Origin of the sequence: Streptomyces sp. C1-1 (assembly GCF_050214755.1) — a bacterium.
Lineage (GTDB): Bacteria > Actinomycetota > Actinomycetes > Streptomycetales > Streptomycetaceae > Streptomyces.
Genome location: NZ_CP189826.1, coordinates 4,143,422 through 4,368,836 on the forward strand (window position 1 = coordinate 4,143,422; position 225,415 = coordinate 4,368,836).

Here is a 225,415-nt window from a genome sequence, read left to right on the forward strand (position 1 = left end):
GGCCCGCCGGGGGTGCTCGGCGGGACCCGGCGCACCTCCACGTCCCGCGCCGTGAAGCACCCCGCGCCGCCGAGCCGCGGATCGTCCCCCACGACGGCCAGCAGGCCGGCGGCGACCGCGTTGAGGGCGTACGGCCGTCCGCTCGGATCCAGGGCGGCGACCCCGCGCTCCTTGCCGCCGGCCAGGTCCAGGGCGAGGGAGGCCAGCGCCCGCAGCTGCTCGCGTTCCCTCAGCGCCCGTTCGGCGGCACCGAGTTGCAGCTGTGCGAAGCCGAACAGATCGCGCTCGCGCTCGCTGAAGTCCGTCCCGGAGCGGGTGAGCGCGTACCCCTCGACGACGGACAGGTCCGAGCCGCCGGAGGCGACGAGGTGACGGATCATGCCGAAGGGCCGGAAGTCCAGGTTGTAGCAGTACGTGCGCCGCCACTGACGGTCCGCGGCGACATCGCTGACCCGCCAGGCCTCCGCGGTGGGTGTCTCCAGCATCAGGTCGGTGAGCGGATGGTCGAGGGGGTGGTCGTAGATGACCATCGGGTCCTCGTGGAAGGTCTCCCGGGGCAGGGAGAGGGCGGCGAGTTCCCCCGTGCCGTCCACGGACAGCCGGTAGGCCTGGGCGCCGTCGGCCGGTACGAGCTCCATCAGCCCGTACAGCGCCCGTTCCTGCAACTCCCCCACGGAGGAGGTGTCTTCGAGTTCCCCTACGAGCGTCAGTACGCGACGCGCGTCCGCACCGCTGATGTCCATCGCACTCTCCCGGCGCTGCTCTCGCCTGAGACGAAGGTACGGCCTGCGTCCCGTCGGGGAAGGCCGCTCGCGCGTCCCCGATGGCATGCTGGAGGCAAAGGGGGGCGCGAGAGGGAGCAGGTGGGAGTGATGGCGCACGTGACCTCGGCCGAAGGCACCGGGAGGCCATGGTGACGACGGCATCGGGACGCGCCCTGCGCGCCGACGCCCGCCGCAACCGCGAACGGCTGCTGACCGAGGCGCGCTCGGTCTTCGCCGAACACGGCGCCGACGCGTCCCTGGAGGACGTGGCCAGGCGCGCGGGTGTCGGCATCGGCACCCTCTACCGTCACTTCCCCAACCGTCACGCCCTGTTGAGCGCGGTCTTCGAGGACGCGGTGGGCGACCTGCTGTCCCGCTCCCGTGAACTGCTGGACGCCCCCGAGCCCTGCGCGGCCCTGGTGACCTGGCTGCGCGAGATCATCGCCCATGCCGGCGAGTACCGAGGGCTGGCCCGCGCCCTGATGTCCGTGACGTCCGACCACACCTCGGCCCTGGCCCGGTGCAGCGACCCGATCAGACAGGCGGGCGCCGCGCTGCTGGCCCGGGCCCAGCGGGCGGGCCGGGTCCGCGAGGACGTGGCGGTCAACGACCTGCTGCAGCTGACGAACGCGATCGCGCTGGCGGCGGAGGAGGCACCGGGCGACCCGGAACTGGCGGACCGCCTGCTCCAGTTGACGCTGAGAGGCCTGAAGCCGGGCTGACCGTACGAACCATTCGCACGCACCCACCGGCACAAGCCCCACGGCGCAAGGGCGTCTCTAACGCCGCCGCATGTCGGCGACCCGCGCCCGCTCGGTACCCGGCGCCGGCTCACCGAGGACCGCGGCGCTGCGCAGCCCCGCCCCCGCCCCGGGAACCGCCCCGCGCCGGGGCCCCGGAAGGGCGACGTCCCGGCGGGCCTGGCGCGGGGGGACGGAATCACCGCCCACGGAGTTCCCGGACGCCCCGGCGACGGCGATCTGCACACCCTGGTCGGCCAGCGCCTGCAACTCCGTGGCCGCCCGGTCGTCGTGCGCCGGCGGCTCGTCGGTCACCAGGCGGGTGATCACGTCCGTGGGCACGGTCTGGAACATGGTGTCCGTACCGAGCTTGGTGTGGTCGGCGAGCACGACGACCTCGGCGGCGGCCTGGACGAGCGCCCGGTCCACGGAGGCCGACAGCATGTTGGAGGTGGACAGCCCCCGCTCGGCCGTGAGGCCACTGCCGGACAGGAAGGCCCGCGAGACCCGCAGCCCCTGCAGGGACTGCTCCGCCCCACTGCCCACCAGCGCGTAGTTGGAGCCACGCAACGTACCGCCGGTCATCACGACCTCCACCCGGTTGGCATGGGCCAAGGCCTGGGCCACCAGCAGCGAGTTGGTGACGACGGTCAGACCGGGCACCCGGGCGAGCCGGCGGGCCAGCTCCTGGGTGGTCGTTCCGGCCCCCACCACGATGGCCTCGCCCTCTTCGACGAAGCCCGCGGCGAGGTCGGCGATGGCCGTCTTCTCGGCGGTCGCGAGATGTGACTTCTGCGGAAAGCCGGACTCCCGCGTGAATCCGCCCGGCAGTACCGCACCGCCGTGCCGGCGGTCGAGGAGTCCTTCTGCCTCCAGTGCGCGCACGTCCCGCCGTACGGTCACTTCGGAGGTCTGGACGACGCGGGCGAGCTCACGGAGCGACACGGCTCCGTTCGCTCGCACCATTTCGAGGATCAATTGGCGACGTTCTGCAGCGAACACGAAACTGACAGTAATGCCAACGACCGTCTGGTTTCAGCTGTTTGCGCCGAATAGCAGAAGTTGTTCGCACGCCAGGACGGAAAGTGGTATAGGACCTACCCGCAGCGCCTATGCCGTACGCACGTGCGACAACTCCCGGTGACCAGCGGGGAATCGCTTTCGGCCGTCAGACGTCCCCGCCCGTCTTACGAGTGTGCAGCTGACGCGCGACCTCCGCGATCGACCCCGAAAGACTCGGATAAACGGTGAACGCGTTCGCGATCTGTTCGACCGTCAGATTGTTGTCGACGGCGATCGAGATCGGATGGATCAGTTCCGAGGCGCGCGGGGCGACCACGACACCACCCACCACGATGCCCGTGCCCGGCCGGCAGAAGAGCTTCACGAAGCCGTCCCGGATGCCCTGCATCTTGGCGCGCGGATTGCGCAGCAGCGGCAGCTTCACCACACGGGCGTCGATCTTCCCGGCGTCCACGTCCGCCTGGGTGTACCCCACGGTGGCGATCTCGGGGTCGGTGAACACGTTCGACGACACGGTCTTCAGGTTCAGCGGAGCGACCGCGTCACCGAGGAAGTGGTACATGGCGATACGTCCCTGCATCGCCGCCACCGAGGCGAGCGCGAAGACGCCCGTGACGTCGCCGGCGGCGTACACACCGGGAGCCGTCGTCCTGGACACCTTGTCGGTCCAGATGTGCCCGGACTCCCGCACCCGGACCCCGGCCTCCTCCAGCCCCAGTCCGGCGCTGTTGGGAATGGCGCCGACCGCCATCAGACAGTGCGACCCGGTGATGACCCGCCCGTCGGCCAGCGTGACCTCCACCCGGTCGCCGACCCGCTTGGCGGCGGCGGCCCGCGAGCGCGCCATGACGTTCATGCCCCGGCGCCGGAAGACGTCCTCCAGTACAGCGGCCGCGTCCGGGTCCTCACCCGGCAGCACCCGATCGCGCGACGAGACGAGCGTGACCTTCGACCCCAGCGCCTGATAGGCGCCGGCGAACTCGGCACCCGTCACACCCGACCCGACCACGATGAGCTCTTCGGGCAGCTCGGTGAGGTCGTAGACCTGGGTCCAGTTCAGGATGCGCTCACCGTCGGGCTGGGCGTCCGGCACCTCGCGCGGATGCCCGCCGGTGGCGATGAGCACCGCGTCCGCGGTCAGCGTCTCCTCGGTCCCGTCGGCGGCCGAGACGACGACCTTCCGGGACCCGTCGAGGGCCTGCATGCCCTCCAGCCGCCCCCGCCCGCGCATGACGCGCGCGCCCGCACGCGTCACGGAGGCGGTGATGTCGTGCGACTGCGCAAGCGCGAGCCGCTTCACACGCCGGTTGACCTTCCCGAGATCGACACCCACCACCCGGGCGGCCTGCTCCAGCGGCGGGGTGTCGTCGGCGACGATGATCCCCAGCTCTTCGTACGACGAGTCGAAGGTGGTCATCACCTCGGCCGTGGCGATGAGAGTCTTCGACGGCACGCAGTCGGTCAGGACCGACGCTCCGCCCAGACCGTCGCAGTCGACGACGGTCACCTCCGCGCCGAGCTGAGCGGCCACCAGCGCCGCTTCGTATCCGCCGGGTCCGCCACCAATGATCACGATCCGAGTCACGTACCCCATTGTCCCGCACGGTTCAAGGTGCTAATGCCCGGGCTCGTGGCAATGGGTTGGGCAAGGGGCCCCTGATCCTTGTGAGTCCCCTGTTCTCCCTGCCGTACCCTCTCCCCATGTCGCTCTACGCCGCGTACGCCGGCAACCTCGACGCGCGGCTGATGACCCGCCGCGCCCCGCACTCGCCGATGCGCGCCACGGGCTGGCTGAACGGCTGGCGGCTGACCTTCGGGGGCGAGCACATGGGCTGGGAGGGAGCGCTGGCGACCCTCGCGGAGGACCCCACCTCCCAGGTGTTCGTCGCCCTCTACGACATCGCGCCGCCGGACGAGGAGTCCATGGACCGCTGGGAGGGAGTGGGTCTGGGCATCTACCGCCGCGCCCGGGTCCGGGTCCACACCCTGGAGGGCGAGGAGCAGGCCTGGCTCTACGTCCTCAACGGCTACGAGGGCGGCCTGCCCTCGGCGCGCTACCTGGGCGAGCTCGCGGACGCGGCGGAGTCGGCGGGCGCCCCGCACGACTACGTGATGGAACTCCGCAAACGCCCCTGCTGACCACAGCCACCCCACAGCAGCCCCACAGTCACCCCACACCCCACCACCCCCACCATTCGTTGGAAACGACAAGACAACGATCGCCAACCCGTCAGCTCTGTCATCTACGCGCGTAGGCCGGAACCGGCTACCCTCGACCGCGTGAACGCATCTCTCCTTCCGGACGACATCCAGGGCGACCCCCACGCCGCCGCCGACGCCGCCGCCGCGCGTCTGCGCGAACTGACCGGCGCCGAGACCCACGACGTCGCCCTCGTGATGGGCTCCGGCTGGGCACCGGCCGTGGACGCCCTCGGCGCCCCCGACGCCGAGTTCCAGGTCACCGAGCTGCCCGGCTTCCCGCCCCCGGCGGTCGAGGGCCACGGCGGCAAGATCCGCTCGTACAAGATGGGCGACAGGCGGGCCCTGGTCTTCCTCGGCCGCACGCACTACTACGAGGGCCGCGGCGTGGCCGCCGTCGCCCACGGCGTCCGCACCGCCGTGGCGGCCGGCAGCAAGACGATCATCCTCACGAACGGCTGCGGCGGCCTGCGCGAGGGCATGCGCCCCGGCCAGCCGGTCCTGATCAGCGACCACATCAACCTCACCGCCACCTCCCCCATCGTCGGCGCCAACTTCGTCGACCTCACCGACCTCTACTCCCCCCGCCTGCGGGCCCTGTGCAAGGAGATCGACCCCACTCTCGAAGAGGGCGTCTACGCGCAGTTCCCCGGCCCGCACTACGAGACGCCGGCCGAGATCCGCATGGCCCGCGTCATCGGCGCCGACCTGGTGGGCATGTCGACGGTCCTGGAGGCGATCGCCGCACGCGAGGCGGGCGCCGAGGTCCTCGGCATCTCCCTGGTCACCAACCTCGCCGCCGGCATGACGGGCGAGCCCCTCAACCACGAGGAGGTCCTCCAGGCGGGCCGGGACAGCGCCACGCGCATGGGTTCGCTGCTCGCCCAGGTCCTCGGACGACTCTGAGAGGCACGCGAACGGCGAGAAGGGGCCGGGACGGGGGGTGTCCGCCCGCAGCGACGGGCGTAAACAGAGGGCACGACAAAACCTCCGGCACCGCCCGTCCGAGGACGGACACCCCCCGTCCCGGCCCCGACCCACCACCGAACCGCAGGCGCGACAGGCACCCCCGCCCCCGCACCTGCGCCGCAGGCACCCGACCACAACGAGAGGCTGACCGACCGTGCACGACGACCTCATCGCCCGGGCCCAGACCTGGCTCGCCGAGGACCCGGACCCGGACACCCGCGACGAGCTCGCGAAGCTCATCGAGGCCGGCGACCTGACGGAACTCGCCGACCGCTTCAGCGGCACCCTCCAGTTCGGCACGGCGGGCCTGCGCGGTGAGCTCGGCGCCGGCCCCAACCGCATGAACCGCTCGGTCGTCATCCGCGCCGCCGCGGGCCTGGCCGCCTACCTCAAGGCGACCGGCCACACCGACGGCCTGGTGGTCATCGGCTACGACGCCCGCCACAAGTCGGCCGACTTCGCGCACGACACCGCGGCCGTCATGACCGGCGCGGGCCTCAGGGCGGCCGTCCTGCCCCGCCCCCTGCCCACCCCCGTCCTCGCGTTCGCCATACGGCATCTCGGCGCGGTCGCCGGCGTGGAGGTCACGGCCAGCCACAACCCGCCCCGCGACAACGGCTACAAGGTGTACCTCGGCGACGGCTCCCAGATCGTGCCCCCCGCGGACGCGGAGATCGCGGCGCAGATCCAGGCGATCACGTCCCTGCACGACGTCCCCCGTCCCACGACCGGCTGGCAGACCCTCGACGACTCGGTCCTGGACGCCTACCTCGCCCGCACGGACGCGGTCCTGGCGCCGACCTCCCCCCGCACCGCCCGCACGGTCTACACGGCCATGCACGGCGTGGGCAGGGACACCCTGCTGGCGGCCTTCGCCCGGGCGGGATTCCCGGAGCCGGCCCTGGTGGCCGAGCAGGCCGACCCCGACCCGGACTTCCCCACGGTCGCCTTCCCCAACCCGGAAGAGCCCGGCGCGATGGACCTGGCCTTCGCCAAGGCCCGGGAGACCTCCCCCGACCTGATCATCGCGAACGACCCCGACGCGGACCGCTGCGCGGTCGCCGTGCAGCAGGGCGCCGACTGGCGCATGCTCCGGGGCGACGAGGTCGGCGCGCTCCTGGCCGCCCACCTGGTGGCCCGCGGGGCGCAGGGCACGTTCGCGGAGTCGATCGTCTCGTCGTCCCTCCTGGGCCGCATCGCCGAGAAGGCGAACCTCCCGTACGAGGAGACCCTCACCGGGTTCAAGTGGATCGCCCGCGTCGACGGCCTGCGCTTCGGCTACGAGGAGGCCCTCGGCTACTGCGTGGACCCCGAGGGCGTCCGCGACAAGGACGGCATCACGGCGGCCCTCCTGATCACCGAGCTCGCCTCGACGCTCAAGGAGGACGACCGCACCCTCCTCGACCTCCTCGACGACCTCGCGGTGGAGCACGGCCTGCACGCCGCCGACCAGCTGTCGGTCCGCGTGCAGGACGTCACGATCATCGCCCGGGCGATGGAACGGCTCCGCGAGAACCCGCCGACCAGCCTGGCGGGCCTGCCGGTGACCAAGGCGGAGGACCTCACGCGGGGCACCGACAAGCTGCCTCCCACCGACGGCCTGCGCTACACGCTGGACGGCGCCCGCGTCGTCGTCCGCCCGAGCGGCACGGAGCCGAAGCTCAAGTGCTACCTGGAGGTGGTCGTCCCCGTGGAAACCCACAAGGACCTGCCCGCGGCGCACGCCAGGGCGAACGAAATCCTGACGTCCCTCAAGCAGGACCTGTCGACGGCAGCCGGCATCTAGAAGAACGGGCGCCCGAAAGGGCGCCCGTCCCCCACGCCGAACCCGCTCAACCCGTGGCGACCAGAATCACCAGCAGGATCGCCCCGGCCAGCGCGGGCCCGGCGACCTCGTACGCCCAGCGCACGGTCACCTCACCCTGCGCGGCCTGCTTCTCGCCGCGTTCCTCGAGCGTCTCGCGCAGGTCGTCCATGACCCGGTCGGCCTGGGCGCGCGTAGGCCCGCCCGGAACGGCACCCCCGAAGCCCCCGGCACCCAGCCCGCCCAGCCCGCCGCGGCGGCCGCCTCCACTCGCCCCGGCGGCCCGGTCGGCCGCGTTGCGGGCCTCCTGCCGGGCGGCCCTCTTGCGGGCGCGCAGCGAGACGGGGACGGCCCACAGCTGGTACTTGGCGCCGGCCTTGGAGACGACCTCGTTGGAGTAACCGGACCTGAGCGCGCCGACCTCACCCCAGGGCAGCACGATCAACCGGAACGGGTTGCGGATGCGCAGCCGTTGGTCGTTGACCTGGACGGCGGGGCGGATGGTGAAGGCGACGATCAGCGGGACGACGAGGATCATCGCGGCCAGCGCCAGCCAGGGCGTGCGGCCGTGGCCGGCGACGATCGCGTCGATGCCGAGCCAGGCGGTGATGGCGAGCAGGAGGACGCCTCCGGCGATGCCTGCGGAGGAGCGGTGGACGCGGTCCTTGGCCGTGGCCGGCGTCGGGGGCTCGGGGGTCGTCATGGTGGCGATTCTGCCTCACGACATGACGAAGCCCAGCCAGCCGCCCCCCACAAAGCGATCCCCCAGGAGGCACCGACACAACACAAAAAGCGATCCCCCAGGACGCACCGGCAGAAAGACAAAGCGACCCCCGGCACACACCCTCGCTCCACAGACCAACCTCTCGGGGTGTACAGCCGCTACGCGCGTAGATATGCTCGTCTGGTGACCATGCCCACCACTGCACCCAACGCAGCTCACGCACTCGCCGACGTCACCGCGTCCGACGGCACGCTGCGCCGCTTCCTCCACGGGCTGCCCGGCGTCGACGCGGTCGGTCTGGAGGCGCGCGCCGCCTCCCTCGGCACCCGTTCCATCAAGACGACCGCGAAGGCGTACGCCATCGACCTCGCCATCTCGATGGTCGATCTGACGACGCTGGAAGGCGCGGACACCCCGGGCAAGGTCCGGGCGCTCGGCGCCAAGGCGGTCCACCCCGACCCGACCGACCGGACGACCCCGTCGACCGCGGCCGTCTGCGTCTATCCCGACATGGTGGCCACGGCGAAGGCGGCCGTCGCCGGCTCCTCCGTGAAGGTCGCCTCGGTGGCCACCGCGTTCCCGGCGGGCCGCGCGCCGCTCACCGTGAAGCTGGCGGACGTGCGCGAGGCGATCGCCGCGGGTGCCGACGAGATCGACATGGTCATCGACCGCGGGGCGTTCCTCGCCGGACACTTCATGAAGGTCTACGACGAGATCGTCGCCGTACGGGAGACCTGCGGGACGGACGCCCGGCTCAAGGTCATCTTCGAGACGGGCGAGCTGTCGACGTACGACAACATCCGCCGCGCCAGCTGGCTCGGCATGCTGGCCGGCGCCGACTTCATCAAGACCTCCACCGGCAAGGTCGCCGTCAACGCCACCCCCGCCAACACGCTGCTGATGCTGGAGGCGGTGCGCGACTTCCGCGCGCAGACCGGCATCCAGGTCGGCGTGAAGCCGGCCGGCGGCATTCGCACCTCCAAGGACGCCATCAAGTTCCTCGTCCTGGTCAACGAGACCGCCGGCGAGGACTGGCTGGACAACCACTGGTTCCGCTTCGGCGCCTCCTCGCTCCTGAACGACCTGCTGATGCAGCGTCAGAAGCTGGCCACCGGCCGTTACTCCGGCCCCGACTACGTGACGGTGGACTGATCACCATGGCATCGGCATTCGAATACGCACCCGCACCCGAGTCCCGCTCGATCGTCGACGTCGCGCCCTCCTACGGGCTGTTCGTCGACGGCGAGTTCACCGAGGCGGCCGACGGCAAGGTCTTCAAGACCGTCAGCCCCGCCACCGAGGAGGTCCTCTCCGAGGTCGCCCAGGCGGGCGAGGCGGACGTCGACCGTGCCGTCGCGGCCGCCCGCAAGGCCTTCGAGAAGTGGTCGGCGCTGCCGGGCTCCGAGCGCGCCAAGTACCTGTTCCGCATCGCGCGGATCATCCAGGAGCGCTCGCGCGAGCTCGCGGTCCTGGAGACCCTGGACAACGGCAAGCCGATCAAGGAGACCCGCGACGCCGACCTCCCCCTGGTCGCGGCGCACTTCTTCTACTACGCGGGCTGGGCGGACAAGCTGGAGCACGCCGGGTTCGGCCCCGCGCCGAAGCCGCTGGGCGTCGCCGGCCAGGTCATCCCCTGGAACTTCCCCCTGCTGATGCTGGCGTGGAAGATCGCCCCCGCGCTCGCCACCGGCAACACCGTGGTCCTCAAGCCCGCCGAGACGACGCCCCTGTCCGCGCTGTTCTTCGCGGACATCTGCCGCCAGGCGGGCCTGCCCAAGGGCGTCGTCAACATCCTTCCGGGATACGGCGACACGGGCGCCGCGCTCGTCGCGCACCCGGACGTGAACAAGGTCGCCTTCACCGGCTCCACGGCCGTCGGCAAGGAGATCGCGCGGACGGTCGCGGGCACCCGCAAGAAGCTCACCCTCGAACTGGGCGGCAAGGGCGCCAACATCGTCTTCGACGACGCGCCGATCGACCAGGCCGTCGAGGGCATCGTCAACGGCATCTTCTTCAACCAGGGCCAGGTGTGCTGCGCGGGCAGCCGGCTCCTGGTCCAGGAGTCGATCCAGGACGAACTGCTCGACTCGCTCAAGCGGCGCCTGTCCACCCTGCGTCTCGGCGACCCGCTGGACAAGAACACGGACATCGGCGCGATCAACTCCGAGGAGCAGCTGGCCCGGATCACCCGGCTCGTCGAGCAGGGCGAGGCGGAGGGCGCCGAGCGCTGGTCGCCCGCCTGCGAGATCCCGTCCGCCGGCTACTGGTTCGCCCCGACGCTCTTCACGAACGTCACCCAGGCGCACACCGTGGCCCGCGACGAGATCTTCGGCCCGGTCCTGTCGGTCCTCACCTTCCGCACGCCGGACGAGGCCGTCGCCAAGGCGAACAACACGCCGTACGGCCTGTCGGCGGGCATCTGGACCGAGAAGGGCTCGCGGATCCTCGCCGTGGCGAACAAGCTGCGCGCGGGCGTCGTCTGGTCCAACACGTTCAACAAGTTCGACCCGACCTCGCCGTTCGGCGGTTACAAGGAGTCGGGCTTCGGCCGCGAGGGCGGCCGCCACGGCCTGGAGGCATACCTCGATGTCTGACCGTTTGAGTGTCCTCAAGACCTACAAGCTGTACGTCGGCGGGAAGTTCCCGCGTTCCGAGAGCGGCCGGGTGTACGAGGTGACGGACTCGAAGGGCAAGTGGCTGGCGAACGCGCCCCTTTCCTCCCGCAAGGACGCCCGTGACGCGGTGGTCGCGGCCCGCAAGGCCTTCGGCGCCTGGTCCGGCGCCACCGCCTACAACCGCGGGCAGGTCCTCTACCGCGTGGCCGAGATGCTGGAGGGCCGCCGGACGCAGTTCGTGCACGAGGTGGCCGACGCGGAGGGCCTGTCGAAGTCCAGGGCCGCCGAGCAGGTGGACGCGGCCGTCGACCGCTGGGTCTGGTACGCGGGCTGGACCGACAAGATCGCCCAGGTGGTCGGCGGCGGCAACCCGGTCGCGGGTCCGTTCTTCAACCTGTCCTCCCCCGAGCCGACGGGCGTGGTCGCGGTCCTGGCCCCGCAGGAGTCGTCGTTCCTGGGTCTGGTCTCGGTGCTCGCCCCGGTGATCGCGACGGGCAACACGGCGGTCGTGGTGGCGTCCGAGCGGTCTCCGCTGCCCGCCCTGTCCCTCGCCGAGGTCCTGGCCACCTCGGACGTCCCCGGCGGCGTGGTCAACGTCCTGTCGGGCCGTACGGCGGAGATCGCCACCCCCCTGGCATCCCACCAGGACGTCAACGCGATCGACCTCGCGGGCGCGGACGACGTACTGGCGAAGGAGCTGGAGATCGCGGCGGCGGACAACCTCAAGCGCGTCCTGCGTCCACAGCCTGTGGACAACTGGTCGGACACTCCGGGCCTCGACCGCATGACGGCGTTCCTGGAGACGAAGACGGTGTGGCACCCGACGGGTTCACTGGGCGCGTCGGGCTCGTCCTACTGACCACCCCCCGCAAGCCGGAGAGCCGCGTCTCCCCTCCGTCCGGGGGAGGCGCGGCTCTCCGCCGTACCGGGCCTCAGTGGCCCAGCAGGCCGACGGCCTGGCCGAGCACCGGAATGCTGCCGATCGACGAGGCCTGCGCGACCGGGCCGGTCAGCATCCGGGTGTCGAGGGCCTTGAAGTCGGCGACCTGGGTGCCGACGCCGTTGTCGAGGGGGTCGGTGCCGGTGCCGGCGAGCGGGTTGGGCTTGAGGCCGGCGACCGGGCCGGTGACATAGCCGACGTTGCCGGTGAGGGCCCGGCCCCCGGACTGCGGGTCGATCTTGCCGAGGCTGGTGGGCCGGGTGTGCAACACGTCCACGAGGGGCTCGGTGTCGGCGGCGGAGGCCGTCGCGGCACCCGCGCCGAGCGCCACGCCCGCCGTCGCGAGGGCGACCAGGGCGCGTTGGACGGTCGGGGCGGGGGACGACGTGTGTCGTGACATGTACTGGTGCCACCTTCTGGTGCGCGGGGTAATCGGGTCGACACGAAGGGTAGTTGAGGTGTGACGCGCGATCCAATGCCGACCCGCGGGGTCGGCAGGGCGTACGGAATGCGTCAAACTGGTGTCCCGTGAGCATCCATCTCCCCACCTCCGCCCGTGTCGTGCTGCTCTGCGGCCCCTCGGGCTCGGGCAAGTCCCTCGTCGCCGCCCGCTCGGGCCTGCCGGTGCTGCGCCTGGACGACTTCTACAAGGAGGGCGACGACCCGACACTGCCGCTGGTGGCGGGGAGCTCCGACATCGACTGGGACCATCCCGATTCGTGGGACAGGGAGGCGGCGGTGGCGGCGATAGCCGACCTGTGCCGCACGGGCCGTACGAAGATCCCGGTCTACGACCTCTCCCTCTCCGCGCGCACCGGCGAGAACGCCGTGGACATCGGACGCACCCCGCTGTTCGTGGCGGAGGGCGTCTTCGCCGCCGAGATCATCGACCGGTGCCGGCAGGAGGGGCTGCTCGCGGACGCGCTGTGCCTGAGCCGTGGCCCGGTGCGCACGTTCCGCCGCCGCTTCGTGCGGGATCTGAAGGAGGGCCGCAAGTCGGTCCCGTTCCTGCTGCGCCGCGGCTGGCGCCTGATGCGCCAGGAACGCACGATCGTCTCCCGGCAGACCACCCTGGGCGCGCACCCCTGCGACCGCGACGAGGCCCTGACCCGGCTGGCCACCGCCGCGGTGACCCGCCACCCGAGCTCGACGCCGACGGCCTGATCCCGCGCGGTCCGCCGGGCATCGACGCGAGCGGGCACACGCGAAAGCGGGACTGGACGGACCCCCCGGCCCTCCAGTCCCGCTCCCCCCGTTCCCCCGCGTCTCCCCCGTGGGTTCTCCCCCGTGACCCCGTCGGTCCCCCGTGACCCCCGTAGGTCCCCCCGGTGTTACCGCTCCCCCGTCACTTGCTCCCCCCAGCCCTCAGGCGACCAGCTCCCCGAAGGCGTCCTCCTCGTCACGGCCGAAGCTGAGGACCTCGTCCTCGCGCAGCCGGCGGAGCGACCGCCAGATGCTCGACTTCACCGTGCCGACACTGATGTCGAGGATCTCCGCGATCTCCGGGTCGGTGCGGCCCTCGTAGTAGCGCAGGACCAGCATCGTGCGCTGGAGTTCGGGCAGCCGGGCGAGCGCCTGCCACAGGACGGCGCGCAGTTCGGTGCCGCGCATCGCGTCCGTGTCGCCGGGCGTCTCCGGCAGCTCCTCGGTCGGGTACTCGTTCAGCTTGCGGCGGCGCCACGCGCTGATGTGCAGGTTCGTCATGGTGCGGCGGAGGTAGCCCCCGACCGCGGCCTTGTCGCTGATCCGGTCCCACGCCTTGTACGTCGAGAACAGTGCGCTCTGCAGCAGGTCCTCGGCCTCGAAGCGGTCACCGGTCAGGTGGTAGGCGGTGGCGTACAGGGAGGCGCGGCGCTCCTGGACGTAGGCGGTGAACTCCGCCTCCGACAGCGAACGACGCTCCCCCGAGTCCTCCCCGTACGCGCTTCCCCCGTGCGTTTCCCCCGTGAAACCGTCAACCACCGTCATGTAGGCGGTGTGCTGACGCCCGGCGCCGCGAGCGCACCCCCGCCCGCTCACGGCGCCGGACTTCTCGGAACCCCGGCCCCCGTTCACGTCGTGCAGGCGCGTGACCACTGCGCTGGTGCTCATGCCGTGCAGCGTGTTCATCTCGCGCCCCCCGTCGTGGACTTCCGGTGTTCTGCTTGCTCAGGCGGTCCTTCCTTGCCTGTGCCGAAAAGCTTGCCCCCGCACCTTCATGGCCGTGTCCGCCGACTGTCACAGACCTGTCACAGGGGTCGGTCGCAGGGAAGACACGGCAAGGTCACAGAGAGAAGCGGTAGGCGCCCGCATCCGTCCAGGTGTCGAACCGGACCCCCTCCATGGGCCAGAATGAGCCCCGTGCCTTCCCTGTTGCTGATCGAGGACGACGACGCCATCCGAACGGCCCTGGAGCTCTCACTGACGCGCCAGGGTCACCGGGTGGCCACCGCTGCCACCGGTGAGGACGGCCTGAAGCTGCTGCGCGAGCAGCGGCCGGACCTGATCGTGCTGGACGTGATGCTGCCCGGCATCGACGGTTTCGAGGTGTGCCGGCGCATCCGGCGCACCGACCAGCTGCCGATCATTCTGCTGACCGCGCGCAGCGATGACATCGATGTGGTGGTGGGCCTGGAGTCCGGCGCCGACGACTACGTCGTCAAACCGGTCCAGGGCCGGGTGCTGGACGCCCGGATCCGGGCCGTGCTGCGGCGCGGCGAGCGGGAGGCGAGCGACTCGGCGACGTTCGGCAGCCTCGTGATCGACCGTGCCGCGATGACGGTCACCAAGAACGGCGAGGACCTGCAGCTGACCCCGACGGAGCTCAGGCTGCTGCTGGAGCTGAGCCGGCGGCCGGGACAGGCGCTGTCCCGGCAGCAGTTGCTGCGGCTGGTCTGGGAGCACGACTACCTCGGCGACTCGCGGCTGGTCGACGCCTGTGTCCAGCGGCTGCGCGCCAAGGTCGAGGACGTGCCGTCGTCCCCGACGCTGATCCGTACCGTGCGCGGCGTGGGCTACCGGCTGGACACGCCTCAGTGACCGAAGCGCAAGGGGGGGTTCGCGGCTGGGCCGCGACTCGCAAGGGTCATCTGTCACGGCTGCGGTTCACCAGTCTGCGGCTGCGCCTGGTCGTCGTGTTCGGGCTGGTCGCGCTGACCGCGGCCGTCTCCGCGTCGGGAATCGCGTACTGGCTCAACCGCGAGGCCGTCCTCACCCGTACCCAGGACGCCGTGCTCGGCGACTTCAAGCAGGCGATGCAGAACCGGGCGGGCACCCTGCCCCCGCACCCCACGCAGGACGAACTGCAGCGCACGGCGGGCCAGATGGCCAACAGCAGCCAGCGCTTCAGCGTGCTGCTCGTCGCCCGGGACGCCGGCGGCAAGACGGTGTACGGCAGTTCGGGCGCCCTGGACGGCTTCTCGCTGCGGGACGTGCCCACGTCGCTGCGGGCGGCCGTGAACAAGCGGCAGGAGGTCGACTCCGGCAACAAGTACGCGTACCACCTGTACTGGCAGCGCGTCACCGACCACGGCACGCCGTATCTGGTGGCGGGCACGAAGGTGATCGACGGCGGGGTGACCGGCTACATGCTCAAGTCGCTGGAGCCGGAGGCCAAGGACCTCAACTCGCTGGCCTGGTCGCTGGGCATCGCCACCGGCCTGGCGCTGGTCGGCTCGGCGCTGCTCGCGCAGGCCGCCGCCTCCACGGTGCTGAAGCCCGTGCAACGGCTGGGCGTGGCCGCCCGGCGGCTCGGCGAGGGCAAGCTGGACACCCGGCTCAGGGTGTCGGGCACGGACGAACTCGCCGATCTGTCGCGGACGTTCAACGACGCGGCCGAGGCGCTGGAGAAACGGGTCGACGACATGGCCGCGCGGGACGAGGCGTCCCGGCGCTTCGTCGCGGACATGAGCCATGAGCTGCGTACGCCGCTCACCGCGATCACCGCCGTGACGGAGATCCTCGAGGAGGAGCTGGAGGCGGAGTCCGGGTCGATGGACCCGATGATCGAGCCCGCCGTGCGGCTCGTCGTCAGCGAGACCCGGCGGCTCAACGACCTCGTCGAGAACCTGATGGAGGTCACCCGCTTCGACGCGGGCACGGCGAAGCTGGTCCTGGACGACGTCGACGTCGCCGACCAGATCACCGCCTGCATCGACGCCCGCGCCTGGCTGGACGCGGTCGAGCTGGACGCCGAGCGCGCCATCCACGCCCGTCTGGACCCGCGTCGCCTGGACGTGATCCTCGCCAACCTCATCGGCAACGCGCTCAAGCACGGCGGCTCGCCGGTACGGGTCTCGGTGCGGGCGTCGGACGCGAAGGGCGGGCAGGGCGCCGAGGTCGTGATCGCCGTGCGCGACCACGGGCCCGGCATCCCGGACGACGTCCTGCCGCACGTCTTCGACCGTTTCTACAAGGCCAGCGCCTCCCGCCCGCGCTCCGAGGGAAGCGGACTCGGCCTCTCCATCGCCATGGAGAACGCGCACATCCACGGCGGCGAGATCACCGCCGCCAACTCGCCCGAGGGCGGAGCCGTGTTCACGCTGCGTCTGCCCCGGGACGTGTCGGCACTCACGGAGGGCGCCGACGGCGAGGCCGAGAAGAGGGACGCGTGATGGACGTACGGGGTCGCCGGTCGTGGGCGTGGCTCCCGCCGGCCGTGCGGGGTCGCCGGTCGAAGGCGTGGCTCCTGCCGGCGCTGCCCGTCCTCGCGGGGCTGCTCGCCGGCTGCGGCATCCGCTCCACCCAGGTCCCGACGGACTTCGGCGCGGCACCCTCGCAGGTCACCTGTTCCCTGGCCCAGCCGGACGTCTCGGCTCAGGCCTCGCGCGGCCTGCCCGTCCAGGTGTTCCTGCTGTGCGGCTCGTCGCTGGTGGCCGTCGACCGGACGGTGCGCGTGCCGGACGGCACGGCGGACTCGCAGCGACGCGTCCTGGTGGCGCAGGGGCTGCTCGACCAGCTGGCGGCGACGCCGTCGGCCGTCGAGAAGGAGGCCGGTTACACCACGGGCGTGCGCGGCGGCATGACGGTCGGCGGTCCGCGCGCCGGGGACCCCGACGACACGCTGCGTCTGAGCACCCCGCCGGGCGACCTGACCTCCTACGCCCTCGCCCAGGTCGTGTGCACGTTCTCCGACTCGGCGGCGGCCGAGGGCGACGGCTCGGTGATCCTCGGCGGGCCCGGGCGCGGGCCGCTGCGCCGCTACGAGTGCACGGACGACGTGCGCTCCCGGCCGGGCAGCGAACAGCCGCCGTCGAGTCGGGTCACGGGCGGCTGAACCGCCCCTGAACCCCGGGTGTGGCACAGGCCTCACAGCGGTACGTCGGCGCCACACGGAACCGATCCCGCCGGGGGGCGCGTCTTGGGCAGCGTGCAGCGTCAAGGCTCCATCGGCGGCAGCGCCGCGATCCGCATCCGTGTGACAGGGGGTGTCCTCCTCGTCGCACACCTCGCGTTCGTCGCCTGGTTCACACTGCGGCCGCTGGACGTGCCCTGGGTGACGCCGCCGAACGTGCGTCCGTTCGCCAGTATCAGGGCCGATCTGCTGCTGGGCTGGCAGGTGGCGGCCCGCCGGATCGCCGAGGGGCTCGCGCTGCTCGCCCCGCTGGGTGTGCTGCTTCCGACGGCGCACGGCAGGCTGGACTCCTCGCCGCTCGGCTCCCTGGTCCGCACGACCGCCGCCGGCGCGCTGGTCTCGCTCGGCATCCTGCTGTTGCAGACGGCCGTACCGGGCCGCGTGCCCGATGTGGACTCCCTGCTCCTCAACACGGTCGGGGTGGCCCTGGCGCACCTCGCCGTCGTCCCGGCCGCCCGCGTCCGGCTGCGTCGCAGGTCGGAGCGGGACGACCGGGCGGCCGTCCATCAGGAGGAGGCGGCTCAGGGTCGGACCCCGACGTTTCCCAGGGTCGGGATCGCACCGTAGAGCGATGCTTCGCCCCCTTCGTCCCCGTAGCGTGGAAGGCAGATGAGGAAGCCGCCAAGGGCCTCCTCCACCGACGCTCACGAAGGAGCCGCAGATGTCCGCCCTCGTCCGCCCCACCAACGGTCGCATGATCGGCGGAGTGTGCGCCGGTCTGGCTCGGCGCTTCGGCACCTCCGCGACCACGATGCGGGTGATCTTCCTGGTGTCGTGCCTGCTGCCGGGCCCTCAGTTCCTGCTCTACATAGCCCTGTGGATCCTGTTGCCCTCGGAGGACAAGGCGGCCCGCGCCGCCTGGTGACATTTTTCGCGCGTATGCCGATGGGGCGCACCCCGTGTCCAGAGGGTGCGCCCCATCGGCGCGTGTGGGGGTCAGCCCAGCGGGAGGCCGTTCACCGGCAGACCGTGCGTGGGCAGGCCCTGGGCCACCGGGAGGCCGCCGAGCAGACCGGCGACGGGCCCGGTCGGACCGTGGGCGAGCTTCTGCGCCGCGACCGGCTGCACGGCGGCCAGTCCGGCGCCGACCGCGTCCTTGCCGTGGGCCGCCGCGTCACCCGCACCCGGCACCGCGTGGGAGAGGTTCTCCGCCGGGAGCGTCTTGGTGACGCTGTCCAGCGCCCCGGTGGCGTTCGGGAGCCCCGGGGCCGCGGTCGCGGCACCGGCGCCCGCGGCGGCGAAGGCGGCACCCAGGGCGGCGACACCGAGGGCCTTGACAGCAGACTGCTTCATTGAATGCGTCCTCGAAATGGGGTTACGGGGATGTGAGCGGTCCCCGAACGTAAACACGCGGACGCTGCCGCCGCAAATATCGAAATGCGGACGGATTGTGAATACCCGTCCGCATTCCGCGCCGCCGATGTCGCCCGTTCAGCCCTCCGACTCCACAGAACCGCTGGTGGAGGCGGTCTGCTGGAACAGCCATTCGGACTTCAGCTCCGCGTATCCGGGCTTGACGACGTCATTGATCATCGCCAGTCGTTCATCGAAAGGAATGAACGCTGATTTCATCGCATTGACGGAGAACCACTGCATGTCGTCGAGCGTGTAGCCGAATGCGTCGACAAGGTGCTCGAATTCCCGGCTCATGCTCGTGCCGGACATCAGCCGGTTGTCGGTGTTCACCGTGGCGCGGAAGTGCAGCCGTCGCAGCAGCCCGATCGGGTGCTCGGCGTACGAGGAGGCGGCGCCGGTCTGCAGGTTGGAGCTGGGGCACAGCTCCAGCGGGATGCGCTTGTCCCGGACGTAGGAGGCGAGCCGCCCGAGCTTGACCGAGCCGTCGACCTGGACCTGGATGTCGTCGATGATGCGCACCCCGTGCCCGAGCCGGTCGGCGCCGCACCACTGCAGGGCCTGCCAGATGGAGGGCAGCCCGAAGGCCTCCCCGGCGTGGATGGTGAAGTGGTTGTTCTCCCGCTTGAGGTACTCGAAGGCGTCGAGGTGCCGGGTGGGCGGGTAGCCGGCCTCGGCGCCCGCGATGTCGAAGCCGACGACGCCCAGGTCGCGGTAACGGTTGGCGAGTTCGGCGATCTCCAGGGCGCGGGCCGCGTGCCGCATGGCGGTGAGCAGGGCGCCGACGCGGATGCGCTGGCCGTTCTGACGGGCGATCCGCTCGCCTTCCCGGAAGCCCTCGTTGACGGCCTCGACGACCTCTTCGAGGCTCAGTCCGCCCTCGAGGTGCTGTTCGGGCGCGTAGCGCACCTCCGCGTAGACGACCCCGTCCTCGGCGAGGTCCTCGGCGCACTCGCGCGCGACCCGGACGAGGGCGTCGCGGGTCTGCATGACGCCGACGGTGTGGGAGAAGGTCTCCAGGTACCGCTCCAGCGAACCGGAGTCGGCGGCCTCGCGGAACCAGACGCCGAGCTTGCCGGGGTCGGTCTCGGGGAGGCGTGTGTAGCCCGTGCTGTGGGCGAGTTCGACGATCGTCCCCGGACGGAGGCCGCCGTCGAGGTGGTCGTGCAGCAGAACCTTCGGCGCCCGGCGGATCTGATCCGGCGTCGGGGTGTTCGACATGGTCTGGCTCGTCATTTCCGCACTCTACCTCCTACGCGCGTAGACGGCGCGGTGTACATGTGCGTCGATACGTAACGGTGACCGCACCGACGGGTCATGTACACCCTCGCTTCTGACACTGTTCTGTCATGGCACACCAAGCGACGCCGGTACGACGGGCCCGGCTGGGGAGGGCGTTCGGTCCGGAGCCGACGGCGGTGAGCGCAGTGGTGCTGCTGCTCCCCGGCGGCGACGAGGAGTCCGACCGCAGACCGTCTCCCATGCTGGCGGCCGCGTCCGTACGGGCGTTGGGCCGCAGGCTGGCCCGGGCCGGCCGGGAGGACGGGCTGGCCACGCATGTCGTCCACTACCGCTACCGGGGCTGGAACGGCAGCGAGGCCCATCTGGCACGGGACGCCTCCTGGGCCGTGGACGAGGTCGTACGGCGGTACGGGGACGTCCCCGTGTGCCTCGTCGGCTTCGACATGGGCGGGCGGGCCGCGCTGCGCGCGGGCGGGCACGAGGCCGTCAACTCGGTGGTGGCGATCGCGCCCTGGCTGCCGGAGGAGGACGTGGCGGCGTCCCCTGAACCGGTGAAGCAGTTGGTGGGCCGACGAGTGCTGATGGTGCACGGCACGAACGACGAACGCACCGATCCGGAGCTGTCGTTCCGGCTCGCGGCCCGGGCGAAGAAGGCGAACCGGGAGGTGTGCCGGTTCGAGGTGCACGCCGACGGCCACGGGCTGCACCAGTACCGGCGTGAAGTGCACGCGCTGACCGAGGACTTCGTGATGGGTGCGCTGTTCGGGAAGGGGCTGTCACGGCCGGTCGAGGACGCGCTGGCGGCTCCGCCTCCTCTGGGGCTTCGGATGCCGCTGGCCGCGGGGTTCGGCAAGTCGCTGCGCCGTTGACCGCACGTTCAGGGCAGCAGACTTCCCCTTCGCGAGAGCAGGAACTTCTTGAAGGCGGCCACCGGGGGCGTGTCCGGATGGCCGTCCAGCCAGGCCACGCCGATCTCCCTGGCCGCCCTCGGGGCCGTGACCGTCAGCTCGACGACTCCCGGGCGGGGGAAGGCCGGTGGCGGGAGGAGGGCCACGCCCAGGCCCGCGGCCACCAGGCCCCGTAGCGTCTCCGCCTCCTCGCCCTCGAAGGCGACGCGCGGCTTGAAGCCCGCCTCCTGGCACAGGTCGTCCGTGATGCGGCGCAGGCCGTAGCCGGGTTCCAGGGTGACGAAGGCCTCCTCGGCGGCTTCCGCCAGGCGGACGCGCCGGCGCGTGGCGAGGGCATGGTCGACGGGGACGACCAGCCGGAGCTTCTGCTCGTCCAGGCGGCGGGCCACGAGGTCGGGGGCGTCGGGGACCGGAGAGGTGAGGCAGAGGTCCAGCTCGCCCGCGCGCAGCTTCTCCAGCATGGCCTCGCCGTAGTTCTGGACCAGGCTGAAGCGGATCCGGGGATGGTCGAGGCGGAAGGCCTGGATGAGCGCGGGGACGGTCTCCGCGCCCATCGTGTGCAGAAAGCCGAAGGCGACCTTGCCGGAGGCGGGGTCGGCGTCGGCGCGGACCTCGTCGGCGGCGCGCTCGATCTCGGTGAGGGCGCGCTCGACGTGGGTGAGGAAGGTGCGGCCGGCCGGGGTGAGGGAGACCGTGCGGCCGTGGCGGGCGAACAGGTCGACGCCCAGGTCCTGCTCCAGGCGCGCCATGGCGCGGGACAGGGTGGACTGCGGCACCTGGAGTTCCTGCGCGGCGCGGGTGACGTGCTCGGTGCGGGCCACGCCGGCGAAGTGGGCGAGGCGGGGCGCCAGCAACATCGTCATGTCTTCTGTGTCACTGGTCGGTGACAGGCGGGGCTGTGAGCTCGGGTCATGCACCATGGGAACGATTATGGCGATTCCATGCATTGGACGGATGAGCGGGGGCGTACGTAGCTTCGAGGCATGTCTCCCGCCAGTACCGGGGCGTCCAGCGTCATGGGCGCCGTCACGACCGCTTCCCCCGCCGCCTCCGACTCCCGTATGACCCCCGGCGGGCCGGGCTACCGCCGGATGAGCTTCGCGCTCTTCCTCGCCGGTGTCGCGACCTTCGCGCTGCTGTACTCCACGCAGGCCCTGCTGCCCCTGATCTCGGGCGAGTTCGGGGTGGCGGCGAGCGAGGCGAGCTGGACGGTCGCGGCGGCCACCGGCGGGCTGGCGCTGTTCGTCCTGCCGATGAGCGCGCTGTCGGAGCGGTTCGGCCGCCGGACGGTGATGACCGCCTCGCTGGCCGTCGCGGTGTCGGTGGGGCTCCTGGTGCCGTTCGCGCCCTCGCTGGGCGTGCTGGTGGTGCTGCGTGCCCTGCAGGGCGCCGCGCTGGCCGGTCTGCCGGCGTCGGCGACGGCGTATCTCGCCGAGGAGGTCAGGCCCAAGGCGCTGGTCACGGCGATCGGGCTGTTCGTGGCGGGCAACAGCGTCGGCGGGATGAGCGGCCGGGTCATCACCGGGTGGGTCGCGCAGCTGTGGGGCTGGCGGGTGGCCGTCGGTGTCATCGGGGTGATCGCGGTGGCCTGTGCGGTGGCGTTCCGGCTGCTGCTGCCCGCGCCGCGGCACTTCGTGGCCGGTTCGCTGCGGCCGCGGGTCCTGGCCCGGACGGTCCGGAACCACCTGGCCGACCCGCTGCTGCGCCGGCTGTACGCGATCGGCGCGCTGTTCATGACGGTGTTCGGCGGTGTGTACACGGTGATCGGCTACCGCCTGACCGAGGGGCCCTTCTCCCTCCCCCAGGGCATCGTCGGCTCGATCTTCCTCGTCTACCTGGTCGGCACGGTGTCCGCGTCCACGGCCGGACGGCTGGTGGGCCGCCTGGGCCGCCGCGGCGCGCTGTATCTCGCGGGCGGTACGACGGCGGGCGGGCTGCTGCTGACGCTGGCCGGCTCCCTGGTACCGGTCCTGCTGGGTCTGGTGCTGATCACGGCCGGGTTCTTCGCGGGCCACGCGGTCGCCTCGTCGGCGGTCAGCAAGACGGCCACGACCGGCCGGGCACAGGCCTCGGCCCTGTACCAGTCGGCGTACTACGTCGGCTCCAGCGCGGGCAGCACGGTCGGCGCGACGGCCTTCCACGCCGGTGGCTGGGCCGGGACGGTGGCCGTCGGGCTGCTGGCGGTACTGGGCGTGGTGACGATCACGGTGCTGGGGTCACGCGCGGCACGGGTCGCGGCGCGAAGCCGTCCCGTCACGGCGTGAACGAGCCGGTGCGGCCAGTGGCCGCACCGCGCCGACCTGCGCCTTCGGCTGCTCCAGGGGCCATTGTCAGTGCGCTGCGCTAGCTTCGGACGTGCTGGGCGCGAAGGCGCGCGACAGGAATGCCACAGGGGTGGGTGGACATGAGCGACGGTACGGCGACCACGACCGCGGATCTCGACGTCAGGCTGGAGAAGCACCGCGTCGAACTGACCGGGTACTGCTACCGCATGCTCGGCTCCTCCTTCGAGGCCGAGGACGCGGTGCAGGACACGATGGTCCGCGCCTGGCGCAGCTACGAGAAGTTCGAGGGCCGCTCCAGCCTGCGCTCGTGGCTGTACCGCATCGCGACGAACGTCTGCCTGGACATGCTGACCGCCGGCAACAAGCGCGCCCGGCCGATGGACCTCAGCGAGTCCACCCCGCTCGCCCAGGCCGCCCTCTCCCCGCGCCCCGACAACACCTGGCTCGAGCCGATGCCGGACAACCGCGTGCTGCCCACGACGGACGACCCGGCCGAGGCGGCCGTCGCCAAGGAGTCGGTGCGGCTCGCCTTCATGGCCGCCCTGCAGCAGCTGCCGGCCAAGCAGCGGGCGGTGCTCATCCTGCGCGAGGTGCTGGCCTGGAGGGCGAGCGAGGTCGCCGAGCTGCTGGACACGTCGGTGGCGTCGGTCAACAGCGCGCTGCAGCGGGCCCGGGCCACGCTGGCCGAGCGCGAGAAGGCCGACAAGGCGGCCGGGGCGGCCGTGTCCGACCCGCTGGACGAGGAGCAGCAGAAGCTGCTGGAGCGCTATGTCGCCGCCTTCGAGGGGTACGACATGACCGCGTTGACGGCCCTGCTGCACGAGGACGCCGTCATGACGATGCCGCCGTTCGACCTGTGGCTGACGGGCCACGACGACATCACCGGCTTCATGACGACCCTGGGCTCCGCCTGCGAGGGCTCCCGGCTGCTGCCGGTGCGGGTCAACGGCCTGCCGGGGTTCGCCCAGTACAAGCCGGACCCGGAGGCGGGCGGCTACGCGCCGTGGGCGGTGCAGGTGCTGGAGATCTCAGAGGGCCGGCTCACCGGGTTCCACTTCTTCCTCGACACCAAGCGGTGGTTCCCGCTGTTCGACCTGCCCCTCCATCTCGAAGCGGAGCCCGACCAGACCGAGCAGGGCGTGTAGGGAGGGCGCGGGGTCCCGCAGCCGGATGCGTCCCCCGGCCCGCCGGGCGGCGAGCTGCAGCCGCGCCAGCAGGTCGACGGCGCCGAGGCCCGGGGGCCCGATCCCGGCGACGTCGATCACGACGACGCCGGCGCCCGTGGACTCCAGCAGCGCCCGCACGTCGTCGCACAGCCCCGCCGCCTCGTCGCGGGTGACGGGGCCGGGCAGCACCAGCAGAGCAGGCTTCATGGCGTCCACGAGCGGTAGACCGGGCGAGCGGGCGGAACTCATCGCGGCGGGCCGCCTACGAGGCGTGTCCGCCGTTCGGGATCACATTGACCTGCCGCCCTGCTGCCCCAGAGGGTTGGATGCATGCCACACGGATCAGCACCGTCCCGGACACCCGACGGCCCGCTTCCCGCCGAGGACCTCGCGAAGGAGCCGCCGTGCAGGGCGTGTTGACGGGCTTCGCGGTCATCGCGGTCGTCATCGGCGTCGGTTACGTCATCGGACGCGGCGGTCACCTCGGGGAGCACGGCCGAGAGGTCCTGACCAAGCTGGCCTTCCACGTGGCGTCCCCGGCGCTGCTGTTCACCACCCTCGCCCGCGCCGACCTGTCGGTGATCTTCTCCAGCCGGCTGCTGGTGACGGCCATGAGCACGGCAGCGGCGGCGGGTGTGTTCGTCGCGGTGGGCGCCGTGCGGGACTGGGGCGTGGGCCGCACCACGATCGGCGCCCTGTGCTCCAGCTACGTCAACTCCGGCAACCTCGGCATCCCGATCGCGGTGTACGTCCTGGGTGACGCGTCGCTGGTCGCGCCCGTCCTGCTCTTCCAGCTCATCGGGGTCACCCCGGTCGCCCTGACGATCCTCGACCTGTCCGGCAAGGGCGAGAAGGGCCCGCTGTGGCTACGGCTGCTGACGCCCCTGCGCAATCCGATCGCCGTGGGCTCGCTGGCCGGGGTGGCGGTGTCGGCGCTCGGGGTGCGGGTCCCGGCCCCCGTCATGGACCCCCTGACCCTGATCGGCAACATGTCGGTCCCGGCGGTCCTGCTGGCCTTCGGGATCTCCCTGTGCGGCAGCACGATGCCGGGCCGGGGCGCCGACCGGGCTCCGGTGTTCCTGTCCGTGGCCCTCAAGTCGGTGGGCCAGCCGGCCGCTGCCTGGGCCCTGGCGGCGGGCGTCTTCGGCCTGAGCGGCCACCAACTCCTCGACGTGGTGGTGACGTCGGCGCTCCCGGCCGCCCAGAACCTGTACACGTACGCGAGCCGGTACCGGGTGGCGGAGGGGCTGGCCCGGGACTCGATCCTGCTGTCCACGGCGCTGTCGGTGCCGGTGCTGGTAGCGGTGGCGGCACTGTTGGGCTGAGGCTCTCACTTCAGCGGGAAGATGCCGGTGTCCAGGACCAGCTTGAACGGTGCGGGACCGTCAGCTCCTCGCCGTATTCCACCGAAGCGAGGACTCGGTAGGTGCCGCTCTGCGGTTCTCCGTAGAGCGTCGCCGTGGGACGCCCCGACTGCCAGGCGTCCAGGAGGAGATAGAGGGATACGCCCGCGACGGCGTAGCCATGCGCCTTCTTGATGCGGTCGTGGTTCGCGTTGCTCTTGGACGTGACCTCCACGACGAGTTCGGCCTCCCCCGCGTGCACGCGCGTGCCGCGGCGCAGAGCGGCCCTCGGCACCACGCACAGGTCCGGCATGAACAGGCCGCCCGTCTCGGGGCATGCGAGGCCGAGGGTCTGATAGATCCCCCGGTCGTTCGGAATGGCCGTGTACAAGTGACGCTGAACCAGCTCAGCGGTGTCGTTGTGCTCTTCGGAAGGCGGAGGCGACACGGTGACGATCCCTTCGATGATCTCCACCTTGCTGCCCTCGGGAGCGTCCGTCTCCTCCCAGACACGGACGAGCTCGTCCCAGTCCGTGCCCCCAGGGGAGCCGGACTCGGCGGCGAGTGCGCTCATGGCGGTCTCCAATCGGTCGTCACCGATCCCAGCATGCCGAACGGGACCGGTGGGGGTCCACCGATCCCGTTCGCTCGAAAGGGAAAATCCCCTGGTCAGGCGATACGTTCCAGCACGACCGGCGACGCCGTGAACTCCGTACCCGACGCCCCGATGTCGTAGGAACCCTCCACCGCCTGCAGGGCGTACTCGAAGCGTTCGGGGGTGTCGGTGTGGAGGGTCAGCAGGGGCTGGCCCTCCTTGACCGTGTCGCCCGGCTTGGCGTGCATCTCGACGCCCGCGCCCGCCTGCACCGGGTCCTCCTTGCGGGCCCGGCCCGCGCCCAGGCGCCAGGCGGCGACGCCGATGTCGTAGGCGTCGAGGCGGGTGAGGACACCGGTCGACGGGGCCTTGATCACGTGCTGCTCCTTCGACGTGGGCAGCGCCGCGTCCGGGTCGCCGCCCTGGGCCGCGATCATCCGGCGCCAGACGTCCATCGCGGAGCCGTCCGCCAGGGCCTTCGCCGGGTCGGCGTCGCGGACGCCGGCCGCGTCCAGCATCTCCCGGGCCAGGGCGATCGTCAGTTCCACGACGTCCGCCGGGCCCCCGCCCGCCAGGACCTCGACCGACTCGCGGACCTCCAGCGCGTTGCCCGCGGTGAGGCCGAGCGGGGTGGACATGTCGGTCAGCAGGGCGACCGTCCTCACACCGTGGTCGGTGCCGAGGCCCACCATGGTGGACGCCAGCTCCCGCGCGTCCTCGATGGTCTTCATGAACGCGCCGGTGCCGACCTTCACGTCCAGGACCAGGGAGCCGGTGCCTTCCGCGATCTTCTTCGACATGATCGAGGAGGCGATCAGCGGGATCGCCTCGACCGTGCCGGTCACGTCCCGCAGGGCGTAGAGCTTCTTGTCCGCGGGGGCCAGACCGTCGCCCGCCGCGCAGATCACGGCGCCGGTGGTGTCGAGGACGTGCAGCATCTCCTCGTTGGACAGCAGCGCGCGCCAGCCCGGGATCGACTCCAGCTTGTCCAGGGTGCCGCCGGTGTGGCCGAGGCCCCGGCCCGACAGCTGCGGGACGGCGGCACCGCACGCGGCGACCAGAGGGGCCAGCGGCAGCGTGATCTTGTCGCCGACGCCGCCCGTGGAGTGCTTGTCGGCCGTCGGGCGGGACAGGGACGAGAAGTCCATGCGCTCCCCGGAGGCGATCATCGCGGCGGTCCAGCGGGCGATCTCGCGGCGGTCCATGCCGTTGAGGAGGATGGCCATGGCGAGCGCGGACATCTGCTCGTCGGCGACCTCCCCGCGGGTGTACGCGTCGATCACCCAGTCGATCTGCTCGTCGCTGAGCTCGCCGCGGTCCCGCTTGGTGCGGATGACGGAGATGGCGTCCATGGCCATGGCGTGCGGTCCTTCCGTGGTTCAGGAAGTGTGCGGCCCCTTCGAGAGTCGACTCAAAGGGGCCGTACGGGAGTTACTTGTTGAGATGGTCCGGGCCGAAGGCCTGCGGCAGCATCTGCGACAGCGGGAGGATGCCCGCCGGGGTCTCCAGCAACAGGTCGGGGCCCCCGAACTCGTACAGCAGCTGACGGCAGCGGCCGCACGGGACCAGGATCTCGCCCTGGCCGTCGACGCACGTGAAGTGCGTCAGCCGGCCGCCGCCCGTGCGCTGCAGCTGCGAGACCAGCCCGCACTCGGCGCACAGTCCCAGGCCGTAGCTGGCGTTCTCGACGTTGCAGCCGGAGACGGTGCGGCCGTCGTCGACCAGGGCGGCGACGCCGACGGGGTAGCCCGAGTAGGGGGCGTACGCCTGGGTCATGGCCTCCCGGGCCAGCTCGCGCAGCGCCTCCCAGTCGACGTCGGCCGGCCGGGTCACTTGCCCTGCCCCTTGCGGTAGCGCATGCCGTCGGCCTTGGGCATCCTCAGGCGCTGCGCGGACAGCGACAGGACGAGGAGGGTGACGACGTACGGGGTGGCGCCCACGAAGTCGCTCGGGACCTCGTCGGTGACCAGGTACCACAGCAGGACGAGCGCGCCCACGAAGAGGCTGATGCCGCCCTGCCAGTGCGCCTTCTTGTACATCTTCCAGCCGGCCATCGCCACGAGCAGCACGACCAGCAGGAGCAGCAGCGCGTGGACGGTCTGGCCGCCGTTGCGCAGCTGGAGCGCGTCGGAGTAGCCGAACAGGCCGGCGCCCATGGCGAGGCCGCCGGGCCGCCAGTTGCCGAAGATCATGGCGGCGAGACCGATGTAGCCGCGTCCGCCGGTCTGGCCCTCCAGGTAGATGTGCGAGGTGACCAGGGCGAGGAAGGCGCCGCCGAGGCCGGCCAGACCGCCGGAGACGGCGACGGCCACGTACTTGTACTTGTAGACGTTGACGCCGAGGGACTCCGCCGCGATGGGGTTCTCGCCGCAGGAACGCAGGCGCAGACCGAACGGGGTGCGCCACAGCAGCCACCAGCTGGCGACGAACAGCACGAAGGCCAGGATCGTGATGACCGACAGGTTGGTGACCAGGCCGCCGAGGATGCCCGCGAGGTCGGAGATCAGGAACCAGTGGTGGTTCTCGAGCGAGTGCAGGGCGCCGGACAGACCCGGGATGTCGAAGTTGGGCAGCGAGTCCACCGGCGGGGACTGCTTGGGGTTGCCGCCCGCGTCGGCCGCCTTGCCGTCGGAGAAGAACAGCTTGGCGAGGTACTGGGTGGTGCCGAGCGCCAGGAGGTTGATGGCGACACCGGAGACGATGTGGTCGACGCCGAACGTGACGGTCGCGACCGCGTGGACCAGACCGCCCAGGACGCCGAAGCCGACGCCGCACAGCAGGCCGAGCCAGGGGTTGGACTGCCAGCCGATCCAGCCGGCGCCGAAGGTGCCGAGGATCATCATGCCCTCGAGGCCGATGTTGACCACGCCGGAGCGCTCGGACCACAGACCGGCGAGACCGGCGAGACCGATCGGCACGGCGAGGCTCAGCGCGGCGCTGACCTGGCCGTCGGAGGTGAGCTGGTTGGCTCCGGTGATGGCGCGGACCGCGGCCACGAGGAGCAGCGCGCCCGCGACGATCATGAGGATCTGGCCGAGCGGGCGGCCCGACCGGGTGCTCGCGGTGTCCGCCTTGGGGGCCGCGGGCGGTGGCGTGTCGGTCATCGTGGCAGTCATCACGCCACCTCCTGCTTCTCGGTCGGGGCGGCGGCCTGGGCGGCGAGCTCGGCGCCGACCCGCTGCTGCTGGCGCCTGAGGCCGTAGCGCCGTACGACCTCGTAGGCGATGACGACGCACAGGACGATGACGCCCTGGATGACGCCGAGGATTTCCTTGTCGTACCCCTGGAACTCCAGGTGGTTGGTGGTGCGCTCCAGGAAGCCCCACAGCAGGGCGCCGAGCGCGATGCCGACCGGGTTGTTGCGGCCGAGCAGGGCGATGGCGATGCCGGTGAAGCCGATGCCCGTCGGGAAGTCGTTGCTGAACTGGTGGCTGTCGTTGAGCAGGGTCGGCATGCCGATCAGGCCGGCGATCGCGCCGGAGATGAGCATGCTGGTCGCGACCATCTTCTTCACGGACACACCGCTCGCGGCGGCCGCGCTCTCGGACTGGCCGACGGTGCGCAGGTCGAAGCCGAACCGGGTGCGGCCGAGCACGAACCAGTACGCGACTCCGACGAGGACGGCGATGAAGATGAAGCCCCACAGCTCGCCGGCGGCACCGGTGTCGATCTGGAAGAAGTACTCGTCCTTCGCCAGCGGCTTGGTGGAGACGACCGTGCCGCCGCTCTGTAGTTCAGCGAGCTTTCCGGGCTGCAGCAGGTAGGCGATGATCGCGGTGGCGATCGCGTTGAGCATGATCGTCGAGATGACCTCGCTGACGCCGCGGGTCACCTTCAGCACACCGGCGATGCCCGCCCAGACGGCACCGGTCGCCATCGCGCACAGGATGATCAGCGGGATGGAGATCCAGCCGGGCGTGGTCAGGGCGCCGCCGAGGACGGCGGCGAAGAACGCGGCGATGCGGTACTGGCCGTCGACACCGATGTTGAACAGGTTCATCCGGAAGCCGATGGCCACCGAGACACCCGCCAGGTAGTACGTCGTCGCCTTGTTGAGGATGTAGACCTGGCTGTCGCTGGCGGTGCCGTAGGTCAGCATGTCGCTGAAGGCGGCGCCCGGGTTCTTGCCGGTGGCGAGGATCACCAGGGTGGTGACGACGATCGCGGCGACGATCGCCAGCAGCGGGGCCGCGATCGCGAGGATCAGCCGCTCCTTGTCGATGCGTTGGGTCAGCTTGTTCATCGGGCGTCGTCCTCTGTGTGCTCCAGGTGGCCGGTGGCCGCACCCGTCATGGCGGAGCCCAGCTCCTCGGGGGTGATGGTGGCGGGGTCGGCGTCGGCGACCAGCCGGCCGCGGTACATCACCCGCAGGGTGTCGGACAGGCCGATGAGCTCGTCCAGGTCGGCGGAGATCAGCAGCACGGCCAGGCCCTCGCGGCGGGCCTCGCGGATGTGGTCCCAGATCGCGGCCTGGGCGCCGACGTCCACGCCCCGGGTGGGGTGGGCGGCGATCAGCAGCTTGGGCGCGTGGCTCATCTCGCGGCCGACGATCAGCTTCTGCTGGTTGCCGCCGGAGAGGGAGGCGGCGGTGACGTCGATGCCGGGGGTGCGGACGTCGTACGCCTCGATGATGCGCGAGGTGTCGGTGCGGGCGCCCTTGATGTCGAGGAGCTGGCCGCGGGAGTTGGGCCGCTCGCTGACGTGGCCGAGGATGCGGTTCTCCCACAGCGGGGCCTCGAGGAGCAGGCCGTGGCGGTGGCGGTCCTCGGGGATGTAGCCGACGCCGGCCTCGCGGCGGTGGCGGGTGGGGGCGTGGGAGATGTCGGTGCCGTCGAGGGCGATCGTGCCGGCGTTCAGGGTACGGATGCCCATGACGGCCTCGACCAGCTCGGACTGGCCGTTGCCCTCGACGCCGGCGATGCCGAGGACCTCGCCCTTGTGGATGGTGAAGGAGATGTCGTCGAGGATGATGCGCTCGACGCCGTCGAGGTCGGTCTGAGCCAGGCGCAGGCCGTCGACCTTGAGCAGTTCGAGGTCGGTGACCGTCGACTCCTCGGTCTCCGGCGTGGGCAGTTCGCTGCCGACCATCAGCTCGGCGAGCTGCTTGGTCGTGGTGCCGGCCGGCTTGACCGTTCCGACTGTGGTGCCGCGGCGGATGACGGTGATCTCGTCGGCGACGGAGAGGACCTCGCCCAGCTTGTGGGAGATGAAGATGACCGTGAGGCCCTCGGCCTTGAGGTCGCGCAGGTTGTCGAAGAGGGCTTCGACCTCCTGCGGGACGAGGACGGCGGTGGGCTCGTCGAGGATGAGGGTCTTCGCGCCGCGGTAGAGGACCTTGAGGATCTCCACGCGCTGGCGGTCGGCGACGCCGAGCTCCTCCAGCAGGACGTCCGGGCGGACGTTCAGCCCGTACGCGTCGGAGAGTTCCCTGATCTTCGCGCGGGCCTTGGCGCCGATGCCGTACAGCTTCTCCGCGCCGAGGACGACGTTCTCCAGGACGGTGAGGTTGTCGGCGAGCATGAAGTGCTGGTGCACCATGCCGATGCCGCGGGCGATGGCGTCGGCGGGGTTGTGGAAGACGACCGTCTCGCCGTTCACGGTGATGGTGCCCTCGTCGGCCTGCTGCATGCCGTAGAGGATCTTCATCAGGGTGGACTTGCCAGCGCCGTTCTCACCGCACAGGGCGTGGACGGTTCCGGTGCGGACGGTGATGTCGATGTCCTTGTTGGCGACGACGCCTGGGAATCGCTTGGTGATGCCGCGCAGTTCGACGGCAGCGGGAGGGCTGGACGCGTTGATGGCGCACTCTCCTCGGGGAAAGGGGCTGCGTAGGAGGGGGCAGGCGTCGGCGACGCTAGCGCGGCAACTCCGCGCTACACGCGTAGAGTTGACACATTGTTATGGCTCGGCGAGGGGGTTGACAAGGGCCCCTTCGCCGAGCCGGGGGTCAGGCGGGAACCGTCAGGTCACGTAGTGGTCTTGACCTTGACGGTGCCGTCGACGATCTTCTTCTTGGCAGCGTCCAGCTGGGACTTGATGTCGTCGATGTAGCCACCGCTGGTGGCCAGGCCGACACCGCCCTTGGCGAGCGAGTAGATCTGGTTGCCCGTCAGCGGCTTGCCGTCGTGCACGGACTTGATGAAGTCGTACACGCCGACGTCGACGTTCTTGACCATGGAGGTCAGGATCGAGGTCTTGTACGCGGCCAGACCCGGGATGTTGTACTGGTCCGAGTCCACGCCGATGGCCCAGGCGCCCTTGACGCCGTGGACGGCCTCGATCGCGCCGTTGCCGGAGGAGCCGGCCGCGGTGTAGATCACGTCGGCGCCGTTGTCGAGCATGCCGGACGCGGCCTCCTTGCCCTTGTCGGGGCTGGAGAAGCCGGACAGGTCCGAACCGTGGGTCAGGTACTGGACGTCGACCTTCGCCTTGGCGTTGGTGTCCTTGACGCCCTGGACGTAGCCCGCCGCGAACTTCTTGATCAGCGGGGTGTCGACGCCGCCGATGAAGCCGACGTGGTTCTTCTTGGTCTTCAGCGCCGCGGCGACACCGGCGAGGTAGGAACCCTGCTCCTCGGTGAAGGTGATGCTGTCGACGTTCTTGGCGGTCGCGACCGAGTCGATGAGGCCGAAGCTGACCTTCGGGTACTTCGCGGCGACCTTGTCGACCGAGGTGGCGTAGGAGAAGCCGACGGCGACGATCGGGTTGTAACCCGCGTCCGCCAGGTCGGTCAGCCGCTGCTCACGGTCGGCCTCGGTGTCGGAGTTCTTCGCGGTCAGCTCCTTGATGGAACCGCCGAACTCCTTCTCGGCCTTGTCGGCACCGCGCGCGGCGGAGTCGTTGAAGGAGCGGTCACCACGACCGCCGACGTCATACGCGAGACCGATCTTGATGCCCTTGCCGCCGCCGCCCGAGGACGAGGACGAGCTGCTGTTGTCGGAAGACGTACTGCCACAGGCAGTGGCAGTCAGTGCGAGAGCTGCGGACACGACACACGCAGCGGAAAGCTTTGCTACCCGGCGCACGGGAAGGCTCCTTCACCTGACCTGAGCGCCTCGTCGGCGCTTCATGTGAGCACCTTGCCAGTGCTCGGGCCCGGACGCCCCTGCGGCGTCGGCTTCGCGGCATCGTAACGCGCGTAGATGTCAGAAAAACACCCCTTCCGAAGCCGTTATCGATTCGAGGCAAACAGCGCCTGAACTCGGGGTCTGGAGACTTCACACGCCCCGGTTTCGATGTGCGCACGATTGGCTTACAACCATGTTGCGCCGGAAGGCCGAACGGCCCCCCGAGGGGGGCCGTTCGGGGAAGGTCCGCCTACTGCGCCGCGTCCAGCAGGGCCGCCGCCGTGAACAGCTCCACGCCCACCGTGATCGCCGACTCGTCGACGTCGAAGTCACCCTGGTGCAGGTCACGCACCGTGCGCTCGCCGGGCGGGCGGACGCCGAGGCGGGCCATGGCGCCGGGGACTTGCTCCAGGTACCAGGAGAAGTCCTCGCCGCCCAGGCTCTGCTCGGTGCCCTCGACGGACAGGGCGCCGCGGCGGGCGGTCTGGGCGTCGCGCAGCAGCTCGGTGACGTCCGGGTCGTTGACGACGGGCGGCACGCCACGGACGTAGTTGATCTCCGACTTGGCGCCGTGCAGGTTGGCGACCTCGTCGATGGCGGCGACGACCAGGTCCGGGGCCTGCCGCCAGGTGTCCAGGTCGAGGCAGCGCACGGTGCCGGAGAGCTCGGCGTGCTGCGGGATGACGTTCGGGGCGTGCCCGGACTCGATACGGCCCCAGGTCACGGCCAGGCCGCTGCGGCTGTCCACGCGCCGGCCGACCAGCGCGGGCACGTCGGTGGCGACCCGGGCGGCGGCGGTGACCAGGTCGGTGGTCAGGTGCGGGCGGGCGGTGTGGCCGCCGGGGCCGTCGAGCGCGACCTCGAGGCGGTCGCAGGCGGAGGTGATGGCACCCTCCCGCAGACCGATCCGCCCGGCGTCGACCCGGGGGTCGCAGTGCACGGCGAGGATGCGGCCCACTCCGTCGAGGACGCCGCACTCGATGGCGTCGGCGGCACCGCCGGGCAGCACCTCCTCGGCCGGCTGGAACAGCAGCCGCACCGGCCGCGGCAGCTTCCCGTGCCGGTGCAGGTCCGCCATGACGAGGCCGGCGCCGAGTACCACGGTGGTGTGCACGTCGTGTCCGCAGGCGTGCGCCCGGTCGGGCACGGTGGAGCGGTAGGCGCACTCGCTCTTGGTGTCCGGGATGGGCAGCCCGTCGATGTCGGCGCGCAGGGCGAGCATGGGCCGGCCGCCGTCCCACTCACCGATGTCACAGATGAGCCCGGTCCCCCCGGCGAGCACCCGCGGCTTCAGGCCCGCCCGCTCCAGCCGCTCCTTGATCGCAGCGGTGGTGCGGAACTCCTGGTTGCCGAGCTCCGGGTGCATGTGCAGGTCGCGGCGGAAGGCGACGAGTTCGGCACGCAGCGCCTCGGGGAGCGTGCCGGGCAGGGCTTCGCCGGGCAGATCGTTTTCGGACTCCGGTGACATCAGTTGCTTCACCCTCTGCAGGGTAGGACGCCGAGGGGGCCGACCGCCCTCGATCAACAAAACTTCAGCCCGTCAGGGGAAGAAAAATCGGCCGCTCGACGCATGGGTGGGAGGTGAGATGGGTAGACCTGTCTTTTCTCTACGGATACCACGCCCCGCCCCGCGCCGGTGGATCTGTTTCATCTGTCGGACCGTACGACACGGCCGACGCCCCACCGGCAGCCTGCGCGGGGCCGCTGGTGGGGTGGTGGAGTTCGAGGAGATGTCGCGGGACCCTTCCGGCGGTTTCACCCGGCGGTCCCGAGAGCCCGAGTAGGGTCCGCCCCGTGACTTCCGAGATACCGGGTACCCCGGATTTCCTGCACGCCACGCAGACGTCGTACGACGCGATCGCCCGCCCCTACACCGAGCGGTTCGCCGACTGGCTGGGCGACAAACCACTGGACCGGGCGCTGGTGACCTCCTTCGCGGAGCTCGTGCGGGCCAACGGCGCGGAGCCCGTCGCCGACGTCGGCAGCGGTCCGGGGCATGTCACCGCGCGGCTGCACGCGCTCGGGGTCCCGGTGTTCGGGGTGGACCTGTCGCCCCGGATGGTGGCGCTGGCCCGGGAGGCGCATCCCGGGCTGCGGTTCCACGTCGGGTCGATGACGTCGCTGGACCTGCCGGACGAGACCCTGGGCGGGGTGCTCGCCCTCTACTCGGTCATCCACGTGCCGGACGAGCACCTGCCGACGGCCTTCGCCGAGTTCCATCGCGTCCTGGTGCCCGGCGGGCACGTCCTGCTCGGTTTCCAGAGCGGCCAGGAGGACGACCGGATGCGGCTGACGGAGCGGTTCGGGCAGGAGATCTTCCTCGACTACCACTTCCGGGCGCCGGAGGGTGTCGCGGAGCTGCTGGTCAAGACCGGGCTGCGGGTGGAGGCGCGCGTGGTGCGCGAGCCGCTGGAGGAGGAGAAGCGGCCGCGGGCGTACCTGCTGGCGCGGAAGGTCAGCTGAGCGCGGTCACGGCCTGCAGCCGGGTGACGTCCCGGGCGGTGCCGGTCACGCCCGACAGGAAGCCCTGGGCGCGCGGTGAGGCGTGCGCGGTCAGCCAGGCGGGGTCGATGTCGCAGACGGCGACCCGGACCTCGGTGCCGGCCAGGGCCAGGGGCAGGGTGTGGACGACGGTGGAGGGAAAACTGAGGATCGTACGGCCGACCGGGCCACGCCGGGCGATCAGCTCCAGCGGGAGGTCGGGCCGGACTATCTCCAGGCCCGTCTCGACCGCGAGCCGGTGCAGCTTGTCGGTGCTCTCGCGGCGGTGGGCGAAGTAGCGGGTGGCGCCGTGGGCCTTGGCCAGGGTGCGGACCGCGTCCAGGTAGCGCTCGCCGTCGACGACGCCGGTCTCCACCAGCGAGGTGCCCACCATGTCGGCGCCCTTGGTGATGCGGGGCGGGCCGAAGCGGAAGCGGGTCCAGGAGAAGTCGTTGGCGTGGACGGTGACGCCGGCCGGGGTCTCGTCCATCGGCATGGAGGAGAAGATCTCCACCTGTCGCCCGGTGCCCGGGGTGAGGCGGCGACGGGCCCGGGCGGAGATCGGAGCGAAGACCAGGTCCCGGGCGCCGGGGCGGCCGCCCTTGCGGTGCCAGCGCACGAGCCGCTCGCCGCGGGCCAGCTGGGCGACGAACTCCATGGTCGCCGTGCCGTCGTCGACGACGACCAGATGCCGGGCCCGGGTGATGGTCAGCAGGAGCTGTACGTAGCGGGAGAACGGGTCGCCCAGCACGACCCGTCCGGCGCGGCGCAGCAGGCCGGCCAGGCCGCCGACGGTCTGGAAGGGGGCCGCCGGGCCGCCCCGGGCCTCCTCCCAGCGGACGGTGTGGCCCTCCTCGCGGGCGAGCTCGGCCATGCGGCGCAGCTGGCCGCGGGTCATGGGGTCGGTCGGGGCGAGGACGACGAGGGTGAGCACCGCGCCGGGCGCGTGGGCGTGCGCCCATTCCAGCACGTTCAGGAGCTGTACCGGACTCTCGACGAACGCGAGGGTGTGGGGGCCGGTCTTCCCGGCGCGGGGGCTCATCGACGACGACCGTCCCGTCGTAGGGCGCTGATGAGGCGCTGGAAGTCAGAGGGCGCGGGCGCGGGGCGCGCGCGGAAGCTGCGAGTCCGAGCGCTCCCGCTCGGGGCGCCCGGACTCGGTGTGCTCGGAACTCAGACGGCGACCGGCTCGCCCGCCGCCGCGGCGATCTCCGCCTCGGCGACCGCGCCGGCGACGCGGCGCAGCTTCTTCATCGGGCCGAGCTCGGAGTCGTAGACCTTCTTGACGCCGTCGCCGAGGGAGGACTCGATGACGCGGATGTCACGCACCAGGCGCTCCAGGCCCTGCGGCTCGACGGAGGCGGCCTGGTCGGAGCCCCACATCGCGCGGTCGAGGGTGATGTGGCGCTCGACGAAGACGGCGCCGAGGGCGACGGCGGCCAGCGTGGTCTGCAGGCCGGTCTCGTGGCCGGAGTAGCCGATCGGGACGTTCGGGAACTCCTTCTCCAGCGTGTTGATGACGCGGAGGTTGAGCTCCTCGGCCTTCGCCGGGTAGGTCGAGGTGGCGTGGCACATCAGGATGTTGTCGCTGCCGAGGACCTCGACCGCGTGGCGGATCTGCTTCGGCGTCGACATGCCGGTGGAGAGGATGACCGAGCGGCCGGTGGAGCGCAGGGCGCGCAGCAGCTCGTCGTCGGTCAGGGAGGCGGAGGCCACCTTGTGGGCGGGGAGGTCGAACTTCTCCAGGAAGGCGACGGCCTCGGTGTCCCACGGGGAGGCGAACCAGTCGATCCCCTTCTCCTTGCAGTACTCGTCGATCTGGCGGTACTCGTCCTCACCGAACTCCACGCGGTGGCGGTAGTCGATGTAGGTCATCCGGCCCCAGGGGGTGTCGCGCTCGATGTCCCACTGGTCGCGCGGGGTGCAGATCTCGGGGGTGCGCTTCTGGAACTTCACGGCGTCGCAGCCGGCCGCGGCGGCCACGTCGATCAGCTTGAAGGCGTTCTCCAGCTCGCCGTTGTGGTTGATGCCGATCTCGCCACAGACGTAGACCGGGTGGCCGGGGCCGACCTCGCGCGAGCCGAACTGGCGCAGACGGGAGTTGGTGCTCATGGCTGTGAACTTTCCTTACTTGTCGAGGGAGTCGAGAGAGGGGCCGAGGATCCAGCTGGCGATCTCTCGGATCGCGCCGTCGCCACCGGGGACGGTGGTGACCGCACGGGCGGCGCCGCGTACCACGTCGTGGGCGCTCGCGACCGCCACGGGCCAGCCCACGAGGGCGAAGCACGGGAGGTCGTTGACGTCGTTGCCGACGTAGAGCACGCGCTCGGGCGCGATGCCCTGCTCCTCGCACCACTGCTTGAGTGCGAGGTCCTTCCGGTCGATGCCGTGCAGGACCGGGATCTTGAGCTTCCGGGCCCGGGCGGCGACGACCGGGTTCTGCTCCGTGGAGAGGATCAGCATGTCCAGGCCGCTCTTGCGCAGGGCGGCGATGCCGAGCCCGTCCCCGCGGTGCACGGAGACGAACTCCTTTCCATCGGCGTCGATCAGCACCCTGTCGTCGGTCTGGGTGCCGTCGAAGTCCAGTACGACCGCGTCGATGTCGTCGGCGGTCGGCAGCGAACCGGGGCGGTCCGCGTCGAAGAGGGGGGCCAGCGCGCGGGCGCGGGCGAGGTCGTGCGGGTCGTCGATCTCCAGCACCCGGGCGGGGTCGGTGCGGACCAGTTCGGTGCGGCCGAAGAAGCGGTGCTGGTGCTTGCGGAAGCCCGGCGCGTCCATGGCGTAGGCGGCGCCGGTCTCCAGCAGGTCCTGGGGGCGGTCCTGGCGGCGCGGGCGGTAGGACTTGTCGTGGTTGACGCCGAAGCCGCCGCCGGTGGCCGCGTCGGCCTCCGTGACGGTGCCGGGGGCGATCTCGTCCTCGGCGTCGCGCCAGATGAACCCGTGGAAGGGGGCGACGGTGACGGCGGTGTCCGCGCCGTTCTCCGCGACCGCGCCGGCCACTCCGTCGATGTCCTCGCGGACGATGAACGGGCTGGTGCACTGCACGAGCAGCACCACGTCGACGGCCGCCCCGTGCAGGGCCTCGTGGGCGTCCATGGCGTGCAGGACGGCGGCCTCGGAGGTGGCGGTGTCGCCGGCGATGGCCGCGGGGCGCAGCACGACCTCGGCGCCGGCCTCGCGGGCCGCGGCGGCGATGGCGTGGTCGTCGGTGGAGACCACGACGTCGGTCACCAGGCGGGTCGCCCGGCACTCGCGCACGGCCCGCGACACCAGCGGCACACCGCCGACGGGGGCGAGATTCTTCGCGGGCACACCCTTGGAGCCGCCGCGCGCGGGGATCACCGCGAGCACCCGGCGCACGGAAGCACCTTGGCCCGCTTGCGGGTTGGACATGGGTTGCACTCCTTGCGCAGGGTTCGCTGAGGTCTGATGGGCGGCGAAGCCGCCCTTTAGGGGCGCGGGGAACTGCGCGACAAGCCCCGACGGCGCCGCACCCGCCCGAGAATCCGATCCGGCACCCCCGATGGCGCTCACAGCTCCCCCATCCGCCGGATGACGGGCGCCACCCGCTGCACCCCGTGCCGGTAGGCACCCCGCGCCGCCCGGCGCACGATCTGCCGGACCGGCCCGGGCTCCTTGTCGTGGGCGGGGGCGCCGGGCAGCGGGGCGCCGTCGGGGCCGAGGTGGTGGCGGGCGAGGATGCCGGGCAGGTAGCCGGGCGCGGTCGCCGGCGTGTAGTACGGGGCCAGAGGCGCCAACCCGCCCGGCTGCGCGAGGAGCTTGGCGATGCGTTCGCGGGCCGCGTCGAAGGCGGTGGCGTACGTGCCGTCCACGGCGACGCCCTGGCGGGCCACCCACTCCTCGTCCGGCACCGGCCGGTGCCCGGCGTCGAGCCGGTCCCAGGAGGCGAGGCAGCCGGAGCCGACGAAGTGGTGGTTGCCCAGCACCTCGCGGATGCCGAGGTCGGTCAGAATCACCGTCGGGATGCGGCGGTGCAGGGACTCCAGGGCCGCCGTCGAGCTGATGGTGACCAGCAGGTCGGTGCGGTCCAGGACCTCGCCCATGTTGCCGTACACCAGGCGGAAGTTGGCCGGCGGATCGAGCCGCTGGACCAGCTTCTGGTACGGCAACTCCTCGATGTGCGTGGTGTGTTCACCCGGCCGGGAGCGCAGCTTGAGCAGCACCTCGCGCTCGGGGTGCAGCCGGGCGTGCCGGATCAGCCGGTCGAGCAGGTAGACGCGGTCCCTGCGGTTGTCCGGGACGGACGGCTGGACCGCGAACACCACGGTGTACGGGTCGTGTTCACCTTCGTAGGCCGCTCCGCCGAGGAACGGCAGCGCCACCTCGGTCACCGACGAGGCGTCGGCGCCCACCCCCTCGTACACGGCCCGGAAACGCTCCGCGTCCTGGCGGGAGTTGGCGAGGACGAGGTCCGCGCCGTGCCGCAGCAGCAGGCCGTCGGCGAGCTTCTCGTAGACGACGCCGACGTAGCCGGTGACGACCACGGGACGCGAACCGCGTTCGGCCCAGGCGCGCTTGAGCCCGTGCAGCATCGCCTGCACGCCGCCGCCAACGAGGGCGAGGACGAGGACGTCGTACTCCTCCTCCGCCATGGCGCGCAGGAACTCGACGGACGTGACCTCCCGGAGGGAGTCGGCGGTGACGCCCACCTCCGCCAGCTGGCGCGCGGTCGGGGTGGCCCGCCCGCGCAGCAGGAAGCCGCTCAGCTCGAAGCCGACTTGCGCGTCCTCGCGCTCGGCGGCTTCCATGGACGGGCCCGGAGCGATACGGGCCGCGGTCAACGCACCCCATTTCCAGCGGGTGTCGGAGTCCGCGAGCACGGCGATTCGCGTGGGCTTCGAGGTACTTGATGGCACGTCGAAGACGCTAGGAAGCAATTCCTAGGTATGCGCCAACCTCATCTGGCCAAAAAGTTAACAACACCCCGCCGAGAGCCGAACTGGCCCGCGGATTCGTGGGAAGTACAGGGGGTGCACCGATCCGACACATTGAGTTCACCCAGTGTAAAGACACCGGAAAGTTGACCTGTCGGGCCGACTCCTAGGCTTCCGTTCGTGCCCAAGCTTTCCGTGATCGTGCCGTTCTACAACGTGCAGCAATACGCCCCCGACACCCTGAGAAGCCTGCGTTTGAACGCACGGCCGGATTTCGAGTTCGTGCTGGTCGACGACCATTCGAAGGACGAAACTCCGGCCATTCTCGAACGGGCGGCCGAGGAGCTTTCCGAGGTCGCGCAGGTGCGTTATATCCGCCATGAGAAGAACGGTGGCCTTGCCACCGCCCGCAACACCGGACTGGACGCCGCACAGGGCGAGTACCTCACCTTCCTGGACGGCGACGACTGGCTGGCGCCCGGCTACTTCAGCCAACTCGTGGCCGCGATAGAGGGGTTGGGCTGCGACTTCGTACGCACCGACCATGTCCAGGCCACCGCCCGCGCGCGTTCGATCAGCCGGGTGCCGATCGGGCGCCGCTGGGAGGTGTTCGACCCGCGCCGGGCGATCCTGCCGGCCGACCGCTCGACGTCGGTGGACTACGCCTTCGCCTGGGCGGGCGCCTACCACCGCAGGCTCCTCGACAAGGGCCTGCTGCACTTCACGGACGGCCTGCGCACGGCCGAGGACCGGCCCTGGATCTGGAAACTGCACCGCGAGGCCGAGTCGTTCGCCGTCGTGAGCCTGCTCGGCGTGTTCTACCGGCGCGGGGTCGCCTCCTCGCTGACCCAGATCGGCGACGTCCGCCAACTGGACTTCATCCGCGCCTTCGACCAGGTCATCGAGGAGACCCGGCAGGACCCGGACGCCGACCGGCTGCTGCCGAAGGCCGTGCGTACGTACTGCGCGATCATCGCCCACCACGTCTCGGACGAGGAGAAGTGGGAGCCGTCGGTGTACCGGCAGTTGCGGGCGAGGAGCGCGGCCGCCATCCAGCGCCTGCCGCAGGACATGCTCGGTGACGTGCTCGAGACCATGGACCTGCACCGCTCCTCCAAGTTGCGGCGGCTGCGGCGCCGGATCACGACAGCGAAGGCGGCTGCCTGATGCCCCGTACCACGCGTATCTACTGCGTCTCGACGCTCTACGGCGCCGCCACCCTGGCCGCCGCGATCGACTCCGACTGCTTCGAGGACGAGGACCGCAGCCTGCTGCTGGTCTTCAACAACTCGGCGACCCCGGAGACGACACCGCCCGTCGACGAGATGCCGGGCTTCGAGCCGCTGCGCGCGCACTTCGACGAGGTGCTGTCCTGGAACGAGGCCATCAGCCCCTTCCACCCCGGCGCCTGGGTTCCCCGCGCGGACGACGTGCCGCTCTTCGAGCGCTATCTGCGCCTGCTGTGGGGCCTGGGCGACGACCGGGTGGAGCTGGTGGTGGAGTCCATCCAGGTCGCCCCGGCCCTGACGGTGGCCCAGCTGTTCACCGACGCCCCGGTGCACGTGTACGCCGACGGCCTGATGAGCTACGGCCCCACCCGCAACAAGATCGACCCACTGGTCGGTACGCGGGTGCGCCGACTGCTCCACCTGGACCTGGTGCCGGGCCTCACCCCGCGGCTGCTGACCGAGTTCGACGTGCCCGCGGAGGTGGTGCCGACCGGGGCGTTCCTGAAGGCGCTGGGCGAACTCACCGCGTCCGTCGCGGACCTGCCGGTGCTGCCGGACGACTCGGCGCTGCTGCTGGGCCAGTACCTGTCCGCGCTGGGCATCCTCTCCCCCGAGGAGGAGGAGGACCTGCACGTGCGGATGATGCGCGGGGCGGTCGAGCGCGGCCACCGGGCGATCGTCTTCAAGCCGCACCCCACCGCGCCGGCCCGCTACAGCCGCGCCCTGGAGGCCGAGGCCGGAAAGCTGGGCGTCGACCTCACCGTCCTCGACGTGCCGGTCCTCGCCGAGGTGCTGTTCGAGAAGTTCCCGCCCGCCCTGGTCGTCGGGTGCTTCTCCACCGCCCTGTTCACGGCGTCCGCGTTCTACGGCCTCACGGTCGCCCGCGTGGGCACCGAGATGCTCCTGGACCGCCTCACGCCGTTCCAGAACAGCAACCGCGTCCCGGTCGTCCTGGCCGACGCGCTGATCGCCGACCTGGCGGGCCGCAAGAGCGAGGCGCCGGTCGACTCCGGCAGCCTGGACGGCCTGCTGGACGCTCTCAGCTACACCATGCAGTCCCAGATCCACCCGAGCCTGCGTCCGCAGGCGGAACGGTACCTCTCCAAGCAGCTCACCCCGCGCACCAAGCGGTACTTCCGGCGCCGGCGGCTCACCTCGCTCGGTCTGCCGGGCGGCATTCCGGAGCGCCTCGCCTTCATCCCCCGCAACTCCACGGCACGGCGGGTGGTGCGGCGGGCACGGGCCTTGAAGAAGGCCGTGGGGCGCTGAGCGCTTCCCGCTGTGGGGGAACGTCACGACGGGTCGCTGCTCGGGTGGGGCGTCGTCGTGGTTGATCGCGCAGTTCCCCGCGCCCCTTCGGGGGCGCCGGGTGCTGTCAGCCGGAGGGTGTGGTGTGGCGTGCCTCGACTCCGGCGATGATCAGGGCCAGGCCCTCCTCGAAGTGGCGGTCGTAGTCCTCGAAGATCTCCGCGCCCGCCGCGGCCGACAGCGGGAAGTCGGCCAGCAGCCGGGCCCGTTCCGTCACGTCGTAGCCCTCGCGGCGCTCGCCGGGCAGCGGCCGCACGCCTTGTTCCTCGGTGACGAAGCCGATGGTGTACGCGTACGCGGTCGCGTTGGCCCGCACCGCCTCGGCGAGGCCGAACCCCGCGGCCGTGAACAGGCGCAGGTTCTCCTCCATCTCGCGCGCGTGGTCCGTGCCGGTGAAGCGTGAGCCGCTGTACACCTTCGCCCCGTCCCGGTAGCCGAGCAGCGCGGCGCGCAGGCCGCGGTTGGCCTTCAGCATCCGCTCCTGCCAGGTGTCGCCCGGGTCGAGGGCGGCACCGGCGACCATCCGGCGGTACATCAGCGTCGCCATCTCGTCCAGCAGCGCCTGCTTGTCCTTGAAGTGCCAGTACAGGGCGGGCGCCTTGACGTCGAGTTCCCTGGCGATGACGCGCAGGGACAGGCCTTCCAGGCCGACCTCGTTCAGCAGCCGCAGGGCGGTGTCGGCGACCCGCTCACGGTCGAGGGGCGCGCGTTTCTCCGTACTCACACTTGACACCTTAACAGCGTTAAGGGCACGCTCGTGCCCAACGGCACTTAACAGCGTTAAGGAGATGACTCATGCGGACGACGGACGTGGTGATCGTGGGCGCCGGCCCGACCGGGCTCGCCCTCGGCGTCGACCTCGCGCGGCGGGGCGTGGACGCCGTGGTCGTGGAGAAGGCGGACGGACTCTTCCCGGGCTCGCGCGGCAAGGGCCTCCAGCCGCGCACCATGGAGGTCCTGGAGGACCTCGGGGTGCTGGACGCGATCCTCGCGGCCGGCGGCCGCTACCCGGTCGGCATGATCTGGCGGGACGGTGAACGGGTCGGCGAGCACCGGATGTTCGACCCGGAGGAGGTGAAGGAGGCCACCGGGGACTCGGCGTTCACCGAGCCGTGGATGGTGCCGCAGTGGCGGACGCAGAAGATCCTGTTCGCGCGGCTGGAGGAGCTGGGCGGCCGGGTGGAGTTCGGCCGGGAGGCCGTCGGCCTCGACCAGGACGAGGACGGCGTGACCGTGCGCTTCGCCGCCGGCCCGGACCTGCGCGCCCGGTACGCGGTCGCCGCCGACGGCGGCCGCTCGGCCGTACGGCGCGCGCTCGGCGTCGGGATGACCGGTGAGACGGTCGACCCGAACCCGGTCCTCGTCGCGGACGTCACCGTCGGCGGCCTGGACCGCGACCACTGGCATCTCTTCCCGCCGGCCACGGAGGACGGCGGCGACGGCTTCCTGGCGATCTGCCCGCTCGCGGGCACCGAGGAGTTCCAGCTCGTCGCCCAGTTCCCGGAGGGCACCGCGGTCGACGTCTCCACGGAAGGCGTCCGCAAGGTCGCCGCCGCCCGCTCGCACCTCGCGCCCGAGGACATCACCGAGGTGCGCTGGGCCTCGGACTTCCGCCCCCGGATGGCCCTCGCCGACCGCTTCCGACAGGGCAGGGTCTTCCTCGCCGGAGACGCGGCCCACGTCCACACGCCCGCCGGCGGCCAGGGCCTGAACACCAGCGTCCAGGACGCCTACAACCTCGGCTGGAAGCTGGGCGCGGTGCTCACCGGGAACGCCCCGGCCGCCCTGCTCGACACCTACGAGGAGGAACGGTGCCCGATCGCGGCGGCCATGCTGGGGCTCACGGCCGGCGTCCACCGGGGCGAGGTGCGGCGCGGGGCGGCGACGGTGCAACTGAGCCTGGGCTACCGGGAGTCGAGCCTCGCGCAGGACACCCGGGCGGCGCGGGCCCCGCTGCGGGCCGGGGACCGCGCGCCGGACGGGACACTCGACGGCGTACGGCTCCACGACACCTTCCGCGGACCGCACTGGACGCTGGTCGCGGTGGGCGTGGCGGCGCCGAAGGTGCCGGACGCCGTCCGGATTGCCGTCGGCGAGGACCAGCCGGCGTACGGCAAGGGGCTGTTCCTGGTACGGCCGGACGGATACGTCGGCTGGGCGGGCGACACGGAGGCCGGACTGGCCGGCTACCTCGCGCGCGTCGGCCTGTGAGGCCTCACGCGCTCGCCAGCGACAGCTTCACCGCGAAGCCGAGGAACAGCATCCCCGCGGCCGAGGTGGCCGTCGCCGAGAGCCGCTTGCGCCGGCGGAAGGCGGCGGCGAGCTTCGTGCCGCCGAATATCAGCGCGGTGAGGTAAAGGAAGCTGGCGAGCTGCGCGAAGGCGCCGAGGACGACGAAGGACAGCGCCGGATAGGCGTACCCGGGGTCGACGAACTGTACGAAGAAGGCGACGAAGAACAGGATCGCCTTGGGGTTGAAGAGGCTGACGACGAGGGCGCGGCGGTAGGGCCGCTCGTCGGTGACGGCCGGTTCGTCCTCCCGCGGCACGGGTGACCGCCGCGTGCGCCACATCCCCCACGCGGCCCGCATCATCCCGACCGCGAGCCACGTCAGATAGCCGGCACCGGCGTACTTCACGATCCCGAACAGCAGGGCGTTGGCCTGCAGCAGCGAGGCGACCCCGGCGGCGGACAGGGTCATGAGCACGGTGTCCCCGCACCACACGCCGGCCGCGGCGGTGTACCCGGCCCGCACCCCGCGCCGGGCGGCGACGGACAGCACGTACAGCGAGTTGGGGCCGGGCAGCAGGACGATCAGGACGAGACCGGCCAGATAGGTGGGGAGATCGATGACGCCGAACATGAGAAGGAGTGTCGCACGCGGGTCCGACACTCAGAAGGCGTCGCTGGGGACGTACGTCCCCCACACCTCGCGCAGGGCGTTGCAGACCTCGCCGACCGTGGCGCGGGCCTTGAGGGCGTCCTTCATCGGGTACAGGACGTTGTCCTCGCCCTCGGCGGCCTTCTTCAGAGCCGCGAGGGCGGTGTCCACCGCCTGCTGGTCGCGCTCGGCACGCAGCTTCGCCAGGCGCTCGGCCTGCTGGGCCTCGATGGCCGGGTCGACGCGGAGGGGCTCGTACGGCTCCTCCTCGTCGAGCTGGAAGCGGTTGACTCCGACGACCACCCGCTCGCCGGAGTCGGTCTCCTGGGCGATGCGGTAGGCGCTGCGCTCGATCTCGGACTTCTGGAAGCCGTGCTCGATGGCGGAGACCGCGCCGCCGAGGTCCTCGACCTTCCGCATCAGCTCGACCGTCGCGGCCTCGACGTCGTCGGTCATCTTCTCGATGACGTAGGACCCGGCGAAGGGGTCGACCGTCGCGGTCACGTCCGTCTCGTACGCCAGCACCTGCTGGGTGCGCAGCGCCAGGCGCGCGGACTTGTCCGTCGGCAGGGCGATCGCCTCGTCGAAGGAGTTGGTGTGCAGGGACTGCGTACCGCCGAGCACGGCGGCCAGGCCCTGCACCGCGACGCGGACCAGGTTGACCTCCGGCTGCTGGGCCGTCAGCTGCACCCCGGCCGTCTGCGTGTGGAAGCGCAGCATCAGCGACTTGGGGTTCTTCGCACCGAACTCCTCGCGCATGACCCGTGCCCAGATCCGCCTGGCCGCACGGAACTTGGCGACCTCTTCGAGGATCGTCGTACGCGCGACGAAGAAGAAGGACAGACGCGGGGCGAAGTCGTCGACGTCCATGCCGGCCGCGACCGCCGTACGGACGTACTCGATGCCGTCCGCGAGCGTGAAGGCGATCTCCTGCGCGGGGGACGCGCCGGCCTCCGCCATGTGGTAGCCGGAGATCGAGATCGTGTTCCACTTCGGGATCTCGGCCTTGCAGTACTTGAAGATGTCGGCGATCAGGCGCAGCGAGGGCTTCGGCGGGAAGATGTACGTCCCGCGCGCGATGTACTCCTTCAGCACGTCGTTCTGGATCGTGCCGGTCAGCTTGTCGGCCCCGACGCCCTGCTCCTCCGCGACCAGTTGGTACAGGAGCAGCAGCAGCGACGCGGGCGCGTTGATCGTCATCGACGTCGAGACCTTGTCCAGCGGGATCCCGCCGAACAGCACCCGCATGTCGTCGATCGAGTCGATCGCCACGCCCACCTTGCCGACCTCGCCGTGCGCGATCGGCGCGTCGGAGTCGTGGCCCATCTGGGTCGGCAGGTCGAAGGCGACCGACAGACCCATCGTGCCGTTGGCGATCAGCTGCTTGTAGCGGGCGTTGGACTCCGTCGCCGTACCGAAGCCCGCGTACTGGCGCATCGTCCAGGGGCGGCCGGTGTACATCGACGGGTACACCCCGCGCGTGAACGGGTATCCGCCCGGCTCCCCCAGCTTCTCAGCCGGGTCCCAGCCGTTGAGGCTCTGAGGCCCGTAGACCGGCTCGATGGGCAGTCCGGACTCCGACTCGCGCGCCATGGTGTGATGCCTCCCGCTGTTACTCGCCAGTACCGGACCGACCCTCCTGCGGACTGTAGCGGGGCGCGTGCAGCCGGTGGAGGGGGGTTCCCTGGGACCTTACTCACAGCCTTCGTGCGGTCCCGGTCACAACAATGCCGCGCCGTTCGCGACCCGTCACCCGCGGGCAGCATGTCAGGTGACATAGGTGCTCGACGGTGAGACGGGCGGGGGTCGTGTTGCGTACTTGGGGCATGGGGAGATCGACGGCCGCCGCGGCGGCGCTCGCGGCCCTGGCGGCGGTCTGCGGCTGCACCGTGCAGGGCACGGACGGCAAGGTGCACTCGCCTGTGCACATCGAGCTGCCCGGCAGCGCCGCCCCCTCGACGAAGGCCGAGGACAAGCCCACCACGTCGGCTCCGTCCCGGACCGGGGCCGGCGTCCTGTGGTCCCGCGGCGACTCCGGGGACGACGTCCGCGAGCTGCAGGCCCGGCTGCGGCAGGTCGACTGGCTCTTCGACGGGCCGACCGGGCAGTACGACGACCTGACCGAGGAAGCGGTCAAGGGCTTCCAGGGCAAGCGCGGGCTGCCGAGGACCGGCCAGACGGACACCGTCACCTGGCAGCGGCTGCTGAGGATGACGCACGAGCCGGGCAAGTGGGAGCTGTACCTGATGGGCGGCCAGCCCGCCGGCCCGCCCGACCCACGGTGCCTGACCGGGCGGGTGCTGTGCATCGACAAGACGACCCGCACCCTGCGCTGGATGATCGACGGGCGCACGGTGTCGGAGATGTCGGTCCGCTTCGGCGCCGTCGGCACGCCCACCCGCGAGGGCGTCTTCCACGTGTACTGGAAGTCGCGCCACCACTTCTCGACGCTGTACGACTCCCCGATGCCCTACGCGATGTTCTTCAGCGGGGGCCAGGCGGTGCACTTCTCCTACGACTTCGCGGCCCGCGGTTACGCCGGCGGCTCGCACGGCTGTGTCAACGTCCGGGACGAGGCGGCGATCGCAAGCCTGTACGCGCAGGTGCGGGACGGCGACAAGGTCGTCGTGTACCGATGAGCGGGAGATGTGCGGGGCGCGGGCGGGACCGGGGGAACGTGTCCCGCCCGCGCCGAGTGCACGAGCCGTAGGTACGGGGGGAACCCCGGCTCTGTGCGACGGCCGATGACCAGTCGGCTCACTCAGTACTGCGGCGGAGGGGCCGAAAACGTTACTGGCCGGCCGAAGAAATATCTTCCGGGTGCGAACCAGCAGCTCAGGGCTGGTTCGGCAGGTTCAGGGCGGTGTAGCTCGGCTCCGGTGAGGGCGTCGGGGCCCGCGTCGTGAGCAGGTGCCCCGGCAGCGCGGGGGTCGCGGACGTGGCGGTGTCGTCGCCCTTGCGGCCGCCGCCGGGGCCGTTGCCGCCGGGGCCTATGTGGCCGTCGTCGTCACCGCCCTTGCCGCCGCCGTTCTGATTGCCCCGGCCGCCGTGCCCGTTGCCGTTGCCGTTGCCCGAGCCGCCCTTGCCCTTGCCCTTCCCGTTGCCTTTACCGCCGTTGCCGCCGTCGTCCTTGCCGCCGCCGTGGCCCTTGCCGTCCCCGAACGCGCCGGGGGTGCCGGCGAGGACGTTCCTGCAGTACTTCAGGACGCGGTCGGGCGAGTAGCCGCCGGCCGCGTTCTCCAGGGCCTGCCTGCGGTCGCCCGTCAGTTCCCTGCCCCGCAGCGCGTCGCGGCAGGCCGACGGGGCCTGCCGCCGCCACCAGCCGCCGTCCTCGGCGCCGGGCGTGGCCGACGGCCGGTGGCCGGGCGTGTTCCCCGGGGTGGCCGGGCCGCCGCCGGTGGAGCCGTCCGGCGAGGGCTTGCCCGCCAGACCGTGCGGTGACGACGAGACCAGGGGGCTGGGGGTCGCGGGGGCCGTGACCGAGGCGGCGGGGCCGGGGTCGCCGCCGAACGGCGTCGGCAGGACTCCGCTTGTCACCGCGTACGCGACTCCGCCGACCATGCCGGCCGCCAGTACGGCCGTCAGGACGAAGCGCGCGGAACGGCCCCGGCGGGCGCGCCGGCCGTCCGGGACGGGGCCGCCGATGCGGACGAGCCCGGCGTCGGAGGCGTGGGCGCCGGCGCGATGGCCGGCGTCGGACCGCTCGGCGGGCGCGTCCTCGCGCGCCGCGCGGAAAGCGGCCAGCGCGGCGGCCTCGCCGGGGAGTTCCGCGCCGGTCGGCGGGGGTTCGGCGGTGAGCGCCTCAAGGGTCTTCGCGAGCCGTTCGGCCTGGTCACGGGCGGCGGCGTCGACAGCTTCCAGTGACTCGCCGCGCAGCAGAGCCTCCGCTGTCGCACGGTCCAGCCACGTGTACTGCTCGTCGGCCATCACAAGTCCTTCTGCGTCCGCGCGCGCATATGCGTCACACTCGCGGACGTCACCGCGCGGCCGCGCGGTTCTCGCTGGGGCGGCATTCCGTCGAGGCCGCCGGCCGATTCCGGATCCTGGCCGAGCAGCTCGGCGAGTCGTTTCAGTCCGCGGTGCGCCGCGGTGCGCACGGCGCCCGGGCGCTTGCCGAGCGTCTCGGCCGCGGTCTTGGCGTCGAGGCCGACGACCACGCGCAGCACGACGGCCTCGGCCTGGTCCTGCGGCAGCCGCGCGATCAGGGAGAGGGTGTGGTCGGTGGCCAGGGCCTCCATGGCCTCGCCCGCGGTGTCGGACTCGGCGGGCTTGCCGGTCAGCTCGGTCTCGTCACCGCCGATGGCGGGACGGCGGCCGCGCATCCGTATGTGGTCCAGGGCGCGGTTGCGGGCGATGCGGGCCGCCCAGCCGCGGAAGCGGTCCGCGTCGCCGGTGAACCGGTCCAGGTCACGGGCTATCTGCAGCCAGGCCTCGGAGGCGACGTCCTCCGCGTCCGGGTCGCCGACGAGGGTGCGGACGTACCCGAGCAGGCGTGGGTGCACGGTTCGGTACACAGTCCGGAACGCGGTCTCGTCCCCGTCCTGCGCCGCAAGCACCGCGGCGGTCAGCTCCGCGTCGTCCCCCAGCACCCGTTTGTTCCTCAGTCGAAGGGTCGGCCGTTGGTCACGGCGTCGAGGCCGCCGTCGAGGGGCGATCATCCGACATCCGAGTCCGGCGCGAAAGGCACGTTACGACCTGAAACCGCTGCTCGTCCATGTCCGTACAAGGTGCAACCACCTTGTGATGCGGCGGAACGCATGCGGGGTGTGACAGAAACCGCACTCACGGCGCTGTAGGGAGTACGGGCCGCGCGGCCCGACCGCGCGACGGCCGGGGCCTCTCCTGTGGGGGGTGGCGGCCCCGGCCGTTGCTTCGGTGCCGAGGTCGGTGCCGGTGGGCGGGGCGGGCCCGGGCTCGCGGTCCGGTGGGGCTAGTTGTTCTTTGCGGCGTTGCCGTCGGCCGCCGTGTTCCCCGTGCTCCCGGAGTTGCCGGAACCGCCGGAGTTGCCGGAACCCCCGGAGTTGGCGGAGTTGCCGGTGCCGCCGGAGTTGGCGGAGTCGGTCGCGGCGGTGTTCTTCGGGGTCTTCGGCGTCTTCGTCTTCTCGGACTTGCCCGTGTCCGGTCCGAGCCGCTGGGCGCAGTACGCGGCGACGTTGCGCTCGCCGCCCGCGTCCGCGATCAGCCGCTGCCACGCGGTCGAGGACAGCGCCTTGCCGTTGCCGCCCACGCTCTCGTAGGCCCGGCAGTGGGCGTCGAGGTCCTTCGCCGTCTCCGGGTGGTGCGAGGCGCCGGCCGCGCCGGGCGCGGTGGAGCCGTCGGAGGGTGTGGCCGCGGGCGCGTTGGTGGTGGCGGACGGCAGGCCCTGCCGCCGGTCGTCGTGGTGGGCGTGGGAGGAACCGGCGGTGCCGATCGCCGCGTAGGCGGCGCCGCTGAGGGTGAGGCCGCCCAGGATCAGGGCGAGGGTGGCCCTCAGGGAACGGCGTGTGCGCCGCTGCCCACTGGGCCGCCAGTCGTCCCGGCGCCGGGTCCGCGCGCGGTGCGCGCCGGCGTCACGGGCCTCCCGGAACGCGGCCACGGCGCGCTGCTCGGCCTCGGTGTCGAGGGCGCCGGAGCGCATGGCGCCGACGAGCAGCGACTCCAGCCGTTGGCCGCCGGCCCACTCCTCGGAGCCCGGCACCGCGTCGCCCGGGTGCACGTGCCGACGGCCGTGCCCACTGCCGTCGCCCTGCCGTTCACCCATGTCCGTATCCATCCGTGTCCGACGACCCACCGCTGTCCGGCAGCCGGCGGTCGTCGTCGTCCGTCCCGCTGCCGTCGGCGGCTCTGCCGCCCTCCGTGTCCCGGCCCGCGCCGGCTCCCACGCCGTTGTTGACGTGTCCGCCTCGGTTGCCGTTCATTTCGACTCACCCAGCGTCCTGGGGTCCTCATTCGTCACACCCGTGCCGCCGAGCCGGGCGGCCAGACGCTTCAGACCCCGGTGCGCGGCGGTGCGCACGGCGCCCGGGCGCTTGCCGAGGACGCGGGCCGCGGCGGGCCCGTCGAGGCCGACGACGACCCGCAGCAGCACGGCCTCCGCCTGGTCCCGGGGCAGGCTGCGGACCAGCTCCAGCGCACGCTCGGTGGACAGCGCCTCCAGGGCCTGGTCATGGGTGGTGTACCGGCCGGGCAGCTCCAGTACGTCCTGTTCCAGCGCCGAGGACCGGGGCCGTACCTTCTGCCGTCGCAGATGGTCCAGGGCGCGGTGCCGGGCGATGGTCGCCGTCCAGCCGCGGAAGCCCTGGCCGTCGCCCTGGAACCTGCCGAGGTCCCGGGCGATCTCCAGCCAGGCGTCGGAGGCCACGTCCTCGGCGTCGTCGCCGACGATCCCGCGGAGGTAGCCGAGCAGTCCGGGCTGCACGATCCGGTACGCGACCGCGAACGCGGCCTCGTCGCCTTCCTGGGCCCGCGCGACGGCCGCGCCCAGCTCCGCGTCGTACGCCTGTACGCGGCGGGGTTCCCGTCCCTGGCCCAACAACTGTCCTCGTTCGTACGAGTGCGAAGCGGGCCCTCGCGGGCCCGGCCGTGCGCCACCTCCGTCCGTGCGCACGCCTTCACGGTCAACAGCGCCACGCGTCACAGAAGTGTCACAGCGCATCGGTCTTCCCGGGCGTGTCGGGCCCGGAGGAGGGCGTGCGGTCAGGCGGCGACCCGCCGTGCGCGTCCGTGCAGTTTCAGGTAGAAGAGCTGGAGCGATTCCTCGGGGGCGCCCGTGTCGAAGCGGTTGCGGACCTTGCCGAGGGGGTTCCAGACCCGTCCGTCCGGCATGCGGACGGCCACCGGCTGGCCGAAGTACGCCCGCTGGGACGCGTCGCAGTCCACCCAGACAGCGCCCGCGCGCCGGACGAGCACCTCGCCGACGTAGGCGCCGAGGGCGACCAGCGTGCCCCGGGCCCGTTCCGGATCAGCGCCGCCCTTGCGCAGACCGTCGACCATGAAGTCGACGACCCGCAGGCTGCGCTCGGAGTAGTCCAGCGGCAGCCGGTTGCGCGCGGTGACGTGGGCGACGAAGGCGGCCGCACGGGCCCGCATCTCCTCGGCGCGCGGTTCGCGTGCGCGGTCTTCTGCCATGAGCCGGTTCCCCCTCCAGATCGACGCTCCCGGCTCACCCAGCGGCCGGCGCCCCCGGAACATCACGGGGTTCGAGGGTGTCGATCGCCACAAAAGAAAATGGCGGGCGCGTACAACCTTTTCGCCCGGTGATGTTCGGCCAGAGCCCCGCGCTGGGTCAGTGTCCGCCTGCGGTGACAGGCGTGACGGCCATGAACCTTCTCTAGGGGTGGGGTAGTTGAGTCCTCGTAGTACGCGTGCCTACAGACCGCTGAGCCTGCGGCGACGGGCGTGGCTGACGCTCGGTGTGGTGGTCCTGGGCGGAGCGGGCGTGGTGTCGTACGCCGTCGCCAGTCCGTCCTCCGGTGACTCGGGCGGGCAGGCCGAGCGGCCGGTGCGGGTGTACGACCTCGCGCTGAGGAGCGGCGCGAACGGCGGGCGCGAGCTGCCGCGGACCGGGACGAAGCAGTTCTCGATGCTCGGCGTCTCCTGGCAGGGCGCGGGCGCGCGGCTGCACGCGACGGCCCAGGTGCGCACCCACAGCGTCGAGACCGGCGAGTGGACCGGCTGGCGGGACCTGGAGGCGAACGCCGACCCGCTGGAGGATCCGCGGGCCCGTGCCGCCGCGCGCGGCGCCTCCGAGCCGCTGTGGGTCGGCCCGTCCGACGGCGTGCAGGTCCAGGTGGTCCGCAAGGACGGCACCGCCGGTCCCGGCCTGCCCAAGGACCTGCGAGTCGTACTCCAGCGGTTCCAAGGGCGCGAGCCTGACCTGGACGTTCACCGGCCGCTCGGCGTCCTGGGTGGTCTCCCGGGCGTCCAGTTCCGGGCAGGCGTACGTGTACGTCGACGGCGTCAAGGTCACCACGGTCGACCTGAAGTCGTCGACGACCCTGTACCGCCAGGCGGTCTGGACGAAGACCTGGTCGTCCAGCGCCAAGCACACCGTGAAGATCGTGGTGGTCGGCACCAGCGGCCGCCCGACGGTCACGACGGACGGCCTGGTCTACGTCAAGTAGCCGTGTCCACCGGTTCGGGCGTCCGCTCCTGCGCACCCTGCAGGACGGGCGCCCGGTCCGCGTTCACGACGACTCCGGCGATCAGCGCGGCCAGCAGCAGCGCCCCCATGGCCCACCAGGTGGCGACGTTGAAGCCGTGCACGGTCGCCTCCGCCTGCAGCGCCCGCCGGTTCACCCCCGGCCCCGCGTGCGCCGTCAGATAGCGCGCGGTCACGCTCGCCGCGATCGTGTTCAGCAGCGCCGTACCGATCGAACCGCCCACCTGCTGGGCGGTGTTGAAGGTCGCCGAGGCGGCGCCGGAGTCGCGCGGCGCGACACTTCCGGTGGCCAGCGACACGGACGTCATCATCGCCGTGCCCATGCCGAGGCCGAGCATCAGCATGGCGGGCAGCACATGCGAGGCGTAGGCCGGCTCGGTGCCCACCTGCGCGATGATCGCCAGCGCGCCGGCGGCCAGCAGCAGACCGGGGACCATCAGCGTCCGCGGCGGAACCCGGTTCAGGAGCCGGGCCGCGACCTGGGTGGAGCCGGTGATCATGCCGACGGTGATGGGCAGGTAGGCGAGACCGGTCTTGACCGGCGAGTACCCGAGCACGCCCTGCATGTAGTACGTCAGGAAGAGGAAGACGCCGAACATGCCGATCGTGGTGAGCAGCACGGTCAGGAACGCGCCGATCCGCTGCCGGTCCCGCACCACCGACATCGGCAGCAGCGGCACCCGCGCCCGCGTCTGCCACCAGCCGAACACGGCGAGCAGGACGACGCCGGCCACGAGCAGCCCGACGACCAGGCCGTCCCTCCAGCCCCTCGACTCCGCCTCGGAGAAGCCGTAGACGAGCGAGAGCATCCCGGCCGAGCCGAGCAGCGCACCGGGCACGTCCAGGCGGGCGTCGGGGTGGCGTTCGCCCGGTGCGAGCAGGGCCAGCGCGCCGAAGAAGGCGACCAGGGCGATGGGGATGTTGACGTACAGGCACCAGCGCCAGTTCAGGTACTGGGTGAGGAAGCCGCCCGCGAGCAGCCCGACCGCGGCGCCGGCGCCGATGATCGCGCCGAAGATGCCGAAGGCCTTGCCCCGGTCCTTGGGGTCGGTGAAGGTCGTCGCGAGCAGCGACAGGGCGGACGGCGCGAGCAGCGCGGCGAACACGCCCTGCAGGGCGCGGGCCCCGAAGAGCATCCCCTGGCCGGCGGCGGCCCCGCCGAGCGCGGAGGCGGCGGCGAAGCCGAGCAGCCCGACCACGAAGGTGTTGCGGCGGCCGACCAGGTCGGCGACGCGGCCACCGAGCAGCAGCAGCCCGCCGAAGGCGAGGGTGTAGGCGGTGATCACCCACTGCCGGTTGCCGTCCGACATGCCCAGATCGGCCTGGGCGGACGGCAGTGCGATGTTCACGATGGTCATGTCGAGGACGACCATCAACTGGGCGAGCGCGATGACGACCAGCGCCCACCAACGGCGGTTGTCAGCCATGTCCCCATCGTGCTCCGCGCCCCGCCCTTTTGGGAACGGTCGCGTCTCTTATTGCGGTGTTTTTGCCGCCGTGGCCTCCCGGCACAACAGGCGCAGCGACCCGTCGCCGTGGAAGCAGCAGCGGGCCTCGTCGATCGGATCCCACAACCGGCCGTCCGGGGTCCTGATCCAGTGTTCGCCACCGCTCGCCCACCACTCGGCGCCGGTCTCCCTGACGACGACCTCGCCGGCGTAGGCCCCGAAGCCGCGCAGCGTCTTGTCCACGGCTGCGTACGGCACGTCCTCCCGGCGTATCTCCTCGATCATCCGGTCGACGCGCCACAGACTCTGTGCCGAGTAGTCGAGGCGCAGCCGCGCCCCCTCCCGCATCGCCGCCACCGTGTCCGCCGCCCACCGGACGGGCTTCGTCGCCGCGTTCGGCCTGGTCTCCTGGAAGGTAGTCACATACACAGGAGCGGGCCTGGCGTGTCCTGCGTCACGCCGAATCGGGGGATCCCGCGAGACCGGCGCAGGACCGCCCCACCTCCGCCGCACGACGGTCACAGACCTCCCTCACCTGGGAGGTTTGCCCCGGAGTGACGTCTGGGCACCCGTATGCGCTCCACTGACTGATGAGCATGTACTTCCATCTGCGCGCGGTGCCGCCCCCGGCGCTGCGCAACAGCGCGAACTGGATGCGACGGCTGTTCGAGGACGACTGGAACGCCGTACGCGAACGCATCGGCCGGCACCGCGAAGAGGTGCTGGACAAGAGCTATCTGGACCACGACCTCCTCTACGCCGGCGCTCCGGTGGTCCTGGGGGGCAGACCGGTGAACCATCCCCTTCCCGACAACCCGCCGTTCCTGATGCTGACGGCCGCCCAGGTGGGCCGGGTGGCCATGTTCCTGGCGTCGGCCGACTTCGAGGAGCTGTGGCAGCCTGCCCGCGAGGCACTCCTGCCGGAGCACATCGACAGCGATCTGGAGGACGAGCTGCACACGGTCTTCGCGGCGACGCACCGCGACCTGACGGCGTTCTACAGCCGGACCGCGGAGTACGGCGACGCGGTGGTGAAGTGCCTGCTGTGCTGAGGGACGCCCGCCGGGCCGCGGCCCTACCGCAGGCGGGCCCTCCGTGACACGACCGCCCGCAGCACCCGCCGCCCCTCGACCGACACCTCCAGCGCCCGCCGCAGCCCCGCCGCGCCGTGCCCCGCGAGGACCTCGAGCACGGTCACCTGCCGCCGCAGCTCCGCGGCGACCAGCGGTGACATGCCCTCGGTGCGCCCTTCCCGGCGGGCGTCGACGGAAGCCTGCTCGTCCTCCAGGGGATCGAGCAGCCGGTGTATCTGCAGCGCGGCGACGGAGCACGCGTCGGCCCAGATCCGCACCTCCGCCGCCGACGGGTCGACCGGCGCGGCCGCAAGCATCCGCCGGGCCAGCAGCGCCGCCTCGTCCTCCGTGGACCCCGCGTACTCCTCGGCCCCGGCGAGCTTCCCGCGCACCTGTTCCAGCAGTTCACCCCAGTCGGCGGCGTCACCGGCGTCGGAGAGGCTCGCCCACAGGGGGCGCAGCACCTCGTCGTCGCCGCCCAGGAGCGGCACGCACCGGTCCAAACAAGCCAACCCACTGGCGGCCAGTCCGCGCTCGTCGGCCTGAGCGATCAACTCCACCAGGCTCATCCACGCCTCCCTCTGCGGGCCCGCTGCAGGTCTCGCAAGGCTTCACGGGCACCTTCCTTAACGGAGCCCGCACTTCCCCTTACTGCGTGCGACGGCTCGGGAGTGTCACAGCGGCACCACGCCGAGGCGGTCGAGCAAGCGGAAGAAGAGGTTTTCGGCCAACGGATCGGGGTCGGCGGTCAGCACCTCGGCCAGAGCCTCGGCGTCGGCTTCGCGGCCCGCCTCCGCGGCCCAGGCGACGGCCCGCTCGGCGGCGTCCCGCGGGTCCAGGAAGTAGTCCTCCAGCGTGAGCCCCTCCGCCCCGCCGAGGTGTCCGGCCATCGCGGACCGGGCCAGACACGTGGTCCACGCCCCGCTCTCGGGCGCCGCCGCCTCGACGACCACGCAGTCGCTGTTCATCACGTATCCGAACAGCGCGGGCGCGCCGGTCTGCGCGGCGAGGACGTTCATGTTGCCCACCTCGCCGTCCCCGCTCGGCACCTCCCAGACCTGCCAGCCGCCGGCCGCCTCGGCCCGCGGCTCCATGGCCTCCTTGACGCCGGCCAGCGCGTCGAGCTCGGCGAGTGGCCGCTCGCCGCGCCCCACGACGAAGTACCCCCAGTAGCCCATGTCCCGTTCCCCCACGACATCTCGGCTTCGGCTCGCGCCGAATACACCACAGTCGTACGGCCGTTCGCAGCCGTATGGGACAAAAGACCGCCGATCAGCCCAGCCGGCCGGCGAGCGCCTTGAACTGCGCCCAGGACAGCGCGGGCCGCCCCGGGTCCCAGAGTTTCTGGACAGTGGCCCGCAACGGCATCCGGATCCCGGCCGCGACCTGCGCCTGTGTCTGGGAGCCCGACAGGTCGCACCACACGGCGAAGCTGCCGCCGAGGATCTGCGTGTCGTAGCGGGCGGGCACGGACACCGTGCCCCGGACGACCCGCGGCGTCCACTGCTCGTAGATCCGCTGCCCGGTCGGGTAGACGAAGTTGTTCGGCTGCCCGAGGACGTAGTAGAGGAACTCGTCGTTGTAGTTGACGAGCTTGCGCCCGGCGCTCAGATAGGCCACCGGCTGCCGCGCCCCGTACTCCTTGCCGGTCCAGTACCCGACCCGCAGGTCCTTGGCGGGCTGCACCGAGCTCGCGGCGAGGAACCCGTCGTTCCAGGCCCGCATGGTCCTGCCGTGGGCCCGCACGGTGGATGCCCGGTCGTTGAGCCATCCGGTCGTCAGGTCGGAGACCGTCCCGCCGGACCCGTACTTCTGCCGCGCCGCCGCCGCCAGCTGCGGATAGGAGGCCTGCGGGTTCGACACCATCAGCGCCTGGTACTCGTCGCCGCCCAGGTTCCACTGCCCGCCCGGGAAGAGCCCGGCGTACTCGTTCAGCAGGTCGTCGACGATCTTGGCCGCGGCCGGCTTGGAGATGTCGACGGCACCGCGCGCCGCCACCCCGCTCGCGTTGCGCAGCTGCAGATCGGGGTGGGCCGCGATGACGGCGCCCAGATGCCCGGGCGAGTCGATCTCGGGGACGACGGTGATGTGGCGGCTCTGGGCGAGCGCGACGATCCGCTTCACCTCGGCCTTGGTCAGGTGCTGCTGCGAGACGATCTCGGGGTGGGTGTCGGACTCGATACGGAAGCCCTGGTCGTCGGAGAAGTGCAGCCCGAGCTCGTTGAACTTCAGGTCCCCCAGTTCCCGGACCCGGTCCTCGATCCACTTGGCGGTGAAGTTCTTGCGCGCGATGTCGAGCATGAACCCGCGCACGGCCTTGGCCGGCTGGTCCTTGACGACCCCCTCGGGCGCCGTCCCCCCGCCGTGCACCTCCTGCTTCAGCGTCCGGGTGCCGTAGAAGACCCCGGCGTCCGTGGGCCCGCCGATGCTCACGGTCCCGCCGCGCACGGTCATGGTGTACGACTCCGGGTTCGCGCCCGCGCCGCCGTTCACCGCCAGCCGCAGATCCCCGGCCCGCACGTCCTTCTGCTCTCCGGCGTACGTCAGCCCCAGCTCGGAGGCGATCAGCCGGCCCTCGTCGGCGAGCTTCGCGTCGGCGATCACCACCCGCTCACCGCGCGCCGGACGCCAGCCCGGCCCATGGGCCGCGGTGTGGGAGCGGACGGCGGGAATGGTGCGGGGTGCCTGCGAGAGGGGGTACGACCGGGTCGGGCTCGGCGTCGGGCCGGCCCCGCGCCCCGCGCTCGCCGTTCCCCGCGACGTGCCACTGGACGAGCTCGCCTGCTCCTGTGCCGACCCGCCGCCGTCGCCCCCGGAGGCCCACAGCCCCAGGCCCACACCGGCGCCGACCGTCACGGCCACGGCCGCACCGACCACGATCCCCGTCTTCACATTCCTCGCCGGACGCCGGCGCCTGTGCTGACTCACATCGCCAACCTAAGACCCTCGAACGGCCGTATGCGTCCACAGCGCGTTCCGAACCTCTCCCCTGCGGGTGAAATTCGGGCATCCGTCGGACACATCACGAGCGTCCTCGATAACGTGACACAACATCCCTCACAGCTTCCTCTGTCGAAACACACGTGACGCCCACACACCTTCCAGGCCGACCGGCCATACCGACACTGCCCGCTGTTCTCGACGCCTTCAACTCGGCCCCCGTCGCGGAGGTCCGCAAACTCCTCCTGGACTGCATGCGCAGCCACCGCTGGGCGGACCGCGTCTCGGCCCACCGCCCCTACCCGGACGTCGCCTCCCTGCAGGCCGCGTCGGACGAGGCCGCGTACGACCTGACCCCGGGCGACCTGACGGAGGCGCTGGCGGCCGAGTCGCTGCCGACACTGCCCGACGGGGCGTATTCGGCCGCCCACATGGCGATGAGCGCCGCCCACGCCGCGTACGAGTCGAAATTCGGACACGCGTTCGTAATCTGCCTGGACGGTGTCCCCCCGACCGAGGCCCTGGACCACGTCCTGGAGGGCATCCGGTCACGTTTGACGAACGATCCGGAGGACGAGCGGGTGGTCGCGGCCGAGGAGCTGCGGCGCCTCGCGAGGGAACGGCTCGGTGGCCTCCTCAGGGGCGCGGGGCTGTGACCATGTACGGCTGCCGCCGCGCGGGCGCGATCGGCCACGACGGCGCCGCACCCGGCAGATAACAGGACACCCCGCCCCAGAAGCCCCGCCACTGAGCCATCCGCGTGCCACATTGATCACACCGGTAGGCCCGGCGTAAGCGCCGCAGGCAACCGTCGTTAGGATGCTGGGGGCCGGTGGACCGTACCCGGCCGGGCCCGACCGACAGCACAAGCCGGCGCGGCCCCAATCCCCGCTCCCGGAGGGACTTCCGTGCCGGCTGGAACGCTGTACCGCGGCCGGGAAGGAATGTGGTCCTGGGTGGCTCATCGAGTCACCGGCGTCCTCATCTTCTTCTTCCTGTTCGTTCACGTGCTGGACACCGCTCTCGTCCGTGTGTCTCCCGAGGCCTACGACAAGGTCGTGGCCACGTACAAGACGCCGATCGTCGGACTGCTGGAGTACGGCCTCGTCGCCGCCATCCTCTTCCACGCGCTCAACGGCCTGCGCGTCATCGCCGTCGACTTCTGGTCGAAGGGCCCGCGCTACCAGAAGCAGATGCTCTGGTCCGTCGTGGGCGTCTGGGTCGTGCTGATGATCGGGGCGATCTACCCCGTCCTCGGCCACGCCGCTCGTGAACTCTTCGGGAGCTGACACCCATGGCCACCACCGAATCCACCGCTTCCGGCGTCGGCCCCGTCGAGGGCGAGTCCCTCTACAACGTCGACAACCCGGCGCCCCTCATCGAGGCCCCGCGCAAGCGCACCAAGAAGTCCCCGAAGTCCACCCGGGGCAACTTCGAGATGTACGGCTGGCTGTTCATGCGGCTGTCCGGCATCGTGCTGGTCGTCCTGGTCCTGGGCCACCTGCTGATCCAGCTCGTCCTGGACGGCGGCGTGTCGAAGATCGGCTTCGCCTTCGTGGCCGGCCGCTGGGCCTCGCCGTTCTGGCAGGTCTGGGACCTGCTGATGCTCTGGCTCGCGATGCTGCACGGCGCCAACGGCCTGCGTACGGTCATCAACGACTACGCGGAGCGCGCGAACACCCGGCTCTGGCTGAAGGGCCTGCTCTACACCGCCACGGTGTTCACCATCCTGCTGGGCACGCTGGTGATCTTCACCTTCGACCCGAACATCCGCTAGGCACGGGGCTGCGAGAATCATGAAGATCCACAAGTACGACACCGTCATCGTCGGCGCCGGTGGCGCCGGTATGCGCGCCGCCATCGAGTCGACGAAGCGCAGCCGCACCGCCGTGCTGACCAAGCTCTACCCCACCCGCTCCCACACGGGCGCCGCGCAGGGCGGCATGGCCGCCGCGCTGGCCAACGTGGAGGAGGACAACTGGGAGTGGCACACCTTCGACACGGTCAAGGGCGGTGACTACCTGGTCGACCAGGACGCCGCCGAGATCCTGGCGAAGGAGGCCATCGACTCCGTCCTCGACCTGGAGAAGATGGGCCTGCCGTTCAACCGCACCCCGAACGGCACGATCGACCAGCGCCGCTTCGGCGGTCACAGCCGCAACCACGGCGAGGCCCCGGTCCGCCGGTCCTGCTACGCGGCCGACCGCACCGGCCACATGATCCTCCAGACGCTGTACCAGAACTGCGTGAAGGAGGGCGTGGAGTTCTTCAACGAGTTCTACGTCCTCGACCAGCTGATCACCGAGGTCGACGGCGTCAAGAAGTCGGCCGGTGTCGTGGCGTACGAGCTGGCGACCGGCGAGATCCACGTCTTCCAGGCGAAGGCCGTGATCTACGCGTCCGGCGGCTGCGGCAAGTTCTTCAAGGTGACGTCGAACGCGCACACCCTCACCGGTGACGGCCAGGCCGCCGTCTACCGTCGCGGGCTGCCGCTGGAGGACATGGAGTTCTTCCAGTTCCACCCGACCGGCATCTGGCGCATGGGCATCCTGCTGACGGAGGGCGCTCGCGGTGAGGGCGGCATCCTGCGCAACAAGGACGGCGAGCGCTTCATGGAGAAGTACGCGCCGGTCATGAAGGACCTCGCGTCCCGTGACGTCGTCTCGCGCTCCATCTACACGGAGATCCGTGAGGGCCGCGGCTGCGGTCCCGAGGGCGACCACGTCTACCTGGACCTCACGCACCTCCCGCCGGAGCAGCTGGACGCCAAGCTGCCCGACATCACCGAGTTCGCGCGCACCTACCTGGGCATCGAGCCGTACACGGACCCGATCCCGATCCAGCCCACCGCGCACTACGCGATGGGCGGCATCCCGACGAACGTCGAGGGTGAGGTCCTGTCGGACAACACCACGGTCGTCCCGGGCCTGTACGCGGCCGGCGAGGTCGCCTGCGTGTCCGTGCACGGCGCCAACCGCCTGGGCACGAACTCGCTGCTGGACATCAACGTCTTCGGCCGCCGGGCCGGCATCGCCGCGGCGGAGTACAGCCAGAAGGCCGACTTCGTCGAGCTGCCGGAGAACCCGGCGGAGCTGGTGGTCTCCCAGGTGGAGGCGCTCCGTTCCTCCACGGGCACCGAGCGCGTATCGGTCCTCCGTCGCGAGCTGCAGGAGACCATGGACGCGAACGTCATGGTGTTCCGCACCGAGCAGACGATCAAGACGGCCGTCGAGAAGATCGCCGAGCTGCGCGAGCGCTACAAGAACGTCTCGATCCAGGACAAGGGCAAGCGGTTCAACACCGACCTTCTTGAGGCCGTCGAGCTGGGCAACCTGCTGGACCTCGCCGAGGTCATGGCCGTCTCCGCGCTGGCCCGCAAGGAGTCCCGCGGCGGTCACTACCGCGAGGACTACCCCAACCGCGACGACGTCAACTTCATGCGCCACACCATGGCGTACCGCGAGGTGGGCGACGACGGCACCGAGTCCATCCGTCTCGACTACAAGCCGGTCGTCCAGACCCGCTACCAGCCGATGGAGCGTAAGTACTGATGGCAACCCCGACCCTGGAGAAGGCGGACGCGGCCGGAGCGCCCGAGCCCGGCTTCGCCGACTCCCCGTACATCACGGTCACCTTCCGCATCCGCCGCTTCAACTCCGAGGTCTCGGCGGAGGCGGTCTGGGAAGACTTCCAGCTGGAGATCGACCCCAAGGAGCGCGTCCTCGACGGCCTCCACAAGATCAAGTGGGACCTGGACGGCACGCTGACCTTCCGCCGCTCCTGCGCCCACGGCATCTGCGGTTCCGACGCCATGCGCATCAACGGCAAGAACCGTCTGGCCTGCAAGACGCTGATCAAGGACATCAACCCCGAGAAGCCGATCACGGTCGAGCCCATCAAGGGCCTCACGGTCCTGAAGGACCTCGTGGTCGACATGGAGCCGTTCTTCCAGGCGTACCGGGACGTCATGCCCTTCCTCATCACGAAGGACACGAACGAGCCCACGCGTGAGCGGCTGCAGACGGCCGAGGACCGCGAGCGCTTCGACGACACCACGAAGTGCATCCTCTGCGCGGCCTGCACGTCCTCCTGCCCGGTCTTCTGGAACGACGGCCAGTACTTCGGCCCGGCCGCCATCGTCAACGCGCACCGCTTCATCTTCGACTCGCGTGACGAGGCGGGCGAGCAGCGCCTGGAGATCCTCAACGACCGCGACGGCGTGTGGCGCTGCCGCACGACCTTCAACTGCACGGACGCCTGCCCGCGCGGCATCGAGGTCACGAAGGCGATCCAGGAGGTGAAGCGAGCGCTGATCACGCGCCGCTTCTGACCTCCCGCCCTCCCGCGGTGATGTGGGCCCCGCTCCGGTTTCGCGCCGGGGCGGGGCCTTCGTCGTACCGCCTCCTCGTACGGCCTTCGGCCGGCCGCTTCACAGCGCTTTACTGCTGCTCGCGGACGTGATCAGCTTTCCCCGACATGTACACAGCAGCCTCTGGGGAGCGGCTGCCGGGAGGGGGAGAGCGCGTCGATGCGTGCTGTCGAGGAACAGACGGTCCGGCCATGCCCGCAGTGCGGAACGGAGATCCGCGCGGACCGCCGGTTCACCGTCTGGTGCGCGGCTTGTGACTGGAACCTGGAGCCGGGCGGGCGGCCGGACGGCACGGCCGAGGACAAGGGCCGACTGCGGCGGCTGCGCAGGCGGCTGGCTCAGCAGTACGGGGAACAGCTCTTCGCCGACCTCGGAGCCGCCGAGGGACAGCAGCGTCCGGGACGTCGTACGAGGGCGGGTGTGCTCGCCTACGCGATCGCCCTCGTGGTGCACGCGGTGACCGCCGCCCTGGTCGTGAGCGGGCTCTGGTTGCTGGTCACGGGCTGGGGCGGCCTCGGCGTCGTGGCCGGCCTGTTCCTGCTGGCGCTGGCGTGGCCGCTGCGGCCGAGGCTGAACCGGCTGCACTCCGACGCGCGGGTCCTGTCGCGGAGTGACGCGCCCGAGCTGTACGCCCTGATCGACGAGGTCGCCGCCGCCGTGGGAACGCGGGGCGTGGACACGGTGGTCGTGGACACGCGGGCCAACGCGAGCGTGACCCAGCTCGGCCTGCGCCGACGGCTGCTGACGCTGGGGCTGCCGCTGTGGGAGGTGCTGACCTGGCAGCAGCGGATCGCCCTTCTGGGGCACGAACTCGGCCACTTCACCAACGGGGACACCCGCCACGGCACGGTGGTGGGGACCGCCTACCGGTCCCTGATGACGTGGTACTACTACCTCGCCCCGACCCGGCGGCCGACCTTCACGGAGGCGCTCGTCAACCTCGTGTATCTGGTGCCGCGCCAACTGGTCATGGGCCTGCGGGCGCTGCTGGACCTGCTGACCTCGCGCGACTCACAGCGCAGCGAGTACCTCGCCGACGCGGCGGCCGCCCGTGCGGCCTCCACCGAGGCCGCGGTCGGGCTGATGGACCGCCTCCTCGTCACCGACTCGATCGGCACGACCCTGTCCCGCGAGGTCAACGGCCGCCGGATGCGCAGGCCGGGGCGGATCACCGCGGAGGACGCTCAAGGGCTGTGGGAGGCCCTGGCCGACCACATGGATTCGATCCCGGAGTCCGAGTACGAGCGCCTCCGCCGGGTCGGCGAGCGGCACGGCCACTGCGTCGACGCCGAGCACCCGCCGACCCACCTGCGCCGCGGCCTCCTGCTCCGGGTCACCCCGGTGCCTCCTCTGGTGACGACCGACGCCGCCCGGTCCGAACGCATCACCGCCGAACTGGGCGACACACGGTCGGCGCTGGCCCTGAAGATCGTCAAGGACGCGTAGCCGAAACGGCTACAGCTGGCTGAGGATCGTCGGGTCTGTGATCTTCAGGTCGTCGGCCAGCATCAGGGCCTTGCTGAGGATCACGCCCAGCATGCGGTCGCCCTCGTAGGGCAGGTAGCCGGTCTGCCGGGTGGCCGGGGCGGACTTGGGGACGATGCACAGGTACTGGTCGTTCGGGCTCATCAGGATGTTGCCCGAGCCCAGGTGGATCTTGTACGTGTGGCGCTCGCCCTTCACGTGCAGGAAGCGGCCCTCGACGGTGCAGCGGTCGGCGACGGCGAGGCGGGGTATGAGGCGTTCGAGCAGGGTTCTGCGGGTCTCGGCGCTCTGGTTGAGCGCGCCGAAGCTGTAGCCCGACCAGTACTCGCGGAAGCGGCCGCCGGGGCCGCCGTCCTGCCAGGTCGGGTCGTTGCCGACGCTGGACACGCCGACGAACAGGTCGACGTCCCGCAGGACTTCGGACAGGACCAGGGGCGGGATGTCGGTGAGGGGGAGCGGGTCGACGGGGTCGGCGCCGTCGCGCAGCCACATGCGGTACTCGCCGCCGCAGCAGTGCGCCCAGTTCTGCGGGGCGTCGATCGGGTAGAAGCGCACCTGGTCGGTGCGCAGGCGCAGGAAGCTGCCGGATCCGGGGGTTATGTCGTCGCTGTTCTCTCCGTCGCCCTCGATCCAGTACTCGGCGCGCAGCCCCCACCGCGGCAGCTCGCGGATGGCCGGCGGTGCCTCGTCGTCCACCATCAGGCGCAGCCTGTTGCGCCAGCCGCGGATCGCTGCCAGGGAGTTGAACTGGTGCTGACGCAGGACGTGCGCGGCGAAGCGGTTGGAGTACGTGCCGGTCGCGCGTTCGGCGTCGGTGAGGAGGTAGACCTCGCGGTGGGCCTGCTTGAACGGCTGGGTGATGCCGTGCCGCTCCAGCCAGTCCCGCCAGGCGACGATCTCGGCGGGCTCGTGCCCGACGGGGTGCCAGAGGGCGACCTCCGTCCCCTCGCTCACGGGATCGTCGGTGAGGGTGCGCAGGGCGTCGTCCGCGTATCCGGCGGTTCTTCCGTCGACCGTCCACAGCAGGCGGCGGGCGAGGGTGCCGACGAGGGGGTGGTCCAGGTAGCGCTCGCGCCAGGTGGCGTAGGACCAGGTGCGGCGGGCGAGGAACTGGCGGTCCAGGCGCTCGCTCTGCGCCGAGAGCATCTTGTCGATGTCCTTGACGGCGGCCTTGAGCTCCTTGAGCTCCTCGGCGTGGTCGCGCCTGACGGCCGCGGGGACCGTCTTGACCGTCTTGCCGCCGGCGTTGCGCCAGGCCAGCAGGCACCTGGTGCCCTCGACCTCCAGGACGGCCGTGACCTCCCCGAACCGGCGCTCCGCGCGCCCGACTTCGCTCAACCCGTAGGCGGGGACGGCGAGTTCCTCGATCTCCTCGCGGCCGAGGCCGAGGGCGGCGGCCCGCTTCTCCAGCGCGGCGTCGACGAGCTTGGCCGTGGCCTTGTAGGTCACCCGGGTCGCCAGCCGGGCCAGTTCGGCGAGGGCGGCCTCGCCGTCCAGACGGGAGAGGGCGAGGACACCGGCGTTGGCGACCTTCGGGTTGCGCGGGCCGACGCCGGGGACCTTCCTGAGCGAGGTCTCGACGAGGGCGCCCAGCGCGCGGGAGGTGTCGGGGTGCGCCGGGAGAAGGGAGAGCAGCCAGGCCAGGCCCCGCAGGGCGTTGGCGTTGTAGGGGTCGTAGGTGTGGTTGACGGGGTCCGTCGGATAGCCCTCTTGCAGCGGGAAGGTCCTGGGGCGGCCGACGAGGGCGAGCCAGGGCAGGGCGGTGGCGCGGACGCGCTCGGCGCCGACGGCCTCGACGAGGGCGCGGGCCCGCTGGTCCCACTTGGGGCTGGGCTTGGCGGCGGTGGCCGTGGCCAGGTGGGCGAGCAGGGCCTGCCGGTCGGGCCCGGTGGCGTCGCTCATCGCCTGCTCCGCCCACTGCTCGCCGACGTTGAGGGCGGGCGTGGTGAGCTTCTTCGCCAGCACGGCCACCGGGTCGCTGCTGTCGATGTAGGAGTCCAGGGCGGCGCGGCGGTAGAAGGCGACGACGGCGGGCGCGAGGGGGCGGCCGCAGGCCAGTTCGGCCTCGGCGAGGACCGCGGAGTGCGAGCCGTACCAGTGGCCGTGCTGCCGGCCGAGCTCGTCGAGCGCCTTGAGCCGCTCGGTGGAGAGCCGGTCCTCGGGCAGGCCGCGGGCCAGGATGCCGACGAGGGTCAGGGCGTGCCCGCGGGCGTCCGAGCCCTCGCTCACCGAGTGGTACAGCGCGACGATTTCGTCGGCGAGCGGCCCCCGCGTCTCGTCCGGCAGTGCGCGCAGCCGGTCGAGGACCCCGGCCCACAGGCCGTTCCACGCGCCGTTGTTGGCGGCCGCGGCTCTGAGCAGGTCGACGGCCAGCTCCCCCAGCTCGCCGGCGGCGGCCCGCTGCCCGATCAGGTCCTTGTACTTCTGGATCTCCCCCACCGTCATCCCCCCACCAGGGGTACCAGCTTGAGGAACGTGACCTCGGTGCCGGGGGCGAGTTCGATCTCCTCGTCCGGCTCGGTGACCTGGCGGTCGCCGACCAGCACCAGGAAGCCGTTTCCGGCGAAGGCCCTCAGCGCCAGCTCGGTCTGCGCCTCGGGGTCTATTCGCCGCGGGGCACGCAGCTCGTACCCGTTCAGCACCCGCTCCGTGTCCTCGGGCTGCACCAGCCCCTGGAACACCCCCGGCGTACGCGTGTTGTACTCGGCGACCTCCTGGAAGACCCGGCGCCGGATCAGCTCACGCACGGTGAGCCGCTCCTCGGCGACCTCCAGCCCCCAGCCGGCTCCCCGCTCCCCCGCAGTCGTCTCGTCGACGAACGTCACCAATGCCATGCCGACGACGGTACGGGCCGCCACTGACAATCACGGGTTCCGGGCGAATTGACAACTATCGTGACGGTATGTCAGATGACGAGTCGTACGAACTGCTCGGGTTCGACAACGTCCTGCTGCCCGTCGGCGATCTCGGCGGGGCGGTCGACTTCTACGAGCGTGCCGGGTTCGCGGTGGGGTTCCGGTTCGACGAGGCCGGGATCGCGCTACTGAAGGTCGGGGGCGAGACGCCCGGCATCCTGCTGCGCCAGGAGGAGGGGCTGGGACACCGTCCGCCGCCTTGGCCGTCCCCGCGGCTGTGGATCGAGGTGCCCGACGCACGGGCGGCGGCGCGCGCCCTCGCCGGGGCGGGCATCGCACCCCTCGACGAGCCGTCCTCCGTGGCCACCGGCTGGACCGTGGAGATCGCCGACCCGTGGGGGAACGTCATCGGTTTCACGGACTACACCAAGCGGCCGGAGCTGGGCCGCAGACCGTGAGGCGAACTTCGCCCCGGCACCGTGTTGAACGCGTTCAAAAATGGGTCTACAGTTCACTCCCGTCAGCGTTTTGAACGCGTTCAAGAAGGGGTGGGGCATGGACCGCACGGTCATCGCCTACGTCATCTACCTGCTGGTGAGCGTCGCGCTCACCATCTGGGTGGCCCGCACGCTCAGCCGCAACGGGCGGATCTTCCTCGCCGACGTACTGCACGGCAACGAGCAGCTCGCCGACGCCGTGAACCACCTTCTGGTGGTCGGCTTCTACCTCGTCAACCTCGGCTTCGTCGCCCTGTACCTGAGCGGTGACCAGACCATCGAGGACACCCGGGGGATCTTCGAGGCCCTGTCGACCAAGCTGGGCGTGGTGCTGCTGGTGCTCGGCGTGATGCACCTGGCCAACGTCTACGTCCTCAACCGGATCCGGCGGCGCGGGGTGATGGAGCGCGAGCAGGTGCCGCCGGTCGGCCCGCAGGACTGGATCGCCCCTCAGGCCGGGGCATGAGTGGCACCCCGGCGGGCCGGGTCCCGGTCCGCCGGCTGACCGTCCTGTACGACGCCGACTGCTCGCTGTGCGCGTACCTGAGGGACTGGCTGAGCCGGCAGCCGCAGCTGGTGCCGCTGGAGCTCGTGCCCGCGAACTCGGACAGGGCCCGCCGGCGCTGTCCCGGCCTCGACCACCGGGCCACCCTCGACGACATCACCGTCGTGGGCGACGCGGGTCAGGTCTACCGGGGCGCCGCCGCCTGGATCGTCACCCTGTGGGCCCTGCGCGAGCACCGGCCGCTCGCGCACCGGCTCAGCACACCGGCGGGCGCGCCGTTCGCCAAGGGGGCGGCGCTGGCGGCGGCGAAGTGGCGGGGCTCGCAGTGGGGGCAGAGCCGCAAGCAGTGGGGCGGGCAGGCGTACGGGCGGACGGACGGCTGGTCCTACGACCCGGCGCTCGGCTGGACCCACACCGCCCCGGGCTGCGGCGACGGCACCTGCCCCACCCCGTAGGCTCTCGTTCGTGCCTGCGAAGAACGACAGCCCCGACGAGGGCACCGCGCCGACCACCAAGTCCGAGCAGACCCGCGCGCTGATCCTGGAGACGGCCATGCGGCTCTTCCAGGAGCGCGGCTACGACAAGACGACGATGCGGGCCATCGCCCAGGAGGCCGGCGTCTCCGTGGGCAACGCGTACTACTACTTCGCCGGCAAGGAACACCTGATCCAGGGCTTCTACGACCGTCTCGCCGCCGAGCACCGGCTGGCGATCCGGGAGGTCCTGGACCGGGAGACCGAGCTGGAGGCGCGGCTCGCGGGCGTGCTGAAGCTGTGGCTGGACATCGCGACGCCGTATCACGAGTTCGCCGTCCAGTTCTTCAAGAACGCCGCCGACCCGGACAGCCCGCTCAGCCCCTTCTCCCCGGAGTCGGAGCACGCGCGCGAGGAGGCGATCTCCGTCCACCGGGAGGTGCTCGCTGGGGCGACGAAGACCAAGGTGCCGGAGGAACTGCGGGACGTGCTGCCCGAGTTGATGTGGCTCTCCCAGATGGGACTCGTCCTGTACTGGATCTTCGACCGGACGGAGGGCCGGCAGCGCAGCTACCGGCTGGCCGAACGGGGGGCGCGGCTGACGGCCCGGGGCGTGTCGCTGGCCCGCTTCCGGGTGCTGCGGCCGCTGGTGCGGGAGGTGCACGAGCTGTTCACGGACTTCCTGCCGGGGATGACCAAGGTGCTGCCCACCCCCGGCAAGTCCTAGCGCGGTCAGTTGACCGCGTCCACCTCGCCCTCGGCGAGCTCCACGTCGTACACCACGGGGCCGCCCTCGACGACGACCTGCTGCGCCCGCGTCCCGTACGACGGAGCCGTGACCGACAGCAGGTAGGTTCCCGGGCCCGGTACGGACAGGATGTAGGAGCCGTCCGCCAGTGACCGCACGCGGTCCAGCTGACGTCCGCCCTTCGAAAGCAGCGTCACCGAGGCGCCGTCCACCGGCTCGCCGTCGGTGGTCCGGACGAAGCCGTGGACCGCCGAGGCCGGCCCGTCCTGAGCCACCGTCTCCGCGTCGTCCTTCGGCTCCACCGCCAGGTGCGGCAGCCGCTTGTCCAGCCAGGCCGGCAGCCACCAGTTGGAGTTGCCCAGCAGATGCATGGCGGCCGGCACCAGCGCCGTACGCAGGATGAACGCGTCGAGGGCGACCGCCGCCGCGAGGCCCACGCCCGCCATCGCCGCGCCCGAGTCACCGCTCAGGACGAAGGCGAGGAACACGCAGACCATGATCAGGGCGGCGGAGTTGATGACGCGGCTGGTCTCCGCCAGGCCCACCCGCACCGCGCGCGCGTTGTCCCTGGTGTGCACCCACTCCTCGTGCATCCGGCTCACCAGGAACACCTGGTAGTCCATGGAGAGGCCGAAGAGCAGGGACAGCATGATGACCGGCAGGAAGGCGTTGATCGGGCCCTCCTTGCCGAGGTTCAGCAGGTTCAGGCCCCAGCCCCACTGGAAGATCGCGACCAGGACGCCGAAGGAGGACGCCGCGGCGATCAGGTTCATCAGAGCCGCCGTCAGCGGCACGACCAGGGAGCGGAATGCGACCAGCAGGAGCAGGAAGCCCAGGCCGATGATGGTCGCGATGAACAGCGGCAGGCGGTCGCCCGTGACGGACGCGAAGTCCTTCGAGACGGCCGTCACGCCGCCCACGTGGGCCTGGGCCCCGGCCCGCGGGATCACCTGGTCGCGCAGGGTGTCGATCAAGTCGTCCGTCTGCTTGGACTGCGGGGACGTCGTCGGCACGACCTGGATGACGGTCACGCCCCCCGCGGGCGGCAGCGCGGCCACCTGCGCCACGCCGGGGGTCGCCCGGATGTCCTTGACCAGCGTGGTCGTGTCGCCGCCGGCGCTGACCACCTGCAGCGGCCCGTTGAAGCCGGGGCCGAAGCCCTCGGCCAGCAGGTCGTACGCCTTCCTGGTGGTCGTCGACGCCTGGTCGTTGCCCTGGTCGGTGGCGCCCAGGCGGAGCGAGAGGACGGGGACGGCGAGGACGGCCATGACGATCAGGGCGAGCGCGGCGATCCTGCGGGGCCGCTTCTCGACGTTCACCGACCAGCGGGCGGCGAGCCCACTGGCGTGCTCCTTCTCGGGGCCGTTCGCGGCGAGGCGGCGGCGCTGACGGCGGCTGAGGACGCGCGGGCCCAGGAAGCCGAGCAGGGCCGGCAGGAGGGTCGTGGCGGCCAGCACGCTCAGGACGACCGTCAGCGAGGTGCCGATGACCACGCCGTCCAGGAAGCGCAGCCGGGTGACGAGCATGCCGGCGAGCGCGATGCAGACGGTGCCGCCCGCGAACAGCACCGCGCGCCCGGAGGTGTTGAGGGCGGTGACGGCCGACTCCTCGGGGTCCATGCCGCGCAGGATGCCGCGCCGGTGCCGGGTGACGATGAAGAGCGCGTAGTCGATGCCGACGCCGAGGCCGATCAGGGAGGCGAGCAGCGGGGCGATGTCGGGGATGTCCGTGCTGTGGCTGAGCAGCTGGGTGGAGAACAGACCCATGCCCACGCCGAATACGGCGATGGCGATCGGCAGCAGCATCGCGAAGAGCGAGCCGAAGGCCAGGAACAGCACGACGGCCGCCGCGATGATGCCGACCATCTCCGACAGGCCCTGCGGCGGCTCCTGGACGCGCTGGATGGCCTGGCCGCCCAGCTCCACCCGCAGACCGCTCTTCCCGGCAGCCTGCGCGGTGTCGAGGACGTTCTGGACGAGGTCCTTGGGCACCTCGTTGGCGCGCTTGGCGAAGGTCAGCTGGGCGTAGGCGATGGTGCCGTCGCGGCTGATCTGGGCCGCGCCCCGGGGGCCGGCGTAGGGGCTGGTGACCGCGCCGACGCCGGTCATCCCCGCGATCTTGTCGAGGGCCGGCCGGATGCGGTCCTGGACCGCCTTGTCCCGCACCGAGCCCTGGTCGACCTTCCACACCACGGTGTCGATGTCGCCCGAGGTGTCGGGGAAGGCCTTCTGCATCAGGTCGTACGCGCTCTTGGAGTCCGTGTCCGGGAGGGAGAAGACGTTCGCGTAGTTCGTTCCCGCCGTCGAGGCCGAGAAGCCCAGGCCGAACAGCGCCCCCACCCACAGCAACAGGACCACCAGCCGGTGCCGGTAGCACCACCGTGCCAATGCCGCCACGATCAAAGCCCTTTCGTCGTCATCCGGTCGTCGGTCGGTCCCCCAGGTCCTGGGCAACAGGATCGGGACCCTCACGCGCGCGTGGAGGATTTCGGCCATGACTCTCAAGGAATTCCAAAGACCGTTCGGTCCTCGGCTGTCAGTGGGCCGCCCGATACTGGGGGCATGACGACGACGGCTCCAGGCACCGTGCTGGTGGTGGAGGACGAACCGAGCATCGCGGACGTCCTCGCCATCGCCCTGCGCTACCACCGCTTCGAGGTGATGGTCGCGGGCACCGTCCGCGAGGCCCTCGCGCTCTCCGAGCGCACCCGGCCGGACGCGGCGCTGCTCGACGTCATGCTCCCGGACGGGGACGGGCGCGCGCTGGGCCGCGAACTGCGCGACCGGCAGCCCGACCTGGCCCTGGTCTTCCTCACCGCGCGCGACTCGCCCGCCGAGATCGTCGGCGCCCTCGGCTTCGGCGACGACTACATCACCAAGCCGTTCAACATCGACGAGGTCGTCGCCCGGATCACGGCGGTGCTGCGGCGCACCCGGCGGGCCGACGTCCTGCCGCAGCGGCCGCCGCTGCGCTACGGCGACCTGGAGCTGGACGAGACGACATACAGCGTCCACCGCGCGGGCCGCAGCGTCGAGCTCACCCCCACCGAGTACGCGCTGCTGCGCTTCCTGGTGCGCAACGGCGGCCGGATCGTGCCCAAGGAGCAACTGCTGCGGCACGTCTGGCAGTACGAGCACACCCCGCCCGAGTCGACCGTGGTGGAGACCTACATCAGCTATCTGCGCCGCAAACTGGACGCCCTGGGGCCGCCGGTGATCACCACGCGGCGTGGCGTGGGATACGGGCTGGCATGAAGGCCCGCTGGCTGAACTGCGAGCGCGGCATCCACTCGCTGCGCGCCAAGCTCACGCTGACCAATGTCGCGCTGCTCGCGCTCGGCATCGTCGCGGCGACCGCCGTCAGTCTGATGGGCATGCGGTACTACCTGCTGGACCAGGTGGACACCGAGCTGACCAAGACCCGTGACTCGCTGGGCGGTTCGCAGCTGACCCTGCGGCAGATCGACTCGCTCAGCGTGCTGGGCTTCGTCCACGACCGGCTCGCCCCCCAGCAGACCGACGAGCGCGCGGCCCCGGACACGATCTACGCCGCGGTCGACGCCAAGGGCAGGGTCGCCAGCCTCCTCGGCTTCAAGCCCACCGAGGCGCAGCGCAGTCTGAGCCGGGCGGTCGGCGACCCGCACACCCTGATGAGGCACACCCGGCCGCAGGACGTCAGGGTGCACGGCGCGCCGTACCGCGTCACGGCCACCCGGCTGCCCGACGGCACCTACATCCTGCTGGCCAGCTCCACCGACGCCCTGCACCGGGGCATGCTGAAGGCCCTCAAACTCGACCTGACCATCGGCACCCTGCTGCTCGCCCTGCTGGCCTGTCTGACGCTGTTCAGCGTGCGGCGGCGGATGCGGCCGCTGGAGGACATGGTGGAGACGTCGTCGGCCATCGCCGAGGGCGACCTGACCCGGCGTGTGCCCTCCAGCCACCATGCCACCCAGGAGGTCGAGCAGCTGCGCCTGGCCCTCAACTCCATGCTGCACCAGGTGGAGTCGGCGTACCGCACCCGTGAGGACAGCGCGGCCCAGCTGCGCCGTTTCGTCGCCGACGCCTCGCACGAGCTGCGCACCCCGCTGTCGGCGATACGCGGCTATCTGCAGCTGTACGACAAGGGGATGCTCAGCGATCCGGACGAGCGCAAGCGGGCCTGGGAGCGGGTGCTGGCCGAGACGGACCGCATGGGGCGCCTGGTGGACGAGCTGCTCACGCTGGCCCGTCTGGACCAGCAGCCCGAACTGCGCTTCCGCAACGTCGACGTCAGCCGTCTGGTGCGGGACGCCGCCCAGGACCTGCGGGCGCAGCAGCCGGACCGGCCCGTCGAGGTGGCCGCCGACGGCTCCCTGCTGGTGCGCGCCGACGAGTCCGGGCTCAGGCAGGTGCTGGGCAACCTGGTGGGCAACGTCCGCACGCACACACCGGCCGAGGTGCCGGTGCGGCTGGGGGTGGAGCGGGAGGACGGCGTCGTACGGCTGTGTGTGGCGGACGACGGTCCGGGGCTGTGCGCCGAGGACGCAGCGCGGGTCTTCGACCGGTTCTTCCGGGCCGGCGGGGGCGCGGGCAGCGGTCTCGGGCTGGCCATCGTGCAGGGGGTCGTGCACGCGCACGGCGGTGAGGTGGCGGTGCGTACGGCGCCCGGGGAGGGCCTCGCGGTCACGGTCACGCTGCCGGCGCGGACGGCCGCCGCGACGCCGTAGTCCCCCTACGGCCTCAGATCCAGTTCAGGCTCCACAGCCGGTAGACGCCGGTGCCGTCGTCCAGGTACTGGCTGCCGCCGACGTCCTCACTGCTGAGGACGTACTCCTTGCCCTGCCACAGCGGGATCACCGGCACGTCGTGGGCGATGTCCTGCTGCAGCGTGCGCAGGTCGGAGGTGGCGTCGCCGCGGTCGGCGTACTGCCGGCTGGTCTGGATGAGGTGGTCGACGGCGTTGTTGCTGTAGCCGGTGTTCATGGTGGCGCCGGTGCCGACGAGCGTGGCTCCGAAGGTGTCCGGGTCGGGGTAGTCGGCGACCCAGCCGACGGCGTAGGCGTCGAGCTTGCCGGTCGCCCACCGCTTCTGGAAGGCGGTCCACTCGTAGCCCTTGAGGGTCACCTTGAACAGACCGCTCGCCTCCAGCTGCCGCTTGAGGTCCGCCGCCTCCGCCGCCGCTGAGCCGCTGTTCTTGCCGTAGCCGTAGGTGAAGCGCACCGGCAGCGTCACGCCGGCCTCGGTGAGCAGGGTCCTGGCCTTCTTGGCGTTCTGCGTGGGGTAGGCGTCGAAGAACGACGTGGTGTGGCCGGTCAGGCCCGTGGGGATCAGCGAGTACAGCGGGTCGACGGTCCCCTTGTAGACGGTGGCGGCCAGTTGCTCGCGGTTGATCAGCCAGGCCACCGCCTGACGGACCCGCACGTCGTGCAGGGGCGAGCTGCTGCGTGTGTTGAGGTAGAGGTTGCGGGTCTCGGAGCTGTCGGACTCGGAGAGGCGCTGGTTGGGATCGCTGGCCGACAGTTCGGACAGCACCTGGGGCGGCAGCTGACGGCTGGCCACGTCGACCTGCTTCGCCTTCCACGCGGTGTTCAGGGCGTCCGCGTCGGTGTAGTAGCGCAGTTCGACGGGGCGGCCGGTGCCGTCGATGGCGCCCTTGTAGTCGCTGTTGGGGGTGAGGACCGCCTTCTTGCCCTTCGTATACGCCGTCAGCTTGTACGGGCCGGTGCCGTCGACGCCGCCACCGGTGCGCAGGGCCTTGGCCGGGTACTTCTCCCGGTCGACGATGGCTCCCGCGCCGGTGGCCACCTTGAACGGCCATGTGGCGTCGGGCGAGGACAGGTGGAAGGTCACGGTCTCGCCGCTCGCGTCGACCGACCCGAGCGTGCTCAGGAGGGACGACGGGCCGACGTCCGACTTGATCGCCTTGACGCGGTCGAAGGAGTACTTGACGTCCTCGGCGGTCATCGCGCGGCCGCTGGGGAACGTGAGCCCCTTGCGCAGCGTGCAGCGGTACGTCTTCAGGTCGCTGCCGACGAAGGTGCAGCTCTGGGCCGCGTCCGGGACGGGGGCGGCGCCGCCCGCCTCGAAGGTCAGCAGCGACTGAAAGACGTTGCTGAACAAGGCCCAGGAGCCGGCGTCGTAGGCACCCGCGGGGTCGAGCGACGTGACGGAGTCCGTCGTGCCGACCGTGATCGTCTTTCCGTTGTCGTCCTGCGACGGCAGCAGTTGCCAGCCGCCGACTCCCACACCCGCCAGCACGAGCAGCGTCGCGAGAACCCGCATGCGAACCGAACGCATCGGTTTGCCCTCCCCAGGCCCGAAGGCCCCAGCACAAATGCCACTCCCCTAGTGGCGCGGCTCACCTAATCACACGTGTTTCAGCGCGGGGAAGAGGAGTTTGAGGAGTTGAGAAAGACGTTACGGCAAGGGGTTTCGGCCATATTTCACAGCGTTCCCACAGGGTCTTCGGCATGCGGTTGTGAAAGCGGGTTCTGCGCGTGGGGCAGCGCGCTCACGCGCGCGTGGAGGCCAGTTCGATCACGGTGATGTCCGACGGGGCGCCCACGCGCGTGGGCGGGCCCCAGGCGCCGGCGCCCCGGCTGACGTAGAGCTGGGTGTCGCCGTAGCGCTCCAGGCCCGCGACGGTCGGGTTCGCGGCCGCGGCGATGAAGTTGCCGGGCCACAGCTGGCCGCCGTGGGTGTGGCCGGAGAGCTGGAGGTCGACGTGGTGCCTGACGGCCTCGTGGATCTGGACGGGCTGGTGGGCGAGGAGCACGCACGCGCGTGCCGTGTCCCGGTCGCCGAGCGCCCTGCCGAAGTCGGGGCCCTGGCCCTCGCTCTCGCCCGCGATGTCGTTGACCCCGGCCAGGTCGAAGTACGGCAGTTCGGTGCGGGCGTTCTCCAGGGGGTGCAGCCCGAGCCGGCGGACCTCCTCGACCCACTGCTCGGCGCCCGAGAAGTACTCGTGGTTGCCGGTGACGAAGTAGGAGGGCGCCCGCAGCTGCCGCAAGGGGGCCGCCGCCGGTCCCAGATTCTTGACGCTGCCGTCGACCAGGTCGCCGACGACCGCGACGATGTCGGGCTGCGTGGAGTTGATCGTGTCGACGACCTTCTGCGCGAAACCCCGGCCCAGGGTCGGCCCCAGGTGGATGTCGCTGACCACCGCGATGCGGTAGCCGTGCGCCGCGCGCGGCAGCTTGGCCAGCGGCACGGTGACCCGCTTGACCCGTGGCCCGCGCAGCACACCGTAGGTGCCGTAGCCGACGGTCCCCACGGCGGCCGCGGCGGCGGCACCGGCCACGGCACGGGAGACGAAGAGGCGGCGGGAGGGGTCGGGAACGGCGAGATCGCTCCCGGGTTCCGCGCCGGGATGTGCGGGCTCGCGCTCCGGCGCGGGACCGGATGCGCGCGCCCCTTCGGCTGCCGGCGCCCGGGACGCGACGGCTCCCGCCGGCACCGGCTCGGCGTCCGCCGGGGCGGCGGCCGACGTGCGCGCCCGCCGCTCGAGCAGCCGCCGCAGCAGCGGCCGTACGGCCTCGCCCGCCACGACCGCCAGCAGCAGGTAGACCGAGAGCGCCAGCCACAGGAAGCCCGGCCAGGCCAGCACCTGCTGCAGCCAGAAGGGCGCTCCCGCCCGCTCGGCCACGATCGCGCCGACGGCCAGGGCCCAGCCGCCCCCGATCAGCGCCGCGCCCGCCCGGCGCGCGGGGCCCGCGCGCCGGGTCGTGTCGCGGAACAGGCGGCGCCACAGGTACCAGTTGGCCCCCACCAGGACGCCGAGCGCGAGCAGAGCGAAGACGATGATCACTGTGCCGTGTACCCCGCGATCAGTTGTGTCGGTTCCTGCCGGTTCGTTGGCGTCCGTCCGGTTATGAAGTGCGGCGCAATGCGCGCAGTCCACGCAACCCGATGCCGCCGATGACCGTCCCCAATACGAAGGAGACGACGGCCAGCGTCAGATGCACCCAGAAGTACGCCGTGGGGTGACCGTCGTCGAACGCGAGCCCACTGCTGTCCTTGATGAGATTTTTCACGAAAGTGACCCAGATGACCCAACTCCACACCCCGAAGGCGAGCAGGAACCAGGAGACAGGGCGGCTGAGCTTCATGCGTTCAGTATCGCCGCCGCCACTCCGGCCGCACGCCCGGGGTGGGGAGGGCGGCGGGACATCACGGCCGGTGCCCTGTACTTTTCCGTCCGTGCCCGCTCCCAAGAAGACCGCCAGGCGATCCCTGCTGGTCACCTCCGCCGCCCTGTCGTCGCTCGCGTTGACCGCGCCCGTCGCCCTCGCGGCCCCCAGCCCGTCCACGAGCCCCTCGGCCACCCCGCCGGCGGGCATGTCGTCCGTGGGCGGCGCCCGGCTCGGCCGGCCCGGCACACAGGTCGATCTGGGCAGCGGCGCGCCCGTGCTCCCCAAGGACATCACCGCGCGCTCGTGGATCGTCGCGGACGCCGAGTCCGGCGAGGTCCTCGCCGCGCACAACGCGCACTGGCGGCTGCCTCCGGCGTCCACGATGAAGATGCTGTTCGCGGACACGCTGCTGCCGAAGTTCCCGCGCGGTGAGAAGCACAAGGTGGTGCCCGCAGACCTCGCGGGCATGGGCGCAGGCTCCAGCCTCGTCGGGATAAAGGAAGGCGAGACCTACTCCGTCCACGACCTGTGGCTCGGCGTCTTCCTGCGCTCGGGCAACGACGCCGTGCACGTGCTGTCGGCGATGAACGACGGCGTCGGCAACACCGTCAAGGAGATGAACGCGCACGCCCAGGAGCTCCAGGCGCTGGACACGAACGTGGTCACCCCCGACGGCTACGACGCCCCCAGGCAGGTCTCCTCCGCCTACGACCTGACGCTGTTCGCCCGCTCGGGGCTGCAGAAGAAGGACTTCCGCGAGTACTGCTCGACGGTGCGGGCGGAGTTCCCGGGCGAGACGAAGAAGAACAAGAAGGGCAAGAAGGTCCGGGAGCCCTTCGAGATCCAGAACACCAACCGGCTGCTGGCCGGCGACACCGACATCTCCGTCTACCAGGGCATCGCGGGCGTCAAGAACGGCAACACCACCAACGCCGGCGCGACCTTCACGGGGGTCGCCGAGCGCAACGGCAGGGTGCTGCTGGTGACGGTCATGCACCCCGAGAAGGAAGAGCACAACGAGGTCTACAAGGAGACCGCCAAGCTCTTCGACTGGGGCTTCGCGGCGGCCGGGAAGGCCCGCTCGGTGGGTGAGCTGGTGCCGCCGAGGAGCGCGGTCCGGGCGAGCGCCCAGCCCGGCGCCAACGCCTCCGAAGGACAGGCGGGCGGCGCCGGGAACAACGCCTCGGCCACGCCGGCGGCGAGGGCCGCCGGGCACACCGGCGGCGGCATGGGGACCGCGTTCGCGATCGCCGGCGGGGCGCTGGCCCTGCTCGCGGCCGCCGCGTTCCTGGTCAACCGCCGCTGGCCGCTGCCCGACCTGGTACGTCGCCGGTCTCGTCCCTGACCTTGCGCACGATCCCCACCCGCTCCTCCCGTTCCTCCTCGCGCACCTCCTGCTCCTCGCTCTGCGTCGCCGTCCAGGCGGCGCAGAACAGGACCAGCTTCGAGGTGAAGTTGATCCACAGCAGGAGGGCGACGGGAACCCCGAAGGCGCCGTACATGCTCTTCGCGGCCACCCCCTGCATGTAGCCGCTCAGCAGCGCCTTCAGCAGCTCGAAGCCGACCGCGCCGGTCAGTGCCGCGACGGTCAGGCGGCGGCGCGGCGGTTCGACGCCGGGCAGCAGCGTCAGGACGTACAGGAGCAGCAGGAAGTCGGCGAACACCGCGACGGCGAACGCGGCGACGTACAGCAGGATCCCGCCCCAGCCGCCGTTCTCCAGTCCGATCTGCCGGGTGATCCAGCCGACCATCGCCGAGGCGACGGTGGAGGCGGCGAGGGTGGCCAGGACGGCGCCGCCGAGGCCCATGAGGATGCCGAGGTCCTTGGCCTTGCGCAGGAAGTAGTTCTCCTCCTGGTCGGGCAGCTCCCACACCGCGCGGAGGCATTCGCGTGTCGAGCCGGCCCAGCCGATGCCGGTGAACAGCAGGGCGGCGCCGGCGATGAGGCCGATGGTGCCGGCGTTCTGGACCAGGCCGTTGATGTCGAGCTGGTCGGAGATGCCGGGCACCTGCTCGGCGATCTTGTTCTGCAGATCCGTCTGCTGCTGCTCGCTGAGCGTGGCCGCGGCGACCGCGGCGGCCACGGTGAGCAGCGGAAACAGCGCGACGAAACTCGTGAACGTCATCGCGGCGGCCAGCCGGGCCCACTTCACCCGGTCCAGACGCTCGAACGACCGCCACGCGTGCGTGGCCGCCAGGCGCGCCACCAGCGGCCCGACGACGGGGAGCTTCTTCAGCCAGTCCATGATCCGACTCTGCCCTCCGTTCGGGAGACCAATGTGCTGGTACCCCCGAAAAGCGCCTTCGCTGCGTCGCCGGTGGCCTCGCGGCGGTCGTCTACCAGTTCGCCACCGCCAGCCCGTACATCGCCAGCCAGACCAGGCCGATGACGGCGAGGGCACGGTCGCGCAGGACGACGTCCTCGGGTTCGCCGGCTGCGCCCCGGTCGGCGAAGACGGCGTACCGCAGGACCGCGAGGACGAAGGCGACCATGGAGAGCTGCCGCCAGGGCAGCACGCTGGTGTGCGGCAGTCCGCCCTCCTCCAGGGCCCACATGCAGTAGCCGAGGACCGCGACCCCCGCGGCCAGCTGCCAGACGAAGCGCAGGTATCCGGTCGTGTACTCGGTGAGCAACGCGCGCGTGGCGCCCGCCTTTCCGGCCATCTGGACGGCTTCGGAGTAACGCTTGGCCGACACCATGAACAGCGCGCCGAAACCGGTCGTGATCAGGAACCAGCGGGACAGCGGGATGCCCAGCGCGAGCCCGCCGGACACCGCCCGCATCAGGAACCCGGTCGTGACGACCACGAGGTCCACCACCAGGACGCGCTTGAGGCTGACGCAGTACGCCAGTTGCATGCCGAGGTAGGCCGTCAGCAGTGCCGCGACGGCCGGTGAGACCAGCCATGCGGCGACGACCGGCGCGAGCACGCCGAGGACGCCTCCGACGGCGTAGGCGAGCGGCACGGGGACCTGGCCGGCCGCGACCGGGCGGTGGCGCTTGGCGGGGTGGGCGCGGTCGGCGTCGGCGTCCCGGGCGTCGTTGACGAGGTAGACGGCGGCGGCGCAGGCCGTGAACAGGACGAAGATCGCGGTGAGGCGGGGGATCGCGGAGCGGGTGAAGAGCTCGCCGGCGGCCGCGGGGGCGGCGACGACCAGGAGGTTCTTGACCCACTGCTTGGGGCGTGCGGTTCTCAGCAGGCCGGTGAGGAGGGTGGCGGGGGTGCGCTTCGGGGGTGGCACGGGGATGCGCTCGGGCGTGCGTTGTTCGAGAAGCGCCGTCTCCTGGGAGCGCGCGCCGTCTGTGAGAGGCGCTGCCTCAGTCATGCGCGCCCCCTCCCACCCAGCGCGACCCCAGGCGCGCCGTGAGCACCCCGAGGGCCGCGCCCGCCACCACGTCGGAGGGGTGGTGAACGCCGACGACCAGCCGGGACAGGCACATCGCGGCGGCGAGCGGCGGGACGGCGTACGCGCCGAGGGCGCCGTAGACGAGGGCGGCGGCCGCGGCGGAGGTCGCGTGCGAGCTGGGGAAGGAGTGCGGGCCGAAAGTGGGCGCGAGGTGTGCGACATGCGCCGGACGCGGGCGTCGCACCACCCTCTTCACGCCCATGCTGACGAGGTGCGCTCCCCCGGTGAGCGCCGCACCGCGCAACCAGGCGCCGCGGCGCGCGCCGTCCACGGCGGCCCCGACGAGGCCCGTCGCGAGCCACAGCGCACCGTGCTCACCGGCCCGGGAGAGGGCGCGCGCGACACCGGCGACGCGCGGGTCGGCGCCGTACGCGTGGCAGGCGGAGAGGATTCTGTGGTCCAGGAGGTCCATGTGGACTCACTGTTCACGCCGACGCCGCCGGAACTACGGAAATATTGGATGACATCCCATTAATCACCCATTTCGGGGAGGAGGTTGATGTTACGTAACTAACCGCGCATATCGGGGCGATACGGTCACCGACATGTCTGCCAGCACCGCACCGGTCACCACCACCGTCACCGGCTGGGGGCGGACCGCCCCCTCCGCGGCCCGTCTGATCCGTCCACGGACGTACGAGGAGGCCGCGGCCGCCGTCCGGGAGTGCGGGGCCCGCGGGGGCATCCCGAGGGGGCTGGGACGCGCGTACGGCGACGCGGCGCAGAACGCCGGCGGCACGGTGTTCGACATGACGGGCCTGGACCGGATCCACGCGATCGACGCCGACGAAGGCACCGTGCTGTGCGGCGCGGGCGTGTCCCTGCACCGCCTGATGGAGGTGCTGCTGCCGCTGGGCTGGTTCGTCCCGGTGACGCCCGGCACCCGGCAGGTGACGGTCGGCGGCGCGATCGGGGCGGACATCCACGGCAAGAACCACCACGTGTCCGGCACGTTCTCCCGGCACGTCCTGTCGTTCGAACTCCTCACCGCCGACGGCGAGATCCGCACGGTGGGCCGCGGCACCCCGCTGTTCGACGCGACCGCGGGCGGCATGGGACTGACCGGCGTGATCCTGACCGCCACCCTCGGTCTGCTGCCCGTCGAGACCTCCCTGATGTCGGTCGACACCGAGCGGGCGAGCGACCTGGACGACCTGATGGCACGTCTGACGGACACCGACGACCGCTACCGCTACTCGGTCGCCTGGATCGACCTGCTGGCCCGCGGCGCCGCGACGGGCCGCGCGGTCCTGACCCGCGGCGATCACGCCCCGTTCGACGCGCTGCCGGCACGCGCGCGGGCGAAGGCGCTGGACTTCCGCACCCCGCGGTTCCCGCCCGCACCCGCCTTCCTCCCCGAGGGGCTGCTCAGCCGCACCACCGTGGGCCTGTTCAACGAGCTCTGGTACCGGAAGGCGCCACGCGCGCGTACCGGCGAACTGCAGCGGATCTCCGCGTTCTTCCACCCCCTCGACGGCGTCCCGCACTGGAACCGCGTCTACGGCCGCGGCGGCTTCGTGCAGTACCAGTTCGTCGTCGGACACGGCCAGGAGGACACCCTGCGCCGGATCGTGCGCCGGATCGCCGACCGGCGCTGCCCGTCCTTCCTGGCCGTCCTCAAGCGGTTCGGCCGGTCCGACCCGGGCTGGCTCTCCTTCCCGCTGCCCGGCTGGACGCTGGCCCTCGACATCCCGGCCGCCCTGCCCGGTCTCGGCCGTTTCCTGGACCGGCTCGACGAGGAGGTCGCGGCCGCCGGCGGTCGCGTCTACCTCGCCAAGGACTCCCGTCTGCGCCCCGAACTCCTCGCCGCGATGTACCCGCGCCTCGACGACTTCCGGGCGCTGCGCGCGGAAGTCGACCCGCGCGGCGTGTTCGTGTCGGACCTGTCCCGCCGTCTCGCCCTCTAGGAGCTGCTGTCGTGAAGGACGCCTTCGGTCTGCCCCAGTCCCTGCTCGTCCTCGGCGGTACGTCCGAGATCGCGCTCGCCACCGCCCGCCGGCTGATCGCGCGCCGCACGCGCGTGGTGTGGCTCGCCGGACGCCCCTCCCCCGCTCTGGAGACGGCCGCCGCCGAACTGCGCGCGCTGGGGCCCGAGGTGCACACCGTCGCCTTCGACGCACTCGAGCCCGACTCGCACGAGACGGTGCTCGGCAAGGTCTTCGCGGAAGGAGACGTCGACGTGGTGCTGCTCGCCTTCGGCGTCCTCGGCGACCAGGCCAACGACGAGCGCGACGCGGCCTCGGCGGTACGGGTCGCGCAGACCAACTACACGGGCGCCGTCTCGGCGGGACTGGTGAGTGCCCGCGCGCTGCAGGCCCAGGGGCACGGCTCCCTGGTGGTGCTGTCCTCCGTGGCCGGCGAGCGGGCCCGCCGCAGCAACTTCATCTACGGCTCCAGCAAGGCCGGTCTGGACGCCTTCGCGCAGGGCCTGGGCGACGCGCTGCACGGCACCGGCGTGCACGTCATGGTCGTACGCCCCGGGTTCGTGCGTTCGAAGATGACCGCGGGACTGCCCGAGACCCCGCTCGCGACGACGCCGGAGCACGTGGCGACGGCCATCGAACTCGGCCTGCGGCGGCGCTCGGAGACGGTGTGGGTACCGGGCACGCTGCGCGTGGTGATGGCGGCCCTGCGGCACGTCCCGCGCGGGCTGTTCCGACGGCTGGCCCTCTGACCGCCGACCGCCGGTGGCTAACGGCTGCCGATGGTGCCGCGTTCGACGTGGCCGGCCTGCGGCGGCACGACGGTGCCGCCGAAGGCGAACTCCCGCAGCTTGCGCCACACGCCGTCCGCGCCCTGCTCGTACAGGGCGAACCCCGTGCACGGCCAGTCGGCCTCGTAGCCGGCGAGCTCCTCGAAGGCGCGGTCCATCGCCTCGTCGTCGATGCCGTGCGCGACGGTGACATGCGGGTGGTACGGGAACTGCAGCTCGCGCGGCACGGGACCGGAGGCGTCCCGGACCTGCTTCTGCAGCCAGGTGCAGGCCTCGGCGCCCTCGACGACCCGGACGTAGACGACCGGGGACAGGGGCCGGAAGGTGCCGGTGCCGGACAGGCGCATCGGGAACGGGCGGCCGCTCGCGGCGACCTCGGCCAGATGCGCCTCCACGGCCGCCAGGTCACCGCCGTCGACCTCGGTCGGCGGCAGCAGGGTGACATGCGTGGGGATGCCGTGAGCAGCGGCGTCGCCGAAGCCCGCGCGCAGCTGCTGCAGCTGGCTGCCGTGTGGCTCCGGGACCGCGATCGACACTCCGATCGTTACGGTCCCCACGTCGTCTCCTGTCGTCGTGTGAAGGGTCGGTCTGTCAGCCGTCGGCTTCGACTGTACGGCCACGGCTGTGCCGCGGGCAGGCGCAACCGTAGTGATGTGCAGCGCTCTGCCCGGTGGTACGTGTGTTCGGCGGTGTACGTCAGTGCTTGGCGGGCAGGAAGCCCACCCTGTCGTACGCCTGGGCGAGGGTCTCGGCGGCGACGGCGCGCGCCTTCTCCGCACCCTTGGCCAGGATCGAGTCCAGCGTCTCCGAGTCGTCCAGGTACTGCTGGGTGCGCTCCCGGAAGGGCGTCACGAACTCGACCATGACCTCGGCGAGGTCCGTCTTGAGCGCGCCGTACATCTTGCCCTCGTACTCCGCCTCCAGCTCGGCGATCGTCTTGCCGGTGAGGGTGGAGTAGATGGTGAGCAGGTTGCTGACGCCCGGCTTGTTCTCCGCGTCGTAGCGGATGACGGTGTCGGTGTCGGTGACGGCGCTCTTGACCTTCTTGGCGGTGGCCTTGGGGTCGTCGAGGAGGTTGATGAGGCCCTTCGGCGTGGACGCCGACTTGCTCATCTTGATCGACGGGTCCTGCAGGTCGTAGATCTTCGCCGTCTCCTTGAGGATGTACGGCTTCGGGATCGTGAAGGTCTCGCCGAAGCGGCCGTTGAACCGCGTGGCGAGGTCCCGGGTCAGCTCGACGTGCTGGCGCTGGTCCTCGCCGACCGGGACCTCGTGGGCCTGGTACAGCAGGATGTCGGCGACCTGGAGGACCGGGTACGTGAACAGGCCGACGCTCGCCCGGTCGGCGCCCTGCTTGGCGGACTTGTCCTTGAACTGGGTCATGCGGGAGGCCTCGCCGAAGCCGGTGAGGCAGTTCATGACCCAGGCGAGCTGGGCGTGCTCAGGGACGTGGCTCTGCACGAACAGGGTGCAGCGGTCCGGGTCGAGGCCGGCCGCGAGGAGCTGGGCGGCGGCGAGCCGGGTGTTGGCCCGCAGCTCCGCCGGGTCCTGCGGGATCGTGATCGCGTGCAGGTCGACGACCATGTAGAACGCGTCGTGGCTCTCCTGCAGGGCCACCCACTGGCGCACGGCGCCGAGGTAGTTGCCGAGGTGGAACGAGCCGGCGGTGGGCTGGATGCCGGAGAGCACGCGGGGTCGATCAGAGGCCATGCTCACCATTCTCTCAGGTGCCGGGGGTGGATCCGGAACCGGTCGGAAACATGTGGGCACCGATCCGTGCCCGGCGGTGTAACAAGGTGGGGACGGGCGGCGGAGCAGCGAGGGGGGCGGCCGATGCGGCGGCTGGGCAGACGGACGGCGGGCCGGTGCGGGGCCGTCGTGTCGACGGTGGCGGTCATGACGATCTGCGGCGCTCCGACGGCCCACGCGGGCGGTGCGGGGGCCGGTGACCGGGACGTCCCCGACGTGGCGATGGTCGTCGCGGGCGGTACGGGGCGGACGGCCGTGTTCCGGTCGGGTGAGGCCGCCTTCGCGTGTCTGCGACGGCTGCTGACGCCGACGTACACGGGCACGGAACGGGTGCCGGATGCCTGGGCCGAGGGCCGGTATCCGCCGGTGGACCTCACCGTGGTCTGGGGGCTGAGCGGCGTCGGGGGCTGGCCCAGGACCGACCGGGCGCCGGGCGGCGACGTGGCCGTGGAGCGGCAGGACCAGCTGTTCGTGGCGGCCGACGGCACGCCCTGGGTCCGCAGCGATCCCGCGCCCGAGGTGCGGGACGACGACATCCGCTGGCATCGGGCGCCGCGTTCGGTGTTCGCGGAGCTGGAGCGGGAGAAGGTGCTGGGCGAGGGGTTTTCCGGGCGGCGGGTCACGGGCGGGGACGGCGGCCGGGACGGAATCCGGTGGGCGGTCTCCGGGCTGGGTGCAGGGCTCGTGGCCGGCGTCGGCGGCATGCTGCTGATACGCCGCGCGGCGGCCCGGCACGGTGCCGGACCGCCGCGGGACGAGCCACGACAGGAGCTGATCGACCTCTGAGGGCCGCCGGGGCGTCAGCCGAGGTCGATCTCCGGGTACAGCGGGAAGCCGGCCACCAGGTCCGTGGCGCGCTGGGCGATCTCCTCGGACACCTTCTCGTCCAGGACGTGGGAGGCCTTGGAGGGAGCGCCGGACTTGGTGGTGCCCGGCTCGGCGGTGGTCAGAACGCGGTCGATCAGTCCCGCGACCTCGTCCATCTCGGCCGTGCCCAGACCGCGGGTGGTCAGCGCGGGGGTGCCGATGCGGATGCCGGAGGTGTACCAGGCGCCGTTCGGGTCGGCCGGGATGGCGTTGCGGTTGGTGACGATGCCGGAGTCGAGGAGCGCGGCCTCGGCCTGGCGGCCGGTGAGGCCGTAGGAGGTGGCGACGTCGATCAGGTTGAGGTGGTTGTCGGTGCCGCCGGTCACCAGGGTCGCGCCCCGGCGCATCAGGCCCTCGGCCAGTGCGCGGGAGTTGTCGACGATGCGCTGGGCGTAGTCCTGGAAGGCGGGCTGCCGGGCCTCGGCGAGGGCGACGGCCTTGGCGGCCATGACGTGCGGGAGCGGGCCGCCGAGGACCATCGGGCAGCCGCGGTCGACCTGGTCCTTGAGGGAGTCGTCGCACAGGACCATGCCGCCGCGCGGGCCGCGCAGCGACTTGTGGGTGGTGGTGGTGACGATCTGGGCGTGCGGGACCGGGTCGAAGTCGCCGGTGAGGACCTTGCCGGCGACGAGGCCCGCGAAGTGCGCCATGTCGACCATCAGCGTCGCGCCGACCTCGTCGGCGATCTCGCGCATGATCCGGAAGTTCACCAGGCGGGGGTAGGCCGAGTAGCCCGCGACGATGATCAGCGGCTTGAACTCGCGGGCGGACGTGCGCAGCGCCTCGTAGTCGATCAGGCCGGTGGCCGGGTCGGTGCCGTACGAGCGCTGGTCGAACATCTTGCCGGAGATGTTGGGGCGGAAGCCGTGGGTGAGGTGGCCGCCGGCGTCCAGGGACATGCCGAGCATGCGCTGGTTGCCGAAGGCCTGGCGCAGCTCGGCCCAGTCGGCCTCGGAGAGGTCGTTGACCTGGCGGACGCCGGTCTTCTCCAGGAAGGGCGCCTCGACGCGGTCGGCGAGGACGGCCCAGAAGGCGACCAGGTTGGCGTCGATGCCGGAGTGCGGCTGGACGTAGGCGTGCCGGGCGCCGAACAGCTCGCGGGCGTGCTCGGCGGCCAGCGACTCGACGGTGTCGACGTTGCGGCAGCCGGCGTAGAAGCGGCGGCCGACGGTGCCCTCGGCGTACTTGTCGCTGAACCAGTTGCCCATCGCCAGCAGGGTGGCCGGGGAGGCGTAGTTCTCGGAGGCGATCAGCTTGAGCATCTCGCGCTGGTCGGCGACCTCCTGGCCGATGGCGTCGGCCACGCGCGGCTCGACGGCTCGGATCACGTCGAGGGCGGCACGGAAGGCGGTGGACTCGGGGGAAAGGGAGTCGGCTGACATGAGGGACCTCCGGACGTCGGCTTTCAGCGTTCACGGTACGGCCCAGGCGCACGGCACTCACTGACTCGGGCCGCTCCCCGATGGTCGGTCCCATCCTCGGTCCCTGGCGGAACCAGCGCGCCAGTCACGGCCCTCGCATCACCCTACCGGGGATGCCCTGCTGCGCAGGGAGGCCGTCCATCATGCGAGCGGCGGTGTGATGGATCTGCTTCCGGTTGCCGAGCACGCGCCCTGTTGCCGGGCCGGGACACTGATCCCGTCGTCTCGCTCAGGAAGGCAGACCGGACTCTGCGGCATGCCGAGAAGCTCGCCCGAAGGGCCTCCGAGGCGCACGACGCCGTAGAGGGGGCCAACGCCGCGATCGCATGGCGGGAGCAGGTGTTGGAGCTGCACGACCGTGGTCTCACCCCGCAGCAGATACGAGCGATCATGCTGCTCGAAGACGGCGGTGAGGGCTACGAGCGGAGCAACGGCCGCATCGACGACATCCTCGCAGAAGTCCCGCGCAGGTCTTCCTGACCGGAGGGCCGAGCAGAGCGCCTCCAGTGGCCCTCCCTCTAGAGTCCCTTCGTGCTCTTTGGAATGGTGTGCGCCCTGGGGGCGGCGGTCTGCTTCGGTACGGCCACGGTGTTGCAGGCGGTCGCCGCGCGGGAGGCGACCGATGGTGGTGGCGGGGAGGCGGCGCTGCTGCTGCGGGCGTTGCGGCAGTGGCGGTATCTGGCCGGGCTGGCGCTGGACGGGCTGGGTTTCCTGCTGCAGATCGCGGCCCTGGGGTCCATCCCCATCTACGCGGTGGCGGCGGCCCTCGCGTCGAGCCTGGCGGTGACGGGGGTGGTCGCGGCCAAGCTGCTGCACGTGCGGCTGAGCGGGCTGGAGTGGGGTGCGGTCGGCACGGTGTGCGCCGGGCTGGCGATGCTGGGCCTGGCATCGGGCACGGAGGGTGACCGTCAGGGCTCCATGGCCCTGAAGTGGGCGATGCTCGTGATCGCGGTGGCGGTGCTGGCGCTCGGGCTGGTGGGCGGACGGTGGTCGGGGCGCGGACGGGATCTGGTGCTGGGACTGGGGGCCGGGTTCGGGTTCGGGGTGGTCGAGGTGTCGGTGCGGCTGATCGACTCGCTCGCGCCGCTGGAGCTGCTCGGCAATCCGGCGACGTACGCCCTGCTGATCGGTGGGGGCGCCGCCTTCCTGCTGCTCACCTCCGCGCTACAGCGCGGCTCGGTGACCACGACCACCGCCGGGATGGTCATCGGCGAGACCATCTGGCCGGCGGCGGTGGGCGTGGTCTGGCTCGGCGACCGCACCCGGGAGGGGCTGACCTGGCTGGCGGTGCTGGGGTTCGCCGTGGCGGTGGTGGCCGCACTGGCGCTCGCGCGGTTCGGCGAGGCGCCGACCGAGACGGCGTGAGAAAAAGGCAGAACACGGCCGCTTATTTGCAAGGCCGATAAAAAGTCACGATACGGACATCGATACGGACATCGATACGGCCGACGACACGGACATCGATACGGGCAGCCGAAAAGATCTCGTTGAAGATTTGAACGAGCTATGGAGATCGCCCGTACTGGACGGCGTGACCAGTAATCCCGTCACCGTCACCTTGGCCTATCGGGTGGCGCCGGGCCGTGAGTCCGACTTCCACTCGTGGGGGTGGGCGATGCTCGCCGCGAGCGCGCGACAGCCGGGCTTCCTGGGGGGTGGCGTCCTTGTCGACCGAGAGGCGGAGTGGCATGTCGTCTATCGCTTCGCCAGCGAGGGCACGGCCCGGGCCTGGGAGGACTCGGGCGAGCGTGCCGAGTGGGACGTCCGCACCGCCGGCTTCGCCCGGCAGGCGGAACGCAGGAGCGTCCGCGGTTCCAAGGTGTGGTTCGACTCCCAGACCCCCCTGCCGAAGGCGCCGGCACCGCCGCCGAAATGGAAACTGTGGTTCATCAACATGAGCGCGGTTTTTCCGCCGGTGCTCCTGTTCAATCTGCTCGTCATTCCTTATCTCGGCGGGCTCAATCCGCTTGTCCGCACACTGCTGCTGTGCCTTTGTGTCACGGCTCTTGTCACCTGGATTCTGATGCCCCGGCTGCAGCGCTTCTTCAAGAAATGGCTGTATCCACCGCTCCAGGCATTGCGCGGACGGCACAAAAGACGGACCGCATAGGTCCGGACCGAACCAAGGGAGGTGGGCGGGTGAAGACCCTGCTCATCGACAATTACGACTCGTACACCTACAACCTGTTCCAGCTGATCGCCGAGGTCAACGGCGAGGAACCGGTTGTGGTCCTGAACGACGCCACCGACTCGATTCCGGATCTGGCCGCCCACCTCGCGGAATTCGACAACGTCGTGGTGTCGCCGGGTCCCGGGCACCCGGCCGAGCCGCGCGACTTCGGGTTCAGCGCCGCCGCGCTCGCCGAGTCGGCCGTCCCCGTGCTCGGCGTCTGCCTGGGGCACCAGGGCATCGCCCTCGGGGAACAGGGCGTGGTGGCGCCCGCGCCGCAGCCCCGGCACGGGCATCTGTCCAGGGTCAGGCACGACGGACGGGACCTGTTCGAGGGACTGCCGCAGGACTTCACCGCCGTCCGCTACCACTCGCTGGCCGTGCGGGAGCCGCTCCCGGAGACGCTCGAGGCCACCGCGTGGTCCGAGGACGGTGTGCTGATGGGCCTGCGGCACCGCACCCGGCCCCTGTGGGGAGTGCAGTTCCACCCGGAGTCGGCGCTCACCGAGTACGGCCACCGGATGCTGGTCAACTTCCGCAATCTGACGGCGGTACGGGCACGCAGGCCGCGTACGAAGAACACCGCGGTCACCCCGGCCGCGGCGGCGATCCCCGCCCCCGCGCCGACCGTCCCGCGCCCCCGCCGGGCGACTCCCGCCTACCGTCTGCACAGCCGCCGGATCGCCGGGGCGGTGGACGCGGAGGCCGCGTTCACGCGGATGTACGGGGCGTCGCAACGGGCGTTCTGGCTGGACAGCGCGCTCGTCGAGGAGGGGCTGTCGCGGTTCTCGTTCTTCGGCGACGACAGCGGTCCGCTCGCGGAGTTCGTGCGCTACGACGTCGACAGCGGGCGCTGCGAGATCGAGCGGGCCGGACGGCCCACGCGGAAGGTCACGGCGAGCGTCTTCGACTATCTGAAACGGCAGTTGACGAGCCGCCGGGTGGACGCGGCCGGACTGCCCTTCGACTTCACCGGGGGCTATGTCGGCTACTTCGGCTACGAGACGAAGGCCGACTGCGGTTCCGCGAACCGACACTCGTCCGAAATGCCGGACGCCTGCTGGCTGTTCGCCGACCGGCTCATCGCCGTGGACCACCTCAGGCGGTTCACCTACGCGGTCTGTCTCGCCGAGGACACCCCGCAGGCCGCGCGGGAGGCCGAGGACTGGCTGGAGGGCGCGCTGGCCCAGCTCAGCTTCGTCGCCACCGACACCGTACGTCCGCCGCGGCACACGTCCGCCACGCCCGAGCCCGAACTCGGTGCCGCGGAGCCGTGGCTGGTACGGGACCGGACGCGGTACCTCGCCGACATCGATGAATGCCACGGGGAGTTGCGGGCCGGGACCAGCTACGAGATCTGCCTGACCAACGCGGCCCGCTTACCCGCGCCGCCCGACGCCTACGACTTCTACCGGGTGCTGCGCCGGGTCAACCCGGCCCCCTACGCCGCGTTCCTGCGCTTCGGGGACGTCGACGTCGCCGGCTCCTCCCCCGAGCGGTTCCTGCGGATCACCCGGGACGGGGTGGCCGAGGCCCGGCCCATCAAGGGCACCGCGCCGCGCGGCGACGGACCCGAGGAGGACGCCGCGCTGCGCGACGCGCTGGCCGCGGACGCCAAGACGCGGGCCGAGAACCTGATGATCGTGGACCTGCTCCGCAACGACCTGGGCCGGGTGTGCCGTACCGGGTCGGTGCGGGTGACCCGGCTGATGGCCACCGAGACGTACGCGTCCGTGCACCAGCTGGTCTCCACCGTGGAGGGGCGGCTGAGGGCCGGCACGGACGCCGTGGACTGCGTGCGGGCCTGCTTCCCCGGCGGATCGATGACCGGGGCGCCGAAGCTGCGCACGATGGAGATCATCGACGCGCTGGAGACCGAGGCCCGGGGTGTCTACTCCGGGGCGCTCGGCTACCTGGGGTGCGGCGGGGGCGCGGATCTGAACATCGTCATCCGTACCGCGGTGTTCGCCGACGGGCTGATGCACCTGGGTGCCGGGGGCGCGATCGTCCTCGACTCCGACCCGGCCGCCGAGTACGACGAGATGCTGCTGAAGACCGCGGCCCAGATGCGGGCCCTGCGCGAGCACACCGTGGAGCGGATACGGGAGCAGCGCGAGGAGACGGCGGTGCGCCAGGGGCGTACGGCCAGCGAGGAGCCGGTGCGATGACGACCTCCCGGCCGGCGGCCGCGCCGCGGACCACCACCGCCGCCGTCCCGCAGCAGCGGACCCCGCTCCCGGCCTCCGCCGCCGGCCCCCGGGCGACCCCCGGCAATCTGGCAGCGCAGCTGGCCGACCTCGCCGAGCGGCGCGGGTGGGGCGACCGGGCGGCCTTCCACCAGGGGCACCGGGTGTGGACGCACGGCGAGGTGCACGCGCTCGCGGCCCGGGCCGCCACCGTGCTCGCCGCGCAGGGTGTGGGCGCCGGTGACCGGGTGGTGCTGGCGCTGCCGGACGGGATCGCCTGGGTGACGGCGTTCCTCGCCACCGCCCGGCTCGGTGCCGTGGCCGTACTGGTCAACCCCGAACTCCCGGCGGCGGACCACGCGTTCATGGCGGCGGACACCCGGGCCGCGCTGTGTGTGACGGGGCCCGGTATGGAGGAACGGTTCACCGACCGGCCCCGGCTCGGCGCCGACCAGTTCCTCGCGTCGGTCCCCACCGCCGCGCCCGCCCCCGCGCACCCGGTCGACGCGCACGCCCCGCTGTACATCCAGTACACGTCCGGGACCACGGGCCGGCCCAAGGGCGTCGTGCACACGCACGGCGACCCGAAGGCCTACCACGACCTGATCGGGCGGCGGCTGCTGCGGATCACCCGGGACGACGTCACGCTGTCGGTGTCGAAGCTGTACTTCGCCTACGGCTTCGGCAACGCCTTCGTCTTCCCGCTGTTCTCCGGCTCCTCCGCCGTGCTGGTGGACCGGCGGTCGAGCCCGGCGGCCGTGGACGAGCTCGTGGCCCGGCACCGGGTGACGCTGCTGTACTCCGTGCCGTCCGCGTTCGCCGCCCTGGTGGCCGAGCGCGGCAGCGGGCACCAGGCCTGCTTCGCCTCGGTCCGGGCCGCGGTGTCGGCGGGCGAGGGCATGCCGGCCGGGCTCGGCAGACAGGTCACCGAGCTGCTGGCCGCCCCGGTGCTGGAGCAGATCGGCTCCACCGAGGCCGGTCACGCCTTCTGCGCCAACAGCTTCGACCACAACCACCCCGGCACCGTCGGCCGCCCCGTCCCCGGCTTCGAGGTGGAGGTGCGCGACGCGAACGGCCGTCCGGTGCCGGACGGCACGGAGGGCGAACTGTGGGTGCGCGGGCCGACGTTGACGCCCGGGTACCTCGACCGGCCGGAGGAGACCGCGCGTGCCCTGGTCGGCGGCTGGCTGGCCACCCGGGACCTGGCGCGCCGCGAGCCGGACGGCACGTTCCGGCATCTGGGCCGCGCCGACGACATGGAGATGGTCGGCGGCATCACCGTCTCCCCGCTGGAGGTGGAGGCCGTGCTGCGCGCGCATCCGGCGGTCCGGGAGGTCGCCGTCGTGGCCGTCGTCGACCGGCTCGGGGTGAGCCGGCTGCGCGCCTTCGTCGTACCGGAGCCGCCGGTCCACGACGGGCTGCGGGAGGACCTGCTTCGGCTCGCCCGAGAGCGGCTGGCCGCCTTCAAGGTGCCCCGCGGGGTGAGCCTCGTGCCGTCCCTCCCCCGCACCCCCACCGGCAAGCTCCGCCGCCATCTGGTGCGCCGGGGCGCCTGGTGAACCCCATCGAAAGGAACGGCCTCATGCGAGAGCGGCAATCCCCTTTCACCGAGCGGGCGTTCTGTCTCGGTCCCCTGTTCCGGCGGGCGGCCGACCGGCACGGGGCCGTCTTCGTCACGCTGGACCGGCCGCTGGACACCCACCCGGCCCTCGGCGTCGACCTCACCTACACGGCCCTGGCGGACGTCGTCGAGGAGCTGTCCGGGCGGCTGTGGGAGGCGGGCGTACGGCCCTCGGAGCAGGTGGTCGTCCACAAGGCGGACAACGTCGACATCGTGCTGCTGACCTGCGCGGTCTCCCGCATAGGTGCGGTGCCCGTGCTGCTGTCGCCGGCCCTCGCGGGTCCGGTGGCCGGGGAGCTGGTGGCACGTCTCGGGCGGCCGTGGCTGGTCACCGACCGGGCCACGCTGGAGGGGTCGCTGCGGGGCGTGGAGCTGCCCGTGCGCCGGATTCTCTGCGTGGATCCGGCGCCCGGTGCCGAGCACCTGGAGAAGTACGCCGGTGCCGCGCGGCCCGCGCCGGTACGGCTGCACCCCCGGGAACCCGCCCTGATCACCCACAGTTCGGGCACGACCGGCGTGCCCAAGCTCGCCGTGCACTGCGCGAACACCATGTGGAACCGGCTCGTGCCGCAGCAGGCGATGGGCTGGCCGACGCGCGGCGAGACCGCGGCCCTGCACATGTCGTTCGTGCACTCGCGCTTCTACCATCTCCTAGGCGTCCTGCTGCACTTCGGCAGCCCTCTGGTGCTGATCACCGACCCCGACCCGGCGCGCGTGGGACCGCTGCTGGTCCGGCACCGGCCCGGCATCGTGGAGACGCACCCCAACACCTTCGTGCTGTGGGAGGAACTGGCCGACGCGCCCGGCGGCCCGCTGTCCCGGGTGAAGTCCTACGGCTCGACGTTCGACGCGATCCATCCGCGGACGGTACGGCGGCTGCTGGACGCCTCGAAGCGGCGTACGCCCTGGCTGATCCAGCTGTACGGGCAGAGCGAGACGGGGCCGGTCGCCTTCCAGTGGTTCACCCGGCGCAGCGCCGGGCGCGCGGACGGGCGGCGGGTCGGCATCGGCATCCCCGGCTTCACCCGGGTCCGGGTCACCGGTCCCGACGGGCGGCCCGCCGCCCCCGGTGCGCCCGGCCGGATCGAGGCCCGCACCCGCGGCCGCATCCTCACCTACCTCGGCATGCGGGACCGCTACGAACGCCAGCTCACCGACGGCTGGTGGGACATGGGCGACATGGGCTGCCGCGGCAGGCTGGGGGTGCTGCGCCTGATCGACCGGGAGATCGACCGGATCGACTCGGTGGACAGCAATCTGGCGGTGGAGGACACGCTGATGGAGCGGCTGGAGGAACTGCGTGAGGTCGTCATCGTGCCGGGCGCGGACCGGGAACCGGTGCCCGTGGTGTGCGTACGGGGGGAGCGGCCGCTGGATCCGGAGCGGTGGCGGCGGGCGACGGCCGATCTGCCGGCGCTGGCCGAACCCCGCCAGTGGCGGTTCGAGGATCTGCCGATGACGGCGACCTGGAAGGTGAAACGGGTCGAGATCAGCCGGATGCTGGCCCAGGGCGCGCACACGTGACACCGGTCGTGGTGGTGGGCGCCGGGCCCGTGGGACTGTCGGCGGCGCTCGGGCTGCGGGCGCGCGGCCTGCCCGTCGTGCTGCTGGAGGCCGAGACGGAGGACCGGGTACGGCCGGGCAGCCGGGCCCTGTTCGTGCACCGGGAGACGCTCGCGCTGCTCGACGGCATGCAGCCGGGGCTGGCCGGGGAGATCACCTCGTACGGCAGGACCTGGCAGACCAGGCGCACCCTCTACCGGGGCCGCGAGGTGTACGCCCGCACCTTCGCGCCGCCGTCCGGCCTGCCGCCCTTCACCAGCCTGCGCCAGGTGGACACCGAGCGCTTCCTGCGGGCCGCCTGCGAACGGGCCGGGGTGGAGGTCGTGTGGGGTGCCCAAGTGGCGTCCGTCGATGCCCGCGCCACGGGCGTCTCGCTGGTCTGCGCGGACGGGCGCGAGTGGGAGGCCGGGTACGTCGTGGCGGCCGACGGGGCGCGGTCCGCGGTGCGGCGCGGGCTGGGCATCGCCATGGAGGGCGAGCGGGGCGAGGGGTTCCATGTCGTCGTCGACGTCGCCGAACTCCCGGACGGCGGGCTGCCGCCGGAGCGGGTCTTCCACTACGAGCATCCTGGCGTCGGCGGGCGCACCGTGATGCGGGTGCCGTTCACCGGGGGCTTCCAGGTCGACCTGCAGTGCCGGGACGACGACGCGCAGGAGGACTTCGGCACGCGGGAGGCGGTGCGGCGGTGGCTTCCCGCGGTCGTCGGGGAGGCGTACGCCGACCGGCTGCTGTGGGTGTCGACGTACCGCTTCCTGCGCATGGTCGCGGCGTCGTTCACCGACCGGCACGCAAGGGTCCTGCTGGCGGGCGAGGCGGCGCATCTCTTCCCGCCGTTCGGGGCGCGGGGCATGAACAGCGGGATCGCGGACGCGGCGGCGGCCGCGCGGGCGGTCGCGGCCGGGACGGCGGAGGCGGTGGCCGAGTTCGCCGCGGTGCGGCGGGCCGCGGGGCTGTTCAACAGCGAGGCCGCCGGGCTGGCCCTGGACCATCTGCGGCCACGGCGGATCGTGCGGGTCAGACAGCGTGCGGCGGCGGCCCTCGCGCCGGTGCTGCCGTGCTGCGGCTCGTGGCTGGAGCACGCGCCGTACGGGCCCCGGCACGGGGCGCCGGCCGTCGCGGGCCGCAAGTACTGAGACCTGAAGAGGTACGGCTGTGACTCGACCCGTCATCGTGGAGGGCCTGTCGGCGTGGACACCGGCCGCCGGGCTGCGGCCGGCCGGGGAGGCGGGCGGGCGGCTGCTCGTCGCGGACTCCTGGCTGGTGCGGGACGGCAGGGTGCGCGGGCTGGAACGGCACCGGGAGCGGTTCCTGCGGGCGTGCGGCGAGTGCGGTGGGCCGCCGCTGCAGCGGCTGCTGGAGTTCTGGCAGGACATGACGGCCGCGCTGCCGCGCACCGGCGAGTGGTTTCCCCGCGTGGAACTCGCCGCCGGGTCACTGGAGTTGAGGCTGCTGGTGCGGCATGCTCCGCCGCTCGGGGACGGGGTGCGGGTGTGGGCGTCCGGACAGTCCGATCCGCGGACCGTGCCCCGCCGCAAGGGCCCCGACCTGGACACCCTGGCCCGGGTGCGCGACCGGGCGGCCGGGGAGGGCGCGCAGGAGGCGGTGCTCGTCGCGCCCACCGGGACCGTGCTGGAGGCGGCCACCGCGAGCGTGCTGTGGTGGGAGGGCGACACCCTGTGCCTGCCGCCGCCGGGGCTGCCGGTCCTGCCCGGGGTGACCGTCGCCCTGATCCAGGAGCGGGCCCGCCGCGAGGGCGTCCGGGTCGCCCACCGCGAGCGGACGGTGGCCGAGCTGGACGACCGCGAGGTGTGGCTGGTGAACGCGCTGCACGGCATCCGGCCGGTCACGGGCTGGACGGGCGGGCCGGCCGACCCGACGGGGTCGATGCGGGCGGCCGCGGCGGTGCGTGCGCCTGAATGGCGGAAATGGCTCGACGAGATGATGGAGCCGCTGCCGCGGAATTAGGACGGGTGACGGGCACCGAATACGGGCATCGGGAATTCCCGATGCCCGTGTTCGGCGTCATTTTTTCGCTGGCTGATAGGCCCCGGGTGCCATTCGTGTGGCGATGGCGATCCGGTTGTAGGCGTTGATGACGGTGGCCGCCCAGATCAGTGCCGCGAGCTGCGCCTCGTCGAAGACCCCGGCGGCCCCGGCGTAGACCGCGTCCGGTACGCGGCCGTCGGCGACGAGGGTCACCGCCTCGGTCAACTCCAGTGCCGCGCGCTCCCGTTCGGTGAAGAAGGGAGTCTCCCGCCAGGCGTTCAGAGCGTAGATCCGCTGCTCGGTCTCGCCCGCGGCCCGGGCGTCCTTGGTGTGCATGTCGAGGCAGAACGCGCAGCCGTTGATCTGGGAGGCGCGGATGCGGATCAGTTCCAGGAGTTCGGGTTCGACTTTCGCGTCCTGGGCCGCGGAAACGGCGGCGGCGTGCAGGGAGCCCATCGCCTTCGATACATCCGGGGTGATTTGCTTGAGGGCCACTCGGGATATGGAATCGCTGTCGCTCATGGGGCGACTCTAATACGTCCGGTATTCATTGGCGGGCGTATTCCGGAAGCGCGGAGCACAGGGCGTCCAGGGCTCCGGACCAGGCGTGGTCGGGTGGGGTTCCGTACCCCACGACGAGGGCGTCGCGCTGTTCGACGCTCGCCTCCGGGTGCCGGTAGCGCCGCAGCCCGTGCAGGGCGAGGCCCCGCCAGTCCGCCGCGCGCACTGTCGCCCGCTCAGTGTCGGGCGGCAGGCGCAGCACCACGTGCAGGCCGGCCGCGATGCCGGTGGCGTGGACGTGCGGGGCGCGGCGGGCGACCTCCGCCACGAGGGCGTCACGGCGGCGCCGGTAGCGCAGCCGGGCGGCGCGTACGTGCCGGTCGTAGGCGCCGGAGAGGATGAACTCGGCGAGGGTCAGCTGGTCCAGGGCCCCGCAGGCGTCGATGTGCCCCTTGGCCCGGGCCGCCTCCCGCGCGAGGTCCGGCGGCAGCACCAGCCAGGCCAGTCGCAGGCCGGGGGCGAGGGACTTGCTGGCCGTGCCGGCGTGGACGACGTGGTCGGGGTCGAGGCCCTGCAGGGCGCCGACGGGCTGGCGGTCGTAGCGGAACTCGCCGTCGTAGTCGTCCTCGACGACCACGCCGCCGGTGCGGCGCGCCCAGTCCACGACGGCCGCCCGCCGGTCGCGGTGCAGGGTGCCGCCCATCGGGAACTGGTGGGCTGGGGTGAGCAGCACGGCGGACTGTTCGGTCAACTCCCGTGGATCGGTGCCCCGTTCGTCGTACGGCAGCGGTACGGTGCGCAGGCCGGCGTCGGCGAGCAGGTCCCAGTGCGCGGGGAGGCCGTACGACTCCACGGCGATGGTGCTCGCGCCGCGGGCCCGCAGCACCGCGCCCAGGACGCGCAGGCCGTGCGAGATGCCGGCGCAGACCAGGATGCGTTCGGGGTCGGCGCGTACGCCCCGCGCGCGGGCCAGGTAGCCGGCGAGGGCGGTGCGCAGTTCGGCGCGGCCCCGGGGATCGCCGTAGTCGAGTGCCTGGTTCGGTGCCGCGGCCAGGGCCCGGCGGGCCGCCTTGAGCCACTGTGCACGGGGGAAGGAGCCGAGGTCGGGGGTGCCGGGGACCAGGCTGTGGGCGGGGCCGGAGCGGGGGCGGTGACGGGGGGCGGCATCGGTGGGGGGTACGACCGTTCGCTCGGCGACCCGGGTGCCCGAGCCCTGCCGGGCGGTCAGCCAGCCCTCCGCGACCAGGTCGGTGTAGGCCTCGGCGACCGTGTTGCGGGCGATACCCAGGTCGGCGGCGAGGGCCCGGGAGGACGGCAGTCGGGTGCCGGGGGCCAGGCGGCCGGTGCGGACGGCCTCGCGCAGGGCGTCGGTCAGGCCCCGGCGCAGCCCCGGTCCGGCCGGTTCCAGGTGGAGGTCCAAGCCCAGAGTGGCCCAAGGTTTCGGCATGGAACTGGACCATACTCCTGGGCTGCCTCGCTCCTAGGGTCGGTGGCATGACCACACACGAGGACACCGCGACCTACGCGCCCGAACACACCCCACGCCTGGACTGGACCGCGCTCGCCCCGGACGTCTTCAAGGCCATGCTCCGGCTGGACGCGGCGGCCCGGCAGGGCCTCGACGCGCGGCTGCTGGAGCTGGTGAGGATCCGCGCCTCGCAGATCAACCACTGCGCCCGCTGCCTCGACATGCACACCAAGGACGCGCTGGCCGCCGGGGAGAGCGTCGAGCGGATCATCCAGCTCAGCGCGTGGGAGGAGTCCGCGCACTTCTACACCGAGCGGGAGCTCGCGGCCCTGGAACTGACCGAGGCGGTGACCGTCCTGACGGACGGTTTCGTGCCCGACGCGGTGTACGAGAGGGCGGCCAAGCACTTCGAGGAGGCGGAACTGGCCCAGCTGATCGCCGCGATCGCGGTGATCAACGCCTGGAACCGGTTCGGCGTCACCTGCCGGGGCGAGGTCGGCCACTACCAGCCGGGGCAGTACAAGTGACCGCCAGAACGCGGCTGTTGGACCCGGCGGTGGGCAAGGCCATGTCGGCGCTGAGTGCCGCCGCGAAGCGGGGCCTCGGCGACCCCGCCCTGGCCGAGCTGGTCGTCATCCGGGCCTCGCAGCTCAACCACTGCGCCTTCTGCCTGGACATGCACCTCGCCCTCGCCCGCGGGCACGGCGTGGAGGAGAAGCAGCTGGACCTGCTGGCCGCCTGGGAGGAGGCCGGGGAGGACGTCTTCGACGAGCGGGAGCGGGCCGCGCTCGCGCTGACGGAGGCGGTGACCGTCCTGACGGACGGCTTCGTGCCCGACGCGGTGTACGAAAGGGCGGCCAAGCACTTCGACGAGGCCGGGCTCGCCCATCTCGTCTCCCTGGTCGTCGCCATCAACAACTGGAACCGGGTGATGGTCGCGCGCCGGATCCCGCCGGGGGGATACACGCCGTGAGCAAGGTGGAAGCGTTCCGCGCGCTGCACAGGGGCCGTCTGCCGGGCGACCCGCTGGTTCTGCCCGGACCGTGGGACGCGGTCAGCGCGCGCATCTTCGAGGAGGCGGGGTTCCCGGCGCTCGCCACGCCCAGCGCGGGGATCGCCGCGTCGCTCGGGTACGCGGACGGGGACACGCCGGCCGACGAGATGTTCGCCGCGGTGGCGCGCGTCTGCCGGGCCGTGGACGTGCCCGTGTCGGCCGACATCGAGGACGGGTACGGGCTGGCGCCGAAGGAGCTGGTGGAGCGGCTGCTGGAGGCGGGGGCCGTGGGCTGCAACCTGGAGGACTCCGCCGGGGGCGCCCTCACGGACCCGCACGCGCACGCCGAGTGGCTGGCCGAGGTGCGGTACGCGGCCGGTGACCTGCTGTTCGTCAACGCCCGCGTCGACGTCTTCGCCCACGGCGACGGCGCACCCGAACGGGCCATAGAACGGGCCGCGTTGTACGTCGCCGCGGGCGCCGACTGCGTCTATCCGATCGGCGCCCCCACGGGCGTACTGCCCCTGCTGCGGTCCGGCATCCAGGGGCCGATCAACGTGTACTCCAAGCTGGAGGGCGGCCCCGCGCCCGCCGAGCTCGGTGAACTGGGGGCCACCCGCGTCACGTTCGGGCCGACCCTGCAGCGCTGGTCGGCGCTGGCGCTGCAGGGGATGACCGGCGAGCTGAAGAAGCGGATGTGATCAGGACAGCCATGCCTTCCAGGTGGAGGCGTGGCCGTCCACCCACTTCTTCGCCGCCTGCTCCGGCGACAGCTTCTCGTCGGCGATCATCAGGGAGACCTCGTTCTGGTCCTCGGTCGTCCAGCGGAACTTCTTCAGGAACGCAGCCGCCTTGCCGCCGTTCTTCGCGAAGCCCGCGTTGAGGTACTTCTGAAGCGGGGTGTGCGGGTAGGCGCAGGCGACCTTCGCCGGGTCCGCGTCGCAGCCCTCCTTGTACGGCGGCAGCTTCACCTCGGTCATCGGGACCTTCTTGAACAGCCACTGCGGGGCGTACCAGTACGTCAGGAAGGGCTTCTTCTCCTTGGCGAACTGCTTCATCTGCGTGATCTGCGCCGCCTCGGACCCCGCGAACACGACCTGGTAGTCCAGCTTCAGGTTCTTCACCAGCGCCTTGTCGTTGGTGACGTAGGACGGGGAGCCGTCCATCAGCTGGCCCTTGCCGCCGCTCTCCGCGGTGCGGAACAAAGACGAGTACTTGTTCAGGTTCTTCCAGTTCGTGATGTCGGGGTGCTGCTTGACCAGGTAGGTCGGCACGTACCAGCCGATGTGGCCGGTCACGCCGAGGCCGCCGGCGCGGGTGATGGTCTTCTTGTCGGTGACGTACCGCTTCTCCTGGTCGGGGTGGCCCCAGTCCTCCAGGATCGCGTCGACCCGGCCCTGGCTGAGCGCGTCCCAGGCGGGGACCTCGTCGACCTGGACGGTGTCGACGCGGTAGCCCAGCTTGTGCTCCAGCAGGTACTGGGCGACGGCCACGTTGGCCTGCGCGCCGACCCAGGACTGCACGGACAGGGTCACGCTCTTGGTGCCCCCGGCGTTGGCGAAGGGGGACGCCTGCTTGGTCATGTCGGCGGCGCCGCAGCCGGTGAGCAGCGCCAGCGAGGCGACCGCGGCGGTCGTGGTGATACGGAGTCGCATGTCACGCCCCCTTCTGCGCGCGGCGTTCGGTCGGCTGGGTCACCCGGTCGAGCATCAGCCCCAGGCAGACGATCGCCGCCCCCGCCACCAGGCCGGTCGCCAGGTCGCCCTGCGCGAGGCCGAACACGACGTCGTAGCCGAGCGCGCCACCGCCGACCAGGCCGCCGATGATGACGACGGCGAGGACGAGGACCACGCCCTGGTTGACGGCGAGCAGCAACGCCGGCCGGGCGAGCGGGAGTTGGACCTGGCGCAGCTGCTGGGCGGGGGTCGCGCCGAGCGAGCGGGCCGACTCCAGGGCGGCCGGGTCGACCTGCCGCAGCCCCTGTGTGGTGATGCGGACGACGGCGGGCAGCGCGTAGACGACGGCCGCCGCGACGGCCGGCGCGCGGCCCACCCCGAACAGGGCCACGACCGGGATGAGGTACACGAACTGCGGCATCGTCTGGAAGACGTCCAGGACCGGCCTGAGCAGGCGCTCGAAGCGGTCGCTGCGGGCCGCCGCGATACCCGTCGCGAAGCCGAGCACGAGGGTGACGGCGACGGCCGCCAGCACCTGGGAGAGGGTGTCCAGGGACGGCTTCCACACGCCCAGGACACCGATCGCGGCCATGGCGAGGACGGCGGTCAGGGCGGTGCGCCAGGTGCCGATCAACCAGGCCAGGGCGGCGACCACGAGCAGCACCGACCACCAGGGCAGCCACTGCAGGCCGCCGCGGATCGGGTCGAGGACCCAGGTGGTGAAGTGGCCCGCCCAGTCGGCGGTGCCGCCCACGACGGGCACGCCCGAGTAGAGGTGCGCGGTCATCCAGTCGACGGCCCGGTTCACCGGGTCGGCGATGTTCAGCGTCCAGGAGCCGGGCCAGTCGAGGCGGCCCGCGAGGCGTCCTGCGAGCGCCACCGCGACGGCGGCGACGGCCGCGTACAGCCAGCCGCGCCGGGTGTTCTCGTGCTCCTCGCCCGCCTGCTCGCCGGCCGCGCAGGTGACACGGTCCAGGACGACGGCCAGCAGCACGATCGGGATGCCGGCGGCGAGGGCCGCGCCGACGTCGACCGAGGCCAGCGCCTGGTAGACGCGGTCACCGAGGCCGGCGGCGCCGATGACGGACGCGATGACCGCCATGGACAGGGCCATCATGATCGACTGGTTGAGGCCGAGGAGGAGTTCCTTGCGGGCCAGCGGCAGGCGGGCGGTCAGCAGCCGCTGGCGGGCGGTGGCGCCGAGCGAGTCGACGGCCTCGAGGACCTCCTTGTCCGCGCCGCGCAGGCCGAGGGAGGTGAGACGGGCCATCGGCGGGGCGGCGTAGACGACGGTGGCCAGGACGGCCGCGGGCACGCCGATGCCGAAGACCAGTACGACGGGCAGCAGGTAGGCGAAGGCGGGCAGGACCTGCATGGTGTCCAGGACCGGGCGCAGGGCGCGGTCCAGGCGGTCCGAGAGGCCGGCGCCCAGGCCCAGCACCATGCCGACGAGCACCGACGCGAGGACGGCCACCACCATCAGGGCGAGCGTCTGCATCGTCGGGATCCACATGCCGAGCAGACCGCAGGCGAGGAACGCCGCCGCGGTGCCGAGGGCCAGCTTCACCCCGGCGACCCGCCAGGCCACGAGGGCGCCGATCGCGGTGACGCCGGCCCAGCCCGCGGCCAGCAGGACCAGGTAGACGGCGCGTACGGAGACGACGACCGCGTTGCTGACGTAGCCGAAGCCGTAGAGGAACAGGGGGTGGCTGTCGCGGTTGTCGATGATCCAGTCGCTGACGTGGGTCAGCGGCTTGGAGAGGTCGACGGTGAGGGCGGCGGGCCAACTGCCGCTGGCCCAGCGGGCGTCGGCGAGCGGCACCAGGACCGCCGCGGCCAGCGCCAGGAGCAGCAGTTTGTGCGCGGCCCGGTGTTTGAGGAAGCCGGGCACGGCAACCCGGGGCGCGGACGTGGTGAGGGTCGCCATCACGCCGCCTCCTTCCGCGGCTCCGTTCCGGCGACGACACCGAGGAGCCTTTCGTGGTCGACGACACCGACGCAGCGTCCGTCGTCCACGACGCACGCCGGCTTGCCGCTGCGGGCGACGACCTTGATCGCGTCGGCGACGAGCTCGCCGGGGGCCAGGGCCCCGGGGTGCTCGCGGCCGCCGCAGCCGCCGGGGCGCATGGCGGTGCGCACCGTCATGACCTGGTCGCGGGAGACGTCCCGGACGAACTCGCGGACGTAGTCGTCGGCCGGGCTGCCCACGATCTGTTCCGGGGTACCCAGCTGCACCACCCGGCCGTCGCGCATCAGGGCGATGCGGTCGCCGAGTTTCAGGGCCTCGCTCAGGTCGTGGGTGATGAAGACCATCGTGCGGCCCTCCTCGCGGTGCAGTCGGATCACCTCCTCCTGCATGTCACGCCGGATCAGCGGGTCGAGGGCGCTGAACGGCTCGTCGAACAGCAGGACCTCCGGGTCCACCGCCAGCGCCCGTGCCAGGCCGACGCGTTGCCGCTGACCGCCGGAGAGCTGACCGGGGCGGCGCTGCTCCATGCCCTCCAGGCCGACCTTGGTGACGACCTCGGCGGCGCGCTCGCGGCGCTCGGCCTTGGCGACGCCCTGGATCTCCAGGCCGTACGCCACGTTGTCGATGACCGTGCGGTGCGGCAGCAGGCCGAAGTGCTGGAAGACCATCGCGGCCCGGTGGCGGCGCAGTTCACGCAGCCGGGACCTGTCCATGGCGCGGACGTCCTCGCCGTCGATGGCGATGGTGCCGGCCGTCGGCTCGATGAGCCGGGTCAGGCAGCGCACCAGCGTGGACTTGCCGGAGCCCGACAGGCCCATGACCACGAAGACCTCGCCCTTGCGCACGTCGAAGGAGACGTCGCGGACCGCGGCCGTGCAGCCGGTGCGGGCGCGCAGCTCGGCGGGGTCGAGGGCGGTCAGTTCGGGGTCGGCCGGAATCCGGTCGGCCTTGGGGCCGAAGACCTTCCACAGGCCGTCGACGGAGAAGACCGGTTCACCCACGGCCGTGTCCTTGGTCGTCGTGTCCAGGGTCGTACTCATCACGCACCACCTCCGATCAGGTCGACGGCCCTCTCCCCGACCATGAGGACCCCGATCATCGGGTTCACGGCGGTCATCGTCGGGAAGACCGAGGCGTCCGCGATACGGATGCCGTCCAGGCCTCGAATTCTCAACTCCGGGTCCACTACGGCCAGTTCGTCGTCGGCCGCGCCCATCCTGCAGGTGCCCGCCGGGTGGTACACGGTGTGCGCCACCTTGCGGGCGTACTCGCTCAGTTCCTCGTCGCCCGTGATGTGCGGCCCGGGGGCCACCTCGCGCCTGAGCCAGCCGGCCAGCGGCTCGGTCTTCGCGATCTCGCGGGCGATGCGGATGCCGTCGACCAGCGTCCGGGCGTCGTAGTCGTCCTCGTCGGTGAAGTAGCGGAAGTCCAGGGCGGGCTTGACCGAGGGGTCGGCGCTGGTCAGGTACAGCCGGCCGCGGCTCCTGGGCTTGGGGATGTTCGGGGTCATCGAGACGCCGAACTCCGGCTTCTCGTAGCCCAGCCGCTCCGGGTTGTCGGTGAAGGGGACCTGGTAGAAGTGGAACATCAGGTCCGGACCGGCGTGGTCGGGGTCGCGGCGCACGAACAGGCCGGCGTCGCTGTCCATCGCGGAGTTCTCCGGGATCGGGCCGTCGGTCTCCCAGACGATCACCGACTCGGGGTGGTCGAGCAGGTTCTCGCCGACGCCCGGCAGGTCGTGCACGACCGGGATGCCCAGCGCCTCCAGGTCGGCGCGGGGGCCGATGCCGGAGTGCAGGAGCAGGCGCGGGGAGTCCACGGCGCCGGCGCACAGGACGACCTCGCGGCGAGCCCGTATCAGCAGGTCCTCGCCGTCCTTGGTGCGCACGTGCACACCCTCGGCGCGGGTGCCGTCCAGCTCCAGCCGGTGGGCCCAGGTCTCCAGCAGGATCGTCAGGTTGGGGCGCTCGTCCATCACCGGGTGCAGATACGCCACCGACGCGGACGACCGCTTGTTGTTCTCGGGGTGGTAGGCGAGGTCGAAGAAGCCGGCGCCGTCGTCGAACGGCTTCTTGTTGAAGCCCTCGACGCGGGGGACGCCGAGCGCCTTCTGCGCCGCGTCGACGAAGTCGCGGGCGATGGCGTTGCGGTCCTTCTCGTCGACCGGGACGATGTTGTTCTTCAGCCGCGCGTAGTACGCCTCCATCTGCACCGGGCCCCAGCCCTTGGCGCCGGCCCGCTCCCACTCCTCCCAGTCGGAGGGCAGCGGCTTGAAGGCGATGAGCGTGTTGTGGGAGGAGCAGCCGCCCAGGACACGGGCGCGGCTGTGCCGGATGTGCGAGTTGCCGCGGGGCTGCTCGGTGGTCGGGTAGTCGTAGTCGAGTTCGCCGCCGAGCAGGCCCATCCAGCGGCGCAGCGTCAGCACGTCCTCACGGCCGACGTCGCTGGGGCCGCCCTCGATGACGGCGACGGTGACGTCGGGGTTCTCGGTGAGGCGGGAGGCGATGACGGAGCCCGCCGTACCGCCGCCGATGACGACGTAGTCGTAGGTGTGGTGGTTCTCGGGCATGGGGGTAACTCCAGGTGGGGGCCTGTGGTCGGGCGGGTGCGGGTCGGCGTCAGCCGGCGAACCAGCGGACCGGCTTCGGCGCCAGGTTCTGGTAGACGTGCTTGGTCTCGCGGTACTCGGCCAGTCCGGCGGGGCCGAGTTCGCGGCCCACTCCGCTCTTGCCGAAGCCGCCCCACTCCGCCTGGGGGAGGTAGGGGTGGAAGTCGTTGATCCAGACGGTGCCGTGGCGCAGCCGGCCGGCGACCCGGCGGGCGCGTCCGGCGTCGGCGGTCCAGACGGCGCCGGCGAGTCCGTACTCGGTGTCGTTGGCGAGGGACACGGCCTCGTCCTCGGTGCGGAAGGTCTCCACCGTCAGCACCGGCCCGAAGACCTCCTCGCGCACGACGCGCATCTCGCGGTGGCACTGGTCGAGGACGGTCGGCTCGTAGAAGTAGCCGCCGGCGGGGCGGGCCGGGGTCGGCTCGGGGCGCTTGCCGCCGGTCCGCAGCACGGCGCCCTCCGCCAGGGCGGAGGCGACGTAGTCCTCGACCTTGGCGCGCTGCTGCTCGGAGACGAGCGGTCCACACTCGACGCCGTCCTCGGTGCCGCGGCCGAGCCGGATCTTCGCGGCCCGGCGGGCGAGTTCGGCGACGAAGCGCTCGCGCAGCGACTCCTCGACGATCAGGCGGCCGCCCGCCGAGCAGACCTGGCCGCTGTGGATGAAGGCCGCGTTGAGGGCCTGGTCGACGGCGGTGTCGAAGCCCTCCTCGGTCGCGCAGGCGTCGGCGAAGACGACGTTGGGGTTCTTGCCGCCGAGTTCGAGGGCGACCTTCTTGACGGTGGGCGCGGCGGCCTGGGCGACCTTGGTGCCGCTGACCAGTCCGCCGGTGAAGGAGACCAGGTCGACGTCGGGGTGCTCGGCGAGCCGGGCGCCGACCGAGTGGCCGGGGCCGGTGACGACGCCGGCGACACCGGCGGGCAGACCGGCCTCGGCGAGCAGATCGATGAGGGCGACCGTGGTGAGGGGGGTGATCTCGCTCGGCTTCACGACGAAGGTGTTGCCGGCCGCGAGCGCCGGGGCGATCTTCCAACTCGCCTGGAGGAGCGGGTAGTTCCAGGGGGTGATCAGGGCGCAGACCCCCACGGGCTCGTGGACGACGACGCTGTGGACGTCGGCCGAGCCGGCGTCGACGACGCGGCCTGGGGCCTCGGCCGCGACCAGGTCGGCGAAGTAGCGGAAGGCGTCGGCGACACAGTCGATGTCGATGCGGCCCTCCTCCACGGTCTTGCCGGCGTCGCGGCTCTCCAGTCGGCCAAGACGTTCGCGGTCGCGTATCAGCAGGTCCGCGACGCGGCGCAGGAGGGCGGCGCGGTCGGCGGCGGAGGTGCGCGGCCACTCGCCTTCGTCGAAGGCCCGGCGGGCGGCCGCGACCGCCAGGTCCGTGTCCTTCTCGTCGCCCTCCGCGACCAGAGCGAAGGCCTGGCCGTCGGCGGGGTCGAGGATCTCGCGCGTGGCGCCGGAGACGGCTTCCCGCCAGTCTCCCGCCACGTGGATGGTCGCCTGCGCGTCGAGCTCCAGGGCTTCTGCTCGGTCCGACATGATCGGTTTTGCCTTCCGTTGCTGTCCAGATCCCGTGAGTCACACGGATGTCACCCACCGGGACCGTGAGCGCATGCCCCCGGGCCGTCGTTGCATGCGCAATTCATGGCCGAAAGTGCGCTGTGTCACTGAAGATGCGGGCGAATGGGACGAAACGCCCGTCGGAAGGTGATCTGAACCACGGAGTCGACCGGTGTCACGGCCCTCCCGGGTCACGGGAGGGCCGGGCTAGTCGATGCCCGGGTCGGCGTCGCAGGTGGTGTACGGCGGACAGAACCAGCCCAACGCCGTGGTGAGGTAGGCGAGCTCGTCGTCGCGGCCGTCGGAGTCGGGGCCGTAGGAGGCGATGGCGTAGATGTTGCCGTCGGCGGCGACGAAGCGCTCGTCGTAGACGTGCCAGGTGCCGACGTCGGGCTCGCCGGAGATCGAGCCCGCCAGGTACTCCAGGCGGGAGCCGGTGAACTCGCCGTCGTCGAGACGCTGCAGGTCGAGCTTCTCGAAGCCGGCGGGCTTACGGGTCTGTGCGGACAGGTACAGCTTGAAGGAGGCGTCCGGGGACTCCTCCTGGACCTGGTAGACCTGCAGCCGGTGCTCCTTGTCGGCGCTGCGGTAGTTCACGACCGCTATGCCGTACTGCGAGGGAACGGTGCTGCGCGTCCACCCCTTGGGCACGGCGATCCGGAAGCCCTCGGTGTCGTCGCGCAGTTCGTACCCGTCGGGCGGCACGGAGAGGGAGGGCGAGGGCGAGGCCGTGCCTTCGGAGTACGGCGACGGGGACTGCTCCGGCGAGGAGGCCGGCGCCGACGACGACCCGGCCGCGACCGGCCGCTTCCCGTCGTCGCCGCCCTTGCCGACGACCAGCGTCAGCACGAGGCTCACCGCGACACCGATCACGGCGGCCCCCACGACGACGGACCAGACGAGCCGCCGGCTCGGCCCACCGGAGGGGGCGGGGGCGGGCACCGGCGCCACGGCGGGCCAGGAGGCACCGGACCACTCGGGCGCCGCGGCACCGCCGGACCACTCGGGCGCCGCGGCACCGCCGGACCACTCGGGCGCCGCGGCACCGCCGGACCACTCGGGCGCCGCGGCACCGCCGGACCACTCGGGCGCCGCGGCACCGCCGGACCACTCGGGCGCCGCGGCTCCCCCGCCGTCCACCACGGTGTTGCCGGCGCCCACCGGACCGTGCCAGACGCTCTCCCCACCGGCGACGGGCCAGCCGGCCGGTCCTCCCGACCCCCCGTCGGTCGAAGCGTCGGGGTCCCCGGGCGCGGGTGCCGGCGGCGTCTCGGTGGCCGTCTCCGTGTCGGGCACCGTCGGTGCGACCGGTGGCCGCGCCGGTGGCGGCGAGGTCGGCTGGGTCGTCGAGGGGCTCTCCTGACCGCCGTCCTCCCAGCGCTGGGTGTCCTCGTTCCAGTACCTCGGTCCCCCGCTCATACCCGCCGTCCCCCTCCCGGGCCCCGCCGTCCCCCGTTCACCATGTCCTCCTCACATCCCCAGCAGGCCGGCCAGCGCGCCGGCCGAGGCGAGGAAGGTGACCAGGGCCTGCGAGTCGGACAGCAGCTCACGCAGGCGTTCCCGGCGGGTCGGGCCCGCCTGGCCGGTGCTGGTGATCTCCGACTCCGTCTCGGCGAGGGCCTCGTCGAGGGTGGCCGTCGTGTCGGTGCCGCGCACCCGTTCGGCGAGGTCGGCCCGCAGCTCCCGTACCGCCGCGAGGAGTTGTTCCGTCGCCTCGTCGAGTTGCGGAGCCGCGCCGCCGCTGCCGTGGTGATGGTGGCTCTCGGCACGCGCGTGGCTGCCGACGGCGAAGGTGTTGTTGCCCGAGATGTTCCCGAAGTTGACGCTCGGCTCGTTACCGGCCATTGCTGTCGGCTCCCTTCTGCTGCGGCGCCGCGCCGCCCGAGACGGTGGAGGAGGCGGACGCGTGACTGCCGACCGCGAAGGTGGACCCCTCGACGCGGCCGATGTTCACGTCGCCGTTGCTGATGTTGACGACCTTCTGGACGAACTCGCCGGTCTCGTAACCGGATTCGGCGAGCGCGGCCCGTACGCCGTTCGCCACCCGGTCCTGCACGCTGCGGAGGTAGCGGACCACGTCCATCTCCTGGAAGAGCGATCCGGCCGGCGTCGAGCCCAGCTCGCGCACCGACAGCGCCGGGCCGTCCGGCAGCGCGCCCGCGTAGCCGCCGGTCAGCAGCCGCCAGAGGTAGACCGCGCCCCGGCCGAGCTGGCCCAGTGAGCGGCCCGCCGACCCCGGCACCAGGACGAGCGCCCCGGCCGCCTTGCCCAGCGCGCTGTTGTTCCGGAACCGGTGCGCCGTGCGGTCGGCGTCCTTGAAGTCGGCGCGCACCGGGGTCAGCACGTGCGGCGCGATCTCCAGCATGAGCATCCGGCCCTGCGTGTGGATGCGCACGAACACCGTGACGACCAGCTCCTCCTCCCAGCCCCCGACCCGGATGCGCAGGAAGTGCCGCCGCTTCTCGGCGCCCTCCTCCACGGCCCGCGCCCGGTGCTCCTCGAAGGCCTGCGGGGTGTACGGCGCCTGGTCACGGGTGAGCAGTCCCTCGACCGGGAGGAACACGCACTCGTCGATCTCCAGCCAGCGCAGCCGGTCGCGGACCCCGGGGCCCGCGTACTCGGACGGGACGCGCAGCTGTTCGAGCAGGGGGCGGATCCGCTCCAGGATCGTGCGGTTGCTCAGCGGCAGCTGCTCCTTGTGCTCCTCGTCCGCCCGCAGTTCCACGGCCAGCACCCAGGTGTCGTACGCCGCTCCCGCTCCGCAGAACGGGCGGGCCTCGTGGTACATGACCAGCGGCGCGTGCTGCTCCAGCCGGATGCGCTGCTTCAGTCGCTGAAAGCGCGGGTTGTCGGCCTGCTCGGCGGGATCGCCGGCGGCGTCCGGGAAGCGCTGCGGGGACAGCTCCGCGGCCAGCGCCCGGCTGAACTGGTTGCGCTGGGCGTACACGCACCAGCCGATGGCCGCGAGGATCCCGAGCGTGAGCCAGGCCTGCCAGGGCTTGACCGCGTCCGCGATGTCGCTCGGCGAGAACGCGTCGGTGAGGCTCGACGGGTCCGAGGAGCCGTAGCCGTAGTCGGAGCCGTACGAGCCGTAGGAGGAGCTGTCGTCGGAGCCACCGCCGCCGAACCCGGCGACGATGGTCAGGGCCAGCACGCTCGTGAAGAACACACGGCCCCACCAGCGCAGCAGGAAGGCGGCGACGCGGCGGTAGCGCGAGGGGTGTTCGGCGCGGCCCCTGATCCACGGCGCGAGGGCGAGCAGCAGGCTCGGCCAGAGGAAGAACAGCAGCAGGCCGCCGCCGACGGCCGTGCCGACCAGCCACAGGCCGATGATCGCCGCGGCCCACAGCAGTTCGTGGCGCCGGGCGCGCAGGGCGTGGGCGAGGACACGGGCCGCGTCGAAGCCCAGCGAGGGCGCCACGATCCGCTGCTCGTTGAGGTGCAGTTCCTCGATGACGCGGTCGCGGTAACCGGAATCCAGGTAGGTGCCCGCGCACAGCAGCCGGGCGGCCTCGCTGGCGTGCGGTGGGGTGGGTGCTGCCGGCGGGACCGCCGTGGGCGTCGTCGGCTGTGGTTGCTGCGGTACGTACGCGGTGCTCACGCTGCTCCCCCGATGCGTGGAATGACCGTTGTCAGACGTTCAGTTGACAAACCATCAGCATAGAGGGACCGCTGGGGCGACGAAACCGGAATGTCGAGGGATGGACGACCCAGAGTTCTTTGACTAAAGTCAAAGGATTATGGAGCCAGGACATACGGAGCCGGTGCCGTCGGAGCAGGTCGCGGCCCTGCGCCGGTTCAACCGGTACTTCACCCGCCGTATCGGTGCGCTGGACGACCACTACCTCGGCCAGGACCGCCCGCTCGGCGAGGCCCGGCTGCTGTACGAGATCGCCGGGACGCCGGGCGGGGTGTCCCTGCGGGAGCTCAGGAGCCGGCTCGGTCTGGACGCCGGGTATCTGAGCCGGATGACCAAGGCGCTCCAGGCCGAGGGCATGGTCAGGATCGGCGTCGACCCGCGGGACAACCGGCTGCGCACGATCGAGCCGACGGACGCCGGGCGGCTGGAGGTCAAGGAGCAGAACCGGCGGGCCAACGCCCTCGCGGCCGGCCTGCTGGACACCCTCACCCCCGGCCAGCGCGACCGGCTGGTCGACGCCATGACGACCGCGCAGCGCCTGCTGCGGCTGGCCGCGATCACCGTCGGCCTCGTCGACGGCGCCTCCCCCGACGCCCGCGCCTGCCTCGACGCCTACGCGGCCGACATCGACGCGCGCTTCCCGGAGGGCTTCGACACGTCCGACCTGGTGCGGCCGGAGGAGGTGTCCGGGCCGGCGGGCGCGTTCTTCGTGGCGTACGAGGAGGGGCGGGCCGTGGGCTGCGGGGCGCTGCGCACCCTGGAGCCGGGCGTGGGCGAGATCAAGCACGTGTGGGTGCACCCGGAGGCCCGGCGTCTCGGCCTCGCCCGCCGGATCCTCGCCGCGCTGGAGGGCGAAGCGGCGGCCCGCGGGCACTCCGTCGTGCGCCTCGACACGCACGCGACCCTCACCGAGGCGCAGGCGATGTACCGGGCGGCGGGCTACCGCGAGATCCCGCCGTACGTCGACCACGTCTACGCCAGCCACTGGTTCGAGAAGCGGCTGAGGGCCTGACGAGGGCCCCGGTCCGCCGCCCCGTCGGCCGACCACCGGCCCAGCACCTCCCGCAGGGTCCGCCGCAGCCAGGCGTGCGCGGGGTCGGCGTCGTGACGCGGATGCCAGGCCATGCCCAGCCGCAGCGGCGGCAGCGGGAGCGGCACCTCGAAGGTCACCAGGTCCAGCGCCTCCGCCAGCGGAAGCGCCCACCCGCTGATCAGCCCCACCAGATCGGTGTCCCGCAGCACGAAGAGCGAGACGGGAAACGTCCCCACGGACCCCACCACCCGCCGCCGCAGGCCGAGTTCGGCGAGCGCGGCGTCGATGGGCCCATGCAGCCGGCCGCGCCGCGAGACGACGAGGTGATCCGCCTCGGTCGCGAACCGCTCGGCCGTCAACTCCCCTTCCAGCAAAGGGTGTCCGGCCCGTACGACGCCCGCCATCCGGTCCTCGTGCAGCATCTCCACGTGCACCTCGGGTGCGATCGTGTCCAGTACCCCGACCTCCAGGTCGGCCGTTCCCTCTCGCAGGAACGGCGCGTCCACATGGCTCTCGGCCAGGAACCGGACCCGCACCCCGGGCGCCTCCTGCGCGGCACGGGCGAAGAGAGCGGGACCGCAGGCCGCGGCGATGAAGTCGTGGCCGAGGATCGTCAGGGTGCGGCGTACGGTCCGCAGGTCCGCGTCCCGGTCCGGCGCGAACAGCGCCCTCGCCCGCTCCACCACGGCGCTCACCTCGGCCCGCACGGCCAGCGCGCGCGGCGTCGGCACCATCTGCCGCCCGGCCCGCACCAGCACGGGATCGCCGAGCGCCTTGCGGATCCGGCCCAGGGTGCGGCTCATCGCCGGTTCCGACAGGTGCAGCCGCCGGGCGGCACCGCCGACGCTCTGCTCCTCCAGCAGAACCTCCAGGGCGACCAGCAGATTCAGATCCAGACCACTTGATTGCGCCACACGCATCGATCCCTTGCAAAGCTTGCACTGGAGTGCAGGACGCGTCCGAGCCTACGGTGACAGGGCATCCCACACCGCCACCGAGCTCCCGGGGAGGAGCCATGCCCCCGCACGCCCTGAAACGGTCCACCCTGCTCGCCCTGTGCGCCTGCGTCCTGGTCGCCCAGAGCATGGTCGCCGCCATCAACCTGCTGATTCCGCAGCTGAGTTCGTCGTCGCTGCACCCCTCGCACACCGAGATCCTGTGGACGGTGGACGCCTACGTGATCGTCTTCGCCTCGCTCCTCGTCCCGGCCGGCGCCCTCGGCGACCGGTGGGGCCGCAAGGGCGCGCTCGTGACCGGCCTCGCCCTGTTCGCCACGGGCGCCGCCACCAGCGCGCTCGCCGCGTCCCCGGCCGTGCTCATCACCGGCCGGGGCGTCTCCGGCGCGGGCGCCGCGCTGATCACCCCGGCCACGATGTCGATCCTGATCCGCCTCGCCGGCCCCGAGCGCCGTGCGCAGGCCATGGCGTCCTGGACGCTCGCGCTCGGCCTGGGCGGCATGCTCGGCAACCTCGGCGGCGGTCTGGTCGGACAGTTCCTGACCTGGCGGGCGCTCTTCGGGGCGATGGTCCCGCTGGCCGCGCTGCTCGCCCTCGCCGTCGCGCTCACCACGCCGCGCACCGAGCGCGCCCCGGACAACCACCCCGACCCGGTCGGCACCCTGCTGCTCACCGCGGCCCTGGTCGCCCTGCTGTTCGGGATCATCGAGGGCCCGGCCTACGGCTGGACGTCCCCCCGCATCCTCGGCGTCTTCGCGGCGGGCGCCTTCCTCGTGGCCGTCTTCGCCCGCCACGCCCTGCGCTCCCGCACGCCCCTGTTCGACCCGAGGGTCTTCATCTCCGCGCGCCTGCGCGCGACGACCCTGGGCATGACGACCGGCTTCTTCGGCCTGTTCGCCCTCTTCTTCGTCAACTCCCAGTACCTGCAAGGGGTGAAGGGGTACGGCCCCGCCCGTACCGGCGTCGCGATCCTGCCGCTGATCGTCGGCATGGCAATCATCCCGAAGCTGGCGGCCCGCTGGGCCGCGCGCCCGCGCCCGGTCGTCGGCGCCGGTCTCGCCCTGATCGGCCTCGGCCTGCTCGGCGCGTCCACCGTCGACGCGGGCACCCCCTACCCGCTGTACGCCTGCTGGCTGCTGGTCATCTCGGCGGGCACGGGCCTGTCCATGCCCGCGCTCACCCTCGGCGTCGTCACCTCGCTCCCCGCCGACCGGGCGGGCCTCGGTTCCGGCCTGGGCACCTCGGCGCGCGAGATCGGCGCGGCCCTCGGCGTCGCGGTCACCGGCACCGTCCTCGCCTCCCGCCCCGGCTTCGCCGAGGGCATGGGCCCGGCACTGCGCACGGTCGCCGTCCTGGTCCTGGCGGCGACGGCGCTGGTCGTAGCCGGCTACCGCAAGGACACCGCCCCGTCCCGAACAGCGGCCTCCCCCGCACCCGCGAAGGAGCCCGTGGGCTGAGCTAGGCGCACTCCGTGCCCGTCGGGCAGAAGTAGCGGACCGCCATCCTCAGCGGTTCCCGCACCCGCTCGGGGTCCAGGCTCGCCGGACCGCTGGCGCGGATCGCGTACAGGGTGCCGTCGGGGGCCTGGAAGCGGTGGTCGATGACCTGGCGGGCGCCCTTGTCCGCGTCGGTGTAGCGGTAGGACAGCTCGGCCCAGGTGTCGCCGTGGTCGCGCTCGACGACCTGGTAGCCGGGCTGCGCGGCGAAGCCGTAGCCGGGGTCGGTCTCGGCGAGGGTGAGGGACTTGTACGGCGTGGACTCGGTGACCCGGAAGATCTGCAACTGGCGGCCGTCGGCCGGGGCGTCGTAGTAGACGATCGGCGCGAGCTTGCCCTGCTTCTCGCGGCGGGTCCAGCCCTGGGGGACGTCGATCGAGTAGCCGACGGGGTCCTGGGCACGGCGGTAGCCGGCGGAGGGCGAGTCCACCGGCGAGGCCGGCGGGGTCGCGGCCGCCGGTGTGTCCGACGGGGTGCTCGGCGCACGCGAGCCGGAAGGCGTCGGGGCGGCGGAGGTGGAGCTGACGCTCACCGGACCCGCGCCGGTGTCCGTGCGGTGCTCGCGTACGAGATACCAGGTCCCGGCGCCGGTCCCCGCGCCGACCGCGACGATCAGGGCGATGACGCCGACGACCCGGCCGACATGGTGCCGGGGAGCCGGGGCGGGGGGCAGGGTGTACGGCGGTGTGGGGTGGCCGGTGTACGGCGGTGTGGGGTGGCCGCCGTAGGGCGTGGGGGGCGCGGGGTGGACCGGGTCCGGCGGGGGCGGTGCCCAGGGCGGCGGGAGCGTCCCGCCCGTCTGGGTCTCCGCCGAGGCCCACGGGGGCGCGCTTGCCGTCCCGCCGTCGGACCAGGCCGCCTGGCCTCTCTCCTCGCTCGGCCCGTGCTCCGCCCCGGAACCGGAGCTGTGGCCGTCCCATCCGTTCATGCCGACGTCCCCCGAATCACCCCATTGAGCAACGCTTTAGACGGTAGCGGCGAAAACGGCCACGGGCCCCGTTCCGGAAGGAACCGGAACGGGGCCCGTGCAGGGTCGTGACGAAACCGTGAAGCCGGGCGGGCCCGGCGTCCGCGGCGGTCTCAGATGAGGCCGAGACCGCGGACCGCCTCGCGCTCCTCCTCGAGCTCCTTGACGGAGGCGTCGATGCGGGCGCGGGAGAACTCGTTGATGTCCAGGCCCTGGACGATCTCGTACTGGCCGTCCTTGGTGGTGACCGGGAAGGAGGAGATCAGGCCCTCCGGGACGCCGTAGGAGCCGTCCGAGGGGATGCCCATGGAGGTCCAGTCGCCGTCGGCGGTGCCGTTGACCCAGGTGTGCACGTGGTCGATGGCGGCGTTGGCGGCCGACGCGGCGGACGAGGCGCCACGGGCCTCGATGATGGCCGCGCCGCGCTTGGCGACGGTCGGGATGAACTCCTCGGCCAGCCACTTCTCGTCGTTCACGGTCTCGGCGGCGTTCTTGCCGGCGACCGTGGCGTGGAAGATGTCCGGGTACTGGGTGGCGGAGTGGTTGCCCCAGATGGTCAGGCGCTTGATGTCGGCGACCGTCGAGCCCGTCTTCTTCGCGAGCTGGGTCAGCGCGCGGTTGTGGTCCAGGCGGGTCATCGCGGTGAAGCGCTCGGCCGGTACGTCCGGGGCGGCGGCCTGTGCGATCAGGGCGTTGGTGTTGGCCGGGTTGCCGACGACGAGGACCTTGATGTCGTCCGCGGCGTGGTCGTTGATGGCCTTGCCCTGCGGCTTGAAGATGCCGCCGTTGGCCTCGAGCAGGTCGCCGCGCTCCATGCCCTTGGTGCGCGGGCGGGCGCCGACGAGGAGGGCGACGTTGGCGCCGTCGAAGGCGACGTTCGGGTCGTCGCTGATGTCGATGCCCTGCAGCAGCGGGAACGCGCAGTCGTCCAGCTCCATGGCCGTGCCCTCGGCGGCCTTCAGCGCGGGCGTGATCTCGAGGAGGCGGAGCTTGACCGGCACGTCCGCGCCGAGCAGCTGGCCGGAGGCGATGCGGAAGAGGAGGGCGTAACCGATCTGGCCGGCCGCGCCGGTGACGGTGACGTTCACGGGAGTGCGGGTCATGGCGTTCTCCGTAGGACAGCTGGCGGTGGTGTCGTCCGGGTGGGACGTACAAATGATCGATCTCTTGGTATCAAGAGAGATCCACCGGCCAGGCTATCGCGCATCCGGGATCCCGGACGGCCGGGTCCGTGTGGCCCAGCCCACAGAGTTGCCCGGCGGGAAAGAAATGCGGGACGGCACGCATAGCCGTCCCCATCCCGGGCACGCGAACCGTACCCCCACGGGAGTCCGGCACAGTCGGTACCCCCCAACGGCGGCCGCTTCCGTCTCACCTCTCCCGGACGGGCGGCCGCCCCCTTTTTCCGTCCGTGTGCCTAGGGCGTGCACCCCTTGAGGCCGGACGACAGCGTCGCGCAGGCCTTCGCCTCACCCGCGTCCTTCACGGCGACCATCGGCGTGTACGCGATGGTGTCCCCCGCCTGGGTGATGCTGTCGCTCTCCTTGGCCTTGCCCGCGGTCACCTGGACCACGTCACCCGGCGCGGCGGCGGTGATACGTCCCCACGCGGCGCCGCAGGTCTTGCTGTAGCGGACCTCGACGGTGGCCGTGCCGACCGTGGCGGTCTTGGCGGTGGTCACCGCGGCGGCGTCCTTGGTGCAGCCCATGGCCTCCGCGTCCTTGCCGGTGCAGGAGGCGCCGGCGCACTTCACGCCGGCCGGGAGGTCGACGGAGCTGGCCGAGGGCGACGGCGAGGTGTGGCGGCCCTCGTTCTTCTTGCCGCCGTAGTCGGTCAGGTAGAACACGGCCGCCATCACGACGAGGACGCCCACGACGCCCGCGAGGAACATCGTCAGCCGCCGCCTGCCGGCGCCCCCGGAGGCCGTGTCCGGGCCCCCCGGCTCCGGACCCTGCGGGGCGTCGCCGAAGGCACCCGGCGGCTGCGGCGTCCCGGCGACGCCGTCGGGCGCGGAGGCCGATGCGGGCGAGGCCGCCTGCTGCGCGGGTCCGCCCGCCGGCGACGGCCCCTGGTATCCGGCCATCTTCCAGGAGTTGGCGCCGGACGATCCGCCCGATGGGCCGGACGATCCGCCCGGTGCGCCGTCCGGCTCCCGGGTGTCCGGCGACGACGTCGGCTGCGGCGGCACCGTCGGCGCCACGCCCGCCGGTCCCGCGATCCCCGGCGTCGCCGTCGCGCTGCCCGACCTGCGGGCCGTCTTGCCGCCCTTGACGTTCGCCGGGGGCGCCCCGAACTCACTGAGCGCGGCCCGCGCCTGGGATATGCGGATGGCCTCCATGGTCATGTCGTGGCGCATCTCCGACCTGCTCCAGGCGCGTTCGGCGAGCTCCCACATGGTCGTCAGATGGACCGGATTGGTGCCCGTCACCTCGGCCAGCGCCACGATCGCGCCCTTGGGCGCGAGCAGCCGGCCGTTCAGATATCGCTCCCAGGACGTCTTGCTGTAGCCCGTACGGTCGGCCACCGACGCGATGCTCAGGCCGCTGCGGTCCACGAGCCGCCGCAGCTGGCTCGCGAACTCCCTGACCTGCGGATCGAGTTCGTCCGGCAAGGCCCTCCAACGAGGCATTGCTTCCCCCCTCTTCCCCCCGGTTGTGCTTTCTTCCCTACCTCGCGCGTGCCCGGCACGGGCCAGGTCCCCGTCCCTGGCTACCCACCGGAATGCACCCCATCAGGGTCTCAGTTCCCAGGGCGGGGGCGCACGGGTGCGCCCCCGGTAGGACTCGTCACGCTAGCTCCCCCGTCGAACAACCCTGTGTCAAATCCGCGAACTCGCCGATACATCGACACCGCAGCCACACACGGACAACCCCACCCGTCACGGACGTATTCACCCCGTCCCATCGGCGACTCACCCGAGTACGACGGCGCCGACGACCGCCGTCAGCAGCATCAGGAGAAGCAGCACGACGGCGTACAGCAGCAGCCGCCCGCCCGGTCCGCGCCCCCGCTTCCCCTCCTCCGGCGTGTCCCACCAGGGCAGGGTCGGGTCGTCCTCGTAGCCGTCGGTCTCCTCGCTCCCGGCGGGCTTCGCCGGACGGGGCCAGGCCTGGACGGCGAGTTCCCAGCGCACCCCGAACCGCTCGGCCTCCGTGCCGTCGAGGCCGGCGATCCGGCACAGGGCCGCGACGGCCTGCCGGGGCGGCGGCTGGGTGGCGTTGAGATAGCGGTGCCAGGAGGACTTGCTGTACGCGGTGCGGGCGCCGAGCGCGACCAGGCTGAGCCCCGTCGCGTCCTTCAGGAGCCGCAACTGCTCCACGAAGTGCCGCACCTCCGGCGGCAGATCGTCCGGCAGCGGCTGCCAGCCGCCCATCGCCCACCTCCACGGCGTCCTCGTCCTGCTCGTCTGAGCAGGTGACGAAGCCGGCCCGTCGATGGTTCCCGCGTTGCGGAACGGTCACCTCCGTGCCACAGCGCGCGGACAGCCGTTGAACAGCGACTTCAGCGTCCGGGAGGGTGGTCCTGGCGACGGCCCGTCCTTGTCCCGGGGGAGGGGACGGGCCGTCGTCGTACCGCGTCGGGTACGGCTAGCCGCTGCTCACCGTGAAGTGCAGCGTGTCCTTCAGGAACGGGATCTGCAGCCAGGGGTGGGGCTGCACCATCATCGCCAGCAGCACGATCGCGAGACCGAGCACGCCGTAGGTGACGATGTCGGTGAAGCGGGAGCGCACGGCGAGCATGCCGACGTCGGGCAGGACCCAGCGCAGCAGGGCGCCGGCCACCAGGGCGACCCCGATCAGCAGGGTCCCGACCCGGAAGACGTCCAGCGCGGTCAGCAGCAGGCCGACGGCGACCAGACCGAGGACGGCGAGGATCGGCCACTGCCGGGCGGGCGCCGGGGCGTCGCCGGGGGCGGCCCGGCCACCGCCCTCGGGGCGCGCGGTGTCCCGTGTGAACAGCGGGAAGCGGCGCGTCACCCGGCGCGGCACGCCCTGTGCGTCGGGCGCGCTGATCGCGTCCCGGACGGTCTCCTCCGCCTGCTCCTCGGGGTGCTTGACCTCGTGCTCCGGGTCCGTCCCCGCGCGGCCGGTGCGGGCCGGGCGCCGCAGGTCCACCGCCGGGCGCTCGGCGCCCGCCACGCCGGTACCGGTGTCGCCCGCCCGGGTACCGGTTTCGCCCACGCCGCCCTCGGGGCGCTTCGCCTCAGCCGACACTGCGCTCCGCCGCCTCGACCACGTTGACGAGCAGCTGGGCACGGGTCATCGGGCCGACGCCGCCGGGGTTCGGCGAGATCCAGCCGGCCACCTCGGCGACCCCGGGGTGGACATCGCCGACGATCTTGCCCTCGGCGCTGCGCGAGACGCCGACGTCGAGGACGGCCGCGCCCGGCTTGACGTCCTCGGGCCGGATCAGGTGGGCGGAACCGGCGGCGGCGATGATGATGTCGGCCTGCTTCAGGTGGGCCGAGAGGTCGCGGGTGCCGGTGTGGCACTGGGTCACGGTCGCGTTCTCGCTGCGCCGGGTCAGCAGCAGCGGCATCGGGCGGCCGATGGTGACACCGCGGCCGACGACCACGACCTCGGCACCCTTGATCTCCACGCCGTGGCGGCGCAGCAGGGTGAGGACGCCGTTGGGGGTGCAGGGCAGCGGCGCCGGCTCGTTGAGCACCAGCCGCCCGAGGTTCATCGGATGCAGCCCGTCGGCGTCCTTGTCCGGGTCCATCAGTTCCAGGATGCGGTTCTCGTCGATGCCCTTGGGCAGCGGCAGCTGGACGATGTAACCGGTGCATGCCGGGTCCTCGTTGAGTTCCCGGACGACCGCCTCGATCTCCTCCTGCGTCGCCGTGGCGGGCAGTTCGCGCTGGATGGAGGCGATGCCCACCTCGGCGCAGTCGCGGTGCTTGCCCGCGACGTACTTCTGGGAGCCGGGGTCGTCCCCGACCAGGATCGTGCCGAGGCCGGGCGTGACGCCCTTCTCCTTCAGCGCCGCCACGCGGGCGGTCAGATCGGACTTGATCGCGGCTGCGGTGGCCTTGCCATCGAGAATCTGGGCGGTCATGGTCCCATCCTCGCGGATGACCGCCCCCCGGTTCCAATCCGGGTGCCGCCCCGGGCGAACGTCCATGATCAGCCACATTGCACTTGCACAACACATGCGAAATGCCACTGGACAAGCCAGTCGGGGGTGAAGAACGATGAACGGCGCAGTATCGCGGTTCGTGTTCGGGGGGCAAACCGCTCACATCGTGTTATTCCTCCGCGCCATCCGCATCGTCCCCGCTTGTGCAACGGAGGAAAACCGGCCATGAGTTTCGGCTCGCCCAACAATCCCTACGGTCAGCAGCCGCAGAACCCGCAGCAGCCGCCGCAGGGTTACGGCTACCCGCAGCAGCCGCCCGCCGGCCAGCCGGGCCAGCCCGGTTACGGCTACCCGCAGCAGCCCCCGCCGGGCGTGCCGCCGCAGCAGGGTTACGGCTACCCGCAGCAGCCGGGTTACCCCCAGCAGGGCTACGGCTACCCGCAGCAGCCCGGTTACACCGGCGGTCCCGTACCGAACCTCGCCTCGATGGGCCGCCGCTTCGGCGCCCGTCTGATAGACGGCATCATCTACACCGTCGTCTACGTCGTCCTGCTGTTCGCCGGTGTCGCGGGCTCCATCAGCTCCGCCCAGAACTGCGACCCGAACTCCGCCGACTACGACACCTGCATCAACGACGCCGGCTCGTCGATGGGCGCCAAGGTCTTCGCGGTCATCGGCATCCTCGCGCTCTTCGGCCTGCTCTACGAGTGGCTGATGACCGGCCTGGTCGGCGCGACCCTGGGCAAGATGGCCGTCGGCATCCGCGTGGTGAAGGCCGACACCGGCCAGAAGCCGGGCCTGGGCTCGGCGTTCATCCGCTGGATCATCCCGCTCGTCGGCGGTTTCCTGTGCGGCATCGGCCAGCTGCTGGTCTACCTGTCCCCGTTCTGGGACAAGTCGGGCCGCCAGCAGGGCTGGCACGACAAGGCCGCGAGCACGATGGTCATCCAGAACTGACCGACGCACGGCGTCCCATCCACGCCATTCGCCTCCCGGGGCCGTGTCTCACTCGCACGAGGAGACACGGCCCCGGCGCGTTCGCCACCCGCGGCAGCTCCGGCGCGTCCGCGTCGCCCAGCGCCCCACCCGGCCCAGCCCCGAGACTGGCCGCCCTGGGACGGCGATCTCCGCCCCGCCGACGGTCGTCTACACGACCCTCAAGTCCCTGAAGCAGAAGGGCATCAGCGACGAGGACGAGTTCGGCGTACCGCAGAAGCTGGAAGCCCGGGTTCCGCCTGACCGACATCACGGCGCCCCCGCACAGCTGTGGCTGTGCGGGGGCGCCGTCGTGCTGCGGTGGACGGGGCGTCAGTGGAAGAAGTGGCGCGTGCCCGTGAAGTACATCGTCACGCCTGCCTTCTTCGCGGCCTCCACGACCAGTTCGTCGCGGACCGAACCGCCCGGCTGGACCACGGCCTTGACGCCGGCCGCGGTGAGGATCTCCAGGCCGTCGGGGAAGGGGAAGAACGCGTCCGAGGCGGCGTAGGAGCCGCGGGCGCGCTCCTCGCCGGCCCGTTCGACGGCGAGCTTCGCGGAGTCGACGCGGTTGACCTGGCCCATGCCGACGCCGACCGAGGCACCGTCCTTGGCGAGCAGGATCGCGTTGGACTTCACGGCGCGGCAGGCCTTCCAGGCGAAGGCGAGCTCCGAGAGCTCGTCCGCGGACAGCGCCTCGCCGGTCGCCAGCGTCCAGTTGGCCGGGTCGTCGCCGTCGGCCTGGAGGCGGTCGGTGACCTGCAGCAGGGCGCCGCCGTCGATCGGCTTGACCTCGACGGGGTACTCGGGCCGGCCCGGAGCCTTCAGGACGCGGATGTTCTTCTTCTTGGCGAGGGCCTCCAGCGCGCCGTCCTCGTAGTCGGGCGCGACGATGACCTCGGTGAAGATCTCGGCGACCTGCTCGGCCATCTCCTTCGACACCGGACGGTTGACGGCGATCACGCCGCCGAACGCCGACAGCGGGTCGCAGGCGTGCGCCTTGCGGTGCGCCTCGGCGACGTCCGAACCGATCGCGATGCCACAGGGGTTGGCGTGCTTGATGATCGCGACGCACGGCTCGTCGTGGTCGTACGCGGCACGGCGCGCGGCGTCCGTGTCCGTGTAGTTGTTGTACGACATCTCCTTGCCGTGCAGCTGCTCGGCCTCGGCCAGACCGCCGGTGCCGGAGGTGTAGAGCGCCGCCGGCTGGTGCGGGTTCTCGCCGTAGCGCAGGGTGTGGGCGCGCTCCAGGCTGCTGGCGATGAACTCGGGGAACTGCGAGCCGTCCTCGGCGGGCGCGTAGGAGGACGCGAACCAGGAGGAGACGGCGATGTCGTACTCGGCCGTGTGCCGGAAGGCCTCCGCCGCCAGGCGCTTGCGGGCGGCGAGGTCGAAGCCGCCGTCGGCGACGGCCTTGAGGACGTCGGCGTAACGGTCGGGGCTGGTGACGACCGCGACGGACGGGTGGTTCTTGGCGGCGGCGCGGACCATCGAGGGGCCGCCGATGTCGATCTGCTCGACGCACTCGTCCGGGGTGGCGCCGGAGGCGACCGTCTCACGGAAGGGGTAGAGGTTGACGACGACGAGGTCGAACGGCTCCACGCCCAGCTCGGCGAGCTGCTCGCGGTGGCTCTCCAGGCGCAGGTCCGCGAGGATGCCGGCGTGCACCCTGGGGTGCAGGGTCTTGACGCGGCCGTCCAGGCACTCGGGGAAGCCGGTCAGCTCCTCGACCTTGGTGACGGGGACACCGGCGGCGGCGATACGGCCGGCCGTGGACCCGGTGGAGACGAGTTCGACGCCCGCCTCGTGCAGGCCGCGCGCGAGGTCTTCGAGGCCCGTCTTGTCGTAGACGCTGACGAGCGCCCGGCGGATCGGCCGCTTACTGGTCCCGGCGGTGGCGGTCACTGGATAACTACCTTTCGTCCCTCAATGCGATGGCCGTTGCGGGCGAGCCGCCCCACGACCTCGACGAGCAGCCTTCGCTCGACTTCCTTGATGCGCTCGTGCAGAGCGCTCTCGTCGTCCTCGTCCCGGACCTCGACCACGCCCTGGGCGATGATCGGTCCGGTGTCGACGCCGTCGTCGACGAAGTGGACGGTGCAGCCGGTGACCTTGGCGCCGTACGCGAGCGCGTCCCGCACACCGTGGGCTCCGGGAAAACTGGGCAGCAGCGCGGGGTGCGTGTTCACGAACCGGCCGCCGAAGCGGGCCAGGAACTCCTTGCCCACGATCTTCATGAACCCGGCGGAGACCACGAGATCCGGCTCGTACGCGGACACGGCCTCGGCGAGGGCGGCGTCCCACTCGTCCCGGGTCTCGTGGTCCTTGACCCTGCACACGAAGGTGGGCAGCCCGGCCCGCTCGGCGCGCGCGAGGCCCTCGATGCCGTCGCGGTCCGCGCCGACGGCCACGACCGCCGCCCCGTAGGCCTCGGTCCCGGTGGCCGCGATCTCGTCGAGGAGAGCCTGCAGGTTGGTGCCGGATCCGGAGACCAGCACGACGAGGCGCTTGACCACGGGCTTGGCGGCCACGGTGGGGCCCTTTCTCGGGGGAGCGTTCTTCGGCGGCCGGACCGCCGTACGCGATGACTTGGCGCTTTGTACATTCGTACGAATGCTTCGCGCCCCGGGATACGGGGAAGTCTACGAAGCGGCCGACCGTCAGCAACGATACCGGCACACGGGGCGGCCCCCACGGGACGGGGGCGTGGCCGGAAGGTAGCGTCTGGGAGGAGCCGGTTCGGGAACGCGCCCGTCGTGCGGTGCGTTGACCGTGTGACGGCTCCCGCAGGAACCGCCGCACCCAGCAAGCTCGCCAGGTTCACGAACACGTTCACCAAGGGGAAGACGCTCTCTTGATGTCGGACCGCAGTCTGCGACTCCTCACGCTCCCCCCGCTCCCGGCCCAGGGAGGGGAGCGCGGCGCCGCGCTGCTGCGTGAGCGCCCGGCCTCACCGCCCGACGCGCCCTCGGACCGCAAGGACGACGAGTCGGGCGGCGCGCAGGACGACAACCCCTTCGCCCCGCCGCCGGAGGGCACGCCCGACCGGCCCTGGCAGCCGCGCCGCCCGGCGGGCGGCGAGGACGGCGGGGGCTCCGCGGGCCACTCCCCCTGGGGCAGCCAGTGGAGCGACCGCCAGCCGGGCCGCTCCTCCGGCGGTTTCGGCGAGCGCCCCGGCGGCCCGGCCTCCGGCCCCGAGGGTCCCGGTGGCGGTCCCACGCCCGGCGGCGCGGGCATGCGCTGGGACCCGACCGACCCGGTGCAGCGCCGCGCCCGCTACTCCCTCCTGTGCGGGATGTGGGCCTTCTTCTTCGCCCTCTTCAGCTGGCCGTACGTGTCCCTGCTGCTCGGCGCCCTCGCCCTGTACTGGGGTGGCAGCGCCCTGCGCGCCAAGACCCGACCCGGCGACAACAACAACGCCCCGACCTCCGACGCCGGCTACCGCCCCCAGACGACGGCGGCCGTGAGCGGCCTGGTCACGGCCTCCCTGGCCATCGCCCTGGTGGCGGCGACGTTCACGGCCCAGCTGGTCTACCGCGACTACTACACCTGCACGAACGACGCCCTCACCAACGCGGCCAAGCAGTCCTGCAGCCACCTGCTGCCGGCGGAGCTGCGGGGGCTGCTGGGGACGAACGGCTAGCGGAGCTCCGGCCCCGTCACGGCCGGGGGGAGTCCTCTCCGTCGGCCTCGTCGGGCCACCACGGGGAGCGCGCCGGCTCCGACGGCTGCTGCGGCGGCTGCGGCAACGGCGGCTGCGGCTGCGGCTGCGGCTGCGACGACGGTTGCTGCGACGACGGCGGCCGGTGCGGCCGTGGCGGTTCGGCCGGCAGCGGGTCGTACGGCTCGAAGGTCGTGTCGCGCTGCGCGAGCAGCGGGCGGTAGACGTCGTCATCCGGGTCGTAGGACTGGCCATAGGTCTGGTCGTAGGTCGTCTGGTCGTAGGTCTCGGCGCGGGACCGGCCGTATGCCTCGCGGTAGCGCACGGGCGCGGTGTCGTCGGCCGTCTGCGTCCCGCCTCCCGCGGCGCCCTTCTGGATGGCGAGCCAGGCTCCCGCGGCGTACAACGGCCCGGCCGGCCGGCGTCCGCCTTCCGGCGCCTGTGCCGTCGGCTCCACGGCCCGCTTGTCGCGCCCCCTCCTCGGCCGGCGCCCCCAGGTCCGCAGTGCCAGCGCCGTCGGAACCGCCGGCGCCGCGATCCACAGGAACGCCGCGCCCGCCACCTGCCACCACACCGGCCCGAACCGGGCGAGCGCCGCGACCCCGAGCCGTCCGCCGGCCAGCGCGGCGAGCACGCCGGCCCCGGCCGCGCAGAACAGGGCCGCCAGCCCGGCGACACCCGCGGTCCTGCCCTGGGACCACCCGTCCGTACCCGCCACCACGTTTCCAGCGTCGGTGCCCGCGGCCGGCCCCGCCCGCCCCACCAGCCGGCCCACCGTCACCGCGGCCGCCGCCGGCACCACCCCCGCGGCCCAGTTCACCCATCCTCCGGGGCCCGCCTCCGGCACGGCCGCGAGGAGCGGGAACGGCGGCAGCAGCGACGCCGGCGCCGAGGACACGGGGTTCACCATGTGGCCGACGCCGAGCGCGAATCCGGGGCCCAGCGCATACGACGCCCCCCACACCGCCGCGTTCGGCACCAGTGCCGCGCACAGCAGCAGCACCGCGAACCGCCCCGACCACCCCTCCGTCAGGCGCAGGAAGGACGCCCGGGTCGCCTCGCCGTGCCAGAGCAGGGACGCCCCCACCAGCAGCGTCCCGCCTCCGGCGAGCACCGTCGCCCCGGCCCCCGCGGCCCGCGCGGCGACCCCCAGCCGGGTCCACCCCTCCGCCCCCAGGAACAGCCGCCGCGGCCCGGCGGGCAACAGCATCAGCACCCCGTCCAGCGCCTCGCGCGGACGCCCGTACGCCGTCCACACCCCCAGGCCCGCCGCCCCCATGACGAGCAGCGGCGGACACAGCGCGGTCCACGCCCAGTCGGGCCGCAGCTCACCCCCGGACGCGTACAGCGCGGCGGCCGCGCCGACGCCGAGATAGCCGAGTACGACGCCCGCCCACGCCGTCCGGCCCGACGCCCCCGGCGCCTCCTCCTCGCCGCCGTCGACCGCGTCCCGGGCCGCCCGGTGCACCAGCCACACCGGCACGACGAGCAGCAGCAGCGGCGTCACGCCCACGGGCGCGGGGGCCCCGGAGAGCGTGTCGGTGCGGACGAGTTCGGCGCCGTGCGCCAGCAGCCACAGCGCCGCCGCGACATGCAGCGCGCCGCCGGGTCCGCTGTCGGGATAGGGCGAGCTGATCCACAGCAGGATCACGAGCATGGCGAGCGATCCGAGCCCCAGCCCGGCGGCGGCGACGCCACCCAACAGACTGGCGACCAGTCCGGGCAGTCGGTCGCGCAGACGCATGAGCAGGGACGACGGGGACGGTCGGCGAGCGGTCATCTGGATCACGACCGTCATGCTCCCAACGACACGCGCTTTCCCGTCGTAACAGGCGAACCACCGAAGTGTCGCTCAATATATGTTTATGTACTTTTCCGTGCGAAAGGGCAGTCCGTGACGCAGCCTCAGGAACCGGAGCCGTCCGCGCCGCTGGCGCCCGCTCAGGCCTTCGACGCGCTGTACGCGTTCTGCGCCCCCGCCCTCGTACGGCAGACCTACCTGCTCACCGGCCGCCGCGAGCTCGCCCGCGAGTCGGTCGAGCGGGCCTTCCAACTCGCTTGGCAGCGCTGGCCCGAGGTGGCCCGGGACCGGGACCCGGCGGGGTGGGTGCGCGCGGCGGCGTACGACTGCGCCCTCTCCCCCTGGCACCGTTTCCGCCCCCGCTACCGCCACCCGGAGGCGCCACCGGCCGACCCCTCCGACCGCGTCCTGCTCGCCGCGCTCCTCGAACTCCCGCCGCCGTACCGCCGCACGCTCCTGCTGTACGACGGTGTGGGCCTGGACCTGCCCGAGGCGGCGGCGGAGACGGAGGCCAGCACCCCGGCCGCGGCGGGCCGCCTGCTGCACGCCCGCGAGGTCGTCGCGGCGCGCCTCCCGGACCTGGCCGATCCACCCGAACTGCGGCGCCGCCTCGCCTCGCTGGCCGCGACGGAACGGCTGCGCGCGACGAACCCGCCGCAGGTGCGGACGAGCGGCGAACGGCGGACCCGGTTCTGGACGCAGGCCGCCATCGCCTTCACCGTCGCCCTGATCGGCACGACCTCGTTCGCCCTGGGGACGGCTCCCACGCACTACGAGCCGCCGGTGGCCAGGGGACGGCCGATCCAGGGGCTGCCGCCGCGGGTGTCGCAGGGCGCGATGTCGGACGACGAGACGGAACTCCGGGCCTGGCTGCGCAGTCAGACGGCGCACGGCCCGGAAAGGCTGGTGCCACTGGGACGTTGACCGCGGTCGCGCGGTCACCCGCTCCCCATGCCCCCCGTACACGCCCGTGGGCCCGCCCCCCAACCAAGGGGGGCGGGCCCACGGGCGTGCGGTGGGTGCCTCAGCCGGCGAGGATCTCGCGCGCCAGCTTGGCGGTCTCGGTCGGGGTCTTGCCGACCTTGACACCGGCGGCCTCGAGGGCCTCCTTCTTCGCGGCGGCCGTACCGGAGGAGCCGGAGACGATGGCGCCCGCGTGGCCCATGGTCTTGCCCTCGGGAGCGGTGAAGCCCGCGACGTAGCCGACGACCGGCTTGGTCACGTTCTCCTTGATGAAGGCCGCGGCCCGCTCCTCGGCGTCGCCGCCGATCTCACCGATCATCACGATCAGGTCGGTGTCGGGGTCGGCCTCGAACGCGGCGAGAGCGTCGATGTGGGTGGTGCCGATGACCGGGTCGCCACCGATGCCGACGGCGGAGGAGAAGCCGATGTCACGCAGCTCGTACATCATCTGGTACGTCAGCGTGCCGGACTTCGAGACCAGGCCGATGCGGCCCGGCTTGGTGATGTCGCCCGGGATGATGCCGGCGTTCGACTGACCCGGGGTGATGAGGCCGGGGCAGTTCGGGCCGATGATGCGGGTCTTGTTGCCCTTGGACACGGCGTACGCGTAGAACGCGGCCGAGTCGTGGACGGCGATGCCCTCGGTGATGACGACCGCGAGCGGGATCTCGGCGTCGATCGCCTCGACGACGGCGGCCTTGGCGAACGCCGGCGGCACGAAGAGGACGGACACGTTGGCGCCCGTCTTCTCCATCGCCTCGGCGACCGTGCCGAAGACCGGGATCTCGGTGCCGTCGAAGTCGACGGACGTGCCGGCCTTGCGCGGGTTCACGCCACCGACGATGTTCGTGCCGTCGGCCAGCATGAGCTTGGTGTGCTTCATGCCCGTGGCACCGGTCATGCCCTGGACGATGACCTTGGAGTCCTTGTTGAGGAAGATAGCCATGGCTGTGTTCCCTCGTCCCTTACTTCGCAGCCGCGAGCTCGGCGGCCTTGTCGGCCGCGCCGTCCATGGTGTCCACGCGCTGCACCAGCGGGTGGTTGGCGTCGGAGAGGATCTGACGACCCAGCTCGGCGTTGTTGCCGTCCAGACGCACGACCAGCGGCTTGGTGACGTCCTCGCCGCGGTCCTCCAGGAGCTTCAGGGCCTGGACGATGCCGTTGGCGACCTCGTCGCACGCGGTGATGCCGCCGAAGACGTTGACGAAGACGGACTTGACGTCCGGGTCGCCCAGGATGATCTCCAGGCCGTTCGCCATGACGGCCGCGGAGGCGCCGCCGCCGATGTCGAGGAAGTTGGCGGGCTTGACGCCACCGTGCGCCTCACCGGCGTACGCGACGACGTCCAGGGTGCTCATGACGAGACCCGCGCCGTTGCCGATGATGCCGACCTCGCCGTCGAGCTTGACGTAGTTGAGGTTCTTCTCCTTGGCGGCGGCCTCGAGCGGGTTGGCCGCCTCCTTGTCGTGGAGGGCCTCGTGCTCCGGCTGACGGAACTCGGCGTTCTCGTCCAGCGACACCTTGCCGTCGAGGGCGATGACCTCACCGGAGGCGACCTTGGCCAGCGGGTTGACCTCGACCAGGAGGGCGTCCTCCTTGATGAAGGTGTCCCACAGCTTGACGAGGACGTTGACGACCTTGTCGGCGACCTCGGCCGGGAACTTCGCGGCCGCGACGATCTCGCGGGCCTTCTCCTCGGTCACACCCTCGTTGGCGTCGATCGGGGTCTTGGCGACGGCCTCCGGACGGGTGGCCGCCACCTCCTCGATCTCCACGCCGCCCTCGACGGACGCGATGGAGAGGAAGGTGCGGTTGGCGCGGTCGAGGAGGAAGGAGACGTAGTACTCCTCCACGATCTCCGGAGCGGTCTCGGCGATCATCACCTTGTGGACCGTGTGGCCCTTGATGTCCATGCCGAGGATGTCCGTCGCGCGGGCGACGGCCTCGTCCGGGGTGGCGGCGAGCTTCACGCCACCGGCCTTGCCGCGGCCGCCGACCTTCACCTGGGCCTTGACGACAGACTTGCCACCGAGGCGCTCGGTGGCTGCGCGGGCCGCCTCAGGCGTGTCGATGACTTCACCGGCCAGCACCGGTACATCGTGCTTGGCGAAGAGGTCCCTCGCCTGGTACTCGAACAGGTCCACGCGCTTCCGTCCCTATCAGTGATCTCGCGGTTCGTTGGATGCGTGGGCGTGCCGCGAAGGGCAACGTGACGTCCGCTTGGGTCACAGGGGAAGCGCACACGGTGTCCGAGCGCGCGGCATGTCCGTCTCGCAGGTTATCGCTGCTTGCAGGAGGCCCCTAAATCGAGGGTCACACCTGAGCGGTGATACCTGTCACATGATGCCGTCCTCACTGGCACGGCGTGCCGCGCGTGAGGCGGCGGGGTGTCCCGCGTGCGGGGGCGACGTGCCGGATGTGAGGGGCGGCGGGCGGGCGGGGAGAGGCCGGGGAGGAGGCGGGGAGCAACGGGGGAGAGATCGGGGAAAGGGCTGTGAGCAGCCGGAAATCGGCCAAAGTGGGAGCCGAGGACGAGGCGGGGCCCCACCGGGCTGGGGTTGGCCCGGTGAGGCCCCTGGTACGGCCCCGAGGTCGCTCGAAAGCGCCGTGTCACGGGGCCCGGCCGGGCGGTCCCCACCCCAATGGGGACCGCCCGGCCCGTTCCGCGAGGCGTCGGGCGGGCCGGCCGACGGATTTCGGCCGTCCGGGTCCCTCGTCCTCACGGAACCGGTCGTTCGCCGCGCGTGTCCGCACCCGGCCGCCGGGCGCATGCAGCGGATGCGCCCGCGGGGTGCCGTCGTCGCGGCGTTCGGTCGGTCGTCTTACGACGCCGCCCGCGAAAGGGGTCAGATGCTGTAGGGGCGGGCCTGGTGGACGTCCGCCGCGTCCTGGAGGTGGCCCGGCGTGACCGCCTCGGCGACGCCCCGGACGCCGGTGACCGCGTGCCCGGCGAGCGGTCCGCCGGTGGCCTCTACCGTGCCGGTGAGGTCCTGGGCGAACGGCGCGGCCCGGCCCGTGACTCCGTCGGCGAGGAAGCCGGCCTCGCCGGCGACCCCGCCCGCGAACGGGGTGACGTCGCCCGCGACTCCGTGCGCCAGGCCGGTCGCGCTGTCGGCGACGCCGTGCGCGACGGGCCGGACGAGACCGACGACGGGCTGGGCCGTCCGGGTGACGTCCTGCGCGAACGGGTCCACCTCGCCGCCGACGCCGTACGCCAGACCGGTCGTGCCGTCGGCGACGCCGTGCGCGAGCGGCGGCACGTCCGCGACGACACCGCCGGCGAAGCCGCGGACGTCCCCGGTCACGCCGTACGCCAGGCCACCGGCGTCCCCGACGGCCTGCCCGGCTACGGGCAGCACCCCGTGCACCGCGGTGCCCGCCACCGGCGGCAGCACGGAACCGGTCACATCGTGGGCGACCTCCCCGACGAGCCCGCCGGCACAGGCCGGCACGTCCGCGACGACACCGCCCACCACGGGCGCCACCCCGCCGACGGCCTGTGCGGCGACCGGCACCACGCCCGTCACCGCGTGTCCGGCGACCGGTGTCACGCCGTTCACGGCGGAGGTCGCGACCGGCGGGACGACGGAGGCGGCCGTCTCGTCGACGACCGGCGCCACCGTGCCGTGCAGGCTCCCGACCGTGCCGAGAACCATCTGCTCGACTCCCCCGGCCGTGCCCGTGACATGGCCCGGGACGGCGGCGACGGAGGCCCGGGCCGCGGAGGTGACGGTGCCCGCCCCGCCCGCGACACGGTCCTGAGCGACGCCGGTCGTGCCGTCCACGGCACGACCCGCGCCCGCGACGGTGTGCCGCGCCTTCGTCCGTACGACACCGTCGACGCCGTGCGCCTGTGAACGGACCGCCGTCTGCGCGCCCTGCAGCTTCGTCTGCGCCGCGGCGAGCGCCTCCTCGACCTCGGGCGCGAAGACGGAGAGCGGTCCGAAGAGGTAGTCGATGCCGTCCTGGGGGGCCTGGGCCGGGTCCGAGACGGTGGTGCCGGCGACGGTGGCGGCCTTGTCGGCGGTGGCCCGTGCCTTCGCCTGGGCGGCGCGAGCGGCCTTGGCGCCCTGGATTGCCGCGGCGCCCTTGATGCCCGCGGCCCTGGAGGTCACGGCCGCCGGTGCCTTCGGCGCGGTGGCCGCGGTGCCGGTGATGGTCTTCTCGACGCCTGCGGCGGTCTTCTCGGCGCCGGTGACGGTGCCGGTCGCGCCGTGTGTTGCGGGGGTGGCCGTGGCCACGGTCCCGGTGAGGCCCGAGACGGTGTCCTGGACACCGGTGACGACCCCGTCGACGGTGCCGGTGACCGCGTCCGTGCCGGTGCCGGTGCCGGTCAGCGTGCCGAGGGTGTTCTGGGCGTCCGTGGCGGTGTCCGACGTGGACAGGGAGGAGGACGGCAGTTCGTCCGCGCTGGCGACGGCGGAACCGAGCGCCCACGCGCCGGTCACACCGGCGGCTATGACGATCGAGCGACGGATGTTCTTGTTCATGCGTGCGTCAGATCCTTCGGGTCCGTGGAAGCGCCGAGGCGTTCGGGGAGTTCAGGGCCCTGCCGAGCCGGCGGGCCGCGGAGCTCGGGGAAGCTCGGTCTTCTTCGGAAGGCTTGGGGACATTTCCGGTGCGTCCGGGGCTCGGAAGGCTGTCCGGACGGTCAGGCAGACCTGTTCCGCCCCGCACCGCGGAACCACGGGCAGGGGGAAGGGGCCGCCCTAGGCGGGGGAAACCGGTATGTCCCGGTGCCTGTCCCGGGTCGCGTCGCCGTTCGCACGGGCGGCGGCGCCGGACAGCAGGCCCAGGGGCGCCCGCTGGTTCAGGGCGACGGCGTGCGCGTCACCGTGCCTCGGTGTGCCGTTGTCGACGGCGGTCCGGTTGCCCAGCACGCCGGTCGGGTCGCCGTCGGGAGCCTGGGGGACCCGGACGTATCCGGCACCGTCGGCTGCCCGCCGGCCGTCGCCCCGCGCGGGGGCGTGAGCGGTGGAGCCGACCTCGTCGAAACGCGGCCCGTACGCCACGCCGCGCGCCGCCGTCGGCCTCTCGGCGGGAGCGTCGCCCGTGGCGGCCGAGTGTCCCGGCCCGTCCGGCTGGGTCACGGGCGCGGGCAGGGTCTGCCCCGGGACGGAGGGCAGGCCCGGCAGACCGGGCAGGGACGGCGTGCCCGGCAGCTCCGGCACCGAAGGCAGGGACGGCACCTGCGGCAGCCCCGGTATCGGCGCGGTCACCTCGGCCAGCCCGCCCGTCACCGTCACGACCAGGTCGCCGACCGGCCGCAGAACCGCGTCGTCCACGGTCTCCACGACACCTTCGACCACGGCACCGAGCACCGGTACGACCCGGGCGGTGTCGTGGGCGGGGGTGGTGCCGTCGGCGGGAATGGTGCCTTCAGCGGGAGTGCCGGAACCGATGGGGGCGCCGGAACCGGCGGGAAAGGCCTCGGCGGGCGACGCCGGTTTGGCCTTCGGCTTTGGCTTCGGCTGTGGTTTCGGCTGGGCGGGGCCGGTGGGGTTCGGCTGTTCAGGAGCGGACGGCTTCGGCCGTGCGGAGTCCGCCGACCGTCCGTGCCCGGCCGGAGCGGCCACGAGCCGCCCGACCGCGTCCTTCAGCCAGGCCTCCACACCGTTCGCGGAAGCCGCCGGGACCGTCGGAGCGACCGGCCCCATCGGCCCGGGTGCCGACGTCCCCGGCGCGCCGTCCGCCGCGTGCGCCTGCTCCCCGCACAGGAACCCGAGCGCGAACAGCCCGCCGACCAAAACCACCACCTGCAGCGCACGCCGACCGGCCGCGGAGCGCATCACGCGCACAGCGGCGGCGGGCAAGGCTGCCGGCCAGGTCAAGAGGGAGGTCCTCTCGTGCGGCGGAACTGTTCGGTCGGACTCCGCGCGGCGGGGCCGCGGCGAACCATGAGGCGGCACGACGCCGTGCGGACGAGCGGAGCGCATCGCCCCGCTGATGAGGCGTCGATACTTGCACGGCCCTCCCGAGGTTGCGCAAGCCCCCTGTTACCGATGGGTAGTCATGTCCGTTTTGCTGGGCCAAGTCGGACGACGACTGGTCGACAAATCGTCATCGAATCACCGTGCCTGACGGGCCTTCAGGCGGTGTCCGGTATCGGCAGCGGCCGCTTCTCGATCGCCGCCGCCATCACCTCCGGGAAGAGGTCGGGTGTGCAGGCGAACGCCGGCGCCCCCAGCGCGGCGAGCGCGGCTGCGTGCTCCCGGTCGTACGCCGGGGCCCCTTCGTCGGAGAGCGCGAGCAGCGCGACGAACTGCACGCCGGACGCCTTCATCGCGGCGACCCGCTTGAGCATCTCGTCGCGGATACCGCCCTCGTAGAGGTCACTGATCAGTACGACGACCGTCTCTGCGGGCCGGGTGATCTGCGACTGGCAGTAGGCGAGCGCCCGGTTGATGTCCGTACCGCCGCCCAGTTGGGTGCCGAAGAGGACGTCGACCGGGTCGTCGAGCTGGTCGGTGAGGTCGACGACCGCCGTGTCGAAGACGACGAGTCGCGTGGAGATCGTCCGCATCGAGGCGAGCACCGCCCCGAACACCGAGGCGTACACCACCGATGCCGCCATGGATCCCGACTGGTCGATACAGAGCACGACCTCCTTCTTCGCGGACTGGGACGCCCGTCCGTAGCCGATGAGCCGCTCGGGCACGACGGTGCGGTACTCGGGCAGGTAGTGCTTGAGGTTGGCCGCGATGGTGCGGTTCCAGTCGATGTCGTGGTGGCGCGGCCGGCTGATCCGCGCGCTGCGGTCCAGGGCGCCGGTGAGCGTGGCCCGGGTGCGGGTGGCGAGCCGCTTCTCCAGGTCCTCGACGACCTTGCGCACGACCGCCCGCGCGGTCTCCTTGGTCGTCTCCGGCATCGCCTTGTTGAGCGAGAGCAGTGTGCCGACGAGGTGCACGTCGGCCTCCACCGCCTCCAGCATCTCCGGCTCCAGCAGCAGCGTGGACAGCCCGAGCCGGTCGATGGCGTCGCGCTGCATGACCTGGACGACGGAGGACGGGAAGTAGGTCCGGATGTCCCCGAGCCACCGCGCCACGGACGGCGCCGACGCCCCGAGCCCCGCGGAACGGTCCCGTCCCCGCTGTCCCTGCCGGTCCGCCTTCCCGTACAGCGCGGTCAACGCCCCGTCCATCGCTGCGTCCCGGCCGGACAGCGCGCATCCGGTGCCGTCGGCCGTGTCGCCCCCGAGGACCAGTCGCCAGCGCCGCAGCCGCTCCTGCCCCGGCTCCGTCGTCTCGGCCGTCATCGACGCTCCCCCGTACGGGTCCTGTCCCACAGCGGAACGACGGCGATGGGGCGCGCGGGACGGGCCTGCGTGCCGCCGCCGTCGCCGTTCCCCGCGACGGCCGCCCTTCCGGCGCCCTCTCGGGTCTTCCTCGGTCGGTCGTTCGTCATCCCGTCACCCCCGCCGGCTCGTTCTCGACCTTCTCTTCCACGTTCTCCTCCACCCGTTCGGGACCGTCCGTCCCGCCAAGCCCCAGGAGCAGTCGCACCACCGGCAGTACGGCGTCGGCGCGTTCGCTCTCGAGCTCGGCCGCGAAGCCGGTCAGACCGGAACCGGCCGCCACTGCGCTCGCCCGCCGGCCCGGCCCCCGCCGCACGAGTTCGCCGAGCGTGCGCCGCACTCCGGCCTCGTACGCCGAGAACGTCCGCCGCAGCAGCGGCAGTACATCGGTGAACGCCTCCGCCGGCACCCCGGTCAGCCAGGCGTCGACCAGCCCGAGCAGCCGCTCGTCGTGCAGCAGGAGCATCCCTCCGCCCGAGCCGCCGCCGACGAAGCCCTCGATCCATGCCGCCGCGTCGCCCGGGGGTGTGCCGGGCGACAGCACCAGACCCATGAGCCTGGCCGCCTCGTCCTGGGCCAACTCACCGTCGTCCAGCAGCAGTCGTACGGCTCGCCCGCGGATCACTCCGGGCACGGTGTCCCGCACGGACAGCACGTGCAGAACCGTCTGCCAACGGGCGCGCAGATCACGGCGGTTGCCGGGACCGTCGGCCGGGGGCGCGGCGGCCGGGCGGCCGGGCACGGAGCCGGGAGCCGGCTCGTCCGACGGCCGTCCGGCGGACTCCGGCGCCTCGGCGAGAAGGGCCACCGCGCCCTGCACCGCGTCCACATGGCGCCGCATCTCCTCGGCCGCGTCCGCGTCCAGGGCCGCGCAGGCCGGGGGGAGGCCGACGAAGATCCGCTCGGCGAGCCCCGCCGCGACCCCGGCCAGCGCCCCGGTGTCGGTGCCGCGCACGTCGCCGTAGCGCAGGGACCGGACCAGCGCCGGCAGGGCCTGGGCGAGATGACCGACATCCGTGTCGAGCGCGGCCCGGTCGGAGAGGACCCGCATCACCACGGGCAGGGCTTCGGGCAGTTCGGCCAGCAGGCAGCGCTCGGCGAGCGCGGTGACCTCGGCGAGCCCCTGGGCGGCGACCGCGTCCGCCTCCGCCCTGGCCGTCGCGGCGGCGAGCACGGTCGTACCCCACACGCCCGCTTCCGCCACCCGCACCGCCAGCTCCGGCTCCCAGCGCAGCCGCCAGGTCTCCCGGAACGTCCCCGTGCTCCCCCGCGAGGCCGTCGGCTCGCCCCATGCGACGCCCAGCAACCGCAGCCGGTGCAGCAGCCTGCTGCGCCCGGCGTCGGTCTCCTTGCGCAGGTCCAGCTCCAACTCCCGCTCGAGCGCCTCCGGTTTGAGCCGCAACCGGCGCTGGATACGGTCCAGGTCCCGCTGCAGCGGCACCGCCGGCGCCGACCGCGGCACCTCCCCCAGCACGTCTCCGACGACGAGCCGGTCGTGCACCAGCGCCAGCGGCACGTCCGAGCCCTCGCACATCACCGCGCGCACGGCGTCGGTCGTCTCGCCGAGTCCCGGCAGCGGACGGCCCCGCATCGCGGCGAGCGTCTCGGCCAGCCGCACCGCCTCGATGACGTGCGCGGAGGAGACGATCCGGTCCTCCTCGCGCAGCAGTCCGGCGACCTTGGTCAGCCACCGCTCGACCGGCCGGTCCGGTGCGCCGAACAGATGCCCGTACCAGCCCGGCGAGTCGATTCCCGCGCCGTAACCGCCGGCCCGGGACAGACGCCGGTGCGTCCACGGCACCCACGTCATGTCCGCCTTCACCTTGGGCAGGCCCTTCAGCAGTGCCCGGTCGACGGTGACGGCCGTCCTCCGCCGCAGCGCGGGGACGTGCCAGGCACCGCACACGACGGCCACCTCGTCCCCGAACTCGCGTTGCGCCGCCCGGACCTGGAGCCGCATGTACGCCTCGCGCACGAGATCCCGGTCATGCCCCGCGTCGCCGTACGTCTCGCGCAGCGCCCCCATCGCCTCTTCCATCACCCTGAACGGTGCGAAGGGGTCCCCGTCGCCGCTCCCCCGGTGCTCCACGACGTCCTCCCACCACCGCTCGGGATCGTCGTACCCGGCGGCTTCGGCGAGCACCGCGAGGGGGTCGACACGGATGTCGGCGTCCGTGTCCGCGGCCCTGTCGCCCTCCTCCCCCACGGCTCGCTCGGTCTCGTCCCGCCCCCATGCCAACGAGTGGGTCGCCGGCAGATCGATGAAGCGGGCCGGCACGTCGTGCTCCAGCGCCCAGCGGATCGCGACCCACTCCGGGGAGAACTCGGCGAACGGCCAGAAGGCCGAGCGGCCGGGCTCGTCCACGGCGTGGGCGAGCAGGGCGACCGGCGGCCGCATGTCCTCCTCGCCGGCCAGCGCGATCAACGCGTCGGCCTCGGGCGGACCCTCGATCAGTACGGTCCCGGGCCGGGCCGCGTCCAGCGCCGCCCGCACGGCGCGTGCCGAACCGGGCCCGTGATGCCGCACGCCGAGCAGCAGCGGCCCGCCCCCGGCCGCCCGGCCCCCGTCCCTCTCGGGGCCCGTCACGCGCTCACCTCTCGGCAGGCCCGGTAGAAGTCCGTCCAGCCGTCGCGCTCGCGGACGACCGCCTCCAGGTACTCACGCCAGACGACGCGGTCGGCCGCGGGGTCGCGGACGACGGCGCCGAGGATGCCCGCGGCGACGTCGCCGGCCCGCAGGACGCCGTCGCCGAAGTGGGCCGCCAGGGCCAGGCCGTTGGTGACGACGGAGATCGCCTCGGCCGTCGACAGCGTGCCGCTCGGGGACTTGACCTTGGTCCGGCCGTCGGCGGTGACGCCGTCGCGCAGCTCACGGAAGACCGTCACGACGCGGCGGATCTCGTCGACGCCGTCGGGCACCGCCGGCAGGTCGAGGGAGCGGCCGATCTGATCGACGCGCCGCGAGACGATGTCGACCTCGGCCTCGACGCTCTCCGGCAGCGGCAGCACCACCGTGTTGAAGCGGCGGCGCAGGGCGCTGGAGAGGTCGTTGACCCCGCGGTCGCGGTCGTTGGCCGTGGCGATCAGGTTGAAGCCGCGGACCGCCTGCACCTCCTGGCCCAGCTCCGGTATCGGCAGCGTCTTCTCGGACAGGATGGTGATGAGGGTGTCCTGCACGTCGGCCGGGATGCGGGTCAGCTCCTCCACCCGCGCCGTCATCCCCTCCGCCATGGCCCGCATGACCGGGCTGGGCACCAGGGCGTCGCGGCTGGGGCCGTGCGCGAGGAGCTGCGCGTAGTTCCAGCCGTAGCGGATCGCCTCCTCGGGTGTGCCCGCCGTGCCCTGCACGAGCAGCGTGGAGTCGCCGCTGACCGCCGCCGCCAGGTGTTCCGACACCCAGGTCTTGGCCGTGCCGGGCACGCCCAGCAGAAGCAGGGCGCGGTCGGTGGCGAGTGTGGTGACGGCCACCTCGACGATGCGGCGCGGGCCCACGTACTTCGGTGTGATCACCGTCCCGTCCGGCAGGGTGCCGCCGAGCAGATACGTCGCCACCGCCCACGGCGACAGCTTCCAGCGGGCCGGGCGCGGACGGTCGTCCTGCGCCGCCAGCGCGGCGAGTTCACCGGCGAAGGCGTCCTCGGCGTGCGGACGCAACGCCTCGGCCGGCTCCTTCACACGTGCTTCGGCCGCTTCGACGGTCGTCGGTTCCACGGACACAGACATGGCTGAGGCCCCCTCCAGCTCGGCCGGTTCGGATCTGCCACCAACCGTGCACCACGCCACTGACAATCGGCTCTGACCTGCGCAAACGCGCTCGCGGGGTCGATTGTCAGTGGTGGGATCTACCGTCGAAGACATGACTCAGCAGGGGGTGCGCTGGAGCGCGGACCAGGTGCTGGCACTGGCGCCTGACGCCGCGTCACGCAAAGCGGGGAGCAAACTCGGGGCGGCGGGGCCGTGGTCCGGGACGGGCAGTTGTGACGAGGGGACGGTGTGGGGGCTGTGCAAGGGCAGCGGCAGCAAGCCGTATCAGACGGTCGTCGATCTCGCGGACGCGGCGGGCCCGGCGTACAAGTGCAGTTGTCCGAGCCGCAAGTTCCCGTGCAAGCACGCGCTCGGGCTGTTGCTGCTGTGGGCGGAGGACGGGGCGGTGCCGGCCGGGCAGGCGCCGGACTGGGCGCTGCAGTGGATGGAGGGGAGAAGGCAGCGCGCCGAGCAGAAGCGGGAGGCGCAGGCCGCCGGTTCGCCGCCGGGGGCCGCTGATCCGGAGGCGGCACGGCGCCGGGCGGACCGCCGGGCCGAGCGGGTGACCGCGGGGGCGACCGAGCTGGAGCAGCGCCTGGCGGACCTGTTGCGCGGCGGCCTGGCGGGCGCGGAGCAGACGGGGTACGGGCTGTGGGAGGAGACCGCTGCCCGCATGGTGGACGCGCAGGCGCCCGGACTGGCGGCGCGTGCGCGGGAGTTGGCGGTGATCCCGTCGTCCGGGCCGGGGTGGCCCGTGCGCCTGCTGGAGGAGTGCGCGCTGCTGCACCTCTTGGACCAGGGGTGGCTGGGGCGTGAGCGGCTGCCGGAGGGGCTGGCGGCGACGGTCCGGTCCCGTGTCGGCCTGCCGGGCTCCGCGGACGGTCCGCCGCTGCGCGACCGCTGGCTGGTCCTGGCGCAGTACGACACGACGGACGCCCGGCTGACGACGCGCCGGATCTGGCTGCACGGCGCCGACTCGGACCGCACGGTGCTGCTGCTGTCCTACGGCGCCGCGGGCCGCGCCCCGGAGCTCGCGCTGCCGGTGGGGCTGCTCCTGGACGCGGAGGTGTCGGCCTATCCGGGGACCGGGCAGCTGCGGGCGGCGCTCGGTGAGCAGTTCGCGCCGCCGGCGCAGGCGGCGATACGGCCGCGGGGGGTGACGACATCGCAGGCCGCCGCCCGCTACGGCACGGCGCTGCGGGACGACCCGTGGCTGGAGTCCGTACCGGTGACGCTGGACCGGGTCGTGCCGACGCCGGACGGCGACTCCTGGCAGCTCGCGGACGCCGACGAGGACACGGCGCTGCCGCTCACGCCCACCGCGGGGTCCCGCCCGGGCCTGTGGCGCCTGGTCGCCCTCTCGGGCGGCGCCCCCGTGACGGTGTTCGGCGAGTGCGGCCACCGCGGCTTCACCCCGCTGACGGCCTGGCCCGAGGCGGCCGGCGAGGCGGTGCCTCTGTGCTGAGCCACCCGGCCGGACAGCTGCGCCGCACGGCATCGGAGGACGACGACACGCACATCACGCGCCACCGGCGTCCACCGCGACCGTCCCGGCACAGGCCCACAGCGATCACAGGCCCCGGGAAACCGTCCAGCCACTTGGGGCGCACGGCCATCACAAGCACCTTTCTTAGCAATTTTACGCATTTGTCCGATCTGGCGGGACACTCGGTTCCCCTGAGTCTTCAACGACTCCTGGGCGCCGCACGGAGAGGAAGCGCATGACGACCAGTCCATCCACAGCTGTGGATACTCCCGCGCAAGGCGCCTGGGAGGAGCTCGTCACGACGGCGCTGCTCGGCACCGAGCGACGTACGCCGCCGGCCGGCGCGTCGGGACGGGAAGCACCGGTGGCGCTGCTGGACGCGGCGGCCGTGGAGACCCTGCGGCGGCGGGCCGGGCTGCTGCCGGCCCGCGCCGCCGTGCGGCCGGAGCCGGCCGCCGACGACCCGCGCCCCCCGCTGCCCGCGGCGGCGGCCCGCAGGCTGGCGCTGCTGCTCGCGGACCGCCCCGGGACGGGCGGCGGCCGCAGAGGCACGGCACCGGACCTGATGGAGCTGCTGCCCCAGTGGCTGGCGACGGCGAACGCCCGTGGCTTCGCCGCGCCCCCGCAGATGCTGCCCGCGCTGCTGGACGCGGCCCGGGGGCGTACGGATCTGCGGCCGGCAGCGCTGGCGTTCGCCGGACCGCGCGCGATGTGGCTCGCCCGGCTCAACCCGGACTGGCGGTTCGCCCTGCGTGCCGCGCCCGGCGGGGGCGCGGCGCTGCCGCGGCTCGAGGACGGGGAGCGGACCCGGCGGCTGTGGCAGGAGGGTCTGTTCGCGGAACGCGTCGCCCTGCTGTCCGCGCTGCGCGCCGGGGAGCCCGCCGCCGCGCGTGAGCTGCTGGTGACGACCTGGGCGACAGAGCGGGCCGAGGACCGTCTGATGTTCCTCGACTCGTTGCGCACGGGCCTCGGCCCGCAGGACGAGCCGTTCCTGGAACAGGCGTTGGCCGACCGCAGCCGCAATGTCAGGGCGACGGCCGCCGAGTTGCTCTCGGCGCTGCCCGACTCGGCCCTCGCCGCGCGGATGGCGGTCCGGGCCGGGGCCTGCGTGGCCGTCGACCACACCGGCGACACACCGACGATCGCCGTCGAGGCGCCGCACGAGTGCGACGCGGGCATGGAGCGGGACGGAGTCGTGGCGAAGGCTCCGGCGGGACGGGGCGAACGGTCGTGGTGGTTCGGGCAGTTGGTCGAAGCGGCACCGCTCGCGGCCTGGCCAGTTCGGCTCGGCGGACGGACACCCGCTCAGATCGTGGCCCTGCCGGTGGCGGACGACTGGCAGGGCGAACTGCACGCGGCGTGGTGCCGGGCCGCCGTACGGCAGCGGGACCCCGAGTGGGCGCGGGCGCTGCTCGGTGTTCCCTCGGCGCCGGAGGCGGGCGGGCCGGGGGCGGTGTCGCTGGCCGAGCGCGCCAAGCTGCTCGGCACACTGGCCGCCGGCGAACGGGCCGACTGGGTGGCCGGGTTCATCGCGGCCCACGGGCTGTCCGAGGCGTTCCAGCTGCTCGGGGTGTGCGCGGTGCCCTGGTCCGCACCGCTCGGGCGGGCGGTGGTCGACGCCCTCAACATCGCGCGTGACGCGGGGAGTTACCCATGGAGCTTCAGCGGAGTGATGGGGCTGGCCGAGCGCTGCCTCGACCCTTGCGAGGCGAGCCGCCTCGACGGCCTGCTGGCGGTGCCGGCCGAGACGGAGGACTCGTCACCGGGAGCGGGCGGGTACTGGGCGGAGGCGTTCCAGCGCCTGGGTACGACGTTGCGCCTGCGCGCGGCGATGGCGGAGGAGCTGGGGGCGTAGGGCAGCACGTCCTCGGGGCCGGCCACCCCCAGCCACCCGCGGCTCGCGGCGGGGGTCTACGCCTCCGCCGGCTGCCTCACGTTCGCGCGCACCCAGTCCACGATCGACTGCGTCGTCGCGCCGGGCGTGAAGATCTCCGCGACGCCCTTCTCCTTCAGCGGGGCGATGTCCGCCTCGGGGATGATCCCGCCGCCGAAGACGAGGATGTCCTCCGCTTCCCGCTCCTTGAGCAGGTCGATCACCGCGGCGAAGAGCGTGTTGTGGGCGCCCGAGAGGATGGACAGCCCGATCGCGTCGGCGTCCTCCTGGATCGCGGTGTCGACGATCTGCTCGGGCGTCTGGTGGAGGCCGGTGTAGATGACCTCCATACCGGCGTCGCGCAGCGCCCGCGCGATCACCTTGGCTCCTCGATCGTGGCCGTCGAGCCCCGGCTTGGCCACCACCACGCGGATCGGACCGGCTGCCACACCCATCACTGCCTCCATGAAGCGACTGCATCCATCCCTACCGACAGGTACTGCCGTACCCACATCGGCCGGGGAAGTGAACGAACGTTATCGCCAGCATCCCGCAACCCGCCGTTTCACGGTGCGGACCGAGGGGGAAATCACACGGTGGGACACGTTCGCAGCGCACCGTTCCAAGTCTTCGCGGCCCAAGGACCGCAGCGGGAGCAGGCGCAACGGGAGCCGCGACGAGGTCGCCGCACCACCGCGCCGCAGGCCGCGCGCTGTGGCGGTGCGGTGGGTCGGTGTTGCCCAAAAGGCATCATCGGCCCCTTCGCCGCGTTTTCCCACGAGGGCACACGGGGGTCGGAGCCGTCCTCCTGTGTGTCGACAGGAGGTCGGCCATGAAGGTCACCAGGGCAGTGCAGCCCTTTCTCCCGCTCTGCCAGCGGCTGCTCCCCATCAGACTCGCGGGAATCTCCGTGGCCCTGCTGAAGGCGACCGCCCTGGAACTGGCGATCCTCGCGGGCCACCTCCTGCTGTATCCCTCCGGCATCACCCAGGAACGCCGCACGCCGGTACCGCTGCCCTCATCCGACGGCGCCGCACAGCTCCCGACCGGGTCGAAGCCGCCGGTCGTGCTGCTGCACGGCTTCATAGACAACCGCTCGGTCTTCGTGCTGCTGCGCCGCAGCCTCGCCCAGAGCGGCAGGCAGCTGGTCGAGTCGCTCAACTACTCGCCGCTGACCTGCGACATCCGGAGTGCGGCCGAGCTGCTCGGCCGGCACATAGAGGAGATCTGCGAGCGCACCGGCAGCCGCCAGGTCGACGTGGTCGGACACAGCCTCGGCGGGCTGATCGCCCGGTACTACGTACAGCGGCTCGGCGGCGACGTCCGGGTCCGCACGCTGGTGACCCTGGGCACTCCGCACTCCGGCACCCGCGTGGTGCCGCTGGCGAACGCGCACCCGATCGTGCGGCAGATGCGCCCCGGCTCGGAGCTGATCGAGGAGCTGAAGCGGCCGGCACCGGGCTGCCGTACGCATTTCATCAGTTTCTGGAGCGACCTGGACCATCTGATGGACCCGCTGGAGACGGCCTGCATCGATCACCCCGATCTGATGACGCAGAACGTGCAGGTGAGCGGGATCGGGCATCTCGCCCTGCCCGTGCACCCCGCCGTGGCCACCGGGATACGCCAGGCCCTCGACGCCGACCTGCCGGGAGCCGAAGCCGTCGCCCGCTCCGGCGGCCTCACCGTGGCCTGAGAGCCCGCTGACAACCCACCGCCATCGAACGCATTTCGAACACAAGGCCAAAGCCGCGCCCGCACTCCCCCGAAACACCGCCGAATGCCCGTTTCCTGCGCGCCCGAAACCAGTTGAAGATTGTCGCGCCCGCATACCGCCGGGTACAGTCGCCGCACTGCTCTGGCAGCCCCTGTTGTCGAGGCGAAAGAGAAGTTGGTGAACGACCGTCACCCGTCGGGGACCATGACCACCCCGGCTCCGGCTTCCGAGGCCGCCTCCGCGCACTACGCGTCGTACGGCACCCAGGAAGTCCAGTACGGCGACTTCACCACGCACGGCGGTTACGACGCGAACGGTTTCGCGACCGGCGCGCACGCGACGGCGACCTTCGCCGCGGACCCCCTCTTCGGCAACCTCCCCACGGACGCCACGGGCTCGTACGACACGACCCACTGGTCCACCGGCGACCATCAGTCCCTGCACTACGACGCGTACGCCGCCCAGCACCACGCCGCCTACGACACCGGTGTCTACGACGCGACGGCCTGGACGGGCGAGTACCAGCAGCTCTCCGGCATCCCGCCGCAGGCCACCGGGAACGACACCTCCGGCCACTGGGACGCGAGCGCCTGGCTGCAGCCGGACCAGGCCGGCGCCGCCAACGACCGGACGCAGCACTGGGAGTGGGGCACCCAGGCCTTCGACACCGGGGCGTACGACGCCACCCAGTGGAACTCCGACGGCAAGACACCCGCGGCAGGCGAACCGTTCGGCCAGCAGGCCACCGCCGTCTTCGAGCAGGTCGAGCCGGGCGCCTACGAGGAGCACCCGCAGACACCGGACGCCTACGAGGAACTCCCGCAGGAAGACGGCGAGTCGACCGCCACGGGTGAGATGCCTGCCGTGACGCCCCTGCTGGACGACCAGGAAGAGACGACGCCCGCTCCGGCTTCGCGCGCGGCCGCCCGCAACGCCTCCCGCTCCCGCCGCCGTACGCCCCCCAAGCGCTCGGCGCTGCTGACCATCGCCGTCCCCTCGGCCTGTGTGATGGGGGTCGCGGGGATCGCGGCGGCCTCCGTGGGCACCTTCTCCTCCGACGACGGTTCGACGACCGCCTCGGCCGCGCAGGCGGTGAAACCGGCCGCCGCCAACAACAAGCTGGACTCCCAGCTCGAGAGCCTGTCGGCGGGCGCCGACGACTTCGCGGACCGGGCGAGCCGCACGCAGGAGCGCATCGACCTCAAGGCGCAGCAGGAGGCCGAGAAGAAGAAAGCGGCCGCGGAGGCGGCCCGCAAGGAGCGGCTGCGCCCCAAGTACGCCCTGCCGGTCACCCAGCGGGGGCTCAGCGCCTACTTCGGGCAGGCCGGCATCAACTGGATGTCCGTGCACACCGGCATCGACTTCCCCGTCTCCTACGGCACGACGGTGATGGCCGCGACCGACGGCACCGTCCGCACGCAGTGGAACAGCGCCTACGGCAACATGATGATCGTGACCGCGAAGGACGGCACGGAGACGTGGTACTGCCACCTCTCCACCTATCGCGTCGCCTCCGGTACGACGGTGAAGGCCGGCCAGCCGATCGCGTACTCCGGCAACTCGGGCAACTCGACCGGCCCGCACCTGCACTTCGAGGTGCACCCGGCGGGCGGTTCGGCCATAGACCCGCTGCCGTGGCTGCGCAGCCACAACCTCGACCCGACGTAAGCGTCCCCGACCACCGTACGAGCCCCCGCTCCCGAGGAGCAGCGGGGGCCGTTTCGCGTCAGAGCTTCTCGACCGGCGCGTACCGCAGCAGCAGCCGCTTGGGCTTGGCGTCCCCGAAGTCGATCGTCGCCTCCGCGTTCCCGCCCGTGCCCTTGACCGCGACGACCGTGCCGAGCCCGAACTGGTCGTGCGTGACCCGGTCGCCGACGGCCAGGGAGACCACCGGCTTCTCCGACGTACGGCGCGTGGCGAAGCCCGACGCCCCCGACGCCGAGGAGCGCGAGCGGGAGGACGACAGGGAAGCGGCCACCCCGGACGCGGGCCCGGAGGACACGGGGGCCGTGGCGCCCGTGCGCTTCCAGTCGACGTGGTGGGCCGGGATCTCCTCCAGGAAGCGGGAGGGCGGGTTGTACGACGGCTGGCCCCAGGCGCTGCGCAGGGACGAGCGGGTGAGGTACAGCCGTTCCCGCGCGCGCGTGATGCCGACGTAGGCCAGCCGCCGCTCCTCCTCCAGCTCCTTGGTCTGGCCGAGGGCGCGCATGTGCGGGAAGACGCCGTCCTCCATGCCGGTGAGGAAGACCACCGGGAACTCCAGGCCCTTGGCGGTGTGCAGGGTCATCAGCGTGATGACTCCGGAGCCGTCCTCCTCCTCGTCCGGGATCTGGTCCGAGTCGGCGACCAGCGCCACCCGCTCCAGGAAGTCGGCGAGTCCGGCGGAGGCCTCGCCCTCCGCGGTCTCCTGCTCGAACTCCAGGGCGACGGCGGCGAGTTCCTGGAGGTTCTCGATCCGGGTCTCGTCCTGCGGGTCGGTGGAGGCCTGCAACTCGGCGAGGTAGCCGGTCCGTTCGAGCACCGCCTCCAGGACGGTCGCGGGACCCGCGCCGGAGTCGACGATCGTACGGAGGTCCTCCATCAGCGTGTTGAACTTCTTGACGGCGTTGGTGGACCGCGCGGCCATGCCGTACGCCTCGTCGACGCGGCGCAGCGCCTGCGGGAAGCTGATCCTCTCGCGCTGGGAGAGGGCGTCGATCATCGCCTCGGCGCGCTCGCCGATGCCGCGCTTGGGGACGTTGAGGATGCGGCGCAGCGGCACCGAGTCCTCCGGGTTGGCCAGCACCCGCAGGTAGGCCAGGACGTCCCGGACCTCCTTGCGCTCGTAGAAGCGGACGCCGCCGACGACCTTGTAGGGCAGGCCGACGCGGATGAAGACCTCTTCGAAGACACGGGACTGGGCGTTGGTGCGGTAGAAGACGGCGACATCGCCGGCCTTCGCGTCGCCCGCGTCGGTGAGACGGTCTATCTCGTCGGCGACGAACTGCGCCTCGTCGTGCTCGGTGTCGGCGACATAGCCGGTGATGCGCGCGCCCGCGCCCGCGTTGGTCCACAGGTTCTTGGGGCGGCGGGACTCGTTGCGCTCGATGACCGCGTTGGCCGCGCTGAGGATGGTCTGCGTGGAGCGGTAGTTCTGCTCCAGCAGGATCGTCGTCGCGTCCGGGTAGTCCTCCTCGAACTGGAGGATGTTGCGGATCGTCGCGCCGCGGAAGGCGTAGATCGACTGGTCGGCGTCACCGACGACGCACAGTTCGGCGGGCGGGAGGTCGTGCTCGTTCGGCGGGACGTCCTCGTCGTGCGCGCCGGTGCCGACGAGTTCCCGCACGAGCGCGTACTGCGCGTGGTTGGTGTCCTGGTACTCGTCGACCAGGACGTGGCGGAAGCGGCGGCGGTAGTGCTCGGCGACGTCCGGGAAGGCTCGCAGCAGGTTGACCGTCGTCATGATCAGGTCGTCGAAGTCGAGGGCGTTCGCCTCGCGCAGCCGCGACTGGTACATCGCGTAGGCCTGGGCGAGGGTCTTCTCGAAGCCGTCGGTGGCCTGGGCGGCGAAGTCCTCCTCGTCGATCAGCTCGTTCTTCAGGTTGCTGATCTTGGCGCTGAAGGACTTGGGCGGATAGCGCTTGGGGTCGAGGTCCAGGTCCCGGCAGACCAGCGCCATCAGGCGCTTGGAGTCGGCGGCGTCGTAGATCGAGAACGACGACGTGAAGCCGAGCTTCTTCGACTCGCGGCGCAGGATGCGCACGCACGCGCTGTGGAAGGTCATCACCCACATCGCGTTCGCGCGCGGGCCGACGAGCTGCTCGACGCGCTCCTTCATCTCGCCCGCGGCCTTGTTGGTGAAGGTGATCGCGAGGATCTGGCCGGGGTGCACGTTCCGCGAGCCGAGGAGGTGCGCGATGCGGTGGGTGAGCACACGGGTCTTGCCGGAGCCGGCGCCGGCCACGATGAGCAGGGGGGTGCCGGCGTGCACGACGGCCGCGCGCTGGTTCTCGTTCAGCCCGTCGAGGAGTGCGGCCGGGTCGATCGCGGGGCGCGGGGCGCCGTCGCGGTAGTGACTGTCCCGGTCCGGCGGCACGTCGAACTTCCCGCCGAACAGATCGTCCGGAACAGGCTCCGGTACGTGATCGTCCTCGGGCGGCGGCGGGGGCTCCTCGTGGCCGCGGGGGGCCTGGAGGTCCGCCAGGAAGCTGTCGTCAAAGAGGCTGCTCATCGCTCTCCGAGTCTAGGGGGCCCCACTGACAGCCCGCCGCCGCCCTGAGAACATCGCCGGATCCGATGACGCCGCGCACGCTCCCACACCCGTTCATCACGGTGCGTGACCAGCGGCGGAAGGTTGACCAAAGGTCACGAAAATGTATCGGGCATATCGAACATCGTCCTTCACATGGGCCACACGAGTTGGCTACCGTTCCGCGCAGGCCATACGACCCCCACCGGCGAACGTCGCCGGGCCGCGTGGCCTCCGCCGAGTCCGGGGCGCCGCCGCGCCGTCCGGAGCCGGGGACCCAACCGACCTTGGGGTGAATCGGCCCGACCCCCTGTGGGGCGGACCGTAGGGCAACCCTTCCGAACCACCCGCCCGAACCCGACAGCTAACTCGGTAGGCGGAACATGGAAGGAGTCGCCTCCTTTGGCGTCGCACCGCAAGTCGCGCCCCGCGGGAACGCGCGTAGCAGGCATACGCACCCCCGCTCTCGCCACGGCCACCCTCACCTCCGTGGCACTGCTGTCCCAGACGGCCAACGCAGCACCCTCCACCGACGGCCGGCCCAGCATCGAGGAGGTCGAGAAGAAGGTCGACGACCTCTACCGCCAGGCCGAGTCGGCCACCGAGAAGTACAACGCGGCCAAGGAGAAGACCACCAAGCAGCGCAAGCACGTCGACACCCTCCTCGACGACGTCGCCAAGCGCGCCCAGAAGCTCAACCAGGAGCGCGAACAGCTCGGCTCCTTCGCCGCCGCCCAGTACCGCACGGGGGCCGCCGCGCCCGACACGGCGACCTTCCTGCTCGCCGACTCCCCGCAGGACTACTTCGACCAGACGCAGCTGATGGGCCGGCTGACCTCACGTCAGAAGAGCGCGGTCGACGACTACTTCGCCGAGCAGTCGGTGACGATGAAGAAGCGCGAGGAGGCCTCCCGGAGCCTGGAGACGCTCACCCGGACACAGAGCGACCTGCAGACCGCCAAGTCCACGGTGCAGCACAAGCTCAGCTCCGCGCGCGAACTGCTGTCGAAGCTGACGGCCCAGGAGAAGGCGCGGCTCGCCGAGATCGAGAAGCAGAAGCAGGAGGAGGCCGCCCGCAAGGCAGCGGAGCTGGCCAAGCAGCAGGCGGCCGCGCAGGCCGAGGCGGCGGCCGCGGCCCAGGACAGCGGCTCCACGTCCGGTACCGGCACCGGCACTGGAACCGGCACCGGCACCGGCACCGGCACCTCGGACTCCTCGTACGCCACCAAGGCCGCGAAGGCGATCGCCTTCGCCCGCGCGCAGATCGGCAAGCCGTACGTCTGGGGCGCCACCGGCCCCGGCTCCTACGACTGCTCCGGCCTCACCCAGGCCGCCTGGAAGGCCGCCGGCGTCACGCTCCCGCGCACCACCTACGACCAGGTGAACGCCGGCACCACCGTCCCCCTCACCGACGCCCAGCCCGGCGACCTGATCTTCTTCTACGACGACATCAGCCACGTCGGCATCTACATCGGCAACGGCATGATGATCCACGCCCCGAAGCCGGGCGCGTACGTCCGCGAGGAGTCGATCTACTACGGCGGCGAGTCCATCATCCACAGCGTGGTCCGGCCGGCCTGAGGCCGCCAGAGGGGCGTACGGCTCTCACCGTGCGCCCCGCCGCACCACCACGCGCCGACGTCAGGTCCACAGCACCGCGATGAAGATGTTCGCCGTGGTGAGCGCGCCCACCAGACCGAACATGCTCTTGTCCACCGTCTCCTCGTCCCGCTTCACGTAGACCAGGCCGAGGATCACGATCAGCAGGGCCAGCTTCAGGCCGATCTTGACGTTGTTGACGTGGTGGTCGTCGGCCTGGTTGAGGCCGACCAGGATCGCGCCGGTGAGCAGCATGGTCAGCGCCCCGTGCAGCATGCCGGGGACGAAGCGGGCCGTTCCCTGCCCCATCGCCTTCATCTGGGTGAGGAAGCCGCCGAGGAGCGCGGCGATGCCGACGATGTGCAGGCCGACGAAGAGATGGATGAGTACGTCCATGAGGCCGGAGCTTAGACAGGGGCGCCGGAGGCCCCCGACACCGGCCCTCTCCCCACCCGTCGGTCGCATATATGCGCCATAGCACCCTGCCACCCTGGGGCACCCGAAAACCGGCACATCGGTCAGCGCACCGTGTGAAGCCGACGAGGCAGGGCCTGGATCACGGTCGTACCCGGTCACCCGTCGCCCCACTCACGGCAGTTCCGCACAACGCGTTACCGGACCGACACAGCCAGGTTTAGCGTCCTTCCCCAGGTGACCGGCTCCCCACCGCCGCCCGGGCCAGGGGCGGCAGTCGGCCACCACCGCCGAGAAGGTCCGACGGCGGCCTGCTCCCCCTGTGCGGGCCGCCGCCGGACGCGTAAGCCGCCCCGGACGGGGTGGTCGTACGAAAGGACGTGCAGTCCAGGTGGCAGCGCATCGCAAGCCCGGTCGGCGATCATCACTGGGCGGCAGCACCGCCCGTACGGCCTTCACGATCGCCCTGGCGGGCGCCGCCACCGCGACGGCCTTCGACGGGACCGGGCAGGCCGAGCCGCAGCTGACTCCCGCACAGGTCAAGGTGAAGGTGGACCGGCTCTACCAGGAGGCGGAGACCGCCACCCAGAAGTACGACGGCGCGAAGGAGAAGGCGCAGGCCGCCGAACACCGGCTGTCGGCCCTGCGGGACGAGGCCGCGCGCAAGACGGAGAGGCTCAACTCGGCGCGCGACGCGCTGGGTTCGACAGCGGCGGCGCAGTACCGGGGCGGCGGGCTGGACCCCGCGCTGCAGCTCGTCCTCTCCAGCGATCCCGACCGCTACCTGGACGGCGCCGAGTTCGTCGACCGGGTCGGCACCCGGCAGGCGGCGGCCGTCGCGGGCGTCCGCGAACAGCTGCGGGAGATCCAGCGGTTGCGCGGGACCGCGCGCGTCGAGCTGACCTCTCTGAAGGCACGGCAGGCCGAACTGGCCCGGCAGAAGAAGACGATCACCGGCAAGCTGGACTCGGCACGGCGGCTGCTGTCCGGCCTGTCGCCCGAGGAGCGCGCCCGGCTCGGACTGGACGGCGGCGGTGCCGGCCGCGCTTCCCGGTCGGGCACGGACGGGCGCGTCGGCCTCCAGGCGCCCGGCTCGGCGACGGCCCAGGCGCCCGACTCCCGTGCCGCGGCCGCCGTCGCGTACGCCTACGCCAAGCTCGGCAGCCCCTATGTGTGGGGCGCCACCGGCCCGGACGCCTTCGACTGCTCGGGCCTAGTCCAGTCCGCGTACCGCTCCGCGGGCGTCTCCCTTCCCCGCACGACATACGCCCAGATCGACGCCGGCCGGCGGGTCTCCCGTTCCGAACTGCTCCCGGGCGACCTGGTGTTCTTCTACTCGGGCATCAGCCACGTCGGCCTCTACATCGGCAACGGGCAGATGATCCACGCCCCGAACCCCTCGGCCCCGGTGCGGATCGCGCCGATCGACGAGATGCCGTTCGCGGGGGCGACGCGGGTGGTGTGAGCCTCAGACCAGTCGCCGGGCCGTCGCCCACCTGGTCAGCTCGTGCCGGTTCGACAGCTGCAGCTTCCGCAGGACCGCCGAGACATGGGACTCGACCGTCTTCACCGAGATGAACAGCTGCTTGGCGATCTCCTTGTAGGCGTACCCGCGGGCGATCAGGCGCAGCACCTCGCGCTCGCGCTGGGTGAGCCGGTCCAGGTCCTCGTCGACCGGCGGGGCGTCGGTGGAGGCGAACGCATCCAGGACGAAGCCGGCCAGACGCGGGGAGAACACGGCGTCCCCCTCCTGGACCCGGAAGACGGAGTTGACGAGGTCGGTGCCGGTGATCGTCTTGGTGACGTAGCCGCGGGCGCCGCCGCGGATCACGCCGATCACGTCCTCCGCCGCGTCCGACACGGACAGGGCGAGGAAGCGGACGGGCTGCTCGGCGTCGGCCATCAACGGGGCGCAGCGGCGCAGCACTTCGACCCCGCCGCCGCCCGGGAGGTGGACGTCGAGGAGGACGACCTCGGGGCGGGTCGCGGTGATGACCGTGACCGCCTGGTCGACGTCCGCGGCCTCGCCGACGACCTCGACGCCGGTCTCGTCGGTACGGCCGATCTCGGCCTGTACGCCTGTCCGGAACATGCGGTGGTCGTCGACGAGGACCACGCGCACGTGCCGCCCGCCGGCGCTCCCACCGGTCGGTTCCACGGACTCGTTCGCCTCGGTCGGATCGCTCATGACGTCTTCTCCGCCCTCTCCATCTCCAACTCGACCTCCGTGCCGCCGTCGGGCACCGCGCGCAGCCGCGCCGTGCCGCCGTTGCGCTCCATGCGGCCGATGATCGATTCTCTGACGCCCATGCGGTCGGCGGGTATCGAGTCGAGGTCGAAGCCGGGGCCGCGGTCCCGCACCGACACGAACACCGTCTTCCCCTCCACTTCGGCATAGACCTGCACCGCGCCTCCCTCGCCACCGTACTTGGCGGCGTTGACCATCGCCTCGCGCGCGGCCTGCATCTGCGCGGCGATCCTCTCGTCGAGCGGGCAGTCGCCGACCACGACGACCTCGATGGGGACGCCGTGCTTGTCCTCCACCTCGGCGGCGTTGCGCCGGACCGCGTCGGCGAGATTGGCGGGCTCGTCGGCCTCGTCCTTGCCGGTGCCCTCCGGCTTGTACAGCCAGGTGCGCAGGTCGCGTTCCTGGGCGCGGGCCAGGCGGCGCACCTCGCCGGCGTTCTCCGCGTTGCGCTGGATCAGGGTCAGGGTGTGCAGCACGGAGTCGTGGACATGGGCGGCGACCTCGGCGCGCTCCTGAGCGCGAATGCGCATCAGGCGCTCCTCGGACAGGTCCTGGGTCATGCGGACGAGGTAGGGCCCGGCGAGGAGCGTGATGCCGACGAGGACCGCGAGGGCCGCCTGCAGGACGGAGCCTAGATGGGCGGCGGAGCCCTGGAGGACGAAGATGCCGGAGACACCGGCGGTGACGAGGAGGACGCCGCCCGCGGCGCGCAGCAGGGTGAGCGTGCGGCGGCGGCTGCCGACCTCGACCCAGCGGGCCCGCCGGGCGTTGTCCGCCTGGCGCCAGACCAGTGCGACGCCCGCGCCGACGAGGACGGCGGGCCACAGGTAGGCCTTGACGCCCCCGCTGAGGTTGACGTTGCCCACGAAGACCAGGGCCACCACGACCATGAGGAGCAGCGCGACGATCTGGCCCCGGTCCGGTCTGCGGGCCACGAGCCGTCGGCGGCCGTCGGGCGAGGTCTCGGTGCTGACGAACGCCGGGGGCTTCTGCCCGCCGACGCCGCCGACGCCCAGCGGCACGAAGAACCAGAACGCGGCGTACAGCAGCGCGCCGAGGCCGTCCGCCATGAACAGGCCCACGAAGACCAGCCGGACCCAGATGACGGGCAGTCCGAGATGCCCGGCGAGCCCCCGCGCCACGCCACCCAGCCAGCGTCCGTCGCTGCTGCGGTAGAGCTTGCGCGGCGGCCGCGGTTCGACGAGGGGCGCTGCAGCGGCTTCCGGCATGCCACCGATACTCACACGGCCGGCGGACGGGGACATCAGGGTCGGCCCCCGAGACTCCCCTGATCTTCGGCGGCGCGGCCCGTCGAACGCTTCCCGGGCGCCGGCTCAGGGGCGATATCAGGGTCGGTCCAGGGTCGTCCCGACTCCCGCCGGGGCGGCCCGCCCGTCACCATGGAGCCATGACAGATCACGAGCGCGCCGCGACGGGTCCGGGACCCGGCTCCGGCCCGCGCCCCTCTCCGGGCGCCGGGCCGCAGGATGCCGCGCCCGCCGCGCACGCCCCGACTGCCACCGGCCCGGAAGCCGACAAGGACCCCGGCCCGAACTCCGGCGCAGTGCCCGGCGCGGGCTCCGGCCCGGCGGCGGACTCCGGCGCCTCGGAGAGGTTCCGGCGCGACCGGCGGTACAAGATGCTCGCCGGAGTGTGTTCCGGGCTCGGGCGGCAGTGCGACATGGACCCGGTGATCTTCCGGATCACCCTCGTCGTGCTCTCCGCGACCGGCGGCATCGGCCTGATCTTCTACGGCTTCGTATGGCTCCTCGTCCCGTTCGAGGACGACGAGGAGAACGAGGTCCGCAAGCTGCTCACCGGCCGCGTCGACGGGCAGGCGCTGGCCGCGGTGCTGTTCGCGCTGGTCGGCTGCGGGGTGTTCCTGACCATGCTGCGGAACGGCGGGGTGCTGGCCTTCGCCGTCGTCCTGTCCCTGCTGCTGGCGGGCGCCGGGTACTGGTCGCGTCAACGCGGCACCCCCGACCCGGACCCGCTGGCCGCCCAGGCCGTCGCCGACGCCCCGCCGGAGGCCCAGGCGCCGCCCGTCCCCGCCTCCTACCCCTCCTGGTGGCGCGAGCCCATCGTCAAGGACGGCACCCACGTCGGCGGCACCGGCTATCTGTGGGGTCCCCGGGAATCCCGCGACCGGGACATCGCCGCGGCCGTCAACATCAGCCTCGGCAACTCCTGGATCAACCGCACGGACACACGCGCCCCGCGCGTCCCCGCGCCGAAGCCGCGCGGCCCCCGCTGGATCGGTGGCTGGATCTTCCTGCTCGCTCTCCTCGCGGGCGGCCTCGGCACCGCGGCCACGTGGCACGACCACGCGCTCGGCACCAGCCTGCAGACCGGACTCGCCTGGGCGCTCGTCGTCTTCGGCCTCGGCATAGCCCTCAGCGCGTTCCTGGGGCGCACGGGAGCGGGGTCGATCTTCCTGGCCGTCGTCACGGCGGCGCTGCTCGCCTCGTCGGCCGCCCTGCCCAAGGACATCGGCACGCACTGGACGCGCACGACCTGGCGGCCGCCCGCCGTGGCGGACGTGCAGGACAAGTACCACCTCGGCAGCGGTGTCGGCACCCTGGACCTGAGCCGGCTGCGGCTGACGAAGGGGCAGACGGTGAGCACGGGTGCCGAGGTCGGGGCGGGCCGGCTGTGGGTGATCGTGCCGAAGGACGTGACCGTGCGGCTGTCGATCGACGTGGGCGTGGGCGACATCCAGTTGCCGGGGGAGCGAAGGCAGGACGTGGACGTGCAGCCGGGCAAGCACAAGGACGTGACGCTGAAACCGGTCAAGGGCGGCAAGAACGCCGGCACCCTCGACCTCGATCTCCAGGTCGGCCTCGGTCAGGCGGAGGTGAGCCGTGCTGCGTCATGAGTTCCAGCCCGGAAGGCTGGTCGCCGGCTGCTTCCTCGCTCTGGCGGGCGTCGTCTACGCCGGGGACGCGGGCGGGGCGTGGGAGACGCCGTGGTTCGCGGTGATACCGCTCGTCGTGGGCGGGCTGTGCCTCGCCGGCGTGGTGGGACTGATCGGCCGGGGCATACGCCGACGGCGGACGGTGTCGGCCGGCGGGGAGACGGCGCCGGTGGGCGCGGGAGCGGAACCGCCTGAGTAGCGCTCCGCCCGCGCGGCCCACCGGCCGCCCCCGCTCGGCCCACCGGCTCGGAGCGACCTACCGGTACCCTCCCGCCCGCCTCCGTCGCCGGGTGCGCAGGGCGGCGTCCAGGGAGAACATGGGGGCGCCCGCGAGGACCAGCGGGAGCCAGGCCATCAGGTAGGCGAGGTCGTTGCCGTAGTAGTACGGGTCGTTGGCCCAGCTCACGGTCATCCACAGGCTGAAGGAGATGAGCGCGCCGCCGAGCGCCGCGAGGCGGGCCAGCAGGCCTATCAGGGTGCCGATGCCGACGGCCAGCTCGCCGAAGGCGATGGCGTAGCCGAAGCCGACGGGGTTCTTCAGGGCCATGTCGACCAGGGCCGGGATGGCCGAGGAGTCACGCACGGAGCGCATCGTCTCGCCGATCGAGCCCGCGCCGGAGGACTTCATGAAGGCGCTGTTCGTGAGCTTGTCCAGTCCGGCGTAGATGAAGGTGACGCCGAGGAAGACACGCAGAGGGAGAAGGGCGTAGCGGGCGAGGTTGTCCCGCCAGCCACGTTCGTCGTCGAGATGGGGGGTGTATGTGTCCGTGCGCATGCCGTGAGTCATCGCTGTCGCCTCTCGCCCGTCGGGCCGGGACCCCTTGACAGACGATACGTACGCACGGGCGGAGGCGCTCAAACTGTTCGAGGAGTTTTCCGCCCAGTACCCGACGACTCGGCCGAAGCGGTCACATTGATGCCAGTCGGCCACATTGCTGTCAGTCGGTCACATCGATCGCATACCGGTTCGTCTCCACTCCGGCCGCCGTCACCACCTGCACCTCGACCCGGCCGGGCTCCACGTCGGCCGGTACCGGCACCGTGAGCACCGCGTCGGTCGGGTTGCTGAATCCGCCGGTGACCGGGACGAGCGGGACGTGCACGTTCACCGCGCCGATGCGCACGACCATCCGGGACAGCCGGTCGGCCCCCTGCGCCCCGGGCGGGACGAAGCCCGCGCCGCGGATCTCGATGTCGTCGCCGGTGCGGATCGGGCCGTCCAGGTCACCGGCCTCCCGGGCGCGCACCACGGAGAGGATCACCGGGCGGCCGCCCTCCGCGTACTTGCCGGCCAGGTAGGTCGCGGCCGACACCAGCACCACGACGGCGAGCCCCCACGGCAGGTCGGGCAGCTGGTCGGGGCGGCGGGCCAGCCGTACCGCCGAGAACAGCAGGGCGACGGCGCTGATCGCGACGTACTGGATGTCGGCGAAGGTGCCGCGCCCGGCGTCGTCGGTCAGCAGGTCGGCCGCACGCGGCCGGTCCGCCCGTACCTTCTGCAGCCGCTGGCCGAGGACCCGCAGCCCGACCACGCGGCGCACCAGGACCGCGATGCCGCACACCACGGCGAGGACGGTCACGACACCCGCGCCGCGGGCGAGTTCGAGGCCGGAGACGAGGGCGTCGCGCTCGGCGTGGCCGGACGCGGCGGCGAGACGGCCCGCCAGCACGAGCACGGTGTAGGCGACGAAGAGCACCCAGGCCGCCGCCACGGTCCGGGAGGTGGAAAGCCGGTGGTCCTCGCCGATCACCGGGGCCAGGGCGCCGCCGCGGGCGCGGTGGAACCACGACGCGGCCGTGAGCGCGGCGGCCACGAGCAGGGCCGCCAGGAGCCCGGCGGTGCGCGCGGAGGTCCAGCCCGCACCGATCGCCGTCAGGGACTGCACCAGGAGCAACACCAGCACCAGTGCCCACACGGTGACGGCGGTGTACCGCCCCAGGCGGGCCAGCCAGGCCTCGCCCTCGGCGCGACCCCGTTCGGCGACGAGTTCCGCGGACTGGGTGAGCTCCTCCGAGACCCACTGGCGGGAGGCCTGGGCCGAGTGGGCCACGGCCGCGGGCACGCCCTGTCCGGCGGCGAACCCGTCGCGCAGGAGCAGGAATTCGGCGACCGCCCGCCGGTGCCCCTCGCGCGCCCCGTGCGGGCAGTCCCCGCAGGCGCAGCCGCCCGCGTGCGCCCCTCCGTGCGCGCCCGTGTCCGCGCCCCCTCTCGCCTCCTGCACCGCCACGCCCGACGCCCGCCTTCCGCACGACCCATCGCCTGCCGACCGGCGCCCCTGCCCAGCGGTCGTCCGGCGCCATGCAACTGCCCAGTGATGACAGCGAATTGTGCCCTACCGCACCCGGCCCGCGTCCGCCAGGTCTGGTCAGCGCGGGTGAAGCGGGAGCCGCCGTGTTGACCCGGCTGCGAGAATTTCCCTATGGCCGAGATCATCCAGCGGGACGGGACCTGGGCCTTCGACGGCACCACGGTCAGGATCACGCCGGGCCTGCACCGCTCCGTGCCACTGTTCCGGCAGACGTACGGCGAGGTCTCCGTGCCCCTCGAAGCGATCGCGGGCGTGGTCTTCGAGCCGGAACGCAAGCGGGGGCGGCTGCGGATACGGCTGCGCGAGGGGGCGGATCCGCTGCTGCAGGCGACGGGCGGACGGTTGCCGGACCCGGCCGACCCCTACCGTCTGGTGGTGGACGTCGACCGGGCCGGGGTCGCGGAGTACGTCGCCGAGGAGATCCGCCAGGCACTGCTGCTGGACCAGATCCCCAAGGAGCCGACCAAGGCGTATCTGCTGCCGGGCCCCCCGGTTCCGGTCTCGGTCCGCTCCTCCGACGGGACGGTCTCCTTCGACGGCACCCAGGTGCGCATCGACTGGGCCGACACCTCTGACCGGGTCAAGCGGGCGACGGGGCCGCGGATCATCGCCCTCGGCGATCTGGTGCAGGTCGAGTGGCTGCCCAACTCCGGTTACGAGGACGGGTTCCTGCGGTTCGTGACGCGGGAGACGGTGTTCTCCAAGCTGCCGCCGGAGAAGGACCCGTACGCCCTGGACCTGTGGGGCAGCTCGCGCCGCGACCTGCTGACCGCGCTCGTCGCCACCGCGGTCACCGCCCGCCTGCCGCACCCCTCCACCCGGGGTGCCGGCGAGCGGGCCGACCGGCCACGGCTCGCCGGCGCCCTCCCGCCGTCCGCCGACCACCACGACGTACTCCTGCGCAGGCTGCGGGAGTTGGGCGAACTCCACCGGGAGGGGGTGCTCACGGACGAGGAGTTCGCGATGACGAAGGCGGCCGTACTGCGGGGTTTCCAGGGCCTGTAGTCAGCTCAGCAGGTCGGGTTCGCTGCGGCTGATGTCCTGCCACATGGGCTGGTAGTTGATCCACGCGACCAGGTCGCCGCCGAGCTGTTCGCGGGTGGCCGCCGCCGGTTTGTGGTCGATGAGGAGAGGGCGGCCGGCCGCCTTGGCGGTGAGCTGGACCTGGGCGGAGCGTTCCATGGACACGAACCACCAGGCGGCCGCGTCCACGGAGTCGCCGACCGTCAGCAGTCCGTGGTTGCGCAGGACGAGCGCCTTGCGGGAGCCGAGCGCGGCGGCGATGCGGCGGCCCTCCTCGGCGTCGACGGCTACGCCGGTGTAGGCGTCGTAGAGGGCGTGGTCCTCGTAGAACGCGCAGCTCTCCTGGGTGATGGGGTCCAGGAGGTCGCCGAGGGCGGACAGGGCGCGGCCGTGGACCGAGTGGCAGTGGGCGACGGCGACGACGTCCGGGCGGGCGGCGTGGACCTGGGAGTGCACGGTGAAGGCGGCCTGGTTGACGTGGTAGCGGCCCTCGACGACCTGGCCGTCGGAGTTGGCGAGCACCAGGTCGCTCACCGTGACGTGCTTGAAGGGCATGCCGAAGGGGTTGACCCAGAAGCAGTCCGAGAACTCGGGGTCGCGGGCGGTTATGTGCCCGGAGACCCCGTCCTCGAAGCCGAGCCGTCCGAAGATCCGCAGCGCGCCGGCGAGGCGTTCCTTGCGGTGCCGGCGTTCGTCGTCGACCGAGTCGTGCATGGGCGGCATCGCGAACCGCAGCCGGTCGGTCGGGAGCGGCGGGGGCGGGGTGGGTCCGGCCCCGGGGGTCCCGTGCATGTTCTTCCTCCAGCACTGGGTTGCTTTACGGGGCGGAAGTTACCGTCGGTCTGCTCAGGAGAACAGAGATGTTCTGTAAAGATGACGCGCGCAACCGTTTCGGGTGCTCGTGGGTCTGGAGTGCGGAACCACAGATTCAGCATCGCTTTTCAGCCACCGGAGCCCTTCATGAGCCAAGCCGAACGCCACCTCACCAGCCTCATGCGGCAGCTGGCGAGCCGGGATCACGTCGAGCTGGTCCACCCCTTCTCCGACCTGAAGAGCTTCGGCGCGCTCGTCTACGTCGCCGAGTGCTTCGGCTTCCGCTACGTCGGCGTCCGCCTCGTCGGCCGCCACAAGGTGCTGCACGTGCACCTCGTCCGCTCCGGCGATGCCTGGGCGCAGCAGCGCGCGGCGACCAACGCGGCCGCGTTCCCGCAGGTCGGCGCGGGCGGCGCGGTGCCCGGCATGCACCTGAACTCGCTCACCCCGGTGCCCGAGGCGCAGCCGGACGTCGACCTGCTCACGAAGGTCATCCGGTACGACGCCATGACCGAGGCCGGCAACCCCGTGCAGCTGCGCACGATCGGGGTGGGCGCGGGGGTGCTGTTCCTGCTGCTGGCGGTGCTGACCGGGCTCTACGCCGTCCTGCTGCCCCTCGCGGTCCTGATGCCGGCGTTCATGTTCGGCTCCCTCCGCGTGAACACGGCCCGCCGGGCGAAGCTGGCCGCGCAGCTGACGGCGGCGGGCTGCACGCCGATACGGGACGAGGCGGGGCGTGAGCGCTTCGTCCGTCCGGTCCCCTATCCGGCGTGACCGCCGGTCCCCTGTCCGGCGTGACCGCCGGCCGCCTGTCCGGCGTGACCTTCGGCGCCCGGTCCGGCGTGGCCTCGGATACCCGACAGAAGATGTCGGGTATCGGCGCCACACTCGTCGTATGACAACGAGTCGTACGACTGCGGGCTGGGCCGACTTCGCCGCCGCCGAGCCCGATCTCGCGAGGACCGTCGAGGCGCGCTTCGGCGCCTTCACGCACCATGTCCTGGCCACCCTGCGCAGGGACGGCTCCCCGCGGACCACGGGACTGGAGGTCCGCTTCCTGAACGGGGAGCTGTGGCTGGGGATGATGCCGGACTCGCTCAAGGCCCTGGACCTGCGCCGCGACCCGCGGTTCGCGCTCCAGGCGAACCCGGGGGAAGGCCAGTCCATGGGAGGCGGCGACGTCCGGATCGCCGGCCGGGCGGTCGAGGTCGAGGACGCCGCGACCAAGGCCGCGTACGGCGAAGAGGTGGAACCGCCGGAGCCGTTCCACCTCTTCCGTGCCGAGCTGACGGAGGTCGTGCGGACCTACGTCGAGGACGAGAAGTACCTCGTCGTCCAGGTCTGGAAGCCCGGCGAGCCGGTGCGCACGATCAAGCGCACCTGAGCCCCTCCAGGGGCCTCACTCCCACTCGATCGTGCCCGGCGGCTTCGAGGTGACGTCGAGGACGACCCGGTTGACGTCCTTGACCTCGTTCGTGATGCGCGTCGAGATCTTCGCGAGGACGTCGTACGGCAGACGCGACCAGTCGGCCGTCATGGCGTCCTCGGAGGAGACCGGGCGCAGCACGATCGGGTGGCCGTAGGTGCGGCCGTCGCCCTGGACGCCGACCGAGCGGACGTCCGCGAGCAGGACCACCGGGCACTGCCAGATGTCGCGGTCGAGGCCGGCCGCGGTCAGCTCCTCGCGGGCGATGGCGTCGGCCTCACGGAGCAGGTCCAGGCGCTCCTTGGTGACCTCGCCGACGATGCGGATGCCGAGGCCGGGGCCGGGGAACGGCTGGCGCTGGACGATCTCCTCCGGCAGGCCCAGCTCCTGGCCGACCATCCGGACCTCGTCCTTGAACAGCTTGCGCAGCGGCTCGATCAGCCGGAACTCGAGGTCCTCGGGGAGGCCGCCGACGTTGTGGTGCGACTTGATGTTCGCCGTGCCGGTGCCGCCGCCGGACTCGACGACGTCCGGGTAGAGGGTGCCCTGGACGAGGAACTCGACGGCCGGACCCTCGTCCGCGATGATCTCCGCCTGCGCCTGCTCGAAGACCCGGATGAACTCGCGGCCGATGATCTTCCGCTTCTCCTCGGGGTCCGAGACGCCCTTCAGGGCGGTCAGGAACCGCTCCTCCGCGTCCACGACCTTCAGCTGCACGCCGGTCGCGGCCACGAAGTCCTTCTCGACCTGCTCGGTCTCGCCCTTGCGCATCAGGCCGTGGTCGACGTACACGCAGGTCAGCTGGGAGCCGATGGCCTTCTGGACCAGGGCGGCGGCCACGGCGGAGTCGACGCCGCCGGACAGGCCGCAGATGGCGCGCCTGTCGCCGACCTGCTCGCGGATCGCGGCGACCTGCTCCTCGATCACGTTGCCGGTGGTCCAGGACGGGGTCAGGCCCGCGCCCCGGTACAGGAAGTGCTCCAGGACCTGCTGGCCGTGCGTGGAGTGCATGACCTCGGGGTGGTACTGGACGCCGTACAGCTTCTTCTCGTCGTTCTCGAAGGCGGCGACCGGGACGACGTCCGTGGACGCCGTGACGGAGAAGCCCTCGGGGGCGGCGGAGCAGGCGTCGCCGTGCGACATCCACACGTGCTGCTCGGCCGGGGTGCCCTCGAAGAGGGTGGAGGACGCCTTCGACACGTGCAGGTCGGTACGGCCGTACTCGCGGGCGCCGGTGTTGTCGACCGTGCCGCCGAGGGACCGAGCCATCAGCTGGAAGCCGTAGCACATGCCGAAGACGGGGACGCCGGCCTCGAAGATCTCGCGGTCGAGGCTGGGGGCGCCCTCCTCGTACACGGACGAGGGGCCGCCGGAGAGGATGATCGCCGCCGGGTTCCTGGCGAGCATCTCCGCGACCGGCATGGTGCTCGGCACGATCTCGCTGTAGACCCGGGCCTCGCGGACGCGACGGGCGATGAGCTGGGCATACTGCGCGCCGAAGTCGACGACCAGGACGGTGTCGGTGGCGGCTGGGGTCGCTGATGACACGGGTTGCCTTCCGGCGGTGAGCGAGGGTGTGTGTGCGGCCGAGTCTACCGGGCCCGGCGGGGCCCTCTCCTGGGCAAGCCCCCGCAGGCCCCGTCTCAGGATGCGAACCGTCTTGGACACCCCCGCGCGGCCCGGCATACTGGCCGCATGCCTCAGCACACGACCTTCCTCTTTACCTATGGCGACCGGCCCACCGGCTGCCATGGTCGTGCCGCTTGAGCAACTGACGAGCGACTTCCCCAGGCGCCCCGGGCCGACAAGGTCCGGGGCGCCTGGCGTTCGCGGACCCTGCCGATCCGGGGCACCGACTTCGACCCTTCGAGGAGCCCCGCATGACCGCCACCGACGTGACCGGCGCCCGTACCCCCGAGGCCGCGGACGTGATCACCGGCGCCCGTGAACGCATCGACGCGCTCGACGACCGGATCATCGGTCTGATCCAGGAACGGATGGCCGTCTCGGCGGTGATCCAGGAGGCGCGGATCACCTCCGGCGGACGGCGCGTGAACCTCTCGCGCGAGATGGACGTCCTGAACCACTACAGCGAGGCGCTCGGCAGGCCCGGCACCGCCCTCGCGATGACCCTGCTCGAACTGTGCCGCGGTCGCATCTGAGTTCGCATGCCTTCTCACCCGTACGGCGCGTGACCGCCCCGCGGGCCGCTTCGTTGGTGGGGTGTCCGTGCCAGCCAGGGGCGGGCCCGAAAGAACCACGCGTGGCTTGCTGGAGCGATGAGACGTACGGGTCGTGCCGTGCGTCGTGGGACCTCGCTCCAGGGTTGTGACCGGACGGCAGGGGACAGCAGCCCGGTCACCCAAGTAAACGGTCGGCTCCGGGGACGCCCGGGGCCGACCGGCGGAAAATGCAAAAATGCACAACCCTGGGTCAAACGGTTGCGGAGGCCGCGTCCATCCAGCACGATGCGTAGAAAGCCCAAGTGCCCTCGCAGTCAACCGCATTGCATGTCCCTCAGCACTGCCAGAGGTCCAGACCTTCCCGGCGCCCCAGGCGCGCCGGGAAGGCGACCCAGGGCGCACAGAGGGCACACGAGACAAGCGGCGCAACCCCCCGGCGCCGCTCCCAGGCACCGACGCTGCCCTGACGTCGGTGCTGACGAAAGAAGGGCCCCGCGGCCGCGTCCGCGGGGCCCTTCGCATGCGCGGGATCAGGTGCGGCTCACGGTGCCGCAGGCGTCGTCCTGGCCGATGACGCGGCTGCGGTCGTACGGGTCGACCGACGGGCCGGTCGAAGTGGCGCCGCCGGTCGGGGCCTGGGAGGGGAACCGGGGGTGCAGATAGCCGTCGTGGACGTCGCAGGCGGAGTTGCCGGCGTCCTCGTCGTAGCGCACGAGGTTCAGGCGCCCCGGGGTGGTCCGGTAATGGGTGGGGTCGGGGAGCTCGGCGTCGATGACGCGGCGCACGATGGTGCGGGTGACCTCGGTGGAACCGTCGGCGCGGACGACCGGGTAGACGAAGGTGTAGTCGGCGTGCACCGCCACCCCCGCGAAGTCGCCCTTGCCGAAGGTGATCCGGCCGCGGACCTTGACGACCTCGCCCGCCGGCTTCACTTCCTTGGGATCGAAGCGGCTGAAGAGGGACAGCGGGTCGTTCTTCTCGCTCGGCGCGCGCAGGGCCGTCTCGAGATCGTCGACCACGCCCGGCTGCTTCGGGTCGAGCACCGACAGCGCGGCCTCGGGACGGGCGCCGGACAGCACCTTCGGATTGAGGTTCGCGTCGACCAGCAGCTTCCTCGTCTGCCGCAGGGCCAACTCCACCCGGTCCTTGGAGACCGAGCCGAGGGCGGTGGCCTTCGGGAGCACGATCCCGGCTTCCCCGTCGGCCCAGCGCTCCGCCGGGGAGCCGGCGAACGGGCGGGCGAGCGTGGGGGTTTCGGGATCCGCCGAGGAGGGCGCGGCGGTCGGGGCGGCGGTCTCGGCGGGCAGCGGTGAGGCGGCGGCCGGATCCGGGTCCCCGGCACCGAAGAGGTGGCCCGGCAGCAGCGACGGCTTCATGGCCACGACGGCCACGGCGGCGGCCAGCAGCACGCCGAGCACCGCCCACCCCTTGCGGGGACGGCCGTTGCGACCCGCCGCCGTCGGCCCGGCGCGCCAGCCGGCCGGCGACTCGCCCCGCGCCTCCTGCTGCCGCAGCCGCTCGGTGACCATGCGGGCACGCGCGGACGGCTCCTTCGGGGCGGAGCCGTGGTCGCGGAGGAACTTCTCCCAGACCTCGTCGGGTACGGACGGTTCCTCGCCGGAACCGGAACCGGAACCGGAACTCGGCTCGTCGGACGGTTTGTCGGCCACGGCGCCGGCCCTTTCTGCTCTGCGTCACTCGACGTCGTCGAATCATTCGAACTGGCGTCGTTCGAACTGTGGGTCGCCTGTCGAGCAGAAGAGCGTACGTGATCCAGGGCACATAAAAAATCTGTGAAGGCGCGCACAACCTTTCACAGGCCTCACTGATCCAACTCCGCGAACAAGGGCCACACCCGCGCCCCACACGCGGAGCCCTCCACACTGGACTCCTTGGGGTTTTCGATGAAGCTTCGCCGTGCCATGGGTGTCGCGGCCGCGACCGCGGTCCTCGCTCCTCTCGCGCTGCTGTCCGCGCCCGTCGCGTTCGCCGAGGACGGCGACACCACCACGACGTCCGCGACGCCCACCGACACCGCGTCCGACACGACCTCCGCGACCCCGACCGACACGACGTCGGCGACTCCCTCCGACACCGGCCTGCCGTCGGACTCCGCCTCGGCCACCGACTCGACGTCTCCGAGCGCCACCGAGAGCGCGTCGACCTCGGCCGAGCCCTCCGTCTCGGCCGACCCGAGCGACGAGCCGACCGAACCCGACGTGCCCTTCTGCGAGGACGTCGACAAGAACTACGAAGGCGCCAAGGTGTCCGCGGACATCAAGGGCCTGCCCGGCAAGATCGTCGCGGGCGACGGGTTCCACGCCTTCGAGCTGACCGTCACCAACGACGCGAAGACCACCGTCGAGGGCGTCGCCTTCTACGCCGAGGTGGAGAACTACGAGCTCGACGAGTCGAAGTTCCTCAGCCCCTACGTCGACCTGGAGTTCAAGAACCCCGAGACTGGTTCCTGGGACCGGATCGGCTCCGACGAGTGGGCCGGTGACTACTTCTTCTACGTCGACAAGCTGAAGGCCGGTCAGAGCCAGTCCGTGGACCTGCGCGTCAGCATCGACGCCAAGGCCCCGGCCGGCGACGCCTACTCCTTCGGCTCCGGCGCCTACCTGGACAACATCGAGGGCCAGGACTGCATCGCCGAGGGCTGGGCACAGTACGACTTCGAGGTGCTGAAGGCCGGGTCGGCCAACCCCGACCCGGGCACCGCCACCCCGGGCGACAACGGCAGCAAGGGCGGTTCGGTGAAGAAGCCGCAGGGTGAGATCTCCGACCTGCCGACCGGCAACCTCGCCGAGACCGGCTCCAGCTCCGCGCTGCCCGTGATCGGTCTCGTCGGCGGGGTCGCCGTCGTCGCCGGTGCCGGCGCGGTGTTCGCGGTGCGCCGCCGCAAGGCCGGCGCGAGCGCGTAAGCACGCTCGTCCCAGAACGGAAGAAGGACCCGCGCTCGGAGGGGAGCGCGGGTCCTTCTTCCGTTCTCATGTCACTTCTTTGGCGGCACCGCCGGCATCCCGAGGAACGGCAGCCGCAGCGCCCCGAACGCCTCCGCCGGGACCGCCGGGGTCTTGGGCTCGACCGGGGCGAGACGCTCGTACGCCGCTCCCTGCGCCGGACGCGGTTCCTCCTCGCCCTTGTTGGGCCAGTACGACATCGCGCGCTCGGCCTGTGCGGTGATGGTGAGGGAGGGGTTCACACCCAGGTTGGCGGAGACCGCGGCACCGTCGACGACCGAGATGCCGGGGTGGCCGTAGAGACGGTGGTACGGGTCGATGACGCCCGTCTCGCGGGAGGCACCGATGGGGCAGCCGCCGAGGAAGTGGGCGGTGAGGGGGGTGCCCATCAGTTCGCCGACGTTGGAGCCGGCGAAGCCGTTGATGTCGGCGGCGATCACGGACGCGGCCTGGGACGCGGCCTTGATCTGCTTGGGGTTGGGGGCGCCGTGGCCCTGCCGGGCGGTGAGCAGGCCCCTGCCGACACCGTCCGGTTTCAGGTACGTCGTCAGGGAGTTGTCCAGCGACTGCATCACCAGGCCGATGATGGTCCGCTCCGACCAGCGGCGGTTGGAGAGGGAACGCAGGACGAGGAGGGGGTGGCGGGCGGCGTTGCGCAGCCAGGCCAGCGCCCTCGACGAGCCCTCGGCGTACGGCACCTGCAGGATGGACAGGCCGCCCATCGAGTTGGAGCCCTTGCCGTAGCGGACCGGCTCGATGTGGGTGTTCTCGTCCGGGTGGATCGAGGACGTGATGGCGACTCCGCGGGTGAAGTCGACCTGCGGCTCGCCGGTCGCCCTGCGGTAGCGGCGGTTGTCGGTCTGGGCGCCGACCAGGGCCTCGGAGTTGGTGCGGGTGAGCTCGCCCAGCCGGTCGGAGATGTGCGGGAGCTGCCCGTTGGCCTTCATGCGGTGCAGCAGGGTCTGGGTGCCGTAGGTGCCGGCCGCGATGACGACCCGGCCGGCCTTGAAGACGCGGCCCCTGGAGGACTTGCGGCGGTCGTCGGTCGGCAGGGTGGCGACGGCGTACCCGCCCTGGGAGTCGTCCGTGATGGAGACCACCGTGGTCATGGGGTGCACGACCGCACCCGCCTTCTCGGCGAGGTGGAGGTAGTTCTCGTTGAGGGTGTTCTTCGCGCCGTGGCGGCAGCCGGTCATGCACTCGCCGCACTCGGTGCAGGCCTTGCGGGAGGGTCCGGCGCCGCCGAAGTAGGGGTCGTCGACCTGCTCGCCGGGCTTGGCCCTGGCCTTGCCGTCGGCGTCCTCGCCGTCGCCGAAGAACACGCCGACGGGCGCCATGTGGAAGGTGTCGCCGACGCCCATGCGCTCCGCCGCCGCCTTCAGGTGGACGTCGGAGGGGGTCATCGTCGGGTTGAGCCGTACGCCGAGCATGCGCCGGGCCTGGTCGTAGTACGGCTGCAACTCCTCCTGCCAGTCGGTGATGTCGCGCCACTGGGGGTCGTCGAAGAACGGCTTCGGCGGGACGTAGAGGGTGTTGGCGTAGTTGAGCGAGCCGCCTCCGACGCCCGCTCCGGCGAGGACCATGACGTTGCCCAGCAGGTGGATGCGCTGGATGCCGTACATGCCGAGCCTGGGGGCCCACAGGTAGTTCTTCAGGTCCCAGGAGTTCTTCGGCAGGTTCTCGCGGGTGAAGCGGCGGCCGGCTTCCAGGACACCTACGCGGTAGCCCTTTTCCGTGAGGCGAAGGGCGGTGACGGAACCGCCGAAGCCGGAGCCGACGACGATGACGTCGTAGTCGTAGGTGTCCTGTGGCACGTGCTCTCCTCGTCGAGAACGGGTGGTCGGAAGGGGTGTGCCTACTTGAAGCGCAGGGCCTTCATCAGCCGCAGGCTCCGGCTCATGAACGCGGCGTACTTCTCGTCGTCCATCCCCAGCGACGGGGCCATCGGGAGCAGCCGCTGCTGGGCCACCGTCTGGGCCTCCGTGTACTTGAGGATGCCCTCGGAGCCGTGCCGGCGGCCGAGGCCGGAGTCCTTCATCCCGCCCATCGGGGACTGGACGCTGCCGTAGGCGGGCGCGTAGCCCTCGTTGACGTTGACGGTACCGGTGCGCAGGCGGGCGGCGACCGCGCGGCCGCGGGAGCCGTTCTTCGTCCAGACCGACGAGTTCAGGCCGTACGCGGTGGAGTTGGCCTGCTCGATGGCCTCGTCCTCCGTGCTGAAGCGGTAGACGGAGACGACCGGGCCGAAGGTCTCCTCGGTGCACACCGCCATCGGCTCGGTCACACCGTCGAGGATCGTCGGCTCGAAGAAGTAGGGGCCGATGTCGGGGCGGGCGACCCCGCCGGCGACGAGCTTGGCGCCCTTGGCGACGGCCTCGTCGACGTGCCGGGTGACGGTCTCCAGCTGCCGCTCCCCCACCAGCGAGCCCATGTCGGCGCCGTAGGCGAGGGACCTGCCGAGCCGCATGGCCCTGGTGCGGGCGGCGAAGCGCTCCAGGAAGGCGTCGGCGATCGACTCGTGGACGTACAGCCGCTCGATGGAGATGCACAGCTGGCCCGCGGAGGAGAAGCAGGCGCGGACGGCGCCGGCGGCCGCCTTCTCGATGTCGGCGTCCTCCAGGACCAGCATGGCGTTCTTGCCGCCGAGTTCGAGGGAGACGCCGACCAGGCGGGCGGCGGCGCCCTGGGCGACCTCGCGGCCGGTGCGGGTGGAGCCGGTGAAGGAGACGTAGTCGGCGTGCTTGACGATCTCGGGGCCGACGACCGGACCGTCGCCGATGACGACCTGGAAAACGTCGGCGGGCAGCCCCGCCTCGATGAGCAGGTCGCGGGCCCACAGGGCGGTCAGGCAGGTCTCGGTGTCCGGCTTCATGACGACCGCGTTGCCGGCGGCGAAGGCGGGCAGCGCGTCGCCGACCGACAGCTCCAGGGGGTAGTTCCAGGGGGCGATCTGGCCCACGACACCGCGCGGGTGGCGCAGCTCGGTGACCCTGGTCAGGGTGGGCATGGCGCCCGCGTGGTGCTTGGGCCTGAGGTAGGAGGGGGCCTTGCGGCCGTAGTGGCGGGCCGCGACGGCGACGGCCTGCACCTCCTCGTGGGCGTGCAGCCGGGCCTTGCCGGTCTCCAGCTGGATGAGGTCCAGGACCTCCGCCTGACGCTCCAGGACCAGGTCGTGGAAGCGGAGCAGGACGGCGGCGCGCTGCCGTACCGGCGTCCGCTCCCACACCGCCTGGGCCCGGCGGGCCGCCTGGAAGGCCTTCTCCACGTCCGCGGGCGTGGACTCGGGCAGGTCGGCCAGCTTCTCGCCGGTGAACGGCGTGTGGTTGGCGGTGCGGCCGGAGCCGACCACACCCTTGGTGAGCTGGGCGACCAGCTCGGGGGTGACCACGTCAGCGGCGGTACGGGCGCCCTCCGGGGCGGGGGCGAGGGGATTGGTGCCGGTCTTGGCCGGGGCCTGCGCGTCCGTCATGAGGCGCAGGGTATGCCGCGGCGGAGCCTTTGGGTACCCGTCGGTAACGCGGCTTCACCGAGTACTCACACGGCGCCAGTGGTCACTGGCAAGGTTTGCGCTGATCAGGGCGTTGGGCGGGCTGAGGGGGCGGTGGTCCGGCTTTTTCCGATCATGAGCCGGTCACGGGCCTCCTTGAACACCGCCATGCCCTTCCGCTCGCTGGGGGTGCCCTTCGGCATGTCCACGCGCAGCTCGTACATGCGGTCGTCCTCGGTGACGACGAAGAGCTGCACGACCCGGGTCGGGGTCTCCTTCAGCCCGTAGGCGGTGTCGGCGACGGCCGCGTCGAGGCCCTGGTAGGCGGTGCGGTACTGCGAGCCGCTCGCGTCGTGGTAGGCGCCGTTCCAGGTGTCGAAGGCCTTCTTCGCGGCCTCGAACGGGTTGCCGGGGGCCCGGTCCCACTCGGTGAGGCGGACCTGGACGAGCCCGTTGTCGTAGACGACGAGCCGGGGCCGGCCGCCGGTGCCGCCTTCGCGGGCGGACTCCCGGTAGGCGGCGGGGAGGGAGAGGACGGCGTCCATGTCGTTCTCGGGGTGGGCGACCCAGGTGCCGGTGGCGGAGGACGCGGCGCCGGAGGGGGTCGCGCGGGCCGGGGCCGACCGGTAGGTGGCGGTGTGTCCGGCGACGGACTCGCCGCCGGGCTCGGCGAACCGGGACGCGGCGAACCAGGTGCCGCCGACGAGGAGGGCGGCGACCGCGGCGAGAGCGGCGCGACGACGCAGGACGGGGCGCTTCGGCGCGGGGGCGACGGTGGCGGTCTCCGGTTCCGGTACGGCCGCGGGGCCGGTCTCCGGTTCCGGTACGGCCGCGGGGCCGGTCTCCGGTTCCGGTACGGCCGCGGGGCCGGTCTCCGGTGCCGGTACCCCTCCGCCCAGCCGGACGGTCCCCGAGTCGTCGCCGAACTCCGCCAGCCGCGAGGCTTCCTGAGGTTCCGTCACCTCACCGGTGGCGAGGACCGGCACCGGCCACCCCTCGGCCACCGCCTCCAGTACGGCCTCCGTCTCCTCCGCGCCGGGCCGCCGCTCGGGGTCCTTCACCAGCAGCCGTGCGATCAGCGGCCCGAGCGGGCCGGCCTGCTTCGGTTCGGGCGGCTCGCAGGCGATGACCGCGGCGAGGGTGGACTCCACCGTCGTACGCCGGAACGGCGAAGCCCCTTCCACGGCCGCGTACAGCAGGACGCCCAGTGACCACAGGTCGGAGGGGGGACCGGCGCTGCGACCCGACATCCGCTCCGGCGCCACGAACTCCAGCGAGCCGACGAACTCCCCGCTCATCGTGAGGGACTCCTCGCCCTGCACGTGCGCGATGCCGAAGTCCGTGAGGACGACGCGGCCGTGCGGGCCGAGCAGGACGTTGGCGGGCTTGACGTCCCGGTGGACGATGCCGACCGCGTGCGCGGCGCCCAGGGCCCTGAGGACGGCCAGTCCGATACGGGCCGCTTCCCGGGCGTCCACCGGGCCGCGCCGCAGCACCTCGTGCAGGGACTCGCCGCGGACCAACTCCATGACGATCCAGGGGAGTCCGCCCTCCTCGACCACGACGTCGTGGATGGAGACGGCGGCGGGATGGTCGACGCGGGCGGCGGCGCGGGCCTCGCGGTAGAGGCGGTGGGCGGCCCGCTGCCGGTGCTCGTCCTGCGGATCGCCTGGCAGCCGGGGCTCCTTGACGGCGACGTCCCGGTCCACGAGCTCGTCGTGGGCCTGCCACACGGTGCCCATGCCGCCCGATCCGATGCGCTCGGTCAGCCGGTAGCGTCCACCGAGCAACCGGCCCTCGCGCGTATGTTCACCGCCTGCACTCATGCCTCATGACTACCGTGCGAGGCACGGCCTTGTCGACGCGGCCGGCACTACGGTGTCCGGTCGACCACCTCGAACGAGCTTCCCCTGCGCCGCACTTCGACGACGCCCGCCCCGCCGAAGTGCGCGGGCACCACCAACTCCCGCTCGTCCGCCGCCCGTTCCAGCACCCGCCGACGGCTGGCGGCGGCCTGCTTCGGGTCCAGGCAGAAGCAGCTGCTGCACTCGGGGCGCAGGATCTGGACCGGGCTGTGCAGCAGGTCGCCGACGAATACGGCGTGTTCGCCGCGGGAGGCCACGCGCAGCACCGAGGAGCCCGGAGTGTGCCCGGGGGCCGCTTCGAGGGTGAGGTTCTCGTCGATTCGGTGCTGCCCGTCCCACAGCCGGGCCTGCCCGGACCTGTGCACGGGGGCGATGCTGTCCTCGTAGACCAGCCGGTCGTCGGGGCGCAGCCCGCCGCCGTAGCCGCCGCGGGGGCCGAAGTGGTGGTCGTCGGCGGCGGGGAGGAGATAGGTGGCCGCGGGGAAGGTGGGCCTCCAGGTGCCGTCCACGTCATGGGTGTTCCAGCCGACGTGGTCGCCGTGGATGTGGGTGTTGATCACGAGGTCGACGTCCTCGGTCCGCACACCGGCCGGCGTCTCCAGCCGCGCGGGCAGCCCCACCCCGCTCCGCCGGTGGAAGAAGGGGTTCCCGGGCCGCTCCCGCCCGTGCCCGACCCCCGTGTCCACCAGCACGGTCCGTCCCGCGCTGCGCAGCACCCAGGTCTGCAGGGCGACCATGGCCTGTCCGGTCTCCGGGTCCCAGTGGTCGGGGCTCAGCCACCGGCGGTTGCCCTCCCACACCTCCGCCTCGACGCCCGGCACGAGCTCGCGGGCGGGCGCGTACGGCGCCTGCCATTCGACGACCCTGCGGACCTCGACGTCCCCGATCATGAAAACCTGCGTGTTGTCATCAGCCATGCCTTCACGCTAGAAGCGCGAACATGAGCTTTCCAATGCTTCTTCCGCTCACTCCGATACGCTTACGTCTCATGGACGTGGTGAGTGACGCGATCTCCGCCGTGCGCATCGGACAGCCCTCCTCCAACCGGCTGCGAGTGGGCGGGACGTGGTGCACGCGGCTCGCCCCGTACGACGGGGCCGGGTTCCACGTCGTCCTCGCGGGCGGCTGCTGGCTGCGGCCGGACGGGGACGGTGAGCCGGTGACGCTGGGCGCCGGGGACGTCGTACTGCTGCCGCACGGGGCGGGGCATGTGCTCGCGGACTCCCCCGGGGACACGGCGGCCGCGGTGCCGTTCGAGGAGATGCGCCGGCCACCGCGCGATGCGGACGGACGGGGCGAGGTGGAGCTGGTGTGCGGCAAGTACCGCCTCGACAGCAGCCGTGTGCACCCCCTGCTGGCGGAGCTCCCGCAGGTCGTCCACCTGCCCAACCGGGTCGGCGCGCACCCCGAACTCCGCTCCGCCGTCGACCTGTTGGCCCGCGAGCTGGACGAACGGCGCCCGGGGTCGTGCCTGGCCCTGCCGAGCCTCCTCGACCTGCTGCTGGTCTACATGGTGCGGGCGTGGATGGCACAGGCGCGCACCGGGGCCTGGCCGACGGTCCTGAGCGATCCCGTGACGACGGCGGCGCTGCGCGCCCTGCACACCGATCCGGCGGCAGCGTGGACCAACGACCGGCTGGCGGCGGAGGCCGGGGTGTCGCGGGCGACGCTGGCCCGCCGCTTCACGGCCCTGGTCGGCCGGCCACCGATGGCCTACCTGACGTGGTGGCGGCTGACGCTGGCGGCGACCCGGCTGCGCGCCAGCGACGCGCCGCTCGCGGCGGTGGCCCGGGAGGCCGGATACGGGACGCCGTACGCCCTCTCGCACGCGTTCAAGCGGGAGTTCGGGATGACCCCCGGGACCTACCGCAGCCGGCTCGCGCCCGCCTAGAGCTTGTCCACGCCCCAGTTGGCCAGCACCGTCCGCGCCACCTCGCGTCCCCGGTCGGTGAAGTCGCCCTTGCCCGGGTAGACGACCGTCAGCTTGTACATGTCGCCCGCCGTCGACTTGTAGTAGAAGATCTGCGCCTCGCGCGGCAGCGGGTTCTGCGAGTCGTCGGTGTGGTAGACGACCTTGTTCTTGGCGGCCTTGCGGCCGTGGTACGTCAGGGACGGCTGCGTCTCGGTCCTCGGGCGCTCCGGCATCTGGAGGCTGTAGTCGCCGGACTCCTTGAACGTGCCGTCGTCGTCGTACATCTGCGCGGCCGCGGAACCCTTGATGGAATACGCGTTGTCGTCGCTCTTCCGGATCACCGTCAGACCGACGGTGATGGCGCCGCTCGCGTCGCTGTAGGCCACCCAGTGGGTCTTGTCGTCCTTCCCGTCCGGCCCCGACCTGCGGTAGTCGTGCGGGACGGGAAGGGTCGCCGTGACCTCCTTCTCGTGGTGCCTGGTCCAGCCGCCGGGCAGCGGGCCCGCGAACGGGTTCGCGATCAGCACGTACGCCAGCGCCGCCGCGACCACCGCCGCCACGCCCCCGCCCAGCAGCGCGCCACGGCCCGGTCGGATGCCGCGCCCGGCGCCCGCCGCGCCCGGATCGGCGTACGTCACCTGCTGCGTCGGCACCGGCGCCGGCGGGTTCGCCGCCGCCTCCAGGAGGGCGCGCACCCGGGCGGCGTCCGGCCGGTGCGCCGGGTCCTTGTGCAGCAGGCCGGTGATCACCTCCGCCAGCGGGCCCGACGCCGAGGCGGGCGGGGCCGGCATCGCGTTGAGCACCGACTGGAGCGTGGCCGGGGTGTTGCTGCGGCGGAACGGGGAGACGCCCTCCGTCGCCGCGTACAGGACGACGCCGAGGGACCACAGGTCGGACGCCGGGCCGGGACGCTGGCCCAGCACCCGCTCCGGCGCGATGTACTCGGGCGAACCGACGAAGCCCCCGGTGTCAGTCAGGTTCGTCTCGCCCTCGATCTGCGCGATGCCGAAGTCGGTGAGGACGATGCGGCCGTGCCGGCCGAGCAGGATGTTGTCCGGCTTGACGTCACGGTGCAGGACGCCCGCCGCGTGCGCGGCCTCCAGCGCGCCGAGCACCTCCAGGCCGATCCGGGCCGCCTCCCGCGCCCCGAGCGTGCCCTCCCGCAGGGCGTCGCCGAGCGAGCGGCCGTGCACCAGCTCCATGACGATCCACGGCCGGCCGTCGACCACGGCCACGTCATGGACGTTGACCACCGCGGGATGGTCCAGGCGGGCAGCGGCGCGGGCCTCTCGGCGCATCCGCTCGAAGACCTTGTCCCGCTCCCGCTCGGGCAGGTGGTCCGGGACGCGCGGTTCCTTGACGGCGACCTCGCGGTCCACGGTCTCGTCCTTGGCCCGCCACACCGTGCCCATGCCACCGTGCCCGAGCTTGCCGAGCAGGCGGTACCGGCCCGCGATGAGCCGGTCCGCGCCGGGTTCCGGCCGCGCGGGCGGGGAAGGCCGGGGCACGGGAGGCTGCAGGACAAAACTCGTCGTGTCGTCGGACTCGTGGCCGACGCCCCCGTTGGCGCTCATGAGGACATCCATATCGCGCCACCCACCCGCGCATCCAGGGTTGGCCGGTTCCGGTCACAGACCCGTGACCTAGAGCCCTAGCGCTGCCCGCCCGTGAAGGTGTCCACGGCCACGTCGAAGTACTCCTTCGCCTCCCGCACCTTCCCGACCGGCGCCGACACCCACACGTCGTACATCCGGCCGCCCTCCTCCCAGCACAGGTCGTAGGTGTGCCGGGGGCCCTCCGCCGTGCTGAAGCCGTTCCAGGTGAACTCCCACAGGGCGGCGGGGTGCCCGGCGTGCGTGGTCGGGGTGACCTTTCCGTCGTGGTAGCCGGGGTTGTTGTCCGGGCCCTTGGCGGCCGAACGCCGCATCACCGCGAGCGGGCCGCCCGTCTGCGGGTCGGCGGTCTTGATGCCGAGCCGGAAGGTTCCGCCCGGGGACAGATAGAAGATCCGCTCCCCCTGCGGCTCGCGGGTGAAGGACTCCGGTACGGCGAGGGAGAAGCCGGCCGGGTCGTCGGCGACCCGGTAGCCGGAGGGCGCGGAGGGTCCCTTCGCCGTTGTGGTGGGGGTGGCGGACCGGCTCGGGGTGGCGGACGGACGCCGGGTGCTCGGCGTCGGCGACGCGCTCACCGACGTACCCGGCCCCTTGCTCGACGGCGTGCCGCCTCCGTCGCCGCCGCCGCGGTGCATCAGCAGCGCCGCCGCCGACACTCCGGCCCCGGCCATCGCGGCGACCAGCAGCGCCGCCACCAGCACGCCCCGGGTGGAGCGCCGGTTCTCCGCCGCCGGCGCCGGGGCCGGTGCCGGCGGGGGCGGGGACGGGAGCGGGGCCCGGCGGGGCACGTCCCGCTGGGTGGGGGTGTAGTCGGACGGCGGCGCGTCCGGGGTGCGGCCCGTGTCGCGGAAGGCGCGAAGCATCCGCTCGGCCTGCGCCGCGTCCAGCCGCCGGTCCGGATCGCGCTCCAGCAGGCCGCGTACGACGGGCAGCAGCGGGGCGGCCTGCGCGGGCGGCCGGATCTCGTCGAAGACGACGGCGTGGAGGATGCCGCCCAACGAGTCGCGCCGGAAGGGGGACTCGCCGCTCAGGGCGGTGCACAGCAGCGCCCCCAGCGACCACAGGTCGGACTCCGGCCCGGTCCTGGCGCCCGACATCCGCTCCGGCGCCGTGTACTCGGGCGAGCCGACGAAGGAGCCGGTCTCGGTGAGCGTGGTGGCGCCCGCGACCTGGGCGATGCCGAAGTCGGTGAGGACGACCCGGTCGGTGCCGGCCTCCAGCAGGACGTTGGCGGGCTTGATGTCCCGGTGCAGGACGCCCGCATCGTGCGCCGTGCGCAGCGCGCTCAGCAGGCCGATGCCGATCCGGGCGGCCTCCCGCGCCTCGATCGGGCCACGCGCGGCGATGCGGTCGGCGAGGGAGCCGCCGTCGATCAACTCCATGACGATGTAAGGGCGTTCGTCGTCCTCGACCACGTCGTGGACGACGATGATGTGCGGGTGGCGCAGCTGGGCCACCGCACGTGCCTCACGCAGGGCGCGGTCGCGCTGGCGGCGGACCTCCTCCTCGGAGGCGGTGTCGTCCACATCCAGGGGGATCTCCTTGACCGCCACCTGCCGGCCGAGCAGTTCGTCGGTCGCCCGCCACACCACGCCCATGCCGCCGCGTCCGAGCCGCGTCCCCAGCCGATACCGGCCCGCGATGACACGGATGCCTGCCCCCTCGGTCCCCATGCGCCCCATCATGCCGCACCGGACGAACGGCCTCCGGGGCGCCGACCGGCCAACCCGCTACTGCGCGGTCTTCTCCTGCCAGCCCTGCAGGATCGCCTTGAACCGCTTGGCGGACTGTGCCCAGTCGGCCGCGGGCGAGGAGACGTAGATCGCGTACTCGGTGCCCTCGCGGGAGATGTACGTCTCCTCGATGGCGCGCCGCGGCCCCGGGAACTTGGTGTCCTTGGCCAGCGCGGTCCAGGTGTACTCCCACACCGAGCCGTTCCGGTCGCGGTAGAGGTTCTTCTGCAGCTGGACGCGGTGGTAGTCGACGAGCTTCTGCAGCTGCTGCTCCAGATCCTGCTGGTGCTGCGTGGCGTCGGCGAAGTCCGGTGAGGTGTCGATGGCGATGCGCACGAAGTGCTTGCCGTCGTCCGGCGAGTAGTCGACCTGCCGGAGGTCGGGGTCGACGTCTCCGGTGCCGGTGACCTCCGTCCGCTTCCAGCCGCGCGGGAGATAGACGCTGAAGCCGTAGGGGTCGTCGACCTTCCGCCAGTTGGCGGGAACGGTTCCGTCGGAGCCGCCGGTGGGCGTGGCCGAAGGCGTCGGGCTCGGGGAGCCCGAGGTCCCGCCCGCGTCCGACTGCGCTCCGTGGTTCCACTTCTGCAGCGCCACGGCCGTACCGCCGGCGACGATCACCGCGAGGGCGAGGGCGAGGACGAAGGTGCGCAGCCGTCGGCGCTTCGGCGGGGCGGCGGGCACGGGGCCGATGCCGGTGGGCCCGACGGTGGTGGGTCCGGTCAGCGGCGGATACGGGGTCGCGGACCCGGTCTGCGGGCCCGTACCGGTGTTGTAGGGCCCGGTACCCGTGCCGGTCCGCGTCTCGTAGCGGCCGCCCACATGTTGCGTGGGCACATATGCCTGTGCCGCGTCCGCCCGGCGTCCCTCGGCGGCCTCGGCGAGCATCTGCTCGGCCTCGGCGGCGCCGGGCCGCTGGGCGGGGTCCTTGGCCAGCAGCGCCGCCATGACGGGCCCGAGCGGCCCGGCGAACTTCGGCTCGGCCGCGTCCTCCTCGACGACCGCCTGCATCGTGGACAGCGGCGAGGTGCGGCGGAACGGCGAACGGCCCTCCACCGCTGTGTACAGCGTGGCGCCCAGCGCCCACAGGTCGGAGGCCGGGCCCGGGTCGTGGCCGCGCACCCGCTCGGGAGCGAGGTAGTCGACCGAGCCGACGACCTCGCCGGTGCGGGTGATGGTCGTGTCGCCCTCGATCTGCGCGATGCCGAAGTCGGTGAGCAGCACGCGACCGTCGTGCCCGATGAGCACGTTGCCCGGCTTGACGTCACGGTGCAGCACTCCGGCGGAGTGCGCGGCGCGCAGCGCCCGCAGCACCCACAGCCCGATGCGCGCGGCCTCGGCCGGCTCCACGCGCCCCTGCTCCTTGACGGCGTCGGCGAGCGAGTAGCCCTCGACGAGCTCCATGACGATCCAGGGGCGGCCGTCGTGTTCGAGCACGTCGTGCACGGTGACGACCGCGGAGTGGTTGATCCGGGCGGCCGCCCGGGCCTCCGCACGCGTGCGCGCGAGCAACCGCTCCCGGTCGCTCTCCGAGACGTAGAGAGCGGCGGTCAACTCCTTGATGGCGACGGCTCGGTGAAGCACCTCGTCGTGCGCACGCCACACACGGCCCATGCCGCCGCTGCCGATGGAGTCGGCGAGCCGGTAGCGGCCCGCGACAAGCTGGCCCTGCATCTGATTCACGTTGCCCCGCAATGGTCTTGACAGGGTCAGACTAAGGAGTGGCCCGCCCGCGGGGAACCATGGGGGTGGCAAGGTGACACCACTGTGACGGTTGTTCTGCGGTGACCGACCGGACTGTCACGGAGGGTGACTCAACCGGTGTACGTGTACGTCGAGTACGCCTGCTCGTACAGCTTCGTCACCTGGTCCCGCTGGGACTCCGGACCGCGCACCTGCACCACGTGGTAGCGCCCGTCGATGAGGATCGCGAGGTTGCGCACGTACAGGTCCTGTCCGCTGCCGTCGGTCCAGGTGAACTGCCCCTCGGCCATGACCCGCGTGCCCACCGTGATGGTCCTCAGGCCGGTCGCGGTGGCCCAGCTGGAGCTGCGGTACGGCTGCAGTTCGTGCTCCTTGTCCCGCTGGTAGGCCATCGGGTCGCTGCCGTACGTCACCGCGCCGTCCCGTCCGGGCACGACGATGAGCTGGAAGTCGCCCTTCGAGTACACCACCTGGTTCCAGGCGTTCTTGCCCGCCCGCGACCAGCCCTTCGCCACCGCGACCCGGAAGCCCTCCGGGTCCTTGCGCAGGGTGAAACCGGCGGCGACGGCGGGATCGGTGGTCTGCGGCTCGGTGGAGCCGGCCGACCGGGAGGGACTCTGCTTCGGGGTGGGCGAGGTCTGTTCGGGGCTGGGCCGGCTGCCGCCCTGATCCGACCGCTGGGGCGCGGGGGTCGCGTTGCCGGCCGCTCCGGTCCGCTCGCCGCCCGCCGCGCCGTCCTCGCCCGCCTTGGGCATGAACAGCATGGCGTAGGCGATCGCGCCGGCCAGCAGAAGCAGGATCAGCACCAGCAGGGTGCGGCCCAGCCTCCGAGGCGAACCCGCCTGTTCCTTGGCGCGCTTGTGCCGTCCGTGCGTGGCCGCGGGCAGCCCGGCCCGCCGCCTGCGCACCAGCTCGCCCCGCCGCCTGATGACGGGCAGCCGGCTGGCGTCGGCGGGCGGCGCGGGCACGACGTGCGTGCCGGCGTCCGGCTCGGGCGCCGACCGCACCAGCGAGCGCAGCCAGCCGCGCAGCTCCTCGAAGTCGAGCCGCTCGGTGGGGTCCTGACGGAGCAGCGACTCGACGACCGGCCGCAGCGGCCCGCATTCCTCGGCGAAGGCGGGCGGCTCGGCACACACCATCTGCACCAGTTCGGCCGTCGACTCCTCGGGGTACGGCGCATGCCCCTGTACGGCCCTGAAGAGCAGCGCGCCGAGCGCCCACAGGTCGGTCGCGGGCCCGATCGGCGCCGCGAGCTGCCAGTTCTCGTGCACGGGCCCGGCCTGCTCGGGCGCCCACCGTTCGGTCACGGGTCCGACGACGGCCATCCGCGCCTGCCGCGCCCGCTCGGCGGCCAGCGCGGTGGCGGGACCGCGGGGCGGAGCGGGAGTGCCCGCCACGAGGTCGCCCCAGCGGGCCGTGGGGTGCGGATCGGCCGGCGTGCCGGAGGCGGCGTGGCCCGGGCCGGAGGAGGCCGCGTAGCCCGGGCCGGAGGAGGCCGCGTCGGTGCCGTCGGCGGTCGGTCCGCCGACGGGCGGCGCGGGGACGTCGGTCGTCGGTGAGGCACCGAAGCCGGGGGCGTTCGGCAGTCCGGCCGGCGGGGCCGTCCCGAGGTGGGGCGGGATGCCGGGTCCGGCTCCCTGCGAACCGGCGCCGCCCTGGCCGCCGTTGCCGCCGGGAGGCAGGACGTGGTTGCCGGTGTCGTCGGCGCCGCCCCTGGGGGTCGCGCCGTGCCAGGAAGCACCACCCACCCCGTAGGGGTCGGCTATCTGCCCCGGCGGCACAGGGCCGCCCTCGCCGGTGGCGTACGGCTGCGCCGTGCCGTTGGTCCGTGCGGCGGGGTCGTCCTCGCCTGCCGGGCGGGCGCCGGGCAGGGCCGCCCGGCCGTTCTGCGCCTCCTGCACCCGGGCCGCGGCACGGGCGCCCGCGCGGTACGCGGCGATCGCGCCGGCCCGTGCGGCCCTGATGTCCCCGCCCGTCTCGAGCGCCTTGGGCGCGAGCGCACCGGTCCCGCCGCTCCCGCCCGCCGTGTCCGGCTCGGCGCCGGGCAGCCCGCCGGCCGTACGCGCCCTGATGGCGGCGCTGCGCGCGGCGACGGGATCGACACCACCGGGGCCGCCCTGAGCGTTCAGGCCTCCGTGAACACCGGAACCGGCCTGCCCTCCGGACACGGCGAGTCCACCGGCTCCGGCCCCGGTCCCGTCGACCGGCCGGTGGCCGCCCGGTCCGCCGTGGCCGCCGGGGCCGCCGTCGGCACCCGGGCCGCCCGGCGCCGACGAGCCGCCGGGCCCGTAGGAACCGCCGGGCCCGTAGGAACCGCCCGGTCCGCCCGGGTTCCCGCCCTCAGCGGGACCCCCCAGGGCTCCGACCCCCGTGTCGCCCTCCGGCGCCGGTACCGGGTCGTATCCGCACAGTGCTTCCTCCGCCGCCCCGACCGCGAGGCCGGTCAGCATCACGCGTCCGTCGTCGCAGACGAGCACCGTGCGCGCGGTGACGTTGCGGTGCACCCAGCCGTGCGCGTGCAGCACCCGCAAGGCCATGAGCACGTCGGAGGCGACCTCGGCCGCGCGGTACGGCGTCAGCGGCTTCTCCGCGAGCAGCGCCGCGAGCGGCCGCGCGGCCACCAACTCGCTCACGATCCACAGCGACCCGCCGTCGGCGAACACGTCGAAGACCTGGTCGAGCCGCGGATGGTCGGGTATTCGGGCGGCGGCCTGCGCGGCCTCGACCGCCCGCCGTACGGCCGGGTCGGCCGGCCTGCGTGTCCCCGTGCGCGCCGTGGGCCTGCGGGCCTGGAACCCCTCGGGCAGCCCCTCCGCGTCGAGCACCTCCGCCTCGACGACCTCCGGCAACGGCACCTGCCGGACGAGGACTTCCTGCCCGCTGTAGGTGTCGAAGGCTCGGGTCTCGGTGAGTTCGTACTCGTCGGAGGGCGGCAGCGGCAGGCGGTAGCGGTCGGCGAGTACCCGGCCCGCGTAGTCGTCCACTGTGCCTCCCTCGGCCGCCCGGTCGGTCAATTCCGTTCGACTTGCGAACCGTTGTGAGCCCGCACCTGGATGCGTACGGTCCGCAGGCCTTCACGATACGTGCCGGAGGCAACTGGCAGAGAGGGGTTGCCAGATCTCACGGCCCAAACCCCGGGCAGGCGCTTTACGACTTCGGTTCGAACGTCTTCGCGAGCGTCTTCCAGGTGTCCTTACGGAGGTCACTGTCCCAGTTGGCGGCTTTCGCGGTGTACATCAGCGCATATCCGAGATGGCCGTTGACGACGAAACCCCGGTCGATCGTCCGGTACTTCGTCCCGCTCTCCTGGTAGGTGAACTCCCAGTCGGCCGCGTTCCAGCCGCGGTAGTCCACCTTCTCTATGCGGATCCGGTCGTACTGCGAGCGCGTCATATAGCGCTCCTGGTTCTGCCAGTCGGCCACGGGGTCGCCCTTGGGCGTGGACGTCCAGGCGACGAGGAGCTTCTGTCCGTCGGGGCCGGCGAACCGGTCGCCCGCGGCCCCGGTCGACTGATACCTCCACCCCTTGGGCAGCCCGATCGAGTAGCCCTGGCCGCCGTGGTACGTCTTCGCCACGGCGCTTCCGCCTCCGGAGCCGTCGCCGGTCTCCGCACCGGTGCCGCCGGACGCGCTCGGGCTGTTGCTGGGCGTGCCGCCGCCCGAGGCGGCCGGGGACTTCTCGGAACTGCCGTCCGTGCCGGTCCCGCCGCCCTTGTCCTCCTTGGTCTTCGAGCCGGCGGACGCGCTCGCGACGGCCTTGCCGCCGCCGCGCTTGGCACCGTTGTCGGAGCCGCCGCCGCCCAGCGTGAGGGCCAGCACGGTCCCGATGACGGCGAGCGCGACCACCACCGCGATGATCACCAGGGTCCGCTTGGGCACCACGTCGGTGATGGGTGCCCGCGGGACGGACCGGGGCGGGAGGTCGGGCAGATCGGGCGGCGTCAGCTTGGGCCACCCGGAACTCCCGCCGCTGCCGCGGTCGTTCGTCCCTGCCGCCGAGGACCTCGTCCCCGCCGAGGGCGAGGCGGCGGTCGAGGACGCCGAGGGGGACGCGGAGGACGGCGAGGCCGAGAACGCGGACGACTCGGCTGCCTTGTCGGACGCCGGAGCCTTCGGAGGCGCCGGCGGGGGAACGGGCCTCGACGCGGGCGCCGGCACCGAGGGCGACGGGGCCGACGCCCCGCCCGCCGTTCCCGACGCGCCCCCGCGGGAGCCGGTGCCGGTCACGCCGTTCCCCGGGCCGCCGGTCCGCGAACCCGCCGTACCGCTGCCCGACTTGTCGCGGGAGGCGGCCGCCGCACCCGCCGCGCCCCCCGCCGCCTTGCGCACGGAGCGGAACGCCCCGCGCAGCTTCTCCGCCGCCTCCTCGGCCCGCTTGCCGCCGGAGCCTCCCGAACCGCCCTTGCGGCCGGGCCCGTCGGGCTGTGCCGGGATCGGCACGACCCTGGTCGCGTCCAGCGGCTCCGGTTCGGCCGCCTTCGGCTCGGGCGCGTGGATCACGGCGTTGAGCATCGCCCGAGCGCCCGCGTCGTCGAGCCGCTTCGCCGGGTCCTTGTTGAGCAGTCCGTAGATGACGTCCTTCAGCGGCCCCGCGTTCTTGGGCTCCTCCAGCGGCTCAGTCATCACCGCGGTCAGCGTCGCGATCGCGGACCCCTTGTCGTACGGCGGCAGTCCTTCGACGGCCGCGTACAGCAGTCCGCCGAGCGACCACAGGTCGGCCGCCGGGCCCGGCTTGTGGCCGCGGGCCCGCTCCGGGGAGATGTAGGAGGGCGCGCCGACGAGCATGCCGGTGGAGGTGATGGACGGGTCGCCCTCCACCTGGGCGATACCGAAGTCGGTGAGCACGACCCGCTCGGTGTCGGACTCCAGCAGGACGTTGGACGGCTTCACGTCACGGTGCAGGATGCCCTCGCGGTGCGCGGAGCGCAGCACGTCGAGGATCGCGAGTCCCACCTCGGCCGCCCGCTTCGGTTCTAGCAGGCCGTCCTCCCGGATGACCTCGGCGAGCGACTTGCCCTCGACGAGCTCCATCACGATCCACGGCCGGTCGTCCTCGTCGACCACGTCGAAGACGGTCACCGCGCTGTTGTTGCGGATCCGTGCGATGGCCTTGGCCTCGCGCAGCGTCCGCGTGATCAGCCGGCGCTTCTCGTCCTCGTCGATGTTCGACGGGAACCGCAGCTCCTTGACGGCGACCGTCCGGCCCAGGGTCTCGTCCTCGGCCCGCCAGACGGTGCCCATGCCGCCCCGGCCGAGCACCGCCCCCAGCCGGTACCGCCCGGCGAGAAGACGCTCGGTCTTGTCCTGACGAGTCTCCTGACGAGATGTCCCCGCCCGCTCCGCCTCCGACATGGATCCCCTCATACAACCCGCCCTGACAGAGCCCCCATTGTCCCTCACCCGACAAGTGCCCGGCGCCCAGGGTGCCCCAGGGCCCCCGCGGCCCACCGCACACCCGGAACGTCCGGTTCCGCACCCCCACCTCCTCCCCTGCGCGCCACGGCCACCGCCCCTCGCCCGACGCCCCCTCACCTCGCGCGGGAACCCGGCGGCGACAGCGGTTCGCGATCCCGAACCCGCCCTGCCCGCCGCCGAGTTCACCCCGAGCTCAGCGCCCCCGACGCCTCACAGGGGCACGATGTCCGGCGCCCCCAGCCGTGCCGCGTCCGCCGTCAGGTCGTCCGGCTGGCGCTGCGACTCCCGCTCGGCCTCCACCCGCTTCTCGTAGTGCTCGACCTCGCGTTCGATCTGGTCCTTGTCCCAGCCGAGCACCGGCGCCATCAGTTCGGCGGCCTCCCGGGCGCTGCGGGTGCCGCGGTCGAAGGTCTCGATGGAGATGCGGGTACGCCGGGTCAGCGCGTCGTCCAGGTGCCGGGCGCCCTCGTGCGAGGCGGCGTACACGATCTCGGCGCGCAGATAGTCGTCGGCGGCCTGCAGGGGCTCACCGAGCGAGGCGTCGGTGGCGATGAGGTCGAGGAGCTCCTCCGCCATGGTCCCGTAGCGATTCAGCAGATGCTCCACGCGGACCACGTGAAGGCCCGTCCGGGCCGCGATCCGGGCCCGCGCGTTCCACAGGGCGCGATAGCCCTCGGCGCCGATCAGCGGCACGTCCTCGGTGACGCACTCGGCGACCCGCAGGTCGAGCCCGTGCACCGCCTCGTCCACCGCGTCCTTGGCCATCACCCGGTACGTCGTGTACTTGCCGCCGGCCACGACGACCAGTCCCGGCACCGGGTGGGCCACGGTGTGCTCGCGCGAGAGCTTGCTGGTGGCGTCCGACTCACCGGCCAGCAGCGGACGCAGGCCCGCGTACACGCCCTGCACGTCGTCGCGGGTGAGCGGCACCGCGAGGACGGAGTTCACGCGATCCAGGATGTAGTCGATGTCGGCGCTGGACGCCGCCGGGTGCGCCTTGTCGAGGTCCCAGTCGGTGTCGGTCGTGCCGATGATCCAGTGCCGGCCCCAGGGGATGACGAAGAGGACCGACTTCTCCGTGCGCAGGATCAGGCCGGTCGAGGAGTTCACGCGGTCCTTCGGCACGACCAGGTGGATGCCCTTGGAGGCGCGGACGTGGAACTGGCCGCGCTCCCCCACCATCGCCTGGGTGTCGTCGGTCCACACACCGGTCGCGTTCACCACCTGCTTGGCGCGGACCTCGTACTCGCCGCCCCCCTCGACGTCCTGCACGCGCGCGCCGACGACCCGCTCGCCCTCGCGCAGGAAGCCCGTCACACGGGCGCGGTTGGCGACCTTCGCGCCGTAGGCGACGGCCGTGCGCACCAGGGTGGCCACATACCGCGCGTCGTCCACCTGGGCGTCGTAGTACTGCAGGGCGCCGACCAGGGCGTCCTTCTTCAGGGCCGGCGCCACCCGCAGGGCGTGACGGCGGGTCAGATGGCGGTGCATGGGCAGGCCCCGGCCGTGCCTGCGGGCCATCGACATGGCGTCGTAGAGCGCGACGCCCGAGCCGGCGTAGAACCGCTCCCAGCCCTGGTGCTGCAGCGGGTACAGGAACGGCACCGGCTTCACGAGATGCGGGGCGAGCCGTTCCAGCAGCAGGCCGCGCTCCTTCAACGCCTCGCGCACGAGGGCGAAGTCGAGCATCTCCAGATAGCGCAGGCCGCCGTGGATCAGCTTGCTGGACCTGCTGGACGTGCCGGACGCCCAGTCACGTGCCTCGACCAGACCGGTGGACAGGCCGCGGGTCACGGCGTCCAGGGCGGTGCCCGCACCGACCACCCCTGCGCCCACCACCAGGATGTCCAGTTCGCGCTCGGCCATGGCCGCCAGTGACTCGGCACGCTGCGCCGGCCCGAGTGTCGCTGTCCTCACTGCTGCCTCCCGCTATCGATAGCGCCGGCCGCACCCGTCGGGCGAAGCCCGTGTCCTACCCCCCATGCCCAAATTCTGACCGTCTTGCCCCACTTCAGCCACCACGGCCTCCCACCCTGTGGACAACTTTCCAGGGACCGCCGGAAAACACAGCCGACCAATCCCGCATAACGGTCATATTTACTCCTAGTCTGACATTGCGCTCGCTCATCCTGTCCACAGGGCTTGCGCACCTGTCCCGCTTCGGTTACTGGGAAGGACGGCCCACGCCATGCCCGCAGATCTCGCCGTCATCGGACTCGGCCCGTTCGGCCTGCCCCTGGCCCAGGCTGCCGTCGCCGCCGGCATCCCGACCGTCGGCTACCGAACAGGCCCCGAGGCCGGCTCCCTCAGCGCGGCCGACCTGCGCCGGATGCTCTCGGGGGGCTTCCGGCACGCCACCAGCCCCGCCGAGCTCGGCAGGGTCCGCACCGCCGTCATCTGCGCGCCCACCCCGCGCGGCCCCGACGGCGCGCTCGACCTCACCCAGGTGGAGGCGGCCGCCCGCACCCTCGCCGCCGAGCTGCGCCCGCACACCACGGTCATCCTGGAGTCCGCCGTCCCCCCGGGCACCACCGAGGAGCTGCTGCGGCCCCTCCTCGAAGCGGGCTCCCGGCTGCGCGCGGGCCGCGACTTCCACCTCGCCTACTCCCCCAGCCGCGTCGACCCCGGCAACCGCGACGTCACCCCGGCCAACACCCCGAAGGTGATCGGCGGCCTCACGCCCGCGTGCACGGAGTCGGCGGCCGCCTTCTACTCGCGCCTCACCGACAAGGTGGTACGCGCGCGTGGCCCGCGCGAGGCGGAGGCGGTCCAGCTCCTGGAGACGAACTTCCGCCATGTCAACATCGCGCTCGTCAACGAGATGGCCGTCCTCTGCCACGACCTCGGCGTCGACCTCTGGGACGTCATCCGCTGCGCGGAGACCAAACCGTTCGGTTTCCAGGCCTTCCGCCCCGGCCCCGGCGTCGGCGGTCACACCGTCCCCCAGGACCTGACCGCCCCCGCCGGCCGCACCCTGCGCCTGGTCGAACTGGCCCAGCAGGTCAACAGCCAGATGCCCCGCTACGTCGTCCAGCGCGCGGCCGCCCTCCTCAACGAGCACGGCAAGTCGGCGCGGGGCGCGCGCGTACTCCTTCTGGGTGTGACGTACAAGCCGGACCTCGCCGACCAACAGGGCACACCAGCCCGCGAGATCGCGGTCCGCCTGATGGAACTCGGCGCCTCGGTGAGCTACCACGACCCGCACGTCCCGTCCTGGAACGTCCTGGACCGTCCGGTCCCCCGCGCCGACTCCCTCTACGAGGCCGCCGCCGACGCCGACCTCACCATCCTCCTCCAGCACCACCGCACCTACGACCTGCAGGGCCTGTCGGTAAAGGCCCAGCTCCTGCTGGACACCCGGGGGGCCACCCCGACGGGGGCGGCGCACCGGCTGTGAAGGGGGCGCGCACGTGCTTCGTGGGCCCCGGGCGCTGCCGGCGTGGCCTCCCGGGCACCGGTGAACGAAAATCCGCAGGATCCACCTCCTCCGGCACGTCACCATCCACAGACGGATCCGATCCCAGCGAGTGGGCTTGCGGTGACGTCCCGTGGGCGCCCCCTTCCACGACACCGCCAGCCGACCGGCTGACCGGCCGACATTCGGCGTGAACGCAACCGCACGCCCCCGCACCACCTCACGCGCCCGCGCAAGCCCCAGACACACGAAGGGGGCCGGTCACCCATCAGGTGACCGGCCCCCTTGGCGTCGTGGGCCCTACCGTCGGTGCTGGGAGTCCGCCACCGTCACCTCGACGCGCTGGAACTCCTTGAGCTCGCTGTAGCCGGTCGTGGCCATCGCGCGGCGCAGGGCGCCGAAGAGGTTCATGGAGCCGTCGGGGGTGTGCGAGGGGCCGGTGAGGACCTCCTCGAGAGTGCCGACGGTGCCGAGGTCGACCTTCTTGCCGCGCGGCAGCTCCTCGTTGACGGCTTCCATGCCCCAGTGGTGTCCGCGGCCCGGCGCGTCCGTGGCGCGCGCGAGCGGCGAGCCCATCATCACCGCGTCCGCGCCGCAGGCGATCGCCTTCGGCAGGTCGCCGGACCAGCCCACGCCGCCGTCGGCGATGACGTGCACGTACCGGCCGCCGGACTCGTCCATGTAGTCGCGGCGGGCGGCGGCCACGTCGGCGACGGCGGTCGCCATGGGCACCTGGATGCCCAGCACGTTGCGCGTGGTGTGCGCCGCGCCGCCGCCGAAGCCGACGAGCACGCCCGCCGCGCCCGTACGCATCAGGTGCAGGGCCGCCGTGTACGTGGCGCAGCCGCCGACGATCACCGGGACGTCGAGCTCGTAGATGAACTGCTTCAGGTTCAGCGGCTCGTGCGAGCCGGAGACGTGTTCCGCGGAGACCGTCGTACCGCGGATGACGAAGATGTCGACGCCCGCGTCCACGACCGCCTTGGAGAACTGCGCGGTGCGCTGCGGGGAGAGCGCGGCGGCCGTGACCACGCCGGAGTCGCGCACCTCCTTGATGCGCGCGCCGATCAGCTCCTCCTTGATGGGGGCGGAGTAGATCTCCTGGAGCCGGCGGGTGGCCGTGTCCGCGTCCAGCTCGACGATCTCGTCGAGCAGCGGCTGCGGGTCCTCGTGCCGCGTCCACAGGCCTTCGAGGTTCAGCACGCCCAGGCCGCCGAGCTCACCGATGCGGATCGCGGTGGCCGGGGAGACGACCGAGTCCATGGGGGCGGCCAGGAAGGGCAGCTCGAAGCGGTAGGCGTCGATCTGCCAGGCGATCGAGACCTCCTTCGGGTCCCGCGTACGGCGGCTGGGGACGACGGCGATGTCGTCGAAGGCGTACGCCCGGCGGCCGCGCTTGCCGCGCCCGATCTCGATCTCAGTCACGTCTGTGGCCTTTCCCTGATGCGTTGCAGCGTCTTCCAGTATCGCCGACGGGTACGACAAGGGCGGCCCCGGATGCTCCCGGGACCGCCCTCGGTAACGCCTGTCGCCTACTTGCTGCTGTAGTTCGGCGCCTCGACCGTCATCTGGATGTCGTGCGGGTGGCTCTCCTTCAGGCCCGCGGAGGTGATCCGCACGAAGCGGCCCTTGGACTCCATCTCCTCGATGGTCGCCGCGCCCACGTAGCCCATGGTCTGGCGCAGACCGCCGACGAGCTGGTGCAGGACGCTGGCCAGCGGGCCGCGGTAGGGCACCTGCCCCTCGATGCCCTCGGGCACGAGCTTGTCGTCGGAGGCGACCTCGGCCTGGAAGTAGCGGTCCTTCGAGTAAGACTTGCCCTGGCCCCGGGACTGCATCGCGCCGAGCGAGCCCATGCCGCGGTACGACTTGAACTGCTTGCCGTTGATGAACTGCAGCTCGCCGGGCGACTCCTCGCAGCCCGCGAGCAGCGAGCCCAGCATCACGGTGTCGGCACCGGCCGCGAGGGCCTTGCCGATGTCGCCGGAGTACTGCAGGCCGCCGTCGCCGATCAGCGGGATGCCGGCCGGGCGGGCGGCGAGGGAGGCCTCGTAGATGGCGGTGACCTGCGGGACGCCGATGCCGGCGACCACGCGCGTGGTGCAGATGGAGCCGGGGCCCACACCGACTTTGATGCCGTCGACACCGGCGTCGATCAGCGCCTGGGCGCCGTCGCGGGTGGCGACGTTGCCGCCGATCACGTCGACGTCCACGGCCGACTTGATCTTCGACATCCAGCTGAGGGCGTTGCTGTTGTGGCCGTGCGAGGTGTCGACGACCAGGAAGTCCACGCCGGCCTCGGCGAGCGCCTGGGCGCGCTCCAGCGCCTCGGGGCTGGCGCCGACGGCGGCACCGACGAGCAGACGGCCCTCGGCGTCCTTGGCGGCGTTCGGGTACTTCTCCGCCTTGACGAAGTCCTTGACGGTGATCAGGCCCCTGAGGACGCCCGCGTCGTCGACCAGCGGAAGCTTCTCGATCTTGTGGCGGCGCAGCAGCTCCATGGCGTCCACACCGGAGATGCCGACCTTGCCGGTGACCAGCGGCATCGGCGTCATGACCTCGCGCACCTGGCGGCCGCGGTCGGTCTCGAAGGCCATGTCACGGTTGGTGACGATGCCGAGCAGCTTGCCGGCGGGGTCGGTGACGGGGACACCGCTGATGCGGAACTTGGCGCACAGGGCGTCCGCCTCGGCGAGCGTGGCCTCGGGATGCACCGTGATGGGGTCGGTGACCATGCCGGACTCGGAGCGCTTGACCAGGTCGACCTGGTTCACCTGGTCCTCGACCGAGAGGTTGCGGTGCAGCACGCCGACGCCGCCGAGCCGGGCCATCGCGATGGCCATGCGGGACTCGGTCACCTTGTCCATCGCCGCCGACAGCAGCGGGATGTTGACCCGGACGTTGCGGGAGATGCGGGACGAGGTGTCGACCGCGTTGGGGAGCACCTCGGACGCTCCCGGCAGCAGCAGCACGTCGTCGTAGGTCAGCCCGAGTGTCGCGAATTTACCGGGCACTCCGTCGACGTTTGCAGTCATGACACCTTCCCCAAATGGCCTTGATCGGTGCGGATGTCCATGCTAACGGGAAGCAGGGCCGTCGAATTCCACGGTTCCGCGTGACCTCGGGCTTCGTATGTTCGTACGGAATCCCCGAGCGGCCTGTTCAAAAAAGGCGTCGACCGCCCGGAAACTACTGTTCCGCCAGTGCCCTGAGCCGGCTCAGGGCCCGGTGCTGAGCCACCCGGACCGCGCCGGGTGACATTCCCAACATCTGGCCGGTCTCCTCTGCCGTGAGGCCCACCGCGATGCGCAGCAGCAGCAGCTCCCGCTGGTTCTCCGGCAGGTTGGCCAGCAGTTTCTTGGCCCACTCGGCGTCGCTGCTGAGCAGCGCGCGCTCCTCCGGGCCCAGTGAGTCGTCGGGCCGCTCGGGCATCTCGTCGGACGGGACCGCGGTCGAGCCCGGATGCCGCATCGCCGCCCGCTGCAGGTCGGCGACCTTGTGCGCGGCGATGGCGAAGACGAACGCCTCGAAGGGCCGCCCGGTGTCCCGGTAGCGCGGGAGTGCGAGCAGGACGGCGACGCAGACCTCCTGTGCGAGGTCCTCGACGAAGTGGCGCGCGTCGCCCGGAAGGCGGGACAGACGGGTGCGGCAGTACCGCAGCGCCAGCGGGTGGACATGGGCGAGCAGGTCGTGCGTGGCCTGCTCGTCCCCGTCTACGGCGCGATGGACGAGTGGCCCGATCGCCCCTGCGGCCTGGCCCGCCTCGTCGTCGCGCATCGGTCCATGGTGCCCTGAGGCCGTCGGGTCCGTGGCACCACGCCCGATGTTGTGCACTGAAGCGTTATGAGCAGGTGCGCCGGCACTCATCCCCTGCGCCCTCCCCTTCCGCTCGACCGACTCGTCCCCGAGAGACTCCACATCTTCAAGGATGCGGCATCCGCGCCGAAACGAGCAGCGGGTACCGACGGAGCCATTTGACCGGCGTCGCAAACCGCGCCCTGAAGGGGCGCGGGGAACTGCGCGACCAGCCACGAAACGGCTCGCACCAGAGCGACGGCCTTTGCGGCCGAGTTCTCAGCGAACCAGACCCCACCGGAACCCGAGCGCCACCGCGTGCGCCCGGTCCGACGCACCCAGCTTCTTGAACAGCCGCCGCGCGTGCGTCTTCACGGTGTCCTCGGACAGGAACAGCTCGCGTCCGATCTCCGCGTTGGAGCGGCCGTGGCTCATCCCTTCGAGCACCTGGATCTCACGCGCGGTGAGCGTCGGCGCCGCACCCATCTCGGCGGACCGCAGCCGCCGCGGGGCGAGCCGCCAGGTCGGGTCGGCGAGCGCCTGGGTGACGGTCGCGCGCAACTCCGCGCGTGAGGCGTCCTTGTGGAGGTAGCCCCGCGCCCCGGCGGCGACCGCGAGAGCCACGCCGTCCAGATCCTCGGCGACGGTCAGCATGATGATGCGCGCCCCGGGGTCGGCGGACAGCAGCCGGCGCACGGTCTCGACGCCGCCCAGTCCGGGCATGCGTACGTCCATCAGGATCAGGTCCGAACGGTCCGCGCCCCAGCGGCGGAGGACTTCCTCGCCGTTGGCCGCGGTCGTCACGCGCTCGACGCCGGGCACGGTCGCGACCGCGCGGCGCAGCGCCTCTCGGGCAAGCGGGGAGTCGTCGCATACGAGGACGGATGTCATGGCCGCCCTCCGCAGCTGATGCACGTCACCTTGAGCCTCCAGGCTGGTACGAAATCGTCACCTGTGCGGTCGACCGTCCCGGACGCCCGCCCGAGCGCTTGTTGCGTCAACCGCCACCGCACTCTCAACGACGGTCACTCGAAAGAGTTACGGGGCTGTGTGCCATCTTCGGCACTCTACGTGAGGGCACGGACACGGTGCAGACATGCGGGGCGGACCCACAACGTTTCATCACAAGCGGTGCCCCATTCGGCCCCTTTTCTTCCCATCTGCTGGTGTCTGCGGCTAGATTCGCAATGAGTCATATTTTCATCTCCTTAGATCGTAGTTACACGGTCGTCGGCACCGTATCCGCTCAGTACGGCTACAAGGGGTCACGTAATGGCAGATTTCTCCCGCCTTCCCGGACCGAACGCGGACCTGTGGGACTGGCAGCTCCTGGCCGCCTGTCGCGGGGTGGACAGCTCGCTCTTCTTTCATCCGGAGGGCGAGCGAGGCGCGGCCCGGAGTGCTCGCGAGAACTCGGCCAAGGAGGTCTGCATGAGGTGCCCGGTACGCGCGCAGTGCGCGGCGCACGCGTTGGCGGTGAGAGAGCCGTACGGCGTGTGGGGTGGCCTGACCGAGGACGAGCGCGAAGAACTCATGGGACGGGCGCGGACCCGGCTGGTCTCGGCGATGGCCGGCAGCGGGGACAGCGGCTCGAACAACTGAAGGAACGTTTTTGCGATTCCGCGGCATCGAGCTCCCGGACCCCGAGCTCCCGACGAGAAGGGCACGCACGCGTGCCCTTCTTTTTCGCGGCCGGTCGCTTCCCTACTGCCGGGCCGCCGCGCGCCCGAGCTGCTCCAGCGTCGCCGCCACCGCCGGCACCTGGGCGAGGTCGGGCAGGGTAAGCGCCACGATCTCCCGCCGCACCGCCGGCCGAAGCGTCAGCACGCGCGCGTGGCGCGACCGTACGGACTCCAGGGCGAGCTGCGGCAGGACGGCGACGCCCAGGCCGGCACCGACGAGGCCCACGACGGCCGGATAGTCGTCGGTGGCGAAGTCGATCCGGGGCGTGAACCCGGCCCCCTCGCACACCTCCACCAACTGCCCCCGGCAGCGCGGGCATCCGGCGATCCAGGGCTCCTCGGCCAGCTCACCGATGCCGACGGAGCCCGCCCCCGCGAGCCGGTGCCGCTCCGGCACCAGTCCGACGAGCCGGTCGGTCAGCAGCGGCCGTACGACGAGGTCGTCCCACTCCTCGGCGCCCGCCGCGCCTTCGTAGCGGAAGGCGAGCGCCACGTCGCACTCGCCCTCGCGCAGCATCTCCACGGAGGCGGGCGGTTCGGCCTCCTCCAGGAAGACGCGGGTGCCGGGATGGGCGGCGCGCAGGGCGGCCAGGGCCGCCGGTACGAGGGTGGAGCTGCCGCTGGGGAACGACACGAGCCGGACGCGCCCCGCCCGCAGTCCCGCGATGGCGGCGACCTCCTCCTCGGCGGCGGTGAGACCGGCCAGGATGCCGTTGGCGTGCCGCACGAGCGCCTCGCCCGCCTGGGTCAGCCGCATCTCCCGTCCGCTGCGGACGAGCAGCGGGGTGCCCACGGAGGACTCCAGGGCCTTCATCTGCTGGCTGACGGCGGGCTGGGTGCAGCCCAGTTCGCGCCCCGCCGCGGAGAAGGAGCCGGTGGTGGCGACGGCGCGCAGCACGCGCAGATGACGGGCTTCGATCACACCGCCAAGGATAAGAGATCCTTTTACATGGCGCCGATTGATGGGCCGGCGCTTTGAGTGCGGTCGTCCGTGTGCGCGGGAGCGGGTGCGGAAGTACCGGGCGTCGTACGCCTCCTGAGACGCCGTCGAGACCCGGCGGAGATCGGAATCGGCCGGTCCGGGTAACTACCCTTGGGCCATGACAACGGCTCTGATTACGGGATCGACCGCGGGCATCGGCGCTGCCTTCGCACGGCGGCTGGCGGGTGACGGGCACAACCTGGTGCTCGTCGCGCGCGACACCAAGCGGCTGCGGGAGCAGGCGACCGAGCTGCACGACCGGCACGGCATCGAGGCCGAGGTCCTCACGGCCGACCTCGCGACGGACGACGGCATCGAAACGGTCGCCGCCCGCCTCGCCGACCGCAGGAACCCCGTCGACCTGCTGATCAACAACGCCGGCTTCGGCAACAAGGGCCGCTACCTCGACGTCTCCATGGCCGACGAGCTGAAGATGCTCAAGGTCCACTGCGAGGCGGTCCTGCGACTGACGTCGGCGGCGACGGAGGCGATGCGGGAGCGGGGGCGCGGCGGGGTCGTCAACGTCGCTTCCGTGGCCGCCTTCGTGCCGCGCGGTACGTACGGGGCGTCCAAGGCGTGGGTCGTGCAGTTCACCCAGGGGGCGGCGAAGGACCTCGCGGGCAGCGGGGTGCGGCTGATGGCGCTGTGTCCGGGCTTCGTGCGCACGGAGTTCCACCAGCGCGCCGGGATGGGCACGGACAACATCCCCGGCTGGATGTGGCTCGACGCGGACAAGCTGGTGGCGTCGGCGCTGGCCGATCTGGCGCGGGGGAAGTCGTTGTCGATCCCCGATCCCCGGTACAAGGCGCTGATGGGGCTGGTGAAGGTCACGCCGCGGTCCCTGCTGGGCGGGATCAGCTCACGGACCGGGCGCAAGTACGGGCCCCAGTGAACGAGGCACCCGCGCGCTCCGGTGGGAAAATGGTCGGGTACGACCGGATCCAGGGGGGCCGGAGGCGATGGTGCCATGACCTTCGTTCAGATCATCGACTGCAGGACCAGCCACTTCGACGACATCGACCGGCTGATGGACACATGGGTCGAGCAGACCAAGGGGAAGCGCACGGCGACGCACGCGGTGGTCGGCAAGGACCACTCCGACGCGTCGCACTTCATCGAGATCGTGGAGTTCCCGTCGTACGAGGAGGCGATGCGCAACTCCGGTCTGCCCGAGACGGACAGGATCTTCCGGGAGATGGTGGCCCTCTGCGACGAGATGCCGACCTTCACGGACCTGGACGTGGTGCGGGACGACCAGCTGCACGCGGTGAACGTGCGGCGGTTCTTCGAGACGATCGCCCTGAAGGGGGATCTGCCGGCGCTCGACGAACTGGTCGCCGAGCACTACCACGACCACGATCCCGGCAAGGAGCAGGACACCCTGGGCATGGACGCGCTGCGGCGGGACATCGGGATGTGGCGCGGCGGGTTCGACTTCGCCTTCGACATCGAGGACCAGATCTCGCAAGGGGACCGGGTGTGCACCCGGTGGACCTGGCGCGGGACCCACAGCGGTGACTTCATGGGGCTGCCGGCCACCGGGCGGAACGTCGTCATGACCGGGACGACCGTCTTCCGCTGCGACGAGGACGGCAAGCTCGCCGAGGGGTGGTGGCAGTACGACCGGCTCGGGCTGATGGAGCAGCTGGGCGCGCTCGACGCGCTGGAGCAGTAGGGGAACGCGAAGGCCCGGCACCCATCGGGTGCCGGGCCTCGGTGCTGACCTGGGTCAGTGGGCGTGACCGTGGCCGTGGCCCGCGGCCGCCGGCTCCTCCTCTTCCTTCTTCTCGACGACCAGGGTCTCGGTCGTCAGAAGCAGGGAGGCGATGGAGGCGGCGTTCTCCAGGGCGGAGCGGGTGACCTTGACCGGGTCGATGACGCCGGCCTTGATCAGGTCGCCGTACTCGCCGGTGGCGGCGTTGAAGCCCTGGCCCTTGTCGAGGTCGGCGACCTTGGAGGTGATGACGTAGCCCTCCAGGCCGGCGTTCTCGGCGATCCAGCGCAGCGGCTCGACGACCGCGCGGCGGACCACGGCGACACCGGTGGCCTCGTCGCCGGTGCGGCCGAGACCGCCGTCAAGGACCTTGGCGGCGTGGACCAGAGCGGAGCCACCACCGGAGACGATGCCCTCCTCGACCGCGGCGCGGGTCGCGGAGATGGCGTCCTCCAGACGGTGCTTCTTCTCCTTCAGCTCCACCTCGGTGGCGGCGCCGACCTTGATCACGCACACGCCGCCGGCCAGCTTCGCGAGGCGCTCCTGGAGCTTCTCGCGGTCCCAGTCGGAGTCGGTGTTCTCGATCTCGGCCTTGATCTGGTTGATGCGGCCGACGACGTCCTCGGAGTTGCCGGCGCCGTCGACGATGGTCGTGTCGTCCTTGGTGACGGTCACGCGGCGGGCGGAGCCCAGCACGTCCAGACCGGCCTGGTCGAGCTTGAGGCCGACCTCCTCGGAGATGACCGTGGCGCCGGTGAGGACCGCCATGTCCTGCAGCATCGCCTTGCGGCGGTCACCGAAGCCGGGGGCCTTGACCGCGACCGCGTTGAAGGTGCCGCGGATCTTGTTGACGACCAGGGTCGACAGGGCCTCGCCCTCGACGTCCTCGGCGATGATCAGCAGCGGCTTGGAGGAGCCGGCCTGGATGACCTTCTCCAGCAGCGGCAGCAGGTCGGCGATCGAGGAGATCTTGCCCTGGTTGATCAGGATGTACGGGTCGTCGAGGACGGCCTCCATACGCTCCTGGTCGGTGACGAAGTACGGGGACAGGTACCCCTTGTCGAAGGCCATGCCCTCGGTGAAGTCCAGCTCCAGACCGAAGGTGTTGGACTCCTCGACGGTGATGACACCGTCCTTGCCGACCTTGTCCATCGCCTCGGCGATGAGCTCGCCGACCTGCTGGTCCTGGGCGGACAGCGCGGCGACGGCGGCGATGTCGGACTTCTCGTCGATCGGGCGGGCCGAGGCGAGAAGGTCCTCGGAGATCGCGGCGACGGCCGCGTCGATGCCCTTCTTCAGCAGCGCCGGGGAGGCGCCCGCGGCCACGTTCCTCAGGCCCTCGCGCACCAGCGCCTGGGCGAGCACGGTGGCGGTGGTGGTGCCGTCACCCGCGATGTCGTTGGTCTTGGTCGCCACCTCCTTCACCAGCTGCGCGCCGAGGTTCTCGTACGGGTCCTCGATCTCGACCTCGCGGGCGATGGTGACGCCGTCGTTGGTGATGGTGGGGGCGCCGAACTTCTTGTCGATGACGACGTTGCGGCCCTTGGGGCCGATCGTCACCTTGACCGTGTCGGCCAGCTTGTTGACGCCGCGCTCGAGGGCGCGACGGGCGTCCTCGTCGAACTTCAGGATCTTCGCCATGACAGCGGGAGCCCTCTCGGATGTGTGGGTTCTCAAAAAAGACACTGCGCCCCGGGCGCCCGGCTTCGTTATCGGTCGCGGGGGGCCAGGGGCGCAGCTCGGAAAAACTCTGAGGCGGTACTACTTCTCGATGATCGCGAGCACGTCGCGAGCCGAGAGGACGAGGTACTCCTCGCCGTTGTACTTCACCTCGGTGCCGCCGTACTTGCTGTACAGCACGATGTCGCCGGTCTTGACGTCGAGCGGCAGGCGCTCGCCGTTCTCGAAACGGCCCGGGCCCACGGCCAGGACGACGCCCTCCTGGGGCTTCTCCTTGGCGGTGTCCGGAATGACCAGGCCAGAGGCCGTGGTCTGCTCGGCGTCCAGCGGCTGGACCACGATGCGGTCCTCGAGCGGCTTGATGGCAACCTTGGAGCTGGCGGTCGTCACGATCCGACCTCCCCCTTCGGAGATCTCACGGGGTTAACTGTCTGAGGTGGCGACCAGGTCGATCCGTCGTCGCGGGTGCCGGACCTGCCCGTCGCTTGTTTGGCACTCTCCAGGGGGGAGTGCCAGAGCCGAGACTATGACCGCGATTAGCACTCGGTCAAGCGGACTGCTAATCCCGACGGCGCGTCGGCCCGCGATCCGCTCCTACGGGGGCGCCGCGAAGGGGTGCCGTCCGCCGCGGCGGACGCGTACCGTCGCCCCATGCCCTCCCGGTCCCTGTCGTCCGACGGCTGTGCGCTCGCGGTCCTCGTTCCGGCCGAAGTCGCCTTCGGCCTGGTGTTCGCGGCCGTGCTGGCGCTGAACGGGCACGCGTGGGGCGCGGCGCTGTGGCTGGGCGGGCTGGCGACGGTGGCCCTGGCGGCCGCCGTCTTCTTCTTCCGGGACGGGTTCGCCGTGACCGGCGGGGCGCAGATACTGGCGGCCCTGTTCTTCCTCGCGGTGGCGTTCGGCTACAGGTAGTCCTCCAGGCGTCCCACCGTCAGCCCGCGTTGCTGTGCCGCTCGCAGCAGGCCTCGGGTGCGTTCGACCAGGGTCGGGGAGGTCGACTCGCCCGAGGGCACCGAGACGATGTCGCCCGCCCGCAGCCGGCGCTCGCCCCGCGCGAACGTCGGCTCCCCGGCCTCCATCGACGCCCGCCACAGCACCACCGCCGAGACACCGCAGTCGGCAGCCGCGCGCAGGGTGGTGGTGTCGTAGGTGCCGTAGGGCGGGCGGAAGAAGCGGGGGCGGACGCCGAAGCGGGAGCGGAGCTTGTCCTGCTGGCCGCAGATCTCGGCGCGCTGGCCCGCGTAGGGCAGACCGCGCAGGGCGGAGTGGTCGAGGGTGTGGTTCTGGATGCCGGCGCCCACCGACCGCAGGCGGGCGAAGTGGCCGTAACCCGGTCCGACGACGCTGTCGGTGAGGAACATGCTGACCGGCAGGCGCAGTTCACGGACCATGTCGACGAAGCGGGGGTCCTGCTCGGCGCCGTCGTCGTAGGTGAGGAAGACGACCTTGTCGCGGGTGGCGACGCGGGAGACGACGGGCAGGGGCCGCGCCCGGTGGGCGGCGGGTGCGCGCACCGGTCTCGGGGCGCGGGCCAGCGGCTCCGGCAGGCCCCAGCGGCGGTACGGCGGTACGGCGGTGCCCGACGGGCCGTTCGCCCGCACTCGCTGGGCCGCCTTCTCGCCGAGCCGTTCGATGGGCGCGACGGACGGGGCGCAGCCGGTGAGGAGGACAAGCGCCAGGGCGGCGGTCGCCAGGTTCCGGCGCCTCACAGGTAGTCCTCCAGGCGGGCCACCGCGTACCCCTTGGCGGTGACCTTGTTCAGGAAGCGCCGCATGTCGTCGACCATGGTGCCCTTCCACTCGGCGCGGCCCCGGAAGTGGGTGAGCACGATGTCGCCGGGGTGCAGGTCCTGGTCGTCCTCGCGGTACGCCCAGTGGTCGACGAAGACCTCCTCGTCCCAGATCGGGGCGTACTCGATGCCGCACGACTTCGCGGCGCGCAGGGTGGCCTGGTTGTAGTTGCCGAAGGGCGGCCGGAAGAGGGTCGGGGCCTTGCCGAACTGCCTCTTCATGATCTTCTGCATACCGCAGATCTCGTGCTTCTGCTCCGCGTACGACAGCCCCGGCAGATAGGGGTGGGTGAGGGTGTGGTTGTTGAGGGTGACGCCCTCGGACTGCATCCTGCGGAAGTACGCGTAGTCGTCCTTGACCAGGAAGTTGCTGAGGAAGGCGGAGTACGGGATCTTCAGTTCGCTCATCATCCGCAGGAACGCCCGGTCCTTCTCGGCGCCGTCGTCGATGGTGAGGAAGACGACCTTCTGCCGGGTGGGGACCGTGGTGAACACGGGCGGCAGGCCGAGCTCCTCCTGGTTGTCGACCTCGAAGCCCCTGCGGGCGGTGATGCGCGGCTTGTGGAGCGGCGCCGGCGGGGCCGTCAGCGGCACCTGCCTCAGCCCCCAGCGCCTGGCCGCCTGAGCCCGCGCGGCGTAGGCCGTGCGCAGCCTCGTGGCGTACGAGTCCAGGGCGCGGGCCTCGGGTGCCTTCAGGCGCGGCTGGCCGGCGGCCGGGCGCACCTCCTGGCCGCTGTCCTGCGCGCAGCCGGAGGCGATGGCGGCGACGGCGAGCACGGCGATTCCGCCACGGACTCGCGTCCCCCAAGATGACCTATTTTTGTCATTTTGTACCACTGCTCGCATGGGCCCGGATCCTCGCAGCCCCCCGGCCCGCAACCCCGTCCGACACCTCGGCCGCACGCACACCGTCCCCCGGCTGGCCCACAATGAGCCGGTGAACGACCTCGCTCTCCTTCTCACCCCCGAAGGCCGCGCCCTCCTCGACGAGGTGCGCGACACGGCTCCGGCCGACGAACTCGCCGTGGCCACCCGGCTGCGCCGCGACCATCCCGCCGAACTGGTGTCGGCGGCGCTCGGACAGGCCCGGCTGCGGCAGCGGGCGGTGGCCAAGTTCGGCGAGGAGGACGCGGGGCGGATGTTCTTCACGCCCAACGGCGTCGAACAGTCGACGAGGGCGCGCGTGGCGGCGTACCGGGCCGAGCGGCTGCGGGCGCTCGGGGTCACCTCGCTCGCCGACCTGTGCTGCGGGATCGGCGGGGACGCGATCGCGCTGGCCCGCGCGGGCATCAGGGTCCTCGCCGTGGACCGGGACCCGGTGACGGCGGCCGCGGCGCGGGCGAACGCCGACGCGCTGGGGCTGGCGGACCTGATCGAGGTACGGCAGGCGGATGTCACGGAGGTCGACACGGCGGGCTGCGACGCCGTGTTCGTCGACCCCGCCCGACGCGGCGGCCGGGGCCGCATCTTCGACCCCGAGGCCTATTCGCCGCCCCTGTCCTGGGCGGTCGAGGCGGCCCGCACGGCACCGCACGCCGCCCTGAAGGTCGCGCCCGGCATCCCGCACGAGGCCGTCCCGGCCGACGCCGAGGCCGAGTGGATCTCGGACGGCGGGGACGTGAAGGAGGCGGTGCTGTGGTTCGGGACGGCACCGGGGGCGGTACGGGCCACCCTGCTGCCCGGACCCCGCACCCTCCTCGGCCGAGGACTCCCGGACCCCGAAGTCCGGCCCGTCGGGCGGTACTTGTACGAGCCCGACGGCGCCGCCATCCGCGCCCACCTGGTCGCCGAGGTGGCCGAGGAGGTCGGCGGCGGCCTGATCGACCCGACCATCGCCTACGTCACCTCTGACGAGCGGCACGAGTCCCCGTACGCCACCGCCTACCGGATCACCGACGAACTCCCGTTCAACGTGAAGAAGTTGAAGGCACTGCTGCGCGAGCGCGAGGTCGGCACACTGACCGTGAAGAAACGCGGCTCGGCCGTGGAACCGGAGGAACTGCGCAAGAAGGTCAAGCCGTCCGGCCCGCACTCGGCGACGGTGTTCCTGACCCGTGTGGCGGGGGCGCCGACGATGCTTGTCGGGCATCCCGCGTGACGGTCAGCGGATGGACGCTTCCGTCGCGCAGGACCCTCACCCGCGCACGACGGCTCGCCTCGTAGGCGTGGTGATGCGCCTGCGGGAAGTGCATGCCGGCGAGGTCGCCCCCGGGCAGGAAGCGGACCAGCCAGGCGACCGAGTCGGCACCGTCCGCGGCGGCCGCGGCCGCCGTCAGGAGTTTCTCGTAGTCCCGGCGGAGGATGCCGAATCCCGCGCTGGGGGTGCTCTGGAAGAACCGGAAGACCGTCTGGACCCGGGACGGAGGGATACGGTCGGGAATCGCGTACCGCCCGAGGTGCTCGCCACGGCTGAGCCGGTCCAGGCAGTCGTCCACCTCGTCCTCGGGCGAGAAGGCGTACAGCCAGTCGCGCGCCTTGACCCCGTCGCGGTCGGGCATTCCGGCCCTCGACCGTAGTTCGTCGACGATGCCGGCGGTGCCGTAGGGCACGAGGACGGACACGAGTCGGTGCGGGGTGGCGACGGACTCGTCCGCCTCCTCCTCGCTCTCCCAGCGGTCCAGGAGGAGGACGTCACCGTTCACGATCGCCGTGCGGATGACGTCGAGCCCCACCGGCACCCCCCAGGAGGCAAGCGTCGCCGAGGCGGCCACCCGCAGCCTCATGTCGGGGTGGGTGACGAACGCACTGAGCTCGTCCGGGTCTCCGGGGCTCTCGTCCAGGCATTCGAGCGCGAGGCAGCGGGCCTGGACCATCACGTGCGGGTCCCGGATCAGGGCGAGCAGCGCGTCACGGGGCGCCCGGCCATGGCCCTCGGTGATGTAGTCCCGCACCGCGGTCAGCAGAGCCGTGCCGCTTCCCATCGTCCGGAACCGCTCCAGCAGCGTGGGCACCCCGATCTCACCCGCCGCGTCCAGATACGCCCCGGCCAGTTCCTCGTGGTCGAGCGGCCGTTGCAGCAGGTCGAGCAGTCGTCCGGCGGTGTCGGGTTCCCGGGTGTTCTTCAGCGCGTCCCGCACTGCCGCCGCGATCGTCTGGAACCAGGGAGAGCCCACCCGCGACTCCAGCACCCCCAGGGAGATCTCGGCGGGAGCACCTGCCCGGCCCAGGGCGCGGAGAAGCAGGGCGATGTCCTTGGTCGCCGGCCAGTCCTCGCGGCTCGGCTCCTCCGCCAGCGACCTCAGCTTCCGCTCCAGCTCCGCGCGGAGCACCGGCACGGCGGCCTCCACCCGCAGCGTGCCCAGAGCGTTGATCAGCGCCTCCCGCAGCTGGAGGGAGCCGGGCCCGCCCAGCGCGAAGACGCCCAGCAGACGCTCCCCCACCCGCCTGCCGCCGTGGGCCTCCAGTGCCTGGATCAGCGCCAGCCGCGCCTCACCGTCCCGCTGGTGGTCGCAGATGTAGGCGATGATCTCGTCCAGTTGTTCGTCGGACCGCGCGAACCCGATCAGTGCCGCTGCGGCCCGGCGCTTCTCGTCCGGGTAACGGGAGCTGTCGAGCAGGTGCCAGACCGTGGCGACGATCTCCCGGCGCAGAGACACGTCGGCCACCCGCGGACTGCCGGTCAGACACCGCGCCGCCAGCAGCAGGTCCGTGTGGAAGAGGTCGTCGTCGGGCAGGTCCAGCAGACCGGAGTCGTCGGTCCGCGGCCGGTCCGGCTCCAGTTGCAGCAACCCCGACAGCAACGGCGACGCGTCCGGCAGGGACCCCGCGAGCAGCAGGATCACCTCCTCCCACCACGGGTCGTACCGCGCCCGCACCGCCTGCTCGATGCCCTGCGCCCCTCGCTCCAGAAGGGCCGCGGCGGTGAAGTGCTCCTGAAGGGTGAGGTGCAGGAAGCCGTACCAGCCGTGCGCCTGTGGCTTGAGCAGCCCGTACTGCGCGGCGATCTCGTCGAGGATGGCCCGGTTGTCCTCGGGGGCGAGATCGATCGTCGGCAGGAAGCGGGCGATCTCGTCGAGGAGGTCGTCCTCGGGGAAGTACCGCAGACCGCGCTGGTGGTAGTGGCGGGCGATCTCCTTCAGGAGATCCTGTTTGCGGTCGGTGGTGAAGCGGCTGTACCGCGTGATCTTCCGATGGGCGTCCCACTCGCGCAGCAGCACCTCCACACAGCGCTGGTACAGCGCGGCCCGTCGTTCCGGAAGCTCCAGGTCACGCTCGTAGACGATCGCGATCAGGCTCAGCAGCAGCGGGTTGGCGGCGAGGGTCTGCAGCCGGCCGTTGCCCGACAGGGCACGGACCAGACCCGCACGGCGGCGGTCACCGGCGCCGAACCAGTTGGCGACGAACGTCTCGATCTGCGGCCACTCGAAGTCCAGCGCCTCCAGCACCTGGAACTGCGGCAGCCCGCCCCGCCAGCCCTGCCGGCGGCAGGTCGCGGCGATCGGCGCCCGGGGGAAACGGGTGGCCAGGCGGGTCAGTTCGGCGGTGACCCGGTGGTAGGCGCTCTCCGCCTCCCGTGCGCTCTCTCCGCCCAGCACCTCGTCCAGACCGTCCAGCAGCAGCGCCGCACTGCCGTCGGCGAGCTTCTCCACGATGTAGTCGCGGGCGTCCTCGAAGCCGTACTGCTCCGCCCAGTGCTCGGCGAGGTGGTCCAGCAGCGACTCGTGACCGCTTTCCACGAACCGGAACAGCTCGACGTAGGCCGGGAGAACGGGCAGCGACTCGTGCTCGGACTGGGTGGCCATCCGCAGGGCAAGATGGCGCAGCATCGTCGTCTTGCCGGCTCCGGGGTCGCCCACGACCACGATGCGCCGGTAACGCTGGAGGGCGTCGACGGGGGCATAGGTGTGGACGACGGCCTGGGTCTCCGCCGCGGCCCTGGCCTCCGCGCGCTCCGCCTCGCCGCGGCGGGTCCGGCGCTCGGCGTCGGTACGGCGGGCCTGCCGCTCCACCTCGTCCTCGGAGAGGAACCGCAGCGGCTGCTGTTCCTGCACTCCGACCTGGACGTAGAGGCGCTCCAGGCGCAGCGGACGCGACATGTCGAGGATGCGCAGGGTCGACAGTTCCTGCACCAGACGGCCGCAGTAGGCCGCGGCCCCGGCCTGCAGGGTGCTGCGCCGGGCGGCCACCCGTTCCGCGGCCCGTTCCCGCTCCTGCTCGGCCTCGCGGGCCTCGCGGCGGCGTTCACGCTCCGTCAGTTGCCGCTCGTGGTCCCACTCCTGCTCCTTGAGCCGCATCTGGGCGGCCGTTTCGAGCCGGATCTTCTCCCGTTCCAGACTCTGCACCCGCTGCGACTGCCACACCGCCACCGCCGCCGCGATCATCGCGACGAGCAAACCGCTCAACCCGGCGACGACCGAGGCGCTGTCCAACGCGACGTACTGACCCGACGGCGACACAGGCCCCCCTGTCGTCTCTCTGCGTCTCCCTACGCCTCCTGTTGGATTCTGACAGCGGGGGCAGCGGGTGAAACCCCCTGCGGGGAAGGTCAGTCGCAGCCGGAAGAGACCGGTCGAAGTCGGTCCTTCGGGTGGGCGGCGGGAACCCGCCCACCCGAAGTGCCGGACTACTGGTGCTGGACCGTCCTGAGGGCGTCCAGGTGCGGGTCGGAGCCCGTCGGGCCCGTGCGGGCCAGGGTGTCGGGTCGGCCGTCGTTGGTGCGGGCGGCGTAGGTGCTCTGCAGGGAGGCCGTCGGGATGACGCCGTTGTAGTACGGGTGGTACACGAACTGGCTCGCGCTCGCGCTGATCACGGCACCCGCGGTGTCCAGCGCGGCCTTGGCGACCGAGCCGGTGCCGCCGAACGCGATCACGGAGTTCGTGCTCGCCGACTCGCGCAGCAGGTAGCTCTTGACCTCGCTGGAGAGGCTGTCCTTGGCGGTCCACAGGACGGGGCCGAAGACGTTCATGGCCGCGCCCGCGGAGACACCGCCGCGCCAGGAGCTGGTGTAGGCGAGCGCCGCCGTGCTCGGCGCGGTCCACCAGAACTTGGCGATGGCGACCGAGGTGGCCTCGTTCGTCGAGCCCGTGATCGGGTAGTACGAGAACGTCGACGGCCAGTTGGAGAAGTACGTGTGCGTCAGCGCGTACTTCGCCGAGGACCCCACCGTGATGATCATGGTGTTGTTGGGGTTCAGGCTGTTGAGGTACGACTTCACCGACGAGGTCAGCGAGTTGCCGTTGTTGAGCACGACGCTGCCCGCGCTGCTCGTGCCGTCGGCGCCGGCCGCGGCGGCGGCCGCGAGCGCCGAGTGGTAGTCGGTGCCGGTGGCCAGGAAGACGTACTTCGGGCTGCTCGTCACCGACTTGGCGACGGCGACCGAGGTGGCGTAGCGGTCGGTGCCGGACAGCCGCTTCGGGGTGAAGCCGAGCGACGTGACCTGCGAGGAGACCGTGCTGGTCAGGATGGACGTGCCACCGATGAGGTAGACGTTCGAGCCCGGCTTCAGGGTGCGCTTGAGCTCGTTCTTCACCGCGGTCGTCAGGCCGCTCTTGGTGGTGCCGAGGACCGGGCCGTGCTTCTTGCCGGCGAGGGCGGGCGCCGTGAGCGAGTACGCCGAGTCGTCGCGGTTGATCAGGACGGCGGCCTTGGCGTCCATCAGGCCCGGGACCTTGGTGCCGCCGTAGGTGTTCCAGGTCCAGCGCGAGGAGGCGATGTTGCTGGCGTAGACGTCGGAGCCCCAGACGCGGCCGGCGGAGTTCTTGCGCAGCGGCTGCCAGCTGGGGTTGCTGCCCTTCGGCGTGCCGGGGATCGCGGTCGTCGCGCCGGTGGCCACGTCGACGTACTCCGTGGTGTGCACGTCGGAGCTGTCGCCGGAGGTGTGGACGTCGGCGATGATCCGGGTGCCGGTCGGCGACCAGGACGGGTTCGCGTAGCCACGGCCGTCGGTGGTGATCTGCTTGACGTCGGTGCCGTCGGCGTTGGCGGTGAAGAGCTGACTGAGGCCGCCGTTCACATTGCGGACGAAGGCGAGCCTGGTGCCGTCCGGGGAGAACGCGGGCTGTGCGGCGTCGGCGATGACGCGCTTGACCGTGTTCGCGGACGAGTCGTAGATCCAGACGCCGTCGTTGTCGTAGCAGCCGTAGTTGATGCGGCGGGAGAAGGCCATCAGGCCGCTCGGGCTGACGGTCGGGTCCTCGTCGCAGACGGTGGACGGCTCCTGGGTGGCCGACAGCAGGGGCTCGGGGGCCCACGAGCCGTCGGAGGGGCCGTAGACGAGCTGGCCGCCGGTGGAGTAGACGACGTAACGGCCGCCCCACCAGAAGGCGATGTCCTTCTGCTCGGCGCTGGAGCGCACGCCCGTCGGCCACGGCAGGCTGAACCGGGAGCTGCCGTCGGGCCGCTCACTGGCGAGCTGGCCCCATTCGGAGACGATCCGGCTGCCGTCCGGCGCCCACGCCGCGTAGCTGCCCATGTGGGTGCCCACCTGGGTGGCGGTCCCGGTGGCCGGATCGACCAGCGTCGGGCCGTCGGTGAGGATCTTGCCCTCGGTGCCCGGCCAGGGCCCGGCGTCGTCGGCGGCGGCTCCCGGAGCGCTCGCCAGGGTGCCCACCGCGGCGAGCGCCGCCGCGGTCGCGAGCGCCGCGGCACGGCGGCGCGTGAACAGTCTCAAGTTGTCGACCCCCCATGGATCACGAACACAGGCCCCGCACAGGGGCTGAGTAACTGTAGATGCCACGGGGACGCATGGGAACAGAGTTTCGGGGGCAGAACATCATGCTTCACATGCGGCCGCTCGCCCCAGCAGCAGCTCCCGCTCCCGCTCGTTGCGCGCGAGCCCCGCGGCCCGTACGAACTCCTCGTGGGCCTCCGCCGTACGCCCGAGCCGGGCCAGCAGGTCGCCGCGCACGCTGGGCAGCAGGTGGTAGTCGCGCAGGGCGGGTTCGGCGGCGAGGGCGTCGACGATCGCGAGCCCCTGCCGCGGGCCCTCGGCCATCGACACGGCGACCGCGCGGTTGAGCTCGACGACGGGCGACGGGGCGCGGGCGGCGAGCAGCCCGTACAGCGTCGCGATGCTGCGCCAGTCGGTCTCCTCGTAGGTGTACGCGTGCGCGTGGCAGGCGGCGATGGCCGCCTGGAGGGCGTACGGGCCCGGGGCGCCGGTGGCCGTGGCCTCGGCGCGGTGCAGGGCCGTGATGCCTCGGGCGATGAGCATGCGGTTCCAGCGGCGGCGGTTCTGGTCCTTGAGGAGGACCGGCTCGCCGTCCGGACCGGTGCGGGCGGCGGCACGGGACGCCTGGAACTCCAGCAGGGCCGTCAGACCGTGCACCTCGGGTTCCTTGGGCATGAGGGAACCGAGGACCCGGGCCAGCCGCAGCGCGTCCTCGCACAGAGAGGGGCGCAGCCAGTCGTCGCCGGCGGTGGCGGCGTAGCCCTCGTTGAAGATGAGGTAGATGACGTCGAGGACGGACCCCAGCCGGGCCTCCCGTTCCGGTCCGTACGGCACCTCGAAGGCGATGTTCCTGGTCGCGAGCGTGCGCTTGGCGCGGACGATGCGCTGCGCGACGGTCGGCTCGGGGACGAGGAAGGCGCGGGCGATCTCGGCGGTGGTCAGGCCGCCGAGGAGGCGCAGGGTGAGGGCGATGCGGGCCTCGGCGGACAGCACGGGGTGGCAGGCCGTGAAGACGAGCCTGAGCAGGTCGTCGTCGATGTCGTCGGGGTCGGCGGGCTCCTCGGGCGGTGCCGTGGTCTCCACGCTCCGGCCGATCTCCTGCAGCTTGCGGGCGTAGTTCTCGCGGCGGCGGATCAGGTCGACGGCACGGTGGCGGGCGGTCGCCATCAGCCACGCGCCCGGCTTGTCGGGGACGCCGTCCCGGGGCCACTGCTCCAGGGCCGCGACGAGGGCGTCCTGGGCGAGCTCCTCGGCGATGCCCACGTCACGGACGAGACGCGTGAGGGCGGCGATGATCCGGGGGAACTCGATACGGAAGACGGTCTCCGTGGCCTGGCGTGGGTCGGCGGTGGGCTGCGCTGTCACAGCCCACCATCGAACACCGTGCGCGGCGCTGGGCCAAGGAGGGCCCGGCCGAGCCTCAGCCCTCGGCGATCTCACGCACCTCGCAGGTGACCGTCCAGTACTCCTCGTGCACCTTCACGAACCGCTTGGTCCACTCCAGGGCCTCGTCCATGTCCTTGCACTGGGTGATGGCGTAGCCGCCGATGACCTCCTTGGACTCGGTGAAGGGCCCGTCGGTGACGGACAGCTCGCCGCCCTCCCAGTGGACGCGCTTGCCCTGGCTGTGGGGCGTCAGTCCGGCGGTGTCGAGCATCACGCCGGCCTTGGTGATCTCCTCGATCAGCTCCCCCATGCGCTCCATCAGCTCGGGGCTCGGTCCCTCCGGGGGCATGGTGGTCTCGTCGATGCGGACGACGGAGAGGTAGCGGGGCATGGTGACTCCTCGGTTCACGGGCCGGCTTCCTTCCGGCCTCTCACCTGGGCGTCGATCGGGCGACCGGGGAATCGACAGACTCACGGATTTTTCTTCCGAGATTTTTTCGGGCCGGCGTTTCCGCAGGTGGGAGCAGGTCGTGGAGACCTCCTCGCCGCTGCTGCCCGCGGCGGCGGGCGCGGTCACCGATCGGTGGGCGCCACCCTCGGGCTCCGCGTGAACGGTCCGTGACCTCGACGACCATGAGGACGCCGACGGGGTCGCCGGACGCTACTTGAGCTCGCCTCCGAACGCCGCCTTCGTGTACGGCGCGCCGATCGCCTTCGGGCCGAGGACCAGGGCCGCGTCCGTCACGATTCCGGTCGGGCGGCCGCGCAGGGACCACACCGCGCCGTTGCCGCCGTCCTCGCCGGCGGCCGCGGCCGCCAGGTCGGCGTAGCCGTTGCCGTTGATGTCGAGGAGGGCGACGGACGCGCCGAAGGTGTCGGCGAGTTCGGCCTTGCCCGGGACGCCGGGGGTGTTCTGGGTGAAGGACTGGGCGCCCTCGCCGGTCAGGCCGGACCTGGTGCCGTAGAGGACGGCGACGGCGCCGGCGTTGTCGTCGTAGCCGAGTTCCTTGCCGGGGATGCCGACGGCCAGGTCGTCGATGTGGTCGCCGTTGACGTCACCGGCGGAGAGGGCCTGGCCGAAGCGGAAGACGGAGTCGCCGGTGCCCGGCACTCCGGGGGTGTCCTCCGTGAACGTCTTCCAGGTGTCGCGGGCGCCGAGACCCGAGGCGGAGCCGTACGCCACCGTGACCGCGGAGTCGAACACGGCGCCGACGGCGAGGTCGTCGTAGCCGTCGCCGTTGAGGTCGCCGAAGGCGAGGCCGCCGTCGGTGTCGGGGGCGGCCTCGGGGGTGGACGGAGGGACCAGGCCCGACGCGGAGCCGGTGTAGAACCTCGTGCCGTAGCTGCCGTCGCCCTCGTAGATGCTCAGCGCCAGGTCGTCGCGGCCGTCGCCGTTGACGTCTCCCGTCGCGCCGTCCCGGACGTCGTAGTACTTGAGGTGGTCGGCGTCGAGGGGCGTCTCGGTGCCGTGCCGTCCGGAACGGGTGAAGGGGCCCTTCCAGACACTGGCGGTGCTGCCGTTCGGGTCGTCGCCCATCGCCGGACGGGTCCGGAAGAGGGCCAGGTCGAGCTTGCCGTCGCCGTCGAAGTCGCCGGTCTGGGTGTTGGTGGCGGGGACGGACCGCGCGCCGGCGCCGGCCAGGCCGTGCGGGCCGCCCCAGAGGATCACCGCGTCGGTCTTCCCGGCACGGTTGCCGACGACCAGGTCGGCGTAGCCGTCGCCGTCGAGGTCGCCGCGGGAGAGCCGCGTGCCGAAGCCCTCGTCGGTGGCGGCGCCGCCCGGAACGCCGGTCGTGGAACGGCTGATGACGGTCCGTCGGGCGGCGGACAGTCCGTGCGGGCCGCCGTACACGACCGCCACGTAGCCGGCCCTGGCGTGGCCCGAGACGGTGGCTCTCGGGGCCCCGATCGCGAGGTCGGCGTAACCGTCGCCGTTGAAGTCGTTCCGCACGGGCGCCGGTGTCGCCGCCTCGGCCCGGCTCAGCTCCTGCGGCGGTGCCACGCCGAGCGCGACCAGTCCCGCGACGATCGGTACCGCCCAACGGCCGGACACAGAAAGGGAAAACACCGGGAGACCCCCTAGTTACGGTGACACGACTGGAGACTCGCCAGGGGGCGCGGGGGTTGTAACGGCGCACTCCCGCAACGCAGTTCGCGCCCTGCCCGGCCGGGCTCCCCGTCAGTACGTTCGCAGGACGTGTCATCGCCCGAGGGGAGCGCAGCGATGAGTGAACTGGACAAGTGGAGCGCGCACTTACGGCGGTCTCTCCGCGAGGCCCGCGATCAGCGGCACGACGCGGAGGCCGTGCCGGGCAAGGTCACCGGGGTCGTCGAGGACCTCGTGCACCTCGCGGCCGCGGCACAGGGGGAGGCGTTCCTGGCGAACCGCAGGGCCTACCGATTCTCGTACGACGAGTACCCGAACGGCCTGCAGGCCCCCACGGAGGCGGACCGGGAGACGTACCGCCGCGCACACGCCAACCTCCTCGAGGAGGCCGAGACCCTGCTGAGGGAACTGCGTTCGCAGCACTTCTCCCCCGACACGCTCAGGGAGGTCTTCGGGGCGCGCACCTCGCCGAGTGAGGAGGGCGCGGTGCATTCCGGCGAGAAGGCCGTCGCCCTCGGGTTCGAGATCGCTTCCTACCTCACCCTGCGGGACTCCGAGGGGGTGGCGCGCAAGGGCCTCTCGGTCGCAGCGCGGCACTCCGGCAAGGAGATCGAGGCGGCCGTAAAGGTCGGGCAGTATCTGATGGGCCCCTCGCCCCTCACCTTGGCGAACGACGTCACCAAGGTCGTCGGCGAGGCGGTGGCCGGCATGAACAAGCAGCGGCTTCAGCGCTGCGTGCTGCGGGTCTCCGAAGCGGTCAGGAGGATCGAGGCCCTTGAGCATCCCGGCGCGCAAGCGATCGTCTCCCCGCTGAAGGAGCGTCCGTCGGTCACCCCCGTGATCGAGTCGCCCCGACGCATGCCGCCGCCCCAACCCCCATCGCGTCGGCATCCCCGCAACGAGGGGCCGTCCAGTCCGCGCACCCCCGGCTTCTGAACCCGCCGCGGTGCCGACCGGTGCTCAGCGCAGCGCGTCCCACAACCTGCTCGCAGCGGGTTCCCTCGCCACCACTCGGTTGGGGTCCGACGGGGCCGTGACGACCGGCATCATCGCTGTTTTGACGTGGGCCGAGGACAGGCCTCTCAGGCTCCGGCCCAGGTCCACCAGTTCGCTCAGGGAGTCCAGGCCAGTGTCGGTGGTGAGGCTGCCGGTGACGGCGTCGGCGACGTCGTAGAGCTTGGCGGGGCTGGTGAACAGGCTCGTCGAGGCGATCTGGTCCAGCAGGGCCTTCACCAGTTTCTGCTGCAGGCCTATCCGGCCCAGGTCGCTGCCGTCGCCTATGCCGTGCCGGGTGCGGGCCAGCGCCAGGGCCTGCTTGCCGTTCAGATGGTGGGTGCCGGCCGCGAGGTGCAGGTGACTGTCGTCGTCGTCGATGTCCTCGTCGGTCGTGACGGTGACCCCGCCGAGCGCGTTCACCAGCTTCGCGAACCCCGAGAAGTCGATCTCGACGTAGTGGTCCATGCGGATGCCGGTGATCGACTCGACCGTCTTGACCGCGCAGACCGGCCCGCCCACCGAGTACGCGCTGTTGAACATCGCGTTGTACGCCACCGCCGTCGAACCGCCCGACTTCAGCGGGCACGACGGACGCGTCACCAGTGTGTCGCGCGGGATGCTGACGACGGTCGCCTTCTTCCGGCCCGCGTCGATGTGCACCACCATCGCCGTGTCGGACCGGGCGCCGGAGCTGCTGCCCCCGCCGAGCGCCTTGTTCTCCTTGCCGCTGCGCGAGTCCGACCCCAGCACGAGGATGTTCAGCGAGCCGGAGGGCAGCGGGGAGGCGGAGGCGGCGGCGGCCGACGGGGTCGTCACCGCCTTCGCCGGGCGGTCGTCGCCGAGCGCCTGGTTGATGTCGACGCTCTTGATGTTGTTGTCGAGGTGCCAGTACGCCAGTCCGGCCGCCCCCGCGCCGAGCACCAGCAGGCCCGCCGCGGTGAGGCCGGCGATCTTCAGTACGGTCGATCGCCGGCCCTTGGGTCTGCCCGCGCCGCCACTCTCCACGTGTCCCGTCACGAGCAGGAACGTAAGTCCGAATTATTAGGAGATTGTTAGCGGCGAACCCGTGAGACGGTTTTCTTCGGAGAATCTCAGTTTTCTCAGCCCAGCGTCACCGTCGGCACCGGATTGCTGCCGCTCCACGACCCGTTGAACCCGAAGGTCACCGAACCGCCGTCCGGCACCGAGCCGTTGTAGGAGGCGTTGGCACAACTGACCGACGAGCCGCTCTGGGTGCAGGTCGCGTTCCAGGCCTGCGTGATCTGCTGCCCCGCGCCGAACGTCCAGTTCGCCTTCCAGGAGGAGAGGGAGGCGCCCGAGCAGGAGACCGTCACCTGGCCCGTGAACCCGGTGTTCCACTGGCTCTGCACGCTGTACGTCGCCGAGCACGCGCCCGAGGGCGGCGGGGTGGTCGTCGTACCTCCGAGGGCCTCGGCGATGGCGTAGTAGGCGGGTTTCGGCGCGTAGTTGTCGTCGTACGGCGTCGCCGCCCCGTACCCCGGGAAGGTGCCCGGCACCCAGGAGTCGGAGTCGGCGAAGCCCCAGACAGTGACGCCGGCGCAGCGGGTCACCGCGACGCAGGCGGCCACGACCGACTTGAAGTCGGCTGCCTGCTGGGCGAGTTTCGCGCTGTCGGCCGGGAGCGCCATCCGCACGTCCAGCTCGGTGACGGCCACGTCGACGCCGAGGTCGGCGAAGCGCTGGATGTTCTGCTGCAGGGTGGCGGGGACCTGCCCGACGATCAGGTGCGCCTGGAGGCCGACTCCGTCGATCGGCACGCCCCGCGCCTTGAGGTCCTTCACCAGGTTGTACAGGGCGGTGCTCTTCGCGTTGACACCTTCGACGTTGTAGTCGTTGATGTAGAGCTTCGCGGCCGGATCGGCGGCGTGCGCCCAGGTCAGGGCGTTGGCGATGTAGTCGGCGCCGAGGCCGTTGTACCAGATGGTGGAGCGGTAGGTGCCGTCCTCGTTGAAGGGCTCGTTGACCACGTCCCAGGCGGTGATCCTGCCCTTGTACCGGCCGACCTCCGTGGCGATGTGGTTCTGCAGGAGGCTGCCGAGCTGGGCGGACGTCCAGCTGCCGTTCGTCAGCCAGCTCGGGTTCTGGTTGTGCCAGACCAGGGTGTGGCCGCGCACCTGCTGGTTGTGGGCCTGCGCGAAGGCCACGATCTGGTCGGCCTCGGTCCAGTTGAAGCTGCCCTGGGTGGGCTCGACGGAGCCCCACTTCATGGCGTTGCCGGGGGTGAGGGAGTTGAACTGGGCCCCCGCGAGGTCGCCGTAGGTGCCGGTGAGCTTGGAGCCGGTGACGGCCGTGCCGATGACCTTGCCCTTGGCGGCGGCCAGGTCGCGCAGGGGCGTGTCGGCGGCGTGGGCCGCGGGGGCGGTGAACAGCAGCGCGAGGGTGCCGGCAACTGCCGCCAGGGATAAGCCAGTTCTCAGAGATCTCATTGCGGGTGCCTCCGAAAGTTTCGGTCGTGCAACCGATTGGCTTCGGAGGAGTTTCGTGGTGTCGACCCCACCCGTCAATACATCAACTTCCGGCCACCCACGTCACGCGGGCGCCGCCGTACTGCTGCGCACCACCAGACTCGTCGCCAGCTCCACCCGCGTCGCCACCGGCGCCTGGTCCTCGCGCCCGAGGTCGAGCACCAGCTTGGCGGCCGCCTCGGCCATCTCCATCAACGGCTGCCGCACGGTCGTCAGCGGCGGCCCGACCCAGCGCGCGACCGGCAGGTCGTCGAACCCGACCACGCTCAGGTCCTCGGGAATGCGCAGCCCGAGCTCGCGCGCGGCCTCGTACAGGCCGAGCGCCTGGAGGTCGTTGAGGGCGAAGACCGCGGTCGGGCGGTCCGGGCGGCGCAGCAGCTCCAGCCCCTGCCGGTAGCCGGCCTCGTGGTGGAAGTCGCCGGTCACGATGAGCGCCGGGTCGACGGGCAGCCCGGCGGTCTCCAGGGCGGCGCGGTAGCCGTCGACACGGGCGCGGCTGCACATCATGCGGGAGGGGCCGGTGATGGCGCCGATGCGGGTGTGGCCGAGTTCGACCAGGTGCCGGGTGGCGGCGAGGCCGCCCTGCCAGTTGGTCGCGCCGATGGACGGCACGTCGACGCCCGGGTCGCCGGCCGGGTCCATCACGACGAAGGGGATGGAGCGGCTGGTCAGCAGCGCCCGCTGGGACTCGTCGAGACCGGAGAGCACCAGGATCACGCCGTGCGGGCGGCGGGCGGCGACCTGGTCCGCCCAGGTCCGGCCCGGCGTCAGCCGCCCCGCGCTCTCGCTCAGCACCACGCTGAGCCCGGTGTCCCGGGCCACGTTCTCCACGCCGCGGATGACCTCCATCGCCCAGGCGCTCTCCAGCTCGTGGAAGACCAGGTCGAGGAGGGGCGAACGGCTGGCCTCGGCCCGTCGGCGCCGGTAGCCGTGCGCGCGCAGCAGCTCCTCCACACGGCTGCGGGTGGCCGGGGCCACGTCCGCCCGGCCGTTGAGGACCTTCGAAACTGTCGGCGCGGACACGCCGGCCTCGCGGGCGATCTCGGCGAGCGTCGCGGTCTGCGCCGATCGGCCGGTCGACGGGGTTGTCGTCCGCGTTTCCAGGGGCTCCGGGGGTGTCATGGCGGCGATCGTATCCCTGCGCGACCTCTTGACGAACCCTTCTCACCGGCCTAGGTTCCCGGAACATTCGAAGTGCACATCGAAACATTCGCGAGAGGGACACCCCCGCCTCGACCAAGAGCAGGAGTTTCATGACCACCGCCCCCTGGCGTGACCCCGCCCTGCCCGCCGCCGCCCGCGTCGACGACCTCCTCTCCCGGATGACCCTTCAGGAGAAGACCGCACAGCTCTACGGCGTGTGGGTGGGCGCGGACACCGACGGCGACGGGGTCGCCCCGCTGCAGCGCGAGATGACCTCCGAGTACGACTGGGACGAGCTGATCACCCACGGTCTGGGCCAGCTCACCCGCCCCTTCGGCACCGCCCCGGTGGACCCGGCGCTGGGCGCGCAGGCACTGGCCCGCGCCCAGCGCCGTATCGCCGCCGCGGGCCGCTTCGGCATTCCCGCGCTCGCGCACGAGGAGTGCCTGGCCGGCTTCACCACCTGGCGGGCCACCGCCTACCCGGTGCCGCTCGCCTGGGGCGCGAGCTTCGACCCCGCCCTGGTCGAGGAGATGGGCGCCGCCATCGGCCGCGACCTGCGCTCGGTGGGCGTCCACCAGGGTCTCGCCCCCGTCCTGGACGTCGTACGCGATCCGCGCTGGGGCCGGGTGGAGGAGACCATCGGCGAGGACCCGTACCTGGTCGGGACGGTCGGCACCGCGTATGTGCGGGGGCTGGAGTCGGCCGGGATCGTCTCCACGCTCAAGCACTTCGCCGGGTACGCGTCCTCGGCGGGCGCCCGCAACCTGGCACCGGTGCGGGCGGGGGTGCGGGAGTTCGCCGACATCACGCTGCCGCCGTTCGAGATGGCGCTGCGGGAGGCCGGGGCGCGCTCGGTGATGGCCGCGTACAACGACACGGACGGCGTCCCGGCCTCGGCGGACCCGGGCCTGCTGACCGAGCTGCTGCGCGAGAAGTGGGGCTTCACCGGCACGGTCGTCGCCGACTACTTCGGCGTCGGCTTCCTGCAGACCCAGCACCGGGTGGCCGGCAGCGAGGCGGAGGCGGCGCACGCGGCGCTCGCGGCGGGCCTGGACGTCGAGCTGCCGACCCTGAAGTGCTACGGCACACCGCTCGTGGAGGCCGTGCGGGCGGGCGAGATCCCCGAGTCCCTGATCGACCGGGCGGCCCGCCGGGTGCTGCTGCAGAAGTGCGAACTGGGCCTGCTGGACGAGGACTGGGACCCCGAGCCGGCCGAGCGCATCGACCTGGACTCGGCGTCCAACCGCGCGCTGGCCCGCCGGCTGGCCGAGGAGTCGGTGGTCCTGCTGGACAACCCCGACGGCATCCTCCCGCTGGCCCCCGACACCCGGATCGCGGTCGTCGGCCCGCGTGCCGCCGACGCCCTCGCCATGCTGGGCTGCTATTCGTTCCCCTCGCACGTCCTCACGCACCACCCCGAGGTGCCGATGGGCATCGGGATCCCGACGGTCCTCGAAGCCCTGCGCGCCGAACTGCCCGACGCCAAGGTCACGTTCGCCGAGGGCTGCGGGGTCGACGACCCCGGCACCGGCGGCTTCGAGGAGGCCGTGGCGCGGACGGCCGAGGCGGACGTGTGCGTGGCGGTGCTGGGCGACCGGGCGGGCCTGTTCGGGCGGGGCACCTCGGGCGAGGGCTGCGATGTGACGGACCTGCGGCTGCCCGGCGTACAGGCCGACCTGCTGGACTCCCTCGTGGCCACCGGCGTCCCGGTGGTGCTGGTCCTGCTGACCGGCCGCCCGTACGCGCTGGGCCGCTGGGACGGCCGGCTGGGCGCGGTCGTCCAGGCCTTCTTCCCCGGGGAGGAGGGCGGCCCGGCGGTGGCGGGAGTGCTGTCGGGCCGCGTCAACCCCTCGGGCCGGCTGCCGGTGAGCGTCCCGCGGGAGCCGGGCGGCCAGCCGTGGACGTACCTCCAGCCGCCGCTGGGCCTCGCGGGCGAGGTCAGCAACCTGGACCCGACACCGCTGTACCCCTTCGGTCACGGCCGCTCGTACACGACTTTCGCGTGGGAGTCCGACTCCACCGGCGCGGAGATCGGCACGGACGGCTCCTACGACGTCTCCGCGACGGTCCGCAACACGGGCGAGCGCCCCGGCACGGAGGTCGTACAGCTGTACCTGCACGACCCGGTGGCCTCGGTGGTCCGCCCGGACGTCCGCCTGATCGGCTACCAACGCCTGGACCTGGACCCGGGCGAGTCGGCCCGCGTCACCTTCCGCTTCCACGCCGACCTGTCGTCCTTCACCGACCGTTCCGGTCGCCGCGTGGTCGAACCGGGCGCGCTGGAACTGCGCTTGGCGGCATCGAGCGCCGACATCCGCCACACGTCCCACCTGACCCTCACCGGCCCACTCCGCGAACTCGGCCCCGACCGCCAACTACGCTGCGAGACCTTGACGTCGCGGCCGTAGGGGCGGCTGGCCTTCACGGAGCGCTCACAAGTGAGGGCGGTTCGAGCGGGCGGGCCGGGGCTACGGTGGGAGGCAGTGGCCGGTGGTCTCCGGGGAGCGGCCCGACCCGGCGCTTTGGGCATGGGGGGACGATGGTTCGGTACGTGCATCATGAGTTGTGGGCTTCGGCGCTCCTCCTCGCCGGGGTCGCCGTCGGCTGGGTGTCGGCCGTCGCCGTGGGGCAGGAACCGCCGGTGCGGACCGGAGCCCTCGGGATACTGGTCAGCTTCGCGCTCGGCTGCCTCGTGCTGTCGACCGTGCTGCGGGCGTCCCGGCTGAAGTGGGTCGGACGGACGCCGGAGTTCGAGGCCGCGGCGCGGGTGCCGGACGGCGACGGGCGTCCCCGCCGCGCCGCCTTCACCCCCCGCATGCTCGGCCTGTTGCTGCTGCCGGCCCTGTGCGTGTTCGTCATCAGGGACACCGGTGTGGTCGTGGTGCTCCTGGCGATGGGTCTGGACTGGCTCGGCAAGGCGGTGGTGGGCGCCGGCTGGGAGCACGGCAACGGCCGGCGCCTGTGGCTGGCCCCCGACCCCGGGCAACCGTGGCGGCTCTCGCACTCGCCCGCCGACCCGGCACCCACCGGCGGCTGACGGACTCCCCATGGGACGAGTTCCCTACCAGAAGAGAATCCGGAACCGCCCGCCGCGGAAGATGTAGCGGGCGTAGCAGCCGCTCGCTGCGGCGACCAGCGCGCTCAGCAGGAAAGTCCCGACGTCCCCCTTCGCCAGCCCGGACACCGCGGCGACGGCACCCAGCACCGCGATCACGCACCAGAAGCCGCCGAACACGGCACGGGAGGCGGTCTCCCGCACACCGAGCGCGGCCGCGGGCGGCCGCGCGGGCACCGGTGGCCCGTAGCCCGGTGGCGCCATCGGGGCGGGTCCCGCCGGGGGACGGGGTGGTGCGAGCGGCATGGGCGGCGCGCCCGTCGGCGGCGGGGGGACCGGCGCGGTCCGTGACTCGTAGCCCAGCCTTCGGAACAGGTCGGGCCCGGGCCGGGGCGACGTACGGTGTCCGCAGCCGCGGCAACGGCGGCCCAGTTCCAGCTTGTTGAGCTGCCGGCAGTCTTCGCGCAGGCAGGTGGGCTGTCCGGGGCGGGCCTCGGTGGGCCCGTAGGCGATGTCGTCGGTCATGGCGGTGCCCTCCCCTACTCGCCGTCGTCCCGGCCACCCGCGGCCGCGGACCCCGTCGCGCCGAAGGCGGCGGCCAGCAGATAGATCACCGCTCCCGCCGGGATGATGAACACGCCCACCGGGAAGTAGTACGTGCCCGAGGTCTGCTTGGCGACATAGACGCCGTAGACCAGCAGGAACGCGCCGCCGATCACCGACCAGGCTCTGTCCTTCACCGTGACGTTGGGCAGCATGAGCCCGCACACGAGAAGCACGACCCCCGAGAGCACGGAGAAGACTTCGTAGACACCCCAATGCATGATGAATCCCCCTCTGTCAGAACGCTCGTCGAAACGTGCGTCAGAACTGGTTCTTGTACTGCTCGATCACCGTGCCCAGCGACTCGGCCGGGTGGTAGCTGCACTCGTAGCGGATGGCCGGCAGCGCGAGCGGGCTGCCGAAGCCGCCGAGCCCCTTGGACGTCGCGATGGCGACGAGTGCCTGCGACTCGGTCCCCTGGTCCGCGTTCAGGAACTCCTTGCAGGTCGAGGAGGCGGAAAGACCGTCGCCACCGCCGTCGTCGATGACGGCCGGGATGCCCTTGAACACCAGCAGGAGCAGCGCCAGGACGACCACGGCGATCAGCGCGTACCGCCCGACCGAGCCGTGATGGACGTCCCCCTCGTAGGTGTCGCCGTCTTGGTACTGGGTGAACTCGCCCTCGTAGAGCGAACCGCCTCCGCTCACCACCCGGTTGTGGTTGCCGTAGGTGTCCCGTCGGTCGCCGATCTGCGCGTCGCCGTCCCGGCCGACGCTGATCGAGTTCACGCTCACCCCGGCCGGCCGCTCGGCCTTCGCGCCGCGCACCGCCTCGGCGAGCGAGAGCCGGAAGTCGGCGTCCTCCTCCGCCGCCTGTCTCAACAGATACTCGACGAGGGAGCTGTTGCGCGGGTCGCGGGTGAAGCTCTCCCACTCCCGCTCATTACCCCTGCTCCGCAGGCGGTTCGCGACCACATCCGCCAGCAGCCGCGTCGCCACCCCCTGGGCCACCTCGCCCGCGCCCGACGCCGCCGACGTCATGGAGTGCGTCAGAATCCGGACAGCCTCGACCGCCATCTCGCCCACCTGCATTGGCCCCCCAGCCCTCTCCCCCGGTAGGCATGCGCCGGCCGTCGCATCACTCGAACCGTCACGGGACGGAATCGGCCAGAAGGCGCATACCGAGAATGAGGAATGTATCCATCCGAACAGGGGGCGTTCAGGAGAAGTCGTCCAGCTTTACGCAAGTGAGATATGTAACAGGGTGGATAGGCTTACGACATATGCCGTACATGTCCGAGCCGATCGGGTGGCCTCAGTCCGTCCCCACCGACTCGAACCGCCACCGGTGCACCGCGCGGGTCACCAACTCCGCCGGTGGTTCGGGGAGTTCCGGCAGGTCGGCGTCGTAGGGCGCGTTCCACCAGGTGATGACGAGGACGCGGTCCTGCGGGGCCCGGAAGGTCTCGCGGCGCAGGGGACGCTCCGGCAGCTCCTGTTCCCCGGCCCAGGCCAGGAGCCGGTCGCCGAGACCCGCCGCGGCCCGCGCCTCCCACATCAGCGCGACCGTCACGAGTACAGGTTCTCCTCGCCGGCCTCGTGGACGTGGTCGTGCCCCGGCACGTGGGGTTCGGTCACCGGCAGCGACGAGTCCGCCGACAGGTCCCAGCTCGACGCCGCACGGCCCCGGGCGACCATCTCCGCGCCGAGCGCGGCCACCATCGCGCCGTTGTCCGTGCACAGCTTCGGCCGCGGCACCCGCAGCCGGATGCCGGCCGCCTCGCACCGCTCCTGCGCCAGCGCCCGCAGCCGCGAGTTGGCGGCCACGCCACCGCCGATCATCAGGTGGTCGACGCCCTCGTCCTTGCAGGCCCGTACGGCCTTGCGGGTCAGCACGTCCACGACCGCCTCCTGGAAGGACGCCGACACGTCACGCACCGGCACCTCCTCCCCCGCCGCCCGCTTGGCCTCGATCCAGCGGGCCACGGCCGTCTTCAGACCGGAGAAGGAGAAGTCGTACGCCGGGTCGCGCGGGCCGGTCAGGCCACGCGGGAAGGCGATCGCCGAGGGGTCGCCCTCGCGGGCGTAGCGGTCGATGACCGGGCCGCCGGGGAAGCCGAGGTTCAGCACGCGCGCGATCTTGTCGAAGGCCTCGCCGGCCGCGTCGTCGATGGTCGCGCCGAGCGGGCGGACGTCGGAGGTGATGTCCGTCGACAGCAGCAGGGACGAGTGCCCGCCGGAGACCAGCAGCGCCATCGTCGGCTCGGGCAGCGCGCCGTGCTCCAGCTGGTCGACGCAGATGTGGGAGGCGAGGTGGTTGACGCCGTAGAGGGGCTTGCCGAGCGCGTAGGCGTACGCCTTGGCCGCCGTGACGCCGACCAGCAGGGCGCCCGCGAGGCCCGGGCCGGCCGTCACCGCGACGCCGTCGAGGTCGCGGGCGCTCACCCCCGCCTCCTTCAGCGCCCGGTCGATCGTCGGGACCATCGCCTCCAGGTGGGCGCGGCTCGCGACCTCGGGGACGACCCCTCCGAAGCGGGCGTGCTCGTCGACGCTGGAGGCGACCGCGTCGGCCAGCAGGGTGGTGCCGCGGACGATGCCGACGCCGGTCTCGTCGCAGGAGGTCTCGATGCCGAGGACGAGAGGTTCGTCAGCCATGGATCTCGGTTCCTTGTACGGAAGTGGAAGGGTCGGTCAGTCGCATCACCAGGGCGTCCACGTTGCCCGGCTGGTAGTAGCCGCGCCGGAACCCGATGGCCTCGAAGCCGAAGCGCTCGTAGAGCTTCTGGGCGCGGATGTTGTCGATCCGGCACTCCAGCATCACTTCGGCGCACTCGAACGCGGTGGCGGCCCTCAGCAGTTCGGTCAGCAGCAGCCCGCCGAGGCCGGTGCCCCAGTGGTCGCGGCGGACGGCGATGGTCTGGATGTCGGCAAGGTCCCCCGAGGCGGCGAGGCCCGCGTAGCCGACGATCCGCTCGCCGTCCTCGGCGACGAGGTACCGGCGCGTCGCCTCGGCTCCGCGCGCGTGGGCCAGCTCGGACCAGAACATGCCCCGGGACCAGGCGTCCTCGGGGAAGAGGTCCTTCTCCAGTTCCAGCACGGGATCGATGTCCCACCAGCGCATCTCGCGCAGACGAGGAGTCACGGCGTCGGTCACTTGGGGGTGACCACCTTGTAGTTCTTGGGGACCTGGGCGTCGGGCCGGCGCAGATACAGCGGCCGCGGGGCGGGCAGCTCCTCGCCCGCGGCCAGCTTCTCGGCGGCCAGCCGTGCCAGCGCCGCCGCCGACACGTGCTCCGGCTCGTGCGCGTGCGGGAAGGTGTCCGGATACAGCAGCGCGCCCGCGCCGACGGCCGGCAGCCCGGCCACCTGCTCGGCGATGTCGGCGGGCCGGTCCACGGCCGGGTCGGTCAGCCGGGTGCGGGAGTCGGCGTACCGCGCCCAGTAGACCTCCTTGCGCCGGGCGTCGGTCGCCACGACGAAGGGGCCCTCGTCGATGTCGGCCGCGTAGGCCAGCCCGTCCAGGGTGCAGACGCCGTGCACGGGGACACCGAGGACGAGCCCGAAGGTGTCGGCGGTCATCAGGCCGACGCGCAGCCCGGTGTAGGGGCCGGGCCCGATTCCCACGACGACGCCGGTGACGGCGTCCAGCGTGAGTCCGGCCTCGGTGAGGACGCGGTCGACGGCCGGCAGCAGCAGCTCTCCGTGCCGGCGCGCGTCCACCTGGCTCGACGAGGCGATGACGTCGTGGCCGTCGTGCAGGGCGACGGTGACGGCTGGGGTGGCGGTATCCAGAGCGAGCAAGAGCACGCAAACAGCGTACGGCGGTTTGGGGCACGGCATTGCCGCCCCGGTGAGGCACGCTCGTGCTGCTACGGTCGCCGGGAAGCACGGCGTACGAGGCGATGGGTCAGGTGGGCGACGGTGGCGAACGGCAGCTCCGGATTCGTGCTCGGGCTCACCGCGGCGGCCCTCGCGGCCGTCGGCGCACTCGCCTTCCAGGCCTCGGCGACGGTCCCGGCGGGCTTCGGCACGCCGCACGCGAGCGCCTCCGCGGCACCGGCCGTCTCGAAGGCTCCCCGCGTCAGACGCGACCCCGCGGCCCTGCCCGGCGGCTCCGGCAGGGGTCCGCGGGTCGTGTACTCCGTAGCCGGCAACCGGGTGTGGCTGGTCGGCAAGCGCGACAGGATCGTCCGGACGTACGAGGTCACCGCGGGCACCGTCGATCCGGTGCCGGGTGCCTACACGGTCAGGTCCCGCTCGAACTCGGTCACCGGCACCGACGGCACCCCCATCGAGCACGTCGTCCGCTTCACGAGCGTGGACGGCGTGGCCGTGGGCTTCAGCGCGGCGGTGCGGGAGCCGAAGTCGGCGCCGGACCCGGGCGTGCGCACCGGCGGCATCCGCGAGTCCCGCGCGGACGGCCTGGCGATGTGGAAGTTCGCGACGATCGGCGTGAACGTCGTGGTGGTTCCGTAGGCCGCCCGTTGGTCCAGCCGCCCGGAGTGGTCCGCCGAGTTTCAGGCGGCTCTGCGGTGTCCGGCCGTCCCGGGGTCGGGCAGGCGGGGCGGGGTGGAGATCGCGGTCGCGGCGGCGCAGGACGCGAGCAGCTCGCGCATGGGAACCGCGGGCATCACGCGCGGCGGCTTCTCGTCTCGTTCCATGGCCGGCATGGACGCCTCCTGACGTGCGGGGGCGGGCGTAGTTAGGTAGACCTAACCACGGGCTGGATACCATGTGACCACGAGCGAGACGCGGAAAGCAACATTTTGCCGACGCGTTGTCGGAACGTTCACGGAAAACGGCCGCTACGCGGAGAGCACGCTCAGGTCCACCGCGGCCCAGCGCTCCCCGAGCCCGGTCACCGTCACGTGCCGCACCTCGTCCGCGGTGTCCCCCACGGCGCGGTGGATGACGACGTGCAGCCGGTCCTCGGTCAGCTCCTCGACCTTGCCCTCGCCCCACTCCACGACGATCACGGACTCGGGCAGCGAGACGTCGAGGTCCAGGTCCTCCATCTCGTCCAGCCCGCCGCCCAGCCGGTAGGCGTCGACGTGGACCAGCGGCGGGCCGTCGCCCAGGGACGGGTGCACGCGGGCGATGACGAAGGTGGGCGAGGTGACGGCACCCCGCACCCCCAGCCCCTCGCCGAGTCCGCGGGTGAGGGTCGTCTTGCCGGCGCCGAGTTCCCCGTTGAGCATCAGGAGGTCACCGGCGCGCAGCAGCTTGGCCAGCCGGCGGCCGAGGTCCTGCATCTGCTCGGGGGAGGTGACCGTCAGCCGGGTCTCAACCGGGTTGTGCGGTGCTGCTGGTGCTTCCATAGCCACCCACGGTAGCCCCTGCGGGCACGGCACCCGCACGAGTGAGCAGGTCGGCGAGCCGGTCGGTGACCACTTCCGGGTGTTCCAGCATCACCAGGTGCCCGGCGTCCGGGACCAGCACCAGCTCGGCGTCCGGCAGCAGGTCGGCGATGGCCTCGCTGTGCTCGCTGGGCGTGACCAGGTCGCCGATGCCGGCCAGGACCAGCACCGGCAT

Annotated in this window: 203 protein-coding genes, 1 pseudogene and 2 riboswitches (2 of these 206 cut by a window edge); of the genes and pseudogenes, 81 read left to right on the forward strand and 123 right to left on the reverse strand. The window is 72.0% G+C overall.

Going from position 1 to position 225,415, the window contains the following annotated elements; all coding sequences use genetic code 11:
- A protein-coding gene (locus ACQF4J_RS18760) for a helix-turn-helix transcriptional regulator (RefSeq protein ID WP_427166212.1) crosses the window boundary here: on the reverse strand, window positions 1-743 show its 5' portion. 250 nt of this gene lie to the left of the window's left edge; 743 of the gene's 993 nt are visible here — the first part of the coding sequence; its start codon is at window positions 741-743; the stop codon falls past the left edge of the window.
- A 167-nt stretch (window positions 744-910) separates the two neighbouring features.
- On the opposite strand from ACQF4J_RS18760, the gene ACQF4J_RS18765 reads away from it, so the two are divergent.
- Window positions 911-1,486 (forward strand): TetR/AcrR family transcriptional regulator, encoded by a 576-nt coding sequence (locus ACQF4J_RS18765; RefSeq protein ID WP_427166214.1) that lies wholly within the window; start codon window positions 911-913, stop codon window positions 1,484-1,486.
- A gap of 57 nt (window positions 1,487-1,543) precedes the next feature.
- Here the strand turns inward: ACQF4J_RS18765 and ACQF4J_RS18770 are convergent, their stop codons facing one another.
- Window positions 1,544-2,482 (reverse strand): DeoR/GlpR family DNA-binding transcription regulator, encoded by a 939-nt coding sequence (locus ACQF4J_RS18770; protein WP_351580436.1) that lies wholly within the window; start codon window positions 2,480-2,482, stop codon window positions 1,544-1,546.
- 190 nt (window positions 2,483-2,672) lie between these two features.
- On the reverse strand, window positions 2,673-4,121 hold the full coding sequence (locus ACQF4J_RS18775; protein ID WP_351580316.1) for an NAD(P)H-quinone dehydrogenase: 1,449 nt from the start codon (window positions 4,119-4,121) through the stop codon (window positions 2,673-2,675).
- A 107-nt stretch (window positions 4,122-4,228) separates the two neighbouring features.
- On the opposite strand from ACQF4J_RS18775, the gene ACQF4J_RS18780 reads away from it, so the two are divergent.
- The 3 genes from ACQF4J_RS18780 to ACQF4J_RS18790 all read left to right on the forward strand — a co-directional run bounded on the left by ACQF4J_RS18780 (window position 4,229) and on the right by ACQF4J_RS18790 (window position 7,481).
- Window positions 4,229-4,666: a gamma-glutamylcyclotransferase gene (locus ACQF4J_RS18780; RefSeq protein ID WP_351580319.1), complete on the forward strand. Its 438-nt coding sequence runs from the start codon at window positions 4,229-4,231 to the stop codon at window positions 4,664-4,666.
- A 141-nt stretch (window positions 4,667-4,807) separates the two neighbouring features.
- Window positions 4,808-5,632 carry a purine-nucleoside phosphorylase gene (locus ACQF4J_RS18785; protein ID WP_351580322.1) on the forward strand — a complete coding sequence of 275 codons (825 nt, stop codon included), beginning with the start codon at window positions 4,808-4,810 and terminating at the stop codon, window positions 5,630-5,632.
- Between the two features lie 217 nt (window positions 5,633-5,849).
- Window positions 5,850-7,481: a phospho-sugar mutase gene (locus tag ACQF4J_RS18790; protein ID WP_427166216.1), complete on the forward strand. Its 1,632-nt coding sequence runs from the start codon at window positions 5,850-5,852 to the stop codon at window positions 7,479-7,481.
- A gap of 46 nt (window positions 7,482-7,527) precedes the next feature.
- Here ACQF4J_RS18790 and ACQF4J_RS18795 read toward each other — a convergent pair whose 3' ends face one another.
- Window positions 7,528-8,202, reverse strand: coding sequence for a PH domain-containing protein (locus ACQF4J_RS18795; protein WP_427166218.1), 675 nt, complete (start codon window positions 8,200-8,202; stop codon window positions 7,528-7,530).
- A 210-nt stretch (window positions 8,203-8,412) separates the two neighbouring features.
- Here ACQF4J_RS18795 and deoC point away from each other — a divergent pair, with 210 nt between their 5' ends.
- From deoC to ACQF4J_RS18810, 3 genes are read left to right on the forward strand one after another with little or no spacing between them, the layout of a single operon-like run.
- Window positions 8,413-9,375, forward strand: coding sequence for a deoxyribose-phosphate aldolase (gene deoC / locus ACQF4J_RS18800; protein ID WP_351580331.1), 963 nt, complete (start codon window positions 8,413-8,415; stop codon window positions 9,373-9,375).
- Between the two features lie 5 nt (window positions 9,376-9,380).
- Window positions 9,381-10,817: an aldehyde dehydrogenase family protein gene (locus ACQF4J_RS18805; RefSeq protein WP_351580334.1), complete on the forward strand. Its 1,437-nt coding sequence runs from the start codon at window positions 9,381-9,383 to the stop codon at window positions 10,815-10,817.
- Complete coding sequence (locus tag ACQF4J_RS18810) at window positions 10,810-11,697, forward strand: aldehyde dehydrogenase family protein (protein ID WP_351803080.1); 888 nt, start codon at window positions 10,810-10,812, stop codon at window positions 11,695-11,697. The genes ACQF4J_RS18805 and ACQF4J_RS18810 overlap by 8 nt, the downstream gene beginning before the upstream one ends.
- Before the next feature lie 73 nt (window positions 11,698-11,770).
- Here the strand turns inward: ACQF4J_RS18810 and ACQF4J_RS18815 are convergent, their stop codons facing one another.
- Window positions 11,771-12,178: a hypothetical protein gene (locus tag ACQF4J_RS18815; RefSeq protein WP_351580340.1), complete on the reverse strand. Its 408-nt coding sequence runs from the start codon at window positions 12,176-12,178 to the stop codon at window positions 11,771-11,773.
- 128 nt (window positions 12,179-12,306) lie between these two features.
- Between ACQF4J_RS18815 and ACQF4J_RS18820 the strand changes: the two genes are divergently transcribed.
- Window positions 12,307-12,942: a uridine kinase family protein gene (locus tag ACQF4J_RS18820; protein ID WP_351580343.1), complete on the forward strand. Its 636-nt coding sequence runs from the start codon at window positions 12,307-12,309 to the stop codon at window positions 12,940-12,942.
- Between the two features lie 201 nt (window positions 12,943-13,143).
- On the opposite strand, the gene ACQF4J_RS18825 is transcribed toward ACQF4J_RS18820, so the two are convergent.
- Window positions 13,144-13,887: a SigE family RNA polymerase sigma factor gene (locus ACQF4J_RS18825; protein WP_351580345.1), complete on the reverse strand. Its 744-nt coding sequence runs from the start codon at window positions 13,885-13,887 to the stop codon at window positions 13,144-13,146.
- 231 nt (window positions 13,888-14,118) lie between these two features.
- On the opposite strand from ACQF4J_RS18825, the gene afsQ1 reads away from it, so the two are divergent.
- The 5 genes from afsQ1 (at window position 14,119) to ACQF4J_RS18850 (ending at window position 17,975) form a co-directional block, all read left to right on the forward strand.
- Window positions 14,119-14,796, forward strand: coding sequence for a two-component system response regulator AfsQ1 (gene afsQ1 / locus ACQF4J_RS18830; RefSeq protein WP_200703209.1), 678 nt, complete (start codon window positions 14,119-14,121; stop codon window positions 14,794-14,796).
- Entirely contained in the window at window positions 14,793-16,370 is a 1,578-nt protein-coding gene (locus tag ACQF4J_RS18835) for a HAMP domain-containing sensor histidine kinase (RefSeq protein ID WP_351580349.1), read from the forward strand. The genes afsQ1 and ACQF4J_RS18835 overlap by 4 nt, the downstream gene beginning before the upstream one ends.
- Window positions 16,370-17,032: a hypothetical protein gene (locus ACQF4J_RS18840; RefSeq protein WP_351580356.1), complete on the forward strand. Its 663-nt coding sequence runs from the start codon at window positions 16,370-16,372 to the stop codon at window positions 17,030-17,032. The genes ACQF4J_RS18835 and ACQF4J_RS18840 overlap by 1 nt, the downstream gene beginning before the upstream one ends.
- A 93-nt stretch (window positions 17,033-17,125) precedes the next feature.
- Window positions 17,126-17,677, forward strand: a complete 552-nt coding sequence (locus ACQF4J_RS18845) for a VanZ family protein (RefSeq protein WP_351580439.1) — start codon at window positions 17,126-17,128, stop codon at window positions 17,675-17,677.
- Between the two features lie 94 nt (window positions 17,678-17,771).
- Window positions 17,772-17,975 carry a PspC domain-containing protein gene (locus ACQF4J_RS18850; RefSeq protein ID WP_200703212.1) on the forward strand — a complete coding sequence of 68 codons (204 nt, stop codon included), beginning with the start codon at window positions 17,772-17,774 and terminating at the stop codon, window positions 17,973-17,975.
- Window positions 17,976-18,046: 71 nt separating this feature from the next.
- Here the strand turns inward: ACQF4J_RS18850 and ACQF4J_RS18855 are convergent, their stop codons facing one another.
- Both ACQF4J_RS18855 and ACQF4J_RS18860 read right to left on the reverse strand, forming a co-directional pair.
- The gene (locus ACQF4J_RS18855; protein WP_351803076.1) at window positions 18,047-18,403 is read right to left on the reverse strand and encodes an ATP-binding protein; all 357 of its coding nucleotides are present in this window, start codon (window positions 18,401-18,403) and stop codon (window positions 18,047-18,049) included.
- A gap of 138 nt (window positions 18,404-18,541) precedes the next feature.
- Complete coding sequence (locus ACQF4J_RS18860) at window positions 18,542-19,699, reverse strand: adenosine deaminase (RefSeq protein WP_351580363.1); 1,158 nt, start codon at window positions 19,697-19,699, stop codon at window positions 18,542-18,544.
- Window positions 19,700-19,812: 113 nt separating this feature from the next.
- Between ACQF4J_RS18860 and ACQF4J_RS18865 the strand changes: the two genes are divergently transcribed.
- Window positions 19,813-20,574 (forward strand): alpha/beta hydrolase, encoded by a 762-nt coding sequence (locus ACQF4J_RS18865; protein WP_351580366.1) that lies wholly within the window; start codon window positions 19,813-19,815, stop codon window positions 20,572-20,574.
- An 8-nt stretch (window positions 20,575-20,582) separates the two neighbouring features.
- On the opposite strand, the gene ACQF4J_RS18870 is transcribed toward ACQF4J_RS18865, so the two are convergent.
- Window positions 20,583-21,533 carry a LysR family transcriptional regulator gene (locus ACQF4J_RS18870; RefSeq protein ID WP_351580369.1) on the reverse strand — a complete coding sequence of 317 codons (951 nt, stop codon included), beginning with the start codon at window positions 21,531-21,533 and terminating at the stop codon, window positions 20,583-20,585.
- Between the two features lie 63 nt (window positions 21,534-21,596).
- On the opposite strand from ACQF4J_RS18870, the gene ACQF4J_RS18875 reads away from it, so the two are divergent.
- Together ACQF4J_RS18875 and ACQF4J_RS18880 are read left to right on the forward strand one after the other, a co-directional pair.
- Window positions 21,597-22,877 carry an MFS transporter gene (locus ACQF4J_RS18875; RefSeq protein ID WP_351580372.1) on the forward strand — a complete coding sequence of 427 codons (1,281 nt, stop codon included), beginning with the start codon at window positions 21,597-21,599 and terminating at the stop codon, window positions 22,875-22,877.
- A gap of 140 nt (window positions 22,878-23,017) precedes the next feature.
- On the forward strand, window positions 23,018-24,043 hold the full coding sequence (locus ACQF4J_RS18880) for a sigma-70 family RNA polymerase sigma factor (RefSeq protein ID WP_351580375.1): 1,026 nt from the start codon (window positions 23,018-23,020) through the stop codon (window positions 24,041-24,043).
- Here ACQF4J_RS18880 and ACQF4J_RS18885 read toward each other — a convergent pair.
- Window positions 23,927-24,313, reverse strand: coding sequence for an STAS domain-containing protein (locus ACQF4J_RS18885; RefSeq protein WP_351580377.1), 387 nt, complete (start codon window positions 24,311-24,313; stop codon window positions 23,927-23,929). The genes ACQF4J_RS18880 and ACQF4J_RS18885 overlap by 117 nt on opposite strands.
- Window positions 24,314-24,468: 155 nt before the next feature.
- Here ACQF4J_RS18885 and ACQF4J_RS18890 point away from each other — a divergent pair, with 155 nt between their 5' ends.
- Window positions 24,469-25,389 carry an AEC family transporter gene (locus ACQF4J_RS18890; RefSeq protein ID WP_351580380.1) on the forward strand — a complete coding sequence of 307 codons (921 nt, stop codon included), beginning with the start codon at window positions 24,469-24,471 and terminating at the stop codon, window positions 25,387-25,389.
- A gap of 10 nt (window positions 25,390-25,399) precedes the next feature.
- On the opposite strand, the gene ACQF4J_RS18895 is transcribed toward ACQF4J_RS18890, so the two are convergent.
- The 8 genes from ACQF4J_RS18895 to ACQF4J_RS18930 form a co-directional block, all read right to left on the reverse strand.
- Window positions 25,400-25,981, reverse strand: a complete 582-nt coding sequence (locus tag ACQF4J_RS18895; protein ID WP_427166224.1) for a Uma2 family endonuclease — start codon at window positions 25,979-25,981, stop codon at window positions 25,400-25,402.
- Window positions 25,982-26,076: 95 nt separating this feature from the next.
- The gene (locus ACQF4J_RS18900; protein WP_351580442.1) at window positions 26,077-27,354 is read right to left on the reverse strand and encodes a thymidine phosphorylase; all 1,278 of its coding nucleotides are present in this window, start codon (window positions 27,352-27,354) and stop codon (window positions 26,077-26,079) included.
- A 79-nt stretch (window positions 27,355-27,433) separates the two neighbouring features.
- Entirely contained in the window at window positions 27,434-27,835 is a 402-nt protein-coding gene (locus ACQF4J_RS18905; RefSeq protein WP_351580383.1) for a cytidine deaminase, read from the reverse strand.
- Window positions 27,832-29,118 (reverse strand): ABC transporter permease, encoded by a 1,287-nt coding sequence (locus ACQF4J_RS18910; protein ID WP_351580386.1) that lies wholly within the window; start codon window positions 29,116-29,118, stop codon window positions 27,832-27,834. The genes ACQF4J_RS18905 and ACQF4J_RS18910 overlap by 4 nt, the downstream gene beginning before the upstream one ends.
- On the reverse strand, window positions 29,118-30,245 hold the full coding sequence (locus tag ACQF4J_RS18915) for an ABC transporter permease (protein WP_351580389.1): 1,128 nt from the start codon (window positions 30,243-30,245) through the stop codon (window positions 29,118-29,120). The genes ACQF4J_RS18910 and ACQF4J_RS18915 overlap by 1 nt, the downstream gene beginning before the upstream one ends.
- Window positions 30,242-31,801 (reverse strand): ABC transporter ATP-binding protein, encoded by a 1,560-nt coding sequence (locus tag ACQF4J_RS18920; protein ID WP_427168598.1) that lies wholly within the window; start codon window positions 31,799-31,801, stop codon window positions 30,242-30,244. Before ACQF4J_RS18920 ends, ACQF4J_RS18915 begins: the two co-directional genes overlap by 4 nt.
- Before the next feature lie 167 nt (window positions 31,802-31,968).
- Window positions 31,969-33,027 (reverse strand): BMP family lipoprotein, encoded by a 1,059-nt coding sequence (locus tag ACQF4J_RS18925; protein ID WP_351580392.1) that lies wholly within the window; start codon window positions 33,025-33,027, stop codon window positions 31,969-31,971.
- Window positions 33,028-33,319: 292 nt separating this feature from the next.
- Window positions 33,320-34,537, reverse strand: a complete 1,218-nt coding sequence (locus ACQF4J_RS18930; protein WP_351580448.1) for a M20 family metallopeptidase — start codon at window positions 34,535-34,537, stop codon at window positions 33,320-33,322.
- A 326-nt stretch (window positions 34,538-34,863) separates the two neighbouring features.
- Between ACQF4J_RS18930 and ACQF4J_RS18935 the strand changes: the two genes are divergently transcribed.
- Window positions 34,864-35,532 carry a class I SAM-dependent methyltransferase gene (locus ACQF4J_RS18935; protein ID WP_351803068.1) on the forward strand — a complete coding sequence of 223 codons (669 nt, stop codon included), beginning with the start codon at window positions 34,864-34,866 and terminating at the stop codon, window positions 35,530-35,532.
- Here the strand turns inward: ACQF4J_RS18935 and ACQF4J_RS18940 are convergent.
- From ACQF4J_RS18940 to ACQF4J_RS18955, 4 genes are all read right to left on the reverse strand, one after another.
- Window positions 35,525-36,592 carry a hypothetical protein gene (locus ACQF4J_RS18940; RefSeq protein ID WP_351803066.1) on the reverse strand — a complete coding sequence of 356 codons (1,068 nt, stop codon included), beginning with the start codon at window positions 36,590-36,592 and terminating at the stop codon, window positions 35,525-35,527. The genes ACQF4J_RS18935 and ACQF4J_RS18940 overlap by 8 nt on opposite strands.
- 131 nt (window positions 36,593-36,723) lie before the next feature.
- Window positions 36,724-37,662 carry an N-acetylneuraminate synthase family protein gene (locus tag ACQF4J_RS18945; RefSeq protein WP_351580401.1) on the reverse strand — a complete coding sequence of 313 codons (939 nt, stop codon included), beginning with the start codon at window positions 37,660-37,662 and terminating at the stop codon, window positions 36,724-36,726.
- A 15-nt stretch (window positions 37,663-37,677) separates the two neighbouring features.
- The gene (locus ACQF4J_RS18950) at window positions 37,678-38,943 is read right to left on the reverse strand and encodes an N-acylneuraminate cytidylyltransferase (protein ID WP_351803064.1); all 1,266 of its coding nucleotides are present in this window, start codon (window positions 38,941-38,943) and stop codon (window positions 37,678-37,680) included.
- 137 nt (window positions 38,944-39,080) lie between these two features.
- Window positions 39,081-40,427: a DUF6716 putative glycosyltransferase gene (locus tag ACQF4J_RS18955; protein ID WP_351580407.1), complete on the reverse strand. Its 1,347-nt coding sequence runs from the start codon at window positions 40,425-40,427 to the stop codon at window positions 39,081-39,083.
- Window positions 40,428-40,625: 198 nt separating this feature from the next.
- On the opposite strand from ACQF4J_RS18955, the gene ACQF4J_RS18960 reads away from it, so the two are divergent.
- A complete protein-coding gene (locus tag ACQF4J_RS18960) occupies window positions 40,626-41,612 on the forward strand; it encodes a glycosyltransferase family 2 protein (RefSeq protein ID WP_351580410.1) in 987 nt (328 codons plus the stop codon).
- Window positions 41,612-42,943 (forward strand): alpha-2,8-polysialyltransferase family protein, encoded by a 1,332-nt coding sequence (locus tag ACQF4J_RS18965; protein WP_427166230.1) that lies wholly within the window; start codon window positions 41,612-41,614, stop codon window positions 42,941-42,943. Before ACQF4J_RS18960 ends, ACQF4J_RS18965 begins: the two co-directional genes overlap by 1 nt.
- A 106-nt stretch (window positions 42,944-43,049) precedes the next feature.
- Here ACQF4J_RS18965 and ACQF4J_RS18970 read toward each other — a convergent pair whose 3' ends face one another.
- Window positions 43,050-43,706: a TetR/AcrR family transcriptional regulator gene (locus tag ACQF4J_RS18970; protein ID WP_351580416.1), complete on the reverse strand. Its 657-nt coding sequence runs from the start codon at window positions 43,704-43,706 to the stop codon at window positions 43,050-43,052.
- Between the two features lie 71 nt (window positions 43,707-43,777).
- Between ACQF4J_RS18970 and ACQF4J_RS18975 the strand changes: the two genes are divergently transcribed.
- Window positions 43,778-45,193: an FAD-dependent oxidoreductase gene (locus ACQF4J_RS18975; RefSeq protein ID WP_427166232.1), complete on the forward strand. Its 1,416-nt coding sequence runs from the start codon at window positions 43,778-43,780 to the stop codon at window positions 45,191-45,193.
- A 4-nt stretch (window positions 45,194-45,197) separates the two neighbouring features.
- On the opposite strand, the gene leuE is transcribed toward ACQF4J_RS18975, so the two are convergent.
- Window positions 45,198-45,845: a leucine efflux protein LeuE gene (gene leuE / locus ACQF4J_RS18980; RefSeq protein WP_351580422.1), complete on the reverse strand. Its 648-nt coding sequence runs from the start codon at window positions 45,843-45,845 to the stop codon at window positions 45,198-45,200.
- Between the two features lie 30 nt (window positions 45,846-45,875).
- On the reverse strand, window positions 45,876-47,456 hold the full coding sequence (locus ACQF4J_RS18985; protein WP_351580430.1) for an acyl-CoA mutase large subunit family protein: 1,581 nt from the start codon (window positions 47,454-47,456) through the stop codon (window positions 45,876-45,878).
- Window positions 47,457-47,689: 233 nt separating this feature from the next.
- Here ACQF4J_RS18985 and ACQF4J_RS18990 point away from each other — a divergent pair, with 233 nt between their 5' ends.
- Entirely contained in the window at window positions 47,690-48,502 is an 813-nt protein-coding gene (locus tag ACQF4J_RS18990) for a L,D-transpeptidase family protein (RefSeq protein WP_427166234.1), read from the forward strand.
- A gap of 196 nt (window positions 48,503-48,698) precedes the next feature.
- Here ACQF4J_RS18990 and ACQF4J_RS18995 read toward each other — a convergent pair whose 3' ends face one another.
- The 7 genes from ACQF4J_RS18995 to ACQF4J_RS19025 form a co-directional block, all read right to left on the reverse strand.
- Window positions 48,699-49,790, reverse strand: a complete 1,092-nt coding sequence (locus tag ACQF4J_RS18995; RefSeq protein WP_427166236.1) for a hypothetical protein — start codon at window positions 49,788-49,790, stop codon at window positions 48,699-48,701.
- A complete protein-coding gene (locus ACQF4J_RS19000; RefSeq protein ID WP_200701750.1) occupies window positions 49,790-50,452 on the reverse strand; it encodes an RNA polymerase sigma factor in 663 nt (220 codons plus the stop codon). The genes ACQF4J_RS18995 and ACQF4J_RS19000 overlap by 1 nt, the downstream gene beginning before the upstream one ends.
- A gap of 341 nt (window positions 50,453-50,793) precedes the next feature.
- Entirely contained in the window at window positions 50,794-51,603 is an 810-nt protein-coding gene (locus ACQF4J_RS19005) for a hypothetical protein (RefSeq protein ID WP_351562395.1), read from the reverse strand.
- Complete coding sequence (locus tag ACQF4J_RS19010) at window positions 51,596-51,760, reverse strand: hypothetical protein (protein ID WP_351562404.1); 165 nt, start codon at window positions 51,758-51,760, stop codon at window positions 51,596-51,598. Before ACQF4J_RS19010 ends, ACQF4J_RS19005 begins: the two co-directional genes overlap by 8 nt.
- Window positions 51,757-52,374: an RNA polymerase sigma factor gene (locus ACQF4J_RS19015; protein ID WP_351562407.1), complete on the reverse strand. Its 618-nt coding sequence runs from the start codon at window positions 52,372-52,374 to the stop codon at window positions 51,757-51,759. The genes ACQF4J_RS19010 and ACQF4J_RS19015 overlap by 4 nt, the downstream gene beginning before the upstream one ends.
- A gap of 164 nt (window positions 52,375-52,538) precedes the next feature.
- Window positions 52,539-52,970 carry a hypothetical protein gene (locus tag ACQF4J_RS19020; protein ID WP_351562410.1) on the reverse strand — a complete coding sequence of 144 codons (432 nt, stop codon included), beginning with the start codon at window positions 52,968-52,970 and terminating at the stop codon, window positions 52,539-52,541.
- A gap of 240 nt (window positions 52,971-53,210) precedes the next feature.
- Window positions 53,211-53,642, reverse strand: coding sequence for a hypothetical protein (locus ACQF4J_RS19025; protein WP_427168716.1), 432 nt, complete (start codon window positions 53,640-53,642; stop codon window positions 53,211-53,213).
- Window positions 53,643-53,680: 38 nt separating this feature from the next.
- Between ACQF4J_RS19025 and ACQF4J_RS19030 the strand changes: the two are divergent.
- Window positions 53,681-53,965 (forward strand): annotated as a pseudogene (locus tag ACQF4J_RS19030) (N-acetylmuramoyl-L-alanine amidase); the annotation flags it as partial.
- On the opposite strand, the gene ACQF4J_RS19035 reads toward ACQF4J_RS19030, so the two are convergent.
- Window positions 53,958-55,430: an MFS transporter gene (locus tag ACQF4J_RS19035; protein ID WP_427166238.1), complete on the reverse strand. Its 1,473-nt coding sequence runs from the start codon at window positions 55,428-55,430 to the stop codon at window positions 53,958-53,960. The pseudogene ACQF4J_RS19030 and the gene ACQF4J_RS19035 overlap by 8 nt on opposite strands.
- Window positions 55,431-55,478: 48 nt before the next feature.
- Window positions 55,479-55,874: a hypothetical protein gene (locus tag ACQF4J_RS19040; protein WP_351562416.1), complete on the reverse strand. Its 396-nt coding sequence runs from the start codon at window positions 55,872-55,874 to the stop codon at window positions 55,479-55,481.
- A gap of 167 nt (window positions 55,875-56,041) precedes the next feature.
- On the opposite strand from ACQF4J_RS19040, the gene ACQF4J_RS19045 reads away from it, so the two are divergent.
- Window positions 56,042-56,503: a DUF1877 family protein gene (locus tag ACQF4J_RS19045; protein ID WP_351562419.1), complete on the forward strand. Its 462-nt coding sequence runs from the start codon at window positions 56,042-56,044 to the stop codon at window positions 56,501-56,503.
- A 23-nt stretch (window positions 56,504-56,526) separates the two neighbouring features.
- Here the strand turns inward: ACQF4J_RS19045 and ACQF4J_RS19050 are convergent, their stop codons facing one another.
- From ACQF4J_RS19050 to ACQF4J_RS19060, 3 genes are all read right to left on the reverse strand, one after another.
- Window positions 56,527-57,093: a hypothetical protein gene (locus tag ACQF4J_RS19050; protein WP_351562422.1), complete on the reverse strand. Its 567-nt coding sequence runs from the start codon at window positions 57,091-57,093 to the stop codon at window positions 56,527-56,529.
- 105 nt (window positions 57,094-57,198) lie between these two features.
- Window positions 57,199-57,702 (reverse strand): hypothetical protein, encoded by a 504-nt coding sequence (locus ACQF4J_RS19055; protein ID WP_351562423.1) that lies wholly within the window; start codon window positions 57,700-57,702, stop codon window positions 57,199-57,201.
- A gap of 94 nt (window positions 57,703-57,796) precedes the next feature.
- Window positions 57,797-59,452 carry a beta-N-acetylhexosaminidase gene (locus tag ACQF4J_RS19060; RefSeq protein ID WP_427166240.1) on the reverse strand — a complete coding sequence of 552 codons (1,656 nt, stop codon included), beginning with the start codon at window positions 59,450-59,452 and terminating at the stop codon, window positions 57,797-57,799.
- Window positions 59,453-59,607: 155 nt separating this feature from the next.
- On the opposite strand from ACQF4J_RS19060, the gene ACQF4J_RS19065 reads away from it, so the two are divergent.
- The 6 genes from ACQF4J_RS19065 (at window position 59,608) to ACQF4J_RS19090 (ending at window position 65,279) form a co-directional block, all read left to right on the forward strand.
- A complete protein-coding gene (locus ACQF4J_RS19065; protein WP_351562429.1) occupies window positions 59,608-60,120 on the forward strand; it encodes a 2-oxo-4-hydroxy-4-carboxy-5-ureidoimidazoline decarboxylase in 513 nt (170 codons plus the stop codon).
- Window positions 60,121-60,372: 252 nt separating this feature from the next.
- Window positions 60,373-60,753, forward strand: coding sequence for a succinate dehydrogenase, cytochrome b556 subunit (gene sdhC / locus ACQF4J_RS19070; protein WP_351562432.1), 381 nt, complete (start codon window positions 60,373-60,375; stop codon window positions 60,751-60,753).
- Window positions 60,754-60,758: 5 nt separating this feature from the next.
- Window positions 60,759-61,241, forward strand: a complete 483-nt coding sequence (locus tag ACQF4J_RS19075; RefSeq protein ID WP_058923626.1) for a succinate dehydrogenase hydrophobic membrane anchor subunit — start codon at window positions 60,759-60,761, stop codon at window positions 61,239-61,241.
- A 19-nt stretch (window positions 61,242-61,260) separates the two neighbouring features.
- Window positions 61,261-63,015 carry a succinate dehydrogenase flavoprotein subunit gene (gene sdhA / locus ACQF4J_RS19080; protein WP_351562435.1) on the forward strand — a complete coding sequence of 585 codons (1,755 nt, stop codon included), beginning with the start codon at window positions 61,261-61,263 and terminating at the stop codon, window positions 63,013-63,015.
- A complete protein-coding gene (locus tag ACQF4J_RS19085) occupies window positions 63,015-63,794 on the forward strand; it encodes a succinate dehydrogenase iron-sulfur subunit (protein ID WP_351562438.1) in 780 nt (259 codons plus the stop codon). Before sdhA ends, ACQF4J_RS19085 begins: the two co-directional genes overlap by 1 nt.
- 198 nt (window positions 63,795-63,992) lie before the next feature.
- Window positions 63,993-65,279, forward strand: a complete 1,287-nt coding sequence (locus ACQF4J_RS19090) for a M48 family metallopeptidase (RefSeq protein ID WP_351562441.1) — start codon at window positions 63,993-63,995, stop codon at window positions 65,277-65,279.
- 9 nt (window positions 65,280-65,288) lie between these two features.
- Here ACQF4J_RS19090 and ACQF4J_RS19095 read toward each other — a convergent pair whose 3' ends face one another.
- Both ACQF4J_RS19095 and ACQF4J_RS19100 read right to left on the reverse strand, forming a co-directional pair.
- Window positions 65,289-67,763 (reverse strand): DUF4132 domain-containing protein, encoded by a 2,475-nt coding sequence (locus ACQF4J_RS19095; protein WP_427166244.1) that lies wholly within the window; start codon window positions 67,761-67,763, stop codon window positions 65,289-65,291.
- A complete protein-coding gene (locus ACQF4J_RS19100) occupies window positions 67,760-68,152 on the reverse strand; it encodes a hypothetical protein (RefSeq protein WP_351562447.1) in 393 nt (130 codons plus the stop codon). The genes ACQF4J_RS19095 and ACQF4J_RS19100 overlap by 4 nt, the downstream gene beginning before the upstream one ends.
- 68 nt (window positions 68,153-68,220) lie before the next feature.
- On the opposite strand from ACQF4J_RS19100, the gene ACQF4J_RS19105 reads away from it, so the two are divergent.
- The 4 genes from ACQF4J_RS19105 (at window position 68,221) to ACQF4J_RS19120 (ending at window position 70,375) form a co-directional block, all read left to right on the forward strand.
- The gene (locus tag ACQF4J_RS19105) at window positions 68,221-68,631 is read left to right on the forward strand and encodes a VOC family protein (protein ID WP_351803052.1); all 411 of its coding nucleotides are present in this window, start codon (window positions 68,221-68,223) and stop codon (window positions 68,629-68,631) included.
- A gap of 97 nt (window positions 68,632-68,728) precedes the next feature.
- On the forward strand, window positions 68,729-69,136 hold the full coding sequence (locus tag ACQF4J_RS19110) for a hypothetical protein (protein WP_351562453.1): 408 nt from the start codon (window positions 68,729-68,731) through the stop codon (window positions 69,134-69,136).
- A complete protein-coding gene (locus ACQF4J_RS19115; protein ID WP_427166245.1) occupies window positions 69,133-69,630 on the forward strand; it encodes a thiol-disulfide oxidoreductase DCC family protein in 498 nt (165 codons plus the stop codon). Before ACQF4J_RS19110 ends, ACQF4J_RS19115 begins: the two co-directional genes overlap by 4 nt.
- Window positions 69,631-69,640: 10 nt before the next feature.
- Window positions 69,641-70,375, forward strand: coding sequence for a TetR family transcriptional regulator (locus tag ACQF4J_RS19120; protein ID WP_200701770.1), 735 nt, complete (start codon window positions 69,641-69,643; stop codon window positions 70,373-70,375).
- A gap of 5 nt (window positions 70,376-70,380) precedes the next feature.
- Here ACQF4J_RS19120 and ACQF4J_RS19125 read toward each other — a convergent pair whose 3' ends face one another.
- Window positions 70,381-72,783: an MMPL family transporter gene (locus tag ACQF4J_RS19125; RefSeq protein WP_351562871.1), complete on the reverse strand. Its 2,403-nt coding sequence runs from the start codon at window positions 72,781-72,783 to the stop codon at window positions 70,381-70,383.
- A 174-nt stretch (window positions 72,784-72,957) separates the two neighbouring features.
- Here ACQF4J_RS19125 and ACQF4J_RS19130 point away from each other — a divergent pair, with 174 nt between their 5' ends.
- Both ACQF4J_RS19130 and ACQF4J_RS19135 read left to right on the forward strand, forming a co-directional pair.
- Window positions 72,958-73,650 carry a response regulator transcription factor gene (locus tag ACQF4J_RS19130; protein ID WP_351562459.1) on the forward strand — a complete coding sequence of 231 codons (693 nt, stop codon included), beginning with the start codon at window positions 72,958-72,960 and terminating at the stop codon, window positions 73,648-73,650.
- The gene (locus ACQF4J_RS19135) at window positions 73,647-75,104 is read left to right on the forward strand and encodes a sensor histidine kinase (RefSeq protein WP_351562461.1); all 1,458 of its coding nucleotides are present in this window, start codon (window positions 73,647-73,649) and stop codon (window positions 75,102-75,104) included. Before ACQF4J_RS19130 ends, ACQF4J_RS19135 begins: the two co-directional genes overlap by 4 nt.
- Before the next feature lie 13 nt (window positions 75,105-75,117).
- Here the strand turns inward: ACQF4J_RS19135 and ACQF4J_RS19140 are convergent, their stop codons facing one another.
- From ACQF4J_RS19140 to ACQF4J_RS19150, 3 genes are all read right to left on the reverse strand, one after another.
- Window positions 75,118-76,674, reverse strand: coding sequence for an ABC transporter substrate-binding protein (locus ACQF4J_RS19140; protein ID WP_351562464.1), 1,557 nt, complete (start codon window positions 76,672-76,674; stop codon window positions 75,118-75,120).
- A gap of 214 nt (window positions 76,675-76,888) precedes the next feature.
- Window positions 76,889-78,184 carry a metallophosphoesterase gene (locus ACQF4J_RS19145; RefSeq protein ID WP_427166249.1) on the reverse strand — a complete coding sequence of 432 codons (1,296 nt, stop codon included), beginning with the start codon at window positions 78,182-78,184 and terminating at the stop codon, window positions 76,889-76,891.
- A gap of 61 nt (window positions 78,185-78,245) precedes the next feature.
- Window positions 78,246-78,485 carry an SCO4848 family membrane protein gene (locus tag ACQF4J_RS19150; protein ID WP_351803046.1) on the reverse strand — a complete coding sequence of 80 codons (240 nt, stop codon included), beginning with the start codon at window positions 78,483-78,485 and terminating at the stop codon, window positions 78,246-78,248.
- Between the two features lie 91 nt (window positions 78,486-78,576).
- Here ACQF4J_RS19150 and ACQF4J_RS19155 point away from each other — a divergent pair, with 91 nt between their 5' ends.
- Window positions 78,577-79,854, forward strand: a complete 1,278-nt coding sequence (locus ACQF4J_RS19155; RefSeq protein WP_351562473.1) for a D-alanyl-D-alanine carboxypeptidase family protein — start codon at window positions 78,577-78,579, stop codon at window positions 79,852-79,854.
- Here ACQF4J_RS19155 and ACQF4J_RS19160 read toward each other — a convergent pair.
- The 3 genes from ACQF4J_RS19160 to ACQF4J_RS19170 form a co-directional block, all read right to left on the reverse strand.
- Window positions 79,802-80,755, reverse strand: a complete 954-nt coding sequence (locus ACQF4J_RS19160) for a YihY/virulence factor BrkB family protein (RefSeq protein ID WP_351562476.1) — start codon at window positions 80,753-80,755, stop codon at window positions 79,802-79,804. The two genes, ACQF4J_RS19155 and ACQF4J_RS19160, sit on opposite strands and share 53 nt — an antisense overlap.
- 91 nt (window positions 80,756-80,846) lie before the next feature.
- The gene (locus ACQF4J_RS19165; protein WP_351803044.1) at window positions 80,847-81,836 is read right to left on the reverse strand and encodes a decaprenyl-phosphate phosphoribosyltransferase; all 990 of its coding nucleotides are present in this window, start codon (window positions 81,834-81,836) and stop codon (window positions 80,847-80,849) included.
- Window positions 81,829-82,329, reverse strand: coding sequence for a phosphatase PAP2 family protein (locus ACQF4J_RS19170; RefSeq protein ID WP_351562482.1), 501 nt, complete (start codon window positions 82,327-82,329; stop codon window positions 81,829-81,831). Before ACQF4J_RS19170 ends, ACQF4J_RS19165 begins: the two co-directional genes overlap by 8 nt.
- 133 nt (window positions 82,330-82,462) lie before the next feature.
- Here ACQF4J_RS19170 and ACQF4J_RS19175 point away from each other — a divergent pair, with 133 nt between their 5' ends.
- A complete protein-coding gene (locus tag ACQF4J_RS19175; RefSeq protein WP_351562485.1) occupies window positions 82,463-83,824 on the forward strand; it encodes an FAD-binding oxidoreductase in 1,362 nt (453 codons plus the stop codon).
- Window positions 83,825-83,835: 11 nt separating this feature from the next.
- The gene (locus tag ACQF4J_RS19180; RefSeq protein WP_351562488.1) at window positions 83,836-84,591 is read left to right on the forward strand and encodes a decaprenylphospho-beta-D-erythro-pentofuranosid-2-ulose 2-reductase; all 756 of its coding nucleotides are present in this window, start codon (window positions 83,836-83,838) and stop codon (window positions 84,589-84,591) included.
- A 17-nt stretch (window positions 84,592-84,608) separates the two neighbouring features.
- On the opposite strand, the gene ACQF4J_RS19185 is transcribed toward ACQF4J_RS19180, so the two are convergent.
- On the reverse strand, window positions 84,609-85,187 hold the full coding sequence (locus ACQF4J_RS19185; RefSeq protein WP_351562491.1) for a 2'-5' RNA ligase family protein: 579 nt from the start codon (window positions 85,185-85,187) through the stop codon (window positions 84,609-84,611).
- A 139-nt stretch (window positions 85,188-85,326) separates the two neighbouring features.
- Window positions 85,327-86,340, reverse strand: coding sequence for a tryptophan--tRNA ligase (trpS, locus tag ACQF4J_RS19190; protein WP_351562494.1), 1,014 nt, complete (start codon window positions 86,338-86,340; stop codon window positions 85,327-85,329).
- Window positions 86,341-86,526: 186 nt separating this feature from the next.
- On the opposite strand from trpS, the gene ACQF4J_RS19195 reads away from it, so the two are divergent.
- On the forward strand, window positions 86,527-87,165 hold the full coding sequence (locus ACQF4J_RS19195; RefSeq protein WP_427166252.1) for a hypothetical protein: 639 nt from the start codon (window positions 86,527-86,529) through the stop codon (window positions 87,163-87,165).
- Window positions 87,166-87,179: 14 nt separating this feature from the next.
- On the opposite strand, the gene ACQF4J_RS19200 is transcribed toward ACQF4J_RS19195, so the two are convergent.
- Complete coding sequence (locus tag ACQF4J_RS19200) at window positions 87,180-88,628, reverse strand: glycine hydroxymethyltransferase (RefSeq protein ID WP_351803040.1); 1,449 nt, start codon at window positions 88,626-88,628, stop codon at window positions 87,180-87,182.
- A 33-nt stretch (window positions 88,629-88,661) separates the two neighbouring features.
- Window positions 88,662-88,766, reverse strand: a riboswitch (ZMP/ZTP riboswitch).
- A 243-nt stretch (window positions 88,767-89,009) separates the two neighbouring features.
- Here ACQF4J_RS19200 and ACQF4J_RS19205 point away from each other — a divergent pair.
- The 8 genes from ACQF4J_RS19205 (at window position 89,010) to ACQF4J_RS19240 (ending at window position 98,172) form a co-directional block, all read left to right on the forward strand.
- On the forward strand, window positions 89,010-89,147 hold the full coding sequence (locus ACQF4J_RS19205) for a hypothetical protein (RefSeq protein WP_351803038.1): 138 nt from the start codon (window positions 89,010-89,012) through the stop codon (window positions 89,145-89,147).
- Between the two features lie 63 nt (window positions 89,148-89,210).
- A complete protein-coding gene (locus tag ACQF4J_RS19210) occupies window positions 89,211-90,032 on the forward strand; it encodes a DMT family transporter (RefSeq protein ID WP_427168599.1) in 822 nt (273 codons plus the stop codon).
- A 166-nt stretch (window positions 90,033-90,198) separates the two neighbouring features.
- Window positions 90,199-90,777: an antibiotic biosynthesis monooxygenase gene (locus tag ACQF4J_RS19215; RefSeq protein WP_351562504.1), complete on the forward strand. Its 579-nt coding sequence runs from the start codon at window positions 90,199-90,201 to the stop codon at window positions 90,775-90,777.
- 29 nt (window positions 90,778-90,806) lie between these two features.
- Entirely contained in the window at window positions 90,807-93,005 is a 2,199-nt protein-coding gene (gene pabB, locus ACQF4J_RS19220; RefSeq protein WP_427166255.1) for an aminodeoxychorismate synthase component I, read from the forward strand.
- Complete coding sequence (locus ACQF4J_RS19225; protein ID WP_427166257.1) at window positions 93,002-94,582, forward strand: AMP-binding protein; 1,581 nt, start codon at window positions 93,002-93,004, stop codon at window positions 94,580-94,582. Before pabB ends, ACQF4J_RS19225 begins: the two co-directional genes overlap by 4 nt.
- Before the next feature lie 23 nt (window positions 94,583-94,605).
- A complete protein-coding gene (locus ACQF4J_RS19230) occupies window positions 94,606-96,168 on the forward strand; it encodes a class I adenylate-forming enzyme family protein (RefSeq protein ID WP_351562513.1) in 1,563 nt (520 codons plus the stop codon).
- Window positions 96,165-97,340 (forward strand): FAD-dependent monooxygenase, encoded by a 1,176-nt coding sequence (locus tag ACQF4J_RS19235; protein ID WP_351562515.1) that lies wholly within the window; start codon window positions 96,165-96,167, stop codon window positions 97,338-97,340. The genes ACQF4J_RS19230 and ACQF4J_RS19235 overlap by 4 nt, the downstream gene beginning before the upstream one ends.
- A gap of 19 nt (window positions 97,341-97,359) precedes the next feature.
- Complete coding sequence (locus tag ACQF4J_RS19240; protein ID WP_427166259.1) at window positions 97,360-98,172, forward strand: aminotransferase class IV; 813 nt, start codon at window positions 97,360-97,362, stop codon at window positions 98,170-98,172.
- A 57-nt stretch (window positions 98,173-98,229) separates the two neighbouring features.
- Here the strand turns inward: ACQF4J_RS19240 and ACQF4J_RS19245 are convergent, their stop codons facing one another.
- Complete coding sequence (locus ACQF4J_RS19245; RefSeq protein WP_351562519.1) at window positions 98,230-98,715, reverse strand: carboxymuconolactone decarboxylase family protein; 486 nt, start codon at window positions 98,713-98,715, stop codon at window positions 98,230-98,232.
- Between the two features lie 25 nt (window positions 98,716-98,740).
- On the reverse strand, window positions 98,741-100,141 hold the full coding sequence (locus tag ACQF4J_RS19250; protein ID WP_351562521.1) for a PLP-dependent aminotransferase family protein: 1,401 nt from the start codon (window positions 100,139-100,141) through the stop codon (window positions 98,741-98,743).
- Between the two features lie 47 nt (window positions 100,142-100,188).
- Between ACQF4J_RS19250 and ACQF4J_RS19255 the strand changes: the two genes are divergently transcribed.
- The 3 genes from ACQF4J_RS19255 to ACQF4J_RS19265 are packed head-to-tail and all read left to right on the forward strand — an operon-like array spanning window position 100,189 to window position 101,857.
- Entirely contained in the window at window positions 100,189-100,689 is a 501-nt protein-coding gene (locus ACQF4J_RS19255) for a carboxymuconolactone decarboxylase family protein (protein ID WP_427166262.1), read from the forward strand.
- Window positions 100,686-101,135, forward strand: a complete 450-nt coding sequence (locus ACQF4J_RS19260) for a carboxymuconolactone decarboxylase family protein (RefSeq protein ID WP_427166264.1) — start codon at window positions 100,686-100,688, stop codon at window positions 101,133-101,135. The genes ACQF4J_RS19255 and ACQF4J_RS19260 overlap by 4 nt, the downstream gene beginning before the upstream one ends.
- Window positions 101,132-101,857: an isocitrate lyase/PEP mutase family protein gene (locus ACQF4J_RS19265; protein ID WP_427166266.1), complete on the forward strand. Its 726-nt coding sequence runs from the start codon at window positions 101,132-101,134 to the stop codon at window positions 101,855-101,857. Before ACQF4J_RS19260 ends, ACQF4J_RS19265 begins: the two co-directional genes overlap by 4 nt.
- Here the strand turns inward: ACQF4J_RS19265 and ACQF4J_RS19270 are convergent, their stop codons facing one another.
- The 8 genes from ACQF4J_RS19270 to ACQF4J_RS19305 all read right to left on the reverse strand — a co-directional run bounded on the left by ACQF4J_RS19270 (window position 101,858) and on the right by ACQF4J_RS19305 (window position 112,571).
- The gene (locus tag ACQF4J_RS19270; RefSeq protein ID WP_351803027.1) at window positions 101,858-102,811 is read right to left on the reverse strand and encodes an ABC transporter substrate-binding protein; all 954 of its coding nucleotides are present in this window, start codon (window positions 102,809-102,811) and stop codon (window positions 101,858-101,860) included.
- 1 nt (window position 102,812) lies between these two features.
- Complete coding sequence (locus ACQF4J_RS19275) at window positions 102,813-104,759, reverse strand: ABC transporter permease (protein WP_351562531.1); 1,947 nt, start codon at window positions 104,757-104,759, stop codon at window positions 102,813-102,815.
- Window positions 104,759-105,841 (reverse strand): quaternary amine ABC transporter ATP-binding protein, encoded by a 1,083-nt coding sequence (locus tag ACQF4J_RS19280; RefSeq protein WP_427166267.1) that lies wholly within the window; start codon window positions 105,839-105,841, stop codon window positions 104,759-104,761. Before ACQF4J_RS19280 ends, ACQF4J_RS19275 begins: the two co-directional genes overlap by 1 nt.
- The gene (locus tag ACQF4J_RS19285) at window positions 105,841-107,370 is read right to left on the reverse strand and encodes a GMC family oxidoreductase (RefSeq protein ID WP_427166269.1); all 1,530 of its coding nucleotides are present in this window, start codon (window positions 107,368-107,370) and stop codon (window positions 105,841-105,843) included. Before ACQF4J_RS19285 ends, ACQF4J_RS19280 begins: the two co-directional genes overlap by 1 nt.
- 49 nt (window positions 107,371-107,419) lie before the next feature.
- Window positions 107,420-108,949 carry an aldehyde dehydrogenase family protein gene (locus ACQF4J_RS19290; protein ID WP_427166271.1) on the reverse strand — a complete coding sequence of 510 codons (1,530 nt, stop codon included), beginning with the start codon at window positions 108,947-108,949 and terminating at the stop codon, window positions 107,420-107,422.
- A 228-nt stretch (window positions 108,950-109,177) separates the two neighbouring features.
- Entirely contained in the window at window positions 109,178-110,389 is a 1,212-nt protein-coding gene (locus ACQF4J_RS19295; protein ID WP_427166272.1) for a hypothetical protein, read from the reverse strand.
- A 51-nt stretch (window positions 110,390-110,440) separates the two neighbouring features.
- Window positions 110,441-110,815 carry a hypothetical protein gene (locus ACQF4J_RS19300; RefSeq protein ID WP_351562541.1) on the reverse strand — a complete coding sequence of 125 codons (375 nt, stop codon included), beginning with the start codon at window positions 110,813-110,815 and terminating at the stop codon, window positions 110,441-110,443.
- Window positions 110,805-112,571, reverse strand: a complete 1,767-nt coding sequence (locus tag ACQF4J_RS19305) for a hypothetical protein (protein WP_427166274.1) — start codon at window positions 112,569-112,571, stop codon at window positions 110,805-110,807. Before ACQF4J_RS19305 ends, ACQF4J_RS19300 begins: the two co-directional genes overlap by 11 nt.
- A 139-nt stretch (window positions 112,572-112,710) precedes the next feature.
- On the opposite strand from ACQF4J_RS19305, the gene ACQF4J_RS19310 reads away from it, so the two are divergent.
- The gene (locus tag ACQF4J_RS19310) at window positions 112,711-113,622 is read left to right on the forward strand and encodes a bifunctional helix-turn-helix transcriptional regulator/GNAT family N-acetyltransferase (RefSeq protein ID WP_427166276.1); all 912 of its coding nucleotides are present in this window, start codon (window positions 112,711-112,713) and stop codon (window positions 113,620-113,622) included.
- Here the strand turns inward: ACQF4J_RS19310 and ACQF4J_RS19315 are convergent.
- Window positions 113,583-114,563 (reverse strand): LysR family transcriptional regulator, encoded by a 981-nt coding sequence (locus tag ACQF4J_RS19315; RefSeq protein ID WP_427166278.1) that lies wholly within the window; start codon window positions 114,561-114,563, stop codon window positions 113,583-113,585. The two genes, ACQF4J_RS19310 and ACQF4J_RS19315, sit on opposite strands and share 40 nt — an antisense overlap.
- A gap of 95 nt (window positions 114,564-114,658) precedes the next feature.
- On the opposite strand from ACQF4J_RS19315, the gene ACQF4J_RS19320 reads away from it, so the two are divergent.
- Window positions 114,659-116,056, forward strand: a complete 1,398-nt coding sequence (locus ACQF4J_RS19320) for an MFS transporter (RefSeq protein WP_427166279.1) — start codon at window positions 114,659-114,661, stop codon at window positions 116,054-116,056.
- 1 nt (window position 116,057) lies between these two features.
- Here ACQF4J_RS19320 and ACQF4J_RS19325 read toward each other — a convergent pair whose 3' ends face one another.
- The 6 genes from ACQF4J_RS19325 to ACQF4J_RS19350 form a co-directional block, all read right to left on the reverse strand.
- Entirely contained in the window at window positions 116,058-117,023 is a 966-nt protein-coding gene (locus tag ACQF4J_RS19325; protein ID WP_427166281.1) for a hypothetical protein, read from the reverse strand.
- Between the two features lie 152 nt (window positions 117,024-117,175).
- Window positions 117,176-118,165 (reverse strand): malate dehydrogenase, encoded by a 990-nt coding sequence (locus tag ACQF4J_RS19330; RefSeq protein ID WP_351562553.1) that lies wholly within the window; start codon window positions 118,163-118,165, stop codon window positions 117,176-117,178.
- Window positions 118,166-118,479: 314 nt separating this feature from the next.
- The gene (locus tag ACQF4J_RS19335; RefSeq protein ID WP_427166282.1) at window positions 118,480-119,673 is read right to left on the reverse strand and encodes a DUF2690 domain-containing protein; all 1,194 of its coding nucleotides are present in this window, start codon (window positions 119,671-119,673) and stop codon (window positions 118,480-118,482) included.
- A gap of 300 nt (window positions 119,674-119,973) precedes the next feature.
- Complete coding sequence (locus ACQF4J_RS19340) at window positions 119,974-120,435, reverse strand: helix-turn-helix domain-containing protein (protein WP_351562560.1); 462 nt, start codon at window positions 120,433-120,435, stop codon at window positions 119,974-119,976.
- A gap of 214 nt (window positions 120,436-120,649) precedes the next feature.
- A complete protein-coding gene (locus tag ACQF4J_RS19345) occupies window positions 120,650-121,075 on the reverse strand; it encodes a DUF3017 domain-containing protein (protein ID WP_351562875.1) in 426 nt (141 codons plus the stop codon).
- A gap of 190 nt (window positions 121,076-121,265) precedes the next feature.
- A complete protein-coding gene (locus tag ACQF4J_RS19350) occupies window positions 121,266-122,120 on the reverse strand; it encodes a bifunctional methylenetetrahydrofolate dehydrogenase/methenyltetrahydrofolate cyclohydrolase (protein ID WP_351562562.1) in 855 nt (284 codons plus the stop codon).
- 246 nt (window positions 122,121-122,366) lie between these two features.
- Here ACQF4J_RS19350 and ACQF4J_RS19355 point away from each other — a divergent pair, with 246 nt between their 5' ends.
- Window positions 122,367-123,098, forward strand: coding sequence for an RDD family protein (locus ACQF4J_RS19355; protein ID WP_427166285.1), 732 nt, complete (start codon window positions 122,367-122,369; stop codon window positions 123,096-123,098).
- A gap of 351 nt (window positions 123,099-123,449) precedes the next feature.
- Here the strand turns inward: ACQF4J_RS19355 and purH are convergent, their stop codons facing one another.
- Together purH and purN are read right to left on the reverse strand one after the other, a co-directional pair.
- Window positions 123,450-125,021: a bifunctional phosphoribosylaminoimidazolecarboxamide formyltransferase/IMP cyclohydrolase gene (gene purH, locus ACQF4J_RS19360; RefSeq protein WP_351562566.1), complete on the reverse strand. Its 1,572-nt coding sequence runs from the start codon at window positions 125,019-125,021 to the stop codon at window positions 123,450-123,452.
- The gene (purN, locus tag ACQF4J_RS19365; protein ID WP_351803004.1) at window positions 125,018-125,647 is read right to left on the reverse strand and encodes a phosphoribosylglycinamide formyltransferase; all 630 of its coding nucleotides are present in this window, start codon (window positions 125,645-125,647) and stop codon (window positions 125,018-125,020) included. Before purN ends, purH begins: the two co-directional genes overlap by 4 nt.
- Window positions 125,648-125,973: 326 nt before the next feature.
- Here purN and ACQF4J_RS19370 point away from each other — a divergent pair, with 326 nt between their 5' ends.
- On the forward strand, window positions 125,974-126,759 hold the full coding sequence (locus ACQF4J_RS19370) for a hypothetical protein (RefSeq protein ID WP_427166288.1): 786 nt from the start codon (window positions 125,974-125,976) through the stop codon (window positions 126,757-126,759).
- A gap of 16 nt (window positions 126,760-126,775) precedes the next feature.
- On the opposite strand, the gene ACQF4J_RS19375 is transcribed toward ACQF4J_RS19370, so the two are convergent.
- On the reverse strand, window positions 126,776-128,575 hold the full coding sequence (locus tag ACQF4J_RS19375) for a DUF6350 family protein (RefSeq protein WP_427166290.1): 1,800 nt from the start codon (window positions 128,573-128,575) through the stop codon (window positions 126,776-126,778).
- Between the two features lie 57 nt (window positions 128,576-128,632).
- Between ACQF4J_RS19375 and ACQF4J_RS19380 the strand changes: the two genes are divergently transcribed.
- Entirely contained in the window at window positions 128,633-129,502 is an 870-nt protein-coding gene (locus ACQF4J_RS19380; RefSeq protein ID WP_427168600.1) for an RNA polymerase subunit sigma-70, read from the forward strand.
- A gap of 100 nt (window positions 129,503-129,602) precedes the next feature.
- Here the strand turns inward: ACQF4J_RS19380 and sucD are convergent, their stop codons facing one another.
- The 7 genes from sucD to ACQF4J_RS19415 all read right to left on the reverse strand — a co-directional run bounded on the left by sucD (window position 129,603) and on the right by ACQF4J_RS19415 (window position 140,558).
- The gene (sucD, locus tag ACQF4J_RS19385) at window positions 129,603-130,487 is read right to left on the reverse strand and encodes a succinate--CoA ligase subunit alpha (RefSeq protein WP_249840589.1); all 885 of its coding nucleotides are present in this window, start codon (window positions 130,485-130,487) and stop codon (window positions 129,603-129,605) included.
- 19 nt (window positions 130,488-130,506) lie between these two features.
- Complete coding sequence (gene sucC / locus ACQF4J_RS19390) at window positions 130,507-131,685, reverse strand: ADP-forming succinate--CoA ligase subunit beta (protein WP_351562576.1); 1,179 nt, start codon at window positions 131,683-131,685, stop codon at window positions 130,507-130,509.
- A gap of 702 nt (window positions 131,686-132,387) precedes the next feature.
- Complete coding sequence (locus tag ACQF4J_RS19395) at window positions 132,388-134,031, reverse strand: hypothetical protein (RefSeq protein ID WP_427166292.1); 1,644 nt, start codon at window positions 134,029-134,031, stop codon at window positions 132,388-132,390.
- Between the two features lie 219 nt (window positions 134,032-134,250).
- The gene (locus ACQF4J_RS19400) at window positions 134,251-135,372 is read right to left on the reverse strand and encodes a hypothetical protein (RefSeq protein WP_427166294.1); all 1,122 of its coding nucleotides are present in this window, start codon (window positions 135,370-135,372) and stop codon (window positions 134,251-134,253) included.
- 257 nt (window positions 135,373-135,629) lie between these two features.
- Entirely contained in the window at window positions 135,630-136,796 is a 1,167-nt protein-coding gene (locus ACQF4J_RS19405; protein ID WP_351562582.1) for a VWA domain-containing protein, read from the reverse strand.
- 145 nt (window positions 136,797-136,941) lie between these two features.
- Window positions 136,942-139,422 carry a DUF5682 family protein gene (locus ACQF4J_RS19410; protein ID WP_427166295.1) on the reverse strand — a complete coding sequence of 827 codons (2,481 nt, stop codon included), beginning with the start codon at window positions 139,420-139,422 and terminating at the stop codon, window positions 136,942-136,944.
- On the reverse strand, window positions 139,419-140,558 hold the full coding sequence (locus ACQF4J_RS19415; protein ID WP_351562586.1) for an ATP-binding protein: 1,140 nt from the start codon (window positions 140,556-140,558) through the stop codon (window positions 139,419-139,421). The genes ACQF4J_RS19410 and ACQF4J_RS19415 overlap by 4 nt, the downstream gene beginning before the upstream one ends.
- Before the next feature lie 133 nt (window positions 140,559-140,691).
- Here ACQF4J_RS19415 and ACQF4J_RS19420 point away from each other — a divergent pair, with 133 nt between their 5' ends.
- Together ACQF4J_RS19420 and ACQF4J_RS19425 are read left to right on the forward strand one after the other, a co-directional pair.
- Window positions 140,692-142,044: an SWIM zinc finger family protein gene (locus tag ACQF4J_RS19420; protein WP_427166296.1), complete on the forward strand. Its 1,353-nt coding sequence runs from the start codon at window positions 140,692-140,694 to the stop codon at window positions 142,042-142,044.
- A 256-nt stretch (window positions 142,045-142,300) separates the two neighbouring features.
- Window positions 142,301-143,920 carry a DUF5691 domain-containing protein gene (locus ACQF4J_RS19425; RefSeq protein ID WP_427166297.1) on the forward strand — a complete coding sequence of 540 codons (1,620 nt, stop codon included), beginning with the start codon at window positions 142,301-142,303 and terminating at the stop codon, window positions 143,918-143,920.
- A gap of 56 nt (window positions 143,921-143,976) precedes the next feature.
- Here the strand turns inward: ACQF4J_RS19425 and ACQF4J_RS19430 are convergent, their stop codons facing one another.
- Window positions 143,977-144,393, reverse strand: coding sequence for a cobalamin B12-binding domain-containing protein (locus ACQF4J_RS19430; RefSeq protein ID WP_351562592.1), 417 nt, complete (start codon window positions 144,391-144,393; stop codon window positions 143,977-143,979).
- A gap of 377 nt (window positions 144,394-144,770) precedes the next feature.
- Here ACQF4J_RS19430 and ACQF4J_RS19435 point away from each other — a divergent pair, with 377 nt between their 5' ends.
- Complete coding sequence (locus ACQF4J_RS19435; protein ID WP_351562594.1) at window positions 144,771-145,634, forward strand: lipase family alpha/beta hydrolase; 864 nt, start codon at window positions 144,771-144,773, stop codon at window positions 145,632-145,634.
- Between the two features lie 198 nt (window positions 145,635-145,832).
- A complete protein-coding gene (locus tag ACQF4J_RS19440) occupies window positions 145,833-147,323 on the forward strand; it encodes a M23 family metallopeptidase (protein WP_427166299.1) in 1,491 nt (496 codons plus the stop codon).
- Between the two features lie 58 nt (window positions 147,324-147,381).
- Here ACQF4J_RS19440 and pcrA read toward each other — a convergent pair whose 3' ends face one another.
- Window positions 147,382-149,865, reverse strand: a complete 2,484-nt coding sequence (gene pcrA, locus ACQF4J_RS19445) for a DNA helicase PcrA (protein WP_351562598.1) — start codon at window positions 149,863-149,865, stop codon at window positions 147,382-147,384.
- A gap of 243 nt (window positions 149,866-150,108) precedes the next feature.
- Window positions 150,109-150,277, forward strand: a riboswitch (cyclic di-AMP (ydaO/yuaA leader).
- An 8-nt stretch (window positions 150,278-150,285) separates the two neighbouring features.
- On the opposite strand from pcrA, the gene ACQF4J_RS19450 reads away from it, so the two are divergent.
- A complete protein-coding gene (locus ACQF4J_RS19450) occupies window positions 150,286-151,464 on the forward strand; it encodes an NlpC/P60 family protein (RefSeq protein WP_427166300.1) in 1,179 nt (392 codons plus the stop codon).
- A 60-nt stretch (window positions 151,465-151,524) separates the two neighbouring features.
- Here the strand turns inward: ACQF4J_RS19450 and ACQF4J_RS19455 are convergent, their stop codons facing one another.
- Entirely contained in the window at window positions 151,525-151,878 is a 354-nt protein-coding gene (locus tag ACQF4J_RS19455) for a hypothetical protein (RefSeq protein ID WP_351562602.1), read from the reverse strand.
- 409 nt (window positions 151,879-152,287) lie between these two features.
- Here ACQF4J_RS19455 and ACQF4J_RS19460 point away from each other — a divergent pair, with 409 nt between their 5' ends.
- Window positions 152,288-153,361, forward strand: a complete 1,074-nt coding sequence (locus ACQF4J_RS19460; protein WP_427166302.1) for an NlpC/P60 family protein — start codon at window positions 152,288-152,290, stop codon at window positions 153,359-153,361.
- 3 nt (window positions 153,362-153,364) lie between these two features.
- Here the strand turns inward: ACQF4J_RS19460 and ACQF4J_RS19465 are convergent, their stop codons facing one another.
- Window positions 153,365-154,084, reverse strand: a complete 720-nt coding sequence (locus tag ACQF4J_RS19465) for a response regulator transcription factor (protein WP_351562606.1) — start codon at window positions 154,082-154,084, stop codon at window positions 153,365-153,367.
- Window positions 154,081-155,373, reverse strand: a complete 1,293-nt coding sequence (locus ACQF4J_RS19470) for an ATP-binding protein (RefSeq protein WP_351562608.1) — start codon at window positions 155,371-155,373, stop codon at window positions 154,081-154,083. The genes ACQF4J_RS19465 and ACQF4J_RS19470 overlap by 4 nt, the downstream gene beginning before the upstream one ends.
- A gap of 179 nt (window positions 155,374-155,552) precedes the next feature.
- Between ACQF4J_RS19470 and ACQF4J_RS19475 the strand changes: the two genes are divergently transcribed.
- Together ACQF4J_RS19475 and ACQF4J_RS19480 are read left to right on the forward strand one after the other, a co-directional pair.
- Entirely contained in the window at window positions 155,553-157,019 is a 1,467-nt protein-coding gene (locus ACQF4J_RS19475; RefSeq protein WP_427166305.1) for a PspC domain-containing protein, read from the forward strand.
- Complete coding sequence (locus ACQF4J_RS19480) at window positions 157,006-157,257, forward strand: hypothetical protein (RefSeq protein WP_351806656.1); 252 nt, start codon at window positions 157,006-157,008, stop codon at window positions 157,255-157,257. The genes ACQF4J_RS19475 and ACQF4J_RS19480 overlap by 14 nt, the downstream gene beginning before the upstream one ends.
- Window positions 157,258-157,314: 57 nt before the next feature.
- On the opposite strand, the gene ACQF4J_RS19485 is transcribed toward ACQF4J_RS19480, so the two are convergent.
- Window positions 157,315-157,845, reverse strand: coding sequence for a DoxX family protein (locus tag ACQF4J_RS19485; protein WP_351806658.1), 531 nt, complete (start codon window positions 157,843-157,845; stop codon window positions 157,315-157,317).
- Between the two features lie 151 nt (window positions 157,846-157,996).
- A complete protein-coding gene (locus tag ACQF4J_RS19490; RefSeq protein ID WP_351562616.1) occupies window positions 157,997-159,286 on the reverse strand; it encodes a hypothetical protein in 1,290 nt (429 codons plus the stop codon).
- Window positions 159,287-159,478: 192 nt separating this feature from the next.
- Here ACQF4J_RS19490 and ACQF4J_RS19495 point away from each other — a divergent pair, with 192 nt between their 5' ends.
- Window positions 159,479-160,372: a DUF4429 domain-containing protein gene (locus ACQF4J_RS19495; protein WP_351562618.1), complete on the forward strand. Its 894-nt coding sequence runs from the start codon at window positions 159,479-159,481 to the stop codon at window positions 160,370-160,372.
- Here ACQF4J_RS19495 and ACQF4J_RS19500 read toward each other — a convergent pair whose 3' ends face one another.
- On the reverse strand, window positions 160,373-161,182 hold the full coding sequence (locus ACQF4J_RS19500) for a class II aldolase/adducin family protein (protein ID WP_351562620.1): 810 nt from the start codon (window positions 161,180-161,182) through the stop codon (window positions 160,373-160,375). It lies immediately after the preceding gene.
- A gap of 168 nt (window positions 161,183-161,350) precedes the next feature.
- On the opposite strand from ACQF4J_RS19500, the gene ACQF4J_RS19505 reads away from it, so the two are divergent.
- Genes ACQF4J_RS19505 through ACQF4J_RS19515 form a run of 3 tightly spaced genes read left to right on the forward strand, consistent with a single transcriptional unit; the run spans window position 161,351 to window position 162,587 of the window.
- Complete coding sequence (locus tag ACQF4J_RS19505) at window positions 161,351-161,977, forward strand: hypothetical protein (RefSeq protein ID WP_351562622.1); 627 nt, start codon at window positions 161,351-161,353, stop codon at window positions 161,975-161,977.
- Window positions 161,974-162,102 (forward strand): hypothetical protein, encoded by a 129-nt coding sequence (locus ACQF4J_RS19510; protein WP_427166308.1) that lies wholly within the window; start codon window positions 161,974-161,976, stop codon window positions 162,100-162,102. The genes ACQF4J_RS19505 and ACQF4J_RS19510 overlap by 4 nt, the downstream gene beginning before the upstream one ends.
- A complete protein-coding gene (locus ACQF4J_RS19515) occupies window positions 162,099-162,587 on the forward strand; it encodes a pyridoxamine 5'-phosphate oxidase family protein (protein WP_351562624.1) in 489 nt (162 codons plus the stop codon). The genes ACQF4J_RS19510 and ACQF4J_RS19515 overlap by 4 nt, the downstream gene beginning before the upstream one ends.
- Window positions 162,588-162,602: 15 nt before the next feature.
- Here the strand turns inward: ACQF4J_RS19515 and guaA are convergent, their stop codons facing one another.
- Complete coding sequence (gene guaA, locus ACQF4J_RS19520) at window positions 162,603-164,177, reverse strand: glutamine-hydrolyzing GMP synthase (protein WP_351562626.1); 1,575 nt, start codon at window positions 164,175-164,177, stop codon at window positions 162,603-162,605.
- A 332-nt stretch (window positions 164,178-164,509) separates the two neighbouring features.
- Between guaA and ACQF4J_RS19525 the strand changes: the two genes are divergently transcribed.
- A complete protein-coding gene (locus tag ACQF4J_RS19525) occupies window positions 164,510-164,791 on the forward strand; it encodes a chorismate mutase (RefSeq protein WP_351562628.1) in 282 nt (93 codons plus the stop codon).
- Between the two features lie 551 nt (window positions 164,792-165,342).
- On the opposite strand, the gene ACQF4J_RS19530 is transcribed toward ACQF4J_RS19525, so the two are convergent.
- A complete protein-coding gene (locus ACQF4J_RS19530; RefSeq protein ID WP_427166311.1) occupies window positions 165,343-166,482 on the reverse strand; it encodes a hypothetical protein in 1,140 nt (379 codons plus the stop codon).
- 234 nt (window positions 166,483-166,716) lie between these two features.
- On the opposite strand from ACQF4J_RS19530, the gene ACQF4J_RS19535 reads away from it, so the two are divergent.
- Window positions 166,717-167,736, forward strand: coding sequence for an LAETG motif-containing sortase-dependent surface protein (locus ACQF4J_RS19535; protein WP_427166313.1), 1,020 nt, complete (start codon window positions 166,717-166,719; stop codon window positions 167,734-167,736).
- A gap of 71 nt (window positions 167,737-167,807) precedes the next feature.
- Here ACQF4J_RS19535 and ACQF4J_RS19540 read toward each other — a convergent pair whose 3' ends face one another.
- From ACQF4J_RS19540 to ACQF4J_RS19555, 4 genes are all read right to left on the reverse strand, one after another.
- Window positions 167,808-169,589, reverse strand: a complete 1,782-nt coding sequence (locus ACQF4J_RS19540) for a GMC family oxidoreductase N-terminal domain-containing protein (RefSeq protein WP_427166314.1) — start codon at window positions 169,587-169,589, stop codon at window positions 167,808-167,810.
- Window positions 169,590-169,630: 41 nt separating this feature from the next.
- On the reverse strand, window positions 169,631-171,244 hold the full coding sequence (locus ACQF4J_RS19545; protein WP_351562636.1) for a succinic semialdehyde dehydrogenase: 1,614 nt from the start codon (window positions 171,242-171,244) through the stop codon (window positions 169,631-169,633).
- Window positions 171,245-171,348: 104 nt separating this feature from the next.
- Window positions 171,349-173,088 carry a protein kinase domain-containing protein gene (locus ACQF4J_RS19550; RefSeq protein ID WP_427166316.1) on the reverse strand — a complete coding sequence of 580 codons (1,740 nt, stop codon included), beginning with the start codon at window positions 173,086-173,088 and terminating at the stop codon, window positions 171,349-171,351.
- Between the two features lie 47 nt (window positions 173,089-173,135).
- Window positions 173,136-174,044, reverse strand: coding sequence for an MBL fold metallo-hydrolase (locus tag ACQF4J_RS19555; RefSeq protein WP_351562640.1), 909 nt, complete (start codon window positions 174,042-174,044; stop codon window positions 173,136-173,138).
- 71 nt (window positions 174,045-174,115) lie between these two features.
- Between ACQF4J_RS19555 and ACQF4J_RS19560 the strand changes: the two genes are divergently transcribed.
- A complete protein-coding gene (locus ACQF4J_RS19560; RefSeq protein ID WP_427166319.1) occupies window positions 174,116-175,018 on the forward strand; it encodes an AraC family transcriptional regulator in 903 nt (300 codons plus the stop codon).
- Here ACQF4J_RS19560 and ACQF4J_RS19565 read toward each other — a convergent pair.
- From ACQF4J_RS19565 to ACQF4J_RS19590, 6 genes are all read right to left on the reverse strand, one after another.
- The gene (locus tag ACQF4J_RS19565; protein WP_351806669.1) at window positions 175,015-176,613 is read right to left on the reverse strand and encodes a serine/threonine-protein kinase; all 1,599 of its coding nucleotides are present in this window, start codon (window positions 176,611-176,613) and stop codon (window positions 175,015-175,017) included. The genes ACQF4J_RS19560 and ACQF4J_RS19565 overlap by 4 nt on opposite strands.
- A gap of 77 nt (window positions 176,614-176,690) precedes the next feature.
- The gene (locus ACQF4J_RS19570) at window positions 176,691-178,325 is read right to left on the reverse strand and encodes a serine/threonine-protein kinase (RefSeq protein WP_427166320.1); all 1,635 of its coding nucleotides are present in this window, start codon (window positions 178,323-178,325) and stop codon (window positions 176,691-176,693) included.
- A gap of 57 nt (window positions 178,326-178,382) precedes the next feature.
- Window positions 178,383-180,056, reverse strand: coding sequence for a serine/threonine-protein kinase (locus ACQF4J_RS19575; protein WP_427166322.1), 1,674 nt, complete (start codon window positions 180,054-180,056; stop codon window positions 178,383-178,385).
- Between the two features lie 140 nt (window positions 180,057-180,196).
- The gene (locus ACQF4J_RS19580; RefSeq protein WP_427166324.1) at window positions 180,197-183,070 is read right to left on the reverse strand and encodes a protein kinase; all 2,874 of its coding nucleotides are present in this window, start codon (window positions 183,068-183,070) and stop codon (window positions 180,197-180,199) included.
- A gap of 163 nt (window positions 183,071-183,233) precedes the next feature.
- Entirely contained in the window at window positions 183,234-185,438 is a 2,205-nt protein-coding gene (locus ACQF4J_RS19585; protein ID WP_351562655.1) for a serine/threonine-protein kinase, read from the reverse strand.
- A gap of 273 nt (window positions 185,439-185,711) precedes the next feature.
- The gene (locus ACQF4J_RS19590) at window positions 185,712-187,418 is read right to left on the reverse strand and encodes a glycerol-3-phosphate dehydrogenase/oxidase (RefSeq protein WP_351562657.1); all 1,707 of its coding nucleotides are present in this window, start codon (window positions 187,416-187,418) and stop codon (window positions 185,712-185,714) included.
- A gap of 271 nt (window positions 187,419-187,689) precedes the next feature.
- Here ACQF4J_RS19590 and ACQF4J_RS19595 point away from each other — a divergent pair, with 271 nt between their 5' ends.
- Complete coding sequence (locus ACQF4J_RS19595) at window positions 187,690-188,898, forward strand: nucleotide sugar dehydrogenase (protein ID WP_351562659.1); 1,209 nt, start codon at window positions 187,690-187,692, stop codon at window positions 188,896-188,898.
- Window positions 188,899-189,216: 318 nt separating this feature from the next.
- Here the strand turns inward: ACQF4J_RS19595 and ACQF4J_RS19600 are convergent, their stop codons facing one another.
- From ACQF4J_RS19600 to ACQF4J_RS19615, 4 genes are all read right to left on the reverse strand, one after another.
- Complete coding sequence (locus tag ACQF4J_RS19600) at window positions 189,217-190,341, reverse strand: GuaB3 family IMP dehydrogenase-related protein (RefSeq protein ID WP_351562661.1); 1,125 nt, start codon at window positions 190,339-190,341, stop codon at window positions 189,217-189,219.
- Window positions 190,342-190,448: 107 nt separating this feature from the next.
- Window positions 190,449-191,951 carry an IMP dehydrogenase gene (gene guaB / locus ACQF4J_RS19605; RefSeq protein WP_427166327.1) on the reverse strand — a complete coding sequence of 501 codons (1,503 nt, stop codon included), beginning with the start codon at window positions 191,949-191,951 and terminating at the stop codon, window positions 190,449-190,451.
- A 154-nt stretch (window positions 191,952-192,105) separates the two neighbouring features.
- The gene (locus ACQF4J_RS19610; RefSeq protein WP_351562665.1) at window positions 192,106-192,693 is read right to left on the reverse strand and encodes a sigma-70 family RNA polymerase sigma factor; all 588 of its coding nucleotides are present in this window, start codon (window positions 192,691-192,693) and stop codon (window positions 192,106-192,108) included.
- Window positions 192,694-192,990: 297 nt separating this feature from the next.
- The gene (locus tag ACQF4J_RS19615; RefSeq protein WP_003948568.1) at window positions 192,991-193,602 is read right to left on the reverse strand and encodes a response regulator transcription factor; all 612 of its coding nucleotides are present in this window, start codon (window positions 193,600-193,602) and stop codon (window positions 192,991-192,993) included.
- A 381-nt stretch (window positions 193,603-193,983) separates the two neighbouring features.
- Here ACQF4J_RS19615 and ACQF4J_RS19620 point away from each other — a divergent pair, with 381 nt between their 5' ends.
- Window positions 193,984-194,313 (forward strand): WhiB family transcriptional regulator, encoded by a 330-nt coding sequence (locus ACQF4J_RS19620; protein WP_351562667.1) that lies wholly within the window; start codon window positions 193,984-193,986, stop codon window positions 194,311-194,313.
- Window positions 194,314-194,415: 102 nt separating this feature from the next.
- Here the strand turns inward: ACQF4J_RS19620 and ACQF4J_RS19625 are convergent, their stop codons facing one another.
- Window positions 194,416-195,315, reverse strand: a complete 900-nt coding sequence (locus ACQF4J_RS19625; protein WP_351562669.1) for a LysR family transcriptional regulator — start codon at window positions 195,313-195,315, stop codon at window positions 194,416-194,418.
- A 178-nt stretch (window positions 195,316-195,493) separates the two neighbouring features.
- Here ACQF4J_RS19625 and ACQF4J_RS19630 point away from each other — a divergent pair, with 178 nt between their 5' ends.
- Entirely contained in the window at window positions 195,494-196,267 is a 774-nt protein-coding gene (locus tag ACQF4J_RS19630; RefSeq protein WP_351562671.1) for an SDR family NAD(P)-dependent oxidoreductase, read from the forward strand.
- A 75-nt stretch (window positions 196,268-196,342) separates the two neighbouring features.
- Window positions 196,343-197,050 carry an ester cyclase gene (locus ACQF4J_RS19635; RefSeq protein WP_351562673.1) on the forward strand — a complete coding sequence of 236 codons (708 nt, stop codon included), beginning with the start codon at window positions 196,343-196,345 and terminating at the stop codon, window positions 197,048-197,050.
- Between the two features lie 54 nt (window positions 197,051-197,104).
- Here the strand turns inward: ACQF4J_RS19635 and groL are convergent, their stop codons facing one another.
- Window positions 197,105-198,730 (reverse strand): chaperonin GroEL, encoded by a 1,626-nt coding sequence (groL, locus tag ACQF4J_RS19640; protein WP_351562675.1) that lies wholly within the window; start codon window positions 198,728-198,730, stop codon window positions 197,105-197,107.
- A 120-nt stretch (window positions 198,731-198,850) separates the two neighbouring features.
- Complete coding sequence (gene groES, locus ACQF4J_RS19645) at window positions 198,851-199,159, reverse strand: co-chaperone GroES (protein ID WP_055493212.1); 309 nt, start codon at window positions 199,157-199,159, stop codon at window positions 198,851-198,853.
- Between the two features lie 261 nt (window positions 199,160-199,420).
- Here groES and ACQF4J_RS19650 point away from each other — a divergent pair, with 261 nt between their 5' ends.
- Entirely contained in the window at window positions 199,421-199,678 is a 258-nt protein-coding gene (locus ACQF4J_RS19650; RefSeq protein ID WP_351562679.1) for a hypothetical protein, read from the forward strand.
- On the opposite strand, the gene ACQF4J_RS19655 is transcribed toward ACQF4J_RS19650, so the two are convergent.
- Both ACQF4J_RS19655 and ACQF4J_RS19660 read right to left on the reverse strand, forming a co-directional pair.
- A complete protein-coding gene (locus ACQF4J_RS19655; protein ID WP_351562681.1) occupies window positions 199,669-200,475 on the reverse strand; it encodes a polysaccharide deacetylase family protein in 807 nt (268 codons plus the stop codon). The genes ACQF4J_RS19650 and ACQF4J_RS19655 overlap by 10 nt on opposite strands.
- The gene (locus tag ACQF4J_RS19660) at window positions 200,472-201,401 is read right to left on the reverse strand and encodes a polysaccharide deacetylase family protein (protein WP_427166331.1); all 930 of its coding nucleotides are present in this window, start codon (window positions 201,399-201,401) and stop codon (window positions 200,472-200,474) included. Before ACQF4J_RS19660 ends, ACQF4J_RS19655 begins: the two co-directional genes overlap by 4 nt.
- A gap of 91 nt (window positions 201,402-201,492) precedes the next feature.
- Here ACQF4J_RS19660 and ACQF4J_RS19665 point away from each other — a divergent pair, with 91 nt between their 5' ends.
- Window positions 201,493-202,653 (forward strand): THUMP-like domain-containing protein, encoded by a 1,161-nt coding sequence (locus tag ACQF4J_RS19665; protein WP_427166333.1) that lies wholly within the window; start codon window positions 201,493-201,495, stop codon window positions 202,651-202,653.
- On the opposite strand, the gene ACQF4J_RS19670 is transcribed toward ACQF4J_RS19665, so the two are convergent.
- The 5 genes from ACQF4J_RS19670 to ACQF4J_RS19690 all read right to left on the reverse strand — a co-directional run bounded on the left by ACQF4J_RS19670 (window position 202,568) and on the right by ACQF4J_RS19690 (window position 211,618).
- Complete coding sequence (locus ACQF4J_RS19670; RefSeq protein WP_427166334.1) at window positions 202,568-205,951, reverse strand: NACHT domain-containing protein; 3,384 nt, start codon at window positions 205,949-205,951, stop codon at window positions 202,568-202,570. The two genes, ACQF4J_RS19665 and ACQF4J_RS19670, sit on opposite strands and share 86 nt — an antisense overlap.
- 167 nt (window positions 205,952-206,118) lie before the next feature.
- A complete protein-coding gene (locus ACQF4J_RS19675) occupies window positions 206,119-208,164 on the reverse strand; it encodes a cell wall-binding repeat-containing protein (protein WP_351562689.1) in 2,046 nt (681 codons plus the stop codon).
- Window positions 208,165-208,266: 102 nt separating this feature from the next.
- On the reverse strand, window positions 208,267-209,529 hold the full coding sequence (locus ACQF4J_RS19680) for an RNA polymerase sigma factor (RefSeq protein ID WP_351562691.1): 1,263 nt from the start codon (window positions 209,527-209,529) through the stop codon (window positions 208,267-208,269).
- Window positions 209,530-209,584: 55 nt separating this feature from the next.
- Window positions 209,585-209,941: a YciI family protein gene (locus ACQF4J_RS19685; RefSeq protein ID WP_351562877.1), complete on the reverse strand. Its 357-nt coding sequence runs from the start codon at window positions 209,939-209,941 to the stop codon at window positions 209,585-209,587.
- Between the two features lie 270 nt (window positions 209,942-210,211).
- A complete protein-coding gene (locus ACQF4J_RS19690) occupies window positions 210,212-211,618 on the reverse strand; it encodes an FG-GAP-like repeat-containing protein (protein WP_427166336.1) in 1,407 nt (468 codons plus the stop codon).
- Between the two features lie 156 nt (window positions 211,619-211,774).
- Here ACQF4J_RS19690 and ACQF4J_RS19695 point away from each other — a divergent pair, with 156 nt between their 5' ends.
- Window positions 211,775-212,593 (forward strand): hypothetical protein, encoded by an 819-nt coding sequence (locus ACQF4J_RS19695; protein ID WP_351802330.1) that lies wholly within the window; start codon window positions 211,775-211,777, stop codon window positions 212,591-212,593.
- A 24-nt stretch (window positions 212,594-212,617) separates the two neighbouring features.
- On the opposite strand, the gene ACQF4J_RS19700 is transcribed toward ACQF4J_RS19695, so the two are convergent.
- The 3 genes from ACQF4J_RS19700 to ACQF4J_RS19710 form a co-directional block, all read right to left on the reverse strand.
- On the reverse strand, window positions 212,618-213,670 hold the full coding sequence (locus ACQF4J_RS19700) for an LCP family protein (protein ID WP_351562697.1): 1,053 nt from the start codon (window positions 213,668-213,670) through the stop codon (window positions 212,618-212,620).
- Window positions 213,671-213,753: 83 nt separating this feature from the next.
- On the reverse strand, window positions 213,754-215,100 hold the full coding sequence (locus tag ACQF4J_RS19705) for an endo-1,4-beta-xylanase (protein WP_427166338.1): 1,347 nt from the start codon (window positions 215,098-215,100) through the stop codon (window positions 213,754-213,756).
- Between the two features lie 102 nt (window positions 215,101-215,202).
- A complete protein-coding gene (locus tag ACQF4J_RS19710; protein ID WP_351562701.1) occupies window positions 215,203-216,261 on the reverse strand; it encodes a LacI family DNA-binding transcriptional regulator in 1,059 nt (352 codons plus the stop codon).
- Between the two features lie 131 nt (window positions 216,262-216,392).
- On the opposite strand from ACQF4J_RS19710, the gene ACQF4J_RS19715 reads away from it, so the two are divergent.
- Together ACQF4J_RS19715 and ACQF4J_RS19720 are read left to right on the forward strand one after the other, a co-directional pair.
- Entirely contained in the window at window positions 216,393-218,693 is a 2,301-nt protein-coding gene (locus ACQF4J_RS19715) for a glycoside hydrolase family 3 N-terminal domain-containing protein (protein WP_351562703.1), read from the forward strand.
- Window positions 218,694-218,836: 143 nt separating this feature from the next.
- The gene (locus ACQF4J_RS19720; RefSeq protein WP_351562705.1) at window positions 218,837-219,322 is read left to right on the forward strand and encodes a hypothetical protein; all 486 of its coding nucleotides are present in this window, start codon (window positions 218,837-218,839) and stop codon (window positions 219,320-219,322) included.
- A gap of 24 nt (window positions 219,323-219,346) precedes the next feature.
- Here the strand turns inward: ACQF4J_RS19720 and ACQF4J_RS19725 are convergent, their stop codons facing one another.
- From ACQF4J_RS19725 to tsaB, 7 genes are all read right to left on the reverse strand, one after another.
- Window positions 219,347-219,865 (reverse strand): hypothetical protein, encoded by a 519-nt coding sequence (locus tag ACQF4J_RS19725; RefSeq protein WP_427166340.1) that lies wholly within the window; start codon window positions 219,863-219,865, stop codon window positions 219,347-219,349.
- A 14-nt stretch (window positions 219,866-219,879) separates the two neighbouring features.
- A complete protein-coding gene (locus ACQF4J_RS19730) occupies window positions 219,880-220,164 on the reverse strand; it encodes a hypothetical protein (protein WP_351562709.1) in 285 nt (94 codons plus the stop codon).
- A gap of 40 nt (window positions 220,165-220,204) precedes the next feature.
- The gene (locus tag ACQF4J_RS19735) at window positions 220,205-220,960 is read right to left on the reverse strand and encodes a hypothetical protein (protein ID WP_351562711.1); all 756 of its coding nucleotides are present in this window, start codon (window positions 220,958-220,960) and stop codon (window positions 220,205-220,207) included.
- A 238-nt stretch (window positions 220,961-221,198) separates the two neighbouring features.
- Window positions 221,199-221,456, reverse strand: coding sequence for a hypothetical protein (locus tag ACQF4J_RS19740; RefSeq protein ID WP_351562713.1), 258 nt, complete (start codon window positions 221,454-221,456; stop codon window positions 221,199-221,201).
- On the reverse strand, window positions 221,453-222,538 hold the full coding sequence (tsaD, locus tag ACQF4J_RS19745; protein ID WP_351562715.1) for a tRNA (adenosine(37)-N6)-threonylcarbamoyltransferase complex transferase subunit TsaD: 1,086 nt from the start codon (window positions 222,536-222,538) through the stop codon (window positions 221,453-221,455). Before tsaD ends, ACQF4J_RS19740 begins: the two co-directional genes overlap by 4 nt.
- Window positions 222,531-223,037: a ribosomal protein S18-alanine N-acetyltransferase gene (gene rimI / locus ACQF4J_RS19750; RefSeq protein ID WP_351562717.1), complete on the reverse strand. Its 507-nt coding sequence runs from the start codon at window positions 223,035-223,037 to the stop codon at window positions 222,531-222,533. The genes tsaD and rimI overlap by 8 nt, the downstream gene beginning before the upstream one ends.
- On the reverse strand, window positions 223,034-223,690 hold the full coding sequence (tsaB, locus tag ACQF4J_RS19755) for a tRNA (adenosine(37)-N6)-threonylcarbamoyltransferase complex dimerization subunit type 1 TsaB (RefSeq protein WP_351562719.1): 657 nt from the start codon (window positions 223,688-223,690) through the stop codon (window positions 223,034-223,036). The genes rimI and tsaB overlap by 4 nt, the downstream gene beginning before the upstream one ends.
- 114 nt (window positions 223,691-223,804) lie before the next feature.
- Between tsaB and ACQF4J_RS19760 the strand changes: the two genes are divergently transcribed.
- Window positions 223,805-224,359, forward strand: a complete 555-nt coding sequence (locus ACQF4J_RS19760; protein WP_351562721.1) for a hypothetical protein — start codon at window positions 223,805-223,807, stop codon at window positions 224,357-224,359.
- A 41-nt stretch (window positions 224,360-224,400) separates the two neighbouring features.
- Here the strand turns inward: ACQF4J_RS19760 and ACQF4J_RS19765 are convergent, their stop codons facing one another.
- The 3 genes from ACQF4J_RS19765 to ACQF4J_RS19775 form a co-directional block, all read right to left on the reverse strand.
- A complete protein-coding gene (locus ACQF4J_RS19765) occupies window positions 224,401-224,553 on the reverse strand; it encodes a hypothetical protein (RefSeq protein ID WP_351562723.1) in 153 nt (50 codons plus the stop codon).
- A gap of 135 nt (window positions 224,554-224,688) precedes the next feature.
- Window positions 224,689-225,201 (reverse strand): tRNA (adenosine(37)-N6)-threonylcarbamoyltransferase complex ATPase subunit type 1 TsaE, encoded by a 513-nt coding sequence (gene tsaE, locus ACQF4J_RS19770; protein WP_351562725.1) that lies wholly within the window; start codon window positions 225,199-225,201, stop codon window positions 224,689-224,691.
- On the reverse strand, window positions 225,167-225,415 hold the 3' end of the coding sequence (locus tag ACQF4J_RS19775; protein WP_351562727.1) for an alpha/beta fold hydrolase. 1,002 nt of this gene lie beyond the right edge of the window; the window shows 249 of its 1,251 coding nt (coding positions 1,003-1,251); its start codon lies beyond the right edge, outside the window; the stop codon is at window positions 225,167-225,169. Before ACQF4J_RS19775 ends, tsaE begins: the two co-directional genes overlap by 35 nt.

What these genes read in the sequence shown, in the direction of transcription:
- ACQF4J_RS18765 (WP_427166214.1), top strand. Translation starts at nt 911, where the DNA reads ATGGTGACGACGGCATCGGGACGCGCCCTGCGCGCCGACGCCCGCCGC.
- ACQF4J_RS18775 (WP_351580316.1), bottom strand. Translation starts at nt 4,121, where the DNA reads ATGGGGTACGTGACTCGGATCGTGATCATTGGTGGCGGACCCGGCGGA.
- ACQF4J_RS18780 (WP_351580319.1), top strand. Translation starts at nt 4,229, where the DNA reads ATGTCGCTCTACGCCGCGTACGCCGGCAACCTCGACGCGCGGCTGATG.
- ACQF4J_RS18795 (WP_427166218.1), bottom strand. Translation starts at nt 8,202, where the DNA reads ATGACGACCCCCGAGCCCCCGACGCCGGCCACGGCCAAGGACCGCGTC.
- deoC (WP_351580331.1), top strand. Translation starts at nt 8,413, where the DNA reads ATGCCCACCACTGCACCCAACGCAGCTCACGCACTCGCCGACGTCACC.
- ACQF4J_RS18805 (WP_351580334.1), top strand. Translation starts at nt 9,381, where the DNA reads ATGGCATCGGCATTCGAATACGCACCCGCACCCGAGTCCCGCTCGATC.
- ACQF4J_RS18810 (WP_351803080.1), top strand. Translation starts at nt 10,810, where the DNA reads ATGTCTGACCGTTTGAGTGTCCTCAAGACCTACAAGCTGTACGTCGGC.
- ACQF4J_RS18815 (WP_351580340.1), bottom strand. Translation starts at nt 12,178, where the DNA reads ATGTCACGACACACGTCGTCCCCCGCCCCGACCGTCCAACGCGCCCTG.
- ACQF4J_RS18825 (WP_351580345.1), bottom strand. Translation starts at nt 13,887, where the DNA reads ATGAACACGCTGCACGGCATGAGCACCAGCGCAGTGGTCACGCGCCTG.
- ACQF4J_RS18840 (WP_351580356.1), top strand. Translation starts at nt 16,370, where the DNA reads ATGGACGTACGGGGTCGCCGGTCGTGGGCGTGGCTCCCGCCGGCCGTG.
- ACQF4J_RS18850 (WP_200703212.1), top strand. Translation starts at nt 17,772, where the DNA reads ATGTCCGCCCTCGTCCGCCCCACCAACGGTCGCATGATCGGCGGAGTG.
- ACQF4J_RS18855 (WP_351803076.1), bottom strand. Translation starts at nt 18,403, where the DNA reads ATGAAGCAGTCTGCTGTCAAGGCCCTCGGTGTCGCCGCCCTGGGTGCC.
- ACQF4J_RS18860 (WP_351580363.1), bottom strand. Translation starts at nt 19,699, where the DNA reads ATGACGAGCCAGACCATGTCGAACACCCCGACGCCGGATCAGATCCGC.
- ACQF4J_RS18865 (WP_351580366.1), top strand. Translation starts at nt 19,813, where the DNA reads ATGGCACACCAAGCGACGCCGGTACGACGGGCCCGGCTGGGGAGGGCG.
- ACQF4J_RS18870 (WP_351580369.1), bottom strand. Translation starts at nt 21,533, where the DNA reads ATGGTGCATGACCCGAGCTCACAGCCCCGCCTGTCACCGACCAGTGAC.
- ACQF4J_RS18875 (WP_351580372.1), top strand. Translation starts at nt 21,597, where the DNA reads ATGTCTCCCGCCAGTACCGGGGCGTCCAGCGTCATGGGCGCCGTCACG.
- ACQF4J_RS18880 (WP_351580375.1), top strand. Translation starts at nt 23,018, where the DNA reads ATGAGCGACGGTACGGCGACCACGACCGCGGATCTCGACGTCAGGCTG.
- ACQF4J_RS18885 (WP_351580377.1), bottom strand. Translation starts at nt 24,313, where the DNA reads ATGAGTTCCGCCCGCTCGCCCGGTCTACCGCTCGTGGACGCCATGAAG.
- ACQF4J_RS18895 (WP_427166224.1), bottom strand. Translation starts at nt 25,981, where the DNA reads ATGAGCGCACTCGCCGCCGAGTCCGGCTCCCCTGGGGGCACGGACTGG.
- ACQF4J_RS18900 (WP_351580442.1), bottom strand. Translation starts at nt 27,354, where the DNA reads ATGGACGCCATCTCCGTCATCCGCACCAAGCGGGACCGCGGCGAGCTC.
- ACQF4J_RS18910 (WP_351580386.1), bottom strand. Translation starts at nt 29,118, where the DNA reads ATGACTGCCACGATGACCGACACGCCACCGCCCGCGGCCCCCAAGGCG.
- ACQF4J_RS18915 (WP_351580389.1), bottom strand. Translation starts at nt 30,245, where the DNA reads ATGAACAAGCTGACCCAACGCATCGACAAGGAGCGGCTGATCCTCGCG.
- ACQF4J_RS18930 (WP_351580448.1), bottom strand. Translation starts at nt 34,537, where the DNA reads ATGTCACCGGAGTCCGAAAACGATCTGCCCGGCGAAGCCCTGCCCGGC.
- ACQF4J_RS18940 (WP_351803066.1), bottom strand. Translation starts at nt 36,592, where the DNA reads ATGAGCCCCCGCGCCGGGAAGACCGGCCCCCACACCCTCGCGTTCGTC.
- ACQF4J_RS18945 (WP_351580401.1), bottom strand. Translation starts at nt 37,662, where the DNA reads ATGAGCACCAACTCCCGTCTGCGCCAGTTCGGCTCGCGCGAGGTCGGC.
- ACQF4J_RS18950 (WP_351803064.1), bottom strand. Translation starts at nt 38,943, where the DNA reads ATGTCCAACCCGCAAGCGGGCCAAGGTGCTTCCGTGCGCCGGGTGCTC.
- ACQF4J_RS18965 (WP_427166230.1), top strand. Translation starts at nt 41,612, where the DNA reads ATGCCCCGTACCACGCGTATCTACTGCGTCTCGACGCTCTACGGCGCC.
- ACQF4J_RS18975 (WP_427166232.1), top strand. Translation starts at nt 43,778, where the DNA reads ATGCGGACGACGGACGTGGTGATCGTGGGCGCCGGCCCGACCGGGCTC.
- leuE (WP_351580422.1), bottom strand. Translation starts at nt 45,845, where the DNA reads ATGTTCGGCGTCATCGATCTCCCCACCTATCTGGCCGGTCTCGTCCTG.
- ACQF4J_RS18985 (WP_351580430.1), bottom strand. Translation starts at nt 47,456, where the DNA reads ATGGCGCGCGAGTCGGAGTCCGGACTGCCCATCGAGCCGGTCTACGGG.
- ACQF4J_RS18990 (WP_427166234.1), top strand. Translation starts at nt 47,690, where the DNA reads ATGGGGAGATCGACGGCCGCCGCGGCGGCGCTCGCGGCCCTGGCGGCG.
- ACQF4J_RS18995 (WP_427166236.1), bottom strand. Translation starts at nt 49,790, where the DNA reads ATGGCCGACGAGCAGTACACGTGGCTGGACCGTGCGACAGCGGAGGCT.
- ACQF4J_RS19005 (WP_351562395.1), bottom strand. Translation starts at nt 51,603, where the DNA reads ATGGGTGAACGGCAGGGCGACGGCAGTGGGCACGGCCGTCGGCACGTG.
- ACQF4J_RS19010 (WP_351562404.1), bottom strand. Translation starts at nt 51,760, where the DNA reads ATGAACGGCAACCGAGGCGGACACGTCAACAACGGCGTGGGAGCCGGC.
- ACQF4J_RS19020 (WP_351562410.1), bottom strand. Translation starts at nt 52,970, where the DNA reads ATGGCAGAAGACCGCGCACGCGAACCGCGCGCCGAGGAGATGCGGGCC.
- ACQF4J_RS19035 (WP_427166238.1), bottom strand. Translation starts at nt 55,430, where the DNA reads ATGGCTGACAACCGCCGTTGGTGGGCGCTGGTCGTCATCGCGCTCGCC.
- ACQF4J_RS19045 (WP_351562419.1), top strand. Translation starts at nt 56,042, where the DNA reads ATGAGCATGTACTTCCATCTGCGCGCGGTGCCGCCCCCGGCGCTGCGC.
- ACQF4J_RS19050 (WP_351562422.1), bottom strand. Translation starts at nt 57,093, where the DNA reads ATGAGCCTGGTGGAGTTGATCGCTCAGGCCGACGAGCGCGGACTGGCC.
- ACQF4J_RS19055 (WP_351562423.1), bottom strand. Translation starts at nt 57,702, where the DNA reads ATGGGCTACTGGGGGTACTTCGTCGTGGGGCGCGGCGAGCGGCCACTC.
- ACQF4J_RS19075 (WP_058923626.1), top strand. Translation starts at nt 60,759, where the DNA reads ATGGCCACCACCGAATCCACCGCTTCCGGCGTCGGCCCCGTCGAGGGC.
- sdhA (WP_351562435.1), top strand. Translation starts at nt 61,261, where the DNA reads ATGAAGATCCACAAGTACGACACCGTCATCGTCGGCGCCGGTGGCGCC.
- ACQF4J_RS19085 (WP_351562438.1), top strand. Translation starts at nt 63,015, where the DNA reads ATGGCAACCCCGACCCTGGAGAAGGCGGACGCGGCCGGAGCGCCCGAG.
- ACQF4J_RS19090 (WP_351562441.1), top strand. Translation starts at nt 63,993, where the DNA reads ATGCGTGCTGTCGAGGAACAGACGGTCCGGCCATGCCCGCAGTGCGGA.
- ACQF4J_RS19095 (WP_427166244.1), bottom strand. Translation starts at nt 67,763, where the DNA reads ATGACGGTGGGGGAGATCCAGAAGTACAAGGACCTGATCGGGCAGCGG.
- ACQF4J_RS19100 (WP_351562447.1), bottom strand. Translation starts at nt 68,152, where the DNA reads ATGGCATTGGTGACGTTCGTCGACGAGACGACTGCGGGGGAGCGGGGA.
- ACQF4J_RS19105 (WP_351803052.1), top strand. Translation starts at nt 68,221, where the DNA reads ATGTCAGATGACGAGTCGTACGAACTGCTCGGGTTCGACAACGTCCTG.
- ACQF4J_RS19110 (WP_351562453.1), top strand. Translation starts at nt 68,729, where the DNA reads ATGGACCGCACGGTCATCGCCTACGTCATCTACCTGCTGGTGAGCGTC.
- ACQF4J_RS19115 (WP_427166245.1), top strand. Translation starts at nt 69,133, where the DNA reads ATGAGTGGCACCCCGGCGGGCCGGGTCCCGGTCCGCCGGCTGACCGTC.
- ACQF4J_RS19130 (WP_351562459.1), top strand. Translation starts at nt 72,958, where the DNA reads ATGACGACGACGGCTCCAGGCACCGTGCTGGTGGTGGAGGACGAACCG.
- ACQF4J_RS19135 (WP_351562461.1), top strand. Translation starts at nt 73,647, where the DNA reads ATGAAGGCCCGCTGGCTGAACTGCGAGCGCGGCATCCACTCGCTGCGC.
- ACQF4J_RS19140 (WP_351562464.1), bottom strand. Translation starts at nt 76,674, where the DNA reads ATGCGTTCGGTTCGCATGCGGGTTCTCGCGACGCTGCTCGTGCTGGCG.
- ACQF4J_RS19150 (WP_351803046.1), bottom strand. Translation starts at nt 78,485, where the DNA reads ATGAAGCTCAGCCGCCCTGTCTCCTGGTTCCTGCTCGCCTTCGGGGTG.
- ACQF4J_RS19160 (WP_351562476.1), bottom strand. Translation starts at nt 80,755, where the DNA reads ATGGACTGGCTGAAGAAGCTCCCCGTCGTCGGGCCGCTGGTGGCGCGC.
- ACQF4J_RS19165 (WP_351803044.1), bottom strand. Translation starts at nt 81,836, where the DNA reads ATGACTGAGGCAGCGCCTCTCACAGACGGCGCGCGCTCCCAGGAGACG.
- ACQF4J_RS19170 (WP_351562482.1), bottom strand. Translation starts at nt 82,329, where the DNA reads ATGGACCTCCTGGACCACAGAATCCTCTCCGCCTGCCACGCGTACGGC.
- ACQF4J_RS19175 (WP_351562485.1), top strand. Translation starts at nt 82,463, where the DNA reads ATGTCTGCCAGCACCGCACCGGTCACCACCACCGTCACCGGCTGGGGG.
- trpS (WP_351562494.1), bottom strand. Translation starts at nt 86,340, where the DNA reads ATGGCCTCTGATCGACCCCGCGTGCTCTCCGGCATCCAGCCCACCGCC.
- ACQF4J_RS19195 (WP_427166252.1), top strand. Translation starts at nt 86,527, where the DNA reads ATGACGATCTGCGGCGCTCCGACGGCCCACGCGGGCGGTGCGGGGGCC.
- ACQF4J_RS19200 (WP_351803040.1), bottom strand. Translation starts at nt 88,628, where the DNA reads ATGTCAGCCGACTCCCTTTCCCCCGAGTCCACCGCCTTCCGTGCCGCC.
- ACQF4J_RS19210 (WP_427168599.1), top strand. Translation starts at nt 89,211, where the DNA reads ATGGTGTGCGCCCTGGGGGCGGCGGTCTGCTTCGGTACGGCCACGGTG.
- ACQF4J_RS19225 (WP_427166257.1), top strand. Translation starts at nt 93,002, where the DNA reads ATGACGACCTCCCGGCCGGCGGCCGCGCCGCGGACCACCACCGCCGCC.
- ACQF4J_RS19230 (WP_351562513.1), top strand. Translation starts at nt 94,606, where the DNA reads ATGCGAGAGCGGCAATCCCCTTTCACCGAGCGGGCGTTCTGTCTCGGT.
- ACQF4J_RS19245 (WP_351562519.1), bottom strand. Translation starts at nt 98,715, where the DNA reads ATGAGCGACAGCGATTCCATATCCCGAGTGGCCCTCAAGCAAATCACC.
- ACQF4J_RS19250 (WP_351562521.1), bottom strand. Translation starts at nt 100,141, where the DNA reads ATGCCGAAACCTTGGGCCACTCTGGGCTTGGACCTCCACCTGGAACCG.
- ACQF4J_RS19255 (WP_427166262.1), top strand. Translation starts at nt 100,189, where the DNA reads ATGACCACACACGAGGACACCGCGACCTACGCGCCCGAACACACCCCA.
- ACQF4J_RS19270 (WP_351803027.1), bottom strand. Translation starts at nt 102,811, where the DNA reads ATGCGACTCCGTATCACCACGACCGCCGCGGTCGCCTCGCTGGCGCTG.
- ACQF4J_RS19275 (WP_351562531.1), bottom strand. Translation starts at nt 104,759, where the DNA reads ATGGCGACCCTCACCACGTCCGCGCCCCGGGTTGCCGTGCCCGGCTTC.
- ACQF4J_RS19280 (WP_427166267.1), bottom strand. Translation starts at nt 105,841, where the DNA reads ATGAGTACGACCCTGGACACGACGACCAAGGACACGGCCGTGGGTGAA.
- ACQF4J_RS19285 (WP_427166269.1), bottom strand. Translation starts at nt 107,370, where the DNA reads ATGCCCGAGAACCACCACACCTACGACTACGTCGTCATCGGCGGCGGT.
- ACQF4J_RS19290 (WP_427166271.1), bottom strand. Translation starts at nt 108,949, where the DNA reads ATGTCGGACCGAGCAGAAGCCCTGGAGCTCGACGCGCAGGCGACCATC.
- ACQF4J_RS19295 (WP_427166272.1), bottom strand. Translation starts at nt 110,389, where the DNA reads ATGAGCGGGGGACCGAGGTACTGGAACGAGGACACCCAGCGCTGGGAG.
- ACQF4J_RS19300 (WP_351562541.1), bottom strand. Translation starts at nt 110,815, where the DNA reads ATGGCCGGTAACGAGCCGAGCGTCAACTTCGGGAACATCTCGGGCAAC.
- ACQF4J_RS19310 (WP_427166276.1), top strand. Translation starts at nt 112,711, where the DNA reads ATGGAGCCAGGACATACGGAGCCGGTGCCGTCGGAGCAGGTCGCGGCC.
- ACQF4J_RS19315 (WP_427166278.1), bottom strand. Translation starts at nt 114,563, where the DNA reads ATGCGTGTGGCGCAATCAAGTGGTCTGGATCTGAATCTGCTGGTCGCC.
- ACQF4J_RS19320 (WP_427166279.1), top strand. Translation starts at nt 114,659, where the DNA reads ATGCCCCCGCACGCCCTGAAACGGTCCACCCTGCTCGCCCTGTGCGCC.
- ACQF4J_RS19325 (WP_427166281.1), bottom strand. Translation starts at nt 117,023, where the DNA reads ATGAACGGATGGGACGGCCACAGCTCCGGTTCCGGGGCGGAGCACGGG.
- ACQF4J_RS19330 (WP_351562553.1), bottom strand. Translation starts at nt 118,165, where the DNA reads ATGACCCGCACTCCCGTGAACGTCACCGTCACCGGCGCGGCCGGCCAG.
- ACQF4J_RS19340 (WP_351562560.1), bottom strand. Translation starts at nt 120,435, where the DNA reads ATGGGCGGCTGGCAGCCGCTGCCGGACGATCTGCCGCCGGAGGTGCGG.
- ACQF4J_RS19350 (WP_351562562.1), bottom strand. Translation starts at nt 122,120, where the DNA reads ATGACCGCCCAGATTCTCGATGGCAAGGCCACCGCAGCCGCGATCAAG.
- ACQF4J_RS19355 (WP_427166285.1), top strand. Translation starts at nt 122,367, where the DNA reads ATGAGTTTCGGCTCGCCCAACAATCCCTACGGTCAGCAGCCGCAGAAC.
- ACQF4J_RS19370 (WP_427166288.1), top strand. Translation starts at nt 125,974, where the DNA reads ATGTCGGACCGCAGTCTGCGACTCCTCACGCTCCCCCCGCTCCCGGCC.
- ACQF4J_RS19375 (WP_427166290.1), bottom strand. Translation starts at nt 128,575, where the DNA reads ATGACGGTCGTGATCCAGATGACCGCTCGCCGACCGTCCCCGTCGTCC.
- sucD (WP_249840589.1), bottom strand. Translation starts at nt 130,487, where the DNA reads ATGGCTATCTTCCTCAACAAGGACTCCAAGGTCATCGTCCAGGGCATG.
- ACQF4J_RS19395 (WP_427166292.1), bottom strand. Translation starts at nt 134,031, where the DNA reads ATGAACAAGAACATCCGTCGCTCGATCGTCATAGCCGCCGGTGTGACC.
- ACQF4J_RS19405 (WP_351562582.1), bottom strand. Translation starts at nt 136,796, where the DNA reads ATGACGGCCGAGACGACGGAGCCGGGGCAGGAGCGGCTGCGGCGCTGG.
- ACQF4J_RS19415 (WP_351562586.1), bottom strand. Translation starts at nt 140,558, where the DNA reads ATGTCTGTGTCCGTGGAACCGACGACCGTCGAAGCGGCCGAAGCACGT.
- ACQF4J_RS19420 (WP_427166296.1), top strand. Translation starts at nt 140,692, where the DNA reads ATGACTCAGCAGGGGGTGCGCTGGAGCGCGGACCAGGTGCTGGCACTG.
- ACQF4J_RS19425 (WP_427166297.1), top strand. Translation starts at nt 142,301, where the DNA reads ATGACGACCAGTCCATCCACAGCTGTGGATACTCCCGCGCAAGGCGCC.
- ACQF4J_RS19430 (WP_351562592.1), bottom strand. Translation starts at nt 144,393, where the DNA reads ATGGGTGTGGCAGCCGGTCCGATCCGCGTGGTGGTGGCCAAGCCGGGG.
- ACQF4J_RS19435 (WP_351562594.1), top strand. Translation starts at nt 144,771, where the DNA reads ATGAAGGTCACCAGGGCAGTGCAGCCCTTTCTCCCGCTCTGCCAGCGG.
- pcrA (WP_351562598.1), bottom strand. Translation starts at nt 149,865, where the DNA reads ATGAGCAGCCTCTTTGACGACAGCTTCCTGGCGGACCTCCAGGCCCCC.
- ACQF4J_RS19455 (WP_351562602.1), bottom strand. Translation starts at nt 151,878, where the DNA reads ATGGACGTACTCATCCATCTCTTCGTCGGCCTGCACATCGTCGGCATC.
- ACQF4J_RS19465 (WP_351562606.1), bottom strand. Translation starts at nt 154,084, where the DNA reads ATGAGCGATCCGACCGAGGCGAACGAGTCCGTGGAACCGACCGGTGGG.
- ACQF4J_RS19470 (WP_351562608.1), bottom strand. Translation starts at nt 155,373, where the DNA reads ATGCCGGAAGCCGCTGCAGCGCCCCTCGTCGAACCGCGGCCGCCGCGC.
- ACQF4J_RS19475 (WP_427166305.1), top strand. Translation starts at nt 155,553, where the DNA reads ATGACAGATCACGAGCGCGCCGCGACGGGTCCGGGACCCGGCTCCGGC.
- ACQF4J_RS19485 (WP_351806658.1), bottom strand. Translation starts at nt 157,845, where the DNA reads ATGACTCACGGCATGCGCACGGACACATACACCCCCCATCTCGACGAC.
- ACQF4J_RS19495 (WP_351562618.1), top strand. Translation starts at nt 159,479, where the DNA reads ATGGCCGAGATCATCCAGCGGGACGGGACCTGGGCCTTCGACGGCACC.
- ACQF4J_RS19500 (WP_351562620.1), bottom strand. Translation starts at nt 161,182, where the DNA reads ATGCACGGGACCCCCGGGGCCGGACCCACCCCGCCCCCGCCGCTCCCG.
- ACQF4J_RS19505 (WP_351562622.1), top strand. Translation starts at nt 161,351, where the DNA reads ATGAGCCAAGCCGAACGCCACCTCACCAGCCTCATGCGGCAGCTGGCG.
- ACQF4J_RS19515 (WP_351562624.1), top strand. Translation starts at nt 162,099, where the DNA reads ATGACAACGAGTCGTACGACTGCGGGCTGGGCCGACTTCGCCGCCGCC.
- ACQF4J_RS19525 (WP_351562628.1), top strand. Translation starts at nt 164,510, where the DNA reads ATGACCGCCACCGACGTGACCGGCGCCCGTACCCCCGAGGCCGCGGAC.
- ACQF4J_RS19535 (WP_427166313.1), top strand. Translation starts at nt 166,717, where the DNA reads ATGAAGCTTCGCCGTGCCATGGGTGTCGCGGCCGCGACCGCGGTCCTC.
- ACQF4J_RS19545 (WP_351562636.1), bottom strand. Translation starts at nt 171,244, where the DNA reads ATGACGGACGCGCAGGCCCCGGCCAAGACCGGCACCAATCCCCTCGCC.
- ACQF4J_RS19550 (WP_427166316.1), bottom strand. Translation starts at nt 173,088, where the DNA reads ATGAGTGCAGGCGGTGAACATACGCGCGAGGGCCGGTTGCTCGGTGGA.
- ACQF4J_RS19555 (WP_351562640.1), bottom strand. Translation starts at nt 174,044, where the DNA reads ATGGCTGATGACAACACGCAGGTTTTCATGATCGGGGACGTCGAGGTC.
- ACQF4J_RS19560 (WP_427166319.1), top strand. Translation starts at nt 174,116, where the DNA reads ATGGACGTGGTGAGTGACGCGATCTCCGCCGTGCGCATCGGACAGCCC.
- ACQF4J_RS19565 (WP_351806669.1), bottom strand. Translation starts at nt 176,613, where the DNA reads ATGAGCGCCAACGGGGGCGTCGGCCACGAGTCCGACGACACGACGAGT.
- ACQF4J_RS19570 (WP_427166320.1), bottom strand. Translation starts at nt 178,325, where the DNA reads ATGGGGACCGAGGGGGCAGGCATCCGTGTCATCGCGGGCCGGTATCGG.
- ACQF4J_RS19575 (WP_427166322.1), bottom strand. Translation starts at nt 180,056, where the DNA reads ATGCAGGGCCAGCTTGTCGCGGGCCGCTACCGGCTCGCCGACTCCATC.
- ACQF4J_RS19585 (WP_351562655.1), bottom strand. Translation starts at nt 185,438, where the DNA reads ATGTCGGAGGCGGAGCGGGCGGGGACATCTCGTCAGGAGACTCGTCAG.
- ACQF4J_RS19595 (WP_351562659.1), top strand. Translation starts at nt 187,690, where the DNA reads ATGCCCGCAGATCTCGCCGTCATCGGACTCGGCCCGTTCGGCCTGCCC.
- guaB (WP_427166327.1), bottom strand. Translation starts at nt 191,951, where the DNA reads ATGACTGCAAACGTCGACGGAGTGCCCGGTAAATTCGCGACACTCGGG.
- ACQF4J_RS19610 (WP_351562665.1), bottom strand. Translation starts at nt 192,693, where the DNA reads ATGCGCGACGACGAGGCGGGCCAGGCCGCAGGGGCGATCGGGCCACTC.
- ACQF4J_RS19615 (WP_003948568.1), bottom strand. Translation starts at nt 193,602, where the DNA reads ATGACATCCGTCCTCGTATGCGACGACTCCCCGCTTGCCCGAGAGGCG.
- ACQF4J_RS19620 (WP_351562667.1), top strand. Translation starts at nt 193,984, where the DNA reads ATGGCAGATTTCTCCCGCCTTCCCGGACCGAACGCGGACCTGTGGGAC.
- ACQF4J_RS19630 (WP_351562671.1), top strand. Translation starts at nt 195,494, where the DNA reads ATGACAACGGCTCTGATTACGGGATCGACCGCGGGCATCGGCGCTGCC.
- ACQF4J_RS19635 (WP_351562673.1), top strand. Translation starts at nt 196,343, where the DNA reads ATGACCTTCGTTCAGATCATCGACTGCAGGACCAGCCACTTCGACGAC.
- groL (WP_351562675.1), bottom strand. Translation starts at nt 198,730, where the DNA reads ATGGCGAAGATCCTGAAGTTCGACGAGGACGCCCGTCGCGCCCTCGAG.
- ACQF4J_RS19650 (WP_351562679.1), top strand. Translation starts at nt 199,421, where the DNA reads ATGCCCTCCCGGTCCCTGTCGTCCGACGGCTGTGCGCTCGCGGTCCTC.
- ACQF4J_RS19660 (WP_427166331.1), bottom strand. Translation starts at nt 201,401, where the DNA reads ATGCGAGCAGTGGTACAAAATGACAAAAATAGGTCATCTTGGGGGACG.
- ACQF4J_RS19685 (WP_351562877.1), bottom strand. Translation starts at nt 209,941, where the DNA reads ATGCCCCGCTACCTCTCCGTCGTCCGCATCGACGAGACCACCATGCCC.
- ACQF4J_RS19695 (WP_351802330.1), top strand. Translation starts at nt 211,775, where the DNA reads ATGAGTGAACTGGACAAGTGGAGCGCGCACTTACGGCGGTCTCTCCGC.
- ACQF4J_RS19705 (WP_427166338.1), bottom strand. Translation starts at nt 215,100, where the DNA reads ATGAGATCTCTGAGAACTGGCTTATCCCTGGCGGCAGTTGCCGGCACC.
- ACQF4J_RS19710 (WP_351562701.1), bottom strand. Translation starts at nt 216,261, where the DNA reads ATGACACCCCCGGAGCCCCTGGAAACGCGGACGACAACCCCGTCGACC.
- ACQF4J_RS19715 (WP_351562703.1), top strand. Translation starts at nt 216,393, where the DNA reads ATGACCACCGCCCCCTGGCGTGACCCCGCCCTGCCCGCCGCCGCCCGC.
- ACQF4J_RS19725 (WP_427166340.1), bottom strand. Translation starts at nt 219,865, where the DNA reads ATGACCGACGACATCGCCTACGGGCCCACCGAGGCCCGCCCCGGACAG.
- ACQF4J_RS19730 (WP_351562709.1), bottom strand. Translation starts at nt 220,164, where the DNA reads ATGCATTGGGGTGTCTACGAAGTCTTCTCCGTGCTCTCGGGGGTCGTG.
- ACQF4J_RS19735 (WP_351562711.1), bottom strand. Translation starts at nt 220,960, where the DNA reads ATGGCGGTCGAGGCTGTCCGGATTCTGACGCACTCCATGACGTCGGCG.
- tsaD (WP_351562715.1), bottom strand. Translation starts at nt 222,538, where the DNA reads ATGGCTGACGAACCTCTCGTCCTCGGCATCGAGACCTCCTGCGACGAG.
- ACQF4J_RS19765 (WP_351562723.1), bottom strand. Translation starts at nt 224,553, where the DNA reads ATGCCGGCCATGGAACGAGACGAGAAGCCGCCGCGCGTGATGCCCGCG.
- tsaE (WP_351562725.1), bottom strand. Translation starts at nt 225,201, where the DNA reads ATGGAAGCACCAGCAGCACCGCACAACCCGGTTGAGACCCGGCTGACG.